General features: G+C 55.5%; 201 protein-coding genes, 9 tRNA genes and 1 riboswitch (2 of these 211 only partly in view). Of the genes, 132 read left to right on the top strand and 78 right to left on the bottom strand.

Translation table 11 applies throughout. The features are described from left to right. The 3 genes from ACX5K5_RS10875 to ACX5K5_RS10865 form a co-directional block, all read left to right on the top strand. Positions 1-263, top strand: partial view of a GNAT family N-acetyltransferase gene (locus ACX5K5_RS10875; RefSeq protein ID WP_188686969.1) — the final stretch only. It extends 277 nt beyond the left edge of the window; the window shows 263 of its 540 coding nt (coding positions 278-540); the start codon falls outside the window, past its left edge; it ends in the stop codon at positions 261-263. Between the two features lie 138 nt (positions 264-401). After that, positions 402-2,312, top strand: a complete 1,911-nt coding sequence (typA, locus tag ACX5K5_RS10870; protein ID WP_096255953.1) for a translational GTPase TypA — start codon at positions 402-404, stop codon at positions 2,310-2,312. Next, positions 2,293-2,721 (top strand): hypothetical protein, encoded by a 429-nt coding sequence (locus ACX5K5_RS10865; RefSeq protein WP_096255955.1) that lies wholly within the window; start codon positions 2,293-2,295, stop codon positions 2,719-2,721. Before typA ends, ACX5K5_RS10865 begins: the two co-directional genes overlap by 20 nt. Before the next feature lie 46 nt (positions 2,722-2,767). Here the strand turns inward: ACX5K5_RS10865 and ACX5K5_RS10860 are convergent, their stop codons facing one another. Both ACX5K5_RS10860 and ACX5K5_RS10855 read right to left on the bottom strand, forming a co-directional pair. Beyond that, complete coding sequence (locus ACX5K5_RS10860) at positions 2,768-3,265, bottom strand: helix-turn-helix domain-containing protein (protein WP_096256039.1); 498 nt, start codon at positions 3,263-3,265, stop codon at positions 2,768-2,770. A 76-nt stretch (positions 3,266-3,341) separates the two neighbouring features. After that, positions 3,342-3,590, bottom strand: a complete 249-nt coding sequence (locus tag ACX5K5_RS10855; protein WP_459174372.1) for a hypothetical protein — start codon at positions 3,588-3,590, stop codon at positions 3,342-3,344. A 216-nt stretch (positions 3,591-3,806) separates the two neighbouring features. On the opposite strand from ACX5K5_RS10855, the gene fdxA reads away from it, so the two are divergent. The 4 genes from fdxA (at position 3,807) to ACX5K5_RS10835 (ending at position 7,382) form a co-directional block, all read left to right on the top strand. Further along, complete coding sequence (gene fdxA, locus ACX5K5_RS10850; protein ID WP_096255957.1) at positions 3,807-4,130, top strand: ferredoxin; 324 nt, start codon at positions 3,807-3,809, stop codon at positions 4,128-4,130. Positions 4,131-4,142: 12 nt separating this feature from the next. After that, the gene (dapC, locus tag ACX5K5_RS10845) at positions 4,143-5,258 is read left to right on the top strand and encodes a succinyldiaminopimelate transaminase (RefSeq protein WP_096255959.1); all 1,116 of its coding nucleotides are present in this window, start codon (positions 4,143-4,145) and stop codon (positions 5,256-5,258) included. A 98-nt stretch (positions 5,259-5,356) separates the two neighbouring features. Continuing rightward, positions 5,357-6,637, top strand: coding sequence for a citrate synthase (locus tag ACX5K5_RS10840; RefSeq protein WP_096255960.1), 1,281 nt, complete (start codon positions 5,357-5,359; stop codon positions 6,635-6,637). Positions 6,638-6,782: 145 nt separating this feature from the next. After that, a complete protein-coding gene (locus ACX5K5_RS10835) occupies positions 6,783-7,382 on the top strand; it encodes a hypothetical protein (protein ID WP_188686975.1) in 600 nt (199 codons plus the stop codon). 65 nt (positions 7,383-7,447) lie between these two features. Here the strand turns inward: ACX5K5_RS10835 and dapD are convergent, their stop codons facing one another. Further along, a complete protein-coding gene (dapD, locus tag ACX5K5_RS10830; protein ID WP_096255964.1) occupies positions 7,448-8,404 on the bottom strand; it encodes a 2,3,4,5-tetrahydropyridine-2,6-dicarboxylate N-succinyltransferase in 957 nt (318 codons plus the stop codon). 74 nt (positions 8,405-8,478) lie between these two features. Between dapD and dapE the strand changes: the two genes are divergently transcribed. After that, positions 8,479-9,573 (top strand): succinyl-diaminopimelate desuccinylase, encoded by a 1,095-nt coding sequence (dapE, locus tag ACX5K5_RS10825; protein ID WP_459175437.1) that lies wholly within the window; start codon positions 8,479-8,481, stop codon positions 9,571-9,573. Between the two features lie 87 nt (positions 9,574-9,660). On the opposite strand, the gene ACX5K5_RS10820 is transcribed toward dapE, so the two are convergent. The 4 genes from ACX5K5_RS10820 to ACX5K5_RS10805 form a co-directional block, all read right to left on the bottom strand. Continuing rightward, positions 9,661-10,482: an amino acid ABC transporter permease gene (locus ACX5K5_RS10820; protein ID WP_188686978.1), complete on the bottom strand. Its 822-nt coding sequence runs from the start codon at positions 10,480-10,482 to the stop codon at positions 9,661-9,663. Further along, positions 10,479-11,159, bottom strand: a complete 681-nt coding sequence (locus ACX5K5_RS10815) for an amino acid ABC transporter permease (protein WP_096255969.1) — start codon at positions 11,157-11,159, stop codon at positions 10,479-10,481. Before ACX5K5_RS10815 ends, ACX5K5_RS10820 begins: the two co-directional genes overlap by 4 nt. 100 nt (positions 11,160-11,259) lie before the next feature. After that, the gene (locus ACX5K5_RS10810; RefSeq protein WP_188686980.1) at positions 11,260-12,090 is read right to left on the bottom strand and encodes a glutamate ABC transporter substrate-binding protein; all 831 of its coding nucleotides are present in this window, start codon (positions 12,088-12,090) and stop codon (positions 11,260-11,262) included. Positions 12,091-12,124: 34 nt separating this feature from the next. Continuing rightward, positions 12,125-12,898 (bottom strand): amino acid ABC transporter ATP-binding protein, encoded by a 774-nt coding sequence (locus ACX5K5_RS10805; RefSeq protein ID WP_096255973.1) that lies wholly within the window; start codon positions 12,896-12,898, stop codon positions 12,125-12,127. A 135-nt stretch (positions 12,899-13,033) separates the two neighbouring features. Between ACX5K5_RS10805 and ACX5K5_RS10800 the strand changes: the two genes are divergently transcribed. From ACX5K5_RS10800 to ACX5K5_RS10790, 3 genes are all read left to right on the top strand, one after another. Then, a complete protein-coding gene (locus ACX5K5_RS10800) occupies positions 13,034-13,816 on the top strand; it encodes an LOG family protein (RefSeq protein ID WP_096255975.1) in 783 nt (260 codons plus the stop codon). Between the two features lie 2 nt (positions 13,817-13,818). After that, the gene (locus tag ACX5K5_RS10795; protein ID WP_096255976.1) at positions 13,819-14,163 is read left to right on the top strand and encodes a DivIVA domain-containing protein; all 345 of its coding nucleotides are present in this window, start codon (positions 13,819-13,821) and stop codon (positions 14,161-14,163) included. A 126-nt stretch (positions 14,164-14,289) separates the two neighbouring features. Continuing rightward, positions 14,290-14,457, top strand: a complete 168-nt coding sequence (locus ACX5K5_RS10790) for a DUF3117 domain-containing protein (RefSeq protein ID WP_096255978.1) — start codon at positions 14,290-14,292, stop codon at positions 14,455-14,457. A gap of 73 nt (positions 14,458-14,530) precedes the next feature. Here ACX5K5_RS10790 and ACX5K5_RS10785 read toward each other — a convergent pair whose 3' ends face one another. Next, positions 14,531-15,190 carry an O-methyltransferase gene (locus ACX5K5_RS10785; RefSeq protein WP_170947826.1) on the bottom strand — a complete coding sequence of 220 codons (660 nt, stop codon included), beginning with the start codon at positions 15,188-15,190 and terminating at the stop codon, positions 14,531-14,533. Between the two features lie 141 nt (positions 15,191-15,331). Here ACX5K5_RS10785 and sigE point away from each other — a divergent pair, with 141 nt between their 5' ends. Next, positions 15,332-15,955 (top strand): RNA polymerase sigma factor SigE, encoded by a 624-nt coding sequence (sigE, locus tag ACX5K5_RS10780; protein ID WP_096255980.1) that lies wholly within the window; start codon positions 15,332-15,334, stop codon positions 15,953-15,955. 67 nt (positions 15,956-16,022) lie between these two features. Continuing rightward, positions 16,023-16,415: a sec-independent translocase gene (locus tag ACX5K5_RS10775; RefSeq protein ID WP_096255982.1), complete on the top strand. Its 393-nt coding sequence runs from the start codon at positions 16,023-16,025 to the stop codon at positions 16,413-16,415. A gap of 7 nt (positions 16,416-16,422) precedes the next feature. Here ACX5K5_RS10775 and ACX5K5_RS10770 read toward each other — a convergent pair whose 3' ends face one another. The 3 genes from ACX5K5_RS10770 to ACX5K5_RS10760 are packed head-to-tail and all read right to left on the bottom strand — an operon-like array spanning position 16,423 to position 19,429. Further along, positions 16,423-17,526, bottom strand: a complete 1,104-nt coding sequence (locus ACX5K5_RS10770; RefSeq protein ID WP_459174371.1) for an Mrp/NBP35 family ATP-binding protein — start codon at positions 17,524-17,526, stop codon at positions 16,423-16,425. Next, the gene (locus tag ACX5K5_RS10765; RefSeq protein WP_096255985.1) at positions 17,526-18,131 is read right to left on the bottom strand and encodes a DUF1003 domain-containing protein; all 606 of its coding nucleotides are present in this window, start codon (positions 18,129-18,131) and stop codon (positions 17,526-17,528) included. Before ACX5K5_RS10765 ends, ACX5K5_RS10770 begins: the two co-directional genes overlap by 1 nt. Before the next feature lie 47 nt (positions 18,132-18,178). After that, on the bottom strand, positions 18,179-19,429 hold the full coding sequence (locus ACX5K5_RS10760) for a magnesium transporter MgtE N-terminal domain-containing protein (RefSeq protein ID WP_096255986.1): 1,251 nt from the start codon (positions 19,427-19,429) through the stop codon (positions 18,179-18,181). Between the two features lie 132 nt (positions 19,430-19,561). Between ACX5K5_RS10760 and ACX5K5_RS10755 the strand changes: the two genes are divergently transcribed. Continuing rightward, the gene (locus ACX5K5_RS10755; RefSeq protein WP_443445266.1) at positions 19,562-20,410 is read left to right on the top strand and encodes a YflT domain-containing protein; all 849 of its coding nucleotides are present in this window, start codon (positions 19,562-19,564) and stop codon (positions 20,408-20,410) included. 169 nt (positions 20,411-20,579) lie between these two features. Here ACX5K5_RS10755 and ACX5K5_RS10750 read toward each other — a convergent pair whose 3' ends face one another. Continuing rightward, complete coding sequence (locus tag ACX5K5_RS10750) at positions 20,580-22,127, bottom strand: aminopeptidase P family protein (RefSeq protein WP_096255988.1); 1,548 nt, start codon at positions 22,125-22,127, stop codon at positions 20,580-20,582. 66 nt (positions 22,128-22,193) lie between these two features. Here ACX5K5_RS10750 and ACX5K5_RS10745 point away from each other — a divergent pair, with 66 nt between their 5' ends. Beyond that, positions 22,194-23,039, top strand: coding sequence for a PHP domain-containing protein (locus tag ACX5K5_RS10745; protein ID WP_346059194.1), 846 nt, complete (start codon positions 22,194-22,196; stop codon positions 23,037-23,039). On the opposite strand, the gene ACX5K5_RS10740 is transcribed toward ACX5K5_RS10745, so the two are convergent. The 6 genes from ACX5K5_RS10740 to ACX5K5_RS10715 all read right to left on the bottom strand — a co-directional run bounded on the left by ACX5K5_RS10740 (position 23,024) and on the right by ACX5K5_RS10715 (position 29,836). After that, complete coding sequence (locus ACX5K5_RS10740; RefSeq protein WP_096256042.1) at positions 23,024-23,869, bottom strand: DNA-methyltransferase; 846 nt, start codon at positions 23,867-23,869, stop codon at positions 23,024-23,026. The genes ACX5K5_RS10745 and ACX5K5_RS10740 overlap by 16 nt on opposite strands. Positions 23,870-23,979: 110 nt before the next feature. Next, a complete protein-coding gene (locus ACX5K5_RS10735) occupies positions 23,980-25,611 on the bottom strand; it encodes a DEAD/DEAH box helicase (protein ID WP_188686989.1) in 1,632 nt (543 codons plus the stop codon). Positions 25,612-25,879: 268 nt separating this feature from the next. After that, the gene (locus tag ACX5K5_RS10730) at positions 25,880-27,346 is read right to left on the bottom strand and encodes an RNB domain-containing ribonuclease (protein WP_229677184.1); all 1,467 of its coding nucleotides are present in this window, start codon (positions 27,344-27,346) and stop codon (positions 25,880-25,882) included. 102 nt (positions 27,347-27,448) lie between these two features. Beyond that, positions 27,449-27,670 carry a DUF3107 domain-containing protein gene (locus ACX5K5_RS10725; RefSeq protein WP_096255993.1) on the bottom strand — a complete coding sequence of 74 codons (222 nt, stop codon included), beginning with the start codon at positions 27,668-27,670 and terminating at the stop codon, positions 27,449-27,451. Positions 27,671-27,734: 64 nt separating this feature from the next. Next, positions 27,735-28,358 (bottom strand): TetR/AcrR family transcriptional regulator, encoded by a 624-nt coding sequence (locus ACX5K5_RS10720; protein ID WP_096255995.1) that lies wholly within the window; start codon positions 28,356-28,358, stop codon positions 27,735-27,737. A 134-nt stretch (positions 28,359-28,492) separates the two neighbouring features. Continuing rightward, complete coding sequence (locus ACX5K5_RS10715) at positions 28,493-29,836, bottom strand: glutamyl-tRNA reductase (RefSeq protein WP_188687058.1); 1,344 nt, start codon at positions 29,834-29,836, stop codon at positions 28,493-28,495. Positions 29,837-29,984: 148 nt separating this feature from the next. On the opposite strand from ACX5K5_RS10715, the gene hemE reads away from it, so the two are divergent. The 9 genes from hemE to ACX5K5_RS10670 all read left to right on the top strand — a co-directional run bounded on the left by hemE (position 29,985) and on the right by ACX5K5_RS10670 (position 39,877). Continuing rightward, complete coding sequence (gene hemE / locus ACX5K5_RS10710; protein WP_188686994.1) at positions 29,985-31,040, top strand: uroporphyrinogen decarboxylase; 1,056 nt, start codon at positions 29,985-29,987, stop codon at positions 31,038-31,040. A 119-nt stretch (positions 31,041-31,159) separates the two neighbouring features. Next, on the top strand, positions 31,160-32,740 hold the full coding sequence (gene hemG / locus ACX5K5_RS10705; protein WP_459174370.1) for a protoporphyrinogen oxidase: 1,581 nt from the start codon (positions 31,160-31,162) through the stop codon (positions 32,738-32,740). 84 nt (positions 32,741-32,824) lie between these two features. Continuing rightward, positions 32,825-33,511: a hydrogen peroxide-dependent heme synthase gene (gene hemQ / locus ACX5K5_RS10700; RefSeq protein ID WP_096256045.1), complete on the top strand. Its 687-nt coding sequence runs from the start codon at positions 32,825-32,827 to the stop codon at positions 33,509-33,511. Beyond that, entirely contained in the window at positions 33,508-34,713 is a 1,206-nt protein-coding gene (locus tag ACX5K5_RS10695; RefSeq protein ID WP_441663913.1) for a ferrochelatase, read from the top strand. Before hemQ ends, ACX5K5_RS10695 begins: the two co-directional genes overlap by 4 nt. Further along, positions 34,710-35,684, top strand: a complete 975-nt coding sequence (gene hemC / locus ACX5K5_RS10690; RefSeq protein WP_096256001.1) for a hydroxymethylbilane synthase — start codon at positions 34,710-34,712, stop codon at positions 35,682-35,684. Before ACX5K5_RS10695 ends, hemC begins: the two co-directional genes overlap by 4 nt. Before the next feature lie 8 nt (positions 35,685-35,692). Further along, positions 35,693-36,475, top strand: a complete 783-nt coding sequence (locus tag ACX5K5_RS10685) for a uroporphyrinogen-III synthase (protein ID WP_459174369.1) — start codon at positions 35,693-35,695, stop codon at positions 36,473-36,475. Positions 36,476-36,500: 25 nt separating this feature from the next. Next, positions 36,501-37,487 (top strand): porphobilinogen synthase, encoded by a 987-nt coding sequence (gene hemB / locus ACX5K5_RS10680; protein WP_096256004.1) that lies wholly within the window; start codon positions 36,501-36,503, stop codon positions 37,485-37,487. Next, on the top strand, positions 37,488-38,795 hold the full coding sequence (gene hemL, locus ACX5K5_RS10675; protein WP_188687001.1) for a glutamate-1-semialdehyde 2,1-aminomutase: 1,308 nt from the start codon (positions 37,488-37,490) through the stop codon (positions 38,793-38,795). It begins immediately after the preceding gene. A 149-nt stretch (positions 38,796-38,944) separates the two neighbouring features. Continuing rightward, a complete protein-coding gene (locus ACX5K5_RS10670) occupies positions 38,945-39,877 on the top strand; it encodes an amidohydrolase family protein (RefSeq protein WP_096256008.1) in 933 nt (310 codons plus the stop codon). Between the two features lie 66 nt (positions 39,878-39,943). Here the strand turns inward: ACX5K5_RS10670 and ACX5K5_RS10665 are convergent, their stop codons facing one another. From ACX5K5_RS10665 to ACX5K5_RS10650, 4 genes are all read right to left on the bottom strand, one after another. After that, on the bottom strand, positions 39,944-40,795 hold the full coding sequence (locus tag ACX5K5_RS10665) for a MetQ/NlpA family ABC transporter substrate-binding protein (RefSeq protein ID WP_188687004.1): 852 nt from the start codon (positions 40,793-40,795) through the stop codon (positions 39,944-39,946). Between the two features lie 105 nt (positions 40,796-40,900). After that, on the bottom strand, positions 40,901-41,581 hold the full coding sequence (locus ACX5K5_RS10660) for a methionine ABC transporter permease (protein ID WP_096256011.1): 681 nt from the start codon (positions 41,579-41,581) through the stop codon (positions 40,901-40,903). Positions 41,582-41,584: 3 nt separating this feature from the next. After that, on the bottom strand, positions 41,585-42,577 hold the full coding sequence (locus tag ACX5K5_RS10655; protein ID WP_096256013.1) for a methionine ABC transporter ATP-binding protein: 993 nt from the start codon (positions 42,575-42,577) through the stop codon (positions 41,585-41,587). Between the two features lie 244 nt (positions 42,578-42,821). Continuing rightward, on the bottom strand, positions 42,822-43,505 hold the full coding sequence (locus tag ACX5K5_RS10650; protein ID WP_096256015.1) for a 3'-5' exonuclease: 684 nt from the start codon (positions 43,503-43,505) through the stop codon (positions 42,822-42,824). A gap of 87 nt (positions 43,506-43,592) precedes the next feature. Here ACX5K5_RS10650 and ACX5K5_RS10645 point away from each other — a divergent pair, with 87 nt between their 5' ends. From ACX5K5_RS10645 to ACX5K5_RS10635, 3 genes are read left to right on the top strand one after another with little or no spacing between them, the layout of a single operon-like run. Continuing rightward, on the top strand, positions 43,593-43,982 hold the full coding sequence (locus ACX5K5_RS10645; protein ID WP_188687006.1) for an MGMT family protein: 390 nt from the start codon (positions 43,593-43,595) through the stop codon (positions 43,980-43,982). Next, the gene (locus tag ACX5K5_RS10640) at positions 43,979-47,188 is read left to right on the top strand and encodes an ATP-dependent helicase (RefSeq protein ID WP_096256018.1); all 3,210 of its coding nucleotides are present in this window, start codon (positions 43,979-43,981) and stop codon (positions 47,186-47,188) included. Before ACX5K5_RS10645 ends, ACX5K5_RS10640 begins: the two co-directional genes overlap by 4 nt. Then, positions 47,185-50,532, top strand: a complete 3,348-nt coding sequence (locus ACX5K5_RS10635) for an ATP-dependent helicase (RefSeq protein WP_443458924.1) — start codon at positions 47,185-47,187, stop codon at positions 50,530-50,532. The genes ACX5K5_RS10640 and ACX5K5_RS10635 overlap by 4 nt, the downstream gene beginning before the upstream one ends. Here ACX5K5_RS10635 and ACX5K5_RS10630 read toward each other — a convergent pair. Then, positions 50,522-51,826 carry a phosphotransferase gene (locus ACX5K5_RS10630; RefSeq protein ID WP_443446669.1) on the bottom strand — a complete coding sequence of 435 codons (1,305 nt, stop codon included), beginning with the start codon at positions 51,824-51,826 and terminating at the stop codon, positions 50,522-50,524. The two genes, ACX5K5_RS10635 and ACX5K5_RS10630, sit on opposite strands and share 11 nt — an antisense overlap. Positions 51,827-51,942: 116 nt before the next feature. Between ACX5K5_RS10630 and nudC the strand changes: the two genes are divergently transcribed. The 3 genes from nudC (at position 51,943) to ACX5K5_RS10615 (ending at position 55,715) form a co-directional block, all read left to right on the top strand. Continuing rightward, the gene (gene nudC / locus ACX5K5_RS10625; protein ID WP_096256022.1) at positions 51,943-52,872 is read left to right on the top strand and encodes an NAD(+) diphosphatase; all 930 of its coding nucleotides are present in this window, start codon (positions 51,943-51,945) and stop codon (positions 52,870-52,872) included. Next, positions 52,869-54,992 carry an ATP-dependent DNA helicase UvrD2 gene (locus ACX5K5_RS10620; RefSeq protein ID WP_459174368.1) on the top strand — a complete coding sequence of 708 codons (2,124 nt, stop codon included), beginning with the start codon at positions 52,869-52,871 and terminating at the stop codon, positions 54,990-54,992. The genes nudC and ACX5K5_RS10620 overlap by 4 nt, the downstream gene beginning before the upstream one ends. A gap of 111 nt (positions 54,993-55,103) precedes the next feature. Beyond that, positions 55,104-55,715 carry a M48 metallopeptidase family protein gene (locus tag ACX5K5_RS10615; RefSeq protein WP_443437817.1) on the top strand — a complete coding sequence of 204 codons (612 nt, stop codon included), beginning with the start codon at positions 55,104-55,106 and terminating at the stop codon, positions 55,713-55,715. A gap of 82 nt (positions 55,716-55,797) precedes the next feature. Here the strand turns inward: ACX5K5_RS10615 and ACX5K5_RS10610 are convergent, their stop codons facing one another. After that, positions 55,798-57,216, bottom strand: a complete 1,419-nt coding sequence (locus tag ACX5K5_RS10610; protein WP_096256027.1) for a zinc-dependent metalloprotease — start codon at positions 57,214-57,216, stop codon at positions 55,798-55,800. A 176-nt stretch (positions 57,217-57,392) separates the two neighbouring features. Here ACX5K5_RS10610 and ACX5K5_RS10605 point away from each other — a divergent pair, with 176 nt between their 5' ends. The 6 genes from ACX5K5_RS10605 (at position 57,393) to ACX5K5_RS10580 (ending at position 63,627) form a co-directional block, all read left to right on the top strand. After that, on the top strand, positions 57,393-58,508 hold the full coding sequence (locus ACX5K5_RS10605; RefSeq protein ID WP_459174367.1) for a YlbL family protein: 1,116 nt from the start codon (positions 57,393-57,395) through the stop codon (positions 58,506-58,508). 241 nt (positions 58,509-58,749) lie between these two features. After that, positions 58,750-61,665, top strand: a complete 2,916-nt coding sequence (locus ACX5K5_RS10600) for a UPF0182 family membrane protein (RefSeq protein WP_229677188.1) — start codon at positions 58,750-58,752, stop codon at positions 61,663-61,665. 59 nt (positions 61,666-61,724) lie between these two features. Next, a tRNA-Met gene (locus ACX5K5_RS10595) sits at positions 61,725-61,798 on the top strand. 233 nt (positions 61,799-62,031) lie between these two features. After that, a tRNA-Met gene (locus ACX5K5_RS10590) sits at positions 62,032-62,105 on the top strand. Between the two features lie 251 nt (positions 62,106-62,356). Beyond that, entirely contained in the window at positions 62,357-62,938 is a 582-nt protein-coding gene (locus tag ACX5K5_RS10585; protein WP_459174366.1) for a dihydrofolate reductase family protein, read from the top strand. 615 nt (positions 62,939-63,553) lie between these two features. Further along, positions 63,554-63,627: transfer RNA gene (locus ACX5K5_RS10580), tRNA-Met, on the top strand. Positions 63,628-63,752: 125 nt separating this feature from the next. Here ACX5K5_RS10580 and ACX5K5_RS10575 read toward each other — a convergent pair. Beyond that, on the bottom strand, positions 63,753-64,484 hold the full coding sequence (locus tag ACX5K5_RS10575; protein ID WP_096253856.1) for a PspA/IM30 family protein: 732 nt from the start codon (positions 64,482-64,484) through the stop codon (positions 63,753-63,755). 68 nt (positions 64,485-64,552) lie between these two features. After that, a complete protein-coding gene (locus tag ACX5K5_RS10570) occupies positions 64,553-66,619 on the bottom strand; it encodes a TPM domain-containing protein (RefSeq protein ID WP_459174365.1) in 2,067 nt (688 codons plus the stop codon). 240 nt (positions 66,620-66,859) lie between these two features. On the opposite strand from ACX5K5_RS10570, the gene ACX5K5_RS10565 reads away from it, so the two are divergent. After that, a complete protein-coding gene (locus ACX5K5_RS10565) occupies positions 66,860-68,449 on the top strand; it encodes a S1C family serine protease (RefSeq protein WP_443449455.1) in 1,590 nt (529 codons plus the stop codon). 229 nt (positions 68,450-68,678) lie between these two features. Continuing rightward, the gene (locus ACX5K5_RS10560; RefSeq protein ID WP_096253869.1) at positions 68,679-69,440 is read left to right on the top strand and encodes a PIG-L deacetylase family protein; all 762 of its coding nucleotides are present in this window, start codon (positions 68,679-68,681) and stop codon (positions 69,438-69,440) included. Positions 69,441-69,545: 105 nt separating this feature from the next. Here the strand turns inward: ACX5K5_RS10560 and ACX5K5_RS10555 are convergent, their stop codons facing one another. From ACX5K5_RS10555 to ACX5K5_RS10545, 3 genes are all read right to left on the bottom strand, one after another. After that, positions 69,546-70,100: an anti-sigma factor gene (locus tag ACX5K5_RS10555; RefSeq protein ID WP_096253859.1), complete on the bottom strand. Its 555-nt coding sequence runs from the start codon at positions 70,098-70,100 to the stop codon at positions 69,546-69,548. A 123-nt stretch (positions 70,101-70,223) separates the two neighbouring features. Continuing rightward, positions 70,224-70,685 (bottom strand): tRNA (cytidine(34)-2'-O)-methyltransferase, encoded by a 462-nt coding sequence (locus ACX5K5_RS10550; RefSeq protein ID WP_096253860.1) that lies wholly within the window; start codon positions 70,683-70,685, stop codon positions 70,224-70,226. 38 nt (positions 70,686-70,723) lie between these two features. Further along, positions 70,724-71,623, bottom strand: coding sequence for a J domain-containing protein (locus ACX5K5_RS10545; RefSeq protein WP_096253861.1), 900 nt, complete (start codon positions 71,621-71,623; stop codon positions 70,724-70,726). 127 nt (positions 71,624-71,750) lie between these two features. Between ACX5K5_RS10545 and ACX5K5_RS10540 the strand changes: the two genes are divergently transcribed. Then, entirely contained in the window at positions 71,751-72,677 is a 927-nt protein-coding gene (locus tag ACX5K5_RS10540) for a diacylglycerol/lipid kinase family protein (protein ID WP_141392825.1), read from the top strand. Here ACX5K5_RS10540 and ACX5K5_RS10535 read toward each other — a convergent pair. Both ACX5K5_RS10535 and folP read right to left on the bottom strand, forming a co-directional pair. Next, on the bottom strand, positions 72,652-73,389 hold the full coding sequence (locus ACX5K5_RS10535) for a dihydrofolate reductase family protein (RefSeq protein WP_443437827.1): 738 nt from the start codon (positions 73,387-73,389) through the stop codon (positions 72,652-72,654). The genes ACX5K5_RS10540 and ACX5K5_RS10535 overlap by 26 nt on opposite strands. 9 nt (positions 73,390-73,398) lie before the next feature. Next, on the bottom strand, positions 73,399-74,325 hold the full coding sequence (gene folP, locus ACX5K5_RS10530; RefSeq protein WP_096253864.1) for a dihydropteroate synthase: 927 nt from the start codon (positions 74,323-74,325) through the stop codon (positions 73,399-73,401). 113 nt (positions 74,326-74,438) lie between these two features. On the opposite strand from folP, the gene ACX5K5_RS10525 reads away from it, so the two are divergent. From ACX5K5_RS10525 to mnmA, 3 genes are read left to right on the top strand one after another with little or no spacing between them, the layout of a single operon-like run. Next, on the top strand, positions 74,439-75,245 hold the full coding sequence (locus ACX5K5_RS10525; RefSeq protein WP_459174364.1) for a hypothetical protein: 807 nt from the start codon (positions 74,439-74,441) through the stop codon (positions 75,243-75,245). Positions 75,246-75,272: 27 nt separating this feature from the next. Beyond that, complete coding sequence (locus ACX5K5_RS10520) at positions 75,273-76,508, top strand: cysteine desulfurase family protein (protein ID WP_096253866.1); 1,236 nt, start codon at positions 75,273-75,275, stop codon at positions 76,506-76,508. After that, positions 76,505-77,638, top strand: coding sequence for a tRNA 2-thiouridine(34) synthase MnmA (mnmA, locus tag ACX5K5_RS10515; RefSeq protein WP_105675113.1), 1,134 nt, complete (start codon positions 76,505-76,507; stop codon positions 77,636-77,638). The genes ACX5K5_RS10520 and mnmA overlap by 4 nt, the downstream gene beginning before the upstream one ends. A 666-nt stretch (positions 77,639-78,304) precedes the next feature. On the opposite strand, the gene ACX5K5_RS10510 is transcribed toward mnmA, so the two are convergent. Further along, the gene (locus ACX5K5_RS10510) at positions 78,305-78,697 is read right to left on the bottom strand and encodes a DUF3021 family protein (protein ID WP_096253868.1); all 393 of its coding nucleotides are present in this window, start codon (positions 78,695-78,697) and stop codon (positions 78,305-78,307) included. 818 nt (positions 78,698-79,515) lie between these two features. Then, a complete protein-coding gene (locus ACX5K5_RS10505; RefSeq protein ID WP_096257161.1) occupies positions 79,516-79,884 on the bottom strand; it encodes a hypothetical protein in 369 nt (122 codons plus the stop codon). A 232-nt stretch (positions 79,885-80,116) separates the two neighbouring features. On the opposite strand from ACX5K5_RS10505, the gene ACX5K5_RS10500 reads away from it, so the two are divergent. The 13 genes from ACX5K5_RS10500 to secA all read left to right on the top strand — a co-directional run bounded on the left by ACX5K5_RS10500 (position 80,117) and on the right by secA (position 97,191). Continuing rightward, positions 80,117-81,751 carry an ABC transporter substrate-binding protein gene (locus tag ACX5K5_RS10500; RefSeq protein ID WP_346059218.1) on the top strand — a complete coding sequence of 545 codons (1,635 nt, stop codon included), beginning with the start codon at positions 80,117-80,119 and terminating at the stop codon, positions 81,749-81,751. Between the two features lie 138 nt (positions 81,752-81,889). Next, positions 81,890-82,981: an ABC transporter permease gene (locus ACX5K5_RS10495; protein WP_096257159.1), complete on the top strand. Its 1,092-nt coding sequence runs from the start codon at positions 81,890-81,892 to the stop codon at positions 82,979-82,981. A 2-nt stretch (positions 82,982-82,983) separates the two neighbouring features. Next, complete coding sequence (locus ACX5K5_RS10490) at positions 82,984-83,961, top strand: ABC transporter permease (RefSeq protein ID WP_096257158.1); 978 nt, start codon at positions 82,984-82,986, stop codon at positions 83,959-83,961. Continuing rightward, the gene (locus tag ACX5K5_RS10485) at positions 83,958-85,643 is read left to right on the top strand and encodes an ABC transporter ATP-binding protein (protein ID WP_096257157.1); all 1,686 of its coding nucleotides are present in this window, start codon (positions 83,958-83,960) and stop codon (positions 85,641-85,643) included. The genes ACX5K5_RS10490 and ACX5K5_RS10485 overlap by 4 nt, the downstream gene beginning before the upstream one ends. 96 nt (positions 85,644-85,739) lie before the next feature. Beyond that, positions 85,740-86,111 (top strand): chorismate mutase, encoded by a 372-nt coding sequence (locus tag ACX5K5_RS10480; RefSeq protein WP_096257156.1) that lies wholly within the window; start codon positions 85,740-85,742, stop codon positions 86,109-86,111. Continuing rightward, positions 86,104-87,156, top strand: coding sequence for a uroporphyrinogen decarboxylase/cobalamine-independent methonine synthase family protein (locus ACX5K5_RS10475; protein ID WP_105675103.1), 1,053 nt, complete (start codon positions 86,104-86,106; stop codon positions 87,154-87,156). The genes ACX5K5_RS10480 and ACX5K5_RS10475 overlap by 8 nt, the downstream gene beginning before the upstream one ends. A gap of 135 nt (positions 87,157-87,291) precedes the next feature. Then, positions 87,292-87,972, top strand: coding sequence for an MtrAB system response regulator MtrA (mtrA, locus tag ACX5K5_RS10470; RefSeq protein ID WP_096257154.1), 681 nt, complete (start codon positions 87,292-87,294; stop codon positions 87,970-87,972). Next, positions 87,969-89,783, top strand: a complete 1,815-nt coding sequence (mtrB, locus tag ACX5K5_RS10465) for an MtrAB system histidine kinase MtrB (RefSeq protein ID WP_188685692.1) — start codon at positions 87,969-87,971, stop codon at positions 89,781-89,783. Before mtrA ends, mtrB begins: the two co-directional genes overlap by 4 nt. Beyond that, positions 89,783-91,486, top strand: coding sequence for an LpqB family beta-propeller domain-containing protein (locus ACX5K5_RS10460; protein ID WP_096257152.1), 1,704 nt, complete (start codon positions 89,783-89,785; stop codon positions 91,484-91,486). The genes mtrB and ACX5K5_RS10460 overlap by 1 nt, the downstream gene beginning before the upstream one ends. Positions 91,487-91,729: 243 nt before the next feature. Then, positions 91,730-92,329, top strand: coding sequence for a ComF family protein (locus ACX5K5_RS10455; protein WP_096257151.1), 600 nt, complete (start codon positions 91,730-91,732; stop codon positions 92,327-92,329). Positions 92,330-92,502: 173 nt separating this feature from the next. Then, positions 92,503-93,201, top strand: a complete 699-nt coding sequence (gene hpf, locus ACX5K5_RS10450) for a ribosome hibernation-promoting factor, HPF/YfiA family (RefSeq protein WP_096257150.1) — start codon at positions 92,503-92,505, stop codon at positions 93,199-93,201. Between the two features lie 155 nt (positions 93,202-93,356). Beyond that, positions 93,357-94,394 carry a winged helix-turn-helix domain-containing protein gene (locus ACX5K5_RS10445; RefSeq protein ID WP_443463726.1) on the top strand — a complete coding sequence of 346 codons (1,038 nt, stop codon included), beginning with the start codon at positions 93,357-93,359 and terminating at the stop codon, positions 94,392-94,394. 133 nt (positions 94,395-94,527) lie between these two features. Next, positions 94,528-97,191: a preprotein translocase subunit SecA gene (gene secA / locus ACX5K5_RS10440; protein WP_096257148.1), complete on the top strand. Its 2,664-nt coding sequence runs from the start codon at positions 94,528-94,530 to the stop codon at positions 97,189-97,191. Here secA and ACX5K5_RS10435 read toward each other — a convergent pair. Together ACX5K5_RS10435 and ACX5K5_RS10430 are read right to left on the bottom strand one after the other, a co-directional pair. Next, positions 97,188-97,703 (bottom strand): Rv3235 family protein, encoded by a 516-nt coding sequence (locus tag ACX5K5_RS10435; RefSeq protein WP_096257147.1) that lies wholly within the window; start codon positions 97,701-97,703, stop codon positions 97,188-97,190. The genes secA and ACX5K5_RS10435 overlap by 4 nt on opposite strands. A 13-nt stretch (positions 97,704-97,716) precedes the next feature. Further along, on the bottom strand, positions 97,717-98,376 hold the full coding sequence (locus ACX5K5_RS10430; RefSeq protein WP_188685696.1) for a LysM peptidoglycan-binding domain-containing protein: 660 nt from the start codon (positions 98,374-98,376) through the stop codon (positions 97,717-97,719). Positions 98,377-98,566: 190 nt separating this feature from the next. On the opposite strand from ACX5K5_RS10430, the gene ACX5K5_RS10425 reads away from it, so the two are divergent. The 5 genes from ACX5K5_RS10425 (at position 98,567) to ACX5K5_RS10405 (ending at position 107,539) form a co-directional block, all read left to right on the top strand. Next, positions 98,567-99,118 (top strand): hypothetical protein, encoded by a 552-nt coding sequence (locus ACX5K5_RS10425; RefSeq protein WP_459174363.1) that lies wholly within the window; start codon positions 98,567-98,569, stop codon positions 99,116-99,118. A gap of 88 nt (positions 99,119-99,206) precedes the next feature. Beyond that, positions 99,207-99,872: a hypothetical protein gene (locus ACX5K5_RS10420; protein ID WP_459174362.1), complete on the top strand. Its 666-nt coding sequence runs from the start codon at positions 99,207-99,209 to the stop codon at positions 99,870-99,872. Further along, positions 99,869-101,107, top strand: a complete 1,239-nt coding sequence (locus ACX5K5_RS10415) for a CpaE/TadZ family protein (protein WP_459174361.1) — start codon at positions 99,869-99,871, stop codon at positions 101,105-101,107. The genes ACX5K5_RS10420 and ACX5K5_RS10415 overlap by 4 nt, the downstream gene beginning before the upstream one ends. A 120-nt stretch (positions 101,108-101,227) precedes the next feature. Further along, positions 101,228-106,033 (top strand): NAD-glutamate dehydrogenase, encoded by a 4,806-nt coding sequence (locus ACX5K5_RS10410; protein WP_459174360.1) that lies wholly within the window; start codon positions 101,228-101,230, stop codon positions 106,031-106,033. Positions 106,034-106,042: 9 nt separating this feature from the next. Beyond that, a complete protein-coding gene (locus ACX5K5_RS10405; protein WP_096257142.1) occupies positions 106,043-107,539 on the top strand; it encodes a sensor histidine kinase in 1,497 nt (498 codons plus the stop codon). A 66-nt stretch (positions 107,540-107,605) separates the two neighbouring features. Here ACX5K5_RS10405 and ACX5K5_RS10400 read toward each other — a convergent pair whose 3' ends face one another. Then, a complete protein-coding gene (locus tag ACX5K5_RS10400) occupies positions 107,606-109,324 on the bottom strand; it encodes a LysM peptidoglycan-binding domain-containing protein (protein WP_096257141.1) in 1,719 nt (572 codons plus the stop codon). A gap of 202 nt (positions 109,325-109,526) precedes the next feature. Here ACX5K5_RS10400 and ACX5K5_RS10395 point away from each other — a divergent pair, with 202 nt between their 5' ends. After that, on the top strand, positions 109,527-109,880 hold the full coding sequence (locus ACX5K5_RS10395) for an Rv2175c family DNA-binding protein (protein WP_096257140.1): 354 nt from the start codon (positions 109,527-109,529) through the stop codon (positions 109,878-109,880). Positions 109,881-110,088: 208 nt separating this feature from the next. Here the strand turns inward: ACX5K5_RS10395 and ACX5K5_RS10390 are convergent, their stop codons facing one another. Next, the gene (locus ACX5K5_RS10390) at positions 110,089-111,147 is read right to left on the bottom strand and encodes a polyprenyl synthetase family protein (RefSeq protein WP_096257165.1); all 1,059 of its coding nucleotides are present in this window, start codon (positions 111,145-111,147) and stop codon (positions 110,089-110,091) included. A gap of 196 nt (positions 111,148-111,343) precedes the next feature. Between ACX5K5_RS10390 and dinB the strand changes: the two genes are divergently transcribed. From dinB to nrdR, 24 genes are all read left to right on the top strand, one after another. Further along, a complete protein-coding gene (gene dinB / locus ACX5K5_RS10385; protein WP_170947912.1) occupies positions 111,344-112,522 on the top strand; it encodes a DNA polymerase IV in 1,179 nt (392 codons plus the stop codon). Between the two features lie 182 nt (positions 112,523-112,704). Then, positions 112,705-113,091: an SCO2097 family morphological protein gene (locus ACX5K5_RS10380; protein ID WP_096257139.1), complete on the top strand. Its 387-nt coding sequence runs from the start codon at positions 112,705-112,707 to the stop codon at positions 113,089-113,091. 415 nt (positions 113,092-113,506) lie between these two features. Continuing rightward, positions 113,507-113,920, top strand: a complete 414-nt coding sequence (gene mraZ, locus ACX5K5_RS10375) for a division/cell wall cluster transcriptional repressor MraZ (protein ID WP_105673483.1) — start codon at positions 113,507-113,509, stop codon at positions 113,918-113,920. A 179-nt stretch (positions 113,921-114,099) separates the two neighbouring features. Continuing rightward, entirely contained in the window at positions 114,100-115,092 is a 993-nt protein-coding gene (gene rsmH, locus ACX5K5_RS10370) for a 16S rRNA (cytosine(1402)-N(4))-methyltransferase RsmH (RefSeq protein WP_188685712.1), read from the top strand. Positions 115,093-115,095: 3 nt separating this feature from the next. Further along, positions 115,096-115,878, top strand: coding sequence for a cell division protein FtsL (locus tag ACX5K5_RS10365; RefSeq protein ID WP_188685713.1), 783 nt, complete (start codon positions 115,096-115,098; stop codon positions 115,876-115,878). A gap of 76 nt (positions 115,879-115,954) precedes the next feature. Further along, a complete protein-coding gene (locus tag ACX5K5_RS10360; protein ID WP_229677105.1) occupies positions 115,955-117,769 on the top strand; it encodes a peptidoglycan D,D-transpeptidase FtsI family protein in 1,815 nt (604 codons plus the stop codon). Continuing rightward, on the top strand, positions 117,763-119,346 hold the full coding sequence (locus tag ACX5K5_RS10355; protein ID WP_459174359.1) for a UDP-N-acetylmuramoyl-L-alanyl-D-glutamate--2,6-diaminopimelate ligase: 1,584 nt from the start codon (positions 117,763-117,765) through the stop codon (positions 119,344-119,346). The genes ACX5K5_RS10360 and ACX5K5_RS10355 overlap by 7 nt, the downstream gene beginning before the upstream one ends. A 50-nt stretch (positions 119,347-119,396) precedes the next feature. Beyond that, a complete protein-coding gene (locus ACX5K5_RS10350) occupies positions 119,397-120,854 on the top strand; it encodes a UDP-N-acetylmuramoyl-tripeptide--D-alanyl-D-alanine ligase (RefSeq protein WP_441663919.1) in 1,458 nt (485 codons plus the stop codon). Next, positions 120,851-121,954 (top strand): phospho-N-acetylmuramoyl-pentapeptide-transferase, encoded by a 1,104-nt coding sequence (gene mraY, locus ACX5K5_RS10345; protein ID WP_096257133.1) that lies wholly within the window; start codon positions 120,851-120,853, stop codon positions 121,952-121,954. The genes ACX5K5_RS10350 and mraY overlap by 4 nt, the downstream gene beginning before the upstream one ends. Continuing rightward, positions 121,936-123,471 (top strand): UDP-N-acetylmuramoyl-L-alanine--D-glutamate ligase, encoded by a 1,536-nt coding sequence (gene murD, locus ACX5K5_RS10340; protein WP_459174358.1) that lies wholly within the window; start codon positions 121,936-121,938, stop codon positions 123,469-123,471. The genes mraY and murD overlap by 19 nt, the downstream gene beginning before the upstream one ends. A 26-nt stretch (positions 123,472-123,497) precedes the next feature. Further along, entirely contained in the window at positions 123,498-124,739 is a 1,242-nt protein-coding gene (locus tag ACX5K5_RS10335) for an FtsW/RodA/SpoVE family cell cycle protein (protein WP_240520563.1), read from the top strand. A 55-nt stretch (positions 124,740-124,794) separates the two neighbouring features. Further along, on the top strand, positions 124,795-125,919 hold the full coding sequence (murG, locus tag ACX5K5_RS10330; RefSeq protein WP_096257130.1) for an undecaprenyldiphospho-muramoylpentapeptide beta-N-acetylglucosaminyltransferase: 1,125 nt from the start codon (positions 124,795-124,797) through the stop codon (positions 125,917-125,919). 3 nt (positions 125,920-125,922) lie between these two features. Continuing rightward, on the top strand, positions 125,923-127,326 hold the full coding sequence (gene murC / locus ACX5K5_RS10325; RefSeq protein WP_096257129.1) for a UDP-N-acetylmuramate--L-alanine ligase: 1,404 nt from the start codon (positions 125,923-125,925) through the stop codon (positions 127,324-127,326). A 107-nt stretch (positions 127,327-127,433) separates the two neighbouring features. Beyond that, positions 127,434-128,075 carry a cell division protein FtsQ/DivIB gene (locus tag ACX5K5_RS10320; protein WP_442346400.1) on the top strand — a complete coding sequence of 214 codons (642 nt, stop codon included), beginning with the start codon at positions 127,434-127,436 and terminating at the stop codon, positions 128,073-128,075. Between the two features lie 218 nt (positions 128,076-128,293). Next, positions 128,294-129,466, top strand: a complete 1,173-nt coding sequence (ftsZ, locus tag ACX5K5_RS10315) for a cell division protein FtsZ (protein WP_188685725.1) — start codon at positions 128,294-128,296, stop codon at positions 129,464-129,466. Between the two features lie 19 nt (positions 129,467-129,485). Beyond that, on the top strand, positions 129,486-130,208 hold the full coding sequence (locus ACX5K5_RS10310) for a purine nucleoside phosphorylase YfiH/LACC1 family protein (RefSeq protein WP_441663921.1): 723 nt from the start codon (positions 129,486-129,488) through the stop codon (positions 130,206-130,208). 125 nt (positions 130,209-130,333) lie between these two features. Next, positions 130,334-130,885 (top strand): cell division protein SepF, encoded by a 552-nt coding sequence (locus ACX5K5_RS10305; RefSeq protein WP_096257125.1) that lies wholly within the window; start codon positions 130,334-130,336, stop codon positions 130,883-130,885. Positions 130,886-130,909: 24 nt separating this feature from the next. Continuing rightward, positions 130,910-131,206, top strand: coding sequence for a YggT family protein (locus tag ACX5K5_RS10300; RefSeq protein WP_096257124.1), 297 nt, complete (start codon positions 130,910-130,912; stop codon positions 131,204-131,206). 225 nt (positions 131,207-131,431) lie between these two features. Further along, positions 131,432-132,169, top strand: a complete 738-nt coding sequence (locus ACX5K5_RS10295) for a DivIVA domain-containing protein (protein WP_096257123.1) — start codon at positions 131,432-131,434, stop codon at positions 132,167-132,169. Between the two features lie 108 nt (positions 132,170-132,277). Next, the gene (lspA, locus tag ACX5K5_RS10290) at positions 132,278-132,850 is read left to right on the top strand and encodes a signal peptidase II (RefSeq protein WP_229677106.1); all 573 of its coding nucleotides are present in this window, start codon (positions 132,278-132,280) and stop codon (positions 132,848-132,850) included. After that, the gene (locus ACX5K5_RS10285; protein ID WP_096257121.1) at positions 132,847-133,794 is read left to right on the top strand and encodes an RluA family pseudouridine synthase; all 948 of its coding nucleotides are present in this window, start codon (positions 132,847-132,849) and stop codon (positions 133,792-133,794) included. Before lspA ends, ACX5K5_RS10285 begins: the two co-directional genes overlap by 4 nt. Before the next feature lie 137 nt (positions 133,795-133,931). After that, positions 133,932-137,441: a DNA polymerase III subunit alpha gene (gene dnaE, locus ACX5K5_RS10280; protein WP_459175436.1), complete on the top strand. Its 3,510-nt coding sequence runs from the start codon at positions 133,932-133,934 to the stop codon at positions 137,439-137,441. Between the two features lie 73 nt (positions 137,442-137,514). After that, complete coding sequence (gene hisD, locus ACX5K5_RS10275) at positions 137,515-138,867, top strand: histidinol dehydrogenase (RefSeq protein ID WP_188685728.1); 1,353 nt, start codon at positions 137,515-137,517, stop codon at positions 138,865-138,867. A gap of 85 nt (positions 138,868-138,952) precedes the next feature. Beyond that, positions 138,953-139,441, top strand: coding sequence for a transcriptional regulator NrdR (gene nrdR / locus ACX5K5_RS10270; protein ID WP_096257118.1), 489 nt, complete (start codon positions 138,953-138,955; stop codon positions 139,439-139,441). A gap of 103 nt (positions 139,442-139,544) precedes the next feature. Here the strand turns inward: nrdR and map are convergent, their stop codons facing one another. Next, positions 139,545-140,420 (bottom strand): type I methionyl aminopeptidase, encoded by an 876-nt coding sequence (gene map / locus ACX5K5_RS10265; RefSeq protein ID WP_188685734.1) that lies wholly within the window; start codon positions 140,418-140,420, stop codon positions 139,545-139,547. A gap of 112 nt (positions 140,421-140,532) precedes the next feature. On the opposite strand from map, the gene ACX5K5_RS10260 reads away from it, so the two are divergent. Next, positions 140,533-140,727, top strand: coding sequence for an SPOR domain-containing protein (locus ACX5K5_RS10260; protein ID WP_229677107.1), 195 nt, complete (start codon positions 140,533-140,535; stop codon positions 140,725-140,727). 64 nt (positions 140,728-140,791) lie between these two features. Here the strand turns inward: ACX5K5_RS10260 and panB are convergent, their stop codons facing one another. Continuing rightward, a complete protein-coding gene (gene panB, locus ACX5K5_RS10255; RefSeq protein WP_096257116.1) occupies positions 140,792-141,628 on the bottom strand; it encodes a 3-methyl-2-oxobutanoate hydroxymethyltransferase in 837 nt (278 codons plus the stop codon). A 137-nt stretch (positions 141,629-141,765) separates the two neighbouring features. Between panB and glnA (ACX5K5_RS10250) the strand changes: the two genes are divergently transcribed. The 4 genes from glnA (ACX5K5_RS10250) (at position 141,766) to ACX5K5_RS10235 (ending at position 147,287) form a co-directional block, all read left to right on the top strand. After that, positions 141,766-143,106, top strand: a complete 1,341-nt coding sequence (gene glnA, locus ACX5K5_RS10250) for a type I glutamate--ammonia ligase (protein ID WP_096257115.1) — start codon at positions 141,766-141,768, stop codon at positions 143,104-143,106. Positions 143,107-143,156: 50 nt separating this feature from the next. Beyond that, positions 143,157-146,183, top strand: coding sequence for a bifunctional [glutamine synthetase] adenylyltransferase/[glutamine synthetase]-adenylyl-L-tyrosine phosphorylase (locus ACX5K5_RS10245; protein WP_188685736.1), 3,027 nt, complete (start codon positions 143,157-143,159; stop codon positions 146,181-146,183). Between the two features lie 8 nt (positions 146,184-146,191). Beyond that, a complete protein-coding gene (locus tag ACX5K5_RS10240; protein ID WP_459174357.1) occupies positions 146,192-146,698 on the top strand; it encodes a DUF1990 domain-containing protein in 507 nt (168 codons plus the stop codon). 121 nt (positions 146,699-146,819) lie between these two features. Then, entirely contained in the window at positions 146,820-147,287 is a 468-nt protein-coding gene (locus tag ACX5K5_RS10235) for a nucleoside deaminase (protein ID WP_096257112.1), read from the top strand. Here the strand turns inward: ACX5K5_RS10235 and ACX5K5_RS10230 are convergent. Next, positions 147,284-147,652 carry a hypothetical protein gene (locus ACX5K5_RS10230; protein ID WP_096257111.1) on the bottom strand — a complete coding sequence of 123 codons (369 nt, stop codon included), beginning with the start codon at positions 147,650-147,652 and terminating at the stop codon, positions 147,284-147,286. The two genes, ACX5K5_RS10235 and ACX5K5_RS10230, sit on opposite strands and share 4 nt — an antisense overlap. Positions 147,653-147,777: 125 nt before the next feature. Continuing rightward, positions 147,778-149,202: a type I glutamate--ammonia ligase gene (gene glnA, locus ACX5K5_RS10225; RefSeq protein ID WP_096257110.1), complete on the bottom strand. Its 1,425-nt coding sequence runs from the start codon at positions 149,200-149,202 to the stop codon at positions 147,778-147,780. A gap of 240 nt (positions 149,203-149,442) precedes the next feature. Between glnA (ACX5K5_RS10225) and ACX5K5_RS10220 the strand changes: the two genes are divergently transcribed. Continuing rightward, positions 149,443-149,880, top strand: coding sequence for an RDD family protein (locus ACX5K5_RS10220; protein WP_096257109.1), 438 nt, complete (start codon positions 149,443-149,445; stop codon positions 149,878-149,880). Between the two features lie 71 nt (positions 149,881-149,951). On the opposite strand, the gene ACX5K5_RS10215 is transcribed toward ACX5K5_RS10220, so the two are convergent. The 3 genes from ACX5K5_RS10215 to lipB all read right to left on the bottom strand — a co-directional run bounded on the left by ACX5K5_RS10215 (position 149,952) and on the right by lipB (position 152,533). Next, complete coding sequence (locus ACX5K5_RS10215; protein ID WP_096257108.1) at positions 149,952-150,695, bottom strand: DUF4191 domain-containing protein; 744 nt, start codon at positions 150,693-150,695, stop codon at positions 149,952-149,954. Between the two features lie 156 nt (positions 150,696-150,851). Continuing rightward, a complete protein-coding gene (gene lipA / locus ACX5K5_RS10210; protein ID WP_096257107.1) occupies positions 150,852-151,853 on the bottom strand; it encodes a lipoyl synthase in 1,002 nt (333 codons plus the stop codon). A gap of 32 nt (positions 151,854-151,885) precedes the next feature. Continuing rightward, the gene (lipB, locus tag ACX5K5_RS10205) at positions 151,886-152,533 is read right to left on the bottom strand and encodes a lipoyl(octanoyl) transferase LipB (protein WP_096257106.1); all 648 of its coding nucleotides are present in this window, start codon (positions 152,531-152,533) and stop codon (positions 151,886-151,888) included. A 201-nt stretch (positions 152,534-152,734) separates the two neighbouring features. On the opposite strand from lipB, the gene ACX5K5_RS10200 reads away from it, so the two are divergent. Further along, positions 152,735-154,150: a protein kinase domain-containing protein gene (locus ACX5K5_RS10200; protein ID WP_194446448.1), complete on the top strand. Its 1,416-nt coding sequence runs from the start codon at positions 152,735-152,737 to the stop codon at positions 154,148-154,150. Between the two features lie 69 nt (positions 154,151-154,219). Here the strand turns inward: ACX5K5_RS10200 and ACX5K5_RS10195 are convergent, their stop codons facing one another. The 4 genes from ACX5K5_RS10195 to ACX5K5_RS10180 form a co-directional block, all read right to left on the bottom strand. Then, positions 154,220-154,570: a hypothetical protein gene (locus ACX5K5_RS10195; RefSeq protein WP_096257104.1), complete on the bottom strand. Its 351-nt coding sequence runs from the start codon at positions 154,568-154,570 to the stop codon at positions 154,220-154,222. 109 nt (positions 154,571-154,679) lie between these two features. Then, complete coding sequence (sucB, locus tag ACX5K5_RS10190; protein ID WP_459174356.1) at positions 154,680-156,440, bottom strand: 2-oxoglutarate dehydrogenase, E2 component, dihydrolipoamide succinyltransferase; 1,761 nt, start codon at positions 156,438-156,440, stop codon at positions 154,680-154,682. A gap of 158 nt (positions 156,441-156,598) precedes the next feature. Then, a complete protein-coding gene (lpdA, locus tag ACX5K5_RS10185) occupies positions 156,599-157,978 on the bottom strand; it encodes a dihydrolipoyl dehydrogenase (protein WP_096257102.1) in 1,380 nt (459 codons plus the stop codon). A 252-nt stretch (positions 157,979-158,230) separates the two neighbouring features. Then, positions 158,231-159,745: a leucyl aminopeptidase gene (locus tag ACX5K5_RS10180; protein ID WP_096257101.1), complete on the bottom strand. Its 1,515-nt coding sequence runs from the start codon at positions 159,743-159,745 to the stop codon at positions 158,231-158,233. A 230-nt stretch (positions 159,746-159,975) separates the two neighbouring features. Between ACX5K5_RS10180 and ACX5K5_RS10175 the strand changes: the two genes are divergently transcribed. The 4 genes from ACX5K5_RS10175 to ACX5K5_RS10160 all read left to right on the top strand — a co-directional run bounded on the left by ACX5K5_RS10175 (position 159,976) and on the right by ACX5K5_RS10160 (position 164,859). After that, the gene (locus tag ACX5K5_RS10175; RefSeq protein ID WP_096257100.1) at positions 159,976-160,950 is read left to right on the top strand and encodes a proteasome assembly chaperone family protein; all 975 of its coding nucleotides are present in this window, start codon (positions 159,976-159,978) and stop codon (positions 160,948-160,950) included. Between the two features lie 62 nt (positions 160,951-161,012). Then, positions 161,013-162,218, top strand: a complete 1,206-nt coding sequence (locus ACX5K5_RS10170) for an MFS transporter (RefSeq protein ID WP_240520562.1) — start codon at positions 161,013-161,015, stop codon at positions 162,216-162,218. A gap of 28 nt (positions 162,219-162,246) precedes the next feature. Further along, positions 162,247-163,386: a DUF4192 domain-containing protein gene (locus ACX5K5_RS10165; protein WP_188685748.1), complete on the top strand. Its 1,140-nt coding sequence runs from the start codon at positions 162,247-162,249 to the stop codon at positions 163,384-163,386. Between the two features lie 222 nt (positions 163,387-163,608). After that, complete coding sequence (locus tag ACX5K5_RS10160) at positions 163,609-164,859, top strand: RNA polymerase sigma factor (protein WP_382344706.1); 1,251 nt, start codon at positions 163,609-163,611, stop codon at positions 164,857-164,859. A 157-nt stretch (positions 164,860-165,016) separates the two neighbouring features. Here ACX5K5_RS10160 and ACX5K5_RS10155 read toward each other — a convergent pair whose 3' ends face one another. Then, positions 165,017-165,241, bottom strand: coding sequence for a DUF7455 domain-containing protein (locus ACX5K5_RS10155; RefSeq protein WP_096254264.1), 225 nt, complete (start codon positions 165,239-165,241; stop codon positions 165,017-165,019). A gap of 223 nt (positions 165,242-165,464) precedes the next feature. On the opposite strand from ACX5K5_RS10155, the gene ACX5K5_RS10150 reads away from it, so the two are divergent. Further along, entirely contained in the window at positions 165,465-167,573 is a 2,109-nt protein-coding gene (locus ACX5K5_RS10150) for a DNA gyrase/topoisomerase IV subunit B (RefSeq protein ID WP_096254265.1), read from the top strand. A gap of 110 nt (positions 167,574-167,683) precedes the next feature. On the opposite strand, the gene ACX5K5_RS10145 is transcribed toward ACX5K5_RS10150, so the two are convergent. Both ACX5K5_RS10145 and ACX5K5_RS10140 read right to left on the bottom strand, forming a co-directional pair. Next, a complete protein-coding gene (locus tag ACX5K5_RS10145; RefSeq protein WP_096254266.1) occupies positions 167,684-168,649 on the bottom strand; it encodes a M56 family metallopeptidase in 966 nt (321 codons plus the stop codon). 23 nt (positions 168,650-168,672) lie between these two features. Further along, on the bottom strand, positions 168,673-169,044 hold the full coding sequence (locus ACX5K5_RS10140) for a BlaI/MecI/CopY family transcriptional regulator (RefSeq protein WP_096254267.1): 372 nt from the start codon (positions 169,042-169,044) through the stop codon (positions 168,673-168,675). 392 nt (positions 169,045-169,436) lie between these two features. Between ACX5K5_RS10140 and ACX5K5_RS10135 the strand changes: the two genes are divergently transcribed. The 3 genes from ACX5K5_RS10135 to cydC are packed head-to-tail and all read left to right on the top strand — an operon-like array spanning position 169,437 to position 175,426. Beyond that, positions 169,437-171,023 carry a cytochrome ubiquinol oxidase subunit I gene (locus tag ACX5K5_RS10135; protein ID WP_096254268.1) on the top strand — a complete coding sequence of 529 codons (1,587 nt, stop codon included), beginning with the start codon at positions 169,437-169,439 and terminating at the stop codon, positions 171,021-171,023. Positions 171,024-171,037: 14 nt separating this feature from the next. Continuing rightward, positions 171,038-172,063 carry a cytochrome d ubiquinol oxidase subunit II gene (gene cydB, locus ACX5K5_RS10130; protein ID WP_096254269.1) on the top strand — a complete coding sequence of 342 codons (1,026 nt, stop codon included), beginning with the start codon at positions 171,038-171,040 and terminating at the stop codon, positions 172,061-172,063. Positions 172,064-172,090: 27 nt separating this feature from the next. Next, entirely contained in the window at positions 172,091-175,426 is a 3,336-nt protein-coding gene (cydC, locus tag ACX5K5_RS10125; protein ID WP_459174355.1) for a thiol reductant ABC exporter subunit CydC, read from the top strand. Here cydC and ACX5K5_RS10120 read toward each other — a convergent pair. Further along, the gene (locus ACX5K5_RS10120; RefSeq protein ID WP_441664895.1) at positions 175,423-178,056 is read right to left on the bottom strand and encodes a DNA gyrase/topoisomerase IV subunit A; all 2,634 of its coding nucleotides are present in this window, start codon (positions 178,054-178,056) and stop codon (positions 175,423-175,425) included. The two genes, cydC and ACX5K5_RS10120, sit on opposite strands and share 4 nt — an antisense overlap. Positions 178,057-178,156: 100 nt before the next feature. Between ACX5K5_RS10120 and ACX5K5_RS10115 the strand changes: the two genes are divergently transcribed. Genes ACX5K5_RS10115 through ACX5K5_RS10105 form a run of 3 tightly spaced genes read left to right on the top strand, consistent with a single transcriptional unit; the run spans position 178,157 to position 182,645 of the window. Continuing rightward, positions 178,157-180,817 carry a bifunctional acetate--CoA ligase family protein/GNAT family N-acetyltransferase gene (locus ACX5K5_RS10115; RefSeq protein WP_459174354.1) on the top strand — a complete coding sequence of 887 codons (2,661 nt, stop codon included), beginning with the start codon at positions 178,157-178,159 and terminating at the stop codon, positions 180,815-180,817. 52 nt (positions 180,818-180,869) lie between these two features. Continuing rightward, a complete protein-coding gene (locus ACX5K5_RS10110; protein ID WP_096254273.1) occupies positions 180,870-181,454 on the top strand; it encodes a DUF5998 family protein in 585 nt (194 codons plus the stop codon). 6 nt (positions 181,455-181,460) lie between these two features. Next, the gene (locus ACX5K5_RS10105; protein ID WP_443466050.1) at positions 181,461-182,645 is read left to right on the top strand and encodes an alkaline phosphatase family protein; all 1,185 of its coding nucleotides are present in this window, start codon (positions 181,461-181,463) and stop codon (positions 182,643-182,645) included. 94 nt (positions 182,646-182,739) lie between these two features. On the opposite strand, the gene sepH is transcribed toward ACX5K5_RS10105, so the two are convergent. Then, positions 182,740-183,792, bottom strand: coding sequence for a septation protein SepH (gene sepH / locus ACX5K5_RS10100; protein WP_443449435.1), 1,053 nt, complete (start codon positions 183,790-183,792; stop codon positions 182,740-182,742). Positions 183,793-184,032: 240 nt separating this feature from the next. Between sepH and ACX5K5_RS10095 the strand changes: the two genes are divergently transcribed. Beyond that, a complete protein-coding gene (locus ACX5K5_RS10095) occupies positions 184,033-184,335 on the top strand; it encodes a DUF4193 family protein (RefSeq protein ID WP_096254276.1) in 303 nt (100 codons plus the stop codon). 56 nt (positions 184,336-184,391) lie between these two features. Here the strand turns inward: ACX5K5_RS10095 and ACX5K5_RS10090 are convergent, their stop codons facing one another. After that, on the bottom strand, positions 184,392-184,946 hold the full coding sequence (locus tag ACX5K5_RS10090; protein WP_096254277.1) for a DUF3093 domain-containing protein: 555 nt from the start codon (positions 184,944-184,946) through the stop codon (positions 184,392-184,394). A 133-nt stretch (positions 184,947-185,079) separates the two neighbouring features. Here ACX5K5_RS10090 and dut point away from each other — a divergent pair, with 133 nt between their 5' ends. The 4 genes from dut (at position 185,080) to ACX5K5_RS10070 (ending at position 187,392) form a co-directional block, all read left to right on the top strand. Then, positions 185,080-185,538 carry a dUTP diphosphatase gene (gene dut, locus ACX5K5_RS10085; protein ID WP_096254278.1) on the top strand — a complete coding sequence of 153 codons (459 nt, stop codon included), beginning with the start codon at positions 185,080-185,082 and terminating at the stop codon, positions 185,536-185,538. Between the two features lie 38 nt (positions 185,539-185,576). Further along, complete coding sequence (locus tag ACX5K5_RS10080; protein WP_096254279.1) at positions 185,577-186,260, top strand: DUF3710 domain-containing protein; 684 nt, start codon at positions 185,577-185,579, stop codon at positions 186,258-186,260. Between the two features lie 4 nt (positions 186,261-186,264). After that, a complete protein-coding gene (locus ACX5K5_RS10075; RefSeq protein WP_188685763.1) occupies positions 186,265-186,639 on the top strand; it encodes a hypothetical protein in 375 nt (124 codons plus the stop codon). Positions 186,640-186,702: 63 nt separating this feature from the next. Beyond that, a complete protein-coding gene (locus ACX5K5_RS10070) occupies positions 186,703-187,392 on the top strand; it encodes a DUF3159 domain-containing protein (protein WP_096254281.1) in 690 nt (229 codons plus the stop codon). Here the strand turns inward: ACX5K5_RS10070 and ACX5K5_RS10065 are convergent. Next, entirely contained in the window at positions 187,389-188,054 is a 666-nt protein-coding gene (locus ACX5K5_RS10065) for a potassium channel family protein (RefSeq protein WP_188685767.1), read from the bottom strand. The two genes, ACX5K5_RS10070 and ACX5K5_RS10065, sit on opposite strands and share 4 nt — an antisense overlap. A 19-nt stretch (positions 188,055-188,073) precedes the next feature. Then, on the bottom strand, positions 188,074-188,748 hold the full coding sequence (locus tag ACX5K5_RS10060) for a potassium channel family protein (protein WP_096254283.1): 675 nt from the start codon (positions 188,746-188,748) through the stop codon (positions 188,074-188,076). 145 nt (positions 188,749-188,893) lie between these two features. Here ACX5K5_RS10060 and ACX5K5_RS10055 point away from each other — a divergent pair, with 145 nt between their 5' ends. The 8 genes from ACX5K5_RS10055 to ACX5K5_RS10020 all read left to right on the top strand — a co-directional run bounded on the left by ACX5K5_RS10055 (position 188,894) and on the right by ACX5K5_RS10020 (position 200,041). Next, positions 188,894-190,909 carry an amino acid permease gene (locus ACX5K5_RS10055; RefSeq protein ID WP_170947714.1) on the top strand — a complete coding sequence of 672 codons (2,016 nt, stop codon included), beginning with the start codon at positions 188,894-188,896 and terminating at the stop codon, positions 190,907-190,909. A gap of 5 nt (positions 190,910-190,914) precedes the next feature. Continuing rightward, positions 190,915-192,237, top strand: a complete 1,323-nt coding sequence (locus tag ACX5K5_RS10050) for a class I SAM-dependent RNA methyltransferase (protein WP_442346666.1) — start codon at positions 190,915-190,917, stop codon at positions 192,235-192,237. Between the two features lie 190 nt (positions 192,238-192,427). After that, positions 192,428-195,136, top strand: coding sequence for an aconitate hydratase AcnA (gene acnA, locus ACX5K5_RS10045; protein ID WP_443446612.1), 2,709 nt, complete (start codon positions 192,428-192,430; stop codon positions 195,134-195,136). Positions 195,137-195,453: 317 nt separating this feature from the next. Beyond that, positions 195,454-196,308 carry a phosphotransferase gene (locus tag ACX5K5_RS10040; protein ID WP_459174353.1) on the top strand — a complete coding sequence of 285 codons (855 nt, stop codon included), beginning with the start codon at positions 195,454-195,456 and terminating at the stop codon, positions 196,306-196,308. A 179-nt stretch (positions 196,309-196,487) separates the two neighbouring features. Beyond that, entirely contained in the window at positions 196,488-198,455 is a 1,968-nt protein-coding gene (dxs, locus tag ACX5K5_RS10035) for a 1-deoxy-D-xylulose-5-phosphate synthase (protein WP_443446608.1), read from the top strand. Next, positions 198,452-199,039 (top strand): DUF402 domain-containing protein, encoded by a 588-nt coding sequence (locus ACX5K5_RS10030; protein WP_240520443.1) that lies wholly within the window; start codon positions 198,452-198,454, stop codon positions 199,037-199,039. Before dxs ends, ACX5K5_RS10030 begins: the two co-directional genes overlap by 4 nt. A gap of 34 nt (positions 199,040-199,073) precedes the next feature. Beyond that, on the top strand, positions 199,074-199,643 hold the full coding sequence (locus ACX5K5_RS10025; RefSeq protein ID WP_096254290.1) for a hypothetical protein: 570 nt from the start codon (positions 199,074-199,076) through the stop codon (positions 199,641-199,643). A 62-nt stretch (positions 199,644-199,705) separates the two neighbouring features. Further along, a complete protein-coding gene (locus ACX5K5_RS10020) occupies positions 199,706-200,041 on the top strand; it encodes a hypothetical protein (RefSeq protein WP_096254291.1) in 336 nt (111 codons plus the stop codon). Between the two features lie 98 nt (positions 200,042-200,139). Here ACX5K5_RS10020 and argG read toward each other — a convergent pair whose 3' ends face one another. Then, positions 200,140-201,567 (bottom strand): argininosuccinate synthase, encoded by a 1,428-nt coding sequence (gene argG / locus ACX5K5_RS10015; protein WP_096253848.1) that lies wholly within the window; start codon positions 201,565-201,567, stop codon positions 200,140-200,142. A gap of 137 nt (positions 201,568-201,704) precedes the next feature. On the opposite strand from argG, the gene ACX5K5_RS10010 reads away from it, so the two are divergent. Further along, on the top strand, positions 201,705-202,679 hold the full coding sequence (locus ACX5K5_RS10010) for an aldo/keto reductase (protein ID WP_096253847.1): 975 nt from the start codon (positions 201,705-201,707) through the stop codon (positions 202,677-202,679). Positions 202,680-202,763: 84 nt separating this feature from the next. Here the strand turns inward: ACX5K5_RS10010 and ACX5K5_RS10005 are convergent, their stop codons facing one another. The 10 genes from ACX5K5_RS10005 to msrB form a co-directional block, all read right to left on the bottom strand. Next, complete coding sequence (locus tag ACX5K5_RS10005) at positions 202,764-203,240, bottom strand: Rieske (2Fe-2S) protein (protein WP_096253846.1); 477 nt, start codon at positions 203,238-203,240, stop codon at positions 202,764-202,766. Positions 203,241-203,307: 67 nt separating this feature from the next. Then, entirely contained in the window at positions 203,308-203,781 is a 474-nt protein-coding gene (locus ACX5K5_RS10000; protein WP_096253845.1) for a Rieske (2Fe-2S) protein, read from the bottom strand. A gap of 155 nt (positions 203,782-203,936) precedes the next feature. Next, the gene (locus tag ACX5K5_RS09995) at positions 203,937-206,051 is read right to left on the bottom strand and encodes a 3-hydroxyacyl-CoA dehydrogenase NAD-binding domain-containing protein (protein ID WP_096253844.1); all 2,115 of its coding nucleotides are present in this window, start codon (positions 206,049-206,051) and stop codon (positions 203,937-203,939) included. Positions 206,052-206,061: 10 nt separating this feature from the next. After that, positions 206,062-207,312 carry a thiolase family protein gene (locus ACX5K5_RS09990; RefSeq protein WP_459174352.1) on the bottom strand — a complete coding sequence of 417 codons (1,251 nt, stop codon included), beginning with the start codon at positions 207,310-207,312 and terminating at the stop codon, positions 206,062-206,064. 150 nt (positions 207,313-207,462) lie between these two features. After that, a complete protein-coding gene (locus ACX5K5_RS09985) occupies positions 207,463-208,680 on the bottom strand; it encodes a ribonuclease D (RefSeq protein ID WP_188685779.1) in 1,218 nt (405 codons plus the stop codon). A gap of 34 nt (positions 208,681-208,714) precedes the next feature. After that, positions 208,715-209,356: a DUF3000 domain-containing protein gene (locus ACX5K5_RS09980; protein ID WP_096253854.1), complete on the bottom strand. Its 642-nt coding sequence runs from the start codon at positions 209,354-209,356 to the stop codon at positions 208,715-208,717. A 55-nt stretch (positions 209,357-209,411) separates the two neighbouring features. Further along, the gene (locus tag ACX5K5_RS09975) at positions 209,412-210,473 is read right to left on the bottom strand and encodes a threonine aldolase family protein (RefSeq protein WP_096253842.1); all 1,062 of its coding nucleotides are present in this window, start codon (positions 210,471-210,473) and stop codon (positions 209,412-209,414) included. A gap of 82 nt (positions 210,474-210,555) precedes the next feature. Then, positions 210,556-211,245 (bottom strand): SDR family NAD(P)-dependent oxidoreductase, encoded by a 690-nt coding sequence (locus ACX5K5_RS09970; RefSeq protein ID WP_096253841.1) that lies wholly within the window; start codon positions 211,243-211,245, stop codon positions 210,556-210,558. Positions 211,246-211,255: 10 nt separating this feature from the next. Continuing rightward, positions 211,256-212,629, bottom strand: coding sequence for a DUF6421 family protein (locus ACX5K5_RS09965; RefSeq protein WP_441665327.1), 1,374 nt, complete (start codon positions 212,627-212,629; stop codon positions 211,256-211,258). 146 nt (positions 212,630-212,775) lie between these two features. Then, positions 212,776-213,183: a peptide-methionine (R)-S-oxide reductase MsrB gene (gene msrB, locus ACX5K5_RS09960; protein WP_096253853.1), complete on the bottom strand. Its 408-nt coding sequence runs from the start codon at positions 213,181-213,183 to the stop codon at positions 212,776-212,778. 62 nt (positions 213,184-213,245) lie between these two features. Between msrB and ACX5K5_RS09955 the strand changes: the two genes are divergently transcribed. Further along, positions 213,246-214,463 (top strand): alpha/beta hydrolase, encoded by a 1,218-nt coding sequence (locus ACX5K5_RS09955; RefSeq protein ID WP_459174351.1) that lies wholly within the window; start codon positions 213,246-213,248, stop codon positions 214,461-214,463. Here the strand turns inward: ACX5K5_RS09955 and ybaK are convergent. The 3 genes from ybaK to ACX5K5_RS09940 are packed head-to-tail and all read right to left on the bottom strand — an operon-like array spanning position 214,454 to position 216,341. Further along, positions 214,454-214,960, bottom strand: coding sequence for a Cys-tRNA(Pro) deacylase (gene ybaK / locus ACX5K5_RS09950; protein ID WP_188685784.1), 507 nt, complete (start codon positions 214,958-214,960; stop codon positions 214,454-214,456). The two genes, ACX5K5_RS09955 and ybaK, sit on opposite strands and share 10 nt — an antisense overlap. 32 nt (positions 214,961-214,992) lie before the next feature. Next, entirely contained in the window at positions 214,993-215,430 is a 438-nt protein-coding gene (locus ACX5K5_RS09945; protein WP_096253837.1) for a SufE family protein, read from the bottom strand. Next, complete coding sequence (locus ACX5K5_RS09940; RefSeq protein WP_096253836.1) at positions 215,427-216,341, bottom strand: sulfurtransferase; 915 nt, start codon at positions 216,339-216,341, stop codon at positions 215,427-215,429. Before ACX5K5_RS09940 ends, ACX5K5_RS09945 begins: the two co-directional genes overlap by 4 nt. Positions 216,342-216,558: 217 nt before the next feature. On the opposite strand from ACX5K5_RS09940, the gene zapE reads away from it, so the two are divergent. Next, positions 216,559-217,599, top strand: a complete 1,041-nt coding sequence (gene zapE, locus ACX5K5_RS09935) for a cell division protein ZapE (RefSeq protein ID WP_096253835.1) — start codon at positions 216,559-216,561, stop codon at positions 217,597-217,599. Between the two features lie 30 nt (positions 217,600-217,629). Here zapE and ACX5K5_RS09930 read toward each other — a convergent pair whose 3' ends face one another. The 8 genes from ACX5K5_RS09930 to ACX5K5_RS09895 form a co-directional block, all read right to left on the bottom strand. Continuing rightward, positions 217,630-218,817: a benzoate/H(+) symporter BenE family transporter gene (locus ACX5K5_RS09930; protein WP_443437852.1), complete on the bottom strand. Its 1,188-nt coding sequence runs from the start codon at positions 218,815-218,817 to the stop codon at positions 217,630-217,632. A gap of 124 nt (positions 218,818-218,941) precedes the next feature. Next, on the bottom strand, positions 218,942-219,163 hold the full coding sequence (locus ACX5K5_RS09925) for an antitoxin (RefSeq protein WP_096253833.1): 222 nt from the start codon (positions 219,161-219,163) through the stop codon (positions 218,942-218,944). Positions 219,164-219,326: 163 nt separating this feature from the next. After that, positions 219,327-219,402, bottom strand: a tRNA-Gly gene (locus ACX5K5_RS09920). Between the two features lie 28 nt (positions 219,403-219,430). Beyond that, a tRNA-Val gene (locus tag ACX5K5_RS09915) sits at positions 219,431-219,502 on the bottom strand. A 53-nt stretch (positions 219,503-219,555) separates the two neighbouring features. Beyond that, positions 219,556-219,628 (bottom strand) — tRNA-Gly (locus ACX5K5_RS09910). 34 nt (positions 219,629-219,662) lie between these two features. After that, positions 219,663-219,734: transfer RNA gene (locus tag ACX5K5_RS09905), tRNA-Val, on the bottom strand. 25 nt (positions 219,735-219,759) lie between these two features. Next, positions 219,760-219,830: transfer RNA gene (locus ACX5K5_RS09900), tRNA-Cys, on the bottom strand. A gap of 55 nt (positions 219,831-219,885) precedes the next feature. Next, positions 219,886-219,958, bottom strand: a tRNA-Gly gene (locus ACX5K5_RS09895). Positions 219,959-220,152: 194 nt separating this feature from the next. Here ACX5K5_RS09895 and ACX5K5_RS09890 point away from each other — a divergent pair. The 13 genes from ACX5K5_RS09890 to hisF all read left to right on the top strand — a co-directional run. Next, a complete protein-coding gene (locus ACX5K5_RS09890; RefSeq protein ID WP_459174350.1) occupies positions 220,153-221,016 on the top strand; it encodes a cytochrome in 864 nt (287 codons plus the stop codon). Between the two features lie 72 nt (positions 221,017-221,088). After that, the gene (def, locus tag ACX5K5_RS09885; protein ID WP_096253831.1) at positions 221,089-221,652 is read left to right on the top strand and encodes a peptide deformylase; all 564 of its coding nucleotides are present in this window, start codon (positions 221,089-221,091) and stop codon (positions 221,650-221,652) included. Positions 221,653-221,654: 2 nt separating this feature from the next. Further along, on the top strand, positions 221,655-222,587 hold the full coding sequence (locus tag ACX5K5_RS09880; protein ID WP_188685789.1) for a methionyl-tRNA formyltransferase: 933 nt from the start codon (positions 221,655-221,657) through the stop codon (positions 222,585-222,587). Continuing rightward, positions 222,584-224,098: an RsmB/NOP family class I SAM-dependent RNA methyltransferase gene (locus ACX5K5_RS09875; RefSeq protein WP_096253829.1), complete on the top strand. Its 1,515-nt coding sequence runs from the start codon at positions 222,584-222,586 to the stop codon at positions 224,096-224,098. Before ACX5K5_RS09880 ends, ACX5K5_RS09875 begins: the two co-directional genes overlap by 4 nt. Before the next feature lie 40 nt (positions 224,099-224,138). Then, a complete protein-coding gene (gene rpe / locus ACX5K5_RS09870; protein ID WP_096253828.1) occupies positions 224,139-224,801 on the top strand; it encodes a ribulose-phosphate 3-epimerase in 663 nt (220 codons plus the stop codon). Positions 224,802-224,833: 32 nt separating this feature from the next. Next, positions 224,834-224,972, top strand: a riboswitch (FMN riboswitch). A gap of 112 nt (positions 224,973-225,084) precedes the next feature. Continuing rightward, entirely contained in the window at positions 225,085-225,795 is a 711-nt protein-coding gene (gene pnuC / locus ACX5K5_RS09865) for a nicotinamide riboside transporter PnuC (RefSeq protein ID WP_096253852.1), read from the top strand. After that, complete coding sequence (gene ribD / locus ACX5K5_RS09860) at positions 225,792-226,850, top strand: bifunctional diaminohydroxyphosphoribosylaminopyrimidine deaminase/5-amino-6-(5-phosphoribosylamino)uracil reductase RibD (protein ID WP_096253827.1); 1,059 nt, start codon at positions 225,792-225,794, stop codon at positions 226,848-226,850. Before pnuC ends, ribD begins: the two co-directional genes overlap by 4 nt. Positions 226,851-226,864: 14 nt before the next feature. Further along, entirely contained in the window at positions 226,865-227,488 is a 624-nt protein-coding gene (locus tag ACX5K5_RS09855) for a riboflavin synthase (protein ID WP_096253826.1), read from the top strand. Then, positions 227,488-228,711 carry a 3,4-dihydroxy-2-butanone-4-phosphate synthase gene (gene ribB, locus ACX5K5_RS09850; RefSeq protein ID WP_459174349.1) on the top strand — a complete coding sequence of 408 codons (1,224 nt, stop codon included), beginning with the start codon at positions 227,488-227,490 and terminating at the stop codon, positions 228,709-228,711. Before ACX5K5_RS09855 ends, ribB begins: the two co-directional genes overlap by 1 nt. Before the next feature lie 35 nt (positions 228,712-228,746). Continuing rightward, positions 228,747-229,220 carry a 6,7-dimethyl-8-ribityllumazine synthase gene (gene ribH, locus ACX5K5_RS09845; protein WP_096253824.1) on the top strand — a complete coding sequence of 158 codons (474 nt, stop codon included), beginning with the start codon at positions 228,747-228,749 and terminating at the stop codon, positions 229,218-229,220. A 71-nt stretch (positions 229,221-229,291) separates the two neighbouring features. Then, positions 229,292-229,555 (top strand): phosphoribosyl-ATP diphosphatase, encoded by a 264-nt coding sequence (locus ACX5K5_RS09840; RefSeq protein ID WP_096253851.1) that lies wholly within the window; start codon positions 229,292-229,294, stop codon positions 229,553-229,555. A 136-nt stretch (positions 229,556-229,691) separates the two neighbouring features. Further along, complete coding sequence (gene hisG / locus ACX5K5_RS09835) at positions 229,692-230,540, top strand: ATP phosphoribosyltransferase (protein ID WP_188685790.1); 849 nt, start codon at positions 229,692-229,694, stop codon at positions 230,538-230,540. A gap of 26 nt (positions 230,541-230,566) precedes the next feature. Next, positions 230,567-230,686: the beginning of an imidazole glycerol phosphate synthase subunit HisF gene (gene hisF / locus ACX5K5_RS09830; protein ID WP_096253822.1), read on the top strand. 651 nt of this gene lie beyond the right edge of the window; the window shows 120 of its 771 coding nt (coding positions 1-120); the start codon lies at positions 230,567-230,569; its stop codon lies beyond the right edge, outside the window.

Genomic DNA, 230,686 nt, shown 5'->3' with positions numbered 1-230,686 from the left:
GCGAGGTCGGCGGACACCTTGGTTATGGTGTGGTCCCGGAATTCCGCGGCCAAGGCTTTGCTACACAATTGTGCGAATTTGCGTTAACAGAGCTCAGATTCCACGGTGTGCGCTCGGCTTTGGTAACCTGTGATGAGCAGAACGTTGCTTCACAGGCAACGATCATCGCCTGCGGCGGACAAGCCGATGAAAATCGCCCCACGGTGCATGAAACCGGGGGAAACACCAAACTGCGTTATTGGATTTCAACAGCGCGCTATTAGGCGTTAATGAAGCTATTTCTGTATGTTCCACCACAGATAAACGATGTACTTGTCCGAAGCGCGTAAAATAGTATGTTGGGTCGACTGTGGCCCCGCCTCCGAGACCCTAAATTCTCTACACGAAGTGAGCCTTCCCGTATGTCAGATACAACTCTCATCCGTCGCGACGACCTGCGCAACGTAGCTATCGTTGCGCACGTTGACCACGGCAAGACCACCATGGTCAACGCAATGCTCCAGCAGACTGGTGCATTCGAAAGCCACGGTGAAACCGAAGATCGCGTGATGGACTCCGGCGAGTTGGAACGCGAGAAGGGCATCACCATTCTTGCTAAGAACACCACCGTGTTCTACAGCGGCCCAGCTGCCGAGGGCAAGAAGATGACCATGAACATCATCGATACCCCGGGTCACGCCGACTTCGGTGGCGAGGTCGAGCGCGGCCTGTCCATGGTTGATGGTGTGGTTCTGCTTGTCGACGCCTCCGAAGGCCCGCTGCCACAGACCCGCTTCGTGCTGCGTAAGGCACTCAGCGCTGACCTGCCGGTCATCATCGTGGTCAACAAGACCGACCGTCCCGACTCCCGCATCGATGGCGTCATCTCCGACTCCATGGACCTGCTGCTCGGACTGGCCTCGGACTTGGCCGACGAAGCTCCAGATCTGGATCTGGACAAGGTTTTGAACGTCCCAATCGTCTTCGCTTCGGGCAAGGCTGGCTTCGCTTCGATGAATCAGCCAGCCGATGGCACCCTGCCAGACAATGAAGATCTTGAGCCACTGTTCGAGACCATCATCAAGCACGTGCCAGCCCCGACTTACACCGAGGGTGAAGTTCTCCAGGCACACGTCACCAACCTTGACGCCTCGCCATTCCTTGGCCGTCTGGCACTGCTGCGTATTTTCAACGGCACGCTGCGCAAGGGCCAGCAGGTTAACTGGGCCCGCCAGGATGGCACCATGAAGCAGGTCAAGATCACCGAGCTGCTGGCCACCAAGGGTCTAACCCGTGTTCCAGCCGAAGAGGCCGGACCGGGCGAGATCGTCGCAGTTGCAGGTATCGAAGACATCATGATCGGTGAGACCCTCACCGACCTTGAAAACCCGAAGCCACTGCCACTGATCACCGTTGATCCACCAGCGATCTCGATGACCATTGGTATCAACACATCGCCGCTGGCCGGCAAGGTCAAGGGTGCCAAGGTGACCGCGCGTCAGGTGAAGGATCGCCTGGACAAGGAACTGATCGGTAACGTTTCGCTGAGCATCTTGCCAACCGAGCGTCCCGACGCTTGGGAAGTTCAGGGCCGTGGCGAATTGGCTCTGGCCATCCTCGTGGAGCAGATGCGACGCGAAGGCTTCGAGCTGACCGTTGGTAAGCCACAGGTTGTCACCAAGATTGTTGACGGCAAGGTTCATGAGCCAATGGAGCACATGACCATCGACGTGCCAGAAGAATACCTGGGCGCAATCACCCAGCTGATGGCTTCGCGCAAGGGCCGGATGACCAACATGGCCAACCACGGTACCGGCTGGGTTCGTATGGAATTCATCGTTCCTGCTCGTGGCCTGATCGGCTTCCGTACCCGCTTCATGACCGAAACCCGCGGCGCTGGTATCGCAGCATCGCTGGCCGAAGGTTACGAGCCATGGGCCGGTCCAATCGAATACCGTATCAACGGTTCGATCGTGGCTGACCGCTCCGGTGTTGTCACCCCGTTCGCGATGATCAAGCTTCAGGAACGCATGAACTTCTTCGTGCAGCCGACCTCCGAGGTTTACGAGGGCATGATCGTCGGCGAGAACTCGCGCGCCGATGACATGGACGTGAACATCACCAAGGAAAAGCAGCTCACCAACATGCGTGCAGCTTCCTCGGATAGCTTCGAGAACATGACCCCACCACGCAACCTGACTCTTGAAGAGTCCCTCGAATTCGCTCGCGAAGACGAGTGCGTTGAGGTCACCCCGGATGCCGTGCGTATCCGTAAGGTTCTGTTGAACGCTAGCGATCGTGCCAAGGCAACTCGTGCGCGAGCAAAGAGCTAACCAGTCGCTGACCGCCGGCAGTAACCTGAGCGCGCTAGTGCGCGGTCTAGTTACTGCCGTGGTTTCCGGTTTACTGGGCACCGCTATCCATGCCTCGTTGAGCTATGCGGGGGATATCCCGCTAGTTTGGGGAGTGCTGGTGGCTTGGCTGTTATTGGGCTTGCTGGTGTACTGGTCGGTGGTTGCCTCGGGCAAACTCTGGGCCGGCGCGGTGGGCTTTATCGGCTGCTACCTGGTTGTCGGGTCGATTTCCTACTTTGGAAATGACACGATGATTTTGCCGTTGCAGTACCTGCAATATCTACCAGGTCCGACCATCGCCTCGCTGTTATGGATGTATGGCATGATCGTGCCCGCGGTGATCTCGCTATTTATGGCATTGCGCGTACTTCGCAAACGTCAGCGTTAACCTAGAAAAACCCCAGCTTTGCTGGGGTTTTTCTAGGTTAAAACGCTTATTTGTTGCCGGTGACGTCTAAGTGGTGGGCGAGGAACAAAGAGGTGGCTACGCCTTCAGGTTCGGCTTCGCGCATCGCGTAGTCTTCGATAATTTCCCGAATACGGCCGAGCATTTCTTTTTGCGTATCTTCGGTAAGTTTTAGACCCACGCGGATGACCTGAATTTCTTGCGGCTCAAGCCCATCGATTTCCTGCAGGAAGGTATCTACCAGCAGGGGAGCAGCGTCGGGAATTCGGGTACCCCAGGACTGCCGCGTGCTACGGTAAGGCACTTCCTTAGCCCCGCGGTTACCGCGCCGGGGCTCTTCCGCGGCGAGGAAACCGCTGCCCACTAGGGTGCGCACATGGTGCAAGGAAGTCGCCGGATTTAGCTCGAGAATGTCGGCTATTTCCTTATTGGTGCGGGACTCATGCAGGCATAAGCGCAGAATTCTAAGCCGCAATGGTGAGCTTAGAGCTCGTGCGCGGGCTTGGACTAGATCGTCTGTCGGCATATTGCCAGCATACGCGAAAATCACCTAGTGATTGGTATCTTCAAATCGCAAGTCGTTTTCCGTGCCGTTCAGCGAACTACTTCAGCGTTGGTGGTCGCGAACGTCGTACCGGTGGCGGTGGGACCCGTTTGGCGTGCGTAATAGCCTGGCGGGCAACGTCCAGCGCACCACGTTTGGTATTGATGGATACGGTGTCAGAGGTGACCGCTAGAACCTCTCCGAGGGCATCGCTGCTGATCACGTTTCCGGTCTCCGGGGATGTCTGTGTGAGGCGATAACGCACCACGATGCGGTCACCAGGGCTAAGATCTTCAAATTTGAGCATATTTTCCGTCATCTAAGTGCACAAGAATTCATCTTCGGTAACCTTGAACGAAATGTGAATCGTCGATTACGTCACAGGGTGGGTGTGCGAGATCGCTTGTTTGGGTATCAGGACTAGACTGTAGCTAGAGCTTATTGCGGATTCAACGACCAGAGGTTAAATCCGTGAAACTGAAGTGAAATCTTAGAATTTGCGCTAGGAAAGGTCTCAGTACCCGTGACTTACATCATCGCCCAACCGTGCGTCGACCTTAAAGATAAGGCCTGCGTCGAAGAGTGCCCGGTGGATTGCATTTATGAAGGCGAACGCTCCTTATATATTCACCCCGACGAGTGCGTCGATTGTGGTGCGTGTGAACCGGTCTGCCCTGTCGAAGCGATCTATTACGAAGACGATGTGCCTGATCAGTGGGCCGACTATTACAAGGCAAACGTCGACTTTTTCGACGAACTTGGTTCCCCGGGCGGTGCCGCTAAAATTGGAAATACAGGAACCGATCACCCGTTGATCAGTGCTCTGCCGCCCCAGAATCAAGGCTAGGTTTCCGCATATATGCTTGAGCTCCCCGATTACCCTTGGAACCAGTTAGCGCCATACCGTGAACTGGCGGCCAAGCACCATGATGGTGTGGTCGACCTTTCCATCGGTACTCCAGTTGACGACACACCACAGGTTATCCAAGAAGCTCTCGCCCAGGCTGCAAACTCTCATGGCTACCCGACCACCCATGGGACACCAGAAGTACGTCAAGCCATTGTCGACTGGTATGCACGCCGTCGTCAGGTCACGGGGCTGAGCATCGATGATGTCATGCCAACCGTTGGTTCTAAAGAGATGGTTGCCTGGCTTCCGTTACTTCTTGGCATGGGTCCACAGGACATCCTGGTTCGACCTTCGATCGCTTACCCGACCTATGACATCGGTGCGAAATTAGTCGGAGCAACAGCTATCGCTACCGATGATCTCAATGAGCTCAGCGATGAACAACGTGCGCGGGTCAAACTGGTGTGGGTGAATTCCCCGGGTAACCCCACAGGCAAGGTGCGTGACCTCGAATCTCTTCGCCAACTCGTACACCAAGCACGTGAACTTGGCGCGGTAGTTGCCTCCGATGAGTGTTACGCAGAACTAGGCTGGGACGAATTTGAAGGCGCTGTACCTAGCGTTTTAGATCCGCGTGTCAACGACGGAAATTTGGATAATCTCCTTTCGCTCTACTCGTTGTCTAAGCAGTCAAACCTTGCAGGGTACCGCGCCGCATTTGTTGCCGGTGCGCCCAACCTGATGCCGACTTTGGTTAACAGTCGCAAGCACGCGGGCATGATTGTCCCGGGACCAATTCAGCATGCAATGGTTGTTGCCTTAGGCGATGATGAGCATGTCGTAGCTCAGCGGGAAATTTACCGGGCGCGCCGTGAAATGCTGCGGCCGGCACTTGAAAACTTTGGCTTGACCATCGAAGACTCGGTGGCAGGCTTATACCTGTGGTGCACGGAAGGGCAGTCCAGTTGGCAGACGCTACAGCGTTTGGCTGAACTTGGAATTGTTGCCGGCCCAGGTGCTTTCTACGGAACTGCCGGAGATCTACACGTACGTGTTGCCCTCACCGGTTCCGATGAACGGATAGCCGCAGCAGTTGAGCGGTTAAACTCTTCCGCCAATCGGTGAAGATGACAGTTGAATTAGCGTGAACGGGTCAATTAGCGGTATGTTCTACCGTGACGACTGACCTTTCGGAACTAAAGCCTTTCCGGTTAGGAGATGCAATGACAGATATTAAATCTGCACAGCTACAATTTGGTGATTCCAGCCTAGAGCTACCGGTTATCCCGGCTGCCGAGGGCAATGATGGTTTTAACGTAGCGCCACTTTTGAAGACCACCGGTAACGTAACCTACGACCCGGGCTTCATGAATACCGCGGCCACGAAGTCCGCGATTACCTACATCGACGGCGACGCGGGCATCCTGCGTTACCGCGGTTACCCTATCGAACAGCTTGCCGCGCACTCGAGCTTCACCGAAGTCAGCTACCTGCTGATCAACGGCGAACTGCCTACCGCAGACCAGCTAGAAACCTTCGACGGATCCCTGCGCCGCCACACGCTGCTGCACGAGGAACTCAAGGGCTTCTTCGGCGGATTCCCGCGCGATGCACACCCAATGCCAGTACTTTCTTCGGCCGTTTCGGCCCTGTCGACCTGGTACCAGGATTCCTTGGATCCAAAGGATGACGCACAGGTTGAGCGTTCAACTCTGCGTCTTCTAGCGAAGCTGCCAGTTCTTGCCGCGTACGCGCACAAGAAGTCCATCGGACAGGCACTGCTATACCCAGATAACTCGATGAACATGGTCGAGAACTTCCTGCGCCTGTGCTTCGGTACCGCAGCGGAGCCATACGTTCCGGATCCAGACGTGGTCAAGGCACTTGATCTGCTGCTGATCTTGCACGCAGACCACGAGCAGAACTGCTCGACCTCTACCGTGCGCCTGGTCGGCTCTTCGGAAGCTAACATGTTCGCTTCCGTTTCGGCCGGTATCCACGCACTGTCTGGTCCTGCCCACGGCGGTGCCAACGAGGCAGTGCTGAAGATGCTGCGCGAGATCCAGTCCTCGGGTATTTCTCCAGAAGACTTCATGGAGAAGGTCAAGAACAAGGAAGATGGCGTACGCCTGATGGGCTTCGGCCACCGCGTGTACAAGAACTACGATCCACGCGCAAAGATCATCAAGCAGACCGCTCACGACTTGCTGGCTAAGCAGGGCAAGAATGAGTTGCTTGATATCGCTATGAAGCTAGAAGAGACTGCGCTGAACGATGAGTACTTCATCTCGCGCAAGCTCTACCCGAACGTAGACTTCTACACCGGCCTGATCTACACCGCGATGGGCTTCCCGGAGAAGATGTTCACCGTCCTCTTCGCCATCGGTCGCCTGCCAGGCTGGATTGCCCAGTGGCGCGAAATGATCAAGGATCCAGAACTCAAGATTGGCCGCCCTCGTCAGTTGTACATGGGCGAGACCGAGCGTAACTACCCGGGCGTCTAAGCCCAAAAATAGTTCGCACAACTGGTTCAAGAACGGCCGGGCAAGCACTAAGGTGTTTGCCCGGCCGTTTCTAGTTTTAACACCGATTATCGGCGTATCCTAGGGAACAGAGCACATTGTTGCTTGGATGAGTCAGGTGGTGCGCGTGTATTATCGTCGTGGCAATAATTGGTCTTTGTCCATAAATACCAATCCAAATATGCTGTTGGCCCTCTACCTTCGCGACTTGGGTGGAATAGATCCTTCGGAAGTGGGGCCAAACTCCGCTCTGGCCCCAGCAGTGAAAGCCCGTGGGCAACGCCAGGTGGCTCCGGGGCAAATTAAACAAGAATGGTCCTCGTGGTGGGATTCGCTGATTACCCGCGAACCAACCACTGACACCGATCCAATGGATTTGCTCGCTGCCCTAGGCGACGGCTGTTATCCGGAGCTAGCTAAGTTGGCCCATGCTCACTATGGTCAAGCAACAATGTTCGCCCATCAGCATCGCGAGAATTTTAGTGAACAGTCGAAGGATTACATTCCTGCGCGCATGGATGAGGTTGAAAGAATCCTTATTGATCACGGGGTAGAGCACGCCCACGATGTGAAAGAAACTCAAATTCATGTCATCGACATTCCACTGACCGAGCCGCGTGCGTGGCTCATTGGCGGAGCGACGATCGTTGCCAGCACCTCATTATTGCGTGACGGGCGGGCTTTCCATGGATATATTCAGCCGATGGTGACCATAATCTTTCCCTGAAGCCTCTATACAAACGGCGAGGGGCACACCGTGGTGTGCCCCTCGCCGTTGAGTACCGCTAAAAATTAGTTAGCGTGCAATGCACTGTTTAGTTCCACACGCTGACCGGCACGTGGCAAAACTTCGACCGCTCCGCTGATCGAGTTACGACGGAAGAGCAGATTCGGAACTCCGGACAGTTCCAGTGCCTTCACGCTCTTGCCCTCAAGCTGCACTCGCGTTCCAGCGGTGACATAAAGCCCGGCTTCAACCACACAATCATCACCAATGGAAATACCTACGCCGGCATTGGCACCAAGCAGAACTCGCTCGCCAATAGTGATGCGTTCTTTGCCGCCACCGGAGAGCGTGCCCATGATGGAAGCGCCGCCACCGACATCCGAACCGTTACCGACAACAACCGATGCGGAAATACGTCCTTCGACCATTGAAGTGCCTAAGGTACCAGCATTAAAGTTGACGAAACCCTCGTGCATCACGGTGGTGCCCTCGGCCAGATGTGCTCCTAGTCGCACACGATCCGCGTCGGCGATGCGTACACCCGAAGGCAGGACGTAATCGACCATGCGCGGGAACTTATCTACGCCGTACACGTCCACGTTGCCACGTGTGCGCATTTTTAGACGCGTCATTTCGAATCCAGCTACCTGGCATGGTCCGAAGTTTGTCCACACCACATTTGCTAGGTGGCCGAAGATCCCGTCAAGATTGATGGTATTCGGGGCCACCAAACGGTGGGAGAGAAGGTGCAAACGTAGCCATACATCTGCGGTATCTGCCGGTGCCACATCTAGATCGATGGTTAGCGATATGACCTTCTGCGTGGTTCCACGTTGTGCGTCGTCGATTGCTGCTGCAGCTAATTCACCGGACAGCTCGGGGGCTTCAGAAAGCACTCCGAGTACGGGAGCTGGGTACCAGACGTCTAAAACCGTGCCGTCAGTTGCGATAGTTGCTAGCCCGTGGGCGGAAGCCAAACGTACCGATGTGTCAAAAGGTGCTGCTGCGGGTTCAAAAGTCATTCTCTGATCGTAGCGTTTACACTGCGAGTAATGTTGATAAATGACAGCGGAACGAAATCAAAAAGTAACGAATGATGGGTATTGTGAGCGAACTTAATCTTCGAGAAGACGTTGCCAAGCTAACCGAACGAATCATGAACATTGAATCGGTTTCAGGGAATGAAAAAGCCCTCGCAGATCAGGTTTATGAGGCGCTACGCGGTCTTAGCCATCTGGAGGTGCACCGGGATGGGGATTCCATCGTGGCACGCACCAATTTGGGCCGTGCACAACGTGTGGTCTTAGCCGGGCATTTGGACACCGTTCCATTACCGCACGTGGCCGGGGCACGCGGGACAGTGCCGGCCACGGTCACCGACGAAGTTCTTTACGGGCGTGGGGCGACCGATATGAAAGGTGGCGTCGCGGTGCAGTTAGCGCTGGCGGCCGAACTGACTGGCCCTCGTTTTGATGTCACGTACATTTTTTATGACCATGAAGAAGTTGCCGCAGAAAAATCCGGGCTGGGAAGGTTGGCACGCAATTCCCCGCAGCTATTGCAAGCAGACTTTGCGATCCTCCTTGAACCAACCAACGGAACGGTTGAAGGTGGCTGCAATGGCACGAGCCGCTTCTTGGTGCGAACTACTGGCACCGCAGCTCACTCGGCACGTGCGTGGATGGGGGAGAACGCGATCCATAAAGCCGCTCCGATTCTTGTTCGCTTGGCTTCTTATGAGCCCGCCACCGTGGACGTGGAGGGGCTTGCCTACCGAGAGTCGATGAACGCGGTACGGATTAGTGGGGGAGTAGCGGGCAACGTGATTCCTGATTATTGTGAAGTTGAGGTCAATTACCGGTTCGCCCCCGATAAGAACCTGTCGGATGCGGAAACCGCTGTGCGGGCACTCTTTGAGGGCTTTGACGTAGAACGCACCGATGGGGCCGAGGGAGCCCGTCCGGGCCTTGACCAGCCTATTGCGGCCTCCCTGGTCCAGATTCTTGGGCAAGAGCCCAAGCCAAAATACGGTTGGACCGACGTCTCGCGATTCTCCGCCTTAGGGATCTCGGCGGTGAACTTCGGTCCAGGGGACGCATTATTGGCGCACACCGATGACGAGCATGTTAGCCAGCAAGCTATCCGTGATTGCCTGAACACTTTGCGACTCTGGCTGACCGAAGCCAACTAAACCCTAAGCAAACGAGATTAAACTAAAATCGGCTGGTGACTGCCCCAAGGGGCGGCCACCAGCCGATTTGTTGTTACCTGCAGTTCCCTAGGCAATGCCTCGGGAGCTAAGTCGACCTGAAACATAAGAGGCCAGCTTAGACAGTGCAAAGTTGAGAATAATGAAGATTGCCGCAGCAACCACCAACGACTGGAAGGTGTTCGAGTTACCGGTACCCACCAGCTTGCTCATGAAGAGCAGCTCGTTGAAGTTGATGATGTAACCCAACGCTGAGTCCTTCAAGATCACAATGAACTGGCTGATCAATGCCGGAAGCATTGCAGTCAGAGCCTGTGGAATCTCAATGAAGCTCAGCGACTGCGTACGAGTCAGGCCGATAGCAATACCTGCTTCGCGCTGCCCCTTAGGCAAACCATGAACACCGGAACGAATCAGCTCAGCCACAACCGAACCGTTATACAGGGTCAAACCAATAACCACCGCGAAGAACGGCGAATCCGCCGGCTGAACCCAGCCAGAATTGGCGAGCATGATCCACAAGAACAGCATCATCAGCAAGACCGGGACCGCACGGAAGAACTCAACGACGATCGTACTGATCCAGTTGAGGAACTTGTTATGTGAGAGTCGTCCCATGCCGAAAATAAAACCGAAAATCAGCGAGGTAACGATCGAAATCGCTGCCGACTGAAGTGTCTTGATCAACCCAGGCAGGATGAAATTAGTCCATACCGATCCAGTGGCAAAAACATTCCACTTTTCTGGGGTCAATTGACCAGCACCATACAACCCGTAGATCAGGTAGGCGATGAGGCCTAAGAAGATCAACGCGCCGACAATGTTCAGAAGTAAGATGCGACGTTTGGCTTTAGGCCCCGGCGCATCGAAGAGAACTGACTGAGTGCTCATCGCGCGACCGCCAACTTCTTAGAGAGCCAGGTAACTAGCAAACCGATGGGAACCACGATGATCACGAACATCAAAGCCACCGTGAGGAAGATCAGGAAGCCCTGATCCGCACGGTACTCGATCATCGTTTTCATCAGACCCGAGATTTCGGCGACGGATCCAGCCAATGCCACGGTGGTGTTCTTGATCAATGCGATCAGCACGTTGCCCATCGGGACGATGGCACCGCGGAACGCCTGTGGCAGGATCACCAGCTGAGCTGCCGGAAGGAAGCTCAGACCGATAGCGCGGGCGGCTTCGGCTTGGCCTAATGGCACGGTGTTAACGCCCGAGCGAATTGCTTCGCAGAAGAACGCGGCGTGATAAATGCTCAACCCGATGATGGCAATCTGGAAGAAGTTCAGATTGAAGTCGCTGCTGATTTGCAGTTTGAATACGCCGAAGAGCACCAAGACACCGAATGCCATGATGATCGTCAGCGGGGTATTACGGAAGATATTGACATAGGCGGTACCAAAGGCACGCAGGCTGGGGATCGGGCTGATGCGCATAATGGCAAGCAGCGTACCCAGTACTAGCGAGATCAGGAACGCCCAAAAGGTGAGCTGCAGGTTAGCCCAGAAGGACTCCATAATGCGCGCACCATATTCATCCCAAAGACTTAAGTAGCCTTCCACGGCTTGTTCTCCTTGGTAGAAGGTATGGGTCTAAACCATTGGTGCCGCGCCTGGCCTTGGCCAGCACGCGGCACCTGGTCATGAAATGACTGCCTTAGCTTTATGCGCAGGCTTCAAATTCCTTAGGTGGGTTCAGATCCGATGGAACGTATCCGGTACCCTCGGTGTTCATGTCCAACGACTTCTTCCAATCACCGGAATCGATCATCTTCTGGATAGCGGTGTTGATGTCAGCACACTTCTCGCTGGTCTTGTTCAGACCCACACCGTAAGGCTCCTCGGAGAATGGCTTGCCAACAACCTTGAACTTGCCCTTGTTGGCCTCGGTAGCTGCCAGACCAGCAAGGATGATGTCATCGGTGGTGATCGCGTCAACGCCGCCGGTCTCCAACAGACCCAAGCAGTCTGCGTATCCCTGCTGCTCGACCAGATTCACGCCGGTGATGTCTTTCTTGACGTTCTCAGCCGAAGTTGAGCCGGTGACCGAGCACAGGTTCTTTCCGTCTAGTGATTCCTTGCCGGTGATCGAGCTTTCATCGGCGCGAACCAACAGGTCCTGGCCAGCGATGAAGTATGGTCCTGCGAAGCCGACACGTTCCTTGCGGGAATCGTTGATGGTGTAGGTCGCGAAGATCATGTCAACCTGGTTGGTTTCCAACAGGGTCTCGCGGTTTGCCGAAGGAGCCGAAACGAATTCGATCTTGTCTTCGGAGTAGCCCAATTCATTGGCGACGTACTTGGCGACATCAACGTCGAAACCGGTGTACTTGTCGCCATCCTTGAAGCCCAGACCTGGCTGGTCAAATTTAATGCCAATGCGGACCTTGTCGCCAGCCTCGTCACTACCGGCGTCAGAGCCGCCACATGAGGTGAGAGCCAACGCAGCGACGGCTGCCATTGCGGCGATTGCGCCTAAACGATTCTTACGCATGATTCCTCCTGAATACAGAATGCGGTGATGGAATTTAGTGGTTGGTAATGAGCTTGCCCAAGAAATCCTTGGCGCGCGCACTTTTCGGGTTGGTGAAGAACTCATCTGGAGTGGCCTGCTCGACGATCTGGCCGTCGGCCATGAAGATCACGCGGTCGGCAGCCTTGCGAGCGAAGCCCATCTCGTGGGTCACCACCAGCATGGTCATGCCTTCCTTGGCTAGGCCAACCATGGTGTCGAGCACCTCGTTGATCATTTCCGGGTCCAGCGCACTGGTCGGCTCGTCAAAAAGCATGACCTTCGGACGCATTGCCAGCGCACGAGCAATAGCCACACGCTGCTGCTGACCGCCGGACAGCTGAGCAGGAAGTTTGCCAGCCTGGTTGGCGACGCCAACACGTTCCAGCAGCTTCATCGCAACCTTGTCAGCCTCAGATTTTTTCATTCCCTTGACCTTGATTGGGCCAAGAGTGACGTTCTCCATAATGGTCTTGTGTGCGAAGAGGTTGAAGGATTGGAAGACCATTCCTACATCGGCGCGCAACATTGCTAGCGCCTTACCTTCTTCGGGCAACACCTTGCCATCAATGGTGATGGTTCCATCATCGATTGTTTCCAGCCGATTAATGGCTCGACATAGCGTCGACTTACCCGAACCGGATGGTCCGAGGATGACGACGACTTCGCCCTTGGTGACCTGAAGGTTGATGTCGTTCAGAACATGTAGTGCCCCATAATGCTTGTTGACCCCACGCAGTTCTACGATAGGGCCGTCAGAAGAAGCTTGAGCCTGATGATCGCTTTTCATAATCTAGACATTACTTCATGTGACACACATAATGCGAGGTCACGACTACGTCACAAAAAGTTGTTATCAAACTGTTCTTTAAACGTGCGTCTGCAGATGGGCCAGATGTCGGGTCGTTACAGATAGAGTGAGGTCATGGACCATAAGCGGAAGAGTGAAGAAAATGCACAGGCGGGGCGCAAGGTCCACGTTGAAGCAAGTTGGCCGAATAAACAGCCTGACGAGCAACTGGACCGCTACCTGTTGGAGAGCCCGCAAGAAGATGTGACGCATAGTGATGTCTGGCGCGTTCTACGTATCCAATCCGAATTTGTTTCAGGTTTTGGCTCGCTGGCCGGGCTTGGGCCGGCGGTGTCCGTCTTCGGATCGGCACGCACCGAGCCCGAAAGCATCTACTACAAGCAGGCTTACCATGTTGGACAACGACTGGCACAAGCAGGTGCCATCACCATCACCGGCGGTGGACCCGGAACAATGGAAGCTGCCAATAAGGGTGCCAGTGAAGCTGGTGGAACTTCCGTAGGGCTGGGCATTGAATTGCCTTTTGAGACCGGCTTGAACTCTTGGGTCAATCGTGGCATCAACTTCCGGTACTTCTTTGTGCGCAAAACAATGTTCGTTAAGTACTCGCAGGGCTTTATTGTCCTGCCCGGTGGTTTTGGAACTTTGGATGAACTTTTCGAAGCATTGACACTGGTTCAAACGCAGAAAATTACTGGGTTCCCCATCGTTCTAGTTGGCACCGAATACTGGGGTGGACTCGTCGGGTGGCTTACCGACGTTGTCGCTAAAGAGCGCACCATTTCGCCCAAAGATTTAGATCTATTCCACCTCACCGACGATCCTGATGAGGCAGTAGACATTGTGTTGCGTAACATGGTTAAGGACAAAGAAAAGAAGTCAGCGAGCCGGAGTTAGTTATGCCATTTTTTCTCATTGCACTAGCGATCTTGTGCGTTGGCGGCGTGGCCTTGCTGATTTCTAGTCAGCGAAAGTCCACTCCGGCAGGTCGTCACTTTGAATCAATCGATGAACCTATCGTTGGGTTGGTAGAGCATGAGGCATCTTTGCCTCCGGTGTTGTTACCGGAGCATCCGCGAGCCAACGATATAAACGCGGTGAAGTTTTCTCTCGGGTTTCGGGGCTATCGCTGTGATCAGGTCGATGACACCTTGGATGTCCTCTCAGCCGAGATTTCCCGGCTCGAAAATACAATTCGTGACATGGAGTCACGGCGTGTGATTAGCGACACGACGCAAAATTAGCAATAATAGAAGATAAGTGTCCCTTATCAGCGACGAATCATCGCAGAAGGTGGACTTAGACATTGGGTTGTGCGCAAAGCAAATACATGTTGCGCGCGTTAGCCACGGACGAAGGGAACAGCTCATATGGCTGCGATGAAGCCACGTACCGGTGACGGGCCGATGGAAGTAACTAAAGAGGGCCGAAGCCTCATCTTACGGTTGCCAATCGATGGCGGCGGGCGTCTAGTAGTGGAGCTGAATAGTGCAGAAGCTGCAGAACTGCGTAACTGTCTAGTTGGGGTCACTGAATAAAACTTAAATAGCTAAGGACCGGTTCGAGGACCGGTCCTTAGCTATTTCCCGTTAACGGGTTTTGGTATTTTGCCTACCGCGCTTTTTGCCCGGCAATCACCGTAGCGACGAATAAGCCTTGTTCGCTCGGGAAAAGATGAGTTTGGAGCTTCGGATCTTCGCGAAGCAAACGAAGTGCGTCGCGGGTAGCGACGGTCGAGGCGCGCCTTACCGCTGGGCGAGCCAATCGGTGCTCGTCAAAAGCATTGTTCAAGATAATAACGCCACCAGCTCCCACCAGGCGCTTAGCTTCGGCCACATAATCCAAGAGGTTTTCGGCACTAGCGTCGATGAGCACCAAATCGTATGCGTGGTCAGCGAGTCTGGAGAGCACGTTCTCAGCGCGTTCGTTGATGATGCGTACGCGTGCTGAGAGGATGCCTGCATCGCGCAAGCCCTGGCGCATCGCATTAGCATGTTCCAGGTCAGATTCGATGGCTGTCAGCGTCCCGGTGGCGCCCATGGCTTCAAGCATGGCCATCGAGGCTACACCGACACCCGAACCGATCTCCACGATGCTGTGTGGGGCGCGCAGCGTGCATAACAATGTGAGCATGGACCGACCTGCCGGGTCGATGCAGCCAACTCCAAGATCCGCGGCACGTTCGCGGGCCGCGAGCACATGATCGCGCTCAAGAAGCTGGTTCTGGCTGTAGCCCCAGCTAGCGAGGAGTTCGGGATTCATCGATGGCATGAGTGTGTGGTCCTTGTAGGTTGAGTGTAGATTGCTCCGGGAACCATCGTACCCACCTTGGGGGTGCATGTTGGCCGAATTGCTGGCCTGCGCGCAGGGGATTCTTAGCTTCAGCTCAGCTTCCCGGGTGACACTAGAAGAGTGAATACGCTTAGAAGTCAGCTCAGCGCCTCCGCCGATGGTCCCGAAACCGAAACCCCTTCATGGGATGCGATGGTCTTAGACCATGGTCAGCAGGTCTTTCGTTTGGCCTACCGTTTGACCGGTAATCGTCAGGACGCCGAAGACCTTTCACAAGAAGCATTTGTTCGCGCGTTTAATGCGCTTGAAAAGTACACTCCCGGCACCATGGGTGGATGGTTGCATCGCATCACCACCAATTTATTTTTAGATCAGGCACGCCGCAAGTCTAAAATTCGTTTTGACCGTTTTGCCGAAGGCGCCGAAGACCGTTTCCCTAGTAGCGCGGTCACCCCCGAGCGGGACTTTGAATTTAATAACTTAGACGTGGACGTAGCCAGAGCGCTCAAGGCACTCGCCCCAGATTTCCGCGCAGCGATCGTGTTGTGCGATATGGAGGGCTTCTCCTACGAAGAAGTCTCCCAAATTCTCAACGTCAAATTAGGCACCGTACGCTCACGCATTCACCGCGGACGAGCAATGTTGCGTGACGCTCTAGCGCACCGTAACCCGGCAAACCCTGTCCCGCTGACGGTGAGCCTGCCGCGCATCCCACTAGGTTTGCGCACCGCACAGCAGGGCTAAGCCATAAGTCACCAGCCATGGCGCGGTGATTTCGACCATTTGAAGCCGACAAGGTAATCTTTCATACGTGGAGTTATTTGGAATTAATGGCGGAGAATTCATCATTCTCGCCGTACTCGCAGTAGTCATCTTGGGTCCCGAGAAGCTTCCAGAGTATGCCAAAAAACTGGCCAATCTTGTCAAGGAACTTCGTAGGATGGCCAACGGTGCCAAAGAGCAGCTGCGTGAAGAAGTCGGCGATGAGGTTGCCGATATAGATTGGCGCAAACTGGACCCGCGGCAATACGACCCACGACGCATTATCAAAGAAGCGCTTATCGATGAATTTGATGACGCAGTCAGCGCAGCCAAGGGATCCCCGGCGGTGCAAGCAGCTCCGGTACGCACGGCAATAGCTACACAAAAACAGCAGCCGTTGGCTAACAATGAGCCAGCTCCCTTTGATACCGAAGCAACCTAGAGATTTATTAGAACGACACTGGCAGCGATCGCCCGGCAAGTCCGCGTGGTCGCTGTCCTAGTTTAATTGCCAGCTCGCGCAAAGATTGAGCCACCGGAGATTCGGGGGTGCTTAATACCACCGGGACACCTTGATCGGAACCTACTCGGACCGCCTCTTCCAGCGGCAACTGCGCCAGCAGTGGAACCGAATACTGCAGTTGGCTGCTCAACGACTCGCTGAGTCGTTGACCGCCGCCGGTACCAAAAATTTCCATCTTGCTTCCATCGGGCAGGCTGAGATAGCTCATATTCTCCACCACACCAATGACCTTTTGTTTGGTCTGCAAGGCGATAGTCCCGGCGCGCTCGGCCACCTGGGTGGCAGTGGATTGCGGGGTTGTGATGACCAGCAATTCACTATTGGGTAAGAGCTGGGATACGGAGATCGCCATGTCTCCGGTGCCCGGCGGCAAATCCAAAAGCAGTACGTCCAGATCACCAAAGTACACGTCGGTGAGGAACTGCTCCAGCGCACGGTGCAGCATCGGGCCGCGCCAGATCACCGGCTGGTTTGAATCCAAGAACATGCCGATGGAAATGACCTTCACCCCGTGCGCCACCGGTGGCAGGATCATCTCGTCAACACGGGTTGGTGGCTGGGTGATGCCCATCAGCGATGGAATCGAAAAGCCGTGCACGTCTGCGTCGATCAACCCGACTTTGAGACCGTTCGCCGCCATGGCTGCGGCCAGGTTCGCGGTGACAGAGGACTTGCCTACCCCGCCTTTGCCACTGGCCACTGCGATGATTCGGGTCAGCGAGTCTGGATCGGAGAAGACCATGCGTTTGGCCTTGAGTCGATCGCGCAGCTCGGCACGCTGGTGCGGATCCATCACACCTAAAGTGACTTCGACCTGTTGCACCCCGGCTACCGCTGCGACCGCCGTAGTGACGTCGGATTCGATGGTTGAGCGCATCGGGCACCCGGCAATCGTCAGCAAAACTTTGACCTGGGCGGTGCCATCATTCAACTGCGCAGATTCAACCATGCCCAGTTCTGTGATGGGCCGACGCAGCTCGGGGTCGATGACGGTATCAAGTGCACGGCGTAAAGCCACCGAATCAGTCACTAGTTATTGCCCTTCCGATGCTGGGAACGGCTTGAATCAACGGTGTCGATCAGACCGGTATTAGGTGAGCTGTGCTTATTTTTCCGTTTGGCACGCAGATGCAGTTCTTCGCCGTCCGCGGTTTCCAAGAGTTCTTCGAGCACATTACGCAGCTCCGAACGTACGTAGTCACGGGTGGCAACATCACGCATGGCCAAACGCAGCGACGCCAGTTCCCGGGTCAGGTACTCGGTGTCGTAGAGGTTTCGTTCCGCGCGGTTGCGGTCTTCACTGACCGAGACACGGTCACGGTCATCCTGACGGTTTTGTGCAAGCAACAGCAGCGGGGCCGCGTAAGAGGCCTGCAAGGAGAGCATCAAGGTCAACGCGGTAAACCCTATCGCCGCGTCGTCAAAGCGCCATGCCTCGGGGGCCGCGGTATTCCAGACCAGCCAGAAGGCACAAAAGATCGTCATATAGAACAGGAATTGCGGGGTGCCCATGAAGCGGGCGAACTTCTCCGTCGCGGAACCAAACATGTCTGGATCCGGATTGAACTTCGGCCAGAAACGACTCCGTGCCGAAAGAGGAGTATCCAGTCCGTTGCTCTTGCGCTGTTCGGCCATGGGGTGAACTCCTTTACTACCGATCGAAAATGCTGAAGATGAGTGGCCTAGTCCGCTGAGCGCCAGTCATCGGGAAGAATGTGGTCCAACACGTCATCGACGGTGATGGCACCAACGAGACGACCTTCATTATTGACCACACCCACCGAGGTGAGGTTATATGTGGCCAAATGGCGGACCACATCGGTGATGCTAGATAAATCAGACATTGGCTCAAGTTCTTTATCAAGAATATCGCCCAGCGGTTCCGGGGGAGCCGCACGCAACAGTGCCTGAATGTGAACTTGGCCTAAGTAACGTCCGGTGGGAGTCTCCAATGGCGGGCGCACCACATACACGGTGGATGCCAACGCGGGGCTCAGTTCTTCCATGCGTACCGAGGCCAGAGCCTCGGCTACCGAGGACTCAGGGGTGAGGATCACCGGAACCGGGGTCATCACCGAGCCGGCGGTACCTTCCGGATAGGCCAGCAGACGACGCACGTCTTCGGCTTCTTCCTCATTCATCAATTCCAAGAGTTGGTGTTTGGTATCTTCGGAAACCTCTGCCAACAGGTCGGCCGCGTCATCCGGGTCCATTTCTTCGAGCACATCTGCGGCGCGTTCAAGGCTCAGCGCGGAGAGGATTTCAACCTGTTCACGGTCCGGAAGTTCCTGCAACACATCGGCGAGTCGATCATCTTGCAGGTGGGCTGCGACCTCAAGGCGACGTTTACCGGTCATCTCATGCAGGGCGTCAGCGAAGTCAGCTGCCTTCATTTCATCGTGAGTGGCTACGAAATTATCCGCCGATTGCGGTTCGCTTTGCGCACCGTGACGCACACCTTCCCAAGAAACCAGCACCTTATTGCGTCGTCGGTTACGCAACCCCAACAGTGTGTTGGTGGCTTCGATCCGCTGCACGTAGTACTCGTTGATTTCCCAGTCGCCGCGTCGTGTCTGAGTCAGTCCGACGTCTTCAATGAGTCCTCGGCCCGAGGCGTCCACGAAGGTCACCGTACGGTCGAATATTTCGGCCACGACGAGCATTTCCTGCCCGCGCTGCTGGAAGCGACGCATGTTGACCAGGCCGGAACAGATGATCTGTGTGGATTCCATGGATTGGATTCGTGTCATGGGTACAAAAACGCGACGTTTGCCGGGCACCTCGACGACGACACCAACACAAGCTGGGGCTTTCTGCGGGCCGCGCGAAACGACGACGACGTCACGTAACCTACCTAGACGGTCGCCTAAGGGGTCGAAGACATCCAGCCCGAGTAGCCGGGCGACAAAGATTTTAGACACTTGTGCGCTCACCGTTCTAGCCTAGCGTGCTAAAGGCCGGTTAGTGGTGTGCTGAGCCACGTGAAGGAGACCCAATCTTTCACCCTCAGCGATAGTTAGTGCGCAACTAGGCCCTCTCACAGTAAGAGCGTGCACAATATAGGTATGACCTCGCCGCATGGAGTAAATTCAATCAGCCCCAACGGTTTGCCCCGTGGCGAACTACTTGGGCGCTACACCAGCTACCTGGATGCCCAGAAACTAGTCGATTATCTTGCAGATAATAACTTCCCAGTATCTGCGGTGACCATCGTCGGTAACGACGTGCGTACCGTAGAGCGGGTGACCGCAAAACTGTCCTACCCTAAGGTGGCGTTGGCCGGTGCCGCCCAGGGCGGCATGATGGGTTTGTTTGTGGGATTGTTGCTCTCACTCTTTGGCGGCACAGGAAACGGTTTGTACCAGATCCTCTCAGCTATCGGCCTAGGCATGGCGATCTGGATGATTGCCGGTGTGGTCTCGTACTCCACCCGTCGCGGCAAGCGTGACTTCGCGTCTTCAAGCAAGTTTGTCGCCACGAGCTTCGACGTAGTTGTCGACTTTGAGCACGCTCAGGCCGCACGTCAGATGGCCTCCCAGTTGCCAATGCGCCCACAACAGGCTTCCGCAGCGCAGCAGCCGGTACAACCGGTTCAGCCACCGGTAGCCCCGGCGCAACCGCAGCCTCCGGTCTCTACCGATGGTGTGCAGGCACCGGGCCAAACTCCCGCCGCGCAGCCCGTGCCAACCAGCGTGTTTAATGATCTTCCCGATGGCCGCCCACGTTATGGTGTTCGTGTTGACGAACCAAAGCCAGCAGCCCCGGAGCAGCCGCAGAACGCCGATGTTGCAGCCGCCGAGCCGACGGTAGCGCAGCCTGCGGTGAAGCCTGAAGCGGCCGAGCCACACGCCGAGGCACCAGCCGAGCCGGAAGGTGACGCCAAGTCTTCGGAAGAAGAACCAAAACAGCAGTAAACTTCAGCAATGTAAAAGTCCGTCATGAGTGATTTCATGGCGGGCTTTTAAGTTGCCAGAATGACCTTTGCCCCCGGGGCATGAGCTTAAGAACAACAAAACGATGGGCGGTTCAGAATCTCACAGAGAATCTAAACCGCCCATCGTTTTGCTACGTTGCTACGTGCGATTAGCTACGAAGTTTTGCCATCCAAGCTTCAACTTCTTCAGGCTTGCGTGGAAGCGCTGCTGAAAGGTTCACCGCACCGTCGGCGGTAACCAAGATGTCGTCTTCGATGCGTACGCCAAGCCCGCGGTACTCCTCCGGGATCGCGAGGTCTTCGTTCTTGAAGTACAGCCCCGGCTCGATGGTGAAGACCATGCCCTCGACAAGTTCCGCGTCAAGGTAGAGATCCGCGCGTGCCTGAGCACAGTCGTGAACATCCAAGCCAAGGTGGTGGCTGGTGCCGTGTGGCATCCAGCGACGGTGGTGCTGGCCCTCGGGGGACAGTGCCTCCTCCAAGGAAACGGGTAACAGGCCCCAGTCCTGCAGACGTTCGGCCAACACCGTGGTGGCAATGACGTGCAGGTCGCGGAATTTTAGTCCCGGGCGGACCGCTGCGTAGGCGGCATCAGCCGCGTCGAGTACCGCCTGGTAGACCTTGCGCTGCACCTCGGTGTACTTGCCGGAGACCGGCAAGGAACGGGTGATGTCCGCGGTGTACAAGGACTCTGCTTCGACTCCGGCGTCTAACAAGAGCACTTCGCCTTCGCTGACCGAACCGGTGTTGCGGATCCAGTGCAAGATCGTCGCGTTGTTGCCCGAAGCGGCGATGGTGTCGTAGCCCAGTTCATTGCCCTCTAGACGGGCGCGGGCGAAGAAGGTGCCCTCAATGATGCGTTCGCCACGCTGGTGGGCGATGGCCGCGTCTAGGTTGCGAACTACATCTTCGAATCCGGCGATCGTGGCGTCAACCGACTTTTGCAGTTCGGCTACCTCGTACTCGTCCTTGACCAGGCGCAGCTCGGAAACGAATTCGGAGAGTTCGTTATCAAGTGCGTCGCTGGCCTCAAGATCTTGTCCGGTGTTGATCCGGGAGGTATCGACTAACGCTTCCACGTTGAGGTCGACTTCGCGCATCAGACGCAGGCGAATGCCGCCTAGCGCCTGTGGACCAGAGTTTTTAGTGAGCGCATTTTCCAGCATGTCCAAGGACTCGGTAGGCATTCCGGTCCGTGCAGACATGGTGGAAAGGGTTGGACGTGGGCCCACCCAGAATTCACCGGCTCGGGAGTCGAGGTAGAAGTCCGAGGAGTCACGGCCTGCCATCGGGGCGAAGTACAGCGTCGCGGCGTGGTTGCCACCCTGATCTCCGGCACCGTCATCGGTAGGCTCCAAAACCAGTACGGCGTCTGGTTCGTGGTCAACGCCCAACCCGGTCAGGTGTGCAAAGGCCGAGTGCGGGCGGAAACGGTAATCCGTGTCATTGGAACGAACCTTGGCTGGGCCTGCAGGAACGATGAGGCGCTCGCCCGGGAACTGTGCGGAAAGCGCGGCACGGCGGGTGGCCGCGAAGCTTGCTGCAGGATCTTCTGCTGGAAGCGGTGAGGTGTCTGGCGCCCAAGCCGAAGCCATGAAAGTTTTGAAAACATCCGAGGTGGGACGCTGGGAACGATTGTTGACACGATCTTCGAGCGGCTGGTCATTGCCCGAAGGCGAAGAAACTTGATTAGTCATACTTCTTAGTGTGTCACCGATTCGGGCCTCCGGGCAAAGTGCCACCGGTCGCGCTAATCTAGTCATATGCGAATTGACCTGCACACCCACTCAAATGTTTCCGATGGGACCCAACGCCCCGAAGAGCTGATCGAGGCTGCGGCGCAGGCGGGCTTGGATGTGGTGGCCCTGACAGACCATGATCAAACCGCCGGTTGGGCCCCAGCACGGGCGACGGCGCAAAAGCTTGGCGTGGGTTTTATCCCTGGCATGGAGATCACCTGTCAGGATCATCAGGGGATCAGCGTGCACCTGCTGTGCTATCTGCAAGACCCGGAATACCTGCCGTTGCTCAACGAACTTGAAATTTCGCGTAATTCACGGGTGATTCGCGCCCAACGTATTGTCGAGCGACTTGCCGAAGATTACCCGGTGAGTTGGGATTTGGTCTCCGCTCATTGCCAGCCGGGTGCCACGGTGGGCCGACCACATATTGCCGACGCCTTGGTCACCGCCGGGGTAGTGGAAAGCCGCAATGATGCTTTTGCAAATATCTTGTCTTCGCGTTCACGCTATTACGTCTCTCACCCGGCCATTGATCCACGCGACGCGGTGCGTTTAGTTCTTGAAGCCGGGGGAGTGTCGATTTTTGCCCACCCCATGGCGAACCTGCGCGGTCGTGTGGTGCCAGAAGAAACTTTCCACGACATGATCGACGCCGGCCTAGCCGGAGTGGAGATTCAGCACCGGGACAACAGCGAAGAAGGAAAGAAATTCCTGACCTCTCTGGCCAAGAAAAATGACCTGATTATCACCGGTTCCTCGGACTATCACGGGGCCGGAAAACTGAACCGGCTCGGTGAGAATCTCACCGAGCCGGACATGTTACAACGAATTCTTGATGCAGGAAGCGGATCTCAGGCTTCGCTGTAGGTGGTGGTTTCCGGTAGTCGGGAACGCATCACCTCGATGGCTTCCGGGTTCTGATCGATCAACACGAAGCGTCGATCCAACTTAGCTGCCACCGCTCCGGTGGTGCCGGAACCTGCAAAGAAGTCCAACACCCAGTCTCCGGGACGGGAGGATGCGGCGATAATCCGACGCAGAATCCCTTCGGGTTTCTGCGTGGGGTAACCGGTCTTCTCCTTGCCCGTGGGCGAAACAATGGTGTGCCACCACACATCGGTGGGAAGTTTGCCCAAGGCGCGCTTCTCGGGGGTGACTAGACCGGGAGCCATATATGGTTCACGGTCCACCTCCGCCGAATCGAAGTGGTACTTTTTCACATTTTTCACGTAGACCAAGATGGTGTCGTGTTTAGCCGGCCACCTGCTCTTAGCCCGTGCACCGTAATCGTAGGCCCAGATCAATTCGTTCAAGAAGTTCTCTCGACCAAAAATCTGGTCCAGCAACACCTTAACGTAGTGCACCTCGCGGTAATCCAAATGCACATACAGCGTGCCGTCTTCGGCAAGCAATCGATACGCCTGCAAAAGCCTGGGCTCGATGAAGCTGAGGTAGTCATCAAAGCTGTCGTGGTACGAGCGGGCAGAACCCAGCTCGGTGTTGTAGGACAAGCCTTTAAAACCTACCCGGTCACCTTCGCCCTCGGCGGCGCGCACCATGGTGCGCTGTGCTCGGGTCTGTTTCCTACCGGTGTTAAACGGCGGGTCAACATAGATCAGGGTGAAAGATTCGTCAGGTAACCCCGACAAAGCCTTCATATTGTCACCATGCAACACGGTGTTCTCCTGAGCCGGCATGCCAGCATTTACTGCTGGCGCACCGGTTTCAGGCAAAGCGGGATTGTGCGGTTGTGCGTGCACCGTAGGTACGCGATCCTTTCGGAAGAAGAAGAGAAACTAAGAACCTATTAGTCCTGCGTTCCACCTTCGGTGCTGCGCGTGCGGCGGCGTGGTCGACGACGTTCGTTAGCCGACTGCTCGGAGCCTGCACCATCGGTCGGCTGGCTCTCAGGCTGATTGGTGTGGCGGTGGCGTTCGCCTTCACGAGCCGGACGGTCTTGCTTGCCCTTGGAATGGCCATGACGGTTAGCGCCATCTTCTGCCGGCTGCTGACCTTCTACGGTGCGCGTACGGCTGCGGTTACCACTGCTACGACGACGCGGGCTGCGCTCGCTGCTGCGCTCGCCACGGTCACTGCGTTCGCGACGTGGTGAGCCGTCACCCTCTGCTGGTGCGGTCTTCTTGGCACGCTGCAAACGGCCCTTGGTTCCCTTAGGAATATCCAGGTCGGCAAAGAAGTGTGGCGAAGAGGAGTAGGTCTCCACTGGTTCTGGGACGTTCAGGCCCAGCGCCTTGTTGATCAACGACCAGCGAGGTACCGAATCCCAGTCCACGAAGGTGACGGCGATGCCGTCGTTACCGGCACGGCCGGTACGTCCCACGCGGTGCAGGTAGGTCTTCTCATCATCAGGGCACTGCAGGTTGACCACGTGGGTGACGTCATCCACGTCGATGCCGCGGGCTGCGACGTCGGTGGCGACAAGGATTTCTACCTTGCCTGCGCGGAAAGCCTTCAGCGACTGCTCGCGGGCTCCCTGGCCCAAGTCGCCGTGCAATGCACCCGCGTTAAAGCCGCGATCGATCAGTTCGTCGGTGAGCTTCGCAGCTGAACGCTTGGTCTGCGTGAAAATGATCGTCTTGCCGCGGCCTTCGGCCTGCAGCATACGGGCGACCATCTCATCTTTGTCCAGGTTGTGTGCGCGGTAGACCAGCTGGCGGATGTTGCGTTTGGTCAGCGAATCATCATCCCCGGGATCGGTGGCACGAATGTGGGTGGGACGCGACATGTAACGCCGTGCCATGGTGATGACGGCGCCGGGCATGGTGGCGGAGAACAGCATTGCCTGGCGTACCGGTGGCAAGGCGGCCAAGATGCGTTCCACATCTGGCAGGAAGCCTAGATCTAGCATCTCGTCGGCCTCGTCGAGGACCACGGTCTTAATCTGCTTGAGGTTCAGCACACGCTGGCGGTTCAGGTCGATGAGCCGACCCGGGGTACCGACGATCACGTCGGTGCCGGCCTTAAGCGCGTTGATCTGCTCTTCGTAGGGGCGGCCACCGTAAATGGTGGTGATCGAAATGTTCGAGTGCTTCGAAGCCTGAGCCAAATCGGCGCCGACCTGGATGGCCAACTCGCGGGTTGGAGCAACGATCAGTGCCTGTGGTGCACCGGGGAATGGCAGGTCGGCATAACCCTTGTCGCCTTCGCGGATGACACGCTGCAAAGCTGGAATACCAAAGCCGAGGGTTTTACCGGTACCGGTCTTAGCCTGGCCGATAATGTCGTTGCCGCCGAGGGCTACCGGAAGGGTGAGCGCCTGGATCGGGAATGGATACTCAATACCGGCTTCGAGCAGCGAAGCGACGATGTCGTCGCGGACCTTGAGCTCGGAGAAGGTCTGCTTAGGTAATTCAACCTCGGCGGTATCGATTGGTTCGGGGAGTTCGACCTGTTCGGTCGATAGCGTCGTGTCGGTCACGATGTGTGTGTTCTCGTTTCATTTGTGGCACCGGCATGTGTGTTGCCAGCCCTGAACGTTCAGGGGGCGCTCACCTTACCGGTGCGGTTCCAGCGGAGCCGATCGCGTCATACACGTCATCTGCCATCAAGGGCGGATGTCGGGATGGTGACCGCTGGGAAGTCACCACGAAACTGTTCTCGTCGTTCAGCACGGTGCGACCGGGCATCCTAAATAGTGATAGCCCAAGCATAGCCGGTATACACCGGTTTCCCGTAGGTTGGCGGGTCTAGGGCAGAATGTCGAACATGATCTTGCGTGTGGCCGGATCGGCAAGGCGCAGCACCACGGTCACTAAGGTGCCTGGCTTGGCGCTGCCGGTGAACTGTCCGGTGATCGGTTCGCTGACCAGCTGCAAATTGCCCGGGCGGCTTTTTGCCTCGCCCTGCTCGGGATCGCCATTGTGTGTGCCGGTGGCTTCGCGAAGAACAATTGCCTCAAATTTTTCCCCGATACGGTGCTGCAGTACATACGCTTCGATCAGATCGATGGCCGCGTTGGAGACTCTGTTTGCCGCGATGGAGCTTTCACGCATCAATCCTGGCAGCTGTTCCAAGGCTTCGTTGAGCTCCTCGGGAATTGGGTGATTATTTGCCTGTAAATCACAACACAGCAAGACGAAGCGATCCACTAATCGGCGCAATGGCGCGGTGGTGTGTGCGTAGGGTGCTGCAATTGCTGCCTGCTCCAAGTCCGCTTCGGCTTGGCCGTTGATCACGTCGTAGTCGGCTCCGCGAAATAGTGATGCTGCCCGGTGCATAATGACCAGCTGCCGCGGATCGTTAACGTCTAGGGTGCGCAGGTACTCGCCGTAGCTGAGTTTTTGGTCCCAAGGGCAGCCAAGTAGGCGGGTCTGCTCGGTAAACTCGGCAAGATCTTTTTCATCTGGCGCGGGCATGGTGCGCAAGATTCCGGTGCCGTGATCAAGCATGATGCGTGCGGCGGCAATTCCGGTGAGCAAGGAAATTTGCGCGTTGTAATCTTCCAGCGGCAAGGGGTGACCGCTGACGAGTTTGTAACCGTTGGTCTCCGGTTCGACTTCTTGATCTGGAAGGTTCAATGACGCACCGCCACGCAGGCGTTCCTGTTCGATGCGCAGTGCGCCAATTTCTGCCAGCAGTTCTAACTGCTCGCCGCCCTGGGAATCGTCTAGCTTTTGTTGGGCCGTGTGGTAATCGAGTTGTTCGCGGGATTTGATCATGGTGCGGGTTAGCTGCACGTCGGTTATCGCGCCGCTGCGATCCAAGGTGATGCGCCACAAGAAGGCTCGGCGTACCTGTCCGGCAAGCAACGAACCTTGACCTTCAGAGATCAACGGTGGATGCAGGCTGATCTTGCGGTGCGGTAGGTAAAAAGTCTGGCCGCGTGATCTGGTGACTTCATCGAGTTTGCTGCCCAATTGCACAAACGCCGGAACATCGGCGATAGCGTAGTTCACCACGTAACCTTCGCTGGCGCGTTCAAGGTACATCGCTTGATCCAGATCGGTGGCGCCCTCAGGATCAATGGTGAAAAATGGGAGTGCCGAATCGTCATTAGGCGCAGGAGCTAAGTTGGCCACCGCTTCCTCGGCGGCGGCTAACGCGGCTTGGTCAAAGTGCGCGGGAACTTCGAGTTCCTTTTCCAGTGCGAGCAGTAGCTCGTCCAGGTTAGCGGCGGCATGTTTGCGAGGGCTATGGATCCGTGGATTAGTCACATATCTAGGATTATCACAGATCTGTGATGTGAAGCACGCTTAAACGCCTCGTGGCCGTCCCAAAATATTGGAACGACCACGAAGGGTGAAGCTAAAGATTATCTAGTGGGCGAAACCCACGCGACGGGTCTCTTCGGGACCAACCTCGACATAGGCGATTCCGGCTGCTGGAACTAGCACCTCACGGCCCTTAGGATCCTTCATCGAGAGCACGCTGCCCTCGGAGATCGCCTTGGAGACGAGCTCATTCACTTCGGCGTTGCTCAGCTCGGATTCGAGTACGACTTCACGGGCTACATTCTGAATGCCAATCCGGATTTCCATGATTGTCAATGATCCTCTCGAAAGAATTACGAGTCCCGTCTGGGGGCCTCTAAAACAAATCTAACTAGTTTTCCTTCGGGAACCGTGAAATTCCGCGCCAAGCTAAACGTGAGATCAGATCCACCGCGGTTTCTTGATCAACCGGTTCGTCGCTGGTGGCCCAGTAACGTGCGGAAACCTGTGACAGTCCGGCTAGCGCGCGACCAATCAATAATCCTTCATCTTCATTCAGGTCGGTGTCTTTAACGACGACCTTCGAAATGGAAACAGCCAGAGCGTTATTGAACTCTTCGATACGTGCCGAAATGAGCGGATCTGAAAGTACGTCTGATTCAAAAATGAGCCGATATGCCTGGGACTCACGCTTGATGTATTGGTAATAGGTATTAATAGTCTCGAAGACACGTTGCCGGTTATCGTCGGTTGAGGCGATGGCATCGTCGAGCATCTTCGTGAAATCTGCCAGATGCGAATCCAGGAGGGCTAGGTACAGTTCGCGCTTACCGGGAAAATGCTGGTAAAGAACTGGTTTGGAAACCAGTGCAACTTCGGCAATCTCATCCATTGAGGCTCCATGATAACCATGGGCTACGAAGACTTGATGAGCTGCTTGGAGTAACTGGCGACGGCGCGCTTCGCGTGGCATTCGTTGCGTGCGTGGACTTTTGATTTCCCCAAGTTCCGCCATAATTTTGACCTTTCAACCTGCCGTGTGCCAAAGCCACATGCGAGTTTTCCGCACGTAAAACCAGCTCCTACTAGCAAGTAGTATTCCACGTTGCGAGGAAAAAAGCGCCGGTAAACGCAGGGTGTCTGTTGCGCTTATGCGCTTTGTGCGACGGGTACTGCAGGACAGCTGACATCTTCAGCCGCAGGGGATTGCGGTGCAGTGGTGCTGAGCGGGGCGGTATTGCCTAGCGGCTCGCTCAGGTCAAGGCCGTAGAGAGTCTCTAGAGCAGCAACATATTCGTCGGTACGGCCTTGGGCCGCCAACTCCCGTGCACGCATGGTGGGGACATGGAGCAGCTGGCGCATCATCCGACGCATAGCCAATTCAACTTCTTCGGCAGCGGCGGTACAACCGTGCTGGGCACGTACCTTAGCTACCTCGGAGTCGAGAACGGTTTTAGTGTGTGCACGCAAAGCGACGATTGCATGATCGGCTTCGCGTTCGCGCTGGGAGACGGAGAACTCCCTGGCAGCCTGGGTCACAATCCTGGTCGCGTCATGCACGGCCAGTGCCTGTTCGGTCGGCGCGGCCATGCGCACCGATTCGAGGGTGATCAGATCCACGCCGTCGAGCTGAGCCAAGGCCGGGTCAAAGTCGTTGGTGAGCGCCATATCGATGGCGATCAGCGAATGGCCCTTAACGCGCAGTTCGGTCAGTGCCGCACTATCCAAGCGATTTCCGCCACCGGAACAACCGATGATGACATCTGATTCACGCAGAGCCTGTGGCAACTGTTCGTTGCTCAACGGGAAACCGCCACGCTTGTCGGTGAAATCGGCGGCGCGTCCCGAGTGCGAGTAGACGCTAATGCGCTTCACGCCACGTTCCTTGAGCAATGCGATCGTTGCGCCGGCGTAGGAGCCGGTACCGAACAAGACAATGTCTTGGTCTTCCCAGCTACGGTTTTCGTTCATCAATTCTTCGGCGAGGTCTAAAGCGACCGAAACGACCGACTTGCCTTGTGAACCAAGTTGCGTCCGACTTCCAACATCCTTCGCAGCGCGCGTGGCGTTCTGGAATAGTCGGGTGAGGTTGCTGGTGGTGGTTTTTTCTTGCTGCGCCTGGGTCAGGGCACGGCGGACCTGACCGGCGATTTCGCGTTCTCCGACAACAGCACTATCAAGTCCGGCTCCCACCGAGAAGAGATGGTTGATCACCGGTTCGCCTTCTAGCGCGGTCAGTCGTCGAGTGAGGAAATCTGCCGACAGTTCGGTATTCGCAGCCAATTCGTTGACTAACTGCTCGGTTGCTTCTTCGACGTTTTCCACGTCGGCGTAAACCTCAAAACGGTTGCACGTCGCCAAGACGACGGCTCCATTAATCACCGCCGACCCATTGGTAGAGGCGGCGGCTAGCCCGTTGGCCGAGGCGCTAAGTTGTGCCACGGTCTCCAAATCGAGCTGTGAATGCGATGCAACAAGAGATAAGAAAACCACAATGTCCCCAGAGTAGGCCGAAATAGGGGCCCAAACAACGCAGGCGAACCTAAGATCACGTATTTTCACGCAGTTATGTTGCTCACCTTCATCTGTCGGTGAACGGAGTAAATGGCCTTTTGCGCTCCAGAGTTGGCATGATTGACACATGACTCTGTCGCAGAACCATCCCTTCGTTGATGGACGTACCTCCGATTCCGCTTTGATCCAGGCTTTGACTGGGCGCACCCCGAGCCACCACCCGGTGTGGTTCATGCGCCAAGCAGGGCGTTCACTGCCTGAATACCTCAAGCTCCGCGAAGGTGTGAGCATGCTCGATTCCTGCCTAGACCCGGCGATGGCCAGCGAAATTACGCTGCAGCCAGTACGCCGCCACAAGGTCGACGCGGGCATCTTCTTCTCCGACATTGTGATTCCCTTGCGCCTTGCAGGCGTTGGCGTGGATATCGTGCCCGGTGTTGGCCCGGTCTTGGACAAGGCAATCCGCACCGCCGAGGACGTAGATAACCTGCCAGAACTCACCGATGAGTCGTTAGACCCAATCCGTGAAGCGGTGGCCTTGACCGTCGCAGAACTGGGCAACACCCCGCTGATCGGCTTCGCCGGCGCCCCATTCACCGTGGCCGCCTACATGGTTGAGGGCAAGCCAAGCCGCGACCACCTAGGTCCACGCACCATGATGCATTCCGAACCAGAAGTCTGGGACAAGCTGATGAACTGGGCCGCAGACGCTTCAGGCAAGTTCCTCCGTGCGCAGGTTGAAGCCGGCGCTTCAGCCGCACAGCTCTTTGACTCGTGGGCCGGTTCCCTGTCCCTGCCTGATTACCAGAAGTTTGTCGCCCCATACTCCTCGCGTGCGTTGGACTTCGTGCGTGACACCGGGGTGCCATTGATTCACTTTGGTACCGGAACCGGTGAATTGCTCACGGCAATGCGTGATTCGGGCGTTGATACCGTCGGTGTGGACTACCGGATTCCTTTGGAAACCGCCATTGAACGCCTAGGCCAGAGCGTCTCGGTTCAGGGAAATATTGACCCTGCGTTGCTCTCTGCTCCTTGGGACGTGCTTGAAGCGCATGTTCGTCAGGTGGTCGCCAGCGGTGCGAAGGCACGTGGCCATGTGGTCAACCTTGGTCACGGTGTGCCGCCGACCACCGACCCGACGGTACTCACTCGTGTGGTTGAACTCATTCATTCGCTCTAACCACGCAGGACTAAGCTAGATGTTATAGACAGATCTCCCTGTTTTCTGACTGCGCCGGTAATCTCGGCGCAGTCAGAAACAAGGCGAACATCGAGGTGAATGTGGAAGGTGCAGCGTATATGACCAGGAATCAGCGCAACTCCCCGGCGTCAGAAAAACCAAGCGAGCGTTCAGCAACTAAGGCACGGCGCGACCTCGCCTCAGACACGGCGGCCCATGCACTGCGGCTACTGGAAAAGGTACGTTCCGCGGCCGAATCCCGCACCGCAAAAGATCGGGTCACCGATCCACAAACACCACACGCCATCGTGGTCGGTGGCGGCATCGCCGGTCTAGTTGCCGCCCGCGAACTACGCCAGACCGGATACCGGGTCACCGTCCTTGAAGCCGCTTCAAGCTTTGGTGGATGTGTGCGCCGAGTAGACGTTGCCGGTTTGGAGATAGATGCAGGCGCCGAGTCCTTCGCGGTGCGCGGTGGCACGGTGGTCTCCTACCTCGACGAGCTAGACCTCGGCGAGAAGATCACGCCAACTACCGGTGTCGATGCCTGGCTGATTCAGGGCGAAGGTGAGAACCTAGTAGCTAATCCCTTGCCTGCCACTTCATTGATGGGGATCCCAGCACAGGTGCGCAACGACGACGTGCGACGCATCATCGGCCGCGCCGCCACCGTGCGCGCCGCGGCAGATCTAGTCACTCCCATGCCCAAAAAATGGGCCACAGAAAAACTCTCACTGGCCGAGGTTGTCCGCAACCGGATGGGGCAGGGCGTCCTTGATGCCTTAGTCGCCCCAGTGATCAACGGCGTGTACTCCACGGATCCGGCGCGCATCGACATCGACGCTGCCGCACCGGGGCTCCGCGCCGCCATGCAAGAGACCGGCTCGTTGGCTAAAGCGGTAGCCAAACTCCAAGGTGATGCACCGGCAGGTTCGCGAGTAGCTGGCCTAGACGGTGGCATGTACACGCTGGTCACCACGCTCACCGAACAGCTGACCGCAGCATCAGTGGCGCTGGTAGCGAATTCTCCGGTCACCAAAATCGATCATGATCCCCAAGCACAGCACCCCTACACGGTGCACAGCCTAGGCCAAGAACTAACCGCAGACCGGGTGGTCATCGCTACCGAAGCGCAAGCGGCGCTGAATCTGCTCAACCCGATGTTTGAAGACTCCAAACGCATCAGCTCCGAGGCAGTGTCGAACTCCGTCGCCTTGGTAGTGCTGGTGGTCGATAAGCCAGAACTTGATGAGGCACCGCGAGGGTCAGGCGCATTAGTAGCGCAGAACGCGCCTGTTGTCGCCAAGGCGCTGACTCACGCCAGCGCCAAATGGCCTTGGCTCGCCGAACAGTCAGGGCCAGGAACTCATGTGGTTCGCCTGTCCTTTGGGCGTATCGGACAACATGAGCCAATCGTTGAATCAGGCGATACACAAGCATTGCTTGAGCAGGCCATCAAAGATGCTTCAAAGATTTTAGGTGTTCAATTAAACCAGGATGATGTGGTGGGTAGCGCTATTTCGCGTTTCAACGACATGGTCCCGTTGCAGGGCGAGGAAGCTAGCGCACGCCGTGCTCAGCTCCAGGACGCAGTACAAGATTTTGATGGGTTGGATGTGGTGGGCGCATGGCTTGCCGGCACCGGGTTGGCCAGAGTCATCGGCCACACACGCCGCAGCGTTGCCATTAGCGCCCGCTAATTTTCGAGATAACCGTTTAAGTTAGATCAGATGATCAAGGAGAAAACCTCAGTGAGCTACGTACCACAGCATAATTCGCCGGTCATGCGAGACCGTGAGGCCGCCGGGGAAAACCCGACCATGTTCTACACCCTGTGGACCGTGTTCAAGCGTTCCGCCAAGGTGGAACTGGGCGCGGCTGAGGCCACCGGGTTTGACTCGCTCATCGCGGAACTCGCCGAGGCCGGTGCGGTCGTTCGCGGCATCTACGATGTATCGATGATGCGCGAAGAAGCCGACATTATGGTCTGGATGCATGGTCCGGCAGCTGAACTGTTGCAGGCATCGATGCGCAAGGTCCGTCGCAGTGCGTTACTTGCTGGCACGGAAATTGTGTACTCCACGATGGCCGTGCACCGCGAAGCCGAATTCTCCAAGGACCACTCGCCGGCCTTCTCCCGCGGTGTGGATCCGAAGGGGTGGATGACCGTTTACCCATTCGTCCGCTCCCACGACTGGTACACCATGGACCCTGCGGCACGCGGCAAGATGCTGCGCGATCACGGCATGCTTGGACGCGAATTCCCTAACGTGCTGGCTAATACCGTGGCAGCGTTCTCCTTCAGCGACTTCGAGTGGCAGATCTGCTTGGAAGCCGATGACATGATCGACCTGGTCGATATGATGCGTCACTTGCGTTACACCGAAGCGCGCCACCACGTCAGCGAAGAGACGCCGTTCTACACCGGACGCCGGATCTCGGCCGCCGAGGCCATCGAGGTCTTGAAGTGACCCAGGATTTCGATCCACGCACCGGCTACGACGCCAACGGTCAAATGGTCCCTAAAGCCTATGACGCGATCCTGCTGTCCTCTTTTGGAGGTCCCGAAGGCCAAGACGATGTGATCCCGTTCCTGCGCAACGTCACCGCAGGCCGTGGGATCCCCGACGAACGCCTGGAAGAAGTCGCGGTGCACTATCGCAAAAACGGTGGGGTTTCGCCGATCAACGGCCAGAACCGTGCATTACTTGCCGCGTTGGAAGCCGAGCTGGCGGCGCGTGATATCAATATTCCGGTGTACTGGGGCAACCGCAACTGGCACCCGTTCGTCAATGACACGCTGAAGAATATAGCAGCCGACGGGCATCGCAAGGTGCTATTGATGGGCACCGGTGCCTATACCGGGTATTCGGCGTGCCGCCAGTACCGCGAAGATTTGGGTATGGGCTTACGCGAGACCGGCCTGGAAGGTGTGCTCGAAGTTGATAAGTTGCGTCAGTTCTTTGATACGCCCGCCTTCGTGCAGCCGTTTATCGAGGGACTAAGCACTTCGTTAGCCGAGGTTCGTGCGCAACTGAGCGCAAAGAACCAAAACGACGCCAAGATCAAGATCGTCTTTGTGACTCACTCGATCCCGATGTCGGACGCTAACGCGGCTGGCCCGGCGCAGTTACGTGCCACGGCGAGCGAGAATCTTTACACCGCGCAGCACCGTGCAGTAGCAGAACATATTTTGGCCAACGTACCCGAAGCACAGGGCCTGGAACACAGCCTGGTGTACCAGTCGCGTTCCGGTGCACCACACGTGCCTTGGCTAGAACCAGACATTAATGATGCACTTCAAGCCGATGCGGACGCCGGAGTAGCAGGCGTTGTGGTGGTGCCCATTGGGTTCATTTCCGATCACATGGAAGTGCTCTGGGACTTAGACACTGAAGCGAAGGACAGCTGTGCACAGCTTGGCCTTGCCTTTAGTCGGGCTGCGACTCCTGGCACGCACCATGCCTTCGTTTCTGGGCTGGTGGATCTGGTCGAGGAGCGTTTGGCCGATGCCAACGGCGAAGCTTTGCGCGACGGACGGATTAGCGTGGTGGCGGGCGGACCATGGTTTGATGTGTGCCGTCCGAATTGTTGTGAAAAGCGCGCGCTGGATGGAACCTTGCGTCCTACCATCGCAGGTGTCGATTCAGAAGTGGGGGTGCCTGCGCCATGAGCGAGACATTTCGTGTAGGAACGCGCGGAAGCGCGCTTGCGACTACACAAACCGGTTGGGCAGCTAAACGATTGGCACAGTCTTCCGGGCTAGAGGTTGAAACCATTTTGGTGAAGACCGAAGGAGACGTGATCACTGGCCCACTGTCACAACTGGGCGGAACCGGAGTCTTCGCTGCCGCACTGCGTCAGCATCTGCTAGATTCCGGATGCGATTTGGCGGTGCATTCCTTGAAGGATCTGCCCACCAAGCAGCCTGAAGGATTGGTGTTGGCGGCCATTCCAGAACGTGAAGACGTGCGTGACGCACTATGCGCCCGTGATGGTCTGAAACTTTCCGAGCTGCCCGAAGGGGCAAAAATCGGTACTGGGTCACCACGCCGTGCGGCCCAGCTCTTGGCTTTCCGTCAAGACTTCCAAATCGTTGATATTCGTGGCAACGTCCCCACCCGACTTGGTCGGGTCAAGGGGATCGGAGATACCCATGATGATGGCAGTGTAGGGCGAAGTGTGCAGGGCGATCTGGACGCGGTGATTTTGGCTGCGGCCGGGATGCGCCGGTTGGGTTTGGACAAGCACATCACCGAATATCTGGACCCGCAGATCATGTTGCCAGCCCCGGGGCAAGGTGCGCTCGCCTTAGAAGTGCGCAGCACCGGTTCGGACCATCCAGCCTTGGATCAGGCACTGGCGGATTTGGACCACCTGCCAACACGTATGCAGGTCGAAGCCGAACGCGCACTGTTGGCTGCCTTGGAGGCAGGGTGCGCAGCGCCGATTGGTGCACTGGCTCGGGTGGAGGGACAGACACTGATCTTGGAAGCTGTCGCCTGTAACCCGGACGGTTCCGAAACCATGCGCCGTAGCGCTCAAAGCAACGGGCTTTCAGTGCAAGCCGCCCAAGAACTTGGACGTAGCCTCGCCGAATCGATGATCGCCGACGGCGCCGCGGTTGTCGCGGGTTTGGTCTAAGCGGTCACATGAGCCACCAGGCACTCATCTTGCGCGAGGCGGCGCGAGCCGCCGCCACCGTGCGGGAATTCGAGAAGCTGGGCATTGAATGTTTCTCTGCCCAGCTGATCGAAACCGTCTGGCCGCAGGATCTGAGCGAATTGCGTCGCTCGATTCAATCGTTAGTCGCCGGGGAGTATCAGTGGCTGGTGCTCACTTCGGTGAATACTGTTGAAGTCATCGCTACGATCCTCGACGGAGAAGCACTTCCAGACGGGCTGAAGGTTGCGTCGGTTGGAACAAAAACCGCTGCGGTAGCCAAAGAGCGTATGGGCGTTGTCTCCGATTTTGTGCCCACGGATCAATCTGCGGCCGGAATGGTGGAGCAATGGCACTTGGACCCAGGACAGAAAATCTTCTATCCACATGGAGATCTTGCCAGCTCAACTCTTGCGACAGGGCTGACCGGCCATCGGCTCGATGAGGTTGTGGCCTACCAGACCGTTGACGCACCGAGTGGAGCAGTCCCATTACGCAGCAGCGAGGTGCCAGCCGCAGCGCAAGTGCTTGCACCATGGGAGATCGCCGGGAATCTCGACCGATTTGACCTAGTGGTTTTCAGCGCACCAAGTATCGTGCGGCGTTTTGTTGAACTGACCGGTGACACGCTGGTCGAACGGGTGCAAAACATTGCCATTGGCCAGCCAACCGCGCAGGCCCTGCGACAAGCAGGGTTACCAGTGGACGCGATTGCTAGTGAACCAACACCCAGGGGTCTGGCCTTAGCGGCCCAAGAACTAATCAAAAAGTGAATCATCAATTCTAGAAAGAAGTGACATGGGTTTCCCTCAGCACCGACCTCGCCGACTCCGGCAGAATCCTGCAGTTCGTCGACTCGTGGCAGAATTTGAGCTCTCCTCGCGACAGCTGATCCTGCCTGCCTTTGTCCGTGAGGGACTCACCGAGCCGAACCCGATCACCTCCATGCCTGGCGTCATGCAACACACCATGGATTCGCTCAAGGCTACCGCGGCGGATGCAGCGCAGCGTGGCTTGGGCGGCATAATGCTCTTTGGTATCCCAGAGCATCGGGACGAGACCGGCAGCGCCGGGATCGATCCGAAAGGAATTTTGAATAGGGGCATCGCCGCTGTTCGCGAAGAAGTTGGCGACGAATTAGTGATCATGTCTGATGTCTGTTTGGACGAATTTACCTCTCATGGACACTGCGGCGTGCTTGATGAGAAGGGCGCAGTGGACAATGACCGCACCCTAGAAATCTATGCCGAAATGGCAGTGATGCAGGCTGAAGCCGGCGCGCATATCCTCGGCCCATCGGGAATGATGGACGGGCAGATCGCCGTCATCCGCGAGGCCCTAGACCAGGCCGGCAAACAAGATGTTGCGGTACTCGCTTACGCGGCAAAATACGCTAGCGCCTTCTACGGACCGTTCCGTGAAGCCGTCGATTCGCAGTTGCAAGGCGATCGCCGTACCTACCAGATGGACGCATCGAACCGCCGCGAGGCACTGCTGGAGGTCGAGCTGGACCTCGCCGAAGGCGCAGATATGGTCATGGTGAAACCAGCCATGAGCTACCTAGATATCGTCTCTGACATCGCACAGATGTCGCCGGTACCGGTCTCCGCTTACCAGATCTCCGGGGAATACGCGATGATCGAAGCTGCCGCGGCCAATGGTTGGATTGACCGCAAGGCCTCCGTGATGGAGTCGTTGCTGTCGATTCGTCGTGCGGGCGCCGAACAGATCTTGACCTATTACGCAGCCGAAGTTGCCGGCTGGTTGAACGAAGGAAAGAAATAAATGTCGAATTCCGAGAGGCTTTTCGCCGAGGCCCAAGAAGTAATGCCCGGTGGCGTGAACTCGCCAGTTCGCGCCTTCGGCTCCGTTGGCGGCGTACCACCATTTATGGTCGGCGCTAAGGGTGCTTACCTGACCGACGCAGACGGCAAGGAATATGTTGACCTAGTCTGCTCCTGGGGTCCAGCGTTGTTGGGTCACGCTCACCCCGAGATTCAGTCGGCGGTTCACGCAGCCGTTGACCGCGGGCTGTCCTTTGGCGCATCAACCCCGGATGAGGCGAAGCTTGGCAAGCTGATCAAGGATCGAGTGGGAGGTGTAGACCGGGTACGTATGGTCTCCACCGGTACCGAAGCGACCATGACCGCGGTGCGTTTGGCACGCGGCTTCACCGGCCGCGAACTGATCATCAAGTTTGCTGGTTGCTACCACGGCCACCTCGATAGCCTGTTGGCCGATGCCGGCTCAGGCGTTGCAACCTTGGCGCTGCCAGGTTCCGCCGGAGTCACCGCGGCCACCGCTGCCGAAACCCTCGTGTTGCCATACAACGACCGCGCAGCGGTTGAAGCCGCATTCGCCGAGCACGGGGCAAATATTGCCGCCGTGATCACCGAATCAGCACCGTGCAACATGGGCGTCGTCACTCCGGACGCGGGTTATAACAAGTTCCTCAAGGAAACTACCGCCAAGTACGGCGCACTGCTGATCCTTGACGAAGTCCTCACCGGCTTCCGCGCATCATCCTCCGGTTACTGGGGTCTGAGCGGCAAGGACGAAGGCTGGAATGCGGACCTATACACCTTCGGTAAAGTCATCGGCGGCGGCCTTCCGACCGCTGCCTTAGGTGGTCGCTCCGACGTCATGGATTATCTAGCCCCGTTGGGCCCGGTATATCAGGCTGGCACGCTCTCGGGTAACCCGGTAGCAATGGCTGCCGGCATCGCTCAGCTAACCCACGCCACCGATGAGGTCTACGCTCACATTCTTAAGCAGTCCACCGCTCTGCAGGCGAAGCTCAGCGAAGCTTTCAACGAGGCAGGGGTGGATCACTCGATCCAGCGCGCAGGTTCGTTGTTCTCGGTAGCGTTTGGCACCTCGGCCAAGGGCGTACATAACTACGCAGATGCACAGGCTCAGGAAGCGTTCCGCTACGCACCGTTCTTCCACTCGATGCTTGACTCAGGTGTTTACCTGCCACCAAGTGTGTTCGAAGCTTGGTTCCTCTCAGCAGCGCATGATGATGAGGCAATGGAGAAGATCTTCGCAGCACTTCCAGCGGCTGCGCGGGCCGCCGCTGCTGCCAAGGCATAACCCCCTAATTACCGAGGTACTAGCTCTCCACAATGTGGAAGCTGGTATCTCGGTTTTTATGCCCTGGAGAATTCACGGAGGACTTGTAGAGCCGAACTTGATAGCTTGGCTAGAACATCAATGGTTGCAAGAAACATGAGGAACGGTTTATGACGGACGCGGTCTCGGAGCATCTGGTGCCAAAAACGGATCAACAGATCCCCGAATTTTTGGATTATCTCGGTATTCCAGGCCTCGCCGATATCCACGTGCATTTCCTCCCAGAACCAATGTTGCAAAAAGTCTGGGCGTACTTTGATCAGGCAGAACAAAGTTATGGCCGCCCGTGGCCCATTACGTATCGAATGGACGAAGAGTCGCGCATTAAGCGGCTTCGCGAGATCGGGGTAGTAGCTATTCCCGCGTTGTCCTACGCGCATAAGGCAGGCATGGCGAGGTGGCTCAATGAATGGGCACAAGACTTCAGCAGTCGCGTCTCCGGGGCCTTGCACTGTGCGACTTTCTACCCGGAACCCGGAGTTGGCAACTACGTCCAAGAAGCCATCGACGCTGGTGCACAACTATTTAAGCTCCACATTCAGGTCGGCGGCTTCACACCGAATGATGTGCAACTGGATGAAGCGTGGAGAGCGCTTGAACACGAGCAAATCCCGGTCGTAATCCACGCCGGCTCTGCACCGCTCGACGGTAGTTTCACCGGACCGCAACATGTCCGCCGGCTCTTGGAGAAATTCCCCGAATTGGTGCTGGTGATTGCGCATATGGGCATGCCCGAGTATCACGAGTTTGCGGATTTAGCCGAGGAATTTGTGGGCGTACATTTAGATACCACCATGGTGGGTACCGACTTCACAAATGGATTTGCGCCGATGCCAGATAGCTATATCAACCGTTTACCGGCCTTGCAGGACAAGATCATTCTCGGCTCAGACTACCCGAATATTCCGTATGCCTATGCCCACCAAATCGAGGCTCTAGCCCGACTAGGGCTTGGGCGAACCTGGCTCAGAGCGGTGCTTTGGGAGAACGGAGCCAGACTCCTTGGTTTGTCTGGGGAGGCAGCTTCTTCAACAGATTCTTGAGATTAAACGACGTAGCGCTCCTCTGCCCGCTGGGCAAAGGAGCGCTACTTTAGGTCTTTGGAGTCCTTATGAAGCTGGGATAACGCTTCCGTCGGTCCAGGTCTTCTTGATGAATGCGGCTACTTCTTCGGAGTGCAGCAGCTCGTCAAGCTTGGCAATGGCTGGAGTTTCCTCGCCTGCACGCCAGGTCAGGAAGTTCGAGTTCGGGTTGTCCTGTGATGATTCTTGCGCAAGTACTTCATCCAGATTCAGCTTCGCCTGAACGATGTAGTTTCCGTTGATCACTGCCAGTCCGATGTTGTCATCTTCGGCGTAGAACTTTGGAACCTGTTCCGAGTTCACTTCATTGAAAGTTAGCTTCTTCGGGTTCTTGGTATCGTCGCCGTCAAGCGTCAGGGCTGAATCATCGTCGGTAAGTCCCGAAAGCAGTCCCGCGCTTTCCAGCACGCGCAGCCCGCGAAGCTGGTTCACCGGGTCGTTATTCAACAGCACCAATGAGCCGTCGGCGACGTCTTCAGGCTTATCGAACTTCTTCGAGAAAATGGTCAGTGGCTCCAAGTGGACGCCCTGACCGTGTTCGAATTCGTAACCCTTGTCAGCAACCTGCTGTGCTAGGTACGCCTCGGTCTGGAAGTAGTTAGCATCGATGGTGCCATCGGCCAGAGCAATATTTGGTGTCTGGTAGTCATCAATTTCCTGAATTTCCAGGTCGATACCGGCGTCCTTAGCCAAGTTCTCATCAATGAATTCGAGAATCTGGGAGTGCGGGACCGGGCTAGCGCCGACCTTGACGACGACAGGGTTTGCTGGGTCGAGGCTTGGTGCCGCCGAGGGTTCGGTGGATCCGGTGCTACCGCAGGCGGTCACCGCAAAGAGAGTAGCGACACCAGTGATGGCAAGTGCGAGCTTTGTACGCATTGTGAGTGTTTTCCTTTGAGTACGAACCGTTGCCGGTAACGAAAGGGGAGGTTAGGTATGGCAGTTCTGCCGACCAAGCCCGTCGGGTGACCGACGGAAAATTATCTAACGGTGATCGATCTTGCGAGCGACGATGTCGCCAACAATCTGTACGATCTGGACCATGATGAGGATGATGACCATGGTGACCAACATGATTCCCATGTCGTAGCGCTGGAAGCCGTAGTTGTAAGCCAGGCGCCCCAGGCCACCGCCACCGACTAGTCCGGCCATCGCTGAGTAACCGATGAGCGTGACCACGGTGGTAGTCAGTGCGGCGATAAGACCTGGCATCGCTTCGGGTACTAAGACTTTGCGGATAACCTGCATCTTGGTGGATCCCATCACCAATGCCGCATCAACCTTGCCGGATGAAACATCACGCAACGCAGTTTCAACAAGCCGAGCGAAGAAGGGAACCGTGCCGATGGTCAATGACACGGAGGCTGCCACCGGGCCGAGAGACTCGCCGGTGATGGCCTTGGCTACGGGAATCAGAGCCACCATCAAGATGGCGAACGGAATCGAACGGGTGATGTTGACGATGATGCCGGAGAGCACCACGTTCAGCCAACGGATGGGTAGCAGTCCACCTTTGCCGGTGTTATGCAACAGAATTCCCAGTGGTAAACCGATGACAATGGTGAATGCTGTGGCAATCAGTACCATCTGCAGCGTTTCCACGGTGGCCGGCCACATAGCCCTGGTGATACCTGGGTTGTTCAAGAGTTCAGTGAAGAAATCCATAACTTACTTGGCCTCCTTCACGGTTACTGCGATTCCAGCGGACTTCAGATATTCGACGATTGCGCCAAGGTCTGCATCAGGGGCAAACTGCACGCGTAAGTGTGCAAACTGCTGATCGCCTAGGTGTTCAACGGAGCCTGCTAATACGTTGACGTCGGTGTTGAACTTACGCGCAATTCCTGAGATGACTGGCTCGGTGGCCTGATCTCCGGTGTAGAGCAGATCTACCACCGGTCCGGCACCATCGACCTGTGGAGCGTCGCCTGGAAGTGGAAGTAGCGTTGAAGCCAAACGTCCTGAAGGGTTGGTAATGACCGCTTCAATGTCGCCGTGTTCAACGATCTTGCCGGCTTCTAGAAGAGACACCGAATCACAGGCCTGCTTCACGACGTGCATCTCGTGGGTAATGATCAACACGGTGATGTTTAGACGGTTGCGTAGTTCCTTGACAAGTTCAAGAATTTCATTGGTGGTCTGCGGATCCAACGCGCTGGTCGGCTCGTCACAGAGCAACACATCGGGGTCGGTGGCCAATGCGCGGGCAATGCCTACGCGTTGGCGCTGACCGCCGGAAAGCTGCGAGGGGTAGCCTTTGGCGAACTGTGTCAGGCCCACGAGCTCAAGAAGTTCCGAAACTTTTTTCGCAACGTCTTTCTTGGGAGTACCTACCAGTTCTAGTGGGTAGGCAATATTTTGTTCGGTGGTACGTGAATCGAACAAGTTCGCATGCTGGAAGACCATACCGATACGACGACGGGCATTACGCAGCTCATCGTCGCTGACGTTAGTTAGCTCTTTGCCGTTGACAGCAACGGTGCCGGAGGTCGGCTGGTCAAGCAAAGTTAGGCATCGCACGAGCGTGGATTTACCAGCTCCGGAGTGTCCAACAATGCCGTGAATTTTCCCGGTGGGGACTTCAAGGCTCACGCCGTCGAGGGCAACAACGTCATTGTTGCCTTGGCGGTAGACCTTACGCAGGTCACTAATTGTGATCACTAGGCGCGTTCCTTCAATTCTCAAGGGGTATAGAGAGTACCCTCCATTGAATCATCATCGAACAATATCGCCCTAACGCCCCTTGGAATAAGGTAACTATTCTTAATTTCGGGTGTAATTGACGGTGTTGTCGAAGAAGATTCGCTGAATTGTGACTGAAGATGAACGATTGACTTACCCGGCAATTCGGGGGAGTCGCTTTGAGGGTTGTGAAGTGAGCAACAGTTAGTGGAAAATCAGGCCATTAGCTGTCTTTGATTGGCCAAGCACCGTCAACGACAGCCTGAGGATCACGCTTTCGTAGGTATTCCTGAAAGCTTGCGGCTTGATCCCGAGCCCAGCCAATCTGCCAACCATGCAAGTCTTGTGGGTCCACCTGAAGTTGAGGATATTTCTGCGCAATGGCGCGAGCCACACCAACGCATGCAACTGAGTCGGCAAACGAGGTGTGCGCATTTTCGAGCACTACGCCGTAATGTTCACAGGCTGCGGCAAGCGTGCGCTTTCCCTTGCGAAACTTGTCCACTTGCTTGTCGATGATGAACGGATCAATCACGTTTCCGGGAATGAGCGGTACTAAACCATAACGCAACGCCTCGGCATGCAGAACCGAGAAATCGTAGGACGCGTTAAACGCCACAATGGGAGATTGTTTGGCAGCAAACTGAAGCAAATTGAGGATCTCGTCGACGCCTTGCGCCGCAGGCATTCCCTCGGCCCGTGCCTTTTCGGTGGAAACACCGTGGACAGCGGTTGCTGCCTCGGGGATCTCGACTCCAGGATCAACGAGCCACTCGCGCTGATTCACTACCTGCCCTTGGGCATCGAGAAGAACCACTGACGCGGTGACGATGCGAGCGGTGTTGGTATCGACGCCTGTGGTTTCCAAGTCAAAGCCAACGACAAGGCCCTTATGCCATTCATTCATGAAAACAACGCTACCCGTTCGTTCCTACAACTTTTCCACTGACGCTCCGGTTGTGGATGGGGATCTGGAAGTTGGCACAATGGTGACATGAGCACCGTACCCACACCCGCAAGTCTCGAATATGCCGAAGCCGTTCACCGGCTCGCGGCATTAGTTCCGCCAGGCGCGGTCCTTAGCTATGGTGACGTTGCAGAACTCTTAGGTAGCGGTGGCCCAAGACAAGCAGGAAAGGCTATGACTTCTTCACCGTCAGCAACGCCTTGGTGGCGGATTATCCGAGCCGATGGCACACTGCCACCGGACCTTGCTGAGCAAGGCAATACCGCATGGAAAACCGAAGGTACCCCACGCAAGGGCCAACGCGTTGATATGAGCCAAGCACGGTGGCAACCAGATGATGCCCAGTGGGAACAAATTCAATCTTTGAAAGCGGCGTTGCAAGCAAGCTACTTGTCGCCAGCGGATGATCAACTATGAACATGGAAGAATCGTCCGACTCGGCACCATTAGATACCGCTTCATTGCTTGAGCAATTATCAGTGGTAGAAAAACCGACGCTAGTCACTGGAGCCCCTGGCACCGGAAAAACTACAGCCCTTATTGACCTGGCTGTTGGGCACCTTGGCGCTGGCTTAGATCCGCTACAGCTGTTGATCATTGCTCCAACTCGTCTTACGGCCGCCGGAATTCGAGATGAACTTAGTCGCCGAGCAGATCAAACCTTTACCGAACCGGTGGTTCGAACCTGGTCAGCGTACGCATTCGACCTGATCCGCCGGGCACGGCTAGAAGGTTTATTGCCTACCTTAGAACGCGCACCACGACTTTTATCGGGACCAGAACAAGACACACTTATCGGCAACCTGCTTGACGGGCACCGGCAAGGTCTTACCGAAAGCCCGGGATGGCCCGCAGATCTGGATCTGGCCGTAGAGACTCGAGGGTTTAGAAAAGAACTGCGTGAATTTTTTGACCGGGTCTCGGAACTTGGTCTTGAACCGGTGGATATCGCCGAACTAGGTGAACAAACTAAACGTAGCGAATGGGTTGCCGCGGCACGTTTTTACCAGGAATATCGAGACCTGCTCGATTTGGGCAGTGCCGAAGCCTTTGACCCTGCGGGACTGATGACACGCGCCGCACAAATTCTTGAGCAAAATCCAGATTTTCTGAACGACGAGCACGAAAAACTGCAACTAATTTTAGTGGACGATCTTCAAGAAGCGACGTTGTCCCAACACCGGCTCCTGCGCATGATTGGACGTGACCGCTCCATAGTTGCTTTTGCTGCTCCAGACAATGTTGTTCAAGGATTCCGTGGTGCCCGTGCAGACGAACTGAGTCGTTTCACGCAGTCCTACAGTGCAAATGGCGATATTCAGTTTTTCGAATTAACTAGCAGCTTCCGCATGGCCCCCGCCATCATGGAGGCTTGGCAGCGCGTGGTGCGCCGCATCCCTTTGGCAGCAGGCCAACGTGGCCGCGCCTTGCACGCACTTCCCGACATCGAAGATGGCGAAGTTCTGGCGCTGTGTTTCGAAAACTCCACTCTGGAAGAACGCTATATTGCCCAACGCATAGTGCAAATGGACCTCTATGAAGGGTTCCCGCTTTCAGATATTGCCATTGTGGTCCGTAACGGTTCGCAGGTGCGTTCGCTCAGTCGTTTCCTCGAAGGTCAGGGGATTGCGGTACAGGTCCCACCTGCAGAAATCCCGTTGAAGGATGAAGGAGCTGTCCGGCCGTTATTGGATCTGGTCCAGCTTGCCTTAGCAGACGGTGTCAGTGATGATCCGTTACTCATGCAAAACTTATTGCTCTCGCGTTATGGCATGAGCACCGCTTTGGAGATTCGTCGCCTGCGTCAGATGTTGCGCCAACGCGAAAGCTCACAAGGTGGGCGACGCTCCAGCCAAGAACTTCTCGAAGCCACCCTTCACGAACCAGAGTTGACCGAAACCTTGGGCCCTGTGGCCTTCGGACTTAACCGCTTGCTGACCATGTTTGCTGCGTTACGCACGGAACTAGCCACCGGACAAGCGACACCAGAAACCGCCTTATGGGCTTTGTGGGAAGCCTCGGGGCGCGCCAACGTTTGGCGTAAAGAAGCGTTGGGAACGGGGAATGTCGCGCGCAGGGCCGACCATGATCTGGACGCAGTGCTCTCGCTATTCCAAGCAGCAGAGCGGTTCGTGGACCAGCTGCCTGGTGCCAGCGTGGAGCTTTTCCTAGACCATATTTTGCATCAAGACCTGCCTATGGACTCGCTGGCGTCTAGAGCTACCGGTACCCAAACGGTGACGGTACTAACTACCGCTGCAGCGGCAGGGAAACAATGGCCGGTGGTGTTCATCCCAGGCTTGCAAGAAGGTAGCTGGCCGAATCTACGCCTCCGTGGGGAACTGCTGGGTTCCAATGCGCTGGCTGACGCGGTTGAGCATGGAATCTCCTTCTTAAGCACTCGAACCCCGACACAACTGATGCGTGGAATTCGTAGTGATGAAACCCGAAGTTTCAGCAACGCAGTTTCGCGCGCGTCAAAAATGCTGATCTGTACTGCGGTCGACAACGAAGACTCGCAACCATCCTCGTTCTTGGACCTTGTAGATCCACACGACGCGGTAGCCCGAGAACTCACCGAGGTCCCTCGTATCAGGGCATTATCAACCTTGGTGGCGGAACTACGTTTAATGGCCGAACGGGCCAAGGCTGCGCAACTCGGAGCCATTCCAGAACCGGTGAACGGCTCAGCTCAAGAGATCTATCACGACGCCACCTCGGTCCTTAACCGATTGGCACGAAATGACTATCCGGTGCGGGGTGCCCATCCACAGAGCTGGTGGGGGCTGAAACCATTGAGTACAAATGCTCCCGTGGTTCCTGAAGACCAGCCACTTCGAGTTTCGCCGTCCAAGGTGGAAACCCTGGTGAAGTCACCGCTGAACTGGTTTGTCCAAAGCGCCGGCGGGCAAGCAGCCCATGACTTTGCCGCCTCCTTAGGTACCCTGATCCACTCAATCGCCGAGGAACACCCCGAAGCCAGTGGCAACGAATACGCACAGATCTTGGAGCAGCGCTGGCCAGAGTTGGAAAAGCTTCCCAATTGGGAAGGACAACGAGATTTTGACCGAGCCGAAGAGATGCTCAAAAAACTGGCACAGTATTCCATCACCATGCGTACTTCTGGACGAACATTGGCTGCGATCGAGTTACCGTTCCAAGTCGATGTCCCAAATGAAGGGAAAAGCATTCAACTGCGCGGCGTTATTGACCGCATTGAGGCGGACGAAAACGGCAGGGTTACCGTGGTGGATCTGAAGACCGGTGGCACCGCACCCTCGGCGAAGCTCACCGAAACTAATCCGCAGCTTGCGGTCTATCAAACGGCAATCCAACTCGGCGCACTGCAGGAGCAAGATGAAACCGCGCAGCTATCCTCCGAACCGGCAGGCGCCTCACTGGTATATGTCGGCACCTCGACGAAGTCGGCTTCGCTTAGGGACCAGCCAGCCTTGGGCGAGGACACCTGGGCCCGTGAGCTGATTCTGCAGGCCGCGCAACTGATGGGCGAGAGCGAATTCATTACCCGCCACACGGTTGGTTCAGAGGGGCTCCGAGGCTCTTGTATGCTGCCCGAAATCTGCCCATTGTGCGAAGAAGGACGACAGGTCACCGAACCATGAGCAATATTAGATTCTCCCCACTAGAACTCTCCGAAGCTTTGGGGGAGCAGTTTCCACCCACCGCGCAACAAGCGGAGATCATTTCTGCGCCATTAGAACCAATGTTGGTGATTGCCGGCGCTGGGTCGGGTAAAACCAAAACTATGGCCGATAAAGTGGTCTGGCTTGTTGCCAATGGGTTGGTTCGTCCCGAAGAAATTCTTGGTGTAACCTTTACCCGTAAGGCTGCCGGAGAGCTCTCGGTGCGTATCCGTGCGAAGATTGCGCAGCTTGTCGCTACGGGGTTGTTGAGTGAGGAAGACACCCGTGACTTCCTTGACCCAGCCGTCTCTACTTATCATTCCTATGCAAATACCTTGGTCCAGGATTATGGACTACGGCTGGGCATTGAAGAAGACACGGTGCTACTTGGAGCTGCCCAATCCTGGCAAATAGCTCATCAGGTCTTGGAGAGCTACACCGGAAGTTACAAACACCTAGGTTCGGCGACCAGCACTTTGATCGATGCGATCGTATCTTTTAGTTCCGAGTCCTCAGAACATCTGGTCTCACCACCGCAGGCCCAACAATGGCTTGATAACCTCATCGAAGAACTCAACGTTCTCCCAATGCAGGCTGACAAGGAAAAGAACCGAACCGCGCCTGCTCAAAAGTTACTAGACAAGCTTGCGTCTCGGGCCACTATTGCTGAATTAGCTCAAGAATATGCGCTGTCGAAGCAAAAACTGGGTGTGATGGATTACGGTGATCTAGTCTCCCACGCGGCACATATTGCCCAGCAGGTTCCGGCGGCGGCGCTCGCCGAACGAACCAACCATAAGGTGGTTTTGCTCGACGAATTCCAAGATACTTCGCATGCCCAAATGGTGTTGTTCTCTGAACTGTATGGACACGGTCATCCAGTAACCGCAGTCGGAGACCCGAATCAGTCCATTTACGGTTTTCGCGGAGCCAGTGCCGGGCAGCTCTTCAGATTTCCAGAAGAGTTTCCTATCGTGCGTGAGTCTGGCAGGGAAGTTGCCCACGTCAAACACCTCACGGTCGCCTGGAGAAATACCGTCAACGTTTTGGAAGCGGCAAACCAGATCACCGCTGGTGGGCAGGAACCAGTTAGCGGACCGGTGTCGGTCAAACCTCTGGAACCCTCTGCTTTTGCGCAGCAGGGACGGGTAGTGCTCAACCGTTGCGCCACAGTGCGCGACGAAGCTGAGAAAATTGCAGATCTTATCGTGGCGCAGAACAAGCCAGGTACCGATACTGTGCTCAAGACCAGCGCGGTGCTCAGCCGTAACCGAGCGAATTTATCGGTGATGGGGGAGGTGCTTGGTGAAAGAGGAATCCCGTACCAGCTTGTAGGGCTGTCCGGATTACTGAGCACCCCCGAACTAACCGACTTGGTGTCTTGTTTGCAGGTGCTTGTTGATCCGTTACGTTCAGATAAATTGATGCGGCTACTGGCTGGAGCACGATGGAGGCTTGGAGCGGCAGATCTAGCGGCATTTGCCGACTGGTCACGTTCGCTGGCCCGTCGCCGGCAAAAGGGACTGAACCCAGAACTAGATTCTGCCGAAGCGCTGACCGAACAGCAAAGTGGGCAGGAAGCGGCCCGCGCCGAGTTAAACGATGCGGCCAGCCTTGTTGAAGCGCTCGATTACCTGCCACCGGCGAAATGGACCAGTTCTGATGGACGCAGTATCTCTGATATTGGTTTTGAACGTCTCGAAGCCTTGCGCGCAGAATTACGTCAGCTACGCCTGATCGCCAATGATGATCTGGAAGCGTTAATCCGTGAGGTCGAAAGAGCGATGAATTTGGACATTGAGGTGGCGTCACGACCATGGATTGCCACGGATAAATATCGCGTCAACCTCGATGCTTTTGCCGATGTGGTGCGCGAATATTGCCGCAATGCCCCACGGGTTGAGCTGGCCGGATTCTTAATGTGGCTTGAACAAGCCGCAGAGAAAGAGAAAGGCTTGCCACTACCTTCGGAAGACGCAGACCCGCAGGCAGTTCAGCTGCTCACGATTCACGCCTCAAAGGGACTGGAATGGGACACCGTCGCGGTGATGTCATTAAACGAGGGAGTGTTCCCGGGCGCCAAATCAGATCGCTGGACCAGCGGAGATAAAGCACTGCCGTGGCCCTTACGCGGGGACAGCGGCGATTTGCCACAGTGGGATACCGACCAGCCGGCGCTCAAGGAATTGATCGAAGCCGAGTCCATTTTTAAAGATCGTGTGGATGACCACCATATTGCCGAGGAACGCAGGCTGGCTTATGTTGCCGTGACCAGAGCGAAGTCGCTACTGATCTGTTCTAGCAGCGTCTGGTCGGGCTCGCGGACCAAACCCTGTGAGCCTTCGGTTTTTATGAATGCACTACTTCCGTTGGTGAATCAAGAAAACCCACACGCCGAGATCGGGACGTGGGTGGAAAATGAGCAAGCCCCGGAAGAGAACCCGGTACGTTCCCAACCATTAGAAGCCGTCTGGCCTTATGACCCGTTGGAAGGTCCGGTGATTACCGGTGCCGTGCAAAAAACACCACATCCATACTCGCGCAGAGAAGTCCTACACATTTTGGCCGATGACGTAATTGCGGACAAAGACAACCCTCAAATGCTCACCAGCTTTGGTGAACATTGGAACGACGAAGCGAACCGACTGTTGGCACAACGCGAGTTCCTCAACAATCGTGAACGTGTCATTGAAGCGCCCGAACATGTGCGAGCCTCGCTCTTTGTGGAGCTTGCCGAGGACCCGGTAGAAGTACTGGAAAATCTTCGCCGTCCCATCCCTCGCCGCCCCGGTTTAGCCGCACGGCGAGGTACCGCGTTCCATGCGTGGATTGAAGAGTTTTACGAACAAACCCAAATGCTGGACTTGGGGGAGATCGTGGAACCAGCGGATCGTTATATTGACGATGTGCTGGATCTTGAATCAATGAAGGAAGCGTTCCTCGCTAGCGAATGGGCTGATCGACAGCCGGCATATGTGGAGGTGCCACTTGAAACACGTGTGGGGCCGGTTGCGGTACGTGGCCGTATCGACGCGGTATTTCAACTCGAAGATGGCACCTGGTTGATGCTCGACTGGAAAACCGGCCGAGTGCCAAGCGGAAAAGACTTGAAGAGCAAATTGGTTCAGTTAGCTGTGTACCGCTTGGGCTGGTCACGACTACATGGGATTCCGTTGGAACAGATCCAAGCAGCGTTCTACTATGTCAGCGCAGGCATCACAATTCACGCAGAATCTTTGGCTTCCGAGGAAGAACTTGAATCAATGATTGCCAACGCCTTTGAAACCCTGACAGACCAGGAAACAAAAGGATCTACGAGCTAGTTTCTTCCTTTGGCTCGGTGTCCTTCGCTGGCACCGAGTCCTCGGATTTAACGGCTGCTACAGGTTCCGGCGTTGCATCAGCAGACTCGTCGCTGGTTTGTGGAACCTGCTCTTGGCTGACTGACTTTTGCGGTGCCTGTTCAGCCGAAGCTTCAGCATCCTCGGGTGATGGCAGAGGCTCTGGATCATCATCGACTGCCAGCTGGGTGACCTTCGAAGTGTTGATTGCGGGAGCGCTGGCCTTCTGCGGCTCGCTTGGAACTTCCGGTGCAAGTACCGGGGCGGGGGCGGCCAATGGGCGTGGGGCTTCGACCACCGACAGCGGCTGTCCGCCGTATTCGGCAATATTGGTATCTAGTTCCTGCAGCATTTCTTCGGCATCGGCGATACGTTCTGCGTCTTTGCTGTCCAAGGATTTCACCAGCCATTGGGCCAGCGCGAATTCTGCGGCCAAGGCGGCACGGCGCATAATATGCGGGTCAGCGGATTTACCGCGTGCCTCAACATAGGCGGCAAATACGCGTTCGCTGAAGCCATGGTCATCGATGGCTGAAAGCCAGGCAAAGTCGTCGGCAGGATCTCCCACATGCAGATCGGTCCAGCCCTTGACCGCGGTAATGCTCGAATGTGAAACCTGAAGTTGTTCTTCGTCAAAGTCACCATGAACTACGGTGGCGTTAAAACGCCAAAGAGAGACATCCTCCATGGCATGTTCCCAGCGACGAAGTAAACCGCTCGGCACCCGACCGGTAGCGGCCGCGGTATCTAATTCGTTGAGTTTTCGCTGGCGCACCTCATCGGCGGTGTAGGTTGGCAAACCAGCAACCTCAACGGATTCGTCGGGAATCTGATGAATCGCTGCCATGCACTGGCCTAAAGCCACTGCAAGTTTGCTTCCTTCCTCGACCAATTCTTCGAGGGTAGGAACCCTTCCGGGCAGATCTTTGTATACGAAGGTACGCAATGGCCCTTGGCGTACGGTGCCAGCCACCGAAGGAAGCGAGAACGGCAAAGCCGCCCGGACCTTCGCTGAGAATGCGCGTAAGGCTGAGAGCTCGGCTTCCAAGCGCATACTTGCTTCATCATGGCGCGGTGAGCGTACACGCCAGCGGTGTTTTTGAGCGTCCACGATGAGTGCTGAATCGAAGTCTTCTGCATCATCGGACAACGCGGCGAACCCGACCGGGGTTAATCCCGGTACGGCGGCGGTGGCAATTGCGGCGAGTTCCATGGCAGAGCGTTTCACACCCTCCACCGTATGCGAGATTGGCAGTATCTTTCGTGAATGACGCACGGTAGATTGCTTGTTTCGGCGCTCAATCGGGCAGATGCGATTGAGATCATTGTCAATTGTTTCCACAGGGGCTCCAAACCAAGCTGTTGCTCAGCGAATTGCACTAGGTTAGGAGTATGTCGTTGGCAGAAAAATATCGTTTACCACTTACCTCTCTGAGCTTTGCGCGATCGGTGTATGAGCGTCCGGTTACCGAACACGATCAACCGGAGCTCTTGCCACAAGTTATGGCCAACCCGCTGAGCCGGGTCATGCTGATATCTGCGCGTGGAGCCGCTCTTCGAGGTGAATCGTTGATGTTTACGCCTGGTCCGGAATATCAAAGTTCGGGCACCGAGCAGTTCGTTTATCTGGGACGCGATCAGCAACACCCCTACGTGTTGGCCATTGTTGATGAATCGGTGCTGGAGAATGTCGCCGATGCCTCATGGATTACTCTTCGCGAGGCTTTTAGCACCCTCAGCGAAGCACAGGCCGAATTATTTGTTGAAGCCCAAGCGATCACAAATTGGCGGCGCAATGAAGTATTCTGCCCACGCTGTGGTTCCGAGCTTCGCGCGTCAACCTCAGGTTGGGTGCAACGCTGCGTTGCCAATAACCATGAGCTCTTCCCGCGGACCGACCCTGCCATTATCGCGGCCATTATCGATTCCGAAGACCGGCTGTTACTCGGTGCTAACAGCACTTTTAAATCCAAAATGTATTCAGTTCTTGCCGGTTTTGTTGAGGCAGGGGAATCATTGGAATCTGCGGTACGCCGGGAAATCTTTGAAGAGTCCGGGGTGCACGTCGGCGACGTGGCCTATCTCGGTTCCCAACCTTGGCCCTTGCCACGCTCTTTGATGCTTGGCTTTACCGGTGAAGCGCTGAGCACGAAGCTCATTCCTGATGGTACCGAAATCCTTGACTTGCGTTGGTTTACTAGAGAAGAGCTCGGTGCCGAACTACGCGCCGGAAGCCTTCAAATTCCCCGCGGAGTGTCGATTTCGCATGCATTAATCCGTAATTGGTACGGAGAACCCCTTCCGGAGGCCCCAAACAAGTGAGCGAGCAAGAAAACTTTCAGGCCCCAGATCTTCTTTCTGGTCTTGATGTGGAACAGCGTCTCGCAGCAGAAACTCTTCGTGGCCCGCTATGTATCCTTGCCGGAGCCGGCACGGGTAAGACCCGAGCGATTACGCACAGGATCGCGCACGGAGTGCACACTGGTGTTTACAACCCCACCAGCGTCTTGGCGTTGACCTTTACTACGCGGGCCGCCTCAGAAATGCGAACGCGGCTTCGTCTACTGGGCGCTCCGGGAGTTCAAACTAGAACTTTCCATGCCGCCGCGCTACGACAGTTGCAGTACTTCTGGCCGCAGTCAATCGGTGGAACCTTGCCAAACTTGGTGGAGCATAAAGCACCACTAATTGCCGAGTCTGCTCGCCGGCTGAGGATATCAAGTGACCGCGCGATGGTGCGTGATCTTGCCTCAGAAATTGAGTGGGCTAAGGTCTCGATGCATTCTCCGGAGAGTTACGCCAAAGTCGCTTCCAGCCGGGATCTGCCCAATGGGCTCGAAGCAGTCAGCATGGCCCGGATTTTCCAAACTTATGAGGAGCTCAAAGACGACCGTAGCGTTATCGACTTTGAAGATGTCTTGCTACTGACTAGTGCAATTCTGGAAGACAACGAAAAAGTTGCGGCAAATGTACGGTCACAGTATCGGCACTTCGTCGTGGACGAGTATCAGGACGTTTCGCCGCTGCAACAGCGGCTCCTTGATCTGTGGCTCGGTGGGCGAGACGAATTATGCGTGGTTGGTGATGCATCCCAGACCATTTATTCGTTTACCGGGGCGAAACCGGATTATTTGCTGAACTTCGGTGCAAAATACCCGGAGGCGACGGTCGTCAAACTCGTGCGTGACTACAGATCCACGCCAGAAGTAGTTAACCTAGCCAATAAGGTACTTTCCACTCGTCGGATTGAAACGTCAATGCCGGATCCAACGGTGACCTGGCCCGAACCACTTGAACTTATCGCGCAGCGTGACCATGGGCCAAGCCCAGAATTTTTTGAGGCCGCAGATGACGAACAAGAAGCCGCCGAAGTGGCCCAGCGGATCAAAGCACTGCTCAAAAATGGTCAAGACGTTTCTGAAATCGCGGTCCTTTATCGTACTAACGGACAGTCACAGGCTTTTGAGCAGGCGCTAACAGCTCGAGGAATTTCCTACGTGATGCGAGGTGCCGAACGTTTCTTCTCGAGAAGAGAAGTCAAAGAAGGCATGCTAGCGCTACGTGCCGCGCTGAACGTCGCCGGGGACCAGCCTGTTTCACAGTTGGTGCGCGATGTCCTCGCTTCCCACGGTTATGCGCCAGAGGCGCCAACGGGCAGTACCGGTGCCGTGCGTCAACGCTGGGAATCACTCTCAGCATTGGTGCGCCTAGCAGATGATTTAGTCGCCAGCAGGGGAGCGCAAGGCGATCAAGTTACCTTGCGCGATGTGGTGAAGGAACTTGAAGATCGCGCTGCCACGCAGCACGCGCCCACCCTGGATGGTGTCACCTTAGCGTCATTCCACGCAGCCAAGGGGCTGGAATGGGACGTAGTGTTCTTGGCGGGACTCAGCGACGGACTCGTTCCAATTACCTATGCCAAGGACCAAGCTGGATATGACGAAGAACGACGGCTACTTTATGTCGGAATCACCAGAGCGAGAATCCATCTATACCTTTCATGGTCTTTGGCTCGCACTCCCGGCGGAAGAGCACACCGTTACCCGTCCAGATTCTTAGATGGAATCAAATCAGTACGTCAAGCAAGCAGCCGACAGCAAGCTCCGGTACGTCGCAAGCCACAGAAACTGACACCGTTGGTGTGCGCCGGCTGTGGTTCCTTCTTGACCACGGCTAAAGAGCGAAAGCTCAAACGCTGTTCTTCCTGCCCGGCCGCATACGACGAAGCGCTTTTTGAATCGTTGCGCAGTTGGAGGGCCGCAGTGGCACAGAGCAATTCAGTACCTGCATTCGTCATATTCACCGATGCAACGCTGATGGCTATTGCCGAACATCGACCCTCTACGCTTCCGCAATTGGCTAAGATTTCAGGAGTGGGGCGTAGCAAGATCGAACGCTATGGAGAGGCCCTGTTGGCTGTCTTGGCCGAGTACGCGGGTTAGTTATCTACAGTTGGCGAGGCGTGAATGCTGCGCCGTTAGTGCGCTATCTAAGCTAATTGGATAACCAAGTAACCGCCGTGTACGTGCGAAGGATAGAAGTGGAGGCACCCGATGCCGAATTTCCCACAGACCGTAGAATTTATTGCGGCTGATGACATTCCTGTCCGTATCGTACGGTCAAATAAGCGCAAGAAAACCATCTCCTCGCAGTGGCGGGATAATCGGCTAGTAGTGCAGGTGCCAGCGGCACTAAACGAGAGTACCGAGCGAGTGTTTGTCGATGAGATGCTCAAAAAGTATCGGCAGCGTAAAAACCGCGAGTCGGCGTTATCCACCGAAGACTCCTTGATGGATCGAGCCAAAGCGCTGGATACAAAGTACCTGGGCGGAATCGCTAATCCTTTATCGGTACGGTGGGTCAATAACCAGAACAAACGTTGGGGTTCGGCTACGCCATACCATCGTAGTATTCGGTTATCGGCGAAGCTGAAATACGTGCCGATTTGGGTTCAAGATTATGTGTTGGTCCACGAGCTTGTGCATTTGGCAACCCCCGGTCAGGGACATGGGAAAGAATTTCAGCAGCTGTTGGATCGCTTTGAGAGGCGTGTGGAGGCCGATCAATTCTTAGCAGGGTTTAGCGCTGGATTCAACGCATATGCCAAAGAAAATGGTCAGACCGAGCTTGAAGCCGGTGGCTTCGACGACCTGGACGACAATTGATCTGCGCGTAATGCAGCTTTAAAGCACAAAAGTAGCTAAACAGCTAAAGCTGCCTAGCTACTTTTGCCTAGCGGACTAGATTTTAGTTCTTCGGGTCTTCGTTTTCTTCATCCGGTTTGTCACCTTCCGGGGCGACATCGTCAAAACCGCCGTCTAGAAGCTTGCCTAACGCGGCATCAAACTCGTCATACTCTGAGGCAGCTGATTCTCGACGTTTAGTGAATCCGGCTGGATCACTAAGGTCTTCAGCTGTAGGCATGAGGTCTGGGTGGTCCCAGATCGCGTCTCGGCCTTCGGTGCCACGTTCTTCATGGAGGTGTTCCCACAGCGCTGCAGCTTCCCGGAGCTTACGTGGGCGCAGTTCCAACCCGACCAATGAGGCAAAAGCCGACTCGGCTGGGCCGCCCGAAGCGCGGCGACGACGCATGGTCTCGCGGAGGTGAGCGGCGAACGGCAAGTTCGCTGCTGCGAGGGAAACCACGTGGTCAACCCAGCCTTCGATGAGCGCAAGGGTCAGTTCAAGATTTTCTAGAGCCTTTTCCTGCTCGCCGGTGCGCTGTGGGGTGAAAAGCCCCTCACCGAGAAGTTCCTGCAGGTTCTCTGGATTGGACGGATCAATTCCGCGTACGGCCTCTTCAACCCGGGACATATCGATATGAATGCCACGGGAGTAGGACTCAACTGCGCCAATCAGCTTCGAGGAGAGCCAAGGAACCCGGTTGAACAGGCGTGTGTGCGCATTTTCTCGAAGAATGACGTAGAGCAGCACTTCTTGTTCGGGGATTTCCAGCCCTTCACCAAAGTTTGCGACGTTGGTCGACACCAAGCCTGGCGTCGTGCCAGCCAGCGGAAGTCCAATGTCGGTACCGCCGAGAACATCTTTGGCCAGGCCGCCTAACGCGGTTCCTAGCTGCATGCCGAACATGCTCGATCCGAGATTGTGGAACATGGCATCGGAGTTGCCGAGCATGCCCTTCATCTCTTCAGGAATCTGGTCCTTCATAGCGCTGGTGATCGCTCGGGTCACCGATTCGGCTACTGGCTCGGTCACCTTTTTCCAGACGCTTAAGGTTTTGTCGTACCAGCGTTTGCGGGTCCATACTTCCGTGGCTTCGCCATTGGATTCAAAAACAGTGGCGTTGTTCAGCCACAGGTCTGCCAGGTAGGAAGCATCAACGATTGCACCTTGCCGAGATTCGGAGGGTTTCGGATCTTCACCCGCGTAAGCCTGCAGAGCAGTGTCTGATGCTAGCTTCCAATTGACTGGACCGTCGGAGGAATTATTTTGCATCATTGCGGACATCATCGCTTGCGCTTGCTGCATCATTTGCTGCATAGCGGCAGGATCTTGGGAGCCCATGGCTTCCCGTAGCTGAGGCGGAAGGTCATTTGGATCGAAACCGTTACCGAAGAGCTGAGAGAACATTGCGGACATCGGATCCTGCGGATTGTTTTCTTCGTCGTCACCGTCAGGTCGGTTATTCGGAGGGTTCTGTGCCATGTACTTAAAGTACCCTCTGAGGCTGAGAGTTCACATCAATGAGCACCAGAGTTCGCTTTCGGCACATCGAATACTCCTTATAGCTGATGAAGATCGGGGCGGGCCTTCAGTAGGCTAGGAGGGTAGCGTTTGTGAAAACGCTCCTGAAATAATTTTAAGCGGTAGGAGCAAGGCCAGTGCACGAACAGGAACCATCATCCACGAAGGATGCCGCCCCGACACTCGGTGCGTCAGTTCCTAGTTCCAAGCCCGTGAAAACCACGATTGCCGGAACCCTAGCTCTCCTTTTAGTTGGTTTGATTCTCTTTTTGCCCACCAACTTTGTGGTGCGCACGCCTGGACCGGTATTGAACACGTTGGGCGAGTACAACGACAAAGAACTCATCACTATCAGTGGAGAAAAGAGTTATCAGTCCGACAGCATCTTGGACATGACAACCATCTACGTCCAAGGTGGTGGGCAGAACCGTGTCTCGACGCCTGTCATTCTCGAAGCGCTTATTAATCCCAACAAAGATATTGTTCCGGAAGAGACGATGATTCCACGCGGGGTGACCAGCGAGGAACGTGGGCAGGCCAATGACTCGATGATGGTTTCGTCCCAGGAACTATCGATTGCTGCGGCAATGAACGAGCTCGGACACGAATATAAAACCTGGCTGGAAGTTGCCGATTTTTCCACGGATACAAACAAAGACTCGTTGAAGCCGGGGGACCGGTTGCTCGCCTTCGAGGGGAAACCCGTCACGAGTCTGGATGAACTTAAAACACAGTTAGACGATCGTGGCGATCAAACCAGCACGATGGCGGTCCAACGTTCCTCCGGGAAGGACTCAACTAAGAAAGTTGATGTGAAGGTTTCCACCGCTCCAGGTGCTGAAGGAACCCGACAGCTTGGAGTTTTTCTGAGTACTTCGTTTGACTTCCCGATTGACGTTAAGTTCGGAGTTGAGGAAGTTGGTGGCCCGAGCGCCGGAACGATGTTTGCGCTGGCCATTATCGACCGGCTGACCGAAGGATCCTTGGCAGGTGACCATCACATCGCCGGAACCGGAGAAATTACCGCCGATGGGGAAGTCGGAGCAATCGGCGGAATCGCTCAGAAGATGGTCGCCGCTAAGGCAGACGGTGCCACGGTCTTCCTGGCTCCGGCAGATAACTGTTCCGATGTCGCCGGGCGAGTCCCCAAAGGACTAAACATCGTCAAGATTGCAACGTTGCATGAAGCACGACAGGCACTAGAGCAGATTGCTCAAGGCACGGACCCGGCCACGCTGGAGTCCTGTTCATAGATTCGCGAGACACCGTTCATACAACTTGGTGTCTGCAGCTTAGTAAGTACAGTGATAGTCATACGAGTTCTGGCGTTAGTAAAGGCGTGCGGAACATCTAGGTAAGGAATAAATAGTGTCATACGGATCGGATAGTCCGTTCGGGGGCCCACCGCGGCCCCAAGGGCCGCGACAACCTTCCAAACCAGCAAATAAGAAAGCGTCACCACTGACGCTCACGGTATTTGCTGTGGTCATATTGGTGGCTGTGTTTGTTTTCCTCTCAAACTTCTATGCAGACATCCTCTGGTTCAACCAGCTAGGGTTCTCGGACGTTTATTGGACCGAGCGAATAGCTAAACTCATCATCTTCGTCATCGCGCTAGTCGTGATGGCTGTTCCGATGTGGCTTTCCATGCGAAGTGCTTATAAGCACCGCCCGGTCTACGCGCCGGAAGGCAACCGCCAGGACTCCATGTCGCGCTATCAAGCGCAGCTGGAACCAATTCGTCGGTTCCTAATGATCGGTATCCCAGCGGTGGTCGGAATCTTCTCCGCTATCGCGGTAGCCGGACAATGGCAGACTATCTTGTTGTTCATCAATCGGGTGCCTTTCGGTACCAACGATCCACAGTTCAATATGGATCTTGGATTCTTCGTTTTCACCTTGCCGTTTATTGGGCTAATCGTCGGATTCTTGATTTCCGTGGTTCTGCTTGGCGGTGTGGCAGGACTGCTTACCCATTACCTCTATGGTGGTATTCGCGTTGAAGAACGCGGCGGCATCACGGTGGGCAAGGCCGCTCGCGTGCATACCGCGATAGTTGTCGCAGTCTTCTTGCTATTGCAGGCAGTGAACTTCTGGATTTCCCAGTACGAAACTTTGAATAACCAGTCCGGACGAGTTGCCGGTGCGTTGTACAAGGACGTGCACGCGGTCATTCCTGCACGGATGATCCTAGCTATCGTTGCGATTCTGATCGCTATTACCTTTATCATTGCTGCGATCAACGGACGCTGGCGCCTGCCGCTGATTGGCACCGCGATGCTCGTGGTGACCATGATCGTTGCCGGCGGCGTTTACCCCTACCTGGTGCAGCAATTCCAGGTCGTTCCATCGCAGCGTGCTTTGGAAAGCGAGTATATCGATCGAAACATTGAGATGACTCGTCAAGCGTTCGGGCTGAGCGACATTGAGGTCACTCCCTATGACGCGAAGGTGAGCACCGAGAAGAACGCGCTGGCCAAGGAAACTGAAACCACCGCCAATATTCGTCTGCTGGATCCCAACTTGGTATCCGCTGCATTCGCACAGTTGCAGCAGTTCCGTGGTTACTACACGTTCCCCGAGAACCTCAACGTTGACCGTTACGAGATTGACGGCAAAATCGAGGATACGGTGATCGCTGCCCGTGAAGTGAGCGTCAACCCTAATGACACCTGGGTCAACCAGCACGTAACCTATACCCACGGTTATGGACTGGTTGCCGCTTACGGTAACCGCGTTGCTGCTGGCGGACGCCCTGACTTCATGCTCGGTGGCATCCCGTCCACCGGTGACTTGATCACTGAAGCTGATTACGAGCCTCGTATTTACTTCGGTGAAACTTCACCAGACTATTCGGTGGTTGGCGGTCCAGAAGGTTGGACGGACCAGGAGCTGGACCGCCCAAGCGCTGGCGGTGAGGGTGAAGATACCCGTTACACCTTCGAGGGTGATGGTGGTCCAAACGTTGGTAACCTGTTCAACCGCGTCGTTTACGCGTTGAAGTTTGCCTCGACTGACCTGTTGCTATCGAATGCGGTCAACGAGGAATCGCAGATTCTTTATGACCGTAATCCACGCGATCGCGTGAGCAAGGTTGCCCCGTATCTAACCCTTGATTCCAATGCCTACCCGGCAATTATTGATGGTCGAGTCAAATGGATCATTGATGGCTACACCACCTCGAACGATTTCCCGTATGCGCAGCAACAGCAGATTGAATCGGCTGTTTCTGACTCCCTGACCAATGCGTCAGACTTTGACCGTCTGTCAGGTCGCGTGAACTACATGCGCAACTCGGTCAAGGCTACGGTGGATGCATACGACGGCAAGGTTGATCTTTACGCCTGGGATTCCGAGGATCCGATCCTGAAGGCATGGCAGAAGGTCTTCCCTACTGCAGTGCAGCCACTGGACAAGATCTCTGGTGAATTGATGGAACACGTCCGTTACCCAGAAGATATGTTCAAGGTTCAGCGCGAGGTTCTCACGACCTATCACGTTGACGATGCCGGTGCATTCTACGAATCAAACGATGCGTGGGCAGTGCCAGATGATCCGACCTCATCGACCAAGGGAGTGAAGCAGCCTCCATACTTCCTCTCCTTGAAGATGCCAACCCAGGATGCTGCGTCGTTCTCATTGACTTCAACATTCATCCCGCAGGCAGCCGCTAACGGCCAACAGCGTAACGTGCTGTTCGGCTTCCTCTCGGCAGATGCAGATGCGGGTAGTGACGCGGGTGTGAAGAGCGATCAGTACGGCAAGCTGCGCTTGCTCGAACTTCCACGCGATACTGCTGTACCTGGTCCAGGCCAAGCCCAGCAGAACTTCGATACCAACCCTAGGGTGACCACGGAGCTGAACCTGTTGCGACAGGGTGCTTCCGAAGTGAAGAACGGTAACTTGCTGTCGCTGCCTGTCGGTGGCGGTATCCTCTACGTCCAGCCTGTGTATGTGCAGTCATCAGGCCAGACAAGTTACCCGACCTTGCGTAAGGTATTGGTCGCCTTCGGTGATCAGGTCGGCTTCGCCGATACTCTGGCCGAAGCTCTTGACGAAGTCTTTGGCGGCGACTCCGGTGCCGTAACAGGTGAAACCGGGGACGGGACTAAGCCGAAGGATGAGCCAGGTGAGAGCGATGCTCCTACTCAGTCTGAGACGCAGAAGCTAACTTCAGCATTGGACGCGGCAAATGAAGCGATCAAGAAATCTGATGACGCTTTGAAGGCTGGCGACTTTGCTGCCTACGGTAAGGCACAGACTGAGCTGCAGAATGCCTTGTCTCGGGCACTGGAAGCCGATGCAACTATCAACGGTGAAGCCGCTCCGGAGGGCGAAGTACAGACAAACTCCGAAGCACCCGCCGCACCGACTGAGTCGACGCAGCCAACCGATGGGAACAACGGATAGCCGTCCGCTTGCGTCCGATTTGCATTCTGCCCCGCGATGATGAAGAATAGTCTAGTCATCGCGGGGTGGAGCAGTTCGGTAGCTCGCCGGGCTCATAACCCGGAGGTCAGAGGTTCAAATCCTCTCCCCGCCACTTATGGGACAAGTCGAGAATAATTCGGCGGTGACCAAAATGAAATCCTCTCAGTCTTTTGACTGGGAGGATTTCTTTTTACTGTCTGCGGAATCTTCAACTCTAGTTCTTCGGGGCCATGCCCGAAAGGCGCTCGCAATCGAGTGCAGAGGTATCCAACATGACCTGTGACGAAGGACATGTCAGCTCGATTAGCCATGAAGTTTACTAGTTGGTAATGTTGTATTTACCGACGCGGGGTGGAGCAGTTCGGTAGCTCGCCGGGCTCATAACCCGGAGGTCAGAGGTTCAAATCCTCTCCCCGCCACAGAGAAAAAGTGGAGATCCAATTGGATCTCCACTTTTGTTTTAAGTCATTGTTCGGTGGCGCCAAGCTTGTCAAAGAAGTGTTCCCATAAGTCTGCGCCGGCTAATGGTTCGAAAATCCTTGTCAAATGAAATTGCTCTGCGTTAGGGTTCAACCAGTTTCTGGTTTCAACGGCGGCGGAGGCCAACATGGTTCGGACACGAGTGCATAACCTCTTCATTTCCTTAGATGGCTACGCTGCAGGAGATCGAGTGACCTTTGATGAGCCGATCGGGGGAGCGAGTGCACTCTTTGCACGGTTCGATGGGCGCGTCATTCACGGCATTCAGGGGCTCAGCGATCCCGTCACGGTAGATCGCGCATTATTCAGCATGTGGGGGCAGGGAGTCGGAGCCGAGATTATGGGGCGCCGCAAGTTTGGCCCGCAATCAGGACCGTGGCCCAATGATGGATGGAATGGCTGGTGGGGAGATGCCCCACCCTTTCGAACCCCGGTATTTATCTTGACTCATTACCCGAGGGAAACACTCAAGTTTCCTAACGGCACAAGTTTCCATTTTGTCGATGCCACTCCAAATGATGTCTTACGCATGGCGCAAGAAGCGTCAGCCGGGCTAGACGTTCGCATCGGAGGTGGGCCATCGACCGTCAATGAATTTCTCCGCGCGGACTTGATTGACTTCCTTCACCTGGCGATTGTCCCGGTGGTACTGGGCTCTGGTGTGCAAATCTGGGATCAACTACAAGGTATGGAAAATCGTTTCGCGGTCGAATCGATTGGCACTGCCAGCGGCCTGACACATCAACTGTGGAACAGAAAAGCCCGTACATAATTACCCAACCTTTAATCATGTTGCCTAGGGGAGTTGGAGATGGTTTTAGATTTTCTTTGGCTGTACCTAGGACCTATAAAACAGAGGCGGCGGCTGGTTAGCGAGGTAGTTGCAGGTTTCTTATGCTCTGTGGCAAGCAATGTACGCGCCGTGCGCTGCTTAGACGCGCCCGCGTGGGCCGACAAGGTCTCAACCGCATGTTTCCTTAACCGATTGTCTGCAGGCGGCTAAGGATAGCGGCGGGGCGCCCTGACCCCAACGGTCTCCGGACAAACGTCTACACGTGTAATAGCAGGAACCCAGATTGTGGTCATCCTCCGTGGGGCTTACGGGTGCACGCGTGCTACAGCGCGAGCAGGTCGTGGCTGACACTTGCAACATTGACTTGGCCCCGGGGATTGGAGCAGTTGCTTTGATTCGCGATAGATCATTCGCGAGGACGGCATTATCGATGGGAAACTTCGAATTCCTGGGTGGACGTGATCTGGCGTCGCGAGTGGGCTTGAATATCCTCCTAGTGAACCCATCAGTAGGCCCAAAATCAGGGGTGTGACGCAAGACATGGCCTGTCGATTCGCCATGGAGTTTATGAGTTGGTAATGTTGTATTTACCGACGCGGGGTGGAGCAGTTCGGTAGCTCGCCGGGCTCATAACCCGGAGGTCAGAGGTTCAAATCCTCTCCCCGCCACAGAGAAAAAGTGGAGATCCAATTGGATCTCCACTTTTGGTTTAAGCTTTTAATTTTTGAGCAAATAATAGGCGCCGGATCTGTTCACGATGAACAAATCCGGCGCCTATTGCCAAGTAGGGAGTCTAGCTCTCCAACGCCCCGGTCTGATTAGCCTTCAAAGCCGCCAGTCGCGCCTCTACCTCGGTCTGCTCACCGAGGTCTTCCAACGACTCAAACTGAGCGTCCAAGCTGGACGAGGCCAGTTCAGAGGCACCTCGCACCTTAGCTTCTTCACGGCGGATCTTTTCCTCGAAGCGGCTGATCTCGCTGGTCGGATCCATCATATTCACGGACTTGACGGCCTCGTTGACCTGGTTCTGCGCGTTTGCAGACTTGGCACGAGCAACGAGTTCGTCGCGTTTGCTGACCAGTTCGTTGCGCTTTTCCTTCATCTGGTTCAGGCCGGTTTTCAGCTTCTCAACGATTTCGCGCTGCGAGGCGATGGTCGGATTAGCGGTTTTCATCTCGCTTTCGGCCTGCATCTGACGCTGAATTGCGACCTTAGCCAAATTGTCGAATTTCCCGGCGTTGTCCGCATCGTTTGCGCTGCGGAATTCGTCAGCCTTATTCGAGGCAGCCAGGGCTTTGGTTCCCCAGTCGCCAGCTGCTTGCTCATCTTCGCGGTAGTCGTCTTCAAGCATGCGCAGATTGCCGATGGTCTGGGCGACAGCCTGTTCAGCTTCTGCAATGTTGTCTGTGTAGTCGCGAACCATTTGATCCATCATCTTCTCTGGATCTTCGGCAGAATCCAGGATTGAGTTGATGTTGGCCTTTGCGAGCTGGGCAACGCGTCCAAAAAGTGATTGCTTGGTCATGTGTAGACCTTTCTATACGAAATAGTATTGCTGAAAATTGCGTACTACTGAGATAAAACCGCGTAACTCTAGAAACTGCCGCCGGCACCTCCGCCGAAGCCTCCACCACCTCCGCCGCCGCCAAATCCGCCACCGAATCCTCCGCCACCTCCGCCGAAGCCACCGAAGCCGCCACCGCCGAAGAATCCGCCGTCGCCGCCGCCGTGGTTTCCACCTCCGCGGTTTCCTCCGCCGAGAATCGAATCGATGAGGATGCCTCCAAGAACGGCGCCACCAATTCCGTCGAACATGCCTCCACGACCGCGGTTGGAACCTCCAAAGTTCCCTAACCCACCGTCGCCACCGAAGCCATTGACGTCTTGTTCGGCCATGCGAGCAGCCTGATCAGCAAGCTGGCTGGCACGCTGTGCTGAAGCCACTGCCTCAGCGGGATTCTGCGATGCCAAGGACAGCGCCTGATCGTAGGCGCGCTGTGCCTCGGCTAGGCGGGTACGTGCCGAGGAGCGGACGCCGCCACGACGAGCACGAATGTAATCTTCAGTGCCTTGAATCCGCGAAGCCGCAGTGTTAAGTAAAGACTGCAGCTGATCACGAGCGGCCTGGTCCTGCTGGGCGCGATCACGAAGCGAGCCCAAAGCAGAAGCTAACGGAGTCGTCGAATCATCGAGCGCAGAGATCAATGCCAGCGGATCATGCTTATCTGCGCGTAGCGCTTGTTGAATCATGGACAGGGTGCTTTCAACCCCGGCGATGGGGCCCGCCAGATTAGGCTGTGAACCGTTTGCGACCAGCGCTTTAGCCTGTGCGAGGTCCCGAGCGGCTGTGGCAACAGCTGATTCCAAATCATTGTCTGCTTGGCGAAGAGCGGTGGCGGACTTACTGATTGCTGCCAGTAGGACTTCGGCCTGATCATGGGCTTCTTCAGCATTCTGAATCAACAGGGCTGCGTGTGCACGGTCGGTGCCCAGCTTTTCACGTGCCTGCTTCAGCGAGGACGCCGCAAAGGTTAGCCGTTCCGAGGCCTGCTCGGCGTTATCGGTGATCTGTGAGACCGCACTGTCTTCATACTTCGTCGTTAACGCTTCAAGCTCGGAGACTCGCTGTGAAAGTTGCTGCGCAAGAGGTTCTTTCTCGGCGGCGACTTCTTCAATTCGAGTCTCAGCATTTTGCTCTAGCTGACGTAGATCTTTGAATTCGCTGGCGTGCTTTTGCAAGGTGTCGTTAACTTGACCGCATCGGTTGATGATTTCGCCAAGCCAGGAGCGCTGGTCTTCCTCGGTGTCGGGAATGTGATCATCGAGTTGTTGCTGCAGGCGGAAGGATTCCACTAGATGTGTTTTGGCTTCGGCGAGATCCTCGGAGAAAACCTTGACCGAGTCTGCACCATATTGAGCTTCAGCAAATCCTAGTTCCTGCTCGGAAGAACGAATTGAATCATCGGCGGCAACAAGTAATTGGTCCGCTCGCAGTCGCAGGCTCTCCAATGACTCAAGCTGCTGGGGTTGCCCAGTGCTTGGGTTTCCTTGAGGGATTTGGTTAGTCTTTTTCTTGCTTCGGCGCGAAAGAATGACATAGCCGGCTACAGCTACGCCGCCAATAATGAGAAGAACCCAGAAAACGCCACCGCCGGAGCTTGACGAACTGGTGGCACTGCCACCATCAGCAACATTTGCGATACCTTCAATTGCGCCTTCAGCGGCGCCCGACCAATCTTTCTTCGCGAGGGCTGGGGAGATCTGCTTCGAATAGATTTCTTGGGTGTAAGCGGAAAGCGGACCATTTTGATGTCCGGCAAAGTTTGCCTGACGCTGTTTGGTTGCTACCACCAAGATAGCGTCGGAACTGCCCATATTCTTATTCGCAGCAACTTGTTCAAGCCATTGGCCCGGGTTTGAAGGGGAGGTAAACTCGTCAACGTAAACGATGAACAGGCTAATGCCAGTGTCATCACGAAGTGTCTTAATGTCGTTTTCGAGTTTACTTTCATTGCCACCGAGTACCTGGGCGTTGTCGACAACAAAGTCCCCAGGTGGGATGGTGACAGGGGGTTCTGCAAAAGCTGGTGCTGATGCTCCCAGTGATAATGCCACCACCGTTAATGCTGCAGCAGTTATTCGCCGCGCTTTGGAAATCATTGTCGTCCTCACCTGAATTGCTGATTCGAACGAATAAAACAGCCACTCGTCCAACCGCTTTTACCTACGATTACTTTGTTAGCTCAATTTGATTCTATTTGGCGCGCATGCCAGCGTCCATGCTATTCAGCTGCGAGAATAGTTAACTCACAGCCAGCGCTAAGTTATCCCTCTCAACCGCCACAGTTCGACCGTGAATAATAAAACTCAAGAGATACGATATTTGAAAGAGGTATGACGATGAGCCAGTCACCAGATGAACCACGAAACAACGACTTGGGCCAACCCGAGCAGCCCGAAGATATCGGTCAAACCCCGAATCATGCTCAAGAGCCACGCGTCGCTCCCTCCGACGGTACACCTCAGAGTCCTGAAACCACACCGATTTCATATGTCGAGCCAACTCGCAATCATGAGCGCGTCAGCGACAGTGGTAACGCAAGTGATCAGCCGACCGATGTGTATGCTCGCCCGGCAAATCACGTTGAACCGCAGCCTGCGACAAGCGTCTATGGACAGGCCTCAGAGCAACACCATTCAGCAGCTACTGGGTCACCTTATGGTGCAGCAGGATATGGGCACTCTGACCAACACTCAAACTATCCAGTACCGCCTGAGCGTGCGCCGAAGAAGAAGTTTGCTGGCAGTACCTTAATTGCCGGAATGGTCGCTGCAGCTTTAATTGGTGGCGTGACAGCGGCTGGAACCACGTATTTCATGAATGATGGCGGCAACGCCAGCAGCACTTCGGTGCAGACGCCCCAAAATGGCGTGGTCATCAACAATCCTGAGTCCGTCACTGCGGTAACTGCTGCAGCGGCAAAGGCTTCGCCGAGCGTGGTGACCATCGAGGCCTCGGGCAATGGCAGCGGGGGATCGGGCTCAGGAATTATCCTTGATACTGAAGGTCATATCCTTACCAACACTCACGTCGTGACTCTTGGTGGAGAAACTGCCAATCCAACCCTGAGCGTCCGCCTGAGTGATGGAAAGGTGCACCAAGCAAAGCTGGTGGGTACCGATCCACTCTCAGATTTGGCAGTGATCAAGATTGATGCGTCAAACCTTGTCCCGGCAACTCTTGGCAAGTCCTCGGCACTTAACGTTGGCGACACCGCGGTGGCCATCGGTGCACCTCTTGGGCTGAGCGGTACGGTAACCGACGGCATTATTTCCACACTTAACCGCACCATCTCGGTGGCTTCCTCGGCAGTGCCGAAGGAAAACGCACAAAGCGATGGCAATGGTGGCGGTGACAGCCAGTACAACTTCGAGTTCCCAGGGATGCCTAAACAAGATAATCAATCCAGCCAAGGGTCGATCTACATTAACGTCATGCAGACAGACGCCGCGATTAACCACGGCAACTCGGGCGGCGCACTAGTCAACGACAAGGGCGAAATTATTGGCGTGAACGTGGCGATCGCGTCCAGCGGTTCCGGTGGGGCAGAATCAGGTTCAATCGGTGTTGGCTTTGCGATACCCATCGATTACGCACAGCGCATCGCCAACGAGATAATTGCCAATGGCTCGGCAACCCACGGTCTCCTGGGAGCAACGGTGCAAGCCCAAGCGGCCTCCACCGGTTCTGATGCCTCCCAGTTCAGCGTAGGCGCAGCAATCCAGGAAATTTCACCGAACTCAGCTGCCGAAAAAGCAGGGCTGAAGTCCGGCGACATCATCACAGGTGTCAACGGACGAGCCATTCAAGATTCTCAGACCTTGACTGCTGCCATTCGTGAAGTACCAGCTGGCGGTAAAACCGATATTACTTATACCCGTAATGGCGCTGAACACAAGGTGAGCGTAGAAGTCGGCTCACTGAAGTAGCCCAATCAGGTACACGGCAAGCTACTAAATATGGTGTGGTGCAGAGAACAAGCGCATCACACCATATTTTCTGCCTTAAAATCGAAGTCATTGGCCGATATCGATACGATAGTAGGCGGAGCGCGGAGAAACACTTAGTGAAGCAATCATGCTTGATGCAACTCCGAAGCTATAAGAACCCTAAAATTATCCTGCCCAAGGCAGCCTCAGAAATGTGACGATGCGACGCATGCTTGATCCTAATGACTTCATAAACCCGGCAACTCAGCGAGTGTTGGCATTTGCTGCACACCCCGATGACCTAGATTTTGGTGCTGCCGGTACGGTCGCGGCCATGACCGCAGCTGGTATTGAAGTGCAATATTGCATAATGACCGACGGAGACGCTGGCGGTTTTGATGACCGGGATCCGGCCGAAACGGTTCGCTTGCGACATGAAGAACAACGTGTTGCCGCCGCTCGGGTGGGCGTGAGCACGGTGCACTTTTTAGGTGAACGCGACGGGTTCCTAGAACCTAGCCACCACGTGATGCGCCAAGTTGTCCGCCTAATCCGCCAGTTTAAGCCGCAGATTGTCATGGCCATGCATCCCGAACGCAACTGGGATCGGATACAACGCTCACATCCCGATCACCTTGCCTGTGGTGAAGCGGTAACGCGTGCTATTTACCCAGCCGTGGAAAACCCCTTCTCTTATCCGGAGCTTATAGCTGAAGAAGGTCTGCAGGCCTATAAAGTGCCGTGGCTTTGGTTCTATGGGGCTCCGAGGGAACGTGAAAATGCCTTCATGGATATCAGCAACTTTTTTGAGTCAAAGATGGATGCCTTGAGAGCCCACTTCACCCAACATCCAGATGTTGGCGCCATGGAGAAGTTCGTCTTAGAACAATGCCAGGCGAATGCAGAGCGTGGAAAAAAGCCAGTAGGGTCACTGGCTGAAGCTTTCCATTTGGTAGCAGTCAATGCTGACGACACGATCGCTGGCTTCTAAGGTAGATTGCCGGTTTAAACATTGAGGCGCTGGTTCCCTTCCGGGAACCAGCGCCTTAATCGTCTGAAGTTTTGTATGAGCTCTCAGTAACTCAACGAGAGATCGTTACTCTTGTGGCTGTTCAGCTTGGTTCAGCGGCAAGTCAACAGAGGCTTCGGTTTCTTCCGAGGGTGATGCTGGAACTTCGGAGCCTTCTACGGTGATGTGTACGGCGACGACATCATCGATGGGGGACAAGCCACCCTTGACGTCTTCACCAGTGGTCTTGGTTACCACGCTGATGCCACCTTCTTCAAGAATGGCCCACACCACGTACTGTTCTGACGAATCAAGTGCTGGTAGCGAGGACAGCTCAACGCCCAAAGCGTTCTCTTGCTTTGAGGTGCTGATTGTCGCTTGACCGCCACTGCGCAAATCAACGGTCTGACTGACAACATCAGAAGCTTTGGTGGCCTTAGTAGCCTTGGTTCCCCCATTGAGCAGGGAGAACGTTACTAACGCCAAGACGACTACGATGATCAGACCGATTAGTGCAAAGATCCAGCGTTTTGGCCGGACGCGCCGTTCGGCACGGGAGCTCTGGGCCACTTGACTGACCAGGTCCAGACCTAGATTTTCGTCCTGAGGCTCGTCGCTGTGCTGCGAAGGGCTACGGTTCATTGTTTTGGAATCTCCCGAGAAGTTGTCGGTCTTTTTGTCATGCTCGCCAAAGCGAACATACTCAAAAGCTTACTTTATAAAGATTGGGTAAAGCTGTGTACTAGACCGGGTGGTGCTGGTATTTTAAGCTCCGGCAAACCCATGTTGGCGCCAGGCTTCATAGGCTACAACGGAAGCAGTATTGGCTAGGTTCAATGATCGTCGCCCGGGAAGCATGGGGAGTCGAACCAGGTCAGTCACTCGCTGGTGCGCCTTGTCTTCGGCGCTGAGTCCCACTGATTCTTTGCCGAACATGAGAATGTCACTGGGGTCATATGCCACATCTGTGTACATCGTGTTGCCCTCAGAGGTGAATGCGAAAACGCGGCCCTCACCTAGGGCTTCAAAAGCCGCATCAAGATTTTCATGCACGGTAACCACCGCAAGATCATGATAGTCCAAGCCGGCACGTCGGAGATTGGCATCTTCAAAGTTGAAGCCTAGGGGCTTGACCAAATGAAGCTCGGCGCCAGTGATGGCAGCTAGACGGATGGCATTACCGGAGTTGCCAGGAATTTCGGGAGCATTAAAAAGAATACGGAACACATCAACCAGTTTAAGCTCTAAGTGCCAGAAAACTGGTATCAGTACATTCTGTCGAGGAGTCGAGCAAGTACCGGACGATCAACAATGTTCGGTGAAGGGCCCGATCCGAGGAAAAGTTTCAACTCACGAATCAGTCCAGCAGCGTTCAACACGTTCGGACTGGAGGATAACGTAGGATCTGCCCGGCGGTGATATTCAATGACCGGCTCATGAGGGTTTCCGTTGCCAGCAAGTACCAAAGTAAAAGCCACGACGTTCATCTGCATGAAGGAGCGCTGCATGCCGGTGATATTCAATGCCGGCGGCTGCGTCATCTTATTTCCATGGCGTAAGACGTTGCCATCAAAGGCGTAGTAGCCTTCAGGCAGAGTCATCGTATTGAGCACCGCCATGCGATAGCCGGCAACCAACACGTGGTCGAAGTGTCCACCACCCGGGGCGTTGAGTCCGTTGACTAAACGTGCAGCGGGAAGGATGTTGAGTACGTTTTTGGTCAACAAGTTGATGGTGTGCGTCTCCCGAGACATCCGCGACCGGGAACTAAACAATCCTCGCTTACGCGGTTCACCATGAACTCGTTGGATTGAGCGAGCTCTATCAAGCAATGTAAACGAAGCATCATCGAGCCGAGGTTCATACTCAGTTGCCAACTGCGCTTTGGGATGCTGAGGAGAGGTACGCAGTTTCTCATCATAGGCGCGTGAAGTGGTACCTGCCCGTGGTGCTTGACCAGGAGCCTGAAAAGACTTTTCAAACTTAGCATTGCCATGCTCATCTGAAAGGATCTGATAGGCCTGCTGGACCGTTTTGAATTGCTCCTCACTGCCACCTAAATCGGGGTGAGAAGCACGAGCCGCTTTGCGATACGCGATCTTGATATCTTCAAGGCTTGCACTCTGAGGCACGCCAAGAATTTCGTAGGGGCTCGGCGAACTCATGATGCGGATATTTCCTCTCAAATGGGGCGTTTTCCACGACCGATGTCATTGGATCAAAACCCCATTAGAACATTTTAGCTTCCACTAATAGTAGTCAGCTTTTTCGTACCATGATGTTTGCTGGGTATTGTCTATTCTTATGGTCCCACCGGCTGAATATCAGCGTATCCACCTCGTCTTTCATCCCAATTCAGGTAAGGGGCTGGGCGCGCGTCGCGTCACCGAACTTGAAACACTGCTTTTCTCCTTGGGATTGCGTCCGCGAAGGTTAGATACTTCGAAGATTTCGGGCAGTGCGCTTGGTGAAGCGCTTGGCCAAGCCGACGCCGTAGTCGTTATTGGCGGGGATGGACTGATCCACCATGTGATCAAGCATTTGGCCCGGACACGCACTCCCATGGGGATCGTGCCAGCCGGCAGCGGAAACGACACCTGGAGAATGTCATCGGCCCGGACGGTCGAGCAAACGCTACAGGACGTTGTTCGTTTCCTGACCGGAGGAATCGAAGCAAGGCCAGTAGATTTGCTTGAACTGAAATATGCCAACCAAGATTCGCAGACCAAGCTTGCCATCGGTGCTGTGTCGTGGGGCTTTGAAGGCTTGGTAAATGGACGAGCCAATGAATTGCCGCGAAGCCTCGGTGCCCTGCGTTATCTGGTCGGATTGGTGCTCAGCCTACCGAAGTTGCAACCTCACCGGACCGTGGTGCACAGCGAAGAATTCGACTTCCGAGGGCAAATCTATGCAGCCAGCATTGCCAATATTCGCTCGGTAGGTGGCGGGATCACCTTGTTCCCCCAAGCGGATTACACCGATGGGCTAGCGGATATCTCCTTGGTGAGCGGAAACCGATTACATAAGGTGTTGCCGTACGTAGGACATATACTCTGCGGCAGAAAGCATCCGTACCGAGAAATTGCTCGCAGCTCACAGGTCAACGTGCAAACTACGGAAGCCAGCTATGCGGATGGCGAGCTCCTTGGGCACGGAGATTTTGAACTCTCGGTGCTACATCATGCGCTCTTGCTTATTCCCGGCGCCGATAGTCGCTAAAGAGCATCGAATCTTCTTCACATAACGAATGTAAGCGTAAGTGCCGGACCGCTTCCTGTGGGCCATGGGCGATCCTTTGACCGGAACCGGCGAGCACCATGGGGGAAAAACTCACGCACAACGAATCGAGACGGTCTGCTGCGATGAACTGGCCCAGCAAATGCGGACCACCCTCGGCATGGATGAATTCAAGTCCCCTAGAGGTGAGGATTTCAACGATTTGTTGGGGGTCGCAGCCTTCATTCACTTCAGCAACTTCAATAACTTCAACCTGTGCGGGGAATTGCGCACGGTGCTCCGGCGTAATCTCTGCGCTGGTAAAGAGCAATACCGGCACCGGGCTGAGCGTGAAGACTTCATTATCCGGTTTCAGATGGAGCCCATGGGAAACGATGGCTAATACCGGTTGAGCCGACATCCCCCGCGCTTGCCGCCATGCAATGTCCTCGGCACTGACTAGATCTCCTGCGTAGCCTTCGGCACGTACAGTTCCGGCACCGACGACGATGACATCGGCTAAACGACGAAGTAAACCGAAGATGCGTTTATCGCCGGGACTACCCAAACCTCCAGATAGTCCCTCACGCTGCGCACTTCCATCCACGCTGGAGATGAAATTAAATCGGATGAACGGACGTTGCGATGTGGCGTACCGCGCTAAGAGATTCGCTTCGTCAACGATGGGCAATGATTCAGGAAGCAGTGAACGCAAGGGGTGATCCTATCTGCTGGTTTCTCGTTCTGGATGAGCCGGTGGATTAACCTCGCCCATATTGTGAATTTGGTACGCAGGATCGCGCCAGCCTTGAGCCGCCTCGATCAGCCGAACCGTCTGCACCGACTCGACGATATTGTGCATTCTAATAATTCTTGCCCCACCCATAATGCACATGGTGGCCGCCACCATTGAGCCGACTAAACGCTCAGGCTTTGGCAGGTCAAGAGTTTCACCGATGAAGTCCTTATTTGAAACCGCCGCAAGCGCCGGATAGCCCAACGCGGCAATCGCTTCGAAATTCGCAGTGATATCCAAGGTGTGCCGAGTGTTCTTGTTCAGATCATGACCCGGGTCAATAATGATTTTTGACGCGTCGATACCAGCGTCCAGAGCCAACTGCACTTTTTGTTCTAGGTAATCGCGTACCTCCGCTACCACATCTTGATAATGCGGATGTGGGTAGATGGTGCGTGGCTTGGCTAGGGAGTGGGTCAGCACTAAATGAACATTGTTCCGCGCAACTACCTCGGCCAGCTGCGGATAAGCCAGTCCCGTGGTGTCGTTGATGGCATCGGCTCCGGCGTCAATGGCTGCTTGGGCAACCTCTGGTAAGAAGGTGTCGGCAGAAATCACCACATCACTGTGCTCGCGTACAGCCCGAATCACCGGGACGATGCGCTCAGCTTCTTCTTGCCAAGGTAATTCTGGTCCGGGGGAGAAAGGCACCCCACCAATGTCCACCCAGTGTGCACCAGCCTGGACAGCCTGCAACGCTGAGGACACCGCCGCATCCAAACCGAAGGTAGATCCGGCATCGTAGAACGAATCAGGAGTGCGGTTGATCACTGCCATCACCGCGATTTCGCGTGCAAAGTTGATGCTTCGACGCGAAAAGTGGTGAACCGGAACCTTGAGTTCGGGCATAAACATTGAGCTGGTCTCCCTCGATCCGCGGACGCGCCGCTGAGCTGTGCTTCCTCCATTCATATCACTGGACGCATCACCGATGCGGGATATGAGCTGTTGCTGGTTAAGCTTGTAACATGCAGTTTTCCCATGTCTCAGCCACTCAGGGTCAATGGATCGTTGATTCCTGCGCCACCGCCGATCCATTGACAGTAGTCGCACAGATCCCGGTCGGCTATGAACGATACGCGCGGATCCTCCATCCGGCCTATGACGAAGATGATCAGGCAGTGCGCTGGGGGACTGTTGCCAATAGTCGCGGCCACATTTTCACCGCCGCAGATCTCTTTGAAACCATTGCCGGTTGGGATGCCCAGGGAAATCCAGCCACCGAAGATGCTTGGGAAGAAACTGACCTGCCGGTTGACGAACTACCTGTTGAACAGTGGCAGGCACTGGTCAAGATCCTGAGCGCCACCAACACCAAAGATTACTTTGTCGCTGGGTTGTGGGGTGGTTATGCCTTTATCGAGGGTGGGGAACGTATCCAGATTGATTATGAGGATGACCTAGAGCTCAGCGAAGAAGAGAACCGGGCCGCCGAAGCTGCAGCGCTCGCCGAGGCACAACGTCCAGCGTTTACAGCAGACGTTTTGGCAACTCCCGCATTAGAACTCGGTGGGGGCTACCGAAATTATCGACTTTTCGAAGTAGACGGCGAATTTCTGGCTAACCCGGTGTGGGCCACAACGGCAGATGGCGAGCAGCGTCAGCGCCCATCCTTGGTCTTTCCGCAAGACCACAGTTGGATGCTTTCCACCGAGCCCTATGACGACTGCACACTGATCGGTGGCTCGGCTCAACTTATTGAAGCTATTTTGCAAGACCCTGCACTGGAAGCCATTGAAGTCGGGCAATTCACACGCATTGGCCATTCAAACTAGGTAGGGAAAGCTCGTACCATTAAAACGATGAACAACTCCGCGGTATACCTAGATCACGCGGCAACTACCGACCTGAACCCAGCGGCGTTGTCGGCTATGACCGAGCAATTTTCGCAAACCGGAAACCCCTCCTCGCTTCATGGGGCCGGTCGCCGGGCTAACCGTGTAGTGGACGAGGCGCGCACTGCCATCGCGAAGGTTGCCGGTGCACACCCCACAGAACTGATCTTCACCTCCGGTGGAACCGAATCGGATAACTTGGCGCTCAAAGGCCTGTTCTGGAACCGGACTGCGAAGAATCCGCTAGCACGCAGTATCCTGGTTGCCGGAATCGAACATCACGCGGTGCTCGATACCGTCTCATGGCTAGAAGCTCATGAAGATGCCACGGCTTTATGGATGCCGGTGGACGCCGATGGGGTGCTTGATCTGCAAGCGGCGAAGGAGCTTATCGAGGAACACCATGAGCGAATCGCTCTGGGGACCATCATGTGGGCCAACAACGAGGTAGGTGCTATCCAACCGGTAGTTGCTTTCACCGCGCTTGCCGCAAAATATGGCATCCCAGTGCATAGCGACGCGGTGCAGGCTTTTGACTCCGTACCCACAAATTTTGCTACCAGTGGTTTGGCTACCATGGCGGTTAGCGCCCATAAAATTGGTGGTCCGGTAGGAATCGGAGCGCTCTTTGTGCGCCGTGACGTAGTACTGATGCCGGTCCAGCACGGTGGCGGACATGAACGCAAACTCCGTTCAGGAACGTTGAACGCCGTGGCCGCGGCGGGGTTTGCGGCGGCCGCTACTGCGGTCCATGAGACATTGGCGGCAGAAAGCGCGCGATTGAGTGAGCTTCGCGAATACGCGGTCCAAAATATTACCCGGCTTGTTCCCGACGCGGTGCTCAATGGTCCACGAGATGAAGACAATGCAGGTCTGCGACTTCCAGGAAATCTGCATTTCACTTTTCCCGAGTGCGAGGGCGATTCCTTGCTATTTCTCTTAGACATGGTGGGAATTGCCTCGTCTACCGGTTCAGCCTGCACCGCAGGAGTACCGCAACCATCGCACGTCTTGGTGGCCATGGGCCGGGATGCGCGCAGTGCCCGAAGTGTGCAACGCTTCACTTTGGGGCATAGAACAACGCATAAAGACGTTGACATACTTTTAGAAGCTCTGCCAGATGCCTATCAACGGGCTAAGAAAGCCGGTATGGCGGCAGACGAAAGCAGTATTCACACAGCAGGGACGGGTTTTACAAGATGAAGGTACTAGCAGCGATGTCCGGTGGCGTCGATTCGGCGGTAGCCGCAGCACGTGCGGTTGAAGCCGGTCACGACGTGGTTGGCGTCCACCTAGCGCTCTCTCGCATGCCCGGAACTTTGCGCACCGGCTCACGTGGCTGTTGCACGTTGGAGGACTCCAATGACGCATGGCGTGCCTGCGACAAACTAGGGATCCCATACTACGTTTGGGACTTTTCGGATCGTTTTGCCGAAGACGTAGTCCAGGACTTCGTTGATGAGTATGAAGCTGGACGCACGCCAAACCCTTGTATGCGGTGTAATGAGAAGATCAAGTTTGCCGCACTGCTGGAAAAGGCACTCGCCTTAGGCTTTGACGCGGTATGCACCGGTCACTATGCCAAGGTCTTGCGCGATACGGAAGGCAACCCAGAATTGCACCGCGCCGCCGATTGGGCGAAGGACCAGTCCTACGTACTTGGTGTGCTCACCCATGAGCAGTTAGATCATTGCATGTTCCCGCTGGCTGAAACGCCTTCGAAGGCCGAAGTTCGCGCCGAGGCGGCCGCTCGCGGTCTGACTGTGGCGAATAAGCCAGACAGCTACGATATTTGTTTCATTCCTGATGGTGATACCCGCGGCTGGTTGGCCGAGCGTATCGACATGAAGCCAGGCGAGATCGTTGATCAAGACGGTAACCAGCTGGGTGAACACGGTGGCGCGCAAGCCTTCACCGTTGGTCAGCGTAAGGGGCTTCGCTTGGGCCGGCCAGCAGCTGATGGCAAGCCTCGTTTCGTGCTGGAAATCCGTCCCAAGGACAACAAGGTGATCGTGGGGCCAGAGGCTTTACTCTCCGTTGACGAGCTGCGCGGTATTCGCATCTCCTGGGCAGGGGTTCCGATTCCGGAGATCATCACTGGCGAAGAATTCGATTGCATGGTGCAGGTTCGCGCCCATGGCGATCCGGTGGATGCCAAGGCACATATGGAGCGTAGCGAAGGATCTGACGTCTTGGTAGTCCAGCTGCCCGAAGGCATGCGTGGAGTGGCACCTGGACAAACCATGGTGGTTTACCAAGGTACTCGTGTGCTGGGCCAGGCCACCATCGACAAAGCCCGGTCTACCTCATGGGATTCGAGCAAGGTCAGCTAGGTTTTAGTAAGGATAGACGCCTCGGAGCAGCGAAATAATTTCACTGCTCCGAGGCGTTTTTTCATGACCTGCGTGAGGTTTTGATGTTCCATAGTTCTGCTTCGCGAAGCGGAGCGCCGGTGTCGAAAGCGTTTGGGATAGGGACCGGATCTCCGGAGCAATCCTTGCTTGTAGGCGGTTTCCTGCGCACAGCGAGTACGCAGTACGTGCTGGATTTGTCGCTCCTGTTTGTCGCCCGTGATACCGGTCCAAAGCGTTTGGATGCAGGCCTAAGATGCCCGTGCCTTATAGTCTCCAACAATTCTCAAAAAGAAAATGTGATTGCTCTAGCCGGGTAGTCCTGTTGGCTCGCTTGCTTGGGAGCAGGCATGCTCAGCTGTGGATCCGAAAAGAACGGGCGCCGGTGTGCTTCGACGGATCGTTGTCCTAGACGACGTTGGAGTTCATGAGGTAGTTCGTTGATTACCTTGTCGAAGCGGCAGAGACCTCTGGGTGATGGCCATCAGCGCGGCCTTGAAGCATTTTTAGCTTCTTCGAACTTCCCTCCAGCAGCATCAAAAAGTACCTTGGACGCAAACTCCTCGCTCATTGAGTACCGTGGTGCGACAACGGTCATCTAACAGGAATGCCAGTCCTGGGAGGGCTAAGGAACTATGAGGGGCAACGTTAGTTGCGAAGGCGTTTGGCTTGGATTCTTGGTTGAATGATTCCAAAGATCAGATAAAAAAATGTCCAGAGTACAGCTCCGGTTATCAAGAATATGCCAAATGTCGACAGGTAATCTAAGGGACCATTAAGAACGAACCATCCGCTCAAATACAGTGCGGGTAGGACTGTACAAAGCATGATTCCAAAATGGATCAAAGACTGGATTTGTAGTGTCCAGCGGTCCACTTGATAAACCACAGAAGCGCCACTTGTAGCAGCGATTATCACCCCCACCGCGAACGTACTCCGGGCGTTAATGGAGTCGCCTTGCACGGCCAGCATCACTGCGATGGCCCCCAAGATTAAGAGCGGAACACCTGCCAAGATTAGACCGAGACGTTGTGGCGACATGCCTAGATTCTATTGCTTATGGAACGAATAATGCGAAAAGTTGAGTAACTATTCAATGTCAGTACAGCCAAAGACAATTTTTCTACTTTTGCTGGTCAGCGAGTCAGCCAAGAAGGATCTACTGTACGGGGCACACCTGCCCCTAGAGGCATCTGCCTAGGAACAGGTGATACTGCGACACTCCTTCACGCTAGGAACGGTAGTAGTAGCTCGAAGTTTTGATCACTGATACCTGGCATGTGGGGTGAACGAATGGTTCAGAACCGAACTCAATACAACGATCCATTCTGGATCAGGGTGAGATTTTTTTTGGGGCAATTGACGTCAGCTTTTCCTCTACTTAGACAATGAACCTCAGGGTAGTTACGTTTTTGATTGGACGGTGCTGTCTAGGTCGTTTGACGCATGGGTTGTCCACAGCAGGCAATTGAGTTTTCGGAAGTGACCTAGGGTAGGAGCCATCAGCTAGTTTGCTGGTTCAGAGCTGCGGGTTCCTGATGAAGAACCTTTCGACTTTGCGATCATGACACCACGCGAAGCGCCGGCGCAGGGGATAGCCGTTGAATCCTGCGCAGAAGGGCCTCGTCCAGAAATGAAGCAAGTAGGAATTGCTGTTCCCGAATAATATTCGGGTTTCACTGCCTAATTCCCGGGTTATGGGATATGCAGATGGTCAGGCAGAACTGGCTTTTATCGGTGCAACTTAGCAAGCGCAGAAGTGTGGCATGAGCCAAGAAATCTTCTAAGAAATACAAACGGCTGGGCTCAAGAATCCATAAATGATTCTTGAGCCCAGCCTTTTGATCTACTGCGAAAGCTTAGTTGCCGTCTTCGTCGACGATGCCAAACATGCGTGCGGAAATGTCTTGGTACTCCACGCGGGTTTTCCCAGAGTCTAGTGCCGGAAGTTGTGCTGGAGAGTGAATGGCGCAGTGCACGAAGTCGAAGTTTGGCCACCATTTCTTGGGACGTTCGTATTCGTCCTGCCCGCAGACGATGCAGGTGAGGTGGACCCATACTGGGCGGGCTCCGGCTTTGCGGTTCGCCCGAGACTGCACTAACCAGGCCGGTGGGTTTGCATTGAGCTCGGCAAATTCCTTCTCGCTCATGCGCGGGGCAATGCCATGGCGCTTGGCCATTTCCATGGGAATATCCAACGCAATTGCTGCATCTCTACGTGTCATCATCGTGTCCAAGCCTAGAGTACGGGGACTTTGTTCGGTATATGTCTTTGCTCTCGGCTGCGCTACATGCAAGACAAAGCGAGGCGCGGGTCACCTGATGGTGCGAGCCAGATCTCAATTTATGTGGGAAAATCGGGTTATTCATTCGCCTTTGGTGACCTCAATCACCTAGGCTGTATGAAGCATGTGCTAACTATCACTCCGCACATGTTCTACAACAAGAGAAGGATTGCTCATGGCCAGCAAAAAGAACGGTATGCGACTCGCAGCTGCCGTTATCGGCATTTCCGCCCTCGCCCTGACCGGTTGTACCGGTCCATCGTCGAATGACGCGGGCAACGGCGGATCCGATGAAGCCAGCAGTGCCCCCATCACCCTGGGCACCACTGACAAGGTAACGTCGCTTGACCCAGCGGCTTCCTACGACAACGGTTCGTTCATGGTCATGAACCAGATCTACCCATTTGTACTGAACTCGGAGCCAGGCTCTCCAGATCCCTCCAACGACATGGCCGAGTCGGCCGAGTACACCAGCCCCACCGAATTCACGGTGAAGCTGAAGGCTGGTCTCAAGTGGGCTAACGGCCACGACTTGGACTCCAAGGACGTGAAGTTTTCCTTCGACCGCCAGCTAAAGATTGCTGACCCGAACGGCCCTTCCTCGCTGTTAGGCAACATGGAATCGGTTGAAGCTCCGGATGCCACCACCGTGGTCTTCAAGCTCAAGGTAGCCGAAGACCAGACCTTCCCACAGGTGCTCACTTCGCCGGTTGGACCCATCGTTGATGATGAGGTCTTCCCAGCCGACAAGGTGCTGGATGACAAAGAAATCGTTGACGCTAAGGCCTTCGGTGGCCAGTACACCATCGATTCTTACAACAAGAACAACTTGATCTCCTTCGCTGCTAATGACGCGTACCAAGGCGTGCTTGGTGCTCCGGCAAACTCCAAAGCGGCAATCAAGTACTACGCCGATGCCAATAACCTCAAACTCGAGGTTCAAGAGGGCAAGATCGACGTTGCTTGGCGTTCACTGACGCCAACCGACATTGAAGACCTAGGCAAGGAAGAAAACCTTGCGGTCCATAAGGGCCCCGGTGGCGAGCTTCGCTACATTGTTTTCAACTTCGACTCCATGCCGTTTGGCGCTAAGACCGCCGATGCTGATCCGGCTAAGTCCTTGGCAGTACGCCAGGCTGCTGCACACCTGGTAGACCGTCAGTCAATCGCCACGAATGTCTACAAGGACACTTACACCCCGGCCTATTCCTACGTCCCACAGGGCTTCACCGGTGCAATTGAGCCGTTGAAGGACATGTACGGTACCGATGGAAAGCCAGATGCTGCCAAGGCCAAGAAGGCTCTAGAAGACGCAGGAGTAAAGACTCCGGTCAAGCTGGCGTTGCAGTACAACCCGGACCACTACGGACCGAACTCCGGTGACGAGTACGCACTGGTTGAAAAGCAGCTTGAAGCAGATGGCCTCTTCGATGTTGACCTGAAGTCGACCGAGTGGGTTACCTACCAGAAGCAGCGTGTCACCGACTACCCGGCCTACCAGCTGGGTTGGTTCCCTGACTACTCGGATGCTGACAACTACCTGTCGCCGTTCTTCGCCACCGACAACTTCCTGTCCAATGGCTACGACAATAAGGAAGTCGACTCGTTGATTTCCGAGCAGCGCGGTCAGTCCGACGTTGCAGAACGTACCGCATCGATCGAGAAGCTACAGACCATGGTCGCCGAAGATCTGTCGACCTTGCCATTGTTGCAGGGCTCGCAGGTAGCAGTAGCGGGCAAGGACGTTCAGGGTGTTGAAAAGACCTTGGACGCATCCTTCAAGTTCCGCCTTGGCGTGCTGAGCAAGTAGTCTCTGCCTCGCCATAAGAACACCTAAGACCAGGGGATCTACCCAAGTGCAGAAGTTTCTGCTCCACAGGTAGATCCCCTTGGCATGTCCACTTTGGACCAAGCACCAAAATTCTGATCCTGATACTAAGGACAAAAGATGACAATCACGTCGCAAACGGGCACAACACCTAGCCCGACACCTGCGCGCAAACCAGCGAAGCAGAAAGGCGGAGGTTTCCTCCGCTATCTGATTACCCGCTTTCTGCTGATCATTCCCACCGTTTTTATCCTCATCACGGTGGTCTTCTTCCTCATGCGCGTCACCGGTGATCCAATTACCGCGGCCATGGGTGGACGCCTAACCCCTGACCAACTAGCTATAAGAATCCATGAGGCTGGCTACGACCGTCCAGTCTTTATTCAATACATTGAATATCTAGGTCAAGTATTCTCCGGAAACCTCGGACGAACGATGAGCGATAATCGTGCAGTGACCGAAGTACTGGTCACCTACGGCGCGGCCACCTTAGAACTGGCTATTAACGCGGTCATCGTCGCTCTCGCAGTGGGCATTCCCCTGGGCCTCGTGGCCGCAAAATTCCGTGATCGCTACCCCGATGCAGTATTGCGAATCTTGGCAATTCTTTCCTACGCCACCCCGGTGTTCTTTGCCGGGTTGCTGCTGAAGCTAATTTTTGGGGTCTGGCTCGGTTGGCTGCCAATTAGTGGTCGCGCCGATTGGCAGACCGAACTAGCGCTGACTGGACTGCAGAACCCTTCCGGAATTTACTGGTTGGACGCCTTACGTAGCGGCAATATGGCCGCCCTAGGCGATGTCACTGCCCACGCGCTACTTCCTGCTTTGGCCTTGGGCCTGCTCACCGGTGGCGTGTTCTTGCGCCTAGTGCGCACCAATGCGATCGGAACGCTGGGCCGCGAATATGTGGAAGCCGGACGCTCCCGTGGTGTCAGTGAATTCCGCTTGGTGACCAAGCACGCTTACCGCCCGGCGTTGATCCCGATCATCACCGTGATGGGTCTGCAGATCGCTATGTTGCTCGGTGGTGCGGTACTGACCGAGACCACCTTCGAATGGGCCGGACTCGGCTTTAAACTCGCTGAGTATCTCACCGCCCGTGACTTTGTCGCCGTGCAGGGCATCGTGGTGGTGCTCGCAATTATCGTGGCTGTCACCAACTTTATTGTTGACATCCTTGCGGCCCTGATCGACCCGAGAGTCAGGTACTAACCATGAGTATCCCTTCGCTAGCTTCAGCCCGTAAGCCCTGGTTCGCTAGGCTCCCGGTAGTTTCGCACTTGCGCATGTCCTCTGGCCTGCAACGCGGAATGCTCATCGCAGGCCTCGTACTATCGGTGCTGTTCATCGTGTCGGCGCTTTTTGCTCCATTGATTGCTCCGTTCGACTTTGCGCAATCCTCCGATATGTCAGGTGACTTCCCGCGTCAATCGGCACCCGATGACAAATTTATTTGGGGCACCACCGTCACCGGCTACGACGTATTTTCACGCACCATGTATGGTGCACGTACCGCGATCTGGGTCATTATTGCCGCCGTGCTGATGTCCCTATTTATCGGTGTCCTGCTGGGCCTGATCTCCGGTTACCTCGGCGGCTGGTTTGACCGCATCATGGTGGTCCTGGCTGACGCGATCTACGCTTTCCCTTCCTTGCTCCTTGCCATCGTTATGTCGATTGTGATTTCTCAGGGGCAATCAAGCCTGTGGGGCGGCATCATGGCAGCGGCGATTTCCATCACCGTGGTCTTCATCCCGCAGTATTTCCGTGTGGTTCGCGCCGAGGTCATGCGACTGAAGGCAGAACCATTCGTGGAGTCGGCACAAGTTATTGGCTCAAGCCCGTGGCGCGTGATGTTCACGCACCTATTGCGTAACGCCACCCGCACACTGCCATTGATCTTCACCTTGAACGCGACCGAAGCGCTGCTCACCTTGGCAGGGTTGGGCTTCTTGGGGTTCGGCATCGAACCGACTGCTGCCTCAGAATGGGGCTTCGACCTCAACCGCGCGATGTCTGACGCCACCAGTGGCATCTGGTGGACCGGATTGTTCCCTGGCCTTGCCATCGTATTAACGGTGATGGGCCTGACCCTGGTGGGCGAATCAATGAATGATTTGAACGATCCACGGTTGCGCCGTTTTAGCCGCAAAAAAGCACAGCGCATCACGCAGGCAGGAGTCACCCGGTGAACAAGAAACTGAACACAGATCCGCAAAGCAACGATGATGTGTTGCGCATTGAAAACTTGAACATCGACTTTGTCACCGATGCCGGGGCTGTTCCGGCGGTTCGCGGTGTTGATCTGAGCGTCAAACCCGGGGAGATCCTGGCCATCGTTGGTGAATCCGGATCCGGTAAATCGGTTACCGCACGCACCGCGTTAGGTATTTTGGCCGAGAATGGTGCCTCGCATGGTGCGGTGTACCTCAAGGGCAAAAACATGCTCACTCTTCATGGATCAGCCTTGCGCGCCGCGCGAGGCCGCGATGTCTCGATGATTTTCCAGGAGCCCTCCACCGCACTGAACCCGGTGTACACGGTGGGTTGGCAGATTATGGAAGGCATCCGCGCACACACCAAAGTCTCGAAGAAGGAAGCTAAAGCACGCGCCATCGAGGCAATGCGACAGGTAGGAATTCCGGATCCCGAACAACGTGTGGATTACTACCCGCACCAGTTCTCCGGCGGACAGAAACAGCGTGTGGTGATCGCCTCGGCTCTGGCGCTGAAACCAGCTCTGATTGTTGCCGACGAACCGACCACCGCGTTGGATGTCACGGTACAGGCAGAAATCTTGGCCTTGCTACGCAACCTCCGCGACGAGTTGGGTACCGCAATCGTGATCATTACCCACAATATGGGTGTGGTTGCCGATATTGCAGATCGTGTCATCGTGATGAATCACGGGCAGGTCGTGGAGCAAGCTCCAGCAGTTGAGCTTTTCGAAAACCCGCAAGATGACTACACCAAGTCATTGCTTGCGGCGGTCCCACACCTGGGACGCAATTCTTCCTCAGAAGGTTTGAACGAACGACCACATTCTCGGGCTGAGGTACTGGTCGAGGCCAAGGGCTTACGCGTGCACTTCCCAGGGCGCATGGGTGCCCCAGGTTTTACCGCGGTCAACGGAGTGGATCTAAAAATTCATGCCGGTGAAGTCTATGGACTGGTCGGTGAGTCAGGTTCCGGTAAGACGACCATTGGTCGCAGTATCGCGGGTCTGAACAAGATCACCGATGGCTCACTTAATGTGTTGGGCTATGAAATGGCGCAGTACAAAGAACGAAGCTTCAAACCACTGCGTAAGCAGATTGGGTTTGTGTTCCAAGATCCGGCGGCAAGCTTTAACCCGCATCTGACTGTGGGTGAATGCGTCGCCGAACCGCTGAACGTGCACCGAGATCTGAATCCATCACAGACCCGGGCAAAAGTTGCTTCGCTCTTAGAAGCGGTTCAATTGCCAGGTGCTTATGCAGACCGTTATCCGCATGAGCTTTCCGGCGGGCAGCGTCAACGTGCATCTTTGGGGCGTGCCTTGGCACTTGAACCAAAATTGTTGATCGCTGATGAACCAACCAGTGCGTTGGACGTTTCGGTACAGGCGAAGGTTTTGGATTTGTTCCGTGAGCTTCAAACCGAGCTTGGCTTCGCAGCCTTGTTCGTCTCCCACGACCTAGCAGTCGTTGACATGCTGGCCTCGTGGGTGGGCGTGCTATACCGCGGTTCATTGATCGAGGAGGGTCTTGGCTCGCAAGTTCTCTCGAATCCGCAGAACGACTATACCCAGCGTTTGATCGCTTCCCTGCCGGTTCCGGACCCCCGCGAACAGGCCGAGCGACGCAAGCTGATTGAAGAACTGAACCGCGCTTAGGCGTAGTTAACGTTTTTGCCCCGACAACCGATCTTGGTTGTCGGGGCATCGTCACTTAATGGGAAATATAGGAGGTGAACACGTAAACTAAAGACCATGAGCGAGCCGAACAATACTGTGCCCAGCGAGGAATTCGACCCGCATGCCAGCTCCCTGCCTGGAGAGGTTGAGCAGGCAGTCCTCGACGAGTTATATGCAATCCGCGGGAGCATCGATAATTTTGATGCCCAGCTGGTCTATCTGCTTGCCGAACGTTTTAAAGCCACCCAGCGTGTGGGGCTACTGAAAGCTCGCCACGATCTGCCGCCAAGCGACCCAAACCGTGAAAAAGCACAAATTCAGCGGCTGCGTTCGCTAGCCCATGAGGCGCACCTTGACCCGGAATTTGCGGAGAAGTTTTTGAACTTCGTTATTTCCGAAGTAATCCGACACCACCAAAACATTTCTGACGCGCATAAAAATGACTGAAACCGGTGACGATTTCGCCCGCTCGGATGTTTTCGTCACTTCGTTCTGCCACTTTCCGGGGCAGGAACCGATGGAGATCCATAAGGTTGTTCGTGGGGAACTAGGCGAACCAAATCTTGCGGTCATGCCACAGCTGGCCGAACGTGGAGTAGGCGCAGACCCTTTGGGGCGAAGTACCTCGATGGTCAGCGACATGGGATTCGATTTGCAGCCTCATGGTTGGCGCATCGGTGTTGGCGATGGCATTGATGCCCGCCGAGCTCGTAGTTTCCTCAGAAGCGACGAAAACCTGCTTGCCGACGTTCTGGGAGCCGAGAAGAAGCCAGCTCAACGCCTCAAAGTTTCGGTGCTGGGACCATGGTCGTTAGCAGCGGGACTGTATTTGAGCCACGGCGAGCGAATCTTGATTGATCACGGTGCCCGACGAGACATTCTTCAGGCCTATGCAGACGGGGTAAAGCAACATCTTCTCCGCCTGCGTTCAAGCACCTCGATTAGACAGTTCACGGTTCAACTTGACGAGCCTGAGCTTCCCGGCGTACTTGATGGAACGCTTCCCACCGCCAGTGGATATCGCACGCTGCGTTCAATCCCGCGCGCCGAAGTCCGCGAAGTTTATGCTCAATTTGTGCAAACCATGGCACAGATTGAGGGCACCAGCGTGATCGTTAACCTGCCCGGAGCCGATACTGACTGGATCAAACGCGTTGATATTCTGCATCAGGCAGGTGTCAACGGGTATTTGATTGACCCACCATCGATGAACCACCCGCGATGGGAGCGGATGGCATCTTTGATCGAATCCGGTTCACAAATTTATTTGCAACTCTTAACCCCGGGTATGCGAGCACCTGGCGTGGTCGAAGGCGTGCATCACGTGTTGCGTCCGTGGCAGCAATTAGGTCTTCCGTTGACGCGCCTAGGCCAACTAACACTCATGCCGGCTACGAGCTTCGCTCACTCTAGCTCTAGCCAGGTCATTGAGTGCCTGCAACACCTCACCGGTTATGCCCAAGCTCTGGAGCAAACCCGAGTGGATGCATAGAAGAAGTCTTGATTCGTGCGGTCACACCACGAAAGTGGGGGTGCGTCATGTATCTTAGGAAGAGTGGGGAAAGTAAAAGTACCCGTTTAGGTCACGTGGCTTATGCCAATGCTTTCGGTTTCAGGGGGATGTTGTATGAAGGCTCGGATTTTAGTCGTCGACGATGACGAGGCGCTGTCGGAAATGATCGGCATCGTCCTACAGAATGACGGCTTTGACGCATCATTTTGTTACGACGGATCCGGAGCATTGGAAGCTTTCCGCGAATCAAATCCAGATCTGGTCTTGTTGGACCTGATGTTGCCTGGAATTGACGGCATCGAGGTATGCAAGCAGATCCGTGCTGAATCTGATGTACCGGTAGTCATGCTGACGGCCAAATCAGATACCGCCGACGTAGTGCGCGGACTAGAATCTGGCGCAGATGACTACGTACCCAAGCCATTTAAACCAGCCGAGCTGGTAGCGCGCGTCCGTGCACGCTTACGCCCGAATGAGACTCATGCGGCAGAAACTTTGACCGTAGGAGATGTCTCCATTGACGTCGCCGGACACCGAGTGACCCGCGCGGATAAACAAGTTTCGTTAACTCCTTTGGAATTTGACCTATTGGTCACCATGGCACGTAAGCCTTGGCAGGTCTTTAGCCGTGAACAGCTATTGGAGGCAGTCTGGGGTTACCGTCACGCTGCCGACACCCGTCTGGTCAACGTGCACGTGCAGCGTTTGCGTTCAAAAATTGAGGTAGATCCCGAGAAGCCACAGGTCATTCAGACCATTCGCGGTGTGGGTTACAAGGCTGGTACGGCAAGTTGAGTGAACACGCCACGACCGGAAACGAGATTGTGCCGGTCGATGCGCGTGTCCAAGTCCCTCCGGTAGCTCCTGCATTCTTGCGCTTGAAGCTCTGGATTCGGCGACCAATCGAATGGATTCGCCAGCGCTGGCAGCGACACTTGATGTATCGCACGGTGATTTCCACCCTGCTCTTTACCTCATTAGCGCTGTTAGCAGCCGGCGCCTTTCTTTCCAACCAGATTTCCTCTGCGCTTTTCAGCGAACGCTTCAACCAGATTTCCAAAGAATCTGAACGTGGCCTGACCCAGGCGCGTTCTATTTTGGAATCGGCATCAACCACCGACCGTGTCTCTACCCAGTCATTGGTCAACTCGACACTGGCCACGCTTGAAGGTGATGGAGCCACGGTGATCCGTGACTTCGTGCTCAAACCAGTTCCGGTGGCGGGCGATGAGAACCTGTATGTAGGACCAACGGCGTCAGGCTCCCTGACAACTCGCGTTGTTCCCGACGATCTTGCCGAAAGCGTTCAGAACAATTCGGGGATTTTCTGGCGTTCCATTGAGCTTGGCGTGGACTCTGAACGGCAACCCGGGATTATTATCGGCACTAAGGTACTCATCCCGCCGGGCCGTGAATACGGACTCTATCTGGTTTATGACTTGTCCAGCGTGCAAAGCACCTTAGAATTCATCAACCGTGCCATGGTCTTCACCGGCCTAGTGCTCCTGTTGGTCGTTGGGTTCATTTCTTGGTCTGTTTCCCGCACCGTAGTTCGTCCCGTGGCCGATGCCGCTTATGTTTCGGAACGTATTGCTGCCGGCGATCTTGATCGCAGAATGAAGGTTGCGGGTAAAGACGAAGTTGCACGTTTGGGAACCGCCTTTAACCACATGGCGCAGTCGCTGCAAGAACAGATCACGGCGCTCAATAATCTTTCGGCTATGCAACAACGTTTTGTTTCAGACGTTTCTCATGAATTGCGGACCCCGCTGACGACGGTGCGCATGGCAGCCGAGCTGATTCACGATGCACGTGAGAACTTTGATCCGCTCACCTCACGTTCCGCGGAGCTGATGTACGAACAAATCGAGCGATTCCAGAACCTGCTCAACGATCTGCTTGAAGTCTCCCGGTTCGATGCAGGAGTCGCGGTGCTTGATCGTGAATCTACTGATTTAAATGTCATCGTTCGTAAGGTGATCGACATTGCCACTCCGGTCGCTGATGAGTACGGTTCGATCATTCGATTTAACGCCCCGGCGGAGGGCTGTGTCGCAGAATTTGATCCGCGTCGAGTGGAGCGCATTGTACGAAACTTGGTGTTAAACGCGGTGGAGCATGGTGAGCAGAACCCCATTGATATCACCATCGGACAGAATGACTCATCCGTTGCGGTCACCGTGCGTGACTACGGCATCGGTATGAGTCCCGAAGCCAGCCAGCACGTTTTTGATCGATTCTGGCGCGCAGATCCGGCTCGCGCTCGCACCACGGGCGGATCCGGCCTGGGACTTTCCATTTCTATGGAAGACACTCGCTTGCATGATGGACGTTTGGAAACCTGGGGAAAGAAGGGTGTTGGATCGGTATTCCGGCTCACCTTACCTCGAACCGAATTCGATTCCATTTCCTCCTCACCGCTTCCTCTGGAACCGTCCGTGACCGAAGAGATCGTTGGATTGCTTGGGGATTCCTTCCCGCTGACCGGCGAAGTGCCAAAGATTGGTTACACCCCACTGATTTTGGATGACGAAGATATTTTGATTGAGGATGAAATTTCCCTCAAACCTATGGATCCAACAGACGGCCAAGGGGAGAGTAAATAATGCGCCTACGTCTACCTCAGCTCCTGGCACTCATACTGACCGGACTCTTAGTACTGGCTGGTTGCGCTACTATTCCGCGCAATTCGATGGTGCAACAGATCGAGGCCGAGTCTAATCAGGAAGAGTCCCAGCCCTTCCGCTTCGACGCGCAAGGCCCCACTGAGGGATCGGACGCGCGGCGTATCGTTGAGGGGTTTGTTGAGGCCGGGCGTTCGGTCCTTGAAGATTATGCGCTCTCACGCGAATTCATGACTCCCGAACTGGGTGCCGACTGGCGAGGTGATAGCCGCACCCTGATTTACGAGGCAATGAACGTGCTGACCGGGGCCGACAGCAATCGGTATACGATACAGCTTGAAATATCAGGCGAAATAGATGCGATGGGCGTCTATACCCAGGAACCAGAGCACTCCACGCGTGCGGTGGATGTTGAAGTGACCAAGGTCGAAGACCAATGGCGGATCTCAAAGGCCCCAGACGGCATCATGCTTGAGTCAAGCTCCTTCAGCAAGATTTTCTCGCCCCAGACTATTTATTTTTACGACTCCAGTTTCAACTATTTGGTGCCTGACGTCCGGTGGTTCACCTCTGGCGCCGGCACCACGACTTCCATGGTGGAAGCGCTGCTGGCCGGCCCCGCACCCTATCTGCAGAACGCTGTAGTTTCTGCTTTTTCTCCAGCTAGCACTCTTGTGCGTTCAGCAGTGCCGGTACAAGACGGTGTGGCGACGGTTGACCTTAGCGCCGAAAGCATTCGGGAATCCTCCGACCGTGCGAAGCAATTGATGCAGCAACAACTAGAGCAAACGCTGACCGCCTTGTCCTCGGTCAGTACTGTGCGCATGTTGCAAGAGGAAACCGAAGTAACCCTGGGCGCTCCAGCAGCGAACTTTGTTACCGCGCAAATTAATCCAAGTACTCCAGACACACTCATCGCGATCTCCAACGAGTCGCTGGTGTACGTCAAGGGACGTTCGATTATTCCCGTCGGTGGCGTGCCAGACATCTCGGCTTATCACCCGCGCAACCCGGCTATGTCAGCGGTGGGCAATAGATATGCTTTCCTGAACGGTAAATCCACTCAATTGATGACAATCGATGAAAGTGGAAGAGTTGGACTGGCCGCAACAGGCGGGGCATTTATCCGGCCATCGATTGATGTGGCTGGCTGGACCTGGACAGCGGACAACGCGGCGGAGCATCCCTTACTAGTAGTTCCGGAAGACGTGGCCGGGCAAGGCGAAGCCCGCCCGATTAGCGTGTCGTGGCTTGAGGATACGAAAGTAACCTCGCTATCGATTTCCCGAGATGGGGCCAGGGCGTTGATTGTTGCCGAGAAGAACAATGAATCAACCGTATACATTGCCGGAATAGTGCGTGACGCCGATGGCGTTCCGCGTGGCCTGAGCGATGAACCAATGAAGGTCTACCCCTCCGTTCCGGTATCAACGGCGGTCTGGGACTCGGACCGGTCAATTATCGTGGCTAAACTGAGCACCACCGAACAGGTAGCTGCCGAGCAGCTCACCTTTGAACATGGTTCGGAACGCTTGGGGCTTCTGCTGGGAATGACCGGTATAACTTCTGGTGTAGGCGACCTCCGACCGGTATATGCCGAAACCAGCGAGGAACTTTATACTCGAGTGGGCAATTCTTGGCATGCGCTAGATGATTATGCCAAAGACGTCGCCTACCCGGGCTGAGTCCACAAACCGCCAATAGTTCACTGCGTACGCACCGAGCACCTCCAAGCTTGAGGTATGCCGGTTCCGTCACGCCTACTGAATTTTCTGGACACTCAAATACATTCGCGCAGTGTTGGGTGGCTGATGTTTGCAGTGCGCGAAACGATAAACCTTTTATTACCTGCGAGTTGTGCAATTTGCGAGCGTGCCGATTTTCGGCTTTGCCCCGAATGCCGGCGCAAGGTTCACCAGCAATTATTTTTGCCCCCACTCGGTGAGCAACTCCAGTTCTATGTTGAATTACCTACTCTTCAATGGCAGCTACCGGTCAGTGCGACCGGCATTTATCGTAACGAGTTGGCCCGCGCGATCTTGTCCTTCAAAAATCAGCAACGCTATTTTTTGGCACAAGAATTTGCGCCGTTTCTGGCCGCCGCAATTAACACTGCCTGCCCTCCTCGACTATTCGATCAACCCACGTTGTTGGTTCCCATGCCCAGCTCAGTGCGTGCCATAGGTACTCGTGGCTATCGTCCGGTCCAGGTGATGCTGCACGAGGCGCAACGTAGGGGCCTTCTGGCCGCGCACACTCGAACGGCACCCTTGTTGCATTATCGGTTCGGGCGTCTTTTGAGCGGAGCGCAGAAATCTAAGTCAGGTTCGGCTCGACGTGGTGGCGACTCGCCGTTGATTGCCGAAATTCCGGCAGAACTAAGGCAGCCGATCCTCCTGATCGATGATGTAACTACTACCGGAGCTACGTTGCGCAAAGCTGCGATTGCCTGTTTTGACGCCGGTTATGACGTGGTTGGTGCGGTCGTTCTTGCCTATACGAAACCCCCTATCGATGACGAGGACTAAACGATTTCGCTGAACGCGATATGAAATCTAGCGGTTGGGTACTTGAATCTTGACGGAAGTGGCATAGGGTGAAGTATGGGTTGCATCACAGATGCAGCGAAGGCCCATCTTCAGCCTTTGGGGGAGGAAACCCCCGGGCTGTTGTGTCACCCGACTCCCTATTGGAGGACACCATGGAGCTGAATTACAGCGGACGTAATATCACCGTTTCGGATCGATTCCGTGAGTACGTGGACGAGAAAATCACGAAAGTTGATCAGCTGGCCAGTAAGGTCCAGCGCATCGATGTGAAAGTTGTCCAGGAAACACATGCACGCAATCAGAGCACAGCGCTCAGCGTCGAATTGACGGTCGTTTCCAAGGGGCCGGCCATTCGTGCTGAAGCCCGTGGAGCCGATAAATTTGCGGCATTCGACATTGCATTCGCAAAGCTCCTTGAACGACTGCGCAAGGCACGTGACAAGAAGAAAGTGCATCGCGGAAACCATGCGCCGATCGCAGTTCACGAGGCGACCAGTACGTTGCCGGTAGTGCAAAGCGGCAAGTCGCTGGTTGAAGAAACTCTCGAAGCACAAGCAATCGCTGAGGCTCAGGCTAACGAGAAGGAAGCGGAATACTCACCAGTTGTTATTCGCCGCAAGGTCTTCCCAGCAGAAGTCATGAGTGTCGATGATGCAGTAGACCGCATGGAGCTAGTTGGGCACCCGTTCTACCTGTTCATCGATGAAGCCTCCGGTGCGCACTCGGTAGTTTACGGACGAACCCAGTACCAGTACGGTGTGATCACCCTTGACCCTTCATTGAGTGAAAGCGACGAACTGCCAACCGAAATTCGCGGCTACCGCGATAAGGCTTTGGCAACTGAGGGTTAGTCATTAACAACTCGAACGACCTGGGCGGTCAACGCACTCTGGGCTTACCTCAAGCCCGCAGAATCGCGTTGGCCGCCCAAGGTCTGTCTCGTCCCCGCACCGAAGCAAAAATCTCCCCAAGGCATCTCAAAGGAACTCTTGGCAGGATTGCGCAATTGCAGATCGATTCGATCAATGTGGTCAAGCGAGCCCACTACGTTCCACTGTTCGTAAGATTAGGTCATTACGACACCACGCTTTTAGACACGCTTGTGTCGCAACAGCATGGGCCAATCACCGAATACTGGGCTCATGAGGCCAGTTATGTGCGTAGTGATCTGGTGCCGGACCTTATTCCGTGGCAGCGCCGTCGCTGGGTAGACCGTTCGGAAAGTTTTGATAGTGAGCTCAGTGCATTGGCTGACCGAGTGCTTGTCTATCTCGAAGCACACCCAGGCACCAGTGCTCGTGAATTGAGTATTGCTCTGGACGTAGCGGCGATGAAAGATCGAGAACACTGGGGATGGAATTGGAATGACACCAAGATCGTCACTGAATCGCTCTTTGCTCAGGGAAAAATTCTCGCGTTAGGCAGAAACTCACGATTTGAACGATTGTTCGCTTTAGGGCAAGTAGTCCTGCCTACTCTTCAGAACGTAGAAAGTAGAGCTAGAGAAGACGCGCTGCGAAGGTTAGTCTTGGAATCCCTTTCGGCCCAGGGGATCGGGACTAAGCACTGCATTGCAGAGTACTTCCGACTTCCGCTAAAGGAAGTGGGAAGTGCTTTGGAATCTCTAGCAGAGCACGGGCTAGTCCAGAAGGTGCAAGTTCAAGACATTAATGAACAGTGCTATCTGTTGCCAGAGACAAAAATTCCTCGGAATATCGTACCTGATCTGCGGTTATTGGCCCCATTCGATTCCATGGTCTTCAACCGGCGACGCCTCGAACTATTTTTTGATTTCGAATACCGTGTCGAAATTTATGTGCCTAAGGAGAATCGGAAGTATGGCTACTATGTATTTCCGATGCTTTACGGTGACCGCTTCATTGGTAGGGTCGATCTAAAAGCGGACCGCGCGGGCGGCGAATTACAGGTAAATTCGGTGCATTACGAGAGTCATGCGCCGACTGAAGTTTCTGCGGCCCTCGATTTTGAACTTGAGCGGATGGCCAATTGGCTCGGCTTAGGCGAAGTGAAATATTTTCTGTGAACGGGCTGTCAGTGCAGTTCTTTTTCGCTTGTAGAACATCAAATCGCCCCGGGAAATAGCAGATTGTGCTGTTTTCCTCACGTAGACTAAAGACGCCAGAATTTACTGTGCTTGAGATATTGGGAGCTACCACGTGGCATCATTGCTAGAGCGTATTTTACGTACCGGCGACAAGAAGACTTTAAAGACTCTTCGAGCTTACGCCGACACGATCAATACGTTGGAAGACGAATTTCGCGAAATGTCGGATGAGGAGCTTAAAGCCGAAACCGATAAGTTCCGTGCTCGTCTAGCCGAAGGCGAGAAGCTCGAAGCTTTGCTTCCGGAAGCTTTTGCTGCGGTGCGCGAAGCCTCTGACCGAGTCCTTGGCATGCGGCACTTTGACGTACAGCTCATGGGTGGCGCCGCATTGCATCTGGGTAATATCGCTGAAATGCGTACCGGTGAAGGTAAGACCTTGGTTGCGACAGCACCGGCTTACCTCAATGCGCTGACCGGTAAGGGCGTCCACGTGGTGACGACCAATGACTTCCTGGCGCAGTACCAATCAGAGCTTATGGGACGTGTCTTCCGGTTCCTCGGTTTGAGCTGCGGTTGCATCTTGTCGAATATGGATCCTGCGGCTCGCCGTAAGCAGTACGAAAACGACATTACCTACGGTACGAATAACGAATTCGGCTTTGACTACCTGCGCGACAACATGGCCTGGAATAAGGAAGAACTCGTTCAGCGTGGCCACAACTTTGTCATCGTTGATGAGGTCGACTCGATCCTGATTGATGAGGCTCGTACGCCACTGATCATTTCGGGTCAGGCTTCGGGCGACGTAAACCGCTGGTACACCGAATTCGCTAAAATCGTGAAGCGCCTTGACCGCGATGACGACTATGAGGTCGACGAGAAGAAGCGCACCATTGGTGTGCTCGAAGCAGGCATCGAAAAAGTCGAAGACTATTTAGGTATCGATAACCTCTACGAGTCGAACAACACGCCATTGATCGGTTTCCTGAATAACGCCATCAAGGCAAGGGAACTGTTCAAGAAGGATAAGGACTACGTCGTAGTCAACGACGAAGTCATGATTGTTGATGAACATACCGGACGTGCACTTGAAGGTCGTCGTTACTCCGAAGGTATGCACCAGGCAATCGAAGCCAAGGAAAATGTCAGCATCAAGGCTGAAAATCAGACCTTGGCCACTATTACGTTGCAGAACTACTTCCGCATGTACGAAAAGATCTCGGGCATGACAGGTACGGCTCAGACCGAAGCCGCCGAGTTCATGGGCACCTACAAGCTCGGCGTGGTGGAAATCCCCACTAACCGCCCGGCTATTCGAAACGATCAGGCTGACCTGATCTATAAGAATGAAATCTCTAAGTTTGACGCCGTTGTAGAAGATATCGCTGAACGTCACGCAAGTGGCCAGCCAATCCTTGTTGGTACCACCAGCGTGGAAAAGAGTGAGTATCTCTCGCGTCTGCTCGCTAAGCGAGGCATTCGCCACGAAGTACTCAACGCTAAGCAACACGCGCGTGAAGCGGCCGTAGTCGCTATGGCAGGTCGTAAAAACGGCGTCACCGTCTCCACCAACATGGCTGGCCGTGGTACCGATATTATGCTCGGTGGTAACGCCGAGTTCCTAGCCGTAGCGGAGATGGAACGTCGCGGACTAGATCCAGAGAATAATCCCGAAGAGTACAACAAATTATGGGACGAGGTCTTTGCGAAGGCCAAAAAGACCGTTGCCAGCGAAGCGGAAGAAGTCACCTCACTCGGTGGACTTTACGTACTCGGTACTGAGCGTCACGAATCGCGTCGTATCGACAACCAGCTTCGTGGTCGTGCCGGCCGTCAGGGTGACCCGGGCGAATCGCGTTTCTACCTGTCGATGACCGACGATCTGATGCGACGCTTTAATTCCGGTATGGCCGAACGCATTATGAACAATCCATCGATGCCAGATGACGTGGCACTCGAATCAAAAATGGTTTCTAAGGCAATCGAATCTGCTCAGGCTCAGGTTGAAGGCGTAAACGCCGAACAGCGTAAGAACGTGCTGAAATACGACGACGTGATGAACCGTCAGCGTGAAGCAATTTATGCTGATCGTCGTGCCATCCTAGAGGGTGCCAATATCGACGAGAAGGTAGGTCACTTCCTCGAAGATGTTGTCACCGCCATGGTTAATGAAGTGACTTTGGTTGGTAATCCTGATGACTGGGATCTGAAGCAGCTATGGACGAACCTCAAGCAGCTCTATCCCATCGGCTTGACCATCGACGAGGTTGTCGAAGAGGTCAACGGGCTGGGGCATCTAACGCCAAAGTTCTTGGAGACGGAAATTCTTTCCGATGCTAAGTACCAGTATGAACTTCGTGAAAAAGCCATTGGCTCTGAGGTTCTGCGTGATCTTGAGCGCCGTGTAGTGCTTTCTACCATTGGACGTAAATGGCAAGAGCACCTCTACGAAATGGATTACCTCAAGGAAGGCATCGGCCTTCGTGCCATGGCACAGCGTGACCCATTGGTCGAGTATCAGCGCGAGGGCTTCACCATGTTCCAGACCATGATGGAATCCATTCGCGAGGAAAGCATCGGAACATTGTTCAATCTCGAAGTTCCTACCAGTAGCGAGACCAATACTGACGGCCCTGCGGCGGTACAAACGCCAGCTTCTCCAAAGAACTTGCAGTTCACTGGGCCCGACGAAGACGGTGAAGCTAGCACTCAGGCTGAACAGGCTTCCAATCCCGCTAAGGCAGCCAAGAAAAACAAGAAGGCCAAGCGCCGCTAAATTGTTTCGACGCTTGTGATCTGCCACCGTCCGTGCCATGGCTCAATTCTGAGAGCTACGGCGCGGACGCGGTGTTTAAACGCGATAATTACCGAACATTCATAGGCTCCAGAGAGTGTGGGCCAAAGGTGCAGTGATCGGACTTGCCCATGACTCGTCCCGGGTTCGGGCTGAAGTGTATATCCTCCGGTTTGCAGAATCGCTTGGGCACGAAGTTTCTTCACGCATTCGGGTTCCATAACAAACGCTAATTGACCCACCGAGCGGTAACCGGCGATGATCTCAAAGACGGCCCGAGACACAGCGTGTGAGAGCTCGATTACGGTTTTGCGTTCGGAGGTAGTCACCGCATGGCGGCGGAAGATCCGATCCATTGCCAACGAAATTTGCTGGGGCGATCTCGCTTTATTATTCTCACGATGTCCTGAAGCGATACGCAGCGGAACATTGGCGCAAGTTTGATTGGCCGATTCGGTCCTGAGCTCGGTGATCGTGTCTGATTCAATACTCACTTTGGTTTCCTCCTTAGTTGATAACGGGTAGTTTCAGCTCAAGACCGAGCTGGAGCATATTCGGATCTTCTCCAATCACCTCGCGATTCATCTCGTATATTTGCGGCCACAACTTGGCAATCTCTGCAGACGACCCGTCGCTGTGCAACATTTGTTGGGCAATGCTCCACAGCGTTTGCCCTGACGCAACGATCACTACTTCCTTATCGGGTACTGGCCGATTGCGCTCTTTTCCCGAACCCATCAACCGATTCATCGGAATACTTAGCGAGCCGGGCAACCAGCCAGGGGTGGGAACAGTCGTATTCGGTTGTGCGTTCACCGCAACTCTGTCATCTGAAAACGCCGCAAGTTCTTCGCTCTGAGAAGAGGAAACTTGCGCAATGGCAGAGGGTGCGGCTTGGGCGAGCCCGGTAGAGGCGAATGCCAAGCTAGTGCCCACAACGGAGCCTAAGATCCGACGGGTCAGCGTTGGGGCTATCTGGCAAAAGAGTTCTAAAAGTCCGGTATGTCCGCGTCGTGCTGCGAAGATAGCGATGCGCAGCGTTGCGTAGGCGAGAAGACCCGTTAACACACAGATGCCTGCCGCACAGAGAAAAAGAATCAATGAGTTCTGCAAGAGGTCGCCGTCCGCTTCGAAGCGCGGACCGGTGGAACGTACCCAATCGAGCACGGCAAGGGCAACTACAGAGCAAGCAGAGACTAGCAAACAAATGATGAAGGTCCTCCTGTGACGGATCATTGCTTTGCCTCACTTAGTTGAGTTAGATGCAATTTGATGTTATTAGATATCGATCATGACACTTTAAGTCAATTTAGGGAAGAGGGTTTCGCAATAAACTCTTCTCTCGTACAGTTGGCGCATGCGGTGGGAATCTTTCTTTGAAGACCTTGAGGCGCAAGCGGAAGCACAACATGCAGCACAATTACGCGATGAAATAGCTGAAGGTATCCGAGTTGAGCGCGCTACCGAAAACATGCGTAACCGTCTGTTGGAGATGCAGAGCTCAACCGTGGACGTCAAGCTGACCGGGGGAGTAGAACTCAATGCCCGGCTCGGACCGGTTGCCACCGAGTACTTCTGTTTGGAAAACGACGGGACGCGATGGTTGGTTCGCTGGCTAGCATTACGGTCGCTCGGAGTGCCATCGATGAAATTGAATCAGGGTGGCCGTTTATCCCCGATAAAATTTGCGGCCGTAGTTCGTGGCGTATTACGCGATCGACAACGAGTTGTTATTTACGATGTCAGCGGCCAGATGGCTGCCGAAGGGACATTGTGGCAGGTAGGCGCAGACTTCCTCATCATCGCGATTCATCCGCATGACGAATTTGCTCGTGATCGCAGTATCACTGGTTATCAACTTATACCTTTGGAAACCATTGGATGGCTCCAAGTCGCCGGGTCAAATTAATCCACACCCTAACGGCTTAGGGTTCACAGCGCGCGCAAGTTGTCGTAGGCTCGCGAAACAACCAACTAGCGCGGTCAAAGGATAAACAATGATTGGTGAACAGAGTAGTAGCGCATCTCGTTCAACAACAGCGGCCCGGGTCAAGCGGCCTACATGGAAGGATCCTCGACTTGCTTTGGGCGCAGTACTGGTGGTCGCTTCTGTGGTTGGCACCGTATATTTGGTCCGCGAGCTGAACCACACGACAGAGGTCTATGTCGCAGGTGCCAACATCACCCTAGGAGAAGAGCTAACGCTTCAAAACCTCAGGATTGAAAACGTCCAACTTGGTGAGTCAGACACACAATATCTAGCAGCGAACCCGGAATTGATCAGTGAGGCACGCGCCAATACGTTTATCGGTGAAGGAGAGTTCATCCCGAACTCTTCGATCACGCACAAAGACTTAGGCTCGCGCCGTCCAATTAATATTGAACTTCCCGCTGACCTAACGCCCGCTATCACTCCGGGCAGTTTTGTGGACGTGTGGATCGCGCAACGTGAAAAAGCAGGATCAACCTATGGGGTACCGGAACAACTAGCGAGCATGGTTGAGGTATCTGCCAGGGTGGCCAGAGCCGGCGGGCTGGTGAACCAAACCGGTACCAATCTGGAACTGCTCGTTGAGCCGACTCACCTTGAACCTTTGCTCCAAGCCCTAGCCAATGAATCAAGAATTATTGTTATCTACAATCCTGCCGGAACCCAACAATGAGTATCACCGTTGTTGTCTTAGGAAACGATGAGCATGTGGTGCGCCAAATCGAGGGCTACCGAGGCGAACTTATGGTGACGCGCGTGTGTGAAGATATTGCTGAAGCAATCGCAGTATGTGCTGTTGGTGCGGTCGACGTGCTATTGGTTTCGGGCCGCGAGCTTTTGCCCCCGGTTGAACAGATTGATGCGATAGCCGCTCTGCACACTGTGTTGGTGCTCCTTGACGACAAGCCGCGGGCAGAGAACATAATTACCGGTCTTCTGGAAGTTGAACCAAACATCTCGATGATGGAATTAGAACCACTTGTCCTGAGAACACTTCGCAAACTGACCCATCCGGTGAGAGTAGATGCTGGGATCGCAGCGTCAAACAGCACGGACTCCGATGGTACAAACGGAAAAATTGTGTGTTTTTGGGGAGCGCCAGGTTCGCCAGGGCGAAGCACAGTTGCCTTGAACTATGCGGTGGAAGCAGCCTTGGTAGGGCAATCAGTGGTGATACTTGACGCGGATACTTTTGCCGCCTCGATCTCAATACAGCTGGGATTGTTGGATGAGTCTGCGTCTATCGCCCAATTGTGTCGAGTCATTGATTCGGGATCCAAAGAACCAGCCCGTTTAGCTGCAACGTGTCTTAGTGTTGAGGTTGCCGCGGTAGTTATCAAAGTGGCTACCGGATTACCTCGTGCAAGCAGGTGGCCAGAAGTACGTGCGTCTGCATTACGCCGTGCCACCGAAGTGCTTCGCGAACATCATGATCTGGTGGTGCTGGACGTGGCATCTCCCATCGAATTAGACGAGCAACTCAGCTTTGACACGCAAGCACCCCAACGCAATGCGGTAACCGTAGAAATGCTGCGTAGTTCCGATGAAGTGTTCATGGTTGTTGCTGCCGATAGCGTGGGAATTCCTCGAGCACTTCGAGCCATCGATGAGTTTGAAGAACAAATACCAGGTGTTGATCTTCAAATTCTTTTCAACAAGCTCGGCACTGCCAATACTGGTCACAGTCCCAAACGCCGTCTTTTGGAGGCATGGGACCGTTTTGGACCGCGTCATACTATTGCCGGTTATCTTCCACAGGACATCGTGAGCTGTAACGCCGCGTTGCTTGCTGGATCACCTTTGGCTGAAATCGCCCCTAAAAGTACATTGCGTTCTGAAATCAAGGGCTTGGTGGGCATTAAATCTTTGGATAAGAGGAAGAAACGGTTGAGTCGTCGATTTGGCTAAAGGCATGAACTTGACCAAACGAAAACACGGTAGTGTGGATTACATCGGAGATCCGCAAAGACGCGGATTGATAAGAATTTCGTTCTTGGAGGCGTTCACTTGAACTCGTCGGAATCCAACATGTCAGAATCATTTATGGATGCGACACTCACCACGCAGTTGGTGGGCGAGTACTATGGCCAAACAGCGCAAGAGGACGTTGCGGCGTATACGCCCGATGAACTTGAAGCGCGTGTGGCTGCACACCTAGAAATTGGATATGGCCGTGACGTTGACACAGCTAACGTATCTATCACCCGCAACAACGGCGTTTCGGTGGTACATATCGTCACCGATGACATGCCCTTTCTGGTTGACTCCGTCACCGCGGAACTGGTTCGTCTTTCGGCGCCTATCCAGCTAGTTGTTCACCCAACATTCGTGGTCTCGCGTGACCGCGAGAGTGGGTTCATCAAGAAGCTGTCACACTCTGGATTACAGCATGTTGCCAGTGGAGATACTGCCGCACTGTCAGATCTCAGCACACTGACCTCCCTTGATACCCACACTAAGGTTGAATCGTGGATCTCGGTGGAGGTCGCTCGGGACCTGAGCGACGAAGAAGCCGTGACCATCGTCGAAAACCTAAATAAGGTTTTGTCGGATGTGCGTATCGCTGTCCAAGACTGGCCAGCCATGCTTGATCGTGCAAAAGACATCGCTGCAACATTGCCACAGACCGCAAATGCAGGGGACATCGCGCAACTAGATCAGGCCGTTGAGCTGCTGAACTGGATGTCTGATGGCCGCTTCACCTTCTTGGGATACCGTCATTACGATCTCAGCACCGAGCACGGTGAAGATGTTCTGGTTGCCCGAGAAGGCAGCGGTCTAGGTTTGATGCGTGAACTGGAGAATCAGGGTCCACAGCATTTGACTAAGCGCGGACGTGCCATGGCCCGCGATAAGAGCGCTCTGATCATTACCAAAGCCAACTCACGCTCCACAGTGCACCGCGGGGTCTACCTCGATTATGTGGGTGTGAAGAGCTTTGATGCTAACGGCGAGGTCAACGGCGAACGTCGTTTCATCGGCCTCTTCGCTTCGAAGGTTTATACCTCAAGCGTGAAGACCGTACCGGTTGTTCGTGAAAAGGTTGAAGCAGTACTAAAAAACACTGGCTTTGCTGGCGATTCGCACTCGGGCAAGGACATTGTCACGATTCTGGAAGCGTACCCGCGCGATGAACTATTCCAGATTTCAATTGAAGAACTCACCGAAATCGCTTTGGGTATTCTGCGACTACAGGAACGTCGGCGTACCTCGGTCTTCTTGCGCACCGACTCTTACGGGCGTTTTGTGACCGCAATGGTGTACCTGCCTCGTGACAGATTCTCTACCGATGTGCGTCAGCGTATTGAAAAGGAACTTGCCTCAAGCTTCAACCCGGTATCCACCGAATACGAGGCACAACTTGGTGCTGGTGCGCTGGTTCGTCTCTTCTACCGCCTGCGCCTGCAACACCACGGGCTTGCCCCGGTCGTGGACCGTAAGGCACTGGAAGACCGAATCGCTAAGGCTGTTCGTTCCTGGAGCGACGCGATCACCGACACCGCACGCCTTAGCCTCTCTTCGGGAGATGCTAACCAGTTGGCAAACGCTTGGGCCGGTGCTTTCCCCGAGGCATACAAGGTGCAATTCGAAATTGAAGATGCGCTGTCCGACATAGACTTGCTCACCGAGTTGAATGACCCGGAACACCAGGGGCCGGTAGTTTCCTTCTACGACGCACCCTATGACGAAAGCTCTCCGGTCACCAAGCGCATGAAGATCTTTGTTGATCGTCCATTGCTGCTCTCGCGCATCCTGCCTGTACTTCAAGACCTTGGACTGGACGTCGTCGACGAACGACCATTCGAACTGAGCCCAGACGGTCTGGGGGAACGCTACATCTATGACATGGGTTTGCAGGTTGATCCGGAAATTGATTTCTCTGCCATCGAAAGCAAACTTGCCGACGCATATTCGGCAGTGGTTCGCTCGGCAGCTGAATCGGACAAGCTCAATGCTCTAGTGCTGCGCGAAGGTCTAACCTGGCAAGAAGTGGCGATGCTTCGTGCCTACGCTCACTACCTGTTGCAGCTTGGTGTCTCGAACTCCACTGGCTTCATTGCTTCTACTCTGGTGAACAATGCCGCGGTAACTCACGGAATCGTTGCACTGTTCCAGGCAACCTTTGATCCTTCCTTGTCCGCTGAGGCTTCGACTTCGGCACGCGAACAGGCTCATGCTCAGATCACCGAAGCTCTAGAGAATGTACCGACGCTAGACGCCGATACTCTTCTTCGCCGATTCGTGAAGGTCATCGAAGCGACCAAGCGCACCAACTACTTCACCGATGGTGTGGCGCTTGCTTTCAAGTTGGCTCCAGAAGAAATTGACTTCGCACCATTCCCGCGTCCAAAACATGAAATGTGGGTCTACTCGCCGCGTGTAGAAGGCGTACATTTCCGTTTCGGCGCGGTAGCTCGTGGTGGCCTACGCTGGTCGGATCGTCGCGAAGATTTCCGCACCGAAGTACTGGGTCTGGTCAAGGCACAGATGGTGAAGAACTCAGTGATCGTTCCAACCGGTGCTAAGGGCGGTTTCTACGCTAAGCAGCTGCCTAATCCTGCCGTGGACCGTGGGGCTTGGATGGAAGAAGGAAAAGCTTCATACCGAGTCTTCATCAAAACCTTGTTGGACCTGACCGACAACTTGATCACGGATGAAAACGGAGAACACGTTGAGTACCCGAAGAATGTAGTGCGTCGCGACGGCGACGATACATATCTTGTTGTCGCCGCGGATAAGGGAACCGCAAGCTTCTCCGATATCGCAAACTCGATCTCCCAGGATAAGGGCCACTGGTTAGGCGACGCGTTCGCCTCCGGCGGGTCAGTGGGCTATGACCACAAGGGCATGGGAATTACCGCTCGTGGTGCATGGGAATCGGTTAAGCGTCACTTCTTCGAGCTGGGTGTGGACACACAGAGTGAAGAATTCACCGCCGTAGGCGTGGGCGACATGTCCGGTGACGTTTTTGGCAACGGCCTACTGCGAACCCGCACGGTAAAGCTGGTGGCGGCCTTTGACCACCGCGATATTTTCTTGGATCCAAATCCTGAACCAGAAGCAGCTTTTGTCGAGCGTCAGCGCTTGTACGATCTACCTCGCTCTAGCTGGGCTGATTACAATAAGGACTTGCTCTCCGAAGGTGGCGGGGTCTACTCCCGCAGCCTGAAATCGGTCCCCATCAACGCACAGGTTCGTGAAGTTCTTGGCTTGGACGCTTCGGTGACCAAGATGAGCCCTAACGAATTGCTCAAGGCCATCTTGTCGGCCCCGGCCGACTTGTTATACAACGGCGGTATCGGCACGTATGTGAAATCTAGCGCCGAAACTCACGGGCAGGTTGGAGACCGTGCAAACGACGCGATCCGCGTTGATGGACGAGACATCCGAGTCAAGGTTATTGGTGAGGGCGGAAACCTTGGCATGACCCAACTTGGCCGTATCGAAGCCGCGCAAAATGGTGTTGTGCTCAACACCGACGCGATTGATAACTCGGCTGGTGTTGACACCTCTGACCGCGAAGTGAATATCAAGATCTTCGTTGATCGCCAGATCAAGGCCGGCCAGCTGACCGCTGAGGAACGAAGCGAGTTCCTCTTGTCCATGACCGACAACGTAGGCGACCTGGTCTTGCAGACCAACTTCGATCAGAACGTATTGCTACTCAACGAGAAGCATGCAGCGAAAGTTTGGGCTCCAGCTTACGAACGACTCATGCAGTGGTTGGAGGAGCACGCGGATCTGAATCGTGAATTGGAATTCCTTCCAAGTAACGAGGAACTCGAAGAGCGCAAGAACTCCGGTGGAGTAATGACTGCACCAGAAATTTCGGTGCTCGCCGCCTACGCTAAAATTCAGCTCGCCCACGCGTTAGCCGAATCAGACCTGGCAGATGATCCGTACTACGTTGCAACGTTGCGCCGCTACTTCCCAGAACAGCTCGTTGAGCGTTTTGGGGACCAGTTGGAGACGCACCCGTTGCGTCGTGAAATCATTGCGACGGTTGTCGCCAACGACATGATCAATATCGGTGGCGTCACCTATGTCTTCCGTGCCATGGAAGAGACTGGTGCCAATGAGGTCCAGATCGCAAAGATGTTCACCGCACTGCGCGATGTATACGGCTTCGACCGTCAGTTCGCTGCAATCAACGTCCAGCGGGCCGGCACGGACGTCGAATACTGGGGACGTCAGCACCATGACATGCGCCGTCTGCTCGATCGTACGACCCGTTGGTTCATCAACCGCGTCGATCAGCAGCAGCCGGTAGATGACATCGTGCACACCTACGAGCCGATTGTCAGCCAGCTACGTAAAAGCTTGCCGACCTTCCTTGTGGGCTCGGATCTTGAGCGATACACCGAATGGCAGCTAGACGCCGTCAGCAATGGAATCGATGAGCATCGGGCCAGCATGTGGGCCTCGCAGTTTGAGTCCTACACGTTGCTAGATATTGCCGATCTAGTGGGTCGCTCAGAGTATTCAGCGCAGCAGATCGCTGAGACCTACTTCGTGCTTTACAACGAATTTGGTGCCGATGATTTGCTGAACCGAATCACCAAGTTGCCTCGTTCAGACCGCTGGCAGGCCTTGGCTCGTGCGGCAATGCGTGATGATCTGTACACGACGCTTGTGGACCTCACAGGCAATGTGTTGGATAACGGCGCACAGATTGCCGACCCGGCAGAGCGTGTTGCGGCCTGGGAAGAGGCAAACGCGGCTAACCTTGATCGTGCGAAGACAATGTTTGCTGAAGTAAACAGCCTCGGACGCGACGACATGGCGTCGCTGTCTGTAGCCCTTCGCCTTCTGCGTTCCATCGTCCGGAGGTAACACCCGCTAATGGCCCTCATTACCGAGCAACAACGTCAACGCGCAAATCTCGGGCCCGGTGATGAGGACTGGCTGCACCTACTGGTGGGGGACTGGCAACTAATCTCGGATCTAGCATTCGCAGACTTGGTTCTCTGGTTCCCCACCGGGGACGGTTCTTACGTGGCTCTCGCGCACGTAAGACCGTCAACGTCCCACACGGTATTCCATACCGACTTTGTGGGCGAACGGATCCGCAAGGATCTGCGAATGATGGTTGATCAGGCTTGGGAGAGCCAAAAGGTGCAGAAATCTGCCGAGCAACCAAGCGCAGAACTGATCTCCGGCCTGACCTCGGTCCAAGCGATCCCATTGGTGCGTCAGCATCGATCGGTTGCGGTGATCACTTCACACTTCGATCCAAATCAAGCTCGAACCCCCTCAAATCTTGAACTGGTGTACCGGCAGAGCGCCGATGACCTATTGACCATGGGCACTCGTGGTCTGTGGCCCGATTTTGCAAGCCCCACTGGGTCGCGTCGCGGTGCGCCGCGAGTGGGCGACGGGTTTATCCGACTAAATGTCGACGGTGTGGTGGAGTATGCGAGCCCCAATGCTGTGTCGGCCTTCCGCCGTTTGGGAGCAGCCGAAGTGCTCCAAGGACAACCGTTAGCAGATCTCACGATGGCACTGGTTAGTGACCGTCGTGTAGTCGATGAAACTTTGCCCCTAGTACTCCAAGGGAAAATGCCGTGGCGTACCGAAGTAGAGTTCTCCGGAGTGACGCTCTCGTTGCGTGCCATTCCACTTCGTGATGAATCCAAACGGTGGGGTGCCTTGGTATTGTGCCGAGACGTCACCGAACTTAGGCGTCGGGAGAAAGAACTCGTCACCAAGGACGCCACCATTCGCGAAATTCACCACAGGGTGAAGAATAATTTGCAGACGGTTGCAGCCCTACTGCGTATGCAGTCACGTCGTATGAGCTCCGACGAGGGTAAACAAGGCCTTGAACAAGCAATGCGTCGTGTCTCGACCATCGCCTCGGTACACGACTTCCTATCTAAGGGTCTGAACGAAACCGTAAAATTTGATGATCTTATGGATCGTCAATTCAGGCTGATCGTCGAAATTGCCTCGCCCGGCCAGCGTGTAGCAACCCGGCGTGAAGGTGAATTCGGGATGCTGGACGCCGATTTAGCCACTCCATTGTCGCTGGTCATCAACGAGCTGGTGACAAACGCGGTTGAACACGGGTTAGCGAACCGTGATGGTGAGGTCGGGCTGCTAGCTAACCGCTACAGCGGACACGATGGTAAAGACTGGCTACGAGTAGTGATCCAGGATGACGGGCATGGTTTGCCGGCAGGTCCACGGCGTGAAGGCTTGGGCCTACAGATCGTCCGCACATTGGTCACTAGCGAATTATCTGGTGAAATCCAGTGGATGCAGTCGGAACCGCAAGGGACCAAGGTCGTCATTGAGATGCCATTGCATCGACATCGCAGAGATCATCATAGTGTCTGAACAATTTGGCTGAGCACAAAAAATGCGGGTAAGTTCCGAAAGGAACCTACCCGCATTTTCTTATGTCTAGCTGTACTGCTTCATCAAAGATTTGACGCTAGCAACGTAGCGCTTGGTGTCTTCGAACATCCCGTACTTTCGAACTCCACCTAAGCCCTGGTAGTAGGATGCGATTGCTTCATCCAGGCTGTTGGTGTTATCCAAGTTGAAACGAATCGTAGCAACACCGGCTGCGACGTTGTCCTGAGGCTTCAGAAGGTTCAGATCGCGTCCTAGACGAGATGACATCCACTCGCCGGTACTTGGAATGACCTGCATGGTGCCAAGGGCGTTAGCAGGGGATACAGCACGCATGTCGAAGCCAGACTCCTGCATGGCGTGTGCCATTGCGAGCGACGGGTCTACTCCCATGCTGTTCGCAGTGGAACGAATTATTGCTTTCATCTCGTCGCGGCTTGGGACCGAGACGGAATCGAGGTAATTCTTATTCTCGTTGGCACTGTTCACGGTGGCATCTGGGTAGGTGCGGCCCAAGAAAGAATTACCGATCTTACGGTCCTTCTTCTTTTCAATGTTTCCATTTGGCGATACCGAAGAACCTGAGACTCGGAGTTTTTCACCGATCTTCAGCGCAGTCTGCGAGCTTACCTGCGGGTTCAAGTTCAGCAGCGCAGACAGCTTCATATCGTGCTGACCGGCGATGCCGCCGAGGGTGTCACCACTCTTGACAGTGTAAGTTGCGTTGCCCGACTTCTTTGGTGAGCTCTTCTTTTCGGTGTTTTTCGATTCCGAGGAACCGCCTGAAACAACGAGTTTATCGCCTGGGAAGATGTGCTTACCGGAGCTAATGTTGTTCTTGCTGAGCAAGGTCGACAGGCTCATATCGTGCTTGACTGCGATTCCCCCGAGGGTATCGCCACTCTTGACGGTGTAGGTCGAGGAGCCCGATGTTGATTTAGGGGAGCTCGACTTAGAGTCTGAGTTGTTGCTTGTTGACTTGCCAGAAACGGTGAGCTTATCACCGGGGAAAATCGACTTCGAAGCTGAGAGATTGTTTTTGCTAAGCAGTGTCGACAGGCTCATATTGTGCTTGACTGCAATGGCTCCGAGAGTATCGCCGTCCTTGACGGTATATGTTGCCTGACCCGAGTTCGAGCTATTGCGCTGCGAATCTTTCTTTGGCGCAGATGATTTAGAGCTCCCTGCAACGGTGAGCTTATCGCCAGGGAAGATCAAAGTGCTGGCAGATATGTCGTTCTTGCTCAACAGGCTAGACAGGCTCATATCGTGCTTGGCAGCGATACCACCTAGGGTGTCGCCGTTCTGCACGGTGTAAGAAGAACTCTGCTGGGTTTGCGGAGCAGACTTTTTCTTCGAGGATGACGCATTGCCAGGGACTTTGAGCGTCTTCCCGGCGACAATCACATCATTCTTGAGATTGTTGATCTTCTTTAGTTCGGAGATCGAAGTGTTGTATTCCTTGGCGATGCTCCACAAGGAAGCTCCCGGTTCAACTTTAATTTCCTTGGTGCTGCGCTGCGCAGGCAGACCAAGAGTTGAAACTCGTGAAGCGAGTAAGTGAGCTTTGATTTGGCTTTCAGCAATTTTTAGACTTGCTGGCGAGACGCTTTTAGGTGCAAGCACGCTCGGGCTCTGTGGAACTGAAACAGGTGCCGCGTGTACCGCTGGAGCTAACGCCAGACTGCCGATCACCGCGGCAGGTATAGCGGCGCCAGCTACGACGCCTAGCGCATGCTTAGCTGCATTGCTCGATTCGTGGGGCATGGAGTGAATCCTCAAATCAGTGGAGTAGGTAACAACTTCGTTCGCACGTCCTCGTTGGCAACGGGGCCAATGTGGTTCGTGTTGAAATTGTTATCAAAGTGATACATGAAAATTTACACTACTAGTGGGGCGCAAGGAAACCATTGTGGCGAGTCGGGAAGAAGTTTCTGCACGGTTTACCTTTTTGTGGGAACCTTAAGAGGTGAATGAACTTCAAAAAACCGTTGGCCAGTGGCTGACTCTTCCGGACTTAGCCGAAATTCTTGATGTCGATATCCGGGCAATACACCGGTTACTCGATGAACGAGCCATTATCTCTGTGCGAATCGGAGAGCGAAACGTGCGGTCAATCCCCGCTGACTTCGTTCTTGATGGTGCAGTCGTGGAAAGTCTTAAGGGAACGTTGTCGGTCCTGCTGGATGCTGCGTACTCGGATGAAGAAGCCATCACGTGGCTATTCACCGAAGACGAATCGCTTCCAGGGACTCCAATGAATGCCCTTCGTACTGGGCGCAAGACAGAAATCCGACGCAGGGCTCAAGCTCTAGCTTGGTAATTGAGCAGAACTAATCGTAAAGATTTCATAAAACTTAGGTCTCGAACGTGTTGTTGATAACCACATGTTCGGGACCTTAGTTCGTGCTGGGGTATTTGCGAAAACACATCGACGGTGCCCGGCAATCGAAGCTGGAAATAGCAGTGGCCGACTACGAACAAAAAGTTCGTGGTCGGCCACTGCCAAATGCCTATGAAATTAAGGTTGTTTACTTACTGCGTTTGGTGACGATGTCGCTGAGGTAATGCATCCCTGCCAACGACAAGTCCGCAACGGTGATGCGTTTGAGTGCGGTAAGAGACTGCTCCGTCAGTTCGCTAATACTCGCTTCGGTTTCCACAAGGGCTCCCGAGCTTTTCAAAATTGTGCTCATCTTCTCTACTTCAACGTCGCTCATATCGGAGGCACCGAGGCGGTCTTGGATGAAGTCTCGTTCCGCTGGGGCGGACTTTGCCAACGCATGGGCGATCAATTCGGTACGTTTACCTTCACGCAAATCGTCTCCCGCTGGCTTCCCAGTCACTGAAGGGTCACCGAAGACGCCAAGAACGTCGTCGCGAAGTTGGAAGGCTTCACCTAGCGGCAATGCAAACGCGCTATAGTTTTCTAGCAATTCTGCACCGGCATTAGCTAATGCCCCACCTAATAAAAACGGGTTCTCCGTCGAGTACTTTGCAGACTTAAAGCGCACGATAGTTCGAGCGCGCTTCACGGCTTCTGCCGGATCATAGGCAGAGCCGGCTGACTCTTCCAGGACGTCGAGGTACTGCCCGGCCATGACTTGCAGTCGCATCCTATTAAAAATGGATCGAGTCGCTGAATTGAGCCCATCAATCTCGGCAAATACTTCTTCACTCAGAGACAGGCATAGGTCGCCAGTTAGGATGGCGCTTGCCATTCCATAAGCGGCGGCGTCACCGGTTAGACCGAGTGATGAGTGCTGCGCTTCAAATCTCTTGTGCACGCTTGGCTGTCCGCGACGAGTGTCGGAATTGTCAATGATGTCGTCGTGGATCAGGGCCGCACCCTGAAATAGCTCCAGAGAAACGCCTAAACGAACGATATTCTCGTCATCTGGATTTCCTCCCGCGCCGAGGTATCCCCAGTACGCAAAGAGCGGACGCAGGCGTTTACCGCCACGTACTAAGTCTTGGATGCTGCTGACAATTTCAGTGGCGCTGGAGGTAATCTGAGCAACTTCGTCACCTTTTGAAGACAAGAATTGTTCCAGAAGCTTGGCGACCGCATCGGTATAAGTACGACTCATCTGTTCAGCTTTGGATACCAGAGCTGACAGAGGTTCAAGCGAGGACATGAAAAACCATTTTCTAAGCGTGAACTACTAACGGATACTGTCAACTCTACAGTCATCTTTGTACCGCGCTCACGGAGACTGGATCGGCGGACTTCTCAGGATTGTTCGTGGTCCGCAGAACCGTCGGGTCGCTCATTAGACTAGGGATATGGCAGATCTGGAAAATCGCGCAATTCTACACGTGGATATGGATGCGTTTTTCGTATCGGTAGAGCTTCGCGACCGACCAGAGCTACTTAACGAACCAGTCATCGTGGGATTCCCTGGCGGTCGTAGCGTAGTGCTTTCGGCTTCCTATGATTGTCGCGCACGTGGGGTCCGTTCGGCCATGCCAATGAGCCAAGCCATAGCCTTGATGCCTCAGGCCACGATCATTGAACCTCGACATAGCGTGTATACCGAAGTTTCGGCACAGATTATGAACTATTTTGAGACCATTACGCCGCTGGTCGAACAGGTAAGTATCGACGAAGCTTTCTTAGACGTGACTGGAAGTATGCGATTGCATGGTGGACCGGTAGCAATCGCACATAAGATCCGTGCGCATGTGGCAGAAGAACTGCATCTTCCTGCGAGCGTGGGCATTGCGAGAAACAAGTTCGTGGCAAAACTCGCCTCGACACATGCGAAGCCAGACGGCCTCATTGTCGTCGCTCCAGAGCGAACTACAGAATTTTTGCATCAGCTCCCGGTGTCAGCGATGTGGGGAGTGGGAAAGAAAACCGGGGAACAATTGCACGCCCTGGGAATTGAAACCATCGAGCAGTTGGCCACCGAGCCGCAATCCCGAATGATCCAACGCTTTGGAGAACATGGACGTTCTTTGCATCTGCTGGCCCACGGTATCGATAACCGTCACGTGCAAACTACCCGGCAGGAGAAAAGTATCTCAGCTGAGCATACTTTTGCTGGTGATGTGAAGGATGTCGAGGTGCTGGAGGAAGAACTGCTGAGGTTGGGCCACCGGATTGGACAGCGCCTAAGGGCCTCTGGAAAGGCCGCGTCAGGGGTGGGGCTAAAACTGAAGTATCAGGACTTTACCGGAGTGACTCGAAGTAGGGCTATGACGGTACCGACCGACTCCTCGGCGACTATAAGTCAACATGCCGTCGAACTGTTGCGCCGCATGACTCCGCTATCTCAGTCCGTCAGGCTGGTGGGTGTCAAAGCGGAAAGGCTAAGCGATCCTGAACTGGGAATACAGTTGAGTCTGGACCCTATAGAAGGAAAAACCCGTGAAGCTGAAAGAGTTGCTGACGAAATAAGCCAACGTTTTCCTGGCTTCGGTTTGTCTCCAGCTCGGTTCCTGCGACCTAAAGAAAAATAGGTCTGCCACTCACAATGATGGAGTTGCCTGAAAGTGCTGAAGATCAACTAGCAGGGGAGCGGCAAAAGAGACTATCCTAATAAGTAGGTAGCAAATACCGATTGGGAACGATTCCAAGTGGTTGTGCGTTATACCTGTAGGCGGTGGTGGACCGCTTCGGAAGTGATTGGAAGGAGAAGGCGATGCCCCTATCAGAGCATGAGCAACGTCTATTGGAGCAGTTGGAGAAGCAACTGCACGAGGATCGTCGCTTCGCTTCCAGCATGAAGGCTCCAGCAAGTACTGGTCGTCTTTCAACGCGCAACATTGCGCTTGGTGCGCTCCTGGTCATCGTGGGACTCGGTGGTCTCATCTTTGGAATTTCCCAGCAGCTGATCATTGTCGGTGTTATCGGATTCGCAGCCATGTTCGCTGGCGTTCTTCTGGCCCTTGCTAAATCGGCGGAAGGAAAAGTCGGTGGCATCAAAGCTCCGGCCAATTCCAAGCCATCGGGATCAGGAAATTCGCCGTTCATGAGCGGTTTGGAAGAGAAATGGAACCAGCGTAAGCGGGACCAGTCCGACGGATAGATTTTTGTTTTCGAGGTGTAACCCTTTGTGGGGTTGCACCTCTTTTTCTTTTAATTGACCTTCAACAGGCGCCGGCACAATTCTCGGCAGATTCCTAGGTAACGGGTTTTATGGGGTATTTGCCCACCCCCACTTTCCTCCCCGCACCCCTCCATAGTGCTCCCCAAACTTAGATTCCGCCCATAAACAGCGGTATCTCGGCCTTTTTACGTCAGAACTCCTTAACTGTCGGTCCATTCTTCCTTAGACCCTCCACAACAGAAGCTGGGAAAAACCCGCGAAATCAAGGCCTTTTTTAATTCCAACACCTCGCGAAAACGCGTTGTTTGCGTTGACAGTGGAGGGTTGTGGAGTAAAGTGGAGTGCAGTAGAGGGAATTGGGTAATTGGACCACTTTGCGGGAGAGGCGGTGTGCATGTTCCTTGGAACGTACACGCCCCGACTCGATGAAAAAGGTCGACTAATTCTGCCTGCTAAATATCGTGACGAGCTCTCATTTGGCCTAGTGCTTACCCGAGGGCAGGAACGTTGCATCTATGTCTTTAGCCAGCGCGAGTTTGAGAAGCAACATGAGCAACTAGCTCAGGCATCACTGACTTCGCGTAAAGCACGAGATTATGCGCGTGTGTTCTTGTCAGGCGCTTCTGACGAATTGCCAGACAAACAAGGACGAGTCACGATTCCGCAGGTATTGCGTAGCTACGGAGGCTTGGACCGTGAAGTGACGGTCATCGGTGCGGGAAACCGAATCGAAATTTGGGACTCCACTGCCTGGCAACAGTACTTGCAAGAACAGGAAGAAGTATTTTCCGAAACGGACGAAGACTAGAACCCATTGCGGGTTCCGGTGTTTTCCACAGAAACAAGAACGCTGGGATGAGATCTCCAGCCACCTTGACGGTGACTTGCTCTGGCTCCACTTCCCCGGATCCAGATCAAAATTCATCGACACGAGGTTGGATGGGGATCTGATTCCAGCGGAGACAACAACAGCGAAAAGGGGGCGCAGTGCCGAATCAAGATTCTCAACGACCAGCTTCGGAGCGACATGTTCCGGTATTACTGGATCGATGCGTCAATCTTTTGGCACCGGGCATCGAGCGCGCCAATGCCGACGGACGTAGAGCCGTTGTTGTGGACTGCACCTTAGGAATGGGTGGACACTCCGAGGCGATCCTGCAACGCTTCGACAATCTCCACCTGATCGGTCTTGACCGTGACGAGCAGGCTCACCAGCTTGCCGGAGCTCGTCTAAAGCCTTTCGAAGATCGAGTAGACCTTGTGCATGCGGTCTACGACGAAATCTCGGACGTGGTGGAAGACCTGGGTTTCCCGGGAATCGACGGCGTACTTTTTGATCTTGGTGTTTCCTCATTGCAACTCGATGAGCGCGAACGAGGTTTTGCATATTCCTACGATGCGCCTCTAGATATGCGTATGGACACCTCGGTTGGTCCAACTGCCGAAGACTTGGTCAACGACCTGGACCGTGAGCGACTGCTACGGATTATTCGTCAGTGGGGCGAAGAGAAATTTGCGGGTCGGATTTCTACAGCCATCGTGGAGGCGCGAGCCACAGAACGAATCACGACGACAGCTCAGCTGGTCGAGGTTATTCGCTCAGTAGTTCCTGCTGCTGCAGCACGCACCTCAGGGCACCCCGCAAAGCGAACTTTCCAAGCATTGCGTATTGCGGTGAATGAAGAGCTTGACGTTTTGGAACGAGCTATACCTGCGTCGATGTCCTCACTGAATATTGGCGGCCGGGTGGTCGTCATGAGTTACCACTCACTCGAGGACAAAATCACCAAACGTCACTTCGTCAAGGGTTCTACCTCTTCAGCTCCTCCGGGTTTTCCAGTTGAGCTGGAAGAGCATAAGCCCGAATTCAAGGTACTCACCAAGGGCACCGAGAAGCCGACAGAAGCAGAAATCGCAGAAAATCCACGTGCTGCATCGGCCCGCTTGCGTGCGGTCGAAAGAGTTCTGAAAAGGAGCTAGCCCATGACCCAACGAGCCCAACGTCGAGTCACCAAGACCGCCGCAATGACCGCACAGACGGTTGTCGACGGTAGTGCTGCTCGCGCCGTTCGTCCGGAACCAGTGGCTGCAAGTGAACTTCCAGAGCTTGATTCGCGCCAGCGCGTTACGCTCTCACTCGTACCGCGTATTAACGAGACCAACAAGCGTTCGATGTTGGTCATGGTGATTGCTCTGGTCGTCGTGGCATTTTCAGTGATAGTTACGCTCGTGCTGATGAACACGTCGGTAGCCCAAAGACAATATGACATTGTGTCTTTGCGAAACCAAGAACGCGTGCTCTCGCAAGAAAACCAGGCGCTACTCAAGGAAGCTCAATCGCTGTCAGCTCCGCAGGCGCTGGCAAAAAAAGCGAAAGCGCTTGGCTTAGTAGCACCGGGGGCTCCTGGACTGGTGGATCTCAACGACAACTCCATCACGAAGTCTGCAGACAAGGCCGTGGAGGCGGAAGGGAATTCCGCCAACTACGCAACGTTGCCACTACCGGGGCAGAGCATCCGCGAGAAGGCAAAGGCCGACACGAAGAAGAGTGAGTCCAAGGCACCAGTGCCTACTGTGGGCAATGCCTCTAAAGATGATGCGAAGCCGGCTACCGATTCGGCGGACTCGAAGAATTCCACGAAGTCTGTAGTGAAAGACGAAACGGCAACTCGCAAGATTGCCGATGACGGACGACCGGTCTTCAAAGATAGCGAACTCAACGGCGGCACGATCCCAGCACCAATGATCAAATCCCCGACGAACTAGCTTTCGCTTTCTAAGCTAGAACCACGACGGTAATTCTCGCTGTCAAGAAACCACGTTGAGGGGACTGAGTATCACCGTGAGCTCGACCGCACTGGACACAGCAAAAAAGCGCATGCGTTTTTTGCTCATCTTATCTTTGGCAGCGCTCCTAGCAATCGCGGGCCGATTGTTTTGGGTACAGGGAATTAACGCTTCGACGGTCGCCGATGCCGCGCAGGCAGACCGCCAGCGCGAAGAAGTTATCGCGCCGACCCGTGGTTCTATCGTTGATCGCAACGGTACGTTGTTGGCGGTCAGCGTTGACCGTTACGACCTGGTTATTGACCAGCGAGACCAGCGAGATCAATTCCGCCGCGCAAAGCGCGATGGCACCAACGGTAGCGAGTTCATTGGTTGGGATCAGGCGGTCAAGGAACTAGCCCAGATTCTTGACCAGGATCCAGCAGAGCTTGCCACTTCCGTTCAGCCGCAGGACGGTGCCAAACCCAAAGGCTACGTGGTCCTGGCCAAGGGAGTCACTCCAGAAGTTAAAAACGAAGTGATGGAAGTCGGCATCCCACGCCTTTCCCCATTGCTACGTAGCGAACGACAGTACCCACAAGGCGTGATCGCCGGACCGCTCCTAGGTTTTGTGCGAAACTCTGAGGATCAAACATCCGTGGTGGGTGCTGAAGGCTTAGAACTAAGCCAAGAAAAGCATCTTAAAGGAACCGAAGGCAGTCGCAAGATTGAGGTCAGTGCCGACGGCGTCCGCATACCGGTCACCGAGGTTGAAGAAACCCCAGCGGTTAACGGCCAAGACGTCATGCTGACCATCGACTCCGATGTGAACTATGTGGCACAGCGTGAGGCCGAAAAGAAGCAGAAGCAGTTTAATGCCCAATGGGTATCGGTAGTCGTTCAGGAAGTAAAGACCGGCAAGATCCTTGCCATTGGTGACTCTGCTCAATTAGATCCCAATGACCCAGGTGCCACCGACCCTGAGTTTCGTCGCTCCGTGTCTATCACCCGGGCTTTTGAGCCAGGCTCCACCGGCAAAGCTGCAATTTTTGCTGCGGCAATTGATCAGGGAGCGGTAACCCCAAAGACCGAGCTCCGTGTTCCGAACAAGTACACAGTCACCAAGGAGACTATTAACGACTCCTTGCCACACGACACGTTCGATATGACTGCGGCCGGAGTTTTTGCTCGTTCCTACAACACCGGTACCGTGATGGTCGGAAACAAGCTGACCAAAAAACAACGCTATGACTACATGCGTAAGTTTGGGCTAGGAAGCCCGATTTACCTTGGACTAAACGGTGCAAGCGCTGGACAGCTGGCGAAACCAGAAAATTGGGATCGCCGCCAGCAGTACACCACGATGTTTGGCCAAGGTTATTCGCAAACCGTCCTGCACACCGCCTCGATTTTCCAGACTCTAGCCAACGGTGGAGAGCGCATCGCACCGAGCCTCATCGAAGGTTATAAAAACGACGATGGAAGCGTAACCGAACCGGATCCGTCAAAAACGAGCCGCGTTGTGAAGAAAGAGACAGCAAAAGAGATGCTGAAGATCATGGAAGGCGTCGTGGAATCGGGCACCGGTACTAAAATGAAGATACCGGGATACCGCGTAGGCGGTAAAACGGGTACCGGACAGGCCGCAAGTGATAAGGGCTATGACGGGTACAGCTATTCCTTCGCAGGCGTAGCACCACTGGATGACCCACAGTACGTTGTGGTGGCAACCATGTACCGTCCGCAGGGTAGCTGGAAAAACTTTTCGGTCGCCGACACGTTTACTGAAGTAATGAGTCACGTACTCAACACCTACAACGTGCCACCAAGCTCCACAAAATCAGAAGCGTATGACGTCTTCGTTGGTAAGGAACAAAAGAAACCTTGGTAGTTCAGGAATCAGGCACGCCACGCGAGCTGGAACATCATTTGCGACCTAGCACGGTCAAAGGAATCGACTTTGATCAGTTGCTAGAACCTCTCGCTGCAACCGCTCATGGGGCTTCTAACAAGCAACCCATTACCGGAGTGAGCCTGAACCCACAGATAGTTCAACCCGGAGACGTATTCCTAGCCATCTCGGGTGCAAAACGTCACGGTGCAGAATTCCTAGACACCGCCCTAGCCAATGGAGCCGTCGCGCTGATCACCGATGAGGCGGGCCTCAACCTGTTGGCCGAACCGGCGTCGATTCCGGTGGCAGTAGTCAGCGATGTGCGAAAAATTGCAGCTCGCGCCGCCAGCATGGTCTACGGTACAGCGAAGAACTGCCCCGAATTGTTAGCGGTGACCGGCACCAATGGCAAAACCACCACAACCTTTATGATTCGGGCGATTACCGAGGCCCTCGGATTACATGCAGGTCTTGTAGGCACCATTGAAATGTCTGCTCGCGGTCAGATTATCCCTAGCGTGCTCACTACCCCCGAGGCGACCCAGCTGCATGGTGTCCTGGCACGAATGAATGAACAAGAAATTTCTACGGTGGCTATGGAAGTTTCTAGCCATTCGCTGAGTTACGGGCGGGTAGACGGATTGCAGTTTGCCGTATCCGGATATACCAACCTCACCCAGGACCATCTCGATCTGCATGGTTCGATGGAAGATTATTTCCAGACCAAAGCGCAACTGTTTACCTCGGGCCATAGCCAGCGTGCAGTGGTGATGGTCGATGACTCCTATGGACAGCGACTGGCGCAGAACGCTTCAATTCCCACCGAGTCGTTGAGCCTTGATGCACATACCAATGCCGACTGGCACGTAGTGAACATCGCGCCCAGCGTATTAGGATATCAGTTCACTATCGTGCATCGCGATGGACGCGAATTTCACGCCCGCACCGGCCTGCCGGGACTCTTTAATGTCGCCAACGCGGCGCTGGCAACCGTGATGGTGCTGGCCAGCGGTGTTGCTCTAGAACAGCTCCAGGAAGCACTGAAGCAAGCTGACCCGCTGTCGGTATCGGTTCCAGGTCGGATGCAAGTCATCGGCGAGTCACCCGTGGCAGTAGTGGACTTCGCGCATAACTCCGATGCCATCGCCAAGGCCTTGGAATCGATGCGCGTCACCGGGCAAGGACGTCGAATTATCGTTTTCGGTGCCACCGGCGATCGTGACAAAACCAAGCGCCCGGACATGGGCGCCGTGGCGGCGCGCCATGCAGACATCGTCATTGTCACCGATGATGACCCGCATGGGGAAGATCCAGAACCAATTCGCGAACAGGTTGCCGCCGGCGCGCAAGCCGTGATCGACGCTGAACGTGCAGCGGTGCAGCTATTCAACATCGCGCCACGCGCTAAAGCCGTTGAATTCGCTGTGAGTTTGGCTGGAGTGCAAGACGCGATACTCGTTGCCGGTCGCGGACACGAAGTTAGCCAAGACGTCGCCGGTATTGACGTTGAGTTAGATGACCGCGTCGAACTGGCCAATGCGCTAAAGCTTCATGGATTTGTGACCATTTACTAGCTCACAGAAGTCCTCCTCACCCGCCGCTCAAGTGTAAAGTCCTAATTGCCATGATTGATTTGTCTCTCTCCGACCTGCTCGCGATCACCGGGGGTCGCGCGACAGCTTCTGTCGCCCCATCCACCGTCATCTCATCGGTTACTACCGATTCGCGTGACGTGCTTCCCGGAGCCCTTTTTGTTGCTAAGCCCGGCGAATTTTCTGACGGGCACGCCTTTATTGACAAGGCCCTGTCCAGCGGCGCCACGTTGGCTCTAGCCGAACGTGTCACTCTCGACGAGCAAAGAGCCGAGCATCCGGCAATTATTGTCGATGACGCGGTCGAAGCGATGGGTCAGATCGCTGCACACATCGTTGAGTATCTGAAGAAGAAAAACGACGCGGTGGTCATCGGGATTACCGGCTCAGCCGGCAAAACAACCACCAAAGACCTTTTGGCAAGCATCTTGTCCAAGGTTGCGCCGACGGTGTCCCCGATTGGCTCCTATAACGGAGAAGTCGGAGTGCCGCTGACCGTATTCAGTGCCACCGAAGACACCAAGTACCTGGTGATCGAGATGGGCGCTACCGGTATTGGACACCTGACTTACCTCACCGATATGGTGCACCCGAAGATCGGGGTGGTGCTTTGTGTAGGCACCGCACACGCCGGGGAATTCGGTGGAGTGGAAAATATTGAAAAGGCCAAGGGTGAACTTGTTGAAGCCTTAGACGCTTCCGGGACCGCTCTACTGAACTATGACGACTCACGAGTCGCACGTATGGCGCAGCGCTCCGGGGGAGCGGTACGTTACTTCGGTACCGTCAGCAATAAACCAGAGAACGTGAGCGTCTGGGCTGAGGATGTGGTTGTCAACTCCGATGGTCAGCCTGAACTAACTCTAGAATTTTCCAATGGTTACAGCCAGCGAATCACCTCAGGTCTGCTTGGACGCCACCATGTCTCGAATATTTTGGCCGCTGCCGGTGCAGCGGCTGAATTAGGCATCGAAGCGGCCTTGATTGCACAAACCCTTGATGGGCTCACTGCCGGCAGCCGGTGGCGGATGGAACGCATTGAGCGCGCCGATGGAGTCACCATCATTAACGATGCGTACAACGCGAATCCAGAGTCCATGCGCGCCGCACTACGCACGCTGGCCGAACTAGGACTTCCGAACGAGCAAGGTGTTGCCCGGCGTACCTGGGCGGTCCTAGGCGAAATGCTAGAGCTCGGGGACGAATCCCGGCATGAGCATGATGTTCTGGGGCGCATTGCGGTACGGATGAACATCAAAAAGTTGTTGGTGATTGGCTGGGGCGCAAAGCTGGCATATAACTCCGCGGTGCTCGAAGGCAGTTGGGGCGATGAAGCCTACTTCGTGGAAACCATCGAAGAAGCACGTAGCCAGCTTGCCGAGCAGCTTCTGCCCGGCGACATAGTTTTGTTCAAATCTTCAAATGGCGCCGGGTTACGACACCTAGGTGATGACATCGCAGCACTTGTGAAAGAAGGCGAAGACGCATGATCGCATTGATTCTAGGCGCAGGCATTGCCTTAGTGCTGACCATGGTGGCCATGCCGCTGTACATCCGGTTACTGACCAAAAAGCAGTACGGACAAGTGGTGCGTGACGACGGACCAAACTCACATTCGGTGAAGTCCGGTACCCCCACCATGGGTGGCGTGGTCTTTATCCTTGCGGTCTTTGTTGCTTACTTCCTCACCCACGGCATCCTAGGTCTGATGGGGCGTACTTCCTCGGGGATTACCGCCAGTGGCTTGCTGGTGTTGTTATTGTTCGGCGGTATGGGACTTGTCGGCTTCCTGGATGACTTCATTAAGATCGCCAAGAAGCGATCCTTGGGACTGCGTGCCTACCAGAAGATCATCTTGCAGGCAATTGTTGGCATCAGCTTCGCAGTTCTTGCCTTGCAGTTCCCTAACTCCCAGGGGCTAACTCCTGGGTCAACGGCGATTTCATTCCTGCGCGATCTGAACATTGACCTAGCATTCGCCGGACCAATGGTGGGCCTGATTCTCTTTGTGCTTTGGGCCAACTTCATCTCCACCGCGACCACCAACGGTGTGAACCTCACTGACGGTCTTGACGGTCTTGCGACTGGTGCTTCCATTATGGTGTTCGGCGCTTACACGCTCATTGGTATCTGGCAACAGAATCAGGCCTGTGGCCGCGATAACGCGATGGAAGTTTGCTACACCGTGCGTGATCCGCAGGATCTAGCACTGCTCGGTGCAACGATTTCCGGCGCACTGATCGCCTTCCTCTGGTGGAACGCAAAACCAGCGAAGATCTTCATGGGTGATACCGGTTCGCTAGCTATTGGTGGCGCCCTGGCAGCGATGGCGATCCTCTCACGCACCCAGCTGTTGCTGGTTGTCATTGCTGGCTTGTTCGTCATCATCGCATTGTCGGTGATAATCCAGGTTGGTTACTTCAAACTTTCCGGTGGCAAGCGCGTCTTCAAGATGGCGCCGTTGCAGCACCACTTTGAGCTCTCCGGATGGTCCGAAGAGAATGTTGTTATTCGTTTCTGGATTCTGGCCGGTCTCTTTGTGGCAGCCGGACTGGGTCTGTTCTACTCCGAATGGGTTGTCGCACTGTGAGTGAAAAACTGGCCAATCTGACCAGCTGGGATGCAAACTGGAAAGACCTGCGCGTTGTTGTTGCGGGTCTGGGACTCTCCGGATTCTCCGCCGCCGACACGCTGATCGAGCTTGGCGCCATAGTCACCGTCATCGACGGACGTGATGACGAGATCAACTCGCAGCGTGCCGAGACACTGAAAATTGTCGGAGCGCATCAGGTGTTGCTCGGTACCGAACATATTGACTCGTTGCCACAGGTTGACGGCGGCGCGCCGGATCTCGTGGTGGTCTCGCCGGGCTGGAATCCACGCCACCCAGTATTGGCGGCGGCGGCAGAAGCCGGTATCGAAATCTGGGGCGATGTTGAACTTGCTTGGCGCGTGCAGAACCGTGCAGGGCGCACTGCGCCACAGTGGCTAGCGATCACCGGTACCAACGGTAAAACTACGACCGTAGGCATGACCGAAGCGATCTTGCAGGCTGCCGGGTTACGTGCCATCGCCGTGGGAAACGTAGGGACCCCCATTTTGGATGCGGTTCGTGAACCGGTGGACTACGACGTATTTGTTGTTGAACTATCGAGCTTCCAGCTTCACTTCACCCACAGCATCTCTCCTTTGGCCTCAGTCGTCTTGAACATCGCCGAAGATCACGTGGACTGGCATGGCGGCTTTGAGGCCTACCAGGCGGACAAAGCTAAAATCTATGAGCGAACCCAAGTCGCCGCGATCTTTAACGTCGCAGATGCCAAGACGCTTCAAATGGTTGAGAACGCGGATGTCATCGAAGGATGCCGCGCCATCGGCTTCTCCACCGACAGCCCAGCCGTTTCCACCGTAGGGATCGTTGAAAGCCTATTGGTGGACCGCGCATTTATCGAAGAGCGCCGGAGCAAAGCCTTAGAACTGGTGGCGCTGAGCGATATCGGCGAAATCGTTCCGAAGCATACCGCAGCCAACGCCGCCGCGGCCGCTACTTTGGCCCGCGCGTATGGGGTTGAAGCCGAGGCAATAGCCAAGGGTCTGAGCGGTTTTGATTCTGGTGCTCACCGTATTCAAGCCGTCGCGCGACGCAATGACATCTTGTGGATCAATGATTCAAAAGCCACCAACCCGCACGCGGCTAACGCCTCACTTGCGGCATTTAGCTCGGTGGTGTGGATTGCAGGCGGACTGTCTAAGGGTGTGGACTACACCGAGCTGATTAGAACTCATGCACAGCGTTTACGCGCCGTACTGCTGATTGGTACCGATAACGACTCACTGCGTGCGGCACTGGCCGAACACGCTAGTGACGTCGAGCTGGTAGACATCACCGCGCTGGGACAAGCTGCCACGGACATGGCCCCGACAGGCTCGCAGGTGATGACCCAAGCAGTGCGCAAGGCTGCAGAACTTGCGCAGGCCGGGGATACAGTATTGATGGCACCGGCAGCTGCCTCGATGGACCAATTCAGTTCCTACGCCCAGCGTGGCAACGCATTTATCAGCGCTGTCAGTGATCTCATGGATGAGGGAACCGCAGGAACTAAGTAAGCAATCTGACCGGACGGGAGGCAATGATGGCAACAGCACGTGGCAAAAAAACCAAGAATAGAAAGCCAAAGTTCTCCCCGGTCGGTCGGCTCATCGGCAACATCGAATCCGGCAGTGCACGCACCGCTTCGATCGACTACATGCTGGTGTTCGTCACCTCGATTGCCTTGGCAATATTTGGTGTGCTGATGGTGCAGTCCTCGGCGTCCGTTGAGGCTATTGCTCGCGGAAATGATGGCTTCACCGTGGCATTATCCCAAGCAATGTTTGCCGGAGTAGGCATTGTCGCGATGATAGCGATGCAGTTTTTCAAACCTGCAACGTTGAAAAGGCTGGCCTGGCCAGCCGCACTCGTGGCGGTACTACTGTTGTTCCTCGTGGCGTTCACTCCGCTCGGCCATGAGGTTCTGGGTAACCGAAACTGGATCCGTATCACCAGCACCATCGGCCTGCAGCCCAGTGAGTTTGCCAAGTTAGCGTTGGCAGTTTTTGCTGCATTTATGCTTGAAAAAAAGCAAAACATGCTCCACGACTACAAGCACCTATTTGTACCGATCGTCCTTCCAATCGGCGGCGCCATTCTTTTGCTGGTGTTAGCCGGAAAAGACGTAGGTACCGCGCTGGTATTGATCTTGATCATCGCCACCGCGCTTTTTCTTGGCGGGCTGAAGATGAAGTGGCTGGCGCTGGCAGGCATTACAGGCTTTGCCATGCTCGCGGTGCTGGTATTCGCGTCCTCTAACCGTCGTGCTCGTGTGTTGGCATGGTTGAAAATTGACTGCGGAGTCGATGACAGAATCTGTTACCAGTCCAGCATGGGACTGCACGCATTCGCCTCCGGCGGTTGGTTCGGCGTCGGGGCTGGTCAATCACGACTAAAGTGGTCCTACGTTCCCGAAGCGCAAAACGACTTCATCTTCTCAATTCTTGGCGAAGAATTCGGATTTGTCGGTGTCCTCTTTGTCCTTTGCATGTTTGCACTGCTGGCCTTGGCCATGTTCCGTATCGCGATGCGCGCCAATGACTTGTACACCAAGGTATTGATGGGTTGCATTTCCACCTGGATCATCGGACAAACCTTCATCAATCTTGGTACGGTCAGTGGATTGCTACCGGTCATCGGTGTGCCGCTACCTTTCATTTCTTCCGGTGGTTCGGCGATGCTTGCGGTAATGCTAGCTATGGGCTTCGTGCTTTGTTCGGCACGTGCTCAAAAACTCGCAGCCATAGCGAACTTTGCTACGGACACCGGAAAGTCGCCAAAGTAAGTTTTACGTTGATTGTGCCTAATCGCTGGTCTTGGACCCGAGGAGTATAAAAGCCATGAGTGATCCGATCCGTCTGGTCGTTGCCGGAGGCGGAACCGCCGGCCATATTTCGCCAATGCTGGCCATCGCAGATGCAGTGCGTCAGCAAGATACACAGGCAAACATCGTTGCACTGGGTTCCCCCGGCGGGCTTGAAACTAAGCTGGTTCCCGAAGCCGGGTATCGGTTAGCGCTAATCCCCAAAGCGCCTATGCCACGAAGCATCAACCTTGATCTGCTCAAGTTTCCTTTCCGGTTCCTCAAAGCAATCAATGAAGCAAAAAAGATACTCCGGGAAACCAAAGCCGAAGCATTGCTCGGAGTCGGGGGATACGTCTGCACTCCGGCTTACCTAGCGGCTAAAAAGCTTGGCATCCCAACTTTCGTTCACGAAGCAAATTCCGTTGCAGGTATGGCCAATAAGTTGGGTGCAAAACACGCGGTGGGTGTCGGAACCACATTCGCTAATACCGGATTGCCAAACGCACGTCAGGTTGGAATGCCGATGCGATCTAACGTTGCGTTGATGGATCGGGCAGCGATTCGTGACGAGGCTCGTGCCTACTTTGGCCTAACCGATCAGTCGCCGGTGCTGGTGGTGACCGGTGGGTCCTCCGGAGCGCAGAGCATCAATGAGACTATTGTTGCTTCGCTTGACCAGCTCCACGCTGCAGGCGTGCACGTAGTGCATATCACCGGGCGAGGGAAGCAAATCACCGATGCGCAAGGAAACAGACTGGAACACGCCGGTTATACGCAACGCGAGTATGTGGAGCGAATGGACTTTGCTTACGCAGCGTCAGACCTAATGATCTGCCGTTCCGGCGCGGGCACGGTGTGTGAACTGGCTGTGGCGGGAACCGCCTCAGTTCTAGTTCCATTGCCAATTGGCAACGGTGAACAGAAACTCAACGCGAGCGCGCTGGTAGCAGCCGGAGGCGCGTTACTGGTTTCGAACTCGGACTTTACTCCCGGCTATGTCACCGACACGGTCCTGAACTTGATCACCGATCAGCATAAACTTGAACAGATGTCGCAAGCTGCTGCTTCGCTGGGACAACGAGATGCTGCCGAACAGATGGCAGCAATGATTATCGACGAAGTTTCATCCCGACGTTCCGCGTCGGGCCAGAAAGGCTAAATCATGGCACAGCAGCCAGGCAACCACATTGCCGAATTAGGCAAGGTACATCTGATGGGCGTTGGCGGCGTCGGTGTCTCGGCCGTAGCCCGACTGCTCTTGGATTACGGGGTAGCAGTCTCGGGTTCAGACGCTAAGGATTTACCGGTCCTTGATGGCCTACGCGAGCGTGGCGCCCGGATCCACATCGGCTACGACCCCCAAAATTTGGGTGACGCGGACACCGTGGTGATCTCCTCGATCATCAAACCAGGCAACGCGGAATACGATGAAGCATTGCGCCGTGGACTGAAGATCATGCACCGTTCCGAGGGACTCGAAGCGACTATGCGTGGACACCAGCAAGTGGTGACAATCGCCGGAACCCACGGAAAAACCACGACTACCTCGTTGACCGCCCACATGCTCAAAACCGCATCGGCCGCGCCATCCTTCGCCGTGGGAGCAAATATTCCAAGCCTCGGTACGAATGCAGAATTGGGACGCGGAGAGATTTTCGTGGCGGAAGCCGACGAGTCTGATGCCTCATTCCTAAACTACCGACCGAATGTCATCGTCGTCACCAATATTGAGGCAGACCATCTGGATCACTACGGCACTGCCGAAGCGGTCCACCAAGCCTTTGTAGAGTTTGCCCGTTTGCTACCCGAAGACGGTCTGCTCATCTGTTGCGCCGATGACCAAGGTGCTAACGATCTTGCGCGTAAGATGCGTCAGCAACGTCCCGAATTGCGGATCCAGACCTATGGCTTTGCGGATCACGCAGATCGCCGACTGAGTAACGCTCGGGCCTTGGACAATGGCCGATTCGAGGCCACCATCGAGTGGGGTAGCGGTCAGAGTCATTTACTGAACCTCGCGGTGCCGGGGGAACACAATTTGCTTAACGCCGCGGCGGCACTAGCCGTAGGCATGGACGCGGGTCTGGAGATTGAAGAAGCCTTAGTGGCGCTGGGAAGCTTTGCTGGTGCCGCTCGCCGCTTTGAATTTAAAGGCGCGGGCAATGGCGTTCGAGTCTATGACGATTACGCTCACCATCCCACCGAGGTTGATGCTGCGTTGAAGGCAGGCCGAGCGGTGGCAGGTAATGGAAAATTACACGTCATCTTCCAGCCTCATCTCTTTAGCCGGACTCAGGAATTTTACCGTCAGTTCGCCCAAGCCCTGTCTTTGGCAGATAGCGTGAGGGTGCTAGAGATTTACCCTGCGCGTGAGGAACCGATCCCTGGCGTGACCAGCGACCTCATCGCCCAGCGCATCGAAGTACCTAGCGAGGTACTCACCCCACTAGCTGCGGTAGCCCACGCGGTGGAGTACGCGGAGCCTGGTGACGTGGTGATGACCATCGGTGCTGGTGATGTGACCGAACTGGGCGAGCAAATCGTTGCCGCATTGTCCTTCAACTAAATCTGGAGGTTAATGTGATGGAAAATTCCAAGGTAGTCGAGCTTCCTGCGAGTCCGGAGAAAAAGCGGCGTAAGCTGCTACTGATTATTGCCGCGAGCATTGTGGCTTTGAGTGTTACCGCCGTGCTGGTGCTGAGTTTTTCTCCGTTGCTTGCGGCGAAAAAAATCGAAGTGACCGGCAGCAAATTGGTCAGCGAGAAAAAATTACTTGAAGCCTTGGCCCCTTTGGAAGGGGTGCCGCTGCCACGAATCTCAGAGTCGCGCGTAGCGGAACTAATCGGTGATGAACCGGCCGTAGATGAAATAGTTGTTCGAGCAAAGATGCCAGATACTCTCGTAGTTGAGGTCGTTGAAGCTGAACCTGTAGCGATCTTAGTGGACGGCAAGAACTCATTTATTGTTTCCTCGTCTGGAGAGAAGCTGAAGAAGGTTGTCGAGAAAGATAAAACCAAACTTCCCCGCGTCAAAGCATCAGATGAAACGAAAGATCCCGAGAAATTTCAACTGTTGACGGGCATTTTGAGTACCGTGGAGCCAAAGGTGCTCAAGCAGGTGTCAACGGCGACCCTTACCCAAGCTGGTTTCATGGAGCTTGCCTTACCGAACAAGCGAACTCTGATTTGGGGAGACGGAGACAAAGCCGCACTCAAAAACGAAGTCGCTAATATTTTCCTGCAACAGCTCAAAGAAAATAAGGCCAAGGCTAAAGTCATCGACGTGACCAACCCAGAAAACCCGGTGACGTATTAAGTCGTTCGCCACGGGCGAGGGATGAACATTCTCAAGGGAAATTCTGGAAAGATAGGTTTCAATAGACGACACGCCCCAGCGGTCGTTGCAGAAAGCCAACATGGCTCATAGCGTTCTTAATAACGATAGCTTGACACAATCTTAACCTTAAGGTTAAGAGTCAAGGTTTTACGCATGAATCGTGAATTATGTAGCACATCTAACAAGGGAAGCGGGACGTGGCAGCTCCACAGAATTACCTCGCGGTCATTAAAGTCGTCGGAATCGGCGGTGGCGGTGTAAACGCAGTCAATCGAATGATCGAAGTCGGTCTCAAGGGCGTTGAGTTCATCGCCATCAATACCGATGCGCAGGCTCTACTCATGAGTGATGCCGACGTAAAGCTAGACGTGGGACGCGAACTTACGCGTGGCCTCGGTGCTGGTGCTAACCCTGATGTGGGACGCCAGGCAGCCGAAGACCACGTAGAAGAGATCGAAGACGTTCTACGCGGCGCCGATATGGTCTTCGTGACCGCCGGCGAAGGTGGCGGCACCGGTACCGGTGGCGCACCTGTCGTGGCACGTATCGCCCGCGGATTGGGTGCACTGACCATCGGTGTCGTAACCCGTCCATTCACCTTCGAAGGTCGTCGTCGTGCTAACTCTGCCGAAAACGGCATTGAAGCATTGCGCGATGAGGTCGACACGCTGATCGTTATTCCTAACGATCGCCTGCTGTCCATCTCTGACCGTAACGTGTCGGTGCTCGACGCATTCCGTCAGGCAGACCAGGTCTTGCTTTCCGGCGTTCAGGGCATCACCGACCTAATCACCACCTCAGGGCTGATCAACCTCGACTTCGCGGACGTCAAGTCCGTGATGCAGGGTGCTGGTTCGGCATTGATGGGCATCGGCTCGGCCCGAGGCGAAGATCGCGCGGTTAAGGCCGCCGAACTAGCAATCGCTTCGCCACTGCTGGAAGCTTCCATCGACGGCGCACACGGCGTGCTTCTTTCCATCCAGGGCGGTTCGGATCTCGGCTTGTTCGAGATCAACGAGGCTGCTCGACTAGTGCAGGAAGTCGCACACCCAGAGGCAAACATCATCTTCGGTGCCGTCATTGACGACGCCTTGGGCGACGAAGCGCGTGTCACGGTGATTGCAGCAGGCTTTGACGAGCCAGATGTCACCAGCAAGCCAATGGCACCGTTGGTCTCCAAGCCAGCAGCGAACCGTCCAGCGCAAGAGCAGCCTGTTCCACAGGCTGCACCGGCAGAAGCGGCGCCAGCGCCGGAAGCGAAGCCGGTTGCTGCAGAGCAGAACAACTCCTTCCAGGATCTTCCTGATGTCGTCGATTCAGACCTTAACGGTTCGAACGATGATCTGGACGTTCCTGACTTCCTGAAGTAAACCAGCGATTAGCTGAGCAGTGCTACATTTCGCGTCGAACCTCGATTCGAGTATCCACCTGGCGTTTACCACGCAAGCCGAGGGAAACCTTGCCTTGCATGTGAACGATGATCCCCACCTAGTGGGGGAACATCGAGCCAGATTGGAAGACTCGATCGGGGTTCGACGTTTTTCTTTGCACTTCATGAACCAGATTCATTCCACCGAGGTTGTGCACATAGCCTCACAGCGGCGCACCTCGTGGACAGAGCCAGAAGCGCCAACCTGCGACGCACTGGTGGACCCCACCGGACGCGAAGCGTTGGCAGTAATGGTTGCCGATTGTCTGCCGGTGCTGTTCGTCGCAAAGGACGCTACCCAGAAGCAAACGTTCACCGCCGCAGCTCACGCGGGTCGACGCGGACTGCTGGACGGAATATTGACTCGTACAGTGGGTGAACTTCAAGCATTGGGGGCCACCCACATCGAGGCCGTTATTGGCCCAGCAATCTGCGGCCGATGCTATGAGGTCCCAGAATCAATGGCCGCCGAATCCGAGGAATCTCGTCCCGGAATACGAAGCAATACTAGCTGGGGAACGGCGGCTCTCGATTTGCCGGCATCCGCGCAAAAGGAACTGTCAGATCTCGGAGTAAGCGTGCAGCAAAGCGGTGTCTGCACCCTAGAAGATGAGAGATTCTTCTCCTACCGAAGAAGTTCACGGTCGGGCCGACTGGCGGGGCTGATTTGGCCGAAAACATAGGCCCGCGCGACACACCGCGCAAAAAAATCGAATGAGCAATGCCAGTCGTTTGGCGTGCGGTAGCGTCAGAGTAGCGGAATCATGCACCTGGGGTTGCATGCACGGGACAACTGAGGAGAAAAAACGTGGCTGACGGACTACGCAAGGCAATGGTCTATCTCGGCTTGGCGGATGCCGTTGAGCAGAGTGAGGTCGAAACGGACAACTCAGAACCGAGGACCCAGGTACGGGCCGTCGATGATGTTGCAACGCAACGTCCAGTCGAGGCCCCGCGCCCGCAGCCGGTTGTTAAATCGGTTGCACCGCATTCAGTAGCCAAAGAACCAGAGAACGAATACCGTGCTCCGGTCACACCCATTAAGCGTGCCCCTTCAGTACGGGATGAGGATTCCGAATTGCGTCAAATTACTACCGTGCACCCACGTTCTTACAACGATGCCAAAATCATCGGTGAGAACTTCCGTGACGGAATCCCGGTGATCATGAATGTCACCGACATGGGAGAAACAGATGCCAAGCGTTTAGTCGATTTTTCGGCTGGCCTGGTTTTCGCTCTCCACGGCTCGATTGAACGAGTAACTAACAAGGTCTTCTTGCTGTCCCCAGCCACTGTTGAAGTACTGGGTGAAGACCGCAAGCAGTCCGAAGCCCAGGCGACCTTCTTTAACCAGAGCTAAGTTGCCAGGAGCGAGCGCGTAAAAATGGTGTTCGGGATAATTTATCTCTTGTTAGCTGTCCTACAAATTCTGCTAATAATGCGAATTGTGTTGGATATAACTGAAAGTTTCGCTCGGCACTGGCACCCTAAGGGGATTGCTCTGGTCGCTGCGACAACAATCGTCACGATAACTGACCCTCCACTCCGGTGGCTGCGTCGCAAGATCAAACCTCTGGATATCGGTGGAATCCGGCTTGACTTGTCATTTTTGATCCTGTTTATCGTCGTAATGATTGTCAAATCGATCGTAAGTGGCGTAGGTTACAACCTAGGGAACTGATTAGGCATTTCGTAGAAGAATACGAGGTTCTAAAGAGCTCCTGAAGGGCGAAAAACAGTAAAATTGAGTTGAACCGGCAGTTCGGTTTCGTAATTAGTGTCCGAATCGTTATATCCTTTAGGAAATGGTGCTCCGACTTCACCGGTCGCGACACTGAATGAACGGTAAGTGTTTCGCAAGACAGCAACTGTCGGGCGGAAATGATCCCAGTATTGAGGTGACCCAATGGCTTTGACGCCAGAAGACGTAGTCAATAAGCGGTTTCAGCCGACCAAGTTCCGAGAAGGCTACGACCAAGACGAGGTAGATGACTTCCTCGACGAGATCGTTGTGGAATTACGTCGCCTGACCGGTGAGAACGAAGAGTTGCGCCGCCGCTTGGCAGGGCAGGGTGGAGACACTAACGTCTCGGCCAAGGAACAGTCAGTTCCTGCTCCAGTTGCCGCCGCTCCAGCTGCTAAGCCAGCTGAAGAGAAGAAGGTCGAAACCAAGACCGAAGAGCCTAAGAAGGTCGAGACTCCAGTTGCTGCTCCAGCCGCTGAGGTCAAGAAGACCGAAGCTCCGGTTGCTGCAGCTAAGGTCGAGGACAAGAAGGACGCGGCTCCTGGAGCCAACGCTGTTCCTGCTGCTGCCCCTCGCACCGAGTCCGCAGAATCCGCAGCTAACGTGCTTGCCATGGCACAGCGTCTGCACGATGAATATGTCGCCTCCGGTGTTGAGCAGCGCGACAAGATCATCTCGGAAGCTAAGACCGAGGCAAACTCGCTGGTTACCACCGCAGAAGAAAAGAGCCGTAAGACTCTCTCTGCACTGGAGCAGCAGAAGTCGGTACTTGAGCGTAAGCTTGAGCAGCTTCGCGGCTTCGAGCGTGACTACCGTGCACGTCTGAAGACTTACATCGAAGGACAGCTCCGCGACCTTGAGTCGCAGGGATCCATTGATAACGCAGGGAAGACCAACTAATCCTTATCGGGTTTGATGGCTTGAACTAAATATCAGTACAATTAACGGTGGTGCTCGGATTGATCCGGCACCACCGTTGTTGTTTAAAGGGAATTAATGGGTAACAGTGTGAGTGCTTCACCATCTAGGAGTGCTGCCGCGGCTAAGCGCTTCACAGGTCTTGGCCTGATCATCGCCTTAGTAGCGCTAGTTCTTGATCAAGCCGTCAAGATTCTCGTTGAGAGAACAATGAAACTCGGAGAATCAATTGAAGTGATTCCGAATTTCTTGGATATCCACTACATTCTCAACCCGGGTGCAGCCTTTTCCATCGGCGAAGATTTCACCATCATTTTCGCCATTCTGCAGGCTGCGGTAGCCGTATACGTGATTTATCTGCTGTTGCGCAAAGTGGGCACACGCGGCTGGGCGATCGTCTTGGGTTCTTTGCTCGGGGGAGTGCTAGGAAATCTGACCGACCGCTTGTTCCGCGAACCGGCCTTTGGCTTCGGCCACGTTGTCGACATGTTTTCAGTCCAACACTTCGCAATTTTCAACGTTGCAGACTCATTTATTGTTTGTTCGATGATCGTCGTGGCCCTGATGCTGATACGCGGACGCAACCTCGATGGAACCATTGGTGATCCGCCCAAAAACAACAAGACTGACGCTGACGATGAGAAGACGGAGCCCACAGCATGAGCACTACTGGGGGAACTCAGATCCATGAACTGCTCGTGGCTGACGAGGATGCCGGACAACGGCTGGACTCGTATCTTGCCAAGGTGTTGGAGATCCCTAGAGTTTTAGCGAAGACGCTGTTCAAAGACTCCATGGTTGAAGTTAATGGACGTGTAGTGACGAAGCCGCTGAAGGTTAGAGCGGGCGACGCGTTGCGCGTAAGTATTCCACCGCAGTCCGACCCACTAGAAATTAGAGTAATTGCCGTGGAAGATTTGAAGATCATTGCCGACGAAGACGACTACGTTGTCATCGATAAGCCGGTCGGAGTCGCCGCACATCCTTCTCCTGGATGGGTCGGGCCTACTGTCGTAGGTGCGCTAATGGCCGAAGGCTACAATATTTCTACCTCTGGTGCCGCCGAGCGTCAGGGCATTGTCCACCGCCTCGACGTGGGAACGAGCGGACTCATGGTGGTAGCCAAATCTGAGCGTGCCTACACGGGTCTGAAGCGCGCGTTTAAGGAACGCACCCCCAAAAAGGTTTATCATGCGGTAGTTCAAGGGCTACCTGATCCTCTTGAAGGCACCATCGATGCACCGATCGGCCGGCACCCAGGTCATGACTGGAAGTTCGCTGTCCTGGAAGGTGGACGCGACTCCGTCACGCACTATGAGATGCTCGAAGCCTTCGGCCGAGCAAGTCTGGTAGAAGTGCATCTAGAAACCGGACGCACCCATCAGATTCGTGTGCACTTCTCCGCCTTTGGGCACCCCTGCGTTGGCGACCAGACCTATGGGGCCGACCCTAACCTAGGTGCCGCGTTGGGGTTGACGCGCCAGTGGCTACATGCCAAACGGCTGGGATTTAATCACCCGGTCACCGGAGAATGGGTTGAATATGAGAGCGAATACCCGCATGACCTCGCCGGTGCGCTAGAACTGTTGCGCGAAGGTGGCTACTAGTCCTATGGCCCACCGGCTATGAGAGCTCCCACAGCCGGTGGCAGGTGGACGATATTCGTGGCGTAAATCGTTAGACTGGTTCAGTGAGCGCGACACGTGACGGATTTGTCCATCTGCATACCCATACCGAATACTCCATGTTGGACGGGGCAGCCCGGCTTTCGGAGCTTTTTGAAGAAGCTAACCGACAAGGCATGGAAGCCATGGCGATTACCGACCATGGATACCTTTTTGGTGCCTTCGACTTCTGGAAGCGGGCTACCGATGCCGGAGTAAAACCAATCATCGGCGTCGAAGCCTATGTAACTCCTGGCACGGCGAGAAACGATAAGACTCGTGTGAAGTGGCGCACCGACGAATCCCAAAAGGGTGACGACGTCTCCGGTGGTGGCCTGTATAACCATATGACCTTGTTGTCTTACAACAACAAGGGTATGGATAACCTCTTCAAGGGATCCTCCCGGGCATCGCTTGACTCAGTCTTTGGCAAATACCCACGCTGGGACCGCGAACTGCTCAACGAGCACTCCGAAGGCCTGATCGCCACGACAGGTTGCCCCTCAGGTGAAGTCCAGACCAAGTTACGTCTAGGCCAGTATGACGCGGCCAAGGCTGCGGCAGCCGAACTTCAAGACTTGTTCGGCAAAGAAAATTATTTCTGCGAGATCATGGACCACGGTCTAGAGATTGAACGCAGAATCACCAAAGATCTTCTGCGCCTGGCCCGCGAACTAGACATCCCGCTCGTTGCCACCAACGATCTTCACTACACCCATGAAGCCGATTCGAAGGCCCATGAGGCGCTACTGGCAATCAACTCCGGTTCCACTCTCGACGAGCCGACCTATGACCAGGGCGGCAGCCGTTTCGCATTCTCTGGATCTGGCTATTACCTAAAGAGTGCACGCGAAATGCGTGAGTTGTTCAAAGAACACCCCGAGGCATGCGACAACACCCTTGAAATCGCTGACCGTGTTGATCTTTCTTTCGACACCAACGCAAACTACATGCCTAAGTTCCCTTGCCCGCCGGGAGAAGACGAAACCAGCTGGCTCATTAAAGAAGTAGACAAGGGACTGCACTACAGGTACCCCAATGGCATCCCCGAAGACTCACGCAGGCAGGCCGACTACGAGCTTGATGTCATCATCAAGATGGGATTCCCCGGCTACTTCCTAGTCGTCGCCGACTTTATTAACTGGTCAAAGAGCAATGGCATCCGCGTGGGTCCAGGACGTGGTTCCGGTGCCGGTTCAATGGTTGCCTACGCGATGCGTATTACCGACCTGGACCCATTGGTACACGGGTTGATCTTTGAACGTTTCTTGAACCCGGAACGTGTTTCCATGCCCGACTTCGACGTGGACTTCGATGATAGGCGCCGCTCGGAGGTCATCAAGTATGTGACCGAAAAGTATGGCGACGAACGTGTTTCAATGATCGTCACCTATGGTTCCATCAAGACCAAGCAGGCATTGAAGGACTCCTCTCGTGTGCTGGGCTACCCATTTAGCATGGGTGAAACCTTGACCAAGGCCCTGCCACCGGCAGTGATGGCTAAAGATATCCCACTGAACGATATTGATAACCCAGATTCAAAGCGTTATTCAGAAGCCGGAGATTTCCGTAATCTGGTGGCCAACGACCCAGAAGCTGCACGTGTTTTCGAAACGGCCAAGGGCATTGAAGGGCTCAAGCGTCAGTGGGGCGTACACGCCGCCGGCGTGATCATGAGCTCGGATCCGATCATCGACGTCATCCCGATCATGCGTCGTATCCAAGACGGCCAGGTTATTACCCAGTTCGACTACCCGACCTGTGAAGGCTTGGGTTTGATCAAGATGGACTTCTTGGGGTTGCGTAACCTCACCATCATTTCCGACGCGTTGGAAAACATCACGTACAACACAGGGGATGAGCTAGACCTCGAGGTACTGACGCTCGAAGACACCGAAGCCTATAACCTGCTAGCTCGTGGTGACACCCTTGGTGTGTTCCAGCTCGATGGTGGGCCAATGCGCTCACTGTTGAAGATGATGCGCCCGGATAACTTCGAAGATATCTCCGCTGTGATCGCCTTGTACCGACCAGGTCCCATGGGCGCTAACTCGCATACAAACTATGCGTTGCGTAAAACCGGGTTGCAGGATGTCACCCCGATCCACCTGGAGCTCGCAGAACCACTAGCCGACATTCTCGGCGGAACCTACGGCCTGATTGTGTATCAGGAGCAGGTTATGGCGATCGCGCAGAAGCTTGCCGGCTACTCGCTGGGCCAGGCAGATATTCTGCGCCGTGCCATGGGTAAAAAGAAGAAGTCAGAACTGGATAAGCAGTTCGCCGGCTTCAAACAGGGTATGAACGACAACGGATATTCAGACGCAGCGGTGAAAACCCTGTGGGACATTCTGCTGCCGTTCTCCGACTACGCGTTCAACAAAGCCCACTCAGCTGCCTACGGGGTGGTGTCCTACTGGACCGCATACCTCAAGGCGCACTACCCGGCCGAATACATGGCAGCATTGCTCACCTCGGTCGGCGATGACAAGGACAAGCTGGCGCTGTACCTAAACGAATGCCGGCACATCGGCATCACCGTACTTCCGCCAGATGTTAATGAATCAGCACTGAACTTCACCCCTGTGGGTAAAGACATCCGCTTCGGCATGGGTGCTATCCGTAACGTCGGTGCTAACGCGGTGGCCGGCATGGTTGAAGCGCGAACTGAAAAGGGCGCGTACCGGGATTTCAGCGACTTTTTGAGCAAGGTCCCTGCAGTGGTCTGCAACAAGCGCACCATTGAGTCCTTGATCAAGGCCGGCGCCTTCGACTCGCTGAAGCACCCGCGCCGGGCTCTGGTGGCCATTCACGAAGAGGCCGTCGACTCGGTCATTCAGCTCAAGCGCAATGAAGCGGCGAACCAGTTTGATCTGTTTAGTGCACTGGATACCTCCGATGTCTCAGATGCGATGACGGTAGCAATTCCTGATCTTCCCGACTGGGAGAAGAAGGAAAAGCTTGCCTACGAACGAGATATGCTCGGTCTCTACGTCTCGGATCACCCGCTGCAAGGTTTGGGCTCCGCCCTTGACCAGTACGCGGACATGCCGGTGACGAGCGTGTTGTCCGATGAAGGACCAGCCGACGGACATGTCATTTCGATAGCAGGAATGATCAGCGGGCTGCAGCGACGTATTGCCAAAAAATCTGGCAACCCCTACGCACGCAGTGAAATTGAGGACCTTTCCGGTTCCATGGAAGTGATGTTCTTCGGTCAGGCCTACCAGCCAATCGCCGAGATCCTGGCCGATGACTTGATTGTCGTGATCAAGGGACGTGTACAACGCCGCGACGATGGATCGATCACACTTAACGCCCAAGAGATGATGATCCCCGAACTCTCCGATACCTCAGGTACCGGACCGGTAGTTATCGGTATACCTACGCATAAAGCTACCGAGACGCTAATCCAGAAACTCGGAGATGTGCTGCGCACCCATAGCGGAAACACCGAGGTGCGGGTAAAGCTCAGCGGAAGCCGTGGTACCTCCTTGATGAGACTAGGCATGAATTTCAGGGTTAATCCGAACCCTGCTCTGTTCGGAGATTTGAAGGTACTGCTCGGCCCGGCCTGCCTGGACGTGTAGCAATCGCATAATGTATGACCGGATGGGGTAACTTATGGGAACCCAATCCGGTCTTACACGTTAAACTGGGGTGGTGACCTTAAACCCAGATACCGATTTTTCCGAACTCGCGACCATTGACTGGCGTGGAGCGAAACTCAACCGTGCTCAGCTCAAAGCCAAATTGCCTCGACCTGAAATGAATTCGCAGACGGCCGCAGAGGTTGTCCAGCAAATCATCAACGACGTGCGTGAACATGGTATGGAAACGCTCAAGGACCTCGCCAAGCGGTTCGATAAGGTTGAACTGGAACATACTCGGGTCCCGCAAGCAGAATTAGATCGAGCCTTGAACGAGCTTGATCCGCAGGTCCGCTTGGCTTTAGAAGAGTCCATCAAGCGTGCCCGCTCCTTTGCTCAAGCTCAGTTGCCGCAGGACGTCACCGTTGAATATGGCCACGGTGGAACCGTGACGCAGCGCTGGGTTCCAGTGCGACGCGTTGGTCTCTATGTCCCGGGCGGATTGGCTGTTTACCCTTCCTCGGTCATCATGAACACCATTCCGGCGCAGGCTGCAGGGGTCACCTCGCTCGCGCTGGCAAGCCCACCGCAGGCGGATTTTGGCGGTCTGCCACACCCGACGATCCTGGCTGCAGCGAAGCTGTTAGGAATTACCGAGGTACACGCAATGGGCGGGGCCCAGGCCGTGGCGGCTTTCGCCTACGGGGTGCAGGTCCCGAACGATCAGCGTGGAGATATTGAACCGGTAGATGTTATTTCCGGTCCGGGCAATGTTTTTGTGGCCACAGCGAAGCGTCTGGTGAAAGGCGTCGTCGGTATCGACGCGGAGGCCGGACCCACCGAAATTGCGATTTTGGCCGATGAAACTGCCAACGCATCATTCGTCGCGGCAGATATGATCTCGCAAGCCGAACACGACGCTAATGCGGCTGCCGTGCTGGTGACCGATTCGCCGGCTCTCGCCACCGCTGTGCGCGCCGAACTTAGCACGCAGGTAGCGGCCACGAAACACACCGAACGCGTCCAGCAAGCCCTGTCCGGAAGACAGTCGGCAATCATCCTGGTTGATGATCTCGATCAGGGCGTCGAAGTGTGTAATGCTTACGCGGCTGAGCACTTGGAAATCCTCACCATAAACGCGGCGGAGGTGGCCGCGCGGATCAACGCTGCCGGGGCGATTTTTGTCGGAGAATTTGCTCCGGTGTCCCTAGGAGATTATTGCGCAGGCTCAAACCATGTGCTGCCAACCAGTGGTACCGCACTGCACGCCTCGGGGCTGAACGTGAACACGTTCCTCAAAGCCATCCAGGTGATCAACTACGACAAGAGCGCGCTTGCTGAGGTGGCCACTCACGTGATCAATCTTGCCAATGCCGAGGACCTCCCAGCACACGGTGACGCGGTCGCGGTGCGCCAAGCCCATTAGACGCTAAACTGTTAGGTGACGTGTGTGAATTTCTATACGCCGACGGCGTTGGTTAGCACCACGATCGCAAAAAGTTGGAGGTGTCATGAATTGCCCTTATTGTCGCAACGCTGATTCGCGTGTGGTCGATAGCAGAGTCGCCGATGATGGCGTATCAATTCGACGTCGTCGTCAGTGCACCGAATGTTCGCGCCGTTTTACCACCACTGAAACTGCTGCGTTGAACGTGTTGAAGCAGTCTGGCGCGGTTGAACCTTTCTCGCGCCACAAGGTCATTAATGGCGTGCGTAAGGCATGCCAAGGACGCCCGGTAACTGATCACGATTTGGCCATCCTTGCCCAAGAAGTTGAAGAAACGGTCCGTACTTCAGGTGCAGCGGAAATTCCCGCGCATCAGGTCGGACTGGCCATCCTTGAGCCGTTGTCACGTCTGGACGAGGTTGCGTACCTAAGATTTGCCAGCGTCTATCACAATTTCCAGTCGCTCACCGATTTTGAAACTGCGATGGCGAAGTTGCGTGATCGCCGTTCCACAACGCCACAGGGCAACCAACGCCCACTAACCGCAAACTAACTTTGCACGCCAATGATGGCGACAGATACAGCGCAGGCCGAGTCCCACCCTTACGGTGTGGGACTCGGCCTGCGCTGTTTCACGATGTTGTAGCGCTTAGCAATTATGGGAGCGTAAGGATCTCAGCGCCCTCGTTGGTCACCAATAGCGTGTGTTCAAACTGTGCGGTGCGCTTTTTATCGCGGGTAGTGACCGTCCAGTCGTCTTCCCACATATCCCATTCGGTGGTGCCTAGGGTGAGCATCGGTTCGATTGTGAACACCATGCCGGGTTCGATGATGGTGTTATAGGCCGGTGCCGCATCGTAATGCGGAATGATCAGGCCGGTATGGAAAGCCTCACCGACGCCGTGTCCGGTGAAATCGCGGACCACGCCGTAGCCGAAACGCTTCGCATAGCTTTCAATGATGCGCCCGATGACATTAATTTCCCGGCCGGGCATTACCGATTTAATAGCGCGCTTCAGCGACATTTCGGTACGTTCAACGAGTAACCGGGATTCTTCGTCAACGTCCCCAACGAGGAATGTTGCGTTGTTATCCCCATGCACTCCACCAATGTAGGCGGTGATATCAATATTGATGATGTCGCCATCTTGGACCACGGTGCTGTCTGGGATGCCGTGGCAAATAACTTCATTGAGTGATGAGCATAAAGACTTTGGGAAACCGCGGTATCCCAGGGTGGAAGGATAGGCCTTGTGGTCCATGAGGAACTCGTGTCCCAGGCGGTCAAGCTCATCGGTGGTTATTCCTGGCTGGCAGGCTTTGCCTACTTCGGCCAATGCCTGAGCGGCAATGCGCGAAGCAATACGTATTCTTTCAATAACTTCAGGGCTTTTCACCTCTGAGGCAGTATTTTCCGCCGGGGCCTTCTTGCCCACATATTCGGGGCGTTCAATATCGGCCGGGACACTAAGTTCGGGAAAGATTGTGCCGGGAGTCAAGGTTCCAAGAGGTGCAGTTGCGACAGTAGCCATATAAACATTCTAACTACGCAATGAGCACAACATACGCTTTGAAGATCAACCGAACTGCGTGAGATTGAGCTAGCGTTGAGTCATCAAGATCCAACGACCCGAGGAGCTTACGGTGAGCGAGACTTCCATTTCAGAAGAAGGCAAGTATTGGTACAACGTATCAACGGGAAGTATTGAGAAGGGTCCACAGTCCGATTGGACGAAACTTTTAGGCCCCTACGATACTGAAGAGGCGGCACGCAACGCGATGAGCAAGGTGCAGGCTCGTAACGAAGCATGGGATGCCGAGGACGAAGAAGAAGCCTAAATATGCAGAACCCGCGTAGGGGAGTATTTCCATACGCGGGTTCTTCGTTTAAGCGCCAAGTCGCTTATTCTTTGAATTCGTAGTCGGCAGATGGGAAAGCACCGCTGACGACTTCCTGATGATATTGGCTTACCGCCGACGAAATCACCGAACGAAGATCAGCATATTTTTTGACAAAACGTGGCGTGCGGTTCGCTCCTAAGCCCAGCAAATCCTGCCACACCAAAACCTGGCCGGTGGTCGCGTTGCCCGCACCAATACCAATGGTTGGTACCGTCAACACTTCATCAACCTTCGCCGCGACAGGGCTCGGAACCATTTCCATGAGGATGGTGAAAGCGCCTGCGCGCTCTAGAGCTTTGGCGTCGGCGATCATGCTTTCGGCCGCGTCTCCACGACCTTGGATCCGGTACCCACCCAAAGCATGTTCAGACTGCGGGGTGAAACCGATATGTCCGATCACTGGCACTCCAGCTAGCACCATGGCACGGACGTGTTCAGCGAACTCGTGGCCACCTTCGATCTTCACCGCCTGCGCGCCACCTTCTTTCATCAGCCGCACAGCAGTGGCGACAGCCTGTTGGGCAGACTGCTCATAAGAGCCAAAGGGAAGATCTGCGACAACCAAAGCACGCTTGGTACCGTTTGAAACTGCCTTAGTGAAGACGATCATTTCGTCCACGGTAATTGGCAGGGTCGAATCGTAACCGATCACGGTATTCGCCGCTGAATCACCGACAAGTAGGATTTCGATCCCGGCTTGGTCGAAAATTTCCGCCATCATGACGTCATATGCAGTTAACATGGCAAACTTTTCGCCGCGTTCTTTTGCCTGCTGTAGATGGTGAACCCGAATGCGCGATGGGCCTTTGTCGGGGTCAGAAAGATATGGTTGTGGCATAGAAAAACCTTATCGCACTTATACCCTGCGATGCGGGGGGCGAGATCGGGGCTTAAAACGTATAGTCTTGCAACAAGTTGTTTAACTCCCTGCCGTGATCAGCGCGGGAATCAAAGATTTTTATAAGGCGGTGAATTATGGATCGTCAGCAAGAATTCGTGCTGCGCACCATTGAAGAACGAGACGTTCGATTTGTGCGTATGTGGTTTACCGACGTGGTCGGTTCCTTGAAGTCTGTTGCACTGGCTCCGGCTGAAGTAGAAGACGCTTTTGAAGAGGGACTAGGTTTTGACGGCTCCTCGATCGACGGGCTGTCGCGCATCTCCGAGTCGGACATGCTGTTGCAACCGGATCCTGCGACCTTCCAGATCTTGCCGTGGCGCGGTGAAGTAGAACCCACCAGTCGCATGTTCTGTGACATCCTCACCCCCGAAGGTCAGCCATCTAACGCGGATCCACGTCAAGTGCTCAAGCGTCAGCTGACCGAAGCCGCTGATATGGGCTTTACCTGCTATACACATCCAGAGATCGAGTTCTACCTGCTAGAAAGTAGCAAACTGGACGCGCAAGGACGCCCGCAGCCAATTGATAACGGCGGCTATTTTGATCATGTGCCCGACGGAGTTGGGCAAGATTTCCGTCGCGCCTCGGTCACGACCTTGGAAGCTCTGGGAATCTCGGTAGAGTTCTCCCACCATGAGACCGGTCCTGGCCAGAATGAAATTGATTTGCGCTACGCGGACGCGTTACAGACCGCAGACAACATCATGACCTTCCGTACGGTGATCAAAGAAATGGCGATGCAGAAGGGCATTCATGCAACCTTCATGCCCAAGCCGTTTTCGGATCAGCCAGGCAGCGGCATGCACACTCATTTCTCGCTCTTCGAAGGCGATTCAAATGCGTTCTTTGAAGCCGGCCGTGAGTACCAATTATCTGATGTCGCCCGATCATTTATCGCAGGCATACTGCACCATGCGCCAGAAATGACGGCAATCACGAACCAGTTCGTGAATTCCTATAAACGACTTTGGGGCGGCGGCGAAGCTCCAAGTTACCGTTCCTGGGGCCATAACAACCGTTCAGCTTTGGTGCGCGTGCCACTGTATAAGCCGGGTAAAGGCCAAAGCGCACGAGTGGAATATCGCGGTATCGATTCGGCAGCGAACCCTTACTTAGCGTATGCAACACTGCTTGGCGCCGGGCTGAAGGGGATTCGCGAGAATTACGAGCTAGAGGAACCAACCGAAGACGACGTGTGGGCATTGTCCACCGCCGAACGGCGCGCTTCGGGCCACGTTCCGCTACCGGGTACCTTGCATGACGCGCTGAAGGCTATGGAAGAATCCGAATTCATGGCCGAGGTACTTGGCGAACAGGTCTTCAACTCATTCTTAGCGAATAAGCGAGCAGAATGGGAAGAATACCGTCAGGTAATCACCCCTTTTGAGCTCAACAAGTATTTGGGAATCCTCTAAAACGCACGTCACGCGCACCTTGTGGCGGCAGCAGGAGACACACGAAAAACATGGCAGAAGTATCCTCACGTGCACTGATCAACGCTGGCTTCAGCGATACCGAACGCGCGAAGAAATTCCTTGAATCAGAGGAACTAGCGCAAATTGACCCGGTGCTTATTGTGAGGATGATGGCGCACGCGCCGGACCCAGACCAAGCACTGTTACTGGCCTTGCGTTTGGTAGACCGCCATCCGGAAGCTGCAAGTATTTTCCGCGAGCCTGAGAATTGCCTCGCATTGGTCCGTCTGCTTGGCGGGTCTTCGGCTCTGGGAGAGTTTCTCATCCGGTGTCCTGAAGCATTGGACATTGTGCGTGAGGCTCCGAGCAAAACCTTTAAACCGGTCAGCTTGGAAACTATGCGTAGCGCCATGCTGGAGTCTGTCGGGGCAACCCGAACGGCCAATAATCATTGGATTTCCTCCAGCATCGGTGCTGATGCGCGGCAAAAACTCCGTGCAAGTTATCGTAAGGCCCTGCTGTCCTTGGCATACCGTGACCTTGGAGCTGCAGACCCGCAAGAAATTCTTCCGCTGGTTGCCGCAGAACTGGCAGATATGGCTGGCGCAGTGCTTGAAGGCGCATTGGCGATTGCACGCGCTGAAGCCTCCGAGCAATACAGTCCGGAGGACGTTGACTGCGTCAAGCTTTCTATTATTGGCATGGGTAAATGTGGCGCCCGGGAACTGAACTATATTTCAGATGTTGATGTCATTTACGTGCATGGAAGCACTCCTCACGTAGATGAGGATCTGGCGGCAGCCATTGCCACGGTTCTTTGTGGCAACACGGCACGGGTTATCATGACTCCGGGCCCGGAACCGATGCTTTGGGAAGTTGACGCAAATCTGCGCCCCGAGGGTAAAGACGGTGCGCTGACGCGGACCTTGTCGTCGCACGAGGCGTATTACAAACGCTGGGCACATTCTTGGGAGTTCCAAGCCTTGCTCAAAGCACGTGCCATCGCCGGAGATACCGAGCTGGGCCGCTCTTATGAGCGCATGGTCTCACCGATGGTGTGGTCGAGTTCGGAACGCGAAGGTTTTGTGGAATCCGTTCAAGCGATGCGCCGCCGGGTGACAGATCATATCGACAAGGAAGAAATTCCTTGGCAGATTAAGCTCGGTCCAGGTGGGCTACGTGATGTGGAATTCACCGTGCAGTTACTGCAGCTGGTCCACGGACGAGTTGAACCGTCCATTCAGGTTCCAACGACCACGCTAGCGATTCGGGCCATGAGCGAAACCGGCTATATCAGTCGTGAAGACGCCAAAAACTTCGATGAGTCCTACCGGTATTTACGCCTGCTAGAGCACCGTATCCAGTTGAGCCAGCTTCGGCGAACCCACCTGATGCCACGCGTCGAGGGCGCCCAGCGCGTCCTTGCCCGTGCGGTGCGCGGGGTCGGCGATTTACAAGCCACCAATCCCGAGCGGTTACTGCGCCGCTGGAATGAGACCAAACGTTTGGTCCGTTCCCTGCATGAGCGTATTTTCTACCGGCCACTGCTGGTCACTAGCTCAAACCTTTCTGCAGACCATGTCCGGTTGACTCCAGAATCGGCTCAGGCACGATTGCGAGCCTTGGGCTATTTGGATCCGAAGGCTGCAATGCGCCATATCGAAGCGCTCACCGGGGGAGTATCGCGCCGTTCTTCACTGCAACGACAGTTGTTGCCCGTGTTGTTAGATTGGTTCGCTCACGGTGTAGACCCGGATGCCGGGCTACTGGGGTTTCGCCGATTGAGTGAGGCCCTGGGCAAATCGCCTTGGTTCTTAGGGATGCTACGCGATACCAACGCGGCCGCCGAGCGGCTGAGCCATCTGTTGTCCAACACTCGCTTCCTTACCGACCTGTTGGCTAATGAGCCTGCTGCGGCGGCTTGGCTGGGTTCTAACGCAGCCTTGATACCGCAGTCCTATCAGAGCCTGCAACAGCAGAACGCCTCCATCATTCATCGGACCAAGCAGCCAGAAGCGGCAATTCGACAAATTCGGCTGGTACGCCGACGCGAATTCTTGCGGGTAGCTCTTGCCGACGGGGCTGGACTGTTGAATGTCTCGCAAGTTGGAGAGGCACTTTCGAATATCGACGGAAATATGATCGATGGTGTGCTGAAGGTATTGCTCAATGCTGATCAACAAAAGCATGGTGAGCATGCGGTGATTACCGTGATTGCCATGGGCCGGCAAGGCGGTGCAGAAATCGGTTATGGTTCGGACGCTGACGTGCTCTTTGTCCAACGGCCCATGCCCGGCGCGAGCGCACAAGAATCGCAGGAACAGGCACTACGAGTGGTCACGGAGCTGATTTCTTGGTGTGTGAAACCGCTGAAGCCAGCGATCCCCGCCGAAGTAAAGCTCAAAGTTGATTCGGATCTACGCCCCGAAGGTCGCGCCGGGATGCTTGTTCGCTCGCTTGACGGATACGCAAAATACTACGAGCGGTGGGTGGAAGTTTGGGAACGGCAGGCGTTACAGCGTGCCCGTCCTTTTGCCGGTGACACACAGCTTGCCGAAGACTTCATTAAACTTATTGAGCCAGTTCGCTACGGTAAGGGACTTGAAGAGTCTGAGATGAAAGACATCCGTAAGATCAAGGCACGTGTGGAGTCCGAAAGGCTTCCACGCGGAGCGGATCCTAACCGGCATCTTAAACTTGGTCGGGGGTCACTATCTGACATTGAGTGGTTGGTGCAGTTTTACCAGCTTCAGTACGCCTGGAAACATGCCTCCTTGCGCACACCAGCGACCCGCAAAGCACTTGATGCGATGGCCGGACTAGAACTGATCAGCGAAGAAGATGCCGAACTTTTGGACTACACCTGGTCAATGGCTACCCGTATTCGCAGTGCCGAGATCATCACTTCGGGACGCTCCAGCGATGTGCTTCCACGGTCCGCCCGCGATATGGAGGCAGTAGCGCGTTGGTGTGGTTACGAAGCAAATCAGGGATCTGCTCTGGAAGAAGATTATCTGCGAGCTACGAGACATTCTCGGGCGATTTTTGAACAACTCTTCTACGGCTTCGAAGACTAGGTCAGACCTTGAAAAACCAGAACAAAACGTCGTTGACCGAACCGTCGAACAGTAGCTGGGCACCAAGCACGGAAGGGTATGCGTGCTGGGCAAAGAGCATCTACATCGGCCAAGGCGTTGAGCAGTGGCGGTGGGCCTGCTCTCAGTTGCTGAGCTGGGGAATCAAAACGCGCAGTGGTTTTCGGGTGACTCCCGCCGTGCCGGTAGTACCCGGACAAGAACCAGCGATCAGCGTGCACGCCCTAGGGCTGACGGTACTAGAACCGGTTCGGGTGATAGCGGTAGTGAACACCGAATACCGCGTGGGTTTCGCTTATCAAACACTTCCCGGACATCCGGTCTGCGGGGAAGAAGCATTTATTCTAGAACGCCGTGATGAGAATATTTTCCTCACCATCAGGTCATTGACCAAACCTTCATCTGCTATGCCGTGGCGAGTGCTGTATCCGTTGTTACGTGTAGCGCAAGTTCTGGCTCGGTGGCGGTACTTTCGTGCGTTGAAGCTCAAAAGCTAATAAATAACTCATCAACGAGACTCCCCGTTTATCGGAGATTTTGCCTAGACTAGCGTCAGGCCTCAGGGTCAGCTGAGCACCAAGTATTATTCCTACAACAGAGTATGGAACGGTAGAAGAAATGGACGAGCGATTCATGCGTGAGGCCGTGGAGATGTCTCGTCGCGGTATGCAAGCAAATCAGGGCGGCCCTTTCGGCGCAGTGGTTGTGAGGGCCGGCGAAATCATCGCTACGGGCACCAACCAGGTTACCGGATCCAATGATCCTACCGCCCATGCCGAAGTGGTCGCGATACGTAACGCCGGCACAAAACTGGCCACCTTTGATCTTTCAGATTGCGAACTCTACACAAGCTGCGAGCCCTGCCCGATGTGTCTGGGCGCAATCTATTGGTCGCGTTTTAGGCACGTCTACTACGCCAATACCCGGGTTGACGCCGCGGGCATCGGTTTTGATGATGAGCTGATTTATACCGAGCTCGACAAGCCAATGGGGGAGCGGCTTATCCCATTCACGCATGCGCCCCTTGAAGCGGCCGCGGAGGTCTTTACCGAGTGGACCATGAAAGAAGAAAAAACCCGCTACTAACCGCCCCGGTATGGGGTAAGCCTTGACTCGACATCTGGCCATGGCACGATGATTCGCTCTGTGGGCGCCAATGCTTTGGTCAGTAAGGCGTCGGCGACTACGATGCCATGAGCCGAGACCTCAATGATGGCTAATGGCACCTTTTCACTGGGGTCCACGACATGTAATGCCCATTGGTTGGCAAGCTCGCCGATTCCACGCTCTAAAAGCAGCTCTTCGCCGTCCATATAGTCGCATGCAACGAGTACCGGGTGGCCAAGGACTGAGCGCGGGCACACCTTGTCGTAGGCTTCGTCCAGCGGCTCCAGATAGCCCACGATTTCGTTGTCGTCGCGTTTGACCGCTAGCCATGTACTGATGTCCATGACTCCACGCTATGTCAGACAAGCTCCACGTGCTAAGTCTTATGGCTTATTTGATTCGTTAACGCAGAAGGCCTGTCCCAGCGGGACAGGCCTTCAGTTAGCGGTTGGCTAGCAGGTGTGAAGAATTAGCAACCGTAGTAGAGCTCGAACTCGTATGGGTTCGGGCGCAGGCTCAGTGGCTTGATTTCGTTTTCACGCTTGTACTCGACCCAGGTGCGGACCAGGTCCTCGGTGAACACGCCGCCTTCGAGCAAGAACTCGTAGTCGGCTTCTAGAGCCTTCAACGCGTCTTCTAAGCTCTCTGGAGCGCGCTGGATGTCCTTGGCTTCCTCGGCAGGAAGCTCGTAGAGATCTTTGTCGATTGGGTCCGAAGGCTCGATGCGGTTCTTGATGCCGTCCAAGCCAGCCATGAGCTGTGCTGCGAAGGCCAAGTATGGGTTCGAGGATGCATCAGGTGCACGGAACTCAATACGCTTTGCCTTAGGGTTCGAACCGGTCACTGGGATACGGATACCTGCGGAGCGGTTGCCCTGCGAATAGACCATGTTCACTGGAGCTTCGTAGCCCTTGACCAGACGACGGTAGGAGTTCACCGTTGGGTTGGTGAATGCCAGCACCGCCGAAGCGTGCTTCAGCAGGCCACCGATGTACCAGCGAGCGGTATCGGAGAGTCCTGCGTAGCCCTTTTCGTCGTAGAACAGTGGCTCGCCCTTGGCCCACAGCGACTGGTGCACGTGCATGCCCGAGCCGTTATCGCCGAAGACTGGCTTTGGCATGAAGGTTGCTGACTTGCCCCAGGCATCGGCGACGTTCTTCACAACGTACTTGAAGAGCATCAGTTCGTCGGCTGCGTGAACCATGGTGTTGAACTTGTAGTTGATCTCAGCCTGGCCGGCTGCGCCGACCTCGTGGTGGCTGCGTTCAACTTCGAGACCCACGTTGTCCAACTCGACACAGATGGCGTCGCGCAGATCTGCCTGCTTGTCGGTTGGCGACACTGGGAAGTAGCCACCCTTGTAAGGGGTCTTGTAACCCTGGTTGCCGCCCTCTTCCTTGCGGCCGGTGTTCCAAGGCGCTTCGTCAGAGTCGATCTTGTAGAAGGCGCCCTGGGGGGTGGACTCGTAGCGGACGTCTTCGAAGATGAAGAATTCTGCTTCTGGAGCAAAAACTGCCGTGTCTGCGATACCGGTTGACTCTAGGTAGGCTTCGGCACGCTCTGCAACGCCACGTGGGTCGCGGTGGTAAGGCTCACCGGTGCGTGGGTTGATGATGGAGAAGTTGAATGCCAAGGTCTTCTCGATGCGGAACGGATCAACGAAGCCGGTGGTGACATCCGGGATCAGCTGCATGTCGGAGTCGGAGACTCCAGCGAAACCGCGGATGGAGGAACCGTCAAAGAGCTGACCGTTGACGAAGAAGTCTGCGTCCACGGATTTTGCCGGGACGTTGAAGTGCTGCTGAACGCCTGGTAGATCGGTGAAGCGGACGTCGAGGAACTTGACTTCTTCCTCGGCAATGTAGGCCAAGACTTCTTCTGGACTGGTAAACATGTGCAGGTTACTCCCTGTTGAGATATTGGTTTGGTAAACGGAACGATCACACAAGTGAATGTGACCGGTTCTCTTGCTTACCTAGTAATCTTACCTAGAATCCGTTTCACAATGGTGTCTCGATTGTTTCGGCCACGTTACATAGGAATAGTTTGGGCGCGTCGTGCCCCGTCAGTGGGTGCAATGTGACTCGTAACAAACTGATGAGATTCACACAGTTGCCCCCGATACACTAGGTATGTGGAACGTAAAGACTTTAGCTCGTGGCTTGAAGGCCCCCCGCAATTAAACTCCCAAGAATGGCCGGGGCAACGATTAGGCCGTCCCGAAAAGGGCGCCGGATCGATTGGACGCTTTCCCCGAAGAGTCGGTGCACTCTGCCTAGACTGGGGACTGTGCATGTTGCTCAGCTGGTGGCTATTTGATTTTAGAGATCTGGCGACCTTGTTGCTATTCCTTGCCGGGCAGATGATTGCCGTAGGTTTCACCGGTCACAGTATTGGGCATCGTACCTTTGGGCTTCAAGTTCAGTCGATGGACGGAACCGCGGTGAAGCCGCTGGCCGGAGTGATTCGATCGGTTCTGCTGTGTTTAGTAATTCCTGTGTTCTTCTCAGACACAGACCAGCGAGGATTCCACGATCGAGCCGCCAAGAGCGTTCTAGTGAATATCCGCTAGAGAATTTGATGTAGTTCAGACACAGAAAAACCGCACTAGAAATTCTAGTGCGGTTTTTCTTTTGACCGAGATTAGCGAGCGCGACGGTTAGGTCGTGCACGATTCGGGTCGATGCCCTTAGGGATCGGCAAGCGGTTTGCGGTCAAGGTAGTCAGTCGCTTATCAACTGCGCTGATTTCCAGTTTGGTAATCGATTTAGGAAGCTTCTTCATCTTCTTGCTCACGTCAACCAGATCAGTCTGGTCTTCGCTTTGGCCAGCGTTGATCACATGAATCGGAACGTTTGGCAGCACGCGAGAAATACGCTTACGCTCGGAAGTCACCAAATCGCGAACGCGGTTGGTTGGACCTTCGGTAACAAGTACGACGCCTGGGCGTCCGACTGCCAAGAACACTAAGTCCTGGTGACGGTTAAACGCTACTGGCTCATCCTTCAAAATCCAGCCTCGACGTAGCACGCTCATTGCTGCTCCGGCGGCGCCTGGACGGCCTATAAGCTGTGCGAACGCAGCTTTCTCGGCCCGTCGGGACAAGATGAACAGGGCGGCAAGTAAGCCGAGCGGGATCGCGATAATCAGCAAGGTGATCCAGTTCTGGATCAGAATGCCGATGATCAGACCTACAACAATGACACCAAGGAATGCCAGAAGCATCCACCAAACGACCATCGGGTCATTACGGCGGGTCATCTGGAAGACCTGGCCCATTTGCTTTAGGCGACCGGGCTCTTTATTTTGTTTTTCAGCTTTGGGTTTACGCGAAAACAAACCACGCTTCTGCTGCGCGGCCGCATCGTTATCGGAGTTTTTGGCCATAGTGCTTCAATTCTACGCGATCTAACTGGCTTATTTTTCTGCAGGGCTCTTTACAAGAGAATTTACTTGGTTTTGGCACTGTACGCGACAAAGCGTCGGACCCAACAGCCGATTTTTGCGGCTGTTGGGTCCGACGAAATAAAACTCTCGTGTTGCTTAGCGACTAAGTAGCGAAGCGGCTTCCTGTCGGGTAGTACCCGAAGATTCAATGTTGGACAATGCTTCAGGGATCTCGCGACCCTTCTTGCGCATTGCACCGGCCCAGAGTCGGCCAGCACGATACGAAGAACGTACTAATGGACCGGACATTACACCGGAGAATCCGAGTTCTTCGGCTTCTTGTTGCAGTTCGAGGAATTCTTGTGGCTTCACCCAGCGGTCCACTGGCAGGTGGCGCTCGGTAGGGCGCAGGTACTGGGTAATGGTCAGGAGATCGCAACCGGCTTCGTGCAGGTCACGCATGGCTTCGGAGATTTCTTCACGAGTTTCGCCCATACCCAAAATCAGGTTCGACTTCGTAATCAAGCCTCGCTTCCGGCCATGGGTGATGACATCCATGGAACGTTCGTAGCGGAAGGCCGGACGAATACGCTTGAAAATACGTGGAACGGTCTCGACGTTGTGGGCGTAGACCTCAGGTTCGGAATCGCAAATGGCATCCAAATTATCTGGTTTACCCGAGAAATCTGGGATCAACAGTTCCACACCGGTGGTGGGGTTCATCTTGTGTACCTGGCGTACGGTCTCGGCGTAGAGCCAGACACCCTCGTCTTCGAGATCATCGCGAGCTACGCCGGTGATCGAAGCGTAACGAAGGTCCATTTTCTTGACGCTCATGGCCACCTTGAATGGCTCTGAACGATCAAGTGCGGCAGGCTTGCCAGTGTCAATCTGACAGAAGTCACAGCGACGGGTGCATTCTGAGCCACCGATAAGGAAGGACGCTTCGCGATCTTCCCAGCATTCGAAAATATTTGGGCAACCGGCCTCTTCGCACACCGTGTGTAGGCCTTCGGACTGCACGAGATTTTTTAGCCCGACGTATTCGGGGCCGATTTTCAGTTCTGCGCGAATCCACTCTGGCTTGCGCTCTACAGGAGTCTGGGCGTTGCGTTTTTCGACGCGCAGCAGTCGACGGCCTTCAGGTTCAATGCTCATTAAAGGGTCCTTCTACGTTTGAAATCTTGTGCTTAGACGACTTGTGGAGTGAGCAGACGCTCAAGTTCCTCTTGTACCCGATCAACGACGTCGTTGGGGGAAACCGTCTGGCCTAGTTCTTGGGAAATTGTGGTGACGCCAGCATCGGTGATGCCGCAGGGGATGATCTGGTCATATGCAGTGAGATTATTCGAACAGTTGAGCGCAAACCCGTGCATCGTGACTCCACGGTTGATGCGGATACCAATAGCGGCGATCTTTCGGTCTTGCTCGCCGTTAACTCCTGGTACCCAAACGCCTGAGCGACCTTTAACCTGTACGGTCGGGATTCCCATTTCATCGATAACGTTAATTAACGCCTCTTCTAAAGTCTCAACGTATAGACGAATCGCGCTGATCTTCTTGAGTTTTACGATCGGATATCCGATGAGCTGGCCCGGGCCATGCCAGGTTAGCTTTCCTCCACGATCAACGTCGACAACGGGGGTGCCATCAAGTGGTAAATCTTCAGGTTCGGTCCTCTTGCCGGCGGTATACACCGCCTCATGCTCAAGAAATAGGACTCTTGGGGTCTGTTCATCGGCTGCTACAGCATCGTGCAAATTTTGCTGATAATCCCATGCTTGCATATATGGAATTAGTTCCGTGCCGAGTCCGACTCGTTCGAATTCGATCGCCATATTGGCAACCCTACGCCTTTTGGAACACTGCCTGCTAATTGGCTGGCGAGGGCTTCGCTGTGGATAACTTCAACGCCTTTTTCGATTTTGCGTTAGAACTGAATCATGAGTGATTCAAACAATTTACTGGCGTGGCCGACCTGTCCGGGGTACGTGACGGTGCGACCGCTAAATGCCAAGTCACCATGCAAAGTTTGGTTAATGCGTCGTGACTCAGATCAGAGTTACATGGTGTTGAAGATTTCCTCTGAGGCAGAACGTATTTGTTCCTTGCGGCAGAAACAGGTTGAATCAGCAAGGAAATATGTCGTCGATTTTTACGGTACTCTCACGACACAATTAGGCGCCGGTATTCTCATGGAGTATTGCCCGGGCGGTAGCCTGGCTCAGCTTCTTGAAGAGCGCGCCCCATTTTCGTTGGGGGAGTGCGTCACTGCCTTGGCCCCGATTGCCCAAACCCTCTCCGCACTACATGCCAGTGGACAGGTGCATGGGGATGTATCAGCGAGCAATGTGCTGCTCACGGCCGAGGGTATGCCAAAGCTGGGGGACTTCCAAGAGGCTCGAATTGCTAGCGACCAGAGCGTAGGTTCGGGCACACCTGGATTTATGGCACCAGAAGTAGCCGCATGCCAAATCGAATCTCGCGTAGGTGAGCAGGATGTTTACTCACTCGGAGCTTGCCTCTGGTTTCTACTCGAAGGTACCGCGCCGCCAGAGCCAGGGCAACGTCCTCCCATTACGGTGATCTTCCCCCAAATACCGACACTCATACACGAATTGATGCTGGATTCTTTACATCTAGATCCTCGTCAGCGCCCAACAGCCGAACAGTTTGCTAGAACATTGTTTGCAGCTGCACAGGCCGAACCAATTGATTGGCAACATTGCACGCCGACGGACTCGACTCATTTGATGGCAACCGTTCACCCCGAAGTGAAATCGAAACATGCGCGGGTCAAGCTACGGAAGGTGAAAGGTCCCAAAAAACCATCCTCAGCTGCGCAGTCCCACTGGCAAGAGCACGAGCTACATCAAACCCCAGGACGCAGCAAGGTGTATTTGACTGTCGTCGGCGGAATCTCGCTTATCGTCGTCAGTATCCTGGGTGTGAATCTCATGGGGGATCAGCGGAATAGCACCAAAGCAGAGAACACGGAACCGGCTGTACCGGTTGAAGACTGCCGGATACAAGACGCTGCGGTGGTCCCGGCCTGTGCGTTTTCAGCGGATGTCGTCATTGCCAACTTCCTGAAACTGTCCGGCGAACGAGACGCAGCTTTGGAAGCTAAAAACATCAAGGCTTTAGCGAGGATCTATCCGCCTGCCTCGGAGCAGTTGGAACGCGACAAGCAAATGCTCGACAGCTTGGCAGAGTTGGAGCTAGGGCTCAGTGGGTTGAATACGACGCTGGAAGACATTTCAATCATGGCTCGTGCACATCCTGACACCGTGATACTTAGCGCAACCTCGACGCAAGAAGCCTATGACTATATCAATGCAAAGGACCAAGTGGTTCATCGTGCGGCGAGCGGAGCACATGAACGTATCCAGGTGGAACTCAAACTCGTTGAAGGGCAATGGAAAATTGGTAAATTACTTGGCCGTGGGGCATGACAAAGGCGAGGCATCCGTGAAACGTCGGAATACCTCGCCTTTGACTAAGACCAGGGGCTTGCGTTGGGGTTAGACCCAGAGCACGGCGATCGCGATATTGATCAGAGCCATGCCGCCTGTGGCGTGAGCAAGTCCGGTAGGAACTTCCTCGCCGGCCTTGATCTTCTTGCGACCCAAGAATGCAGCAACGGCGATGATGATCGCGATAACGACCTTTACGCCGATCTTGACGTGGTTCACATCCCCATCGTTAGCCTCTGCCATACCCACCAAAGCTAGGCCGGTGACGAGCTGGGCAATCGCGCCATACCACTGCCAAACGTTGACGGTTGGAGTCTTGAAGTTAGCCAGCCAGCCGCCAAAGATCGCTGCTGCGCCGAGAATATGCAGAAAAACTAGAAAGAGAGTTAAGAAGGTCATGACTCTAGCCTAATTGATTTTCGACGAATTGTAGAAACGACGATCGCCCCTCCCGAAGTATCGGAAGGGGCGATCGTAGAGCTAGCTATTCTAAGCCGATTTGGGAGCTTTACAGACCCAAGTCGCCTTCGAAAGCGCCACCCTCAAGGCGAGCCTTGAGAGTCTGCAGGAAACGACCTGCATCGGCGCCGTCAACTAGACGGTGATCGTAAGTCAGGCACAGGTACATCATGTGGCGGATGGCAATCGAATCGTTGCCGTCTGCGTCCGTGATAACCATTGGACGCTTCACGATCGCACCGGTACCCAGGATTGCGACCTGTGGCTGGTTGATGATCGGGGTGTCAAATAGTGCGCCAACCGAACCAATGTTGGTGATCGAGAAAGTGCCACCGGAAAGCTCATCCGGACCAATCTTGTTGGTACGGGTGCGCTCTGCAACGTCGGCAATGCGCGAAGCCATACCGGCGAGGTTCAGATCGCCCGCGTTCGAAACGACAGGAACCAGCAGGCCCTTGTCGGTGTCGACAGCAAATGCCAGGTGCTCGGCATTGTGGTAAGTGATCTGCTGAGTCTCTTCGTCGTACTCGGCATTCAGCTTCGGGTGTGCCTTCAATGCTTCGGCAACTGCCTTAGCAATGAATGGCAGGTAGGTGAGGTTGACGCCGTTGACTGCCTTGAAATTGGTCTTGGCAGAAGCACGCAGCTTGACCACGCGGGTCATATCAATCTCGTGAACCTGAGTCAGCTGAGTGGAGACCTCAAGGGACTCGCGCATACGACGGGCGATAACCTGACGGATGCGTGGGGCCTTCGCGGAGGTACCGCGCAACGATGAAGCTTCGACAGCCGGTGCGGCTGCTGGCTTGGCTGCTGCTGGAGCTGGAGCTGAAGCAGCTGGTGCTGCAGCTTCCTTGGCGGCCACTGCGTCGAGAACGTCCTGCTTACGGATGCGTCCACCAACGCCGGTGCCCTTGACCGAGGCGATGTCGATGCTGTGCTGGTTAGCCAAGCGACGTACCAATGGAGTTACATAGCCAGCGTCGGAGTTGTTCTCAGCTGCTGGCGCTGCAGGAGCTTCGGCCTTAGCGGCTGGAGCTGGTGCAGCAGGAGCGGCTGGAGCCTCTGCCTTTGCTGGTGCTTCTTCCTTGGCAGCTGGTGCTGGAGCGGCCGGAGCCTCTTCCTTGGCAGCTGGTGCTGGAGCGGCCGGAGCCTCTTCCTTGGCTGCCGGAGCAGCGCCGGCGGCACCGATGATTGCAAGGACGGCACCAATTTCGGCGGTGTCATCTTCGGCTACGCGGATTTCCAGCAAGGTGCCAGCAACTGGCGATGGAACCTCGGTGTCAACCTTGTCGGTGGAAACCTCAAGTAGTGGCTCGTCGACGGCTACTTCTTCGCCAACTTCCTTCAACCAGCGGGTGACGGTACCTTCGGTAACCGATTCGCCCAAAGCTGGGAGGGTGACTTCGGTGCCGGTGCCGGTGCCGGTGCCGGAAGCTGCTGGAGCCTCTTCCTTAGCAGCCGGAGCTTCCTCTTCCTTGGCGGCTGGTGCTTCTGCTTCTGCAGGAGCTTCCTCAGCAGCGGGTGCCTCTTCTGCGGCAGGAGCCTCAGGAGCTGCTTCGCCGGAGCCAGAGCCATCGCCAATACGAACTAGAGGTGCGCCAACTTCGGCTTCCTCATCTTCGGCGACAAAAATTTCTTCGATAACGCCAGCAACAGGTGATGGAACCTCGGTGTCGACCTTGTCGGTGGAAACTTCCACCAATGGCTCGTCAACCTCTACGCGGTCGCCGACCTGCTTCAGCCAGCGGGTTACCGTACCTTCGGTAACGCTTTCACCCAGTGCGGGTAGGTTTACGGTCTCAGACATCTTCCCGTATCTCCTCTTAAATAAAGCTTGAAGTGTGGTTTGGGTGGGCAACTAGTTACTTGTGCACACCCACAAACCGATGAATGGAGGCGTTGCCTCCGAGCTTAGTACACCGGGTAGCGCGTGTGAACGTGCTACCCGGTGAACTATCAGCGAAATTAGCCGTGTAGTGGCTTGCCAGCCAGAGCCATTGCGGCCTCGCCTAGCGCTTCGTTCTGCGTTGGGTGTGCGTGGATGAGCTGTGCAACATCCTCTGGGTATGCTTCCCAGTTCACGATCAGCTGTGCTTCACCGATCTGCTCGCCAATGCGACCGCCAATGCCGTGAACGCCCACGATTGGACCGTTCTTGACGCGAACCATCTTGATCAGGCCGGAGGTGCCCAGGATCGAGGACTTGCCGTTGCCAGCCAAGTTGTACTCGGTGGTTTCGATCTGGTCCTCGCCGAACTTCTCCTTAGCCTTAGGCTCGGAGTAACCAACCGAAGCGATTTCTGGCTCGCAGAAAGTTACCTTCGGGATGTTGATGTCTTCAACGATGGTTGGGTTCTGTCCGGCGATTTCCTCGGCTACGAAGATGCCGTGCTGGTAACCGCGGTGGGCCAACTGTACGCCTGGGACGACGTCGCCAATTGCGTAGATGTTGCCAACGCCAGTGTGCAGACGTTCGTTTGGAATGATGAAGCCGCGATCCAGGGTGATGCCCTGCTCTTCGAAGCCCATGTTCTCGGTGACCGGGCCGCGACCCACTGCAACAAGAACGATTTCTGCTTCCAGAACCTTGCCGTCAGCCAGCGAGACCTTCACACCGTTATCGTCCTGCTCTACCTTCTCGAAGAAGACACCGGTGTTGAACTTGATGCCACGCTTCTTGAACGAACGCTCAAGGGTCTTGATAATGGCTGGGTCTTCGTTTGGTACCAGTGAAGGCAGACCTTCAACGATGGTGACGTCGACGCCGAAGGACTTCCATACCGAAGCGAACTCGACACCGATGACGCCGCCACCGAGCACGATTGCGCTCTTTGGCATGTCAACCATGTTCAGCGCTTCGGTGCTGGTCAGTACGCGGCCACCGATTTCCAGACCGAAGGTCTTGGAAGTCGAACCGGTAGCAAGAACGATGTTCTTCCCCTTGTACGCGACACCATCTACGTCAATGGTGTCCTTGGAGACTAGGCGTCCGTTACCTTCGATAACGTTGACCTTCTTCATCTTCAATAGACCCTGAAGACCCTTGTGCTTGCCGGCGACGATGCCGTCCTTGTACTTGCGTACGCCACCGAGGTCAATTGACTCAAGCGACGAGTTGATGCCGTATTTGGCACCTTCGCGAGCATTCTCGGCGAGTTCTGCTGCATGCAGGTACGCCTTAGTCGGGATACAGCCGGTGTGCAAGCAAGTGCCACCGACCTTTTCCTTCTCAATCAGTCCGACGGTGAAGCCCAACTGGATGGCGCGCAATGCGACCGAGTATCCAGCGGAACCGCCGCCGAGGATGAGGACATCAAATTCTTGCGTTGCTGCCGAATCGGCCACGTGAACGCTCCCTCGTAATAGCTAAGTGAGGTCGGCCATGGCCGACCAGGGGATCGGGTGGTGAACATATTCGCCCACGTCCGAGGGCGCGAGTAAAAATTCACCGGTGATGTTTCAAAACTTACTTTAGTACCGTCAATGCACCAGAGTCATCTTGAGTTGGCTAAAAGTCGGCCATATCTCGTATTTTGGCACACATTCCGGTGCGGGCTATGACATCGCCCGCACCAGAATGTGTTCTAAAAGGCATTTTTAGCGGGTGCCAGACATCTTCTCGGCAAATGCCACGAGAGTGCGCACCTGCGATCCGGTGCCGTTTTTCGGGGTGTAACCCCACGCGGAGCCTTCGTTGAAGGCGGGACCTGCGAAGTCAATGTGCGCCCAAGGGATCTTCTGTCCATTGGTTTCACCCACAAATTCTTCCAAGAACACCGCGGCGGTCATCATGCCACCCATACGCTCGCCAATATTTGCCAAGTCGGCAACCTGAGAGTCGATGGTCGGACGAAGTTCCTCTGGCAGTGGCATGGCCCAAGCGAGCTCGCCGACGGCGTCCGAAGCGGCTACCAAATCGTCACGAACTTGCTCATTGCCCATAATGCCTGCGGTGCGCAAGCCTAGGGCAAGCATCTGTGCTCCGGTCAACGTTGCAATGTCAATGAGTACGTCTGGTTTCTCGAGACTTGCAGCAGCAAGGCCATCGGCCATCACTAAACGACCTTCGGCATCCGTATTGAGTACCTCTACGGTCTTGCCACCAAACATGGTCAGCACGTCGCCGGGACGGGTGGACGCTCCACCTGGCATGTTTTCGGCCAAGCAAAGCCACGCGGTGACCTTCAGATCCAAGCCAAGTTCTGCCACGGCCGCGATGGTGTTGTATACGGCGGCGGCGCCGGACATATCGGATTTCATCGCGTGCATTCCGGCGGCTGGTTTGATCGAGATGCCACCGGTGTCAAAAGTGATGCCCTTACCAATCAGAGCCAAATGTTTGGCCGCCTTGGACGGCGAGTACTCAACCTTGACCATGCGAGGCTGACGGACCGAACCGCCACCGACGCCCATTAGACCGCCGAAGCCTTCCTTGGTTAGTCGCTTCTCATCAAAGACGGTGACCTTCAACGGCAAAGATTTGGAATGATCCTTCACCGCGCTGGCAAACGACTCTGGGTACAGGATGTTGGCCGGAGCGTTGATCAGGTCTCGGGTCCCACGCACGGCGCGGCCGATGACCGCGGCACGCTTGAGCAAGCTCGGCAGGTCCTTGGAGGTAGCCACCGCTGTAGCGATGAATGCCTCGGTGAGCACTGGCTTGTCGTTCTTCTTCGAACGGAAATTCTCGTAACGGTATGAGCCCAAGGCCACGCCCTCGGCCACTGCGGCGACCTGTTCAATGCTGTCGGCTGGCAAAGCAAAGATTGCGGTCTTCGCGTTGGAAAGCTGTCGCGCTGCCGAACCGGCTGCGCGGCGTAGTTTCTCATCGGTCAGTTCACCTAGGTCCTTCACACCCAGCCCGATGAAGAGGATCGTCTTGACCTTGGTGCCGTCAACAGCGGGAAGCAGAGTTACCTCGTCGGCTGAGCCTGCGACGTTGAGTGTGAGCAGCGACTGCTCCAAAGCTGCGGTGGTCTCGGCAGCAAGTGGAGAAGCGGCAATGGATACCTTGTCGTCCTTTTTTAGGACACCCAAGATGAGCGTGTCGGCGTTTTTCCGTTTGATGTCTGCACCAATGGCGGTCAACGTGAGATCACTGGAGTTGATCACAAAATCATTCCTTCTATGCCTTTGTAGGGTCTAAGGATGGTTCAGCCCATGAGGATAACCGGTAGATGGAGCCGGTGAGCTGAGTATTTCCTACACACGATGTTAGCCGAAGGTTGCACTTCGGCGTGCCTCACTTCACAGCGAGCGAAAGGGCAAACAGCTAGGATGGTTCCTTGAGCTGCAAGATTTTGTGGCCGTAGAGGCAGTAACCGGAAACAATTGAGGTGTGAATGTCCAAGGAACCGTTGATGACTCTGGTCAGCACCAACCTGGACGATCCCAGCTTGCAGGGTTTGGGCATGTACGTTTCTTTGCGAGGCGCCTCCGACGCTGGGCACGCCCACGATTTAGTCTGCAACGAGCTTTTTGCGCACCTCAAATCCGAGCTATACGCGCGCTTCGACGCCGACGAACTGGTGGTTTACAGTACTCAACGTCCACGAGTGACGTTCATCGGTGACCACTTCGCAGGCTATCAAGAGCCGCGTTTGGAAATTTATCTGATGACCGATGAGCTGGACCGTAAGTTCTGGTTTTTTGCCGGCGTCGAACCGGATCTGCGCTGGGAGCGAACCATCGCAGAACTACTAAACTTTATTCAAGCTTTCAACGTGAATCTGGTGATTGGTACCGCATCCTTACCGATGCCTGTGCCGCATACCCGTCCGGTCGGGGTGACCGCTCACGGAAATCGCAAAGACCTCATCGAAAATATATCTACGTGGAGCCCGACGGCTGAAACTCCCTCTGGCCTCACCTCCTTATTGGAAATTCGGCTCAACGATGCCGGTCGTGACGTGGTCGGCTATTCGCTCCACACACCGCACTATCTGGCCGAAGCTGAATATCCTGCCGCAGCTGTAGCGGCATTAGAGCACGTCGGAGCGGCTTTAAAATTGGCGCTTCCGACCGAAAAACTGCGTGAAGCTGGCCGACTGATCGAGTCTCAATTGGCGGAACAACTCGAAGGCAGCAACGACGTTAAACAAATGGTTCTCGGTTTCGAGAAGCGATTTGACGCGCACGCTCAGGAACACGATCGGCGTTCGCTGTTGTTGGACGAAGACGAAAGAATCCCGGACGCCGATGAGCTTGGTGCAAGTGTTGAAAATTTCCTTGCCACCATCGAAGACAACGCACAGTGGCTAGATGCCAACCGAGAGCCCCGGGATAACGACTCCACATCGGGTGACCCCGACCAGTGATTCAGACGCATCTAAATTCGACGCGCTCATGGATCATTTTCTGTGCTGGAATTTTTGCCTATATGGCAGCGGTCTCTCAACGCACAAGCTTCGGTGTAGCGGGTTTGCAGGCTACCGAAAGATTTGATGCAACAGCGCAGATTTTGGCCTCATTTTCGGTGGTGCAACTTGTCGTTTATGCCGGAGCACAGGTGCCCATCGGTTTACTGCTGGACAAAGTGGGCCCTCGAATCTTGATCATCAGCGGGTCGGTGTTGATGGCGATGGGGCAGGCATTCCTAGCTATCTCTACCAACGTACCGATGGGACTCGTTGGGAGAATCCTTGTTGGCTCGGGCGACGCCATGGTGTTTGTCTCCGTACTGAAGCTGCTGCCCCTATGGTTTTCAGGCTCTAGAATTCCGGTACTGACCCAGCTTGTTGGAACCTTTGGCCAAATGGGCCAGCTTGTCAGTCTTTTTCCGTTTCACTTGCTTCTTGTTCAATTCGGATGGACACCTGCTTTTTCGGTGATGTCAGGTTTAGCCCTAGCAAGCTTGCTCATTGCCGTGTCATTGATACGGAACGGTCCTGGATGGGCGCACCTGAGCACCAGTGCGCCAATGCGTACCCGGGATCGGCTGAGCGCAGCTTGGAAACAACCAGGCACACGTTTGGGTTTTTGGACTCACTTCACCACCTCATTTATGCTCAACGTCTTCCTTCTTTCCTGGGGGTACCCGTTCCTCGTACAGGGTCAAGGACTCGATGGCGACTTCGCCTCTGCCCTGATGTCGATTTTTGTGGTTGTTGCCATTTTGTATGGGCCATTTCTTGGCGCGCTGACCGCTAGATACCCGGACAAACGTTCCAACTTTGCTCTTGGTGTGATTGCAGCGATGACCCTCATGTGGGCCGTAGTACTGTTCTGGCCGGGTGCCGCACCGTTATGGGTGCTGATTCTTTTACTTGTTGCTGTCGCAGCAGGCGGACCGTCCTCAGTCATCGCCTTCGACTTCGCGCGCACTTTTAACCCGCCTCATCTTATGGGTACGGCCGTGGGGTTGGTAAACACCGGCGGTTTCTTTGGAGGCTTCGTCACGATCTACTTGGTCGGTGCGATCATGGACTGGCAGTATGTCGCGAACGGTTCAAACGGTGAATTGTATAATTTGCCAGCATTCCGAATCGCCCTCTTGGTGCAGTTTGTCATGGCATTTATTGGAGTCACTTTCATGCTGATTGAACGCGGCAAAGCACGCCGACAAGGCACAAAAATTCCGGCTTAAATAGTTCTCCACAGCACGTGCCGAAGTCATGATGCAGCGACGCCTTCAGGCGCATTGTGGGGATATGACTACAACACCAGAACGCCAGCCCCTCTCGCTCTCTGATTGCGATGACGTGCTGGCTTACATACCCCATGCACTTGGATTTCATCCGCAAAATTCATTAGTGCTCCTGCTCATTGTTGGGCAAAGACTTGAAGCGACGCTTCGTGTCGATTTGCCGGGCGAAAGCCATCCGGAAGATCGTGAGGCGTGGCTGGGGCAAGTGCTCAATTTGTTACATCGTTTGCCTCAGGTGCGTAGCCTCGTGGCCGTTGTGTACGCGCCGGATAGTTCCCGCAATCCCCGTAATGTTCCATACCGGCAAGTCATCGGTGAACTTGACGAAGCCCTCGAATACACCGACATTGATCTGCGTCAGGCATGGTGTCTGTCTGGCGATCAGGTCTGGGACTACGCCGATGACGATGTAAAAATAACTTTTCCGCGTCCAAACGTTGCCTTAGGAAACACGAACCTTTCGCTGGTGCTTGCAGGATCGGCACCATTAGACCGTCCGTGGGACGGAACCGGGATCGAAGAATGGGGCAACGCTGAAGAGATTCGACTACTTGCGAAGTCTCTTGCTCTAGACGTACTGGAAAGCCTTGAGCAATGGGCTGACGTCCTAGATATGGATGAAATGCGAGCAAGAGCATTCCTTCATTCATCGAAGTCGGGAGCAGCTCGCATGCTTGTAGGCCTCCACAAAAGAATCGTTCGCGACGTTCTGCCCTATCTTGCTGGCGTCGGTGCCGAACAAACCATCATCATGGCAGAACAACTATGCCTCAATTCTGGAAAAGACCAAGCTAAACCTTTGGCAGATTTTCTTTTGGGACGAGGATGGCAAGGCCCAGACTGGAGACGCATAGAACGGCTTTGGTCTATTTCTCGAGATTTATTGGGAGTCGCTCGTGCTGAAGAACGTCACGCCTTGTTATGTATCTTGGCGTGGATCGAATGGGCGCGCGGGCGCGGCTCGATGGCGATCATGTTGTTAGACAGAGTTCTGGATGAGCAGGGCGACTATCGTCTGGCCCAGTTGCTTCGTGAATTGATGAATAGGGGAGCCATGCCCGAATGGGCAACGGATGAACTTCGCGCCTGGAGAGCGCGGATGGGGTAGTAGACGCGCGGGAAACTTGCCCAAGTGGTGTCTGTGGGCGAATTAGTGGATAATGAAAAAACAGACCCGGTTAGGTTCGAGATGTCTAAGTTCGAAAAACATAGTTTTGGGAACATTAGACGTGGTTGGTGCGTTGATAACAATGTACCCACCGTCGCGTTGAGTCACTGATTACAACGCATTCGGACTTGACAGGGTCATAGTGGTGTTACCGGCAGGTGCATCCGGAACGCATCGTTAGAAAGGTTATTCGTGTCATCTTCTGAGACGAACGCTAATCGTATGGCAACTGAGGCAGAGACCGAGGAATCGGTAAAGACCCCTGTCGCGAAAAAGCGCGCTACCCGTGCGAAGGCTACGCCTCGCACCAAGAAGACTGCAGCTACCGAAGAACCGGTAGAGAACGAGCAGGGTTCTGAAGAGTCCGAAGACGATTCTGAGTCGGGTGCTTCTGACGCAACTGGCGCCAAGGACGGCTCGGCAAAGGAAGAGGAATCCAAGGGATTCACTTTGTCTTCAGCCGATGATGATGCTCCTCAGCAGCAGGTCATGGTGGCCGGCGCAACCGCCGACCCGGTCAAGGACTACCTAAAGCAGATCGGTAAAGTCGCTCTGCTAAACGCTGAGCAGGAAGTTGATTTGGCTCTGCGTATTGAAGCGGGCCTTTTCGCTACCGACAAGATCAACAAGGATGATGGTTCGATGGATCAGCGCTTGCGCTGGGACTACGAGCAGATCATCCACGACGGCAAGATCGCCAAAAATCACCTTCTAGAAGCAAACCTTCGACTGGTAGTTTCGCTTGCGAAGCGTTATACCGGCCGTGGCATGCTTTTCTTGGACTTGATCCAGGAAGGTAACTTGGGTCTGATCCGTGCGGTGGAGAAGTTCGACTACACCAAGGGCTTTAAGTTCTCGACTTACGCGACCTGGTGGATCCGTCAGGCCATCACCCGTGCCATGGCCGACCAAGCACGTACGATTCGTATCCCTGTGCACATGGTTGAAGTCATCAACAAGCTGGCTCGCGTCCAGCGCCAAATGCTTCAGGATCTCGGTCGCGAACCGACTCCAGAAGAATTGGCTAAGGAACTGGACATGACCCCTGAAAAGGTTGTCGAAGTTCAGAAGTATGGTCGTGAACCAATTTCCTTGCACACCCCACTGGGTGAAGATGGAGACTCTGAGTTCGGTGACTTGATCGAAGACTCTGAAGCGGTCGTTCCAGCTGACGCGGTGTCCTTCACCTTGCTACAGGAACAGCTGCATTCGGTTTTGGATACGCTGTCCGAACGTGAAGCCGGCGTTGTCGCCATGCGCTTCGGACTGACCGATGGCCAGCCGAAGACCTTAGACGAGATTGGCAAGGTTTACGGTGTTACCCGTGAACGTATTCGTCAGATCGAATCGAAGACCATGTCGAAGTTGCGTCACCCATCGCGTTCACAGGTTCTGCGCGATTACCTAGACTAAACATTTTGAAGCAATGCGGTCTCCCAACCTTTTCTAAGGCTGGGAGACCGCATTACTTTTAACTAGTCGAGCCAACGAGTGATTCATTAAAGCAATAAAGGGTGACCCAGCGCGTGGCTGGATCACCCTTCTGCTCATCGGATGAGTACCCGATCAGTTAGTCGTTTATGTCGACCTTTGACTTTTCGTACAGTCGTGCGGACTCGTCCTGCCAGACTGAAGTGATAGGGCGTAGCTTGGATTCTACGGAGCGTGCATGGTGAGCACAGAAGAGTAATTCTCCGCTGGTAGAAGCCAGCACTGCCCGGACGTAGGCCTGTGCGCCGCATCGGTCGCACCGGTCCAGGGCGTTTAGTTCACGACTAGTGGTAGTAGTAGTCATTGCCAGCCTCCTTAAATCGATGTTCACTCTATACAACCAGCTATGACCCTGACTTTATGCCTAAAACGTCTCCCTTTCGCTCACCGCGTAGCGAGTGTGGATAAGTTTGGTTGAATTTTTGGCGAATTACCGGCGAGATGCAGTAGCACCAAGTTCGAACACATAAACGAGTAGAATGGTACTAGTTCATTATTTTCCCGCGTCAGTAGGAGATTGCAGCCCCGTGGCCTCAACCGATAATTACAACGCCCGTCATCTCTCCGTTCTCGAGGGTCTCGAAGCGGTACGCAAGCGACCCGGCATGTATATCGGTTCTACCGATTCCCGCGGTCTTATGCACTGCCTTTGGGAGATTATTGATAACTCGGTTGATGAAGCGCTCGGTGGCTTCGGCCAGGCCATAAACGTCATCCTGCATTCAGATGGATCCGTCGAAGTACATGACGATGGTCGTGGCATTCCCGTGGACGTGGAGCCTAAGACAGGGCTAAGCGGCTTGGAAGTTGTATTCACTAAGTTGCACGCAGGTGGCAAATTTGGTGGCGGTTCCTACAGCGCTTCTGGCGGTCTGCACGGCGTGGGAGCCTCCGTGGTAAATGCTCTGTCAGCGCGTTTGGACGTTGAAGTGGATCGTGGCGGAAAAACCTATTCTTTGCAGTTCCGCCGTGGTGAACCAGGAAAGTTTAGCGACCGTGGCAAGCCAAAGCCGGACGCGCCATTTACCGCCCACGAAAAAGCAACCACTCCGGAAGTCATCGGTAAAGCAAAGCGGGGGGTTACTGGTACTCGAATTCGTTATTGGGCGGATGACCACATCTTCACCCCTGACGCAAAGTTTTCCTACGAGGAACTTCAGAACCGTGCGCGTCAAACCTCATTCCTGGTTCCTGGCCTACGTATTACGTTGCGTGATGATCGTGGCCTGCCCGGAACAGAAGGCGCCGAAGGCCCCTACGAAGAGGTATTTCAACATGACGGTGGAATCAGTGAATTCGTTGAATACCTAAGCAGTGATTCTGCAGTCACCGATGTCTGGCGCGTGCATGGCAGTGGCTCCTTCCATGAGAAGGTTCCAGTAATCGATGAAAATGGCCGCAGCCATATGCAAGACGTCCAGCGAGTTTGCGAAGTTGACGTAGCGTTGCGCTGGGGGATCGGCTATGACACCTCGATGCGTAGCTTTGTAAATATCATTGCCACTCCCAAGGGTGGAACGCACATTGCAGGGTTTGAACAGGCATTACTGAAATCATTCCGTAAGAACATCGAGTCCAATGCTCGCAAGCTCAAGTTCGGGCAAAAAGACAAAATCGAAAAAGACGACATCATGGCCGGCCTGACAGCGGTATTAACCGTGCGCCTTGCTGAACCACAATTTGAGGGGCAGACCAAGGAAATCCTTGGCACGTCGCAAGTACGCCAGATCGTGACCAAGGTTGTCGAAAAGGCGCTCAATGAACGTCTTTCATCGACTAAACGCGGTGAAAAGGCCGAGGCGGCCACGTTGCTTGAAAAGGTTGTCAACGAGATGAAGTCTCGTATTTCAGCCCGAATGCATAAGGAGACCCAGCGGCGTAAAACTGCGCTCGAGTCCTCTTCGCTTCCTACTAAGCTACTTGATTGTCGTAGCAAAGAAGTTGGACGCTCGGAATTATTTATCGTTGAGGGCGATAGCGCGTTGGGTACCGCACGTGTAGCGCGTTCTAGTGAATTCCAAGCCCTACTTCCTATCCGAGGCAAGATTCTCAATGTGCAGAAAGCCTCCATATCGGACATGCTCTCTAACGTAGAGTGTGCGGCAATGATTCAGGTCATCGGCGCAGGATCAGGTCGTAGCTTCGATATTGAACAAGCGCGATACGGCAAGATCATCCTGATGACAGATGCTGACGTGGACGGCGCGCATATTCGAACGTTACTCTTGACGCTGTTCTATCGATATATGCGTCCCATGATTGAGCATGGACGGGTATACGCTGCTGTGCCTCCACTGCACAGGATCGAAGTAATCAACGCCGGCTCTAAGGCCAACGAGGTTGTTTACACCTACTCGGAGGCCGAGATGACGCGTCTGCTGTCGAAGCTGGAAACCGAGGGGAAGAAGTATAAAGAGCCAATTCAGCGGTACAAGGGATTGGGCGAGATGGACGCAGATCAGTTGGCAGAAACAACAATGGACCCACGCCATCGTATGCTCCGCCGTGTGGGGATCGAACATGCCCAGGCGGCAGAGGAAGTCTTCGACCTGCTAATGGGTTCAGACGTCGCGCCACGAAAGAATTTCATTATCGCGGGCGCTGAGAATCTTGAAAGAGACCGTATCGACGTCTAACCAGACTTTGTGCTGAGAGCTATAGCCCTGCCATTGATCGACTCAAACGATCAATGGCAGGGCTATAAATTTTAACGATGTTTAGGTCGCCGAACGCTTCGTAACGCGGATTACCAGGAGAGCAGACGCGGGGCGATAAGAAGAATCGTCGGGCACACCAGCAACAGGACAGTACATGAGAGAACCACGAAGTTTTGGAACCCACTCAACGGTGCCACTGGAGACAGCAGACGCTGCAAACGACGTGACGTGACCTCTCCACCCGGCATGCCTACAATTTCACCTGCTAATCCCTTAGCGTCGTCCTGACTGGTCTTCGCTGGTGTAATAGAGGAGGCTACCCCGACGATAGCTCTAAGAAGTACCGGACGGGTAACGACCTCTAGTGCTTTATCATCAGCGAGCATTTCAATTAACTGGCGCACTGCTTCCAGGGACAAGCGAGAAGTCGGCAACCACGGTAACGCCTCATGCCACGCGGTGAACGCCAAGATGAGAAAATCATGACGTTGATCTAGGTGTGAACTCTCGTGGGCAATGACACCACGCTGCTCTTCGGCGGAAAGCTGGGTTAGTAGCCCTCGCGATAGCACCGTAACGGATCCATTAAACCCAGGTACACAATAAGCCACGGGCAAATCATGGTCGAGGACCAGTGTGTTAGGTCGTGTCTGTGAAGGGTTGCTCAGTAGCCGTAACAGCTGGCGGTGTTTGGCTCGTTGTCTTGTGGTGCGCCATGAAGCCCGCACTAGGGTCAACACTAGGTGGAACGCAAACAAGAACGCAGTGCTGAGCGCAAACAGGTGGATCACCCCGGGGGAGTTCACGCTAGGATCCCCGGTGACCAAAAGCCAACCGGCATGGAGAGCGGAAATGAGGTCATTGCCTAAGGGGGTTAGTCCCCAAACCAGCATTGACCCAATCATGGATAAGCCGCCGCCCAAGGCGATAGCTTGCCACAGCAGGACAGCAGCGACAGGAGCGCGTGCCGTCCATTTTGCTTTCGACAAAGCCAACGGCGTCGGCCACGCCAAGACGATAGCCAACGCCGCTAGGAAATATGAGGTGAGAAGCACCCAGTCCCCGAAATTCGTGTTACTTAGACAGTCTTTACAGAATCCAAGATAGCACGTAGGGACACTGCTTCTTCAGCCGAGATTCCTCCGATAAATCGGGCAAGGACGGCTTCGCGATCTTGGGCGGTGCCCAAAGCATCATTTAGCAGTCCCACAGTATGGTCCTCACGGGAAGAGGACGCGGTATAACGATGCGGACGAGTAGAGCGTTCCCGCGCTACGAGTCCCTTCTTCTCCAGTCGCGCCAACACGGTTAATACCGTGGTTACTGCGAGTTCTTTCGCATCAGTACCGCATGCAGCCAGGGCATCACGAAGATCATTAGCGGTAAGCGGTTCTGCGGAATCCCACAGTAGGTCCATGACGGAGCGTTCCAGATCGCCAAGGCTGGCCACCAGGTCTTACCTCACTTGCTTTAGTGCTGATGCAGTGTTGTCGCACGTTATAAGGAGTGAAAACAATCTGCTTGGATATTTCATTGTATAGGCGTTCGGCCGATATTTCTACATGACGTAAAAGTATCGGGTGATTTGCGGGTTTGTCAGTAACCGCATTTAGTCACTCAGAAGTAAGAGCCGCATTGTGCTGACTTGGGTTTTTTTATTTCAGAAACTGCAGCCTGTGTCAATGCTGGGAATCTAGATTTTTTAGTGTGGCGGCTGATGGTGAATAAGCCGAATCGAGCCGATTTCTACAAGCTGTCGAAATTGGTCTATAGTGACCGTAAGAACTTTTCTACGCAACGTAGAAATAGATGTGCTGCGAACTCGTGACAAATGAGGAATCCATGGATGTACTAGAGATTGCTCGGTGGCAATTTGGGATCACCACCGTTTACCACTTCTTGATGGTGCCACTAACCATTGGGCTGGGACTGACCGTAGCAGTGATGCAAACCGTTTGGCATCGAACAGGCAACGAACAGTGGCTAAGAATGACCAAGTTCTGGGGCAAGCTGTTCCTCATCAACTTCATTATGGGAGTGGCCACCGGTATTGTCCAAGAATTCCAATTTGGCATGGCGTGGAGCGAATATAGCCGATACGTCGGTGATGTCTTCGGAGCACCCTTGGCAATGGAGGCACTACTAGCGTTCTTCGTCGAATCCACTTTCCTTGGCCTATGGATCTTCGGGTGGAAAAAGCTACCTCGACGCATCCATTTGGCCACCATCTGGTGCGCGTCGCTGGCAGCTATCCTCTCGGCATACTTCATTTTGGTTGCCAATTCGTGGATGCAGCACCCAGTAGGCACCGAACTGATCAATGGTCGTGCGGTGATGACGGATGCCTGGGCCGTATTTACGAACAACACCGCACTGGTCACCTTCCCGCATACAATCTTCGGTGCCTTTGCCGTCGCCGGAGGGTTTCTCCTCGGGATTTCCTGGTTCCATCTATACCGACGCCGTAAAGAAGGTATCGACACGATCGACGCGAATGGGCGTGTAGTGGTCGGCGAAGATCTGTCTAAGGGCCGAGTGCGCGACCGTACCGACCATAAGGTCTGGCTTACCTCGTTGCGTATTGGCGCGGTCATCGCCACAATCTCGTTCTTCGGTGTCGCATTGTCTGGCCATGAGCAGGCCAAACTGATGTTTGAACAGCAACCAATGAAAATGGCTGCCGCCGAAGCAGCCTGTCACGACGGCACCGGATTCTCGGTCCTGACCTTGGGGAAGCTGGATACCGAAGGGGCCACCACCTGTGACGACGTCGTGGCAGTTTTTGAATTACCTGGCCTGCTGTCCTTCTTAGCCAATGGCGACTTTGAGACGCCGGTCAAAGGCGTGAACACACTCATTCCCGAGTATCAGGAAAAATATGGCAGTCATTACCCAGATGACCCAGCATTCGGACAATACGCGGGAGAAGAAATCAGCTACCTGCCGGTTATGGAGGTTACCTACTGGGGATTCCGTCTGATGATAACCCTCGGCGGGTTGTCCGCAGTGGCTGCTGCGCTCGCATTGTGGATCACCCGAAAAGGTACCGTTCCACAAAGTAAGTGGCTATCGCGTCTGGTACTTCTTGGCATTGCCGCACCATTTGGAGCGAACTCCGCAGGCTGGATTTTCACCGAAATGGGGCGACAGCCATTTACCGTGGCCCCGAACCCGCAAATGGGTGGAGTGGACCAAGTATTCATGTATACCGCGGCATCGGTTTCACCAACGGTGAGCGCCGGGGAGATGCTCTTCTCCCTGATCACCTTGACCTTGGTATATGGGGTGCTTCTTGTTGTTGAGCTGGTGCTACTTACCCGTTATATCCGCGGTGGAACCGGATCTGCCATGCCCGAACTACTAGAACCCGAGCAAACCTCGGGCAAGGACCCCAGCGACGACGGCGACGTGCTCGCCTTCGCATATTAGACAGGCGGAAAGTAATGGATTGGCTTCCAACTCTCTGGTTTATTCTCATCGCACTACTATGGACCGGTTATCTCTTTCTCGAGGGCTTCGACCTGGGTATCGGCATGCAAATCGGGCTGGGACGGGGCGGAGAGAAACACAAACGTGTACTGCTCAACACCATCGGTCCAGTCTGGGACGGAAATGAAGTCTGGTTGCTGACTGCAGGTGGTGCCACCTTCGCAGCCTTCCCCTACTGGTACGCCTCACTGTTCTCCGCTCTGTACATTCCACTAACTTTGGTGTTGGTGGCACTAATCTTCCGTGCGGTAGCCATCGAATACCGTGGCAAGGCACAAAATGCTACAACACGTGGGCTCTGGGATTTGGCTTTGGGCTGGGGATCGCTGATCGCCGCGTTCGGGGTGGGCGCGATGCTTGCCTTGACCACCTTAGGGCTGCCTCTAAACGAAAACGGTGACCGGGTAGGTGGCCCATTCGCGTGGTTCACTTGGCATGCCGTGCTCGGTGGTGTCGCGGTCGTGGCATTTAGCTGGATACACTCCGTGGCTTTCCTACGATTAAAAACCGAAGGTCCGATACGTGTGAGCTCGGGTCAGCGGTTTATTCGATGGATGCCATGGTGTGTTGTGCCATTGTTGCTGTGGTCTGCAGTCGTGGTGCTGGCAGGTACATCGCTTGCCGCCTGGACGCTGCTCGTCTTGGCAGTGGTTGCTGCGTTCTTCGCTTGGTTTAGCGCCCGTGCAGGCCACGAGGGCCGCTCATTTATTGCCTTGGGCATCATGCTCGTCGGAGCTGTCGCTGCGATCTTCGTTGCGGCCTTCCCTGTAGTGCTCCCTTCAACCATCAACTCGACATTTGATCTGACCATATATAACGCGTCGAGTTCCCCATACACGCTGAAACTGATGAGCATCGTCGCTGCATTCGGCGTGCCGCTGGTCCTTGCATACCAGTCATGGAGCTACTGGGTCTTTCGTAAGCGCATCGGTGAGAAGCATATTCCCGAAGACCATCTCGTGACCTCAGCCGTGAAGTAGTTCTAGCCAGTCTGAAAGGTATAACAGATGTCTGCGCCACGCTTTTTGCCACGTGCTCTTCTCAAACGCCAACAAATCGCTTTCCTGGCGCTTTTTTCGGCTCTCAAATCCATCGGGTTAATTCTTGTAGCCTATGCGCTAGCTACATGGATTGCACAGATGTCGGTGGGTCAAGAATACTCACCGACGTTACTGTGGATGGCCTTGGGCGGGGCAGCGCTTCGTACGGTCGGGGTCTGGGCACTGAATGCTGGGGCTCGACGTGTAGGAGCCGGCGCTAAAGAAAAGATGCGTTCTAATCTTGTCGCCACCGTGGCGGCCCGTCCCGGAATCGTTGGACATCCGAGCCATGACCAGACGGTGGCGCAGACTGCCACACTTGCCAGCCACGGTGTGGAAAAGCTCGACGACTACTTCACCAAATTCATCCCAGCGCTCATTGGCGCCGCGCTAATCCCGTTGCTCTTAGGCATATATATTCTGAGCATTGACTGGCTCAGCGCGCTGATCTTGCTGTTGACGATTCCCCTGATACCGATATTCATGGCGCTCATTGGGATGCACACACAAGACACCATTGCACAGTCCCAAAACAAACTTGATGCGCTGGCTAATCAGCTCTTCGAACTTGCCCAAGGGCTACCCGCGTTGTTAGGACTAGGCCGAGCACAATCGCAGGGGCACGCCATCAGGCAGGTCAGCGAACGCTACCGGGTGGCGACCATGGCCAACCTGAAAACAGTATTCATGTCCAGCTTCTGGCTCGAGTTGATTTCTACGTTGTCCGTCGCAGTACTCGCGGTAGTAATCGGCGTGCGACTGGTCGGCGGGAATATGGATTTGGCCGCCGGACTGACTATCTTGATTCTTGCTCCGGAACTGTTCGTTGCGCTTCGCGAGGTGGGTTCGGCCTACCATGCGGCAGACGATGGGTTAGCAGCCTTTGCCCGGTACGAAAAACAGATCCAAGCGACACCCAAAAAGCAGCTACAAAAAGCAGTCTGCACGGCCCCCGCTGGGCATGTCCTAGAAATTGAAAACCTGAGCCTGCAATATCAGCACACAAACTATATTTATCAGGATTTCAATCTCACCTTGCAGGCCGGTGAACGAAAGATTCTGAGCAATGCCAGTGGTACCGGAAAAACGAGCCTACTGAAACTTATTGCCGAAACCCACACCAGTAACAATGAATTTGCCAGCGAGCTGGTTAGCGGCACAATTCACGTCTGCGCAGAACTCGCAATGATCAGTCAGCATCCCCGGTTCAATGAGGCGACCGGTGCCGCGCAACTCGCACAAGATGTTCCTCAGGCCTCCACCTCGTTCGTACAATCCATGGCGACTGAACTAAACCTCCTTGAGATGTTGCCACGGTCCATCGGGGAGTACTCGCCCGGTGAGCTACGCAGGTTAGAAGTTCTGCGTGCGCTAGTACGGGTACACAGCGTTCCCGAATGTAATCTCTTACTGGCAGATGAACCCACCGCTCATCTAGACGAAGACAATGCCGACAGTGTGCGGCGGCTGCTTACCGAAGTACCAGCGCGGTGCGCAATACTCATTGCCAGCCATGATCCGCTAATCGACCACAGCATTCCGCGGCAGAGCGTGCACGACGTTAGCTCCACAGCGGACATCACTAGCCAGCAATTCGCCGCTCCGACCGACGATGATTTGCAAGCTGCCGCACTCAATCCGCGTGATTGGAACCCACGCCGCGAGGTTGTTGGACGCTACACTTCGGCCCGCAAGGCCCTTTGCTACGGGGTGCTGGCCATACTCTGCGCGGTGGCGCTCGCCGGATTGAGCGGATGGTTGATCGTCGAGTCCAGCTACCAGCCTGCCATCTTGCATCTGACCGTTGCCTTCGTGATGGTTCGAACTCTAGGTATCGGCCGAGCGGTCTTTAGATACCTGGAACAACTGGCCATCCACGACGCAGTACTCAGCTACGCCGGAGCTCTGCGTGAAAAATTGTGGAATGCCATGGTCGCTAACCCCACGCAATGGGGAGTGATGAGCCGGTCCTCACTGGTTCTGCGCTACCTGCTGGCCGAAGTTGACGAGCTACGAGACGGCATCGCCCGGGTACTCTTTCCACCCCTGCAGGCAACGTTGGTCTGGGTTACCGCCACCGTGGTGCTGTATCTCATTCAGACAGAATTCGGATACCTCGCCCTGACCGCAGGGCTACTATTGCTTTTCCCCGTCCGGTGGCTGGTGAAAACCGTGGAGGGACGCCACCTGGCTATGCAACTGCAGCATCGCTTACAGGTGAACCAACTGGTTCTCTCGATCTTGCGACATAAAGAAGCCCTACGCGCCTTCGAAGCGTTGGACAGGCTGCTACACAAGCTCACCGGAGCCGAGCAACACAACACCGAACGAATTCGACGCCACGCCTATGGGCAGGGCACCGCGCCGGCCCTAGCAACATTGATAACCGTCCTGCTGTCGGTAGTCCTAGTTCTAGTCTCAGACGTAAGCGCTTCGTACACGGCCCTGGCGGTCTTATTGGCTCTCTCCTTAGGCGAGCCGGCGTCCAACGCCCTGAACGCGGTTCAACAAGGTCGGGCGCTGAACGAGCTGACCGGGCAACTCGCCCGTAGGGGGATCGACCAACCCGAACAACTTACCGAAGCCGCCAACAACGACGAGCCAAATTTCACCGTCCACGGGTATCGGCTCAAGGATTTAGCACTAGGCTACGTACCGGGTGTCGCGGTGCTCTCCGGTCTGGATGCCGAGATTCGGCCCGGTCAATGGACCGCACTGACCGGATCCTCGGGGTCGGGAAAATCAACACTCATGACAGCATTGCTTGGCGCGCTACCTGCCAGCGCCGGAACGCTGGAGGCAATTGACGAGCACGGGAACTACCGGCCAATGCGACAAGGTTCCATTGGCTCGGTTGCCTGGTGTCCACAAGAGGCGCACCTCTTTGACTCGACACTGCGTCGAAACCTCAACCTTGCGGTGCCCACCGACCTGGCAGCCTCTGATGAACAGCTCATCGAAGTGTTGCACCAGGTAGGGCTTGGTCGCTGGTATGCCGATGAACCCGATGGATTAGATACCCGCATCGGTAGCGGGGGACACCGGCTTTCCGGAGGACAACGCTGCAAACTGGCGGTGGCTCGCGCTCTAATTGGGGGACACCACACGATCCTGCTCGATGAACCCACCGCACACCTCGGCGTGGATGAAAGCACAGAGCTAATCCACACGCTCCGTGCAGCGCTCGCCGGTCGGACGGTCGTACTGATCACCCATGACACGAGACTTGCACAAATGTGTGAGGGTTCGATCAACTTGACCGAACCCTCACACCAGCTGACTAACTTATTGCCAAGGAGTTAGAGCAGTACACCGCCGTCAGAGAACGGCAACGTGTCCTCACCGGGATGCAGCTCAGGCTTTGCGCGCGGCTTAGTCACTGGTGCGACGCTAGGGCTAGGTGGGGTTGGTTCCTCGGGCGGGCCTTGGGCCGCAGCGCCGGCGACTGGTGATTGGCCAACAAGGGTGCCACCAAGAATGTTGATCGTTTGCGCCAACGGGGCACCGGTCCCGTCTCGCTTGGCGAACTCGGTGGGCAAGGCACGAACCACCCCGGCGGTTGAGCTTGCGCGGGCTGGACCATGGCCGGCGTAACCCAATACCAAGTAGTCCTCGCCCTTGGCGAAGCGGTGTGCCCTGACGCCTGCGGTAGCACGCCCCTTGGCCGGGAACTCGCTAAAGAGACTGATCTTCACCGACTGGCCAGAAGTGCCGGGTAAGGTTTGTGAGCCGGCCGCGATGGTGGCCACCACGGCGTCATCATTTGCCTCGCCCACCACACCGAAGTGAATGACCTGATCCTCTGCGGAGAGTTTGATGCCCGCCATACCCGACGCGGTGCGTCCCTGCGGGCGAACTGCACTGGCAGCAAAACGTAGAAGTTGTGCCTGCCGGGTGACAAAAACCAGCTCATCATTGTCACCGGCTGGTGCTGCAGCAACGACCGAATCGCCCTCCTTCAACGTGATGACCTCAAATTCATCGCGGTTCAGCGGATAATCCGGAGTAACTCGCTTGACCACACCGTTCTTAGTGCCCAAGGCGAAGACTTGATTCAATGGCAGCAACGCCACCACTCGTTCACGCTTTTCGAGTTTGAGGAACTCATCAACCGGCACACCATTTGCCAGCTGCGGGAATCCATGAGTTTCGGGCAGCACGGGGACATCGATCAAGGAGATTCGAATCATTCGCCCATGAGTCGTCAACGCACCAATTTCACCGCGTGCGGTGGAAGGCACTTGTGATGAAAGTACGTCATGTTTGATTCGGGCGGAGGCAAAGTCAAGGGGTGCTCGGTCATGGGTGCGGGCGATTTGCCCGGTAGCCGAGAGCAAAACGAAGCAAGGAGAATCTGAGACTTCCAAAGCGAGCTTCGCTGTTTTCCCGGTGCCTACCGCCTCTGGAAGGGCGGTGCCCTTCAATGGTTCCAAGGCGGAGGACTTGTTCAGCTTGGTACGTCGTGGAGTGCCGAAGGTCTCTGCTATCTGGCCGAGTTCCTCGGAGACAAGCGCTCGCAGGATCTTGTCGTCGCCCAGAATTTTACGTAATTCTTCGATTTCGGCGCGTAGCTGTTCGGCTTCGGCCTCTAGCTCGATGCGTGAGTATTTAGTTAGTTGACGCAGACGCAGTTCAAGGATGTGGCTTGCTTGGGGCTCGCTTAGATCAAAGACTGTCATCAGTCGTTCACGGGCTTCGGCGGTCTGCTCTGAGGAGCGGATAATCGCGATCACGTCATCAATATCGACAATCGCAACCAGCAAACCTTCAACCAGGTGCAAACGATCTTCGCGTTTAGCCAGGCGGTGCGCGGTACGTCGGCGCACCACGTCGATGCGGTGATCTACATATACGCTCAACAATTCGCGCAGACCCAAGGTGCGTGGCTGCCCCTCAACCAACGTCACATTGTTGATGCCGAAGGAGTCTTCCAGTGGCGTGTATTTGTACAAAGCCGCCAACACGGCGTTCGGATTAAAACCGTTCTTCAACTCAATAACGAGTTTTAGTCCGTGATGACGATCGGTGAGGTCAACGACGTCGGAGACGCCGACAATTTTCTTGTTGTTAACGCCGTCTTTGATCTTTTCAATGACCTTCTCCGGGCCCACCGTGTACGGCAGTTCGGTGAAGACCAATGCTGACTTGCGTGCGGAAATCTGTTCCAAGGCAACGGTGGCACGGGTACGGAACGCGCCACGGCCGGTACGGTAGGCATCCTTCACCCCGTCGAGCCCCACGATCGTTCCGCCGGAGGGCAGATCCGGGCCTGGAACGATTTTCATGAGTTCTTCGACCGTAGCATCCGGATTTTCGATCAAATGCTGAGTTGCCGCAATCACTTCACCCAGATTATGCGGTGCCATATTTGTGGCCATGCCCACCGCGATACCGGTAGTGCCGTTGACCAAAAGGTTCGGGAATGCGGCGGGAAGCACCTCGGGCTGCATGAACTGATTGTCATAGTTCGGGACGAAGTTCACCACGTCTTCGTCGAGGTTGGCGGTCATGGCTACCGCGGAAGCAGCCAGTCGGGCCTCGGTATAACGTGCCGCTGCCGGGCCATCATCAAGGGAGCCGAAATTTCCGTGGCCGTCAATCAGTGGCAAACGCAGTGAAAAGTCTTGGGACAGTCGGACCATGGCATCATAGATCGCAGTGTCGCCGTGTGGGTGTAGTTTACCCATCACTTCACCGACCACGCGAGCGGATTTTACATGGCCTTTTTCTGGGCGCAAACCCATTTGAGACATTTGGAAAAGTATCCGTCGTTGCACCGGCTTCAAACCATCTCGGGCATCAGGGAGCGCGCGTGAGTAGATCACCGAGTAGGCGTACTCCAAGAAGGAGGATTCCATTTCGCTGGTGACATCAATATCGACGATGTTCTCGACGAAATCCTCTGGGATCTCAGGGGTTTTTTTGCGAGCCATTACTCTGTCTACGCCCTTCATCTGCTGCTTCACGGCCTAAAATGTTCTACTTTCGTGTTGCGTCTGGGCGCAAACACGAAAGCGCGACTATTCTAAGCTTATGGTGGATCGTAAACTTTCAGCGGCATATCCAGCCCACTGGGAAGCAGATGTTGTTCTTCGCGATGGCACGACCGCGCATCTAAGGCCAATTACGCCCAAAGATGCTCAAGCCTTGCAAGAAATGCATAAACAGCAATCTGAAACTTCGGTTTACCTACGCTATTTTACGTACAAGTCATCGCTGACTCCTAAAGAACTCGACCGCTTCACCAATGTAGATCATCACAACAGGGTGGCGTTTACCGTGGTTCGCGGTTCAAAAATCATCGGGGTTGGCCGTTATGACCGTTTGGATGATCCCACCGAAGCCGAAGTGGCGTTTAACGTTTCTGACGAATATCAAGGCACTGGTATTGGATCCATCCTGCTCGAACACCTTGCGGCAGCAGGGCGTGAAAACGGCATAGAGAAATTTACAGCTGAGATTTTGCCGGAAAATCGAAAGATGCTCACTGTTTTCTCAGATGCAGGTTACGCCGTGGCACGGCACTTTGAAGATGGCGTAATCATGCTTGAATTCCCCATCAACCCCACCGATAAATCTCGTGAAGTGACCGAAGCCCGCGAACACCGTGCCGAAGCAAGTAGTGTGGCAGCGATTCTGGCACCCACTGCGGTCGCTGTCATTGGTGCTAGCCGGTCTTGGGGGAGTATTGGGCACGATGTGCTTGATCGACTGGTCGAAGGCCGTTTCTCTGGAACCGTCTATGCGGTAAATGAGCAGGCCTTCGAAGTGGGCGGCTTGACCAGCTACGGAAAAATTACCGAGGTGCCCGGCCCGGTAGATCTGGCTATTATTTGTGTGCCTCGCGAACGTGTACTGGAAACCATTACGGAGTGCGGCGCCCACGGAGTTAAAAGCCTGATTATTATGACTGCCGGCTACGAATCGGTGGAGGGACTCCTGGCGCAACGCGAACTTGTGGCTCTGGCCCGCGCCAATGGCATGCGTGTGGTCGGTCCTGCCTCATTGGGCGTGCTGAACACAGACCCGGCTATCCGGCTCAACGCCTCGCTGGCTAGGGAATTACCAATTGCTGGCAAGGTTGGCCTGTTTAGCCAGTCGGCTGCCATGGGCATCGTCCTGCAAGGCGCGGCAATGCAACGAGGGGTGGGCCAGAGCAGCGCCATCTCGGCCGGCCTACGCGCAGATGTATCTGGCAATGATGCGATGCAGTATTTTGAAGATGACGAACGAACCGCGGTACTCGCCATGCATCTTGAGTCTTTCGGTAATCCACGAAAATTCTCGCGCATTGCTCGCCGTCTGGCACGCAGCAAGCCCGTGATCGTGGCGAAATCAGATCTACTCGGGCGCCGACTTCCACCGGGGCATTCGGTACGTTTAGGCGAAGCTCCGCCTGAGGCGTTGAACGCGATGCTCCGCCAATCCGGGGTAATTCGAGTCAGATCTATCGAAGAGTTGATGGACGTCGCTTCGTTGCTCTCCGTTTTCCCTGCTCCGGCCGGACCGCAAGTTGCGGTGCTCTCCAACTCTTTGACGTTAGCTGAAGTCGTTTGTGATGTCAGCGAAGGACGGAATTTGTTCGCTACCGCGCAACGAGAAGAGCTTGATTATTCGCAGGGGCAATCGCGCTCCACGGCGATACTACGAGCCCGGGTCAGGGATCTGATTCAGGACCCGCAGATGCACGCCGTGGTGGTGGCCCATTTGCCGGATCTGGGCATGGACGTCAAGTCGGTCATTAAAGTGCTCTCCGAATTTAGCGGACAAGACAAACCAGTTATTGCATTGATGACTGGACTGACCGATGCGAAGTTCCGCGAGGGGGTACATCATTCAATTCCCGTGTTTACCTCGCCGACCGAAACGATTGGTGCTCTGGCTAAGGCCTACGGTTACAGCCAGTGGATGAACATCCCTTACGAACCCTTACCTGAATTTTCGGACGTTGATGCGTCCGCCGCCCACGAATACTTGGAAGAGTTAGTCAACGGCATTTCTGGGACCGAACTTCAAGAACTTACTCATAAACAGTCAGCCAAACTCCTCGGGTTTTATGGCATCAAGGTTTTTGACTCGAAGGTAGTCAACAGCGCGCAAGAGGCTGTGGCTGCGGCAAATCGACTTGGCTGGCCAGTGGCGCTCAAAGCTAATGACCCGGATCTGCGCCAGCGCCTAGACCTTGGAGGGGTGCGTCTAAATATTCCTGACGCGCAGAGTTTAGAAGCTAACTTCGAACATATGAGCACGTTGATGGCCGAATACAACGTTCACTCCCTCGAAGTGCAAACTATGGCACCGGCAGGACAAGCGTGCGTGATCAAGGCGGTCGAAGATCCGCTCCTTGGACCGGTGATTTCCTTTGGCCTGAGTGGAGATCCCGTCAATCTGCTTAATGACTGGTCTCATGCCGTGGCGCCGCTGACCATCGAAGATCTTGATACCTTAATCCGCCGGCCGCGTAGCAGTGTGCGCCTTTTCGGATATCAGGGCTTACCTGCAGTGGATCTGACGTCGTTGAAAGACTTCATTGCACGTGTCTCGCTACTCAAAGATCACCATCCCTCGATCACCATTATGAACTTCACTCCGGTGAGTGTGGCCCAGGAATCATTGAGTGTGTTGGGTGTCAGCATAAAAATAGGTGATGCCGAACAGCGCACCGATAGTGTCAGGCGAGCGCTGCGAAGTTGAGCTGAGGGCTGGCTTGGATGATTTGGTCGGTAGTACTCGGTAGAATTGGGTTATGAACTCACCAACGTATTCCACTACCGCTGGTGCTGAATTGCAGCACGATCTGGTCAGGGCAGGTTTTTACCCGCAGATGGTGCAGGATGTCTTAGCTGAAGCGATGATGTCCCAACCGGTACTTGACCACTATGTTCATCTTGAGACACACTTTGATCACAACGAAGTGCATCGCCATATTACGGTGATGGTGCTCAGTGAAAAAGTTCTTTACATCATCCACGTTGATGATCAGCAACTTGATGATCACGGTAAAGACGTCATGGCTCAGGTTTCGACCGAAATGATCGCATTGCACCGAATTGCGTCAGTGGCTACCAACTATGTGTATCACCAGCCACAGCACTACCGCACCGGTGATGAAGTGCGAGAATTGACGTTTGGAATGTCTTGGAATGGCACTCGTCGCATTGATTTGGAACCTGCCTCTTGTGCAGATCCGCAATGTGACGCGGACCATGGACTGAGCGGAACCGCGCAGCCAGAGGACCTGGTAATTCGCGTGAGCGCTGAAGCCGACGGACAACGTGCAGTAAATAAAGCGCGTGAGTTCGCGGTCCGTCTTCGCCACGAAACTATCTGACTAGCTATGAGCCAAGAAATCAGCAATCCGACGTTGCCGACGCCGCCGCAAGCCCTGCCGGTTGCTCCGGATTACGGGCAGTCAACGTTATCGGAGATTCTTCCGTCGGCTGCCACGGCACTCGGCGTTCCCGGGTATCTGAACCCGTTAGGGCTACAAACCACTAAACGGGTTGCCTTGATCATGGTTGATGGCTTGGGCTGGAATCAATTCAAATCTCATATCGCCCATGCGCCATTTTTACGTTCGCTCTTTGAACGGGCACAAAAATTAGGTACTGGTTTTCCTTCGACGACTGCGACAAGTTTGAGTAGCTTGGCGATCGGCGTGACGCCGGGGGAGCATGGCATGCTTGGCTACGATGTCGTCGATCCTGAGCGCCGCCGCGTGGTCAACCAGTTGGGTGGGTGGCCTGCAGATCTGAGCCCCGATGGTTGGCAAACCCTTCCCACGATCTTTGAGGCAACGCGTGACCACGGAATTCATGTGGCCTCTGTATCCTTACCATTGTTCGAAAAGTCGGCATTAACTCGTGCCTCTTTGCGTGGACCAAAATTTGTCGCCGCCAGGCAGACCAGTGCGCGGGCCAGAGCCACCCACGAGATTTTTGCCAAGAATCGTAATGCTCTGGTGTACACGTACTTCAACGAGCTGGACAAGGCTGGCCATAAGTTTGGCGTGGACTCTAGCCAGTGGCGAGATTCCCTCGAAGAAATCGACTACGTCATTAAAACGTTAGTTTCCCGTTTGCCTGAGGAAACCACGGTACTCATCACCGGCGACCACGGAATGGTGGATGTTCCCAGTTCGCAGCGCATTGACTATAGCCTGGAACCGGAACTTATAGATGGTGTAGAACTGACCAGTGGTGAACCACGTGGTGTGCAGCTGAGCTTTGCAGCTGAGACTAGCGCGACCCAGCGCCAGCACGTGCGTGAGGCGTGGCAGCGTGCGTACGGCGCTAAAGCTTGGGTGCTCAGTCGTGAGGAAGCGATTGATCTAGGCTACTTCGGTAAAATTTCAGAAGAACACGCAGCACGCTTGGGTGACCTGATGATTCTGGCTGCCGAGCCAATTGCATTTTATGATGGCCGCAGAGTCTCTCCCACAGCTTTTGAGATGGTCGGCCAACATGGTTCGTTGACAGCAGGGGAACGATTTGTGCCGTTATTTACGCTCCGCACTAAATAATTTACTTGCGTGCTAATGCGCACACATTAAACGTGAGAGGCACCGTGCAAAGAATATTTGCACGGTGCCTCTCACTTTTCGCGGATCCGACTATTTAAGAATCGGTGTCCTTTTTACGCTTTCCAAACATAATGTCATCCCAGCTGGGAACAGAAGACCGCTTTGGTTTGCGCGGAGCGTTCTCCTCCGCTGAAGCGCCATCGTCATGGGTGGCATCTTCAGAATCTTCCTTATCGGTGACTATTACCAGCTGTGAGGTCCTTGAAGACACACCCTGAGATAGATGAGGGAATGAATCTTCCTCATCATTGTCATACTTACTCATGCTGCGTTCAATGATTTCGTTCAACCGGTCATCCTTTGCGGGATCCCCGGGAGCTCGCTGACCGCGACGTGCGTTGAGTAGGCTGACAAGTTCCTCGGAGTCGTTGTTCTCCGCGGCCGGAGCCGGGGCTGAGGGAGCCTCAGCTTGTCCTACGGCTGCGATCGGTCGAAAGTACTCAGGTGCCTGCTGCTCGCTCAAGGTTTGCGCCCAGCGGTTCAGGTTCTTCAAAGATTTACGCGAGGGAGTGAAAGCCCACTTTGCGATATTTTCTTTGTCCTCGTTCGAACCGTTGTCCAATGACTCAACATTTTCAGAGTGTAACGGTGAGTCAAACTGGACCGTGACAATCCACTGCCCTTCTGGATCTTTCCAAGAATTCCAGCGAGCGTGCTCGGCATCAATGTTCAACTGGTGCAGACGATGCACCACCATTGTTCCAAGATCCGCTGGCTCTTCACCGAAGACCTCTCGGTATTCGGCGTCGGTTTGTGGTCCTGAGACCTCAACGCGACGAGCTAACTCTGCGATATGCTCGCGTTCTGCGAGAACGGGGCCCTCATACTTGATGATTTGCTCTACCGGAACATCCCACTCAAGTGAAAGATCATAGGCAGACGCACCGGCACGTACACGCGCCTGAATCTCACGTGGCGAATGAACCGAAGCCTCATCTCGGTTCCGTGGCGCCCGCGAGCGGGCGATTTCGGCCATTGCACTGCGCAGCGCATCGTCGACAGGAAGTTCAAAACTCATCCCATCGTCGCTGCTGACCTGCAGGCTGGAACCATTTTCATGAATTCCTACCAGTCTCAGCTGACGCATTACTACCCTCCACACGGTCTATTTCCTGAGTAAAACTCTGCCACTGATGGGCTCAATTTCCTACCACCGCCCCGGGTGTGGCGCAAGATTCGTCTCAAGTTCATATCACTTTGGGCCTCTCGTGTCACCGGAGGGAATGTTGTGCCCTGTTAAACGTTATACTTTTAGGCCGGTACCGTTGTTTGCCAACAGGCTTCCGGTAGCGAGCATTTCGCCAGAAGAAAAGAGTTAAAAACGATTATGGTCAACAAAAACGTTGCTTCACGCGAGACCAGTCAAGACCGGTCCCGTGCCGAGCAGTTGGCCGCGGCAAAAAAATTAGGCACCGCTGCAAGCGCGAACCTGATCGATGAGAATGAAGCAGAACTTGCCGAAGCCTTCATCCTGCCAGGTGGAGAAGCCGGTCAGGATGAAGCCAATGTTGACATCGTTCCGGAGCAAGCCGACGAATTCACTTGTGCCTCATGCTTCATGGTGCGTCACCGTTCCCAGCTGGCGCGTGAAGAGCAGGGGCAAAAATATTGCACCGAGTGCGAAGGATAACTTCGCAAGACTCGATGCAATATGTGTGCCATAAGAACGTCTGAATTACTTAGACGCTAGTCTTCTCTTGGTTTTTCCGCCGGTGCTTCACCCTGTTCTTCAGCGTGGTGAGATGCAGACTCTCGCTGGCCTTCTTCGGTGTATTCATACATCACACCGTTGAGGGCCGCGGTCAGCTCTTCTGGACGACGTGTAGAGGTAATCCAGTATGGTGTCTCATCGCGTGGATCAGTCACCTCGATGCAAACCACCGCATCCAGCCATCCGCGCAGGTTCATAAAGGCTAGACCGTGGAGCTTCTGGCCACGCTGTTTGAATGCCTCTTCGCCGCGGTAGCCGACCGCTTCGCCAACAAATTTACGCTCGATGGTCGCGCGACCTACGGTGAGGTTTTCTGCGGTGACTTCCAAGGTGGGAACCTTGAGCAAGAAGATGACCACGATGGCGACTAGGACAATCAGTCCGGTGGCGATACCCCACGGGACACTGATCGGTGCGATAGCAACACCCGCGGTGATGGCGATCAATAAAGGCCAAATCCATGTGCCGGCCGATGGCCATAGCTTTTCACGGAATAAAACATTTGAAGCCTCTGGGCTGGGAGTACTCATACCCTCCAGTTTAGGCACTATTTCGCTGGCTATGAACCGCCGAGAAATCTGACGGACACGTTGAACTGCTCGCGATAGAGTTGGGCAGGTAGAAAATGACCACACAATCTCCTCGGGGGAATAAGCAAAACCTATGAACGAGCCCACGATTTCAGTAAAGATCAAGATGCTGGACCCAGACTTGCCGGTGCCAAGCTACGCGCACCCCTCTGACGCCGGAGCTGACCTGCATGCTCGCGAATCGGCAGTGCTCCAACCAGGTGAGCGGGCCTTGATCCGCACCGGTCTGGCGATCGCACTTCCGCACGGTTACGTGGGTCTAGTTCATCCACGAAGTGGCTTGGCGGCCAAACATGGAATTACAGTGGTCAATGCACCGGGTACCGTAGATGCAGGTTACCGAGGCGAGATTATGGTCACACTATTAAATACGGATAACACCAACGCATTTGAAGTGAAGCGCGGGGATCGAATCGCGCAGCTCGTCATCCAGAAAGTAGAACTTGCCCAATTCGAGCAAGTCCAGACACTGGATGACACCGCTCGCGGAACCGGCGGCTTTGGATCAACCGGCGGATTTACCGCGAACTAAGTACTCTTGAGGTATAGAGCGCAAAATTTAAGGACATCATGATTTTCAAGCGTAAGAAGTCGGAAGCAACGCCGGTCGAAGAGCCAACCGCTGCACCAAGCTCCTCGGAGCCTGAGACTAGTGCCGGGCCCTTCGACATAAGTGACGTGCCGGATACCGACAGCTACCTCGATTTCGGTTCAATTCTAGTTAAGCCGATTCCAGGTATGAAGGTACGCATGGATATCGAGCAGGCGAATCAGCGAGTTGTTGCTGTCTCACTTGAAATCGCCGAATCACGCGTTCAGCTGATGGCCTTTGCCTCGTCAAAGTCGGAGTCACTGTGGCCCGGGATCCGCGAGAAAATCACCGGCGATATTCGCGAACAGAATGGAGAAATTTTCTCCCGCGAAGGCGAACATGGTGAAGAACTGCTAGCTAAGGTTCCACAGCAGCTTCCAGATGGCCGGGCCGGACACGTAGCCTTGCGCTTCGTCGGTGTTGATGGTCCGCGCTGGTTCCTGCGCGCCGTGGTTGGCGGGGCCGCCATCGGGGACGAGACAGCCACCGAGGTCATCGATGACCTTCTGCGCAGCGTCGTGGTCAATCGTGGCGACAAGCCTCTGCCTCCGGCCGAGCTTCTACCGTTGAACGTGCCAAGTAACGCCAATACGCGTGTCGAAACTCCTTCGCCGGAAATCACCCGCCCGGAACGTGGCCCCGAAATAACTCAGATCGGCTAAGGACATGTCCTGCGAGCCTGCACCCTTATCGGCGCAGCTTGATGGCAGAGAATCAAGGCCAGCTCATCGGCATCTTGACTCGTTGTCCGAGCTGCCCGACAAGGGCCGAATCGAGCACATCGGGTATATCCAATCGGTCAGCTACTCGGCGCCGAATACTCCACCACGGCTGACGGCCGTGGTGGTTGATCAGTTAGCTGCAGCTACTGGGCGACAGCGCACCGTAGCGCACGTGAAATTGCTCTTCATGGGTCAAAAACAGGTACCTGGAATCAAGCCCGGAGTGAAAATCAAATATGCGGGCATGGTGGCCCCAGTCGATCAGGTCCCCAGTATTTTTAATCCCCGGTATCTGATCGTTCCGGTAAGCCACGGGTAGTAGTGACGTCCAAAATAGTCGGGCAGCAGGTCTTGACGACCAACCGAGGCAGAAGTGAGAACAATGAATAACGAAGAACAGCCAAGTGAGCCACAAGCTCCCAAGGAGAACTCGCTAGCTTCCAGCCTCGGCCAGAACGCAAAGCTATCGCAGAACGCGGACGGCGGGATCGATGTCATCGCCAGCGTTGGTGGCATGCGCGGAATTCTTGAGACGGTAATTCCGGGCTTCGTGTTTGTGATGGTCTATGCGTTGAGCCGCGAATTGTCGTGGGCGCTGGTCGCGTCGATCGGGCTTGGCGTGATCTTTATGATCGTGCGGCTGATTAATAAGTCGACACTGGTGCAGGCGGCCAGTGGGCTGATAGGCATCCTGATCTGTGCCTTTGCTGCCCGGTCCAGTGGTGAAGCCAAAGATTATTATGTTCCAGGCTTCTTCATCGGTGCCGGATACCTGATGGCCCTTGTCATCTCGATTCTCATCAAATGGCCGTTGGCCGGAGTGCTGTTCGGTTTCATTCGCAACGAAGGAACCGAATGGCGACAGCAACCGGGCAGGTTACGCCGCTATGCGATCGCCACCTGGATCATCATCGCGGTCTTTATCGCGCGATTGGCAGTCCAACTGCCGATGTACTTTGCCGACAACGTGGTGGCCTTGGGCCTGGCTCGCGCACTGATGGGTGTGCCGCTGTACGCTGCCGGACTGTGGTTCGCTTGGCTGGTCTCTCGCCCGGCCATGGAGAAGTCCTAGCGCTTTATCCCGCGCAACGTAGTACGCAAGGACGCTTCGGCTTCGGGTGTGGTGATGAAGAAGATTTCATCCCCGCCCTCGATGACATCATCATCGCTGGGTGGGAAGGGTGCCTTGTCTCGCACAATCGCCACAATCGTGGTGTCGTGTGGCCAGGTCACGCGGCCTAAGGTGCGCCCGATCAACTCGGAGTCATGCGGTACGGTGAACTCCGCCATATGAACCTCGCCGCTTTTGAGCGTCAGTAGCCGAACCAGGTCGCCCACCTCGACGGCTTCTTCGACCAGTGCAGTCATCAATCGCGGGGTGCTGACGGCGACATCGACACCCCAAGCATCATCAAACATCCACTCATTTTTTGGGTGGTTCACTCGTCCCACGGTACGGCGGACACCAAATTCACTTTTCGCCAACAGTGAGACGACCAAATTGACCTTGTCATCACCCGTGGCAGAGACAACTACATCAAATTCTTCGAGCTTGGCGCGTTGTAATACCGCCAGTTCGCAGGCATCCCCAATGAGCCACTGGACATTGTCCAAATCTGCGCGTTCAGCCATTTCGGCTTTCTGATCAACGATCAGTACCTGATGAGAATTCAAAACCAGCTCGCGGGCAATCGAGCTGCCCACCGACCCGGCACCGGCAATCATAACTTTCACGTGGATTAGCTCTCTAGTCTTAGTCGCTGACGGCGACCGGTGCGTTGGCAAGGATTTTTTCGACGTCTTTACTTTGGTCCAGATTCATCATCACGTGCACCAAATCGCCGCCCTGCAGCCGGGTGCGGCTTTGCGGAATGGTCCCTTCGCCGAAGCGAGTCAGGTAAGCCACACGGACCCCGGCAGCTTCCTCGACTTCTTTGACTAGGTGGCCATACCAGTCGCGATGCAAGGCGACCTCGGTCAGCATCAGTCGTCCCGATGGTTCGCGGTAATCTCCGCGCATCGAGTAGTCCGGCAGGATGCGACGCAATACTTGGTCGGTGCTCCAACGCACCGCAGCGACCGTGGGAATTCCCAGTCTTTGATAAATTTCTGCACGTCCGGGATCGTAGATACGTGCCACAACGTGGGGTACGTGGTAACTTTCACGGGCCACGCGGGTGGCTAGAATGTTGGAATTATCACCGCTGGAAACCGCTGCAAAGGCATAAGCTTCCTCAATTTTGGCTTCAACTAGGGTGTCTCGGTCAAAGCCGAGGCCAATAACCTTGCTGCCGGAAAACTCTTGTCCTAGACGGCGAAAAGCCTCGGGGTCTTGATCGATGACGGCCACCGAATGCCCGGCTCCGTCTAGCGTATGAGCCAGCGCAACGCCTACGCGTCCGCATCCCATGATCACAAAGTGCGCCACCGCCAACTCCTTGCTTTCGTGCCACCAGTAAAACTTGCTTGTGTTGCTCAATGTACAGCTCCGAAAGCAACAATAGCCTCCGGTGCGAAGCACATCATTGACCCAACGCTACTGTCTAGGCTGTGCCCTGAGATAACGTTATCTCGTGCCTGCTTTATTTGATGGTCTCAAAAGGATCCTCGTGGGCCGACCGTTTAGCACTGAACAGCTTAAACGTAAACCGGTCCCACCTAAGATCGCCTTGCCGATCTTCTCTTCCAGCGCGCTGTCATCCTTGGCATACGCGCCCGACGAAATTTTGTTGACCCTCGCCATGGCCGGAATCGCCGCCACGATGCTTTCACCAGCCGTGGGCGTTGCGGTACTCGTGGTGCTTCTGGTGCTGGTGCTCTCCTACCGCCAGTCGGTAGAGGCCTACCCATCGGGTGGGGGAGACTATGAGATTGTCCGTAAGAACTTGGGCCCACGCTCAGGAACCACCGTGGCTTCGGCGCTCCTGGTCGACTTCGTGTTGACGGTCGCGGTGTCAAGCTCTTCTGCGGCGCAGTACCTGTCGGGCGTTTTCCCGGCCCTAGGGGAGCACCGGGCCGCGGTCGCCTCAGCCATTGTTGCTTTCCTCGTAGTTGCGAACTTGCGGGGACGCGGCCAAGGACGCTGGTCTCTAGCCATTCCGGTGTATCTATTTGTCGGCGGCATGCTGATGATGATCGCCGTAGGTGCCGTGCTGGCCTTCACCGGAAACTTAGGGTTGGCCCCTAGCGCCGAATTTACAATCATCCCGGAACAAGAATTTGCCACCGGTATGCATGGAGTCGTTGGGGCATTACTGATCTTGCGCGCGTTCTCCACCGGGTCGGCGGCGCTGACCGGAATCGAAGTACCGATCTCCAACGTTCACTACCTAAGCAAACCGCGTGCCAAAAATGCGGGACGCATTCTGTTAGCCATGGGACTACTGTCCGGAGTGCTCACCCTAGGCACGTTGATGCTGGCGCGCGCTACAGGCATCAAGGTCGTCGCTGATCCGCAGACCTCGCTGATGCTTAATGGCGAACCCATCTCAGAGGCCTATGTGCAAATACCGGTGCTGGGTCAGCTGGCCCAGGCTGTTTTTGGGAATTTCTTCCTCGGCACCGTGGTGGTCTCGATTCTGACCATCGCGGTGTTGTTGCTCGCCGGGAACCAAGCATTTAACTCTTTCCCAAACCTCGCCAGTCATCTAGCCTCCGATGGCTACCTGCCGCGCCAGCTTCGGACCCGCGGTGATCGCCTAGGATTTTCCAACGGCATTTTATCTCTGGGTCTTGCTGCCATTGTTTTGATCCTGTTGTTCAACGGCGACGTGACGATCCTGGTGCAGCTTTATGTGGTCGGAGTGTTTGTTTCCTTCACGCTGAGCCAGTTGGGCATGCTCAAACACTGGTCGCGGGTGCTAGTGACGGTGACCGACCGGAAGATCCGGGCGGCGAAGCGTCGCAAGCGTCTGTTGAATCTGATCGGCTTGATTTTGTCACTGCTGGTTTTGGTGGTTGTGTTGGCCACCCGTTTTGTTCACGGAGCATGGCTTGCGGTGTTAGGCATCGTAGCGCTGACGTTGATCATGGAATCTTTGCAACGTCATTACCAGCAGGTCGACAGCGAGCTGTCGATTGATGATGAACACTCCGCCACCGCGCTGCCGGCGAGAGTCCACGCATTGGTACTCGTGTCCACGGTACGTAAACCGGTGCTACGCGCCCTGGCTTTCGCACGAGCGTCGCGACCATCAAAATTGGAAGCGATCATCGTAGATATCGAAGCGGAGAAAACCGCGCGTACCTTGGCTACCTGGGATCGACTGCAAATCCCGGTTCCGATCACCGCGCTGGCCTCTCCATACCGCGATATTGCCGGACCCTTAATCGAACATATTCGGTCGATTAGGCGGGAGTCGCCAAGAGATCTCATCGTGGTTTACATTCCCGAATACGTGGTCGGCCACTGGTGGGAGCAACTGGTGCACAACCAGACGGCCCAACGGGTCAAAAACCGACTGCACTACGAACCTGGAGTGCTCATCGCCTCGGTGCCTTGGCGCCTGCTGAGCTCTTCCGACGCACTACTCGGTGCCCCGACCGAGGAATCCTCGGCACACCGAAACACCTCACCTCACGAAGGATGATACTTATGAACGCTCCCGAAACCTTAGAGCTACGCCTTGGATCGATTGCCCACGGTGGACACACCGTGGCACGACATGAAGGTCGAGTAATTTTCGTCCGCCATGGGATTCCCGGCGAACTGGTCAACGTGGTGTTGACCGATGCCGGCGAAACCGCCAAATTTTGGCGTGCAGATGTCGTTGAGGTACTCGAAGCCAGCGAACATCGAGTGCCTCATATCTGGGACCAGGCCGATGCGCTGACTCACCGCGACCCGGTGGGCGGAGCAGAATTTGGCCATATTAGTCTGGATTACCAGCGCGTGCTCAAGGCGCAGGTGGCCGCGGAGCAGCTGACTCGTCTGGGTGGGCTGAAAGCCGAAGACTACAATTTCCCTGCGGTGCAGGCAGTACCGGGAAACGCGGACGGCCTTGGCTGGCGTACCCGGATGTCCTACTCGGTGACCGAGAGTGGCCACTTGGCCATGAGCGGTTTTCGCAGCAATGAACTGACCGAGATTACCCAGATGCCTTTGGCGCATCCTGGGATCGAGGCCATTGGGTTGTACTCGGTGGACTTTAGCGGAATCGATCGGGTGGAAGTCGCGGTATCAAGCCGGGACGATTCCACGGTGCTCGTGCTGCTTTCAGAAGTTCTCCCAGGCGCTGCCTTGCGTGTGGCGAAGCAACTTCCAGAGGGCGTCAATCTTGCCGTCTTTAGCCAAATGGGTGGTTCCGCGGCCGACGGCAAAGGCGACCTTGAGGTTATCACCGGCAATGGCTGGCTCACTGAGCAGGTGTTGGGCAATTTCTTCCGCATTACCGGTGAAGGTTTCTGGCAGGTGCACCGCAGCGCCGCAACGCTTTTGACCGAGCGCGTCATGGATCTTACAGCCCCAGAATCTGGCGAAGTCATTGCCGACCTATACGCCGGCGCGGGACTTTTCTCCTTACCGCTGGCCGAAGCAGTGGGACCACAGGGGCGAGTTTTTAGCATCGAAGGTGCACCGGGAACTCACGAGGATGCGAAGAGAAATCTAGCTCAGACCCCACAGGTTACCGTGACACGCGGCCGGGTAGAGCGCTTGATGCGCCAGCTGGCTCGCGAGGCTCAGCTGGACGCAGTGGTCTTGGATCCACCGCGCACCGGTTTGGATAAGCAGTCAGCAGCGGAATTGGCTACTAGTGGTGTTCCACGCATTTGTTACGTCTCGTGTGACCCGGCAGCTTTTGCCCGAGATACGGCTCGTTTGATGGCTCGCGGCTACGAATTAGATCACATGGAGATTCACGATTTATACCCGCATACTCACCATATGGAGTCGATTGGTCTGTTCGTCCGCCGTTAGACCATGATTTTAAGCGCTTGAACCACAAATTAAGCGTAAGATTTCTGCGGATCCGGCATTTTCTCCCAGTTGCGGATAGACTGGGGTTAGCTCTGCAGCAATACAAATATGACATTCTCAGTTAGGAGCGCCTAACTGGAATTATGTATGAGCATGCATAAAGAATGAGTGTCTGGCGAGAGGAGTCCCAATGAGTAAAGTGGACAGTTTCGGTGCCAAGGGCGTACTTGACGTCAAGGGAACCGAATATGAAATTTACCGACTGAATAAGGTCGAAGGCTCGGAAAGCCTTCCCTACAGCTTGAAGGTTCTACTTGAGAACCTGCTTCGCACTGAAGATGGTGCGAACATCACCGCAGACCACGTAAAGGCCGTAGGCCAGTGGGATGCATCGGCTCAGCCGAACACCGAGATCCAGTTCACCCCAGCCCGCGTGCTGATGCAGGACTTCACCGGTGTGCCTTGCATCGTTGACCTTGCAACCATGCGCGAGGCAGTTCAGGAACTCGGTGGAGATCCTACCCGCGTGAACCCACTGGCACCTGCTGAAATGGTCATCGACCACTCCGTGCAGATCGATACCTTTGGTTTCGCAGGCGCCGTCGAGCGCAACATGGAAATCGAATACCAGCGCAATGGTGAGCGTTACCAGTTCCTGCGCTGGGGCCAGACCGCATTTGACGACTTCAAAGTCGTCCCGCCAGGCACCGGCATTGTGCACCAGGTCAACATCGAGTTCCTGGCTCGCACCGTGATGACCCGCGAAGTTGACGGCGTGCTGCGCGCATACCCAGATACTTGTGTCGGCACCGACTCGCACACCACCATGGTTAACGGTATGGGCGTGCTGGGCTGGGGCGTTGGTGGCATTGAGGCCGAGGCAGCGATGCTCGGCCAGCCTGTCTCCATGCTGATCCCACGCGTTGTTGGCTTCAAGCTTGCTGGCTCGATCCCAGCCGGCGCGACCGCAACCGACGTGGTGCTGACCATCACCGAAATGCTGCGTAAGCACGGCGTTGTGGGCAAGTTCGTTGAGTTCTACGGTGAAGGCGTGGCAGCTGTGCCATTGGCTAACCGTGCAACCATCGGCAACATGTCCCCAGAGTTCGGCTCCACCGCCGCAATGTTCCCAATTGACGACGTCACCTTGGATTACCTGCGCCTCACGGGCCGCAGCCAGGAGAACGTGGACCTCGTTGAGGCTTACGCCAAGGAACAGGGCATGTGGCACGATCCAAGCCGCGAGATCCGTTTCTCGGAATACCTCGAGCTGGATCTGTCCACCGTCGTTCCATCGATTGCCGGCCCGAAGCGTCCACAGGACCGCATCGAGCTGTCTTCGTCGAAGGAACAGTTCCGCAAGGACATCCACAACTACGTATCGAACGCCGAAGACACCCAGGGTGTTGGACGTCCGTCGACCGCAGTTGAGGTCACCAAGGAAGATGGCCAGAAGTTCACCATCGACCACGGTTTGGTTTCGATCGCTTCGATCACCTCGTGCACCAACACCTCGAACCCTTCGGTCATGCTTGCCGCTGCAGTACTTGCACGCAACGCCGCCGACAAGGGCCTGTCCTCCAAGCCATGGGTCAAGACTTCGGTCGCCCCAGGCTCGAAGGTTGTCACCGAGTACTACGAGAAGTCCGGCCTGATGCCATACCTAGAGAAGCTTGGCTTCTTCGTGGTTGGTTACGGTTGCGCTACTTGCATTGGTAACTCCGGTCCATTGGATGCCGAGATCTCCGAGGCAATCAACACCAACGACCTCGCAGCCACCGCAGTTCTTTCGGGTAACCGTAACTTCGAAGGCCGCATCAACCCAGACGTCAAGATGAACTACCTGGCTTCCCCGCCACTAGTTATCGCTTACGCACTGGCCGGCACCATGGACTTCGACTTCGAAACCGATTCCCTGGGCAAGGACAACGAGGGCAACGACGTCTTCCTGAAGGACATCTGGCCATCGCCTGTTGAGGTTCAGGAAATCATTGATTCCTCGATCGACGAGGGCATGTTCGCTAAGGGTTACGAAGGCGTCTTCGAAGGTGACGATCGCTGGAAGGCACTTGACACCCCAGAAGGCTCGACCTTCAAGTGGGACGAGAAGTCGACCTACGCACGTAAGGCACCTTACTTCGACGGCATGACCGCCGAACCAGCACCGGTTGAGGATATCTCCGCTGCTCGCGTTCTGCTCAAGCTTGGCGATTCGGTCACCACCGACCACATCTCACCTGCAGGTTCGTTCAAGTCGGAAACCCCGGCTGGTCAGTACCTGATCGCAAACGGTGTGGATCGCAAGGACTTCAACTCCTACGGCTCACGCCGTGGTAACCACGAAGTCATGATCCGCGGTACCTTCGCGAACATCCGTATCAAGAACCAGCTGCTGGACGGCGTCGAGGGTGGCTTCACCCGCGACTTCACCCAGGATGGCGCTCCACAGTCGTACGTGTACGACGCTGCGGAGAACTACAAGGCTGCCGGCACCCCGCTGGTCGTTCTTGGTGGTAAGGAATACGGTTCGGGCTCCTCGCGTGACTGGGCCGCCAAGGGCACCGCACTGCTGGGTGTCAAGGCCGTCATCACCGAGTCCTTCGAGCGTATCCACCGCTCGAACCTGATCGGTATGGGCGTTCTGCCACTGCAGTTCCCACAGGGCGAGTCCGCTGATTCGCTGGGTCTAACCGGTACCGAGAGCTTCTCGATCGCCGGCGTGACCGAGCTGAACAACGGCACCACCCCGAAGACCCTGAAGGTGACCGCTACCGCCGAAGACGGCAAGGTCACCGAGTTCGATGCGGATCTGCGTATCGACACCCCAGGCGAAGCAGACTACTACCGTAACGGTGGCATCCTGCAGTACGTCCTGCGTCAGATCGCAGCTTCTAACTAAGGTTTTGACCACTAGTTAGTTTCAGCTTCTGGAACAAGCCGAAGGCCTCAAAGCGCAAGCTTTGAGGCCTTCGGTCGGTTAACTAGGGCTCATACTTAGACTGAACTCTCGCGATCTTTGGGCAGCTCAAGCGGTGTTCGAAGAAGCGGGGAAACGTGCGCTCAGAAGCGTCAGTGCATCTGTCTACCCATAAGATTCAGCGTCCGTTACCTTCTGGCAGCGACTAGATTTCCACCTTGAGTGAATCACTGCGAAAGACTACAAACGGCTAAAATTCTCCTTAGTATGAACTGTGAACCGTACAAGGAGCATGGAACATGAGTAACGTCTGGCACGAGGAACTGCTCAACGAAGACCAAGCTGCACAAATTGAAGAATGGCTTACCGATCCACAAATTGTCGCAGATCTTTCGTGGGGCCTGACTGACACCAAGGTTCTTCAGCTTTGGTCGGGTGGACAGCAATATATCCTTAAAACGGCTGACGCGAAGAATCATCACATGCAACGCGAATTTGTGGCTCACGCGAGGTTTACAAGGCCACTGGTTGAGCTCGGAGTAACTGCACGGGCACGCTTTGTGGATGAATCCTTGCGGTTATTGGTGATGGACTATCTGCCTGGGTACTTATGCGACCATTCACCGGCCGAATTGGATCCAGAGATCCACGTTCAGGCCGGACGTGCGTTGCGGCTTATCCACGATCAATTCTCGTACAACGACGAAAACTACGAGAAAAAGTTCATTCGCAAATGCCTTAACTGGCTATCGGCTGACCATCGAATCAATCCGCACGTCGTAGCGCGCGCGGGCACTGCACTGAGTGAATATCGCACCGAAGCTTCACTGTTAGTACCGACCCATGGTGATTGGCAGCCACGCAACTGGATAATTAATGGGGACAGACTCCACGTTATTGATTTTGGGCGTTTCGATTTTCGTCCTGCGTCGAGCGATCTGAATCGGCTAGCTGTCCAACAATGGAAAGACGCGCCGGAATTGGAATCCGCGTTCTTTGAAGGATATGGAGATGATCCTCGAGATTCCAGAACTTGGCCGATCATCTCGCTACGCGAAGCAATAGGCACCGCGGTCTGGGCCTATCAAGTAGGAGACACCGACTTTGAAGCGCAGGGGCACCAGATGTTGCGCGATGCGCTAGAACTCTTCTGAGAAATCAACAAGAACAGCGCCCTGCGGGAAAATACGGTGACAGTAGCCAAGGTCATTGCCGGGAAATTCGCACCATATCCAAACGTGACGGATAATGGAAAGAGTCCTGCGAAAGCTATAATTAGTGTTTCGCATGGATTGACCGGTCCGTAATGGGCGAACATGTAAAGGGGATGACAGTGTCTTTATTGGAGACCATCAATAAGCCTAGCGATCTGCGGGCTCTCACCCTAGAACAATTGGAAGATCTCGCAGGAGAAATCCGCGCCTTCCTCATTGCCAACGTTGCGCGTACCGGTGGCCATCTCGGCCCAAACTTGGGCGTCGTTGAATTGACGCTGGGCATCCACCGCGTCTTTGATTCACCGACCGACTCCATCGTTTTTGACACCGGACACCAGTCCTACGTACACAAGCTGCTCACCGGGCGAAAAGATTTCACCACGCTGCGCCAACAAGGCGGCCTGGCCGGATATCCGGACCGTGGCGAGTCCGAGCATGACATCGTCGAGTCCTCGCACGCCTCCGCCTCCCTGTCCTGGGTTGATGGCATCTCGCGGGCCAACAAACTTCGTAAGCAGACCGAGCGCTACGCCATCGCGCTAGTCGGCGACGGTGCGCTGACCGGCGGCATGGCTTGGGAAGCGGTCAACAATATTGCCGCTGACAAAGACCGCAAAGCAATTATTGTCGTCAATGACAACGGGCGTTCCTACGCGCCGACCATTGGCGGGCTAGCCAACCAGCTCTCCGGGTTGCGCCAGCAACTAGACAAGTTCCGCACCCACCCTTCCTACGAAGACGCCATGAGCAAGCTCAAGGGCAAGCTCAAAGACTCGGGCGCCGTAGGAACCTTCGCCTACAAATCCCTGCACGCCACCAAAAAGGGAATCAAAGATTGGTGGGCGCCTCAGGGATTGTTCGAGGACCTCGGACTGAAATATATTGGCCCGATCGACGGTCACAACCAGCGTGCCGTCGAAGAAGCCCTGCTGCAAGCCAAGCAGTTCGGCGGTCCAGTGCTGGTTCATGCGATGACTGAAAAAGGTCACGGCTACGCTCCGGCCATCGCAGACGTGGCAGACCAGTTCCACGCGGTTGGCGTGATCGACCCGGAGACCGGCGTTCCGGTTGCCAGCGGGGGAGCAAAGAGCTGGACCAGCGTCTTCGGTGATGAAATTGCTTTGGTCGCCGACGAACGTGATGACATTGTCGCAATCACCGGTGCCATGCTGCAGCCGGTGGGCCTAAAGAAAATGGCCGACAAATACCCAGAGCGCGTCATCGACGTAGGTATTGCCGAGCAGCACGCGATGACAGCCGCAGCGGGTTTGGCCTTCGGTGGCCTCCACCCAGTCGTCTGCGTCTACGCGACCTTCCTGAATCGCGCCTTTGACCAGCTGCTGATGGACGTTGCCCTGCACAAGGCCGGCGTCACCATCGTGTTAGACCGTGCTGGTGTCACCGGTCCAGATGGCCCCAGCCACCACGGCATGTGGGATATGGCTTTGACACAGATTGTGCCGAATCTTCATCTGGCAGCACCGCGCGATGCCTCACGCTTGCGTGAAGAACTGCGCGAAGCACTGGCCATCGACGATGCACCGAGCGTGGTGCGCTTCTCTAAGGGGTCGGTCGGTGAAGAAGTTGAGGCGATTGATCGGTTGCCTGACGGAGTTGACGTGCTCGCTCGCCTCGGAGATCGGGCCGCCCCGGACGTGCTGATCGTTTCGGTAGGAGCCATGAGCGAACTATCACTGGATGTGGCACATAGGCTCAACAGCCAAGGCATCTCGGTGAGCGTCGTTGACCCGCGCTGGGTACTGCCGGTTCCCGCCTCAGTCGTCTCTCTTGCCGCTCGCCACCGCATCGTGGTCTGTATCGAAGATGGCGTGCGCGCCGGGGGCGTCGGTTCCCGCTTGCGCACCGAAATGCGGGCAGCCGGAGTAGATACCGCACTTAACGAAGTCGGTTTACCTACAGAATTCTTGGCCCACGGAACCCGCGCTCAGGTACTTGAACGGGTGGGACTCACCGCTCAACAGGTGGCTCGGGACACCATGGCCCAGGTTCTTGGAACCAAGGTGCCGTTCGCGCGTCCGCTGCCCGGACAAGATTTACCAACTGGTCAGATTCCCAAGCTGTGAGCGCATCAATGCCGTTTCCCACCGGATTGACTCGCACCCCGGAATCGGTGCGTTTCGGCTCGCTCATTGTCAGCCGTGCCTGGAAATACGATGGCACACCGCATTGGGTGGTCCCCGGTTTTTATCTCGGCGCCGATGAACATGGTCATTGGCTGCACCAACCGGCGGGTTCCTTGGTAGCACGTCCCGGAACCGCGCATTTGGCGTTGACCGATGCGCTGTGTCTCATCCCGCATCACGGTTTTTGGGTCGCTACGCTTTACTCCGATGCAGCCGACGATTTTGACGTCTATATCGATTTGGCCACCTCGATTGGATGGCATCCGCTGCGCCGTGGGGGATGGGAAGTAAATTCCGTCGATATGGATCTCGACGTCATTCGTTCACGTACCCGCGACACCTTTTTAGACGATGAAGATGAGTTTGAAGAGCACGCGTTGAAGATGAACTACCCCGAAGAACTACAGCGTCAGATGCGCGAGACCAGCACGTCACTCATGGCCCAGGTAGCAGAGAACCTGCCACCCTTCACGCACTCACACCGACAGCTTTGGCTGGCAAAGGTCGCGGAACTTCCACGCTGAGCCCAGCATTATCACCACTACTAAGGACAAAAAGATGGCGATTATTCGCACCTACCGCTTGGACGAGAAGAACGAACTACAGTTCCGCGAAGCGTGGTACCAGCAGTTTGATGAAGACGAGCTGGGCCAGTTCGTGATTAACCATGGAACCGTGGGTCACATGTCAAAGACCAGCGATGTTCAAGATGTGAAGGTGGAACGAGCCGACGAGCTTTTCGCCGGTTTCCTCGCTGCCTGCGAAGAAGATGGCTACGCGCAGATCCCTGCCGAGCAGCAGAGCTGGGTGATTGTGCAGTATGCGCTGAAAACCAAAGATGGCACCGAGCGCGACCGCTACATGGAGAAGAAAGCCAAGGAAGCGCTCACCGGACATCTGGCCTGGCGTGGACTAGGGACCGTGGAATCGAGCGACTTCGCACCCAACAAGCTCAACATTCGGATCCTTTCGCCGGCTCCGAAACTCGCCGTGGCCTCGGTCAAGGTGTGCGTCCGCGATGCCAAATTGGATACCACTAAGATGAGCGTCGGAATTGCACCGTACGACAATATTGAAGCGGTCAAGATGGCACACCCGATGCCTGCCAAGCCGTTTTCGCTGAGCTAATAACCTTCGGGCCGGGACTCCGGCCCACAGTAGGTTCTTCATGAACTAAGGACAAAGGACAGATGATTCCTCAAGAGGACCGGGACGAAACCCCGGGGACCAAGCGTAAGACATCGCAATTTGGTGCTACACGCACACCTCTACACTTGGTGTTTCAGGCTTGCCTCGGCGTAATCGTTGGTATCGGTATCACCTCGTTACTGAGCGAGGTCTCGCACGTACAGGTGGCCTTAGGCGGGGTGTTCGTGGTGCTCGCCGCGTGGATCGTGGAGCAGGGCTTCCGCTTGCCGGCACCGAATACAAAAACCGGCGCGCGAATCCGGCTGATCTTGCGCCTGGTCGCGCTGGTTGGTTTCACGATCGCCGTGAGCTCACTGCTGACGTTGATCGAAGCCTAGACGCAGCCAAGAATTTTCGAATCCTGGCGGTTAAAATAAGCCGGCCAGAACATCTTTCAAAGATGTTCTGGCCGGCTTATTGTTATTGACTAAAATCCTTAGTCGGTGCCGGAGTCAAACGCTGCGGACTCGATGGCACGGTCCGTTGCTAGACCCGATTCGTCGACCGGTGAGGCGTCGACAATGTCGTTCGCTCCACCATTTTCCAGTGCGCCAACCAGCTTCGCGGTGGATCCACCAACCAAGCCCATACCTGCATACTGTTCCAGACGACCGCGCGAATCGGCGATATCCAGGTTACGCATGGTCAGCTGACCGATACGATCCAGCGGACCGAAGGCTGCGTCACCTACGCGTTCCATGGACAGCTTGTCCGGGTGGTAGCTAAGGTTTTCACCTTCGGTGTTCAAGATCGTGTAGTCATCGCCGCGACGCAAACGTACGGTCACGGTACCGGAGATGGCCGAACCGACCCAACGCTGCAACGACTCGCGCAGCATCAGTGCCTGTGGATCCAACCAGCGACCCTCGTACATCAGGCGGCCCAGACGGCGACCTTCGTTGTGGTAGCTGGCTACGGTGTCTTCGTTGTGGATCGCGTTGACCAGGCGCTCGTAAGCGATGTGCAGCAGCGCCATAGCAGGTGCTTCGTAGATGCCGCGCGACTTCGCTTCGATGATACGGTTCTCGATCTGGTCACTCATGCCCAGACCGTGACGGCCACCGATGATGTTCGCCTCATTGACCAGGGCCACCGGATCGGTGAACTCCTTGCCATTGATGGCTACCGGACGGCCGGCGGAGAAGGTGACCGAAACATCTTCGGCCTTAACCTCAACCGATTCGTCCCAGTACTTGACGCCCATGATTGGCTCGACAGCCTCAAGTGAGGTGTCCAGCAGCTCTAGCGTCTTTGCCTCGTGGGTTGCGCCCCAGATGTTGGCGTCAGTGGAGTACGCCTTTGCTGCCGAGTCACGGTAAGGGAAACCGTGCTCCTGCAACCATTCACTCATCTCCGAGCGGCCGCCCAGCTGAGCGACGAATGCTGGGTCAAGCCATGGCTTGTAGATACGCAGCTTCGGGTTAGCCATGAGGCCGTAACGGTAGAAGCGTTCGATGTCGTTACCCTTGTAGGTCGACCCGTCGCCCCAGACATCCACGCCGTCTTCGCGCATCGCGCGAACGAGCAGGGTGCCGGTGACGGCACGGCCCAGTGGGGTGGTGTTGAAGTAGGCTTTTCCGCCCGAGCGAATATGGAAGGCACCACAAGCAAGTGCTGCGAGGCCTTCTTCGACCAAGGCTGGTTTGCAATCGACCAGGCGCGAGGCTTCGGCACCGTATTCCAGAGCACGGTCTGGAACTGCATCGATGTCGGGCTCGTCGTACTGGCCCAGATCGCCGGTGTAGGTGTAAGGGATGGCGCCCTTGTCGCGCATCCAGGCAACTGCGACCGAAGTATCAAGGCCGCCGGAGAACGCGATACCGACGCGTTCGCCTACAGGGAGAGAGGTGAGGACTTTTGACATGTTTCCATCCTAATGGATAAATATGCAACACAGTGAATCGAGGTGTGAAATGTTCAGCACACCGTCCTACCCGATAGCCTATGGGTAAGTCGCCGCCTAAGTGAAGCGGCACCGCGCAAATTATCAAAGAGGTGCTCATGGAATTTCGTCAGCTTGGCCGCAGTGGTCTGAGTGTTTCGGTTGTTGGACTCGGTTGTAACAACTTGGGGCGCCCGGGAACGGCCACGGAATCACAAGCCGGAACCGACGCGGTGATCCACGCCGCTCTCGATGCAGGAATCACCCTCTTTGATGTGGCCGACTGCTATGGGCGTGAGCCCGGCCTGTCCGAAGAACGCCTTGGTAAGGCGCTGGGCACCGCGCGTGAAGACATCGTGCTCGCCACCAAATTTGGCATGGATATGAAGGGTGTTAACGGTCCAGACTTTAACGCTCGCGGATCTCGTCGCTACATCGTTAAAGCGGTAGAAGCTTCATTGCGCCGTTTGGGAACCGACTACATTGACCTCTACCAATTCCATACCCCTGATGCGAACACCCCCATTGAGGAAACGTTGAAAGCTCTCGATGACCTGGTGAGCAGCGGAAAGGTACGTTACCTTGGGCACTCAAATCGTACTGGCTGGCAAATTGCTCAGGCCGAGTATGTAGCCCGTGAGTTGGGCGCCGAACGATTTATTTCAGCGCAGAATCATTACAACCTTATTGATCGCCGAGCCGAGCTGGAGATCTTGCCCGCAGCCAAGGAATTCGGTCTCGGCGTGTTGCCTTACTTCCCGTTGGCAAACGGTTTGCTTACCGGAAAATATTCCAAGGGGCAGGCTCCGGAAGGAAGCCGACTGACACACGCTCGTCAGGCCTTGCTCGAAACCAGTGACTTTGAGCAGTTGGATAAGTTTGCGGCATTCGCTGCCGAAAGAGATCTCACCCCAGCGCAGCTCGCATTCTGCTGGCTCGCGGCCCAAGAGCCAGTGTCCTCGGTCATTGCCGGGTCGACGCGCCCGGAGCAGGTCGCGGCCAATGCAGAGGCGATTAGCTGGGTCCCCACGGATACCGAGCGCGAAGAAATCAACCAGATCTTCCCTAGCCCACAGAAGGTGGCATTGTTCTAAGCGGAATCTTCGCGCACCATGAACGCAGGGAATCTCATCAAAACTGGTGAGATTCCCTGCGTGAGGTATTTATTGAACCCTTGCTCAAGCATCTAGTGGTGGATAAACCACGATGTCTTGTCCCTTGATGCTCGCGGCGTAGCGAGTAAGTCCTTTCGGCGCAGGTCCTGCGAGCACACTGCCGTCTTTGTAGTCATAGCGTGAGCCGTGGCAAGCACAATAAAAATTCGCTTCGGGAGTTTCTGTGCCCACTGCACATCCCTGGTGGCTACAGATATTCGAGTAAGCCAAGACCGTGCTTGCATCTGGTCGATAGAGCAAAACGCCAAGATCTTTGCCGCTGGCAGGCCCGCGTACGGTGACCTCGGCCTTTCCCAGTTCCGCTAGCTGATCGCTAGGCATCACGTTTTGACCGTCCCCGTCGGGACTGGGCGCCGCGCTGGCCTGTTCCGATGAACCGGGGGAGGAGCTAGGGCTACAAGCGGTGAGCGCCGCGCCAAGACCTGTGGCACCGGCAGCGCCTAGAAGCGTACGACGAGTGGGCTTCGAAGGAGAATCCATGGGCTAAGTGTGGCAGAGCCGGAGGCGAAAAACACTAGAACGAGAAGTATTTATTCCTGGTCGTGGTTTAGGCCTCGCCCAGATATACGACGATGTCCTTACCTTTGATTTCGCAAGCGTACCGGGGCAGGGCCTCGATTGCTGGCCCAGCGGTCGCCGAACCGTCCGCGGGGCTGAAGCGTGAACCGTGGCAGGCACAGTAAAAATCGTTTTTGGAAGACTTCGGGGTCACTGCACATCCTTGGTGGGTGCAGATACTCGAATAGGCCAGCACGGTTTTTGCGTCTTTGCGGAAGAGCAATACGCCAATCTCTTCGCCTGTAGCTGGGTCTTTGGCAACAACCTGTGCCCGCGCCTTCTCTGGAAGATCGGTTAAGGGCAGTACGGTCTGCGCTTCGCCGGCTGGCTGCGGTACCTGACCCGGTGTGGGGTTGGGAGCGACGGATTCTCCGTTGCCACAGGCGGTGAGTAATGCGCTGGAGCCTAGAAGCGCAGAAGCGCACATTACGGTACGGCGGGCGGGGCGAGCAATATCGGTCATAGCTAGATTCTCTCAGATTAACCTGTGGCAAAGCTAAGCCGTATGCCCTCTGCGTAGCAAGTCACAGGCTAATGCGCGCAAAAGCGAAGACCCCCGTGTGGCTGTAATTCACAAATGGAATAACAGCCGCACGGGGGTCTTCGCAGAATGGGAGATTAGGAGTTGAACTTCTTCCCATTTACTCGGTCCGAGGCTCCAACCTGATCGAGGTACGGGGTGATCCCGCCCAGATGCATTGGCCAACCGGCACCGGTGATCATACACAGATCAACGTCGGCAGCTTCGGCCACAACGCCTTCGGCAAGCAACAAACCGATTTCTTCGGCCAAGGCATCCTGCACACGGATCAGGATCTGCTCCTTGGAAGAAGGCTTGTCACCAAAGCTCAGCAAACCATCCATCTCGGGGTTTAGTATCTGAGCACCCTTGTCATCCTTGATCCACAACGTGGTGATCTTTGCATCGATCAACTTGCCCAGATTCTCTGAGATCGCAAAACGCTCCCCGAAGGATGCATTAAGTGACTCATTGACGTGTTGTGCCACGGGGAGACCAACCATAGACAGCAAGGTGAATGGAGTCATCGGCAGTCCCATTGGACGCAAGGCGGTATCTGCGGTGAGCGCGTCGGTGCCTTCATCGAATGCTGCCTGAACTTCACTCATCAATCGTAGTAGCACGCGGTTGACCACAAATGCTGTGGCATCCTTGGTGCGCACAGTAGTTTTGCGTAGGTTTTTACCCAGAGCAAAGGCTGTGGCCACGGTTGATTCGTTAGTCCACTGGGTCGCTGCAATTTCCAGCAACGGCATCACGGCGACGGGGTTGAAGAAGTGGAACCCGACTAGGCGCTCAGGGTGGGCTAGTTCCTTGCCCATCTCGGTGACGGAGAGTGAGGAGGTGTTGGTGGCCAAGATGCATTCGGCAGATACCACGGCTTCAACCTCGGCAAACACCTGCTTCTTAACGTTGAGTTCTTCAAAGACCGCCTCGATGACAAAGTCTGCGTCGGCGAAGGCTTCCTTGGTCACCGAACCGCTCACTAGCGCCTTAGTGCGGTTGACCGCGTCCTGGCTCATCCGTCCCTTGGTTTGGAGTTTGTCGATTTCACCGTGAATGTAGGCAAGACCTTTGTCTACGCGGGACTGATCAAGGTCGGTGATGATCACCGGAACGTTCAGTCGGCGCACGAAGAGTAGAGCTAGCTGGCTTGCCATCAATCCGGCACCAACCACGCCAACCTTCGTGACCGGGCGAGCAAGCTTGGCACTAGGCGCTCCGGCAGGACGTTTGCCACGCTTTTGCACGAGGTCAAGGAACGAGTAGACGGTGTTCTTGAACTCATGGGTGGCCATCAGCTCGGTCAGCGCAGCGATTTCTAGTTCGGCGGACTGCGCTTGGGTGAGCGTCATGCCCTTGCGGAACACTTCGAGCACCTTGTACGGGGCGGGGGTCGCGCCGGAAAGCTTCGCGTCAACGAACTTTTCTGCCCGATCTGCCGCGTCCAGCCAGCGCCGTGCCACCTCTGGGTCGCTAGGATCCACCGAATTTTCGCGCAGTACTTCGAGTTCACCGCTCAATACCGAGCCGGCAAACTTGACCGAGTTTTCGATGAAGTCCGCTGGTTCGAACAAGGCATCGGCGACACCAAGCTTGTGAGCTGCCGGGCCGGAGAGCGTGCGGTTGTTGTTTAGTGGGTTTTCCACCATCACCTTCAGCGCATTTTCCGGGCCGATAAGTCGTGGCAAGCGGTAGACGCCGGCCCAGCCTGGGATGAGGCCAAGGAAGGCTTCGGGTAGTCCCAGGGCTCCGGCGGTGGTGCTGACCGTACGGTAGTTACAGGCCAGCGCGATCTCTAGTCCGCCGCCCAGGGCCAGTCCGTTAATAAAGGCGAACGTGGGCACGCCTAGGTCTGCCAGTAGGTCGTAGGCGCGGTGGCCCAGTGTAGCCATGGCGGTTGCGTGTTCAGGTGCGGAGAGGCGGGTGACTGCGGACAGGTCCGCACCGGCGATCAAGAAGTACGGCTTGCCGGTGATCGCTAGACCGTGAATTTCTCCGGCTTTGGCACGCGCCGCCTGCTTTTCAAGTTCCGCTCGCAGTTCGATCAGTCCGCTTGGGCCCAGCGTGGTGGGTTTTTTATGATCCAGCCCGTTATCTAAGGTGAGCAGTACCAGCGTTTTGCCATCTGGAAGCTGCACATCCTTGGTGAAGGAGTGAGTCACGGTTTCGTCGTGCATGAGTTCGGTGACGGCCGAATAATCCTGTGTCATGTTCTCTTCCCTAAGCCTTCGTGCCAAAGTCTGCGTGGTTTGGGTTCTCCCAAATTACGGTGCCGCCCATGCCCAAGCCGATGCACATGGTGGTGATTCCGTATCTGACCGAATGATCTTCGTCGAATTGGCGAGCCAACTGAGTCATCAGTCGCACCCCAGAGGAAGCCAGCGGGTGACCGACGGCGATCGCGCCACCGTAACGGTTAACACGCTCATCGTTCTGGTCGATGCCGTAGAAGTCGAGGAAGGAGAGCACCTGCACGGCGAAGGCTTCGTTGATTTCAAACAATCCGATGTCTGAAATCTTCAGTCCAGCCTTGGCCAGTGCCTTTTCGGTGGCCGGGACCGGCCCGTAGCCCATTACATCGGGGGAGACCCCGGCGAAGGCGAAGGAGACCATACGCATTTTTGGTGTTAACCCAAGTTCACGTACGGCGGTCCCGCTGGCGAGCATCGCTGCGGTAGCTCCGTCATTCAGTCCCGCAGCATTACCCGCAGTGACTCGGCCGTGGGCACGAAAAGGGGCGCGCAGGTCGGCGAGGGATTCCATGGTGGTATTTGGCCGTGGTGGTTCGTCGACGGTGTTGACCGCCCACCCTTCGCCTGGTCGTTGTGCGGCAACCTGAACCAGATCCGGCTGGATCTGGTTGTGCTCGTAAGCCTTGGCTAATTTCTGCTGGGAGGCTACCGCGTAGCTGTCTGCACGTTCCTTGGTGATTTCGGGGAACCGGTCATGCAGGTTTTCGGCGGTATTACCCATGTTTAGTGCTTGTGGGTCGACGATCTTTTCGCTCAGAAAGCGTGGGTTTGGATCTGCGCCGGCACCCATGGGGTGATTGCCCATATGCTCGACGCCACCGGCGATCACGACGTCGTAGGATCCGAAGGCGATGCCGCCAGCTAGCGAGGTGACCGCGGTCATGGCGCCGGCGCACATCCGGTCGATGGCGAATCCGGGCACCGACTCGGGGATGCCCGAGAGTAGTCCAACGGTGCGTCCGATGGTTAGCCCTTGGTCACCGGTCTGCGTCGTGGCAGCCATGGCGATTTCATCAATTTTCTCGGCCGGAACTTCGGGGTTGCGGCTGAGCAGACCACGAACGGCTTTAACCGCAAGGTCATCGGCGCGTGTTCCGTGATAGATGCCTTTTTCGCCTGCTCTACCGAATGGGGTGCGTACCCCATCGACAAAAAAGACATCGCGGTCCTCTAGTGAGGTGTGCGCGGGTGCGGACACGGAGGTAGTGTTGACGCTCACCGTCGGGCTCCTTGGGATAGGTTTAGGCTGCCCAAAGATCAGGGGCAGTGGTCAGTATCACAGTGACCTAAACCATACGTTACTCATGAGTAACTTGAAGTGCAAGTGCTGAGCGCGTAACTCAGCAATTTCCCGAAGGCCTATGGCGCCTTAGCCGCGCAATGCGTCGGCAAGTTTTGCACTCAAAAGCTCGCGCTGCCAAGGCCTGGCGCCAAGTTCTTCCAATGCACTATCCACGGTTCCGATACTCAAGCTCGCCGGCGGATTCCAGCACAGCGCACGCAGGAATTTCGGAGTCAAAAGGTTTTCTCCGGGGATGTTCCAGTGCTCGCTAATCTCCGTGAGGACTTCGCGCGCCGCGGTGAGCCGTAGGGCTGCCTGCGGATTCTTCTCGCCCCAGATGCGGGCGTTGGGTAGGTCCTGTACCCCGGAACGTAATTCTGGAAGGTCGGGGTTATTTCTTCCGCGTTGCATCGCATCCAGCCAGCGCGGAGCATCTCGTTTTGCGCTACGCCCGTGGAAACCTGGAATCTGTAGCAGTGTGGGGACACTATTTGGCCGATGGTCGACGGCTGCCATAATGGCAGAATCTGGCAGCAGGCGTCCTGGAGCCACATCGCGGCTTTCTGCCAGGGACTCGCGCGACTGCCAAAGTTCACGAGCTACCGAGAGGTTCCGGCGGTTCTTGATTTTATGGATACCAGAGAGCTTGCGCCAAGCCTCGGGTGGAGCCACTGGATCTGGAAGATGGCGCACATACTCAAATTCCTGGGCAGCAAATTCTAGCTTGCCCTGTTCTTCAAGGATCTGGGAAATCTCTTCACGCAGTTCAAACAGAACCTCCACATCCAGTGCCGCATAGTTCAGCCACGATTCGGGCAAAGGTCGGGTAGCCCAATCAACCGCTGAATGTTCTTTGGCTAGCTGCAGGCCTAATAGCTCCCCAACCATCGTTCCCAGTGCGACCCGGGGGAAACCTGCTAAACGGCCGGCAAGTTCGGTATCAAATAATCCGGTCGGGGCCAAGCCCTCGTCATGTAAGCACGGCAAATCCTGGGTGGCAGCATGCAAGATCCACGGCAATTCATTCATGAAGTCGACCAGCGGATCGAGCGACTCAATACTTTCGGGATCAATCAGCCAGGTGCTGGCACCTTCGCGACGTATTTGGATGAGGAAGGCGCGGCGTCCATAACGAAATCCGCTGGAGCGTTCGGTATCAACTGCGAGATCTCCGGTGCCAGCGCGTAGCGCGCGAATCGCCCGGTTCAGTGCCGCAGGGGTGTTGATGACTTCCGGGATACCATCTCGTGGAGCGGTCAGTGGAGTCAGGGTTTGCTGGTCTGCGGCTGGATCTGAAGTAGTCATGGTCCTTCTATTCTAGGACCGATGGCACAAAGCGTTAGCTCATCCGATGGTGTGGCAGTTGTTGTACACCTTCGGGCAGCGGTGGCATGCCCGCAAAGGTGCACACCATATCTGCCCAGGCGCTCAAATGTGAGCCGAGTGCCTCGCCGTGTTCCGGAGTCCACGAGGCGCGCAATTCGATGTCGATATGGTCGTGTTGCCCCTGAAGGTCACCGAAGGATTCGGAGATGACCCGTGTGGCGGTGCCGCCGGCGGAATGATGCGCGGCATGACGCTCAGCCAATGCCTCTTCCAACCAGCTCCAAGCTACGGAAGCCAACATCGAGTCCTGGCCCATCTCGTGATCTAATCGGGCGCGAATGTAGGTGACGACACGGAATTTTCCGCCCCATAACTCTTGGCCTGCAGGATCAAAAAGCAGGATAAAACGCCCCGTGGCTAAGGGGGTTCCCGGTAATAAAAATGGGGTGCGTGAAAATTCCTGACCGTGTTGTCCGTGACTAGGCAACGAATTTTCCAGCACATCGCCGCTCAGCGCCAAGGCGAAGGGTGCCAGCCGGGCGGGAGCGGGGATCTCTGTAATCTTTAGTTCTTTACGAACATCTGCGCGTGAGAGCTCGCCCAACGCCTCGGAAAAGGCCGTGGGAATTCGCGAAGCAGCAGGTTCATTGGTCACCACCCGAGTCTAAAACGCGCCGTACCGCTGGTGCGGTACGGCGCGCCGATTTAGCCTAAGCCGCGCGGTGTGCGGCCATCAACTCACGAAGTTTTGCCGTAAAAGCGCGCACGTCTTCCTCGGTGGTGTCAAAGGAACACATCCAGCGAACGTGGCCGGCTGCGCGGTCCCAGTCGTAAAAGCGGAAGTGCTCGCGCAACTGGTCCGAAACCTCGGTAGGCAACTGAGCAAAAACACCATTTGCTTGCGCCGGGTAGACCAGTTGAACGCCGTCGATCTCAGCGACGGCAGCGGCCAACTGTGCAGCCATGGCGTTAGAGTGCCCGGCAAGCTCGCGCCACAACCCGGTCCCGTAGAGCTCAAGCAACTGGGCGGAGATGAAACGCATCTTGCTGCCCAGCTGCATATTCATCTTGCGCAGGTATTTCAAATCCTGCGCTAATGCCGGATCCAGCGTCAGAATGCCTTCACCGAGCAGCAGGCCGTTTTTGGTCCCGCCCAAAGAAACAATATCCACGCCAACGTCGGTGGTGAGCTCACGCAGCTCCACGCCGAGCGCAGCCGCCGCATTAGACAAGCGTGAGCCGTCCAAATGGACCTTCATGCCCAGTTTGTGGGCATGGTCGGTAATCGCGCGAATCTCCGCTGGAGTGTAGAGAGTGCCCAGCTCCGTACCCTGGGTAATTGACACGGCCAAAGGTTGGGCGCGATGTTCATCGCCCCAGCCCCAGGCTTCCTGGTCGATCAGTTCCGGGGTCAGCTTGCCATCAGCCGAGTTCACTTGCAGAAGTTTAAAGCCGCCGATGCGTTCAGGAGCACCATTTTCGTCCACGTTGATGTGCGCAGTATTTGCACAAATTACCGCTCCCCAGCGAGGAAGCAACGACTGCAACGCGGTCACGTTGGCGCCGGTACCGTTAAACACCGGGAAAATCGCGGCGTTCTCGCCAAACAATTTCTGCGCCATCTGATCCAGAGCCGCGGTGTAGTCGTCATCACCGTAGGCGCTTTGATGTCCGCCGTTGGCGCGAGTAATCGCCTCGAGGATGCGTGGGTGCACTCCGGAGTAATTATCGGAAGCGAATCCGCGCACCGCAGGGTCGTGGCTAATGGTCATAGGTTTTGAGTCCTTTTGCTGGTGGTACGTAGGTGGTGGTGTGCTCACTTAAAAACGCTACACCACCACCGTTGGATCCTGCTTAGGCGGTAGCCAATGGCACGCGTTGACCGTTGACTACCGCCGGGTCCGCGTTCAGTAGTTCAACGGCTGCCGCGGCCAGAATCGCCACGGGAGTGTGGCCAGCTGGCGCCTCGGTAGCCGACATGTCGCTCAATGCTTTGACAACCCAACTGAGCGCCGCCGCTTGTGGAGCCTGCTTGCTGAACAGTCTTGCGATGGCGTTAACCCAGTGCTCTGCCGCGGCTTTAACCGCACCATAATTGGCGTTGGAAGGCGTCGGATTCGTGACCGCCTGCGCGCTGACAATTGCCAGACGGCCCGCGCTTGAAGCGACCAGATCATCGACGAACACCCGAGTCGTATTGCGCAGGGTAGTCATCACGCTGGTGTGCAGAAAATCCCAGTCGGCGTCGGACTGTCCGATGATCGATTTACCGCCGCGCCAGCCGCCCACCAGATGCAATAAAACATCGATTGCTCCATGCTCCGCGTGTACTTGCTCCCCAAGGGCGGTTACTGCCTGCAGATCAGTGAGATCGCAGACGTAGCGTGAGGTAGCAAACCCGAGGCGCTCTTCCAAGCGTTCCGTATTGCTGCCGACCACCAAAACACGCGCCCCGGCATCGGAAAGTTCACGTGCCACGGCGACTCCTGCAGCCGAGGTGGCCCCGGCAATCAGTACCAGTCGATTATTTTCTACTTTGCTCATAAAACCGATCCTAGATGCTTGTTGCGCCGGTCATGCCACGGGTTGAGTCGATCACAGCGGCCATCTTCTTGTTTAGCGCTTCGTAGAACATCGACAGAGGGAACTCGTCGTCCATGACCTGGTCGGTGATTTCGCGCAGTGGGGCAGTCAGTGGCAGCGCGTCAGGGCCCTTAGCCCACACCGAGGCGGGGTTCGGGGTCACCGTGGAAGAGACCAATTCATAGGCGGCCAGCCAGTGCGCAAGCTTTGGGCGGTCGATCGATTTCCAGTACAGCTCATCGATCGCATCCCCCAAGGCCGCAACGATTTCTGGTACTTGATCCCAATCGATGCTCAGCTTGGTGTCGGTCCAGTGCAAAACGTGGTGCTGGTGCATCCAGGCGAACAATAGCTGGCCGCCGAGTCCGTCGTAGTTACGGACCCGCGAGCCGGTGATGGCAAAGCGGAAGATCCGGTCGAAGATCACCGCGTACTGCACTAGCTTGGCGGTCTTAGCGGCCTTTGGGTCGCTTTTCGGGTCGCTCGCGATCTTCATAGATTCGCGGAATGCGGTCAGGTCGCAACGCAACTCTTCGAGCGAGTAGAGGAAGAAAGGCATGCGCTGTTTGATCATGAACGGGTCAAATGGCAGGTCCCCGCGCATGTGGGTGCGATCGTGGATCAGATCCCACATAATGAAGGTCTCTTCGGTTAACTGCTGGTCGCTAAGGAGTTCTGCCGCGTCGTCAGGTAACTGTAGGTTGGTGATCGCGGCGGCTTCCTTGAGCACCTTGCGAAAACGTGCGGCCTCTCGGTCTTGGAAGATGGCGCCCCACGTAAATGACGGGGTTTCGCGAATAGCTACGGATTCTGGAAAGAGCACCGCGGAGTTGGTGTCGTATCCGGCGGTGAAGTCGAGGAAACGCAGTGGTACGAACAGCGCGTTAGTGTAGCTGTTGGCTTCGAGCTCGGAGATAAAGTCAGGCCACATGACCTGAACCAGCACGGCTTCGAGATAGCGGTTGGTCGAGCCGTTCTGCGTGTACATCGGGAAGAGCACCAGGTGCAGTAGTCCGTCTTCACGCTGGGTTTGAGGTTGGAACTGAAGTAGTGCATCCAAAAAGTCAGGGACCCCGAAGTCGGTGCTTTCCCACTTGGTCAGGTCCGCGATGAGTGCGCGGAGGTAGGCCTCATCATGCGCGAAGTATGGCAGGAGTTCTTCCAGTGCGGCCACGATGCGGGCAATCAATTCGCTGGCTTCGCCGCGTGTTGCTGGATCGGAGAGCGAACCGTCTTTGGACTGCAGGCTCTGGAATTGCGTGGCACAGGCTTTCAAAGACAGCCATGCGCTATGGGAAACGAGCTGGTCCGCGGTGGCGCGTGGGGAGTGCTGGAGCTGAGTCATCGTGGGGCACCTCTTGAGATTCTGTGGTCGGTACGTTGCTTAGCTATCACGCTACGCACAAAGAACAGCATTAGTAATGCTCGATCAGCTATGGATAAGCATCTCTAATGCTAAGAGTGAGGTGCACCCCACGACGGTCAGAGGCTTTAGCCCTGTGTTTCCCGCAGGCTCAAGCTCAGCGAGTTCATGCAGTACCGCAGATCGGTGGGTGTTTTAAAACCTTCTCCCTCAAAGACGTGACCCATATGCGAATCACAGTTGGCACAGCGCACCTCAACGCGCTTCATGCCCATCGTCTCATCGGTAATATAACGCACCCGGTCCTCCGCTAGCGGTGCGTAAAACGAGGGCCAACCGCAGCTCGCGTCAAACTTCGTGTCACTGGCAAACAACTCAGCGCCACAAGCCCGGCAGGAGTACACGCCCTGTGTGGTGGTGTCCCAGTATTCACCGGTAAAAGGACGTTCCGTGCCTGCCTGGCGCAAGACGTTGAACTCCTGCGGAGAAAGAACTTGCTGCCAGTCGATTTCTGTCTTCTTTGAATCTTCAGTCATATAGGACACAACGATTTGAACGGCGAGATGATTCCCGAGCGTTCATTTGAGAGTATGGGCACATGGCTCGAAACATTGTCGACACCTTAGAACCGCGCAAAACCCTGCCCGCCACGCTATTGGGCGTCTCCCTGGGACTTGCTGCGGGCTCGGTATTTGCCGCCAGCGTCTCGGCGTTGGCGGGATATTTTGCCCGGCGCATGGTCACCCCGGAAGAACGACGCACGGGCAACGCGCTTATTCGCGCCATCATCACCGACGAGGAAGGGCAAATCTGGTTGCATTTCACCCGCGGCGCAGACACCGCCGATCCTGGCGCGTGCATGCTCATCGCCGAGGATGAAGCCTGCGTGGCCCGGCTATCGGCTCCGCGCCCGGTACCCGAGAAGCCTCGGCTAGTAGCCCGCAAACTCGAACAAATCTATCGCGGTAGCCTGGATGGAGTGCGTCGGGGATATCTTTCCGGGGCCATCTATGAACACCCGCAAGATGCAGGTTTTGACGCCGAAGACATCACCCTCGACTTGGCTGTGGGACCCGGACCGGCATGGCTGATTCCGGGCACCACCGCGCGGAATCTCTGGGTGATCGGGGTGCATGGACGCGGCGCCAAGCGTACCGAATCCATCCGCGCACTACCGGTGCTCACCGAGCTGGGCGCAACCGTGTTGCTGATGAGTTACCGCAACGACGGACTTGCCCCCAACGCGGTCGATGGGCGCTACGGGCTAGGGGATACCGAATGGCAGGATGTGGAAACGGCGGTGCGCTACGCCCGGAACCACGGGGCCACACAGATTGTGCTCTTGGGCTGGTCCATGGGCGGGGCAATCGCTCTGCAAACCGCGGATCGCTCGGCGCTGGCTGCTCACATCGACTCGCTGATGCTCGTGGGACCGGTGATCAACTGGGTTGATGTCATCTCGCACCAGGCAAGACTAAATAAAATCCCGCAAACTGTGGGGCGTTTTGCCGGGTGGCTCCTGACAAATAGGGCAGGGCGTTGGGCCACCGGGCTCGCCGCACCGGTGAATCTCAAAAGGCTCAACTGGGTGGACCGGGCCGCCGAGTTACACCATCCGACCCTGCTCATGCACAGTAAAGATGACCAGTTTGTGCCCTACGGTCCGAGTCTCAAACTTGCTGCCCTACGTCCAGATCTGGTCACCCTGCGAGTCTTTTCCGGTGCCGGGCATACCCGGGAACCAAATAGTGACCCGCAGGGTTTTGCCGCTGCAATCCGTGAATTCCTCACCCGGCGGATAGAAGCTCAGCGGTAGTTCGCGATTGGTACGACCAGTGCGTTCAAGATTTTTACCGCATCATCGGCGGCTAGTTGAAGGCTGAACCCGCGCCGTCCACCGGAAATAAAAATGGTTTCAAACTGCCCCGCGCTGGCGTCGATTACCGTCGGGGAAATTTGGCGCTGGCCGAATGGTGAGATCCCGCCCAGCACATAACCACTGCGCCGTTGCGCGGCGTCTTTGTCTGCCATCTGCGCCTTTTTAGCGCCTAAAACCGCTGCCACGGATTTCAGGTCCAACGTCGAATCCACCGGGACAATCGCCACGGCCAACTCCTCGCTGGCCCGCGCGCCGGTGGACACCATCAGTGTTTTAAACACCCGCCGAGCATCAACGCCCAACTGCGCGGCAGCTTCCGCGCCGTAACTTTGCGCCGAATCACTATGCGTATAACTATGCGCCACATAGGTAATGTCGGCCGCTTCCAAGGCGGCGGTTGCCGGAGTGGAAGCGGCCTTCGATTTTTTCGCCACGAACTATTTTCGTTTCCGTCGTATGCCAACCGCTACGCGGCGGCCAACTGTTCGGTGACCTGACGCTTAATCCGGCCAAGCATCGCGCTCATCCCACGCATCCGCAACGGGGATAATGCACGGGACAAACCCAATCGGGCAGGCATGTCCTCAGGAACGGCCAAGATTTCCTCGGCAGAAGACCCGTCTAGGCCGGCGGCAAGCACGGAAGCAAAACCACGAGTAGTCGGCGCCTCCGGGGGAGCGGAGAAGAACAAGCGCACCACCTGATCCGCGCCCACCTCGACGATCAAAAACAGCGGCGACTGGCACTCCACCACCTGTTCCAAAAGTTCTGGATGCTCGGCCAAATGCGGTGGCAGCTCGGGCAACTCGCGCGAGTAATCCAACAACAGTTCCAGCCTGTCGGCTTCAGGAACCTCACTGAACTCCTCGACGATTTCTGCCAGCGCCGGGTTTAGCGCGCTCATGCGCGAGCTCCGCGCTTAGCAGGTAGTTCGCCATTGGCCTCGCCGCGCACAATAGGCACACCTACCGCGTTGCCCCACTCGGTCCACGAACCGTCATAGTTTCGTACGGACTCAAAACCCAACAGATGCTTGAGCACAAACCAGGTGTGGCTGGAACGCTCGCCAATACGGCAATAGGCCACCACGTCGTCGCCTGGCTTCAATCCGGCTTCTTCGAAGTAAATCGCTTCCAATTCGGCGCGTGACTTAAATGTGCCATCGGCAGCGGCAGCTTTACCCCACGGCACCGAGGCGGCGGTCGGAATATGCCCGCCGCGCATCGCACCCTCTTCGGGGTAATTTGGCATGTGGGTACGTTCGCCGGTGTATTCCTCAGGGGAGCGCACATCAATCAGCGGGTTGCCCAGGTGTTCAAGCACCTGTGGCAGGTAGGCGCGAATCACGCTGTCGTCGCGTTCGATCACCGGGTATTGGGTGGCAGTGACCGCTGGCTTCTCGGTGGAGGTCTCGCGACCCTCGGCGATCCACTTGTCACGTCCGCCATCAAGCAAACGCACATCTTCGTGGCCAAAGAGGGTGAATACCCACAGCGCGTAGGCGGCCCACCAGTTGGACTTGTCCCCGTAAATCACTACGGTCGAATCACGGCTAATGCCCTTGGCGGCCATGAGCTGGGCAAAGGCCTCACCCTCCACGTAATCGCGGGTGACCTCATCGTTCAGCTCGGTGAACCAATCGATTTTCAGCGCACCGGGGATATGCCCGGTGGAGTAGAGCAAAATGTCTTCGTTGGATTCGAGCACTACCAGGTTCTTAGCACCCAGATTTGCTGCCAACCAGTCGGTAGATACCAGACGTTCGGGGTGGGCATACTGCGCGTAGTTTGGGTTGTTCTCCAGCGGTAATGACATGCGTGATCACATTCCTTGTCTTGCGTTTTTATCCGCTGGCGCGCGGGCGCCAGCCACATTCTCACTTTCTAGCCTAGTACCGAAGTGCTAACAATCGTGTGGGGTGCGACATTCTTCTCCATCTTCGAGCCCTCGCCAAGGTAAACTGGCCGATGGGCCGCAGGTAGTAGACCCAATTCATCACCCGCACGTCGAACTGAAGGACACCACCGAACGTATGGCCAAGATCATTCACCTGACACAGACCACACCGAACCTCTCGGTCGATGAACTGTTGGCCGGCTTCCACCCGTCCTACCGTTTTGGTGAGGTGTCCTTTAACACCTACCGTCCGGACCCTAACCAGCCTTCTCAGGCCGAAGCGGTCAGCAAACTGAGCAACTTCGCGCAAACAGTGGGTAAAAACAACGGTGGTGGGCTGTTCTCCAAGCTCTTCGGGAAAAAAACCACTGCCAAAAACGGCATGTACCTCGACGGCGGCTTTGGTGTGGGCAAAACCCACCTGCTCGCCTCGCTGTGGCACGCTAGCCCGGGCCCTAAAGCCTTCGGCACCTTCGTGGAATACACCAACCTGGTCGGCGCCCTGTCTTTCCGTCGCACCGTAGAGGTGCTCAGCGAATACAAGCTGGTCTGCATCGACGAGTTTGAGCTCGACGATCCAGGAGACACCGTGCTGATGTCTCGGCTGATGCGCGAACTCTCCGACGCCGGAGTAAAACTGGCGGCGACCTCCAATACGCTTCCTGGCGCACTCGGCGAGGGCCGCTTCGCCGCCGTGGATTTCCAACGTGAAATCAAAACCCTCTCGGAGCAGTTTGACGTGCACCGCGTGGACGGTGTCGACTTCCGCCACCGTGGCCTGCCCGACGCACCGCAGCCGTTGGATGATTCGGCCATCGAGGACTTTGCCACCGAGCGTTACCCAGAGGCAACCCTGGCGGTTGATGACTTCGCTGAACTAGTGGCTCACCTGCACAAGGTCCACCCATCGCGCTACCGCCAGCTACTGGCGGAAACGGATGCGCTGGTCTTGCACAACGTGGACACCATCACCGATCAGTCGATCGCCTTGCGTTTTGTGGTCCTCGCTGACCGCTTATATGACAAGGACGTGCCGATCGTGGCCTCCGGCAAGCCATTTAGCGAGTTGTTCACCGCAGAAATGATGGCCGGCGGTTACCAGAAGAAGTACTACCGCGCCGTCTCTCGTTTGACCGCTCTAGCCCGTGAGGGGCAGGTTGGCGAGCCCGCGCTCTAAGCACAGCTGAGTTTCAAGAATTTTCCTACTTCATCGTCGAGCGCCACGCTCGACGATGAAGTGCGTTAACAGCCCGGCCAGCAGCGCCCAAAATGCACCGCCAACCCCCAGCAACGTGACATTACCGGCGGCTACCAGCACCGTCACCAACGCACTCAAACGCCATTGCACATCGTGCATCGCACCGAGTAATGACTGCGTGAGGGTGGCCAAAAGAGCCAATCCTGCCGCTGCCTGGAACAACCCTGCCGGCGATGCGCTCGCCACAGAAACAATTAGCGCGCTAAACACCGCGAAGAAGAGATAGAAGCCTCCAGAACTTACCGCCGCGCGCCAGCGCTTAGACGGATCCACTCCCGCTTCGGGCCCGGAGGCCAAGGCCGCGGTAATCGCCGCCAAGTTGATCGCATGCCCACCAAAAAACGCGCTCACACCAGTTCCAGCACCGGTGAGCAACATTGAGGAACGCCACGGCACGGTGTACCCGAAGGATTTGGCCACCGCCACCCCCGGGATATTCTGCGAAGCCATGGTCACGATAACCAACGGCACGCTAATGCTCACAATCGCCGCCCAAGAAAATTCCGGGCTTACCCACTCCAGAGTCGGAAGCAGTTCCAATTTCGCCCACGCATTTGTCCCGGCAATATGCCACAGCCCAAAGCACACCGCCGCCAGCATGCTCAGGACTACCGCAAATTTAGGCAAAAATCTGAGTCCGAGGAGAAACACCAGTAGGATGCCGAACGCGGGGACCGGTATCGTACTAAGCGCGGTGAGTGGTTTCAGGCACAGCGGAAGCAATACGCCTGCGAGCATTCCCTGAGCGATCGGCACCGGAATGTGAGTCAGTAAGCGCTGTAAAAAGGGGAGTAGGCCGGTTGCCATGATCAGCACCCCGCCCACGATGAATGCACCGACTGCCTGCTCGAAGCTAAATGCGCCAGGAGCCAGTGCCGCGAGCATTGCAGCGCCCGGCGTAGACCAAGAAATAGTTAGCGGTATGCGATGTCTTAATGACAGTACGATGCTGCACAGCCCCACGCCCAGGGAGAGGATCAGTAATCCGGATGCGGCCTGACTCTCGGTCGCACCGACCTGGAAAAGCCCCGCAAGTACCACGGCAAAGGATGCGATGAATCCGACCATTGTGGTCACTAGGCCAGCGATGATCGCTTGAGCCAAGCCATTGACGTGAGTATCGGTGCGTTCGGTCATAGGGACATTCTGTCAGGTCAGGCACGAAATGAAGTTATTCGTTATTAAAGCAAGAAAGGTACCAACAGTCTGTCGGTACCTTTCCAGGATGCTTGGTCAAGGCCGAAGCACGAACAATAGGGGATTAGCCCTCGTTGTTCTGTCCTTCGTTTTGCTCAGCGTTGCCGCCAAGTCCGCCAAGGAAGTCGTTAGCACCCTGCTGGGCACCGTCGACCTGTCCTTCGAACTTGCCGCCGGTCTTGTCATCGACAAAATTGCCGACATTCTCAATACCTTCTGAGACCTGATCCGGGTTCTGCTTTGCGAATTCCTCTGCCTTGCCACGCAGATCATCAAATCCTGCCATGCTGCACCTCCATTCGACTGTGGGAACCCTTTTAGCTCCACAACTGTTGTCCACCCTAAAACGAATTCCGCCTGCATGGAAGAGTCTGGGAATTCCCGGGCGTGTTGGTGCTGTGACCTTAAACAAAAAAGAGAATCACTTGGAGTGATTCTCTTTTTTGTTTTGGAGCGGTCAACGAGGTTCGAACTCGCGACCTCAACCTTGGCAAGGTTGCGCTCTACCAGCTGAGCTATGACCGCATGAATACTAGTTTTCACTAATATTCAGTGCGCGATACTGGGATCGAACCAGTGACCTCTTCCGTGTCAGGGAAGCGCGCTACCGCTGCGCCAATCGCGCCGAAGGATTCCGAAGAATCTCGACAGAAAACAAAGTAAACTCTGATTTCTCAGAGCGGACAACGAGGTTCGAACTCGCGACCTCAACCTTGGCAAGGTTGCGCTCTACCAGCTGAGCTATGTCCGCATTTGTGAATCTTGATCCGAAAATCAAAAGTCCGTGCGCGATACTGGGATCGAACCAGTGACCTCTTCCGTGTCAGGGAAGCGCGCTACCGCTGCGCCAATCGCGCAAAAAGAATAACTAACCTCTTTGCGAGGTGGGGACGGGATTCGAACCCGCGTAAACGGCTTTGCAGGCCGCTGCCTCGCCTCTCGGCCACCCCACCATACTCGGCCGAGGCCGAGCTGACTAATTTTACTTAGTCGATGTTTCTTTCTGCGAGCGGACAACGAGGTTCGAACTCGCGACCTCAACCTTGGCAAGGTTGCGCTCTACCAGCTGAGCTATGTCCGCAAAAAGTGCTTGTTTTCGCGCCGTTTCCGTTCGCTCCAACGAGTAAAAACTCTATACGAGTTTCCGCAGGCTTCCAAATCGAGGGCGTGAGATCTGGTTCACAAAGCCTAAAACCCGCGGAACTACGCGGAATATTCATGAATCTCGTTCGGACTAGGAGCAAAGCGTCCACAGGCCGTGCCATGATCGTGTGCATGACGTCACCAAAACTTGCTATTCAAACCGAATTGGGTCGAATGTACAGCCGTCAAGTGGGAGGGGAAGCCACCGTCCCTTCGATCACCACGGTCATCGGTATGGACAAAATGGATCTCTCCGGATGGGCCGGCTATCTGGCAGCCAAGACCCTGTCTGAAGATCAACGTTTGTCCGAGGCGTTGTCGCAACCGAGCAAAATGCGTTCATTGGTGCGTGAATCTGCCGCGGCCGCCGAACGCTTCCGGGACTCGGCTGCCGCTCGCGGGGATCGGGTGCATAACTACGCCGAACACTACGCATTGCGTGCCTTAGGAGAACCCGAGCAACTGGAGAAGGCGTACGCCGAACTGGAAGCCAATAACGAACTGGGCTTTGCGACACACTTTGAAAAATGGTGGGAACAGTATCAGGTGCAACCATTAGCCACCGAGGTGACGGTGTGGAATCACAGTGTCGGCTACGCGGGAACCATCGACCTGGTGGCCCGAATTGGCGGCAAGGTGTGCTTGGTGGATTACAAAACCAAGGCCATGGATCGTGAGGGGTTCGTGAAAACCCCGGATGACAAAGTCATCATGCAACTTGCGGCGGCCGCCAAGGCCGAGGAGCAAGTGCTCGACGCTGAAGCCGGCACCTGGCAGGTTTGGCCTCATGGCACCGATTCGATGCTGCTGGCGGTCGCGCTAGGGGAGGGCGGGAGTCGAACTTTTATGGCTCCGGTTCAGGCGCTCCCCGATTATTGGTCGAAGTTTTACGCACTGCGCCGCAACTGGGAAGCGCAGTTCAAGATTGCCCAAGCTCGTGCCTCACTGGTGGAAATCACGCCGCCGCCTCAGGACCAGTCGCCTGCGGCACCGTAGACTGGTGTAGTTAGTGTTGGTGCGCCCGACACTGACACTTCGCACAGCACTACTAAGGGAGCCACACGTACTATGGCGATTTTGGGAATTCGGATCATCGGTGATCCCGTTCTACGCACACCAGCGCAGGAGGTGACCGAGTTTGGGCCGGAAATCCAGAAGCTGGTCGACGACATGGATCAAACCATGGAAAACGTTGACGGTGCGGGCTTGGCGGCCCCTCAGGTAGGTGTTTCGCTGCGCGTTTTCACGTACCAAATCGGTGCCGAACGTGGCCATATCATCAACCCGGTACTTGAACTGAGCGAAGACTTTCAGGCAGACGAAAACGAAGGTTGCCTGTCCATTCCAGGGATATCCGCACCGGTTGCCCGCCGGCGCCACGTGGTAGCTACCGGCTTCGATAAGTTCGGAAAACCGGTTCGTATTGAGGGCGAAGGCATGCTTTCCCGGTGCGTGCAGCATGAAACCGATCACCTCGACGGGGTGCTGTTCTTGGATCGACTGGCCCCGGATGAGAAGAAAGCTGCCTGGCGCACACTGCGTGCCAGCAACTATGAGCAGATGACCACCGCTACCGTGGCGCAACGCGCAGGATTCCTCGGATCCAGCTTCGGCGCCGGACTGGGGAACTAACCATGCGCATCCTCTTTGCTGGAACTCCGCAGGTTGCGGTCACCTCACTGAACTACCTAAATGACGCGGGTTTTGAGATTGCCGCGGTGCTCACCCGCCCGGATGCCCCGCTAGGACGCAAGCGCGTCATGACTGCCTCCCCGGTGGCCGCGCGCGCCGCGGAACTAGGGTTGGAAACCATCAAGTCGAATAAAATCGATGCGCAGGTGACGGCCCAATTGGCGGAGCTGAACCTCGACGCGGCAGCCATTGTCGCCTTCGGCGGGTTGGTTCCCCAAGCCGCGCTGAACGTTCCTACCCACGGCTGGATCAACCTGCACTTTTCCTTATTGCCCCAGTGGCGTGGTGCTGCACCGGTGCAGCACTCGATCATTCACGGCGACGACATCACCGGAGCGGTCACCTTCCAGTTGGAAGCTGGGTTGGATACCGGGCCAGTCTTTGGTCAGGTCACCGAGCGTATTGGTGAGCTAGATACCGCCGGAATCATGCTGGAGCGGCTGAGCATTTCCGGCTCAATGTTATTGGTGCAAACTCTGCAGGCAATCGATTCGGGCCAAGCGCTAGCGGTTGCACAAAGCGGGTCTCACACCTATGCACCAAAAATTCTCGACGGTGACGCGCAACTAGATTTCACTCGCACCGCCACCGAGATTCGCCGCCGCGCCCACGGCACGAGCCCCTTCCCGGGTCCTTGGGCTACCGCCGACGGGTCCAGATACAAGTTTGGACCGCTTAGTGAACGCCGCGAGCGCACCGATCTGGCACCGGGCGTTGTGCATATTGAGCCGGGCAAGCACCCCCAAGTGTTTATCGGCACCGCCACCTGGGCGTTGGAACTGTCAACTATCCAGCCTCCAGGTAAAAAAATGATGAACGCCTCCGACTGGGCTCGCGGAATCTTGACCCAGGGAACGAAAGTGAGCTTCGCATGAGCGAACACGATCGACACAACGAACCTCGACGCAACGAAGCCGGTCGTACCCGCAACCGCGGGCAGGGGGACCGCCCTCGCCAGTACAGCCAGTCGGCCCCTGGGCAGCGTAAACGCGCCGCCGATCCGGCTCGACTAGTCGCTTTTAAAGTGTTGCGCGAGGTCTCCGCCAAGGACGCCTACGCCAACCTGGTATTGCCCAAGATGATTCGTGAGCATCAGCTCGAAAAGCGCGACGCCGGTTTTGCCACCGAGCTTGCTTATGGTGCGCTGCGCTCACAAGGTTTTTACGACGCGATCCTATCCACCTTGGTGGACCGGCCACTGTCCGAGCTTGACCCGGCGATCCTCGACGCACTGCGTCTGGGCGCCCACCAGTTGCTGGCGATGCGCGTGCCAAAACACGCGGCGTTAGATGAAACCGTGTCGTTGGCTCGCGCGCAGATTGGTGCTGGCCCCTCGGGACTCATCAACGCGGTCCTGCGCAAGGTCAGCCTGCAGGAGCCCGAACAGTGGGTCGCACAGCTGACCGCGGCTACTACCAGCGAGTCAGAAAAACTGTCCATCGAGCACTCGCACCCGGACTGGATCGTGCGTGCACTACGCGGCGCATTGATCGCGCACGGCCGCGAGGCCACCGAACTTTCCGCGTTGCTCGAAGCAGACAACCTCGCCCCGGTAGTCAACTTGGTCGCTCTGCCCGGTCTGGGCACCGTGGATGCGGCGCTGGAAGCTGGCGCCGAGCCGGGCACCCTGGTGGTGGATTCGGCGACCTATAAGCATGGCGATGTGGCCCGCGTGCCAGGCGTGCGTGAGGGAACCATCCGCGTGCAGGACGCCGGCAGCCAGCTGGTAGCCCGCGCGCTGGCCAACGTTGAGTTGCCGGTGCCAGGCGAAGATACCTACTGGCTCGATCTCTGCGCAGGTCCCGGCGGCAAGGCGGCGTTACTTGGTGCACTAGCCGTACAGCGCGACGCCAGACTAACCGCAAATGAGCCTACCGAACACCGTGCCCGACTGGTTGAACAGTCCATGTCCGCGGTGCCCGGAGACTTCTGGATGGTCACCACCAAGGACGGCCGCGACTACGGTACCGAAGAATTCGCCGGAGACTATGACCGCATCATGGTCGACGCACCCTGCTCCGGGCTTGGTTCGCTTCGCCGCCGGCCAGAATCTCGCTGGCGCAAACAGCCTCGTGACATTCCGGAGCTGACCAGCTTGCAAGGAGAACTGCTCAGCGCCGCGTTCAGCGCGGTGCGCGTGGGCGGGGTCATCGGGTTTGTCACCTGTTCACCGCATATGGCAGAAACTCGTCTGGTGGTCGAGGATTTCCTCAAATCCCAGCCGAACGCCACACTGCTAGATACCGGTGCCGCGGTCAACGCCGTTGCCCTCGAAGGTTTCCCCGCCAGCGGTCACGAACTTGCCGGTGGCAGCACCGCGCAGCTGTGGCCACATGTGCACGGTACCGATGCCATGTTCATGGCGATCATCACCAAAACCGCATAGTTCGCGACCTATTTCCCAGCGCCCCACCCAAGGAGCACCGATGAGTCACCCGCGCATTAACCCGTCGATCCTATCCGCAGACTTCGCCAACCTCGCCAGCGAGCTGGACCGTATCCACACCGCAGACGCCGTCCACGTGGATGTGATGGACAACCATTTTGTGCCAAATCTGACCCTCGGGCTTCCCGTGGTGGATTCGCTGCAAAAGGTTAGCAAGCTGCCGATCGATGTGCACTTGATGATCGAAAACGCCGATCGCTGGGCCCCGGAATATGCGCAACTCGGCGTGGATTCGGTGACTTTTCATGCCGAGGCCTCCGCCGCGCCGATCCGTTTGGCCCGCGAATTGTCTGCCGCCGGGTCCAAGGCGGCGATGGCCTTGCGTCCGGCCACCCCGATCGAACCGTACTTGGACATGCTCGGTGAGTTGGACATGATCTTGTTGATGACCGTTGAACCGGGTTTTGGCGGACAGAAGTTCCTGGACCTGGTGCTGCCGAAAATTAGGCGCACCGCGAAGGCTATCGCCGGCACCGGAAAGCCGATCGCCCTGCAGGTGGACGGGGGCATCTCCCGGGACACGATCCTGCGCGCCGCCGAGGCCGGCGCCGACGTATTTGTGGCGGGTTCAGCGGTGTATTCGGCACCCGAACCGGCCGCAGAAATTGACGCATTACGAAACCTTGCGCGCATCACCCACTAGGATGTGTCAGACTAGGTGTTAATAAACACGAATACGTGCTCCGGGGTCGGTGTAAGTCCGAACCGGCGGTGATAGTCCGCGACCCGCTTCCAAGGCCACAAGCTAAGGTAAGCGGTTGAGCCGGTGAAATTCCGGTACCGACAGTTAAAGTCTGGATGGGAGAAGCACGGATTTGATTTGCCGTTGGCGTTGCTGACCGGACCGCTCTTTTGAGCCGTTCGAGCACCACGTCTAGGCCATCAAATGCACACCCCCGGAGCCGCCGCTTCGAGAAGGGTGAATGATGGATATTCTGCGGTGGCTCATTGAAGCTTTTAACTCACAAATTGCGATCGGTACCTCGGCACTTTTGGTGCGTGAGGTCGTCGGCAATATTTTTGGTCTAGCCAGCGCGCTAGGCGGCATGCGCCGTAAAATCTGGGCCTGGCCCGTAGGCATTATCGGCAACCTCTTACTGCTCACGGTCTTTTTGGGCAGCATTTTTGACACCGGCTACACCGCCAACCTCTGGGGTCAGGCAGGCCGGCAAATCATGTTCATCGCCGTGTCCTTCTACGGATGGGTGCGCTGGAAGCAAGCCCGCGATGAAAACGGTGCGGGCCACGCGGTCACCCCACAATGGGCATCAAATAGGGCCCGAGTCTCTCTGGTTGCGATCCTCATTGTCGGCACCGTGGCGCTGACTCCACTCTTTAGGGCACTAGGCTCCTACGACCCGGTCTGGGCCGACGCCTGGACCTTCGTCGGTTCGCTGCTGGCCACCTATGGCATGGCCAAGGGCTGGGTAGAATTCTGGCTGATCTGGGTCGCGGTGGACGCGGTCGGCGTCCCCTTGCTCTTCTCCGCCGGCTACTACGCCAGCGCCTTCATGTACCTGTTCTACGGTGGTTTCACCATCGTTGGCTTCTTCGTCTGGATGAAGGCTAAAAGGAACGAAAAACCGGCGATCGAAACCGAAATGCTCGATCCGACGATCAGGGGGAAACAGTCATGATCGAAACCACAGACCTGGACCAGGCACTGCGCACCGCACTGGAAGCTGCGACGCGTGGCGCCCGCGGGGCCAACCCACTAGTTGGCGCGTGCGTGCTAGACGGGGCGGGACGTGTGATCGCCACCGGTTTCCACCTGGGCGCCGGCAACCCGCATGCGGAGATTGACGCGCTGCGCCGTTTAGGCCGGATGGATCGTGACCAAGCGGCGGAGCTGACCATGGTGGTCACCTTGGAACCGTGCAACCACACCGGACGCACCGGTCCGTGCGCTCAGGCTATCGCCAACGCCGGCATCGGACATGTGCACTACGCGATGAGTGATGACACCAGCGCTGCCAGTGGCGGCGCGCAGTTCCTGCGTTCGCGCGGTGTGCAGGTGACACAGAGCGAAAATAATCAGCCGGCCTGGGAACTAAATCACCGCTGGTTCCGCGCCAAGGCAGAAAATCGCCCCTTCATCACCGTGAAGACCGCACAATCCCTGGACGGGCGGATCAACGCGCCCGACGGCAGCAGCCAATGGATTACCTCCGATGCCTCGCGCAACCACTCGCACGGGCTACGCGCCCGAGTAGACGCGATCGTTGTCGGTACCAATACGGTGATAGCCGACGATCCGCGGTTGACCGCACGCACCGCCGCCGGGGGACTGCACGAGCATCAGCCTTACCGCTTTGTGATGGGGCACCGCGAACTGCCAGAAAACCTCGCCTTAGCCTATGACAACAACTGGGAACAGCTGCGCACTCACGAGGTCTCCGTGCTCATCGAGCGCGCCACCGAGTTGGGCTTTAATCACCTGCTCATCGAGGGCGGTTCGATCATCGCCTCGGCCTTCATCGAAGCCGACCTGGCAGATGAAATTTACTGCTACCAGGCCCCGGTGATCATCGGTGCGGGCAGTACCTCGGTGAATATCGCCTCGGTGACCACCCTGTCCCAAGCCCGGCATTTTAGGCTCGACGCCCACCAGTCTGACGCACTGACCAGGCTGGATGCCGACGTGATGATGCATCTTGAACCGTTGCCGCAGCGCGTCGCCCAAACTTTTTAGAAGGAAACCACACCATGTTTACCGGAATTATCACCGGCACCGGAACGGTACTGGCAATCACAAACCACCCCGAGCAAGACCTCGCCGTACTGACCCTCAAAGCTCCCGGGCACGCCGAAGACCTCGGACTCGGTGGCTCCCTGGCGGTCAACGGCGTCTGCCTGACCGCCACCGAATTAGACGGCGACACCGTCAGTGTGGACGTGATGGGTGAAACCCTGCGTCGCACCAGCACCGGAGCACTGCATCCTCAGTCGGTCGTTAACCTAGAGCGCTGCACCCCTGCGGGCGCCAGACTCGACGGGCACGTCGTACAGGGCCACGTCGACGCTGTCGGCACCGTACTGGCCCGCGAGGATCACGGACAGTGGACCACCTTCCGCATCTCGGTACCCGATGACTACGCACCGCTCACCGCAGAAAAGGGCTCCATCGCACTGGATGGCATCTCGCTGACGATCACCGCGGTGTCCCCAGCCAGCGCCACCGGCGCACACTGGGTGGAGGTCGGCATCATTCCGATCACCCTGCAGGAAACGACCATGGGCACCCGCCAAGCCGGCGACGCCATCAACATCGAGGTAGACGTGCTGGCCAAGTACGTGGCACGGCTGAACGAGTTTGGAGGCCGAATCTAATGGCCGGCAAAGAACTTGATTCGATCCCTACCGCATTAGCCGCGCTAGCCGCCGGTGGCGCGGTAGTAGTAGTGGACGACGAAGACCGCGAAAACGAAGGTGACATCATCTTCGCCGCACAATTTGCCACTCCAGAGCTGATGGGTTTCACCATTCGTTACACCTCCGGGGTCATTTGTGTGCCACTGGACGCTGCCCGCGCCGATCAGCTCGGTCTGGCCCCCATGGTCGGTATCAATCAGGATTCCAAGGGCACCGCCTTCACCGTGTCCTGCGATGCCGCCAGCGGGATCAGCACCGGAATTTCGGCCGCTGACCGGGCGCTGACCTCACGCCTTTTGGCCGATCCTGACACTGTGGCGGCTCAGCTATCGAGGCCAGGGCATATTTTCCCGTTGCGCGCCGCAGCCAACGGCGTGCTCGAACGCCGCGGACACACCGAAGCAGCCGTGGACCTGTGCCGCGGTGCGGGCTTAGCACCAGTGGGTGTGATCGGAGAAATCGTCAACGATGACGGTTCGATGATGCGCCTCGATGAGCTGCGCGTCTTCGCCGCCGAGCACCAATTACCGCTGATCAGCATCGAGGATTTGGCTCGCTGGCGTCGGGTCAACGATGAAATCGCGTTGACCGAAGCGGTAAAGTTGCCCACCCCCTTTGGTATCTTCAGCGCACGGGCCGCCTCTGTGGAAGGGCATGAACACATTGTGCTCAGCCACCCGGCCCCCACCTTGGACGGACCGACTAACCTGGTGCGGATTCACTCCGAATGCCTCACCGGCGACGTATTTGGGTCCTACCGTTGTGATTGTGGCGAGCAGCTTCACGAGGCACTTCAGCAGATTGCCGCTGAGGGCGGACACCTGGTGTACGTACGTGGGCACGAAGGCCGCGGCATCGGGCTATTTAACAAGCTGCGCACCTACGCGCTGCAAGAAACGGGTGTTGATACGCTCGACGCAAACCTGCACCTAGGCTTCCCGGCAGATGCCCGCGAATACTTCGCGGTCGCCGCCATCCTCAAGCACCTGGGTATCGACGAGATCCGCTTGCTGACTAACAATCCCGATAAGCAGGCACAGCTCATCCAAGCCGGCGTGCACGTCACCGAGCTGGTCCCCAGCCGCATCGCCCCGCGCAGCGAAAACGAAAGCTACCTGCGCACCAAACAGCAGCGCTTCGGCCACGACCTGCAATTGCCGCACACTAAAACCAGCTTCTAACCCAGCTGCAAACCAAGATTTTCAAGGAGAACCCCATGAGCAAACACGGAGCCCCGAGCAACGTCGCCGATGAACTTACGGCACTTGACCTCTCCGGAGTTAAAGTCGCGATCGTTGCCGCCAGCTGGCATGAGGTCATCATGAACGGTCTGATCGACGGCGCACAGCGTGCCGCTCGCGACGCTGGCATTGTGCCCACGCTGGTCCGTGTACCGGGCACCTTCGAACTACCGGTGGCAGCCAGCCATCTGGCACAGAGCTACGATGCGGTGGTCGCGCTCGGCGTGGTCATCCGCGGCGGAACCCCACACTTCGATTACGTCTGCCTGGCTGCAACCAACGGGCTCACCGACGTTTCGGTAAATACCCGCACCCCGGTGGGCTTCGGCGTGCTCACCTGCGATGACGAAAAGCAGGCGCTAGACCGTGCAGGTTTGGAAGGCTCCAGCGAAGATAAAGGCTACGAGGCCTTCTCCGCTGCTGTGATGACCGTCGCAGCACTACGCTGAAATACGGTTTTGGCGTCACAAAGCGAGCTAGAAGTTCGGGCGTCGGCTGGAAAACCGATAAGCTGGTGCACGTGAAAACTTTTGACGAGCTCTTCAGCGAATTGTCGCTCAAGGCCCAAACCCGCCCGGAAGGCTCTCGTACCATCGCCGAACTCGATTCGGGTGTCCACGGCATCGGCAAGAAAGTTGTCGAGGAAGCCGCCGAAGTATGGATGGCCGCAGAGTACGAAAGTGACGAAGAAACAGCGGAAGAAATCTCCCAGCTGCTCTACCACTTGCAGGTTTTGATGATTGCCAAGGGTCTAACCTTGGCCGACGTTTACAAGCATCTCTAGCCGTCGCGCTGCTGCGACCGGGTTTTTGAACTCGGTCGTAGGCATCGCCCGGCGGCAGTAACAACGGCCAATTAATCCCTTGGCGCTTGTTTTTGGCATCTCGCCGCAGCGCCACACTCATGAAACGAGTAAATAAATGCTACGCGTAGCCCTGCCCAACAAAGGCGCACTGTCCGAAATCGCTTCCACCATGTTCAAGGAAGCCGGTTACCTCCAGCGACGCGACACCCGCGAACTGGTGCTCGTTGATGAGGATAATCAGGTTGAGTTTTTCTACCTGCGCCCCCGCGACATCGCCGTTTATGTCGGCCGCGGCATCCTAGACATTGGAATCACCGGTCGCGATCTATATCTAGACGCCGATGTAGACGACGATGTGGAGGAGCAGCTCTCGCTCGGAATCGGCAAATCGGCCTTCCGCTTTGCCGCCCCGGTGGGCGCCTTCAATTCCATTGAGGAACTTAACGGCAAGCGTATCGCCACCAGCTACGACATTCTGCTCGATCACTTCCTGAAGAAGAACGGTATTAACGCCAGCGTGGTCCGCCTGGATGGTGCCGTGGAATCCTCGGTGCGCCTTGGCGTAGCCGACGCCATCGCCGATGTTGTCGAAACCGGCAACACCATCAAGGCTGCCGGGATGGAGATCTTTGGCGACGTGCTTCTCCAGTCCGAAGCCGTGCTCATCGGCCGAGTCGGACACAAGCCAGCCGGCCTTGACGTGCTGATTCGCCGCCTCTCTGGTGTGCTTGTTGCACGCCAGTACGTGATGCTGGACTACGACATTCGTCGCACACAGGTCGAAGAGGCTTGCGCGCTGACCCCTGGCTTAGAGTCACCTACGGTCTCTGACCTAGCGAACTCCGACTGGTGCGCGGTGCGCGCGATGGTCAAAAAATCGCAGACCAATAACATCATGGACGAGCTGTACGACGTCGGCGCCCGCGCGATTCTGGTCAGCCAGATCCACGCTTGCCGCATCTAGCCACGCCAACTCAGGAGAAACAGCTCATGACCGTAGCAATCCGTGTCATTCCCTGCCTAGACGTTGACGCCGGCCGGGTAGTTAAAGGCATCAATTTTGAGGGTCTGCGTGACGCCGGTGACCCGGTGGAACTCGCCCGTCGGTAC

This window comes from Glutamicibacter bergerei (assembly GCF_054495185.1).
This window is presented reverse-complemented; position numbering and strand designations above follow the sequence as displayed.

Bases quoted from the DNA above. Each gene is read 5' to 3' on its own strand.
- typA (WP_096255953.1), top strand. From the start codon at position 402: ATGTCAGATACAACTCTCATCCGTCGCGACGACCTGCGCAACGTAGCT.
- ACX5K5_RS10860 (WP_096256039.1), bottom strand. From the start codon at position 3,265: ATGCCGACAGACGATCTAGTCCAAGCCCGCGCACGAGCTCTAAGCTCA.
- ACX5K5_RS10855 (WP_459174372.1), bottom strand. From the start codon at position 3,590: ATGCTCAAATTTGAAGATCTTAGCCCTGGTGACCGCATCGTGGTGCGT.
- dapC (WP_096255959.1), top strand. From the start codon at position 4,143: ATGCTTGAGCTCCCCGATTACCCTTGGAACCAGTTAGCGCCATACCGT.
- ACX5K5_RS10840 (WP_096255960.1), top strand. From the start codon at position 5,357: ATGACAGATATTAAATCTGCACAGCTACAATTTGGTGATTCCAGCCTA.
- dapD (WP_096255964.1), bottom strand. From the start codon at position 8,404: ATGACTTTTGAACCCGCAGCAGCACCTTTTGACACATCGGTACGTTTG.
- dapE (WP_459175437.1), top strand. From the start codon at position 8,479: ATGGGTATTGTGAGCGAACTTAATCTTCGAGAAGACGTTGCCAAGCTA.
- ACX5K5_RS10820 (WP_188686978.1), bottom strand. From the start codon at position 10,482: ATGAGCACTCAGTCAGTTCTCTTCGATGCGCCGGGGCCTAAAGCCAAA.
- ACX5K5_RS10810 (WP_188686980.1), bottom strand. From the start codon at position 12,090: ATGCGTAAGAATCGTTTAGGCGCAATCGCCGCAATGGCAGCCGTCGCT.
- ACX5K5_RS10805 (WP_096255973.1), bottom strand. From the start codon at position 12,898: ATGAAAAGCGATCATCAGGCTCAAGCTTCTTCTGACGGCCCTATCGTA.
- ACX5K5_RS10800 (WP_096255975.1), top strand. From the start codon at position 13,034: ATGGACCATAAGCGGAAGAGTGAAGAAAATGCACAGGCGGGGCGCAAG.
- ACX5K5_RS10795 (WP_096255976.1), top strand. From the start codon at position 13,819: ATGCCATTTTTTCTCATTGCACTAGCGATCTTGTGCGTTGGCGGCGTG.
- ACX5K5_RS10790 (WP_096255978.1), top strand. From the start codon at position 14,290: ATGGCTGCGATGAAGCCACGTACCGGTGACGGGCCGATGGAAGTAACT.
- ACX5K5_RS10785 (WP_170947826.1), bottom strand. From the start codon at position 15,190: ATGCCATCGATGAATCCCGAACTCCTCGCTAGCTGGGGCTACAGCCAG.
- ACX5K5_RS10765 (WP_096255985.1), bottom strand. From the start codon at position 18,131: ATGGCCGAACAGCGCAAGAGCAACGGACTGGATACTCCTCTTTCGGCA.
- ACX5K5_RS10755 (WP_443445266.1), top strand. From the start codon at position 19,562: ATGACCTCGCCGCATGGAGTAAATTCAATCAGCCCCAACGGTTTGCCC.
- ACX5K5_RS10750 (WP_096255988.1), bottom strand. From the start codon at position 22,127: ATGACTAATCAAGTTTCTTCGCCTTCGGGCAATGACCAGCCGCTCGAA.
- ACX5K5_RS10745 (WP_346059194.1), top strand. From the start codon at position 22,194: ATGCGAATTGACCTGCACACCCACTCAAATGTTTCCGATGGGACCCAA.
- ACX5K5_RS10740 (WP_096256042.1), bottom strand. From the start codon at position 23,869: ATGCCGGCTCAGGAGAACACCGTGTTGCATGGTGACAATATGAAGGCT.
- ACX5K5_RS10725 (WP_096255993.1), bottom strand. From the start codon at position 27,670: ATGGAAATCCGGATTGGCATTCAGAATGTAGCCCGTGAAGTCGTACTC.
- ACX5K5_RS10720 (WP_096255995.1), bottom strand. From the start codon at position 28,358: ATGGCGGAACTTGGGGAAATCAAAAGTCCACGCACGCAACGAATGCCA.
- hemE (WP_188686994.1), top strand. From the start codon at position 29,985: ATGACTCTGTCGCAGAACCATCCCTTCGTTGATGGACGTACCTCCGAT.
- hemG (WP_459174370.1), top strand. From the start codon at position 31,160: ATGACCAGGAATCAGCGCAACTCCCCGGCGTCAGAAAAACCAAGCGAG.
- hemQ (WP_096256045.1), top strand. From the start codon at position 32,825: ATGCGAGACCGTGAGGCCGCCGGGGAAAACCCGACCATGTTCTACACC.
- hemC (WP_096256001.1), top strand. From the start codon at position 34,710: ATGAGCGAGACATTTCGTGTAGGAACGCGCGGAAGCGCGCTTGCGACT.
- ACX5K5_RS10685 (WP_459174369.1), top strand. From the start codon at position 35,693: ATGAGCCACCAGGCACTCATCTTGCGCGAGGCGGCGCGAGCCGCCGCC.
- hemB (WP_096256004.1), top strand. From the start codon at position 36,501: ATGGGTTTCCCTCAGCACCGACCTCGCCGACTCCGGCAGAATCCTGCA.
- hemL (WP_188687001.1), top strand. From the start codon at position 37,488: ATGTCGAATTCCGAGAGGCTTTTCGCCGAGGCCCAAGAAGTAATGCCC.
- ACX5K5_RS10670 (WP_096256008.1), top strand. From the start codon at position 38,945: ATGACGGACGCGGTCTCGGAGCATCTGGTGCCAAAAACGGATCAACAG.
- ACX5K5_RS10665 (WP_188687004.1), bottom strand. From the start codon at position 40,795: ATGCGTACAAAGCTCGCACTTGCCATCACTGGTGTCGCTACTCTCTTT.
- ACX5K5_RS10660 (WP_096256011.1), bottom strand. From the start codon at position 41,581: ATGGATTTCTTCACTGAACTCTTGAACAACCCAGGTATCACCAGGGCT.
- ACX5K5_RS10650 (WP_096256015.1), bottom strand. From the start codon at position 43,505: ATGAATGAATGGCATAAGGGCCTTGTCGTTGGCTTTGACTTGGAAACC.
- ACX5K5_RS10645 (WP_188687006.1), top strand. From the start codon at position 43,593: ATGAGCACCGTACCCACACCCGCAAGTCTCGAATATGCCGAAGCCGTT.
- ACX5K5_RS10640 (WP_096256018.1), top strand. From the start codon at position 43,979: ATGAACATGGAAGAATCGTCCGACTCGGCACCATTAGATACCGCTTCA.
- ACX5K5_RS10635 (WP_443458924.1), top strand. From the start codon at position 47,185: ATGAGCAATATTAGATTCTCCCCACTAGAACTCTCCGAAGCTTTGGGG.
- nudC (WP_096256022.1), top strand. From the start codon at position 51,943: ATGTCGTTGGCAGAAAAATATCGTTTACCACTTACCTCTCTGAGCTTT.
- ACX5K5_RS10615 (WP_443437817.1), top strand. From the start codon at position 55,104: ATGCCGAATTTCCCACAGACCGTAGAATTTATTGCGGCTGATGACATT.
- ACX5K5_RS10610 (WP_096256027.1), bottom strand. From the start codon at position 57,216: ATGGCACAGAACCCTCCGAATAACCGACCTGACGGTGACGACGAAGAA.
- ACX5K5_RS10575 (WP_096253856.1), bottom strand. From the start codon at position 64,484: ATGACCAAGCAATCACTTTTTGGACGCGTTGCCCAGCTCGCAAAGGCC.
- ACX5K5_RS10570 (WP_459174365.1), bottom strand. From the start codon at position 66,619: ATGATTTCCAAAGCGCGGCGAATAACTGCTGCAGCATTAACGGTGGTG.
- ACX5K5_RS10565 (WP_443449455.1), top strand. From the start codon at position 66,860: ATGAGCCAGTCACCAGATGAACCACGAAACAACGACTTGGGCCAACCC.
- ACX5K5_RS10560 (WP_096253869.1), top strand. From the start codon at position 68,679: ATGCTTGATCCTAATGACTTCATAAACCCGGCAACTCAGCGAGTGTTG.
- ACX5K5_RS10555 (WP_096253859.1), bottom strand. From the start codon at position 70,100: ATGAACCGTAGCCCTTCGCAGCACAGCGACGAGCCTCAGGACGAAAAT.
- ACX5K5_RS10545 (WP_096253861.1), bottom strand. From the start codon at position 71,623: ATGAGTTCGCCGAGCCCCTACGAAATTCTTGGCGTGCCTCAGAGTGCA.
- folP (WP_096253864.1), bottom strand. From the start codon at position 74,325: ATGTTTATGCCCGAACTCAAGGTTCCGGTTCACCACTTTTCGCGTCGA.
- ACX5K5_RS10525 (WP_459174364.1), top strand. From the start codon at position 74,439: ATGCAGTTTTCCCATGTCTCAGCCACTCAGGGTCAATGGATCGTTGAT.
- ACX5K5_RS10520 (WP_096253866.1), top strand. From the start codon at position 75,273: ATGAACAACTCCGCGGTATACCTAGATCACGCGGCAACTACCGACCTG.
- mnmA (WP_105675113.1), top strand. From the start codon at position 76,505: ATGAAGGTACTAGCAGCGATGTCCGGTGGCGTCGATTCGGCGGTAGCC.
- ACX5K5_RS10510 (WP_096253868.1), bottom strand. From the start codon at position 78,697: ATGTCGCCACAACGTCTCGGTCTAATCTTGGCAGGTGTTCCGCTCTTA.
- ACX5K5_RS10505 (WP_096257161.1), bottom strand. From the start codon at position 79,884: ATGATGACACGTAGAGATGCAGCAATTGCGTTGGATATTCCCATGGAA.
- ACX5K5_RS10500 (WP_346059218.1), top strand. From the start codon at position 80,117: ATGGCCAGCAAAAAGAACGGTATGCGACTCGCAGCTGCCGTTATCGGC.
- ACX5K5_RS10495 (WP_096257159.1), top strand. From the start codon at position 81,890: ATGACAATCACGTCGCAAACGGGCACAACACCTAGCCCGACACCTGCG.
- ACX5K5_RS10490 (WP_096257158.1), top strand. From the start codon at position 82,984: ATGAGTATCCCTTCGCTAGCTTCAGCCCGTAAGCCCTGGTTCGCTAGG.
- ACX5K5_RS10480 (WP_096257156.1), top strand. From the start codon at position 85,740: ATGAGCGAGCCGAACAATACTGTGCCCAGCGAGGAATTCGACCCGCAT.
- ACX5K5_RS10475 (WP_105675103.1), top strand. From the start codon at position 86,104: ATGACTGAAACCGGTGACGATTTCGCCCGCTCGGATGTTTTCGTCACT.
- mtrA (WP_096257154.1), top strand. From the start codon at position 87,292: ATGAAGGCTCGGATTTTAGTCGTCGACGATGACGAGGCGCTGTCGGAA.
- ACX5K5_RS10460 (WP_096257152.1), top strand. From the start codon at position 89,783: ATGCGCCTACGTCTACCTCAGCTCCTGGCACTCATACTGACCGGACTC.
- hpf (WP_096257150.1), top strand. From the start codon at position 92,503: ATGGAGCTGAATTACAGCGGACGTAATATCACCGTTTCGGATCGATTC.
- ACX5K5_RS10425 (WP_459174363.1), top strand. From the start codon at position 98,567: ATGCGGTGGGAATCTTTCTTTGAAGACCTTGAGGCGCAAGCGGAAGCA.
- ACX5K5_RS10420 (WP_459174362.1), top strand. From the start codon at position 99,207: ATGATTGGTGAACAGAGTAGTAGCGCATCTCGTTCAACAACAGCGGCC.
- ACX5K5_RS10415 (WP_459174361.1), top strand. From the start codon at position 99,869: ATGAGTATCACCGTTGTTGTCTTAGGAAACGATGAGCATGTGGTGCGC.
- ACX5K5_RS10410 (WP_459174360.1), top strand. From the start codon at position 101,228: ATGTCAGAATCATTTATGGATGCGACACTCACCACGCAGTTGGTGGGC.
- ACX5K5_RS10405 (WP_096257142.1), top strand. From the start codon at position 106,043: ATGGCCCTCATTACCGAGCAACAACGTCAACGCGCAAATCTCGGGCCC.
- ACX5K5_RS10400 (WP_096257141.1), bottom strand. From the start codon at position 109,324: ATGCCCCACGAATCGAGCAATGCAGCTAAGCATGCGCTAGGCGTCGTA.
- ACX5K5_RS10390 (WP_096257165.1), bottom strand. From the start codon at position 111,147: ATGAGTCGTACTTATACCGATGCGGTCGCCAAGCTTCTGGAACAATTC.
- dinB (WP_170947912.1), top strand. From the start codon at position 111,344: ATGGCAGATCTGGAAAATCGCGCAATTCTACACGTGGATATGGATGCG.
- ACX5K5_RS10380 (WP_096257139.1), top strand. From the start codon at position 112,705: ATGCCCCTATCAGAGCATGAGCAACGTCTATTGGAGCAGTTGGAGAAG.
- mraZ (WP_105673483.1), top strand. From the start codon at position 113,507: ATGTTCCTTGGAACGTACACGCCCCGACTCGATGAAAAAGGTCGACTA.
- ACX5K5_RS10365 (WP_188685713.1), top strand. From the start codon at position 115,096: ATGACCCAACGAGCCCAACGTCGAGTCACCAAGACCGCCGCAATGACC.
- ACX5K5_RS10350 (WP_441663919.1), top strand. From the start codon at position 119,397: ATGATTGATTTGTCTCTCTCCGACCTGCTCGCGATCACCGGGGGTCGC.
- mraY (WP_096257133.1), top strand. From the start codon at position 120,851: ATGATCGCATTGATTCTAGGCGCAGGCATTGCCTTAGTGCTGACCATG.
- murD (WP_459174358.1), top strand. From the start codon at position 121,936: ATGGGTTGTCGCACTGTGAGTGAAAAACTGGCCAATCTGACCAGCTGG.
- ACX5K5_RS10335 (WP_240520563.1), top strand. From the start codon at position 123,498: ATGGCAACAGCACGTGGCAAAAAAACCAAGAATAGAAAGCCAAAGTTC.
- murG (WP_096257130.1), top strand. From the start codon at position 124,795: ATGAGTGATCCGATCCGTCTGGTCGTTGCCGGAGGCGGAACCGCCGGC.
- murC (WP_096257129.1), top strand. From the start codon at position 125,923: ATGGCACAGCAGCCAGGCAACCACATTGCCGAATTAGGCAAGGTACAT.
- ACX5K5_RS10300 (WP_096257124.1), top strand. From the start codon at position 130,910: ATGGTGTTCGGGATAATTTATCTCTTGTTAGCTGTCCTACAAATTCTG.
- ACX5K5_RS10295 (WP_096257123.1), top strand. From the start codon at position 131,432: ATGGCTTTGACGCCAGAAGACGTAGTCAATAAGCGGTTTCAGCCGACC.
- ACX5K5_RS10285 (WP_096257121.1), top strand. From the start codon at position 132,847: ATGAGCACTACTGGGGGAACTCAGATCCATGAACTGCTCGTGGCTGAC.
- dnaE (WP_459175436.1), top strand. From the start codon at position 133,932: ATGTTGGACGGGGCAGCCCGGCTTTCGGAGCTTTTTGAAGAAGCTAAC.
- nrdR (WP_096257118.1), top strand. From the start codon at position 138,953: ATGAATTGCCCTTATTGTCGCAACGCTGATTCGCGTGTGGTCGATAGC.
- map (WP_188685734.1), bottom strand. From the start codon at position 140,420: ATGGCTACTGTCGCAACTGCACCTCTTGGAACCTTGACTCCCGGCACA.
- panB (WP_096257116.1), bottom strand. From the start codon at position 141,628: ATGCCACAACCATATCTTTCTGACCCCGACAAAGGCCCATCGCGCATT.
- glnA (WP_096257115.1), top strand. From the start codon at position 141,766: ATGGATCGTCAGCAAGAATTCGTGCTGCGCACCATTGAAGAACGAGAC.
- ACX5K5_RS10245 (WP_188685736.1), top strand. From the start codon at position 143,157: ATGGCAGAAGTATCCTCACGTGCACTGATCAACGCTGGCTTCAGCGAT.
- ACX5K5_RS10235 (WP_096257112.1), top strand. From the start codon at position 146,820: ATGGACGAGCGATTCATGCGTGAGGCCGTGGAGATGTCTCGTCGCGGT.
- ACX5K5_RS10230 (WP_096257111.1), bottom strand. From the start codon at position 147,652: ATGGACATCAGTACATGGCTAGCGGTCAAACGCGACGACAACGAAATC.
- glnA (WP_096257110.1), bottom strand. From the start codon at position 149,202: ATGTTTACCAGTCCAGAAGAAGTCTTGGCCTACATTGCCGAGGAAGAA.
- ACX5K5_RS10215 (WP_096257108.1), bottom strand. From the start codon at position 150,695: ATGGCCAAAAACTCCGATAACGATGCGGCCGCGCAGCAGAAGCGTGGT.
- lipA (WP_096257107.1), bottom strand. From the start codon at position 151,853: ATGAGCATTGAACCTGAAGGCCGTCGACTGCTGCGCGTCGAAAAACGC.
- lipB (WP_096257106.1), bottom strand. From the start codon at position 152,533: ATGGCGATCGAATTCGAACGAGTCGGACTCGGCACGGAACTAATTCCA.
- ACX5K5_RS10200 (WP_194446448.1), top strand. From the start codon at position 152,735: ATGCGTCGTGACTCAGATCAGAGTTACATGGTGTTGAAGATTTCCTCT.
- ACX5K5_RS10195 (WP_096257104.1), bottom strand. From the start codon at position 154,570: ATGACCTTCTTAACTCTCTTTCTAGTTTTTCTGCATATTCTCGGCGCA.
- sucB (WP_459174356.1), bottom strand. From the start codon at position 156,440: ATGTCTGAGACCGTAAACCTACCCGCACTGGGTGAAAGCGTTACCGAA.
- ACX5K5_RS10175 (WP_096257100.1), top strand. From the start codon at position 159,976: ATGTCCAAGGAACCGTTGATGACTCTGGTCAGCACCAACCTGGACGAT.
- ACX5K5_RS10170 (WP_240520562.1), top strand. From the start codon at position 161,013: ATGGCAGCGGTCTCTCAACGCACAAGCTTCGGTGTAGCGGGTTTGCAG.
- ACX5K5_RS10165 (WP_188685748.1), top strand. From the start codon at position 162,247: ATGATGCAGCGACGCCTTCAGGCGCATTGTGGGGATATGACTACAACA.
- ACX5K5_RS10155 (WP_096254264.1), bottom strand. From the start codon at position 165,241: ATGACTACTACTACCACTAGTCGTGAACTAAACGCCCTGGACCGGTGC.
- ACX5K5_RS10135 (WP_096254268.1), top strand. From the start codon at position 169,437: ATGGATGTACTAGAGATTGCTCGGTGGCAATTTGGGATCACCACCGTT.
- cydB (WP_096254269.1), top strand. From the start codon at position 171,038: ATGGATTGGCTTCCAACTCTCTGGTTTATTCTCATCGCACTACTATGG.
- cydC (WP_459174355.1), top strand. From the start codon at position 172,091: ATGTCTGCGCCACGCTTTTTGCCACGTGCTCTTCTCAAACGCCAACAA.
- ACX5K5_RS10120 (WP_441664895.1), bottom strand. From the start codon at position 178,056: ATGGCTCGCAAAAAAACCCCTGAGATCCCAGAGGATTTCGTCGAGAAC.
- ACX5K5_RS10115 (WP_459174354.1), top strand. From the start codon at position 178,157: ATGGTGGATCGTAAACTTTCAGCGGCATATCCAGCCCACTGGGAAGCA.
- ACX5K5_RS10110 (WP_096254273.1), top strand. From the start codon at position 180,870: ATGAACTCACCAACGTATTCCACTACCGCTGGTGCTGAATTGCAGCAC.
- ACX5K5_RS10105 (WP_443466050.1), top strand. From the start codon at position 181,461: ATGAGCCAAGAAATCAGCAATCCGACGTTGCCGACGCCGCCGCAAGCC.
- sepH (WP_443449435.1), bottom strand. From the start codon at position 183,792: ATGCGTCAGCTGAGACTGGTAGGAATTCATGAAAATGGTTCCAGCCTG.
- ACX5K5_RS10095 (WP_096254276.1), top strand. From the start codon at position 184,033: ATGGTCAACAAAAACGTTGCTTCACGCGAGACCAGTCAAGACCGGTCC.
- ACX5K5_RS10090 (WP_096254277.1), bottom strand. From the start codon at position 184,946: ATGAGTACTCCCAGCCCAGAGGCTTCAAATGTTTTATTCCGTGAAAAG.
- dut (WP_096254278.1), top strand. From the start codon at position 185,080: ATGAACGAGCCCACGATTTCAGTAAAGATCAAGATGCTGGACCCAGAC.
- ACX5K5_RS10080 (WP_096254279.1), top strand. From the start codon at position 185,577: ATGATTTTCAAGCGTAAGAAGTCGGAAGCAACGCCGGTCGAAGAGCCA.
- ACX5K5_RS10075 (WP_188685763.1), top strand. From the start codon at position 186,265: ATGTCCTGCGAGCCTGCACCCTTATCGGCGCAGCTTGATGGCAGAGAA.
- ACX5K5_RS10070 (WP_096254281.1), top strand. From the start codon at position 186,703: ATGAATAACGAAGAACAGCCAAGTGAGCCACAAGCTCCCAAGGAGAAC.
- ACX5K5_RS10050 (WP_442346666.1), top strand. From the start codon at position 190,915: ATGAACGCTCCCGAAACCTTAGAGCTACGCCTTGGATCGATTGCCCAC.
- acnA (WP_443446612.1), top strand. From the start codon at position 192,428: ATGAGTAAAGTGGACAGTTTCGGTGCCAAGGGCGTACTTGACGTCAAG.
- ACX5K5_RS10040 (WP_459174353.1), top strand. From the start codon at position 195,454: ATGAGTAACGTCTGGCACGAGGAACTGCTCAACGAAGACCAAGCTGCA.
- ACX5K5_RS10025 (WP_096254290.1), top strand. From the start codon at position 199,074: ATGGCGATTATTCGCACCTACCGCTTGGACGAGAAGAACGAACTACAG.
- ACX5K5_RS10020 (WP_096254291.1), top strand. From the start codon at position 199,706: ATGATTCCTCAAGAGGACCGGGACGAAACCCCGGGGACCAAGCGTAAG.
- argG (WP_096253848.1), bottom strand. From the start codon at position 201,567: ATGTCAAAAGTCCTCACCTCTCTCCCTGTAGGCGAACGCGTCGGTATC.
- ACX5K5_RS10010 (WP_096253847.1), top strand. From the start codon at position 201,705: ATGGAATTTCGTCAGCTTGGCCGCAGTGGTCTGAGTGTTTCGGTTGTT.
- ACX5K5_RS10005 (WP_096253846.1), bottom strand. From the start codon at position 203,240: ATGGATTCTCCTTCGAAGCCCACTCGTCGTACGCTTCTAGGCGCTGCC.
- ACX5K5_RS10000 (WP_096253845.1), bottom strand. From the start codon at position 203,781: ATGACCGATATTGCTCGCCCCGCCCGCCGTACCGTAATGTGCGCTTCT.
- ACX5K5_RS09995 (WP_096253844.1), bottom strand. From the start codon at position 206,051: ATGACACAGGATTATTCGGCCGTCACCGAACTCATGCACGACGAAACC.
- ACX5K5_RS09985 (WP_188685779.1), bottom strand. From the start codon at position 208,680: ATGACTACTTCAGATCCAGCCGCAGACCAGCAAACCCTGACTCCACTG.
- ACX5K5_RS09975 (WP_096253842.1), bottom strand. From the start codon at position 210,473: ATGACCATTAGCCACGACCCTGCGGTGCGCGGATTCGCTTCCGATAAT.
- ACX5K5_RS09970 (WP_096253841.1), bottom strand. From the start codon at position 211,245: ATGAGCAAAGTAGAAAATAATCGACTGGTACTGATTGCCGGGGCCACC.
- ACX5K5_RS09965 (WP_441665327.1), bottom strand. From the start codon at position 212,629: ATGACTCAGCTCCAGCACTCCCCACGCGCCACCGCGGACCAGCTCGTT.
- msrB (WP_096253853.1), bottom strand. From the start codon at position 213,183: ATGACTGAAGATTCAAAGAAGACAGAAATCGACTGGCAGCAAGTTCTT.
- ACX5K5_RS09955 (WP_459174351.1), top strand. From the start codon at position 213,246: ATGGCTCGAAACATTGTCGACACCTTAGAACCGCGCAAAACCCTGCCC.
- ACX5K5_RS09945 (WP_096253837.1), bottom strand. From the start codon at position 215,430: ATGAGCGCGCTAAACCCGGCGCTGGCAGAAATCGTCGAGGAGTTCAGT.
- ACX5K5_RS09940 (WP_096253836.1), bottom strand. From the start codon at position 216,341: ATGTCATTACCGCTGGAGAACAACCCAAACTACGCGCAGTATGCCCAC.
- zapE (WP_096253835.1), top strand. From the start codon at position 216,559: ATGGCCAAGATCATTCACCTGACACAGACCACACCGAACCTCTCGGTC.
- ACX5K5_RS09930 (WP_443437852.1), bottom strand. From the start codon at position 218,817: ATGACCGAACGCACCGATACTCACGTCAATGGCTTGGCTCAAGCGATC.
- ACX5K5_RS09925 (WP_096253833.1), bottom strand. From the start codon at position 219,163: ATGGCAGGATTTGATGATCTGCGTGGCAAGGCAGAGGAATTCGCAAAG.
- ACX5K5_RS09890 (WP_459174350.1), top strand. From the start codon at position 220,153: ATGACGTCACCAAAACTTGCTATTCAAACCGAATTGGGTCGAATGTAC.
- def (WP_096253831.1), top strand. From the start codon at position 221,089: ATGGCGATTTTGGGAATTCGGATCATCGGTGATCCCGTTCTACGCACA.
- ACX5K5_RS09880 (WP_188685789.1), top strand. From the start codon at position 221,655: ATGCGCATCCTCTTTGCTGGAACTCCGCAGGTTGCGGTCACCTCACTG.
- ACX5K5_RS09875 (WP_096253829.1), top strand. From the start codon at position 222,584: ATGAGCGAACACGATCGACACAACGAACCTCGACGCAACGAAGCCGGT.
- rpe (WP_096253828.1), top strand. From the start codon at position 224,139: ATGAGTCACCCGCGCATTAACCCGTCGATCCTATCCGCAGACTTCGCC.
- pnuC (WP_096253852.1), top strand. From the start codon at position 225,085: ATGGATATTCTGCGGTGGCTCATTGAAGCTTTTAACTCACAAATTGCG.
- ribD (WP_096253827.1), top strand. From the start codon at position 225,792: ATGATCGAAACCACAGACCTGGACCAGGCACTGCGCACCGCACTGGAA.
- ACX5K5_RS09855 (WP_096253826.1), top strand. From the start codon at position 226,865: ATGTTTACCGGAATTATCACCGGCACCGGAACGGTACTGGCAATCACA.
- ribB (WP_459174349.1), top strand. From the start codon at position 227,488: ATGGCCGGCAAAGAACTTGATTCGATCCCTACCGCATTAGCCGCGCTA.
- ribH (WP_096253824.1), top strand. From the start codon at position 228,747: ATGAGCAAACACGGAGCCCCGAGCAACGTCGCCGATGAACTTACGGCA.
- hisG (WP_188685790.1), top strand. From the start codon at position 229,692: ATGCTACGCGTAGCCCTGCCCAACAAAGGCGCACTGTCCGAAATCGCT.